The organism is Kitasatospora purpeofusca, from assembly GCF_036010405.1.
GTDB lineage: Bacteria > Actinomycetota > Actinomycetes > Streptomycetales > Streptomycetaceae > Kitasatospora > Kitasatospora purpeofusca.
This window is the reverse complement of the sequence record NZ_CP108561.1, coordinates 9,257,842-9,488,527: the sequence shown is the minus strand read 5'-3', so window position 1 is coordinate 9,488,527 and position 230,686 is coordinate 9,257,842. Positions and strand designations below refer to the sequence as shown.

Annotated in this window: 149 protein-coding genes and 3 pseudogenes (2 of these 152 running past the window's edge); 68 read left to right on the top strand and 84 right to left on the bottom strand. The window is 74.2% G+C overall.

Features of this window, described 5'->3' with window-relative positions:
• A protein-coding gene (locus tag OG715_RS41025) for an SAM-dependent methyltransferase (RefSeq protein ID WP_266272094.1) crosses the window boundary here: on the top strand, positions 1 to 404 show its 3' end. Its footprint begins 424 nt before the window's first position; 404 of the gene's 828 nt are visible here — the last part of the coding sequence; its start codon lies beyond the left edge, outside the window; the stop codon is at positions 402 to 404.
• A 60-nt stretch (positions 405 to 464) separates the two neighbouring features.
• On the opposite strand, the gene OG715_RS41020 is transcribed toward OG715_RS41025, so the two are convergent.
• The 5 genes from OG715_RS41020 to OG715_RS41000 all read right to left on the bottom strand — a co-directional run bounded on the left by OG715_RS41020 (position 465) and on the right by OG715_RS41000 (position 4,787).
• Positions 465 to 1,424, bottom strand: a complete 960-nt coding sequence (locus OG715_RS41020; protein ID WP_266272095.1) for a Scr1 family TA system antitoxin-like transcriptional regulator — start codon at positions 1,422 to 1,424, stop codon at positions 465 to 467.
• Positions 1,425 to 1,546: 122 nt separating this feature from the next.
• Positions 1,547 to 1,789, bottom strand: a complete 243-nt coding sequence (locus OG715_RS41015) for a DUF397 domain-containing protein (protein WP_380514899.1) — start codon at positions 1,787 to 1,789, stop codon at positions 1,547 to 1,549.
• A gap of 228 nt (positions 1,790 to 2,017) precedes the next feature.
• Positions 2,018 to 2,578, bottom strand: a complete 561-nt coding sequence (locus tag OG715_RS41010) for a dihydrofolate reductase family protein (RefSeq protein WP_266272096.1) — start codon at positions 2,576 to 2,578, stop codon at positions 2,018 to 2,020.
• A 308-nt stretch (positions 2,579 to 2,886) separates the two neighbouring features.
• The gene (locus tag OG715_RS41005; RefSeq protein ID WP_266272097.1) at positions 2,887 to 3,396 is read right to left on the bottom strand and encodes a nuclear transport factor 2 family protein; all 510 of its coding nucleotides are present in this window, start codon (positions 3,394 to 3,396) and stop codon (positions 2,887 to 2,889) included.
• A gap of 5 nt (positions 3,397 to 3,401) precedes the next feature.
• Positions 3,402 to 4,787, bottom strand: a complete 1,386-nt coding sequence (locus OG715_RS41000; RefSeq protein WP_266272098.1) for an NAD(P)/FAD-dependent oxidoreductase — start codon at positions 4,785 to 4,787, stop codon at positions 3,402 to 3,404.
• Between the two features lie 288 nt (positions 4,788 to 5,075).
• Between OG715_RS41000 and OG715_RS40995 the strand changes: the two genes are divergently transcribed.
• Positions 5,076 to 6,290, top strand: a complete 1,215-nt coding sequence (locus tag OG715_RS40995) for a saccharopine dehydrogenase family protein (protein WP_266272099.1) — start codon at positions 5,076 to 5,078, stop codon at positions 6,288 to 6,290.
• Positions 6,291 to 6,324: 34 nt separating this feature from the next.
• On the opposite strand, the gene OG715_RS40990 is transcribed toward OG715_RS40995, so the two are convergent.
• A complete protein-coding gene (locus tag OG715_RS40990) occupies positions 6,325 to 7,062 on the bottom strand; it encodes a VOC family protein (RefSeq protein WP_266272100.1) in 738 nt (245 codons plus the stop codon).
• A gap of 261 nt (positions 7,063 to 7,323) precedes the next feature.
• Between OG715_RS40990 and OG715_RS40985 the strand changes: the two genes are divergently transcribed.
• The 3 genes from OG715_RS40985 (at position 7,324) to OG715_RS40975 (ending at position 9,580) form a co-directional block, all read left to right on the top strand.
• Positions 7,324 to 8,805 carry a purine-cytosine permease family protein gene (locus tag OG715_RS40985; RefSeq protein WP_266272101.1) on the top strand — a complete coding sequence of 494 codons (1,482 nt, stop codon included), beginning with the start codon at positions 7,324 to 7,326 and terminating at the stop codon, positions 8,803 to 8,805.
• Between the two features lie 155 nt (positions 8,806 to 8,960).
• Positions 8,961 to 9,212 carry a plasmid mobilization protein gene (locus OG715_RS40980; RefSeq protein WP_030397208.1) on the top strand — a complete coding sequence of 84 codons (252 nt, stop codon included), beginning with the start codon at positions 8,961 to 8,963 and terminating at the stop codon, positions 9,210 to 9,212.
• A complete protein-coding gene (locus tag OG715_RS40975) occupies positions 9,209 to 9,580 on the top strand; it encodes a hypothetical protein (RefSeq protein WP_045943000.1) in 372 nt (123 codons plus the stop codon). Before OG715_RS40980 ends, OG715_RS40975 begins: the two co-directional genes overlap by 4 nt.
• A gap of 22 nt (positions 9,581 to 9,602) precedes the next feature.
• Here OG715_RS40975 and OG715_RS40970 read toward each other — a convergent pair whose 3' ends face one another.
• The gene (locus OG715_RS40970) at positions 9,603 to 10,091 is read right to left on the bottom strand and encodes a GNAT family N-acetyltransferase (protein ID WP_266272102.1); all 489 of its coding nucleotides are present in this window, start codon (positions 10,089 to 10,091) and stop codon (positions 9,603 to 9,605) included.
• Positions 10,092 to 10,307: 216 nt separating this feature from the next.
• On the opposite strand from OG715_RS40970, the gene OG715_RS40965 reads away from it, so the two are divergent.
• From OG715_RS40965 to OG715_RS40950, 4 genes are all read left to right on the top strand, one after another.
• Positions 10,308 to 11,015 (top strand): SDR family NAD(P)-dependent oxidoreductase, encoded by a 708-nt coding sequence (locus OG715_RS40965; protein ID WP_266272103.1) that lies wholly within the window; start codon positions 10,308 to 10,310, stop codon positions 11,013 to 11,015.
• Positions 11,016 to 11,154: 139 nt separating this feature from the next.
• Entirely contained in the window at positions 11,155 to 11,622 is a 468-nt protein-coding gene (locus OG715_RS40960; protein WP_266272104.1) for a helix-turn-helix domain-containing protein, read from the top strand.
• Positions 11,623 to 11,712: 90 nt separating this feature from the next.
• Entirely contained in the window at positions 11,713 to 12,264 is a 552-nt protein-coding gene (locus tag OG715_RS40955) for an ImmA/IrrE family metallo-endopeptidase (protein ID WP_266272105.1), read from the top strand.
• Positions 12,257 to 12,766, top strand: coding sequence for a DUF6545 domain-containing protein (locus OG715_RS40950; RefSeq protein ID WP_266272106.1), 510 nt, complete (start codon positions 12,257 to 12,259; stop codon positions 12,764 to 12,766). Before OG715_RS40955 ends, OG715_RS40950 begins: the two co-directional genes overlap by 8 nt.
• Positions 12,767 to 12,846: 80 nt before the next feature.
• Here the strand turns inward: OG715_RS40950 and OG715_RS40945 are convergent, their stop codons facing one another.
• On the bottom strand, positions 12,847 to 15,054 hold the full coding sequence (locus OG715_RS40945) for a tetratricopeptide repeat protein (RefSeq protein WP_266272107.1): 2,208 nt from the start codon (positions 15,052 to 15,054) through the stop codon (positions 12,847 to 12,849).
• A 133-nt stretch (positions 15,055 to 15,187) separates the two neighbouring features.
• Entirely contained in the window at positions 15,188 to 16,405 is a 1,218-nt protein-coding gene (locus OG715_RS40940) for a hypothetical protein (protein ID WP_266272108.1), read from the bottom strand.
• 705 nt (positions 16,406 to 17,110) lie between these two features.
• Between OG715_RS40940 and OG715_RS40935 the strand changes: the two genes are divergently transcribed.
• Positions 17,111 to 17,365, top strand: a complete 255-nt coding sequence (locus OG715_RS40935) for a hypothetical protein (protein WP_266272109.1) — start codon at positions 17,111 to 17,113, stop codon at positions 17,363 to 17,365.
• 59 nt (positions 17,366 to 17,424) lie between these two features.
• Here the strand turns inward: OG715_RS40935 and OG715_RS40930 are convergent, their stop codons facing one another.
• Entirely contained in the window at positions 17,425 to 17,769 is a 345-nt protein-coding gene (locus OG715_RS40930; RefSeq protein WP_266272110.1) for a 5-carboxymethyl-2-hydroxymuconate Delta-isomerase, read from the bottom strand.
• Between the two features lie 179 nt (positions 17,770 to 17,948).
• Between OG715_RS40930 and OG715_RS40925 the strand changes: the two genes are divergently transcribed.
• Positions 17,949 to 18,740: a class I SAM-dependent methyltransferase gene (locus OG715_RS40925; RefSeq protein ID WP_266272111.1), complete on the top strand. Its 792-nt coding sequence runs from the start codon at positions 17,949 to 17,951 to the stop codon at positions 18,738 to 18,740.
• A gap of 193 nt (positions 18,741 to 18,933) precedes the next feature.
• Here OG715_RS40925 and OG715_RS40920 read toward each other — a convergent pair whose 3' ends face one another.
• On the bottom strand, positions 18,934 to 21,531 hold the full coding sequence (locus tag OG715_RS40920; protein ID WP_266272112.1) for a collagenase: 2,598 nt from the start codon (positions 21,529 to 21,531) through the stop codon (positions 18,934 to 18,936).
• Between the two features lie 423 nt (positions 21,532 to 21,954).
• Here OG715_RS40920 and OG715_RS40915 point away from each other — a divergent pair, with 423 nt between their 5' ends.
• Positions 21,955 to 22,194, top strand: coding sequence for an amphi-Trp domain-containing protein (locus OG715_RS40915; protein ID WP_266272113.1), 240 nt, complete (start codon positions 21,955 to 21,957; stop codon positions 22,192 to 22,194).
• Between the two features lie 30 nt (positions 22,195 to 22,224).
• On the opposite strand, the gene OG715_RS40910 is transcribed toward OG715_RS40915, so the two are convergent.
• Both OG715_RS40910 and OG715_RS40905 read right to left on the bottom strand, forming a co-directional pair.
• Positions 22,225 to 25,005, bottom strand: a complete 2,781-nt coding sequence (locus OG715_RS40910; RefSeq protein ID WP_266272114.1) for a cation-translocating P-type ATPase — start codon at positions 25,003 to 25,005, stop codon at positions 22,225 to 22,227.
• Between the two features lie 154 nt (positions 25,006 to 25,159).
• The gene (locus OG715_RS40905) at positions 25,160 to 26,062 is read right to left on the bottom strand and encodes a polyphosphate kinase 2 family protein (RefSeq protein ID WP_323182186.1); all 903 of its coding nucleotides are present in this window, start codon (positions 26,060 to 26,062) and stop codon (positions 25,160 to 25,162) included.
• Positions 26,063 to 26,363: 301 nt separating this feature from the next.
• Here OG715_RS40905 and OG715_RS40900 point away from each other — a divergent pair, with 301 nt between their 5' ends.
• Complete coding sequence (locus OG715_RS40900) at positions 26,364 to 26,855, top strand: DUF1269 domain-containing protein (RefSeq protein WP_266272115.1); 492 nt, start codon at positions 26,364 to 26,366, stop codon at positions 26,853 to 26,855.
• Positions 26,856 to 26,911: 56 nt separating this feature from the next.
• Here OG715_RS40900 and OG715_RS40895 read toward each other — a convergent pair whose 3' ends face one another.
• Positions 26,912 to 27,397 (bottom strand): hypothetical protein, encoded by a 486-nt coding sequence (locus tag OG715_RS40895; RefSeq protein ID WP_030397191.1) that lies wholly within the window; start codon positions 27,395 to 27,397, stop codon positions 26,912 to 26,914.
• Between the two features lie 291 nt (positions 27,398 to 27,688).
• Here OG715_RS40895 and OG715_RS40890 point away from each other — a divergent pair, with 291 nt between their 5' ends.
• Positions 27,689 to 28,063, top strand: coding sequence for a hypothetical protein (locus OG715_RS40890; protein ID WP_266272116.1), 375 nt, complete (start codon positions 27,689 to 27,691; stop codon positions 28,061 to 28,063).
• 15 nt (positions 28,064 to 28,078) lie between these two features.
• Here OG715_RS40890 and OG715_RS40885 read toward each other — a convergent pair whose 3' ends face one another.
• On the bottom strand, positions 28,079 to 29,632 hold the full coding sequence (locus tag OG715_RS40885; protein WP_266272117.1) for an AMP-binding protein: 1,554 nt from the start codon (positions 29,630 to 29,632) through the stop codon (positions 28,079 to 28,081).
• 205 nt (positions 29,633 to 29,837) lie between these two features.
• Between OG715_RS40885 and OG715_RS40880 the strand changes: the two genes are divergently transcribed.
• Positions 29,838 to 30,827, top strand: coding sequence for an aldo/keto reductase (locus OG715_RS40880; protein WP_266272118.1), 990 nt, complete (start codon positions 29,838 to 29,840; stop codon positions 30,825 to 30,827).
• A 158-nt stretch (positions 30,828 to 30,985) separates the two neighbouring features.
• Complete coding sequence (locus OG715_RS40875) at positions 30,986 to 31,900, top strand: LysR family transcriptional regulator (RefSeq protein ID WP_266272119.1); 915 nt, start codon at positions 30,986 to 30,988, stop codon at positions 31,898 to 31,900.
• A gap of 75 nt (positions 31,901 to 31,975) precedes the next feature.
• Here the strand turns inward: OG715_RS40875 and OG715_RS40870 are convergent, their stop codons facing one another.
• Positions 31,976 to 32,341, bottom strand: a complete 366-nt coding sequence (locus OG715_RS40870) for a MerR family transcriptional regulator (RefSeq protein WP_266272120.1) — start codon at positions 32,339 to 32,341, stop codon at positions 31,976 to 31,978.
• A gap of 95 nt (positions 32,342 to 32,436) precedes the next feature.
• On the opposite strand from OG715_RS40870, the gene OG715_RS40865 reads away from it, so the two are divergent.
• A complete protein-coding gene (locus tag OG715_RS40865) occupies positions 32,437 to 32,946 on the top strand; it encodes a hypothetical protein (protein ID WP_266272121.1) in 510 nt (169 codons plus the stop codon).
• On the opposite strand, the gene OG715_RS40860 is transcribed toward OG715_RS40865, so the two are convergent.
• Positions 32,885 to 34,024 carry an MFS transporter gene (locus tag OG715_RS40860; protein ID WP_266272122.1) on the bottom strand — a complete coding sequence of 380 codons (1,140 nt, stop codon included), beginning with the start codon at positions 34,022 to 34,024 and terminating at the stop codon, positions 32,885 to 32,887. The two genes, OG715_RS40865 and OG715_RS40860, sit on opposite strands and share 62 nt — an antisense overlap.
• Before the next feature lie 304 nt (positions 34,025 to 34,328).
• Between OG715_RS40860 and OG715_RS40855 the strand changes: the two genes are divergently transcribed.
• Positions 34,329 to 34,799, top strand: a complete 471-nt coding sequence (locus OG715_RS40855) for a MerR family transcriptional regulator (RefSeq protein WP_266272123.1) — start codon at positions 34,329 to 34,331, stop codon at positions 34,797 to 34,799.
• A 142-nt stretch (positions 34,800 to 34,941) separates the two neighbouring features.
• Here the strand turns inward: OG715_RS40855 and OG715_RS40850 are convergent, their stop codons facing one another.
• The 4 genes from OG715_RS40850 to OG715_RS40835 form a co-directional block, all read right to left on the bottom strand.
• Positions 34,942 to 36,021 carry an acyl-CoA synthetase family protein gene (locus OG715_RS40850; RefSeq protein WP_266272124.1) on the bottom strand — a complete coding sequence of 360 codons (1,080 nt, stop codon included), beginning with the start codon at positions 36,019 to 36,021 and terminating at the stop codon, positions 34,942 to 34,944.
• Positions 36,018 to 36,980, bottom strand: a complete 963-nt coding sequence (locus OG715_RS40845) for an ACP S-malonyltransferase (RefSeq protein WP_266272125.1) — start codon at positions 36,978 to 36,980, stop codon at positions 36,018 to 36,020. Before OG715_RS40845 ends, OG715_RS40850 begins: the two co-directional genes overlap by 4 nt.
• A gap of 257 nt (positions 36,981 to 37,237) precedes the next feature.
• Complete coding sequence (locus OG715_RS40840) at positions 37,238 to 37,618, bottom strand: helix-turn-helix transcriptional regulator (RefSeq protein WP_266272126.1); 381 nt, start codon at positions 37,616 to 37,618, stop codon at positions 37,238 to 37,240.
• Positions 37,619 to 37,650: 32 nt separating this feature from the next.
• Positions 37,651 to 38,412, bottom strand: coding sequence for a thioesterase II family protein (locus OG715_RS40835; RefSeq protein WP_266272127.1), 762 nt, complete (start codon positions 38,410 to 38,412; stop codon positions 37,651 to 37,653).
• A 526-nt stretch (positions 38,413 to 38,938) separates the two neighbouring features.
• Here OG715_RS40835 and OG715_RS40830 point away from each other — a divergent pair.
• Positions 38,939 to 40,840, top strand: a complete 1,902-nt coding sequence (locus OG715_RS40830) for an AfsR/SARP family transcriptional regulator (protein WP_266272128.1) — start codon at positions 38,939 to 38,941, stop codon at positions 40,838 to 40,840.
• Between the two features lie 163 nt (positions 40,841 to 41,003).
• On the top strand, positions 41,004 to 41,666 hold the full coding sequence (locus OG715_RS40825; RefSeq protein WP_266272129.1) for a class I SAM-dependent methyltransferase: 663 nt from the start codon (positions 41,004 to 41,006) through the stop codon (positions 41,664 to 41,666).
• 42 nt (positions 41,667 to 41,708) lie between these two features.
• On the opposite strand, the gene OG715_RS40820 is transcribed toward OG715_RS40825, so the two are convergent.
• The 10 genes from OG715_RS40820 to hemA all read right to left on the bottom strand — a co-directional run bounded on the left by OG715_RS40820 (position 41,709) and on the right by hemA (position 105,181).
• Positions 41,709 to 42,824, bottom strand: coding sequence for an HAD-IIIC family phosphatase (locus OG715_RS40820; protein WP_266272130.1), 1,116 nt, complete (start codon positions 42,822 to 42,824; stop codon positions 41,709 to 41,711).
• 35 nt (positions 42,825 to 42,859) lie between these two features.
• A complete protein-coding gene (locus OG715_RS40815) occupies positions 42,860 to 43,975 on the bottom strand; it encodes an acyl-CoA dehydrogenase family protein (protein WP_266272131.1) in 1,116 nt (371 codons plus the stop codon).
• Positions 43,968 to 44,249, bottom strand: coding sequence for an acyl carrier protein (locus OG715_RS40810; protein ID WP_266272132.1), 282 nt, complete (start codon positions 44,247 to 44,249; stop codon positions 43,968 to 43,970). Before OG715_RS40810 ends, OG715_RS40815 begins: the two co-directional genes overlap by 8 nt.
• A 69-nt stretch (positions 44,250 to 44,318) precedes the next feature.
• A complete protein-coding gene (locus tag OG715_RS40805) occupies positions 44,319 to 45,188 on the bottom strand; it encodes a 3-hydroxyacyl-CoA dehydrogenase family protein (protein ID WP_266272133.1) in 870 nt (289 codons plus the stop codon).
• 17 nt (positions 45,189 to 45,205) lie between these two features.
• Positions 45,206 to 51,592: a type I polyketide synthase gene (locus tag OG715_RS40800; RefSeq protein ID WP_266272134.1), complete on the bottom strand. Its 6,387-nt coding sequence runs from the start codon at positions 51,590 to 51,592 to the stop codon at positions 45,206 to 45,208.
• 40 nt (positions 51,593 to 51,632) lie between these two features.
• Entirely contained in the window at positions 51,633 to 61,976 is a 10,344-nt protein-coding gene (locus OG715_RS40795; RefSeq protein WP_438268126.1) for a type I polyketide synthase, read from the bottom strand.
• Between the two features lie 103 nt (positions 61,977 to 62,079).
• Positions 62,080 to 74,001, bottom strand: coding sequence for a type I polyketide synthase (locus OG715_RS40790; protein WP_266272135.1), 11,922 nt, complete (start codon positions 73,999 to 74,001; stop codon positions 62,080 to 62,082).
• Between the two features lie 37 nt (positions 74,002 to 74,038).
• The gene (locus OG715_RS40785) at positions 74,039 to 89,197 is read right to left on the bottom strand and encodes a type I polyketide synthase (protein ID WP_266272136.1); all 15,159 of its coding nucleotides are present in this window, start codon (positions 89,195 to 89,197) and stop codon (positions 74,039 to 74,041) included.
• Positions 89,198 to 89,213: 16 nt separating this feature from the next.
• A complete protein-coding gene (locus OG715_RS40780) occupies positions 89,214 to 103,688 on the bottom strand; it encodes a type I polyketide synthase (RefSeq protein ID WP_266272137.1) in 14,475 nt (4,824 codons plus the stop codon).
• Positions 103,689 to 103,939: 251 nt separating this feature from the next.
• Positions 103,940 to 105,181: a 5-aminolevulinate synthase gene (hemA, locus tag OG715_RS40775; protein WP_266272138.1), complete on the bottom strand. Its 1,242-nt coding sequence runs from the start codon at positions 105,179 to 105,181 to the stop codon at positions 103,940 to 103,942.
• A 208-nt stretch (positions 105,182 to 105,389) separates the two neighbouring features.
• Here hemA and OG715_RS40770 point away from each other — a divergent pair, with 208 nt between their 5' ends.
• The 4 genes from OG715_RS40770 (at position 105,390) to OG715_RS40755 (ending at position 111,371) form a co-directional block, all read left to right on the top strand.
• Positions 105,390 to 106,931 carry a class I adenylate-forming enzyme family protein gene (locus OG715_RS40770; RefSeq protein ID WP_266272139.1) on the top strand — a complete coding sequence of 514 codons (1,542 nt, stop codon included), beginning with the start codon at positions 105,390 to 105,392 and terminating at the stop codon, positions 106,929 to 106,931.
• A gap of 7 nt (positions 106,932 to 106,938) precedes the next feature.
• Positions 106,939 to 108,546, top strand: coding sequence for a long-chain-fatty-acid--CoA ligase (locus OG715_RS40765; protein WP_266272140.1), 1,608 nt, complete (start codon positions 106,939 to 106,941; stop codon positions 108,544 to 108,546).
• Between the two features lie 189 nt (positions 108,547 to 108,735).
• Positions 108,736 to 110,712, top strand: coding sequence for a hypothetical protein (locus OG715_RS40760; protein WP_266272141.1), 1,977 nt, complete (start codon positions 108,736 to 108,738; stop codon positions 110,710 to 110,712).
• A gap of 77 nt (positions 110,713 to 110,789) precedes the next feature.
• Positions 110,790 to 111,371 (top strand): hypothetical protein, encoded by a 582-nt coding sequence (locus tag OG715_RS40755; protein ID WP_266272142.1) that lies wholly within the window; start codon positions 110,790 to 110,792, stop codon positions 111,369 to 111,371.
• A gap of 60 nt (positions 111,372 to 111,431) precedes the next feature.
• Here OG715_RS40755 and OG715_RS40750 read toward each other — a convergent pair whose 3' ends face one another.
• The gene (locus OG715_RS40750) at positions 111,432 to 111,644 is read right to left on the bottom strand and encodes an MbtH family protein (RefSeq protein ID WP_266272143.1); all 213 of its coding nucleotides are present in this window, start codon (positions 111,642 to 111,644) and stop codon (positions 111,432 to 111,434) included.
• Positions 111,645 to 111,792: 148 nt separating this feature from the next.
• On the opposite strand from OG715_RS40750, the gene OG715_RS40745 reads away from it, so the two are divergent.
• Positions 111,793 to 112,902 carry an alpha/beta hydrolase-fold protein gene (locus OG715_RS40745; protein ID WP_266272144.1) on the top strand — a complete coding sequence of 370 codons (1,110 nt, stop codon included), beginning with the start codon at positions 111,793 to 111,795 and terminating at the stop codon, positions 112,900 to 112,902.
• A gap of 33 nt (positions 112,903 to 112,935) precedes the next feature.
• Here OG715_RS40745 and OG715_RS40740 read toward each other — a convergent pair.
• The 4 genes and pseudogenes from OG715_RS40740 to OG715_RS40725 all read right to left on the bottom strand — a co-directional run.
• Positions 112,936 to 114,207: pseudogene (locus tag OG715_RS40740) on the bottom strand (ABC transporter ATP-binding protein); the annotation flags it as partial.
• A pseudogene (locus OG715_RS40735) lies at positions 114,203 to 120,910 on the bottom strand (amino acid adenylation domain-containing protein); the annotation flags it as partial. The pseudogenes OG715_RS40740 and OG715_RS40735, both read right to left, overlap by 5 nt.
• Before the next feature lie 412 nt (positions 120,911 to 121,322).
• On the bottom strand, positions 121,323 to 122,186 hold the full coding sequence (gene ddaH, locus OG715_RS40730; RefSeq protein ID WP_266272145.1) for a dimethylargininase: 864 nt from the start codon (positions 122,184 to 122,186) through the stop codon (positions 121,323 to 121,325).
• 187 nt (positions 122,187 to 122,373) lie between these two features.
• Positions 122,374 to 123,003, bottom strand: a complete 630-nt coding sequence (locus OG715_RS40725; RefSeq protein WP_266272146.1) for a TetR/AcrR family transcriptional regulator — start codon at positions 123,001 to 123,003, stop codon at positions 122,374 to 122,376.
• 181 nt (positions 123,004 to 123,184) lie between these two features.
• On the opposite strand from OG715_RS40725, the gene OG715_RS40720 reads away from it, so the two are divergent.
• Entirely contained in the window at positions 123,185 to 123,901 is a 717-nt protein-coding gene (locus tag OG715_RS40720; RefSeq protein ID WP_266272147.1) for an amino acid permease, read from the top strand.
• A 116-nt stretch (positions 123,902 to 124,017) separates the two neighbouring features.
• Positions 124,018 to 125,754, top strand: a complete 1,737-nt coding sequence (locus OG715_RS40715; protein WP_266272148.1) for an amidase — start codon at positions 124,018 to 124,020, stop codon at positions 125,752 to 125,754.
• Between the two features lie 116 nt (positions 125,755 to 125,870).
• Here OG715_RS40715 and OG715_RS40710 read toward each other — a convergent pair whose 3' ends face one another.
• The 4 genes and pseudogenes from OG715_RS40710 to nagA form a co-directional block, all read right to left on the bottom strand.
• Entirely contained in the window at positions 125,871 to 126,428 is a 558-nt protein-coding gene (locus OG715_RS40710) for a 3'-5' exonuclease (RefSeq protein WP_266272149.1), read from the bottom strand.
• 643 nt (positions 126,429 to 127,071) lie between these two features.
• Positions 127,072 to 129,897 carry a TIM-barrel domain-containing protein gene (locus OG715_RS40705; RefSeq protein WP_266272150.1) on the bottom strand — a complete coding sequence of 942 codons (2,826 nt, stop codon included), beginning with the start codon at positions 129,895 to 129,897 and terminating at the stop codon, positions 127,072 to 127,074.
• Between the two features lie 338 nt (positions 129,898 to 130,235).
• Positions 130,236 to 130,637: pseudogene (locus tag OG715_RS40700) on the bottom strand (SIS domain-containing protein); the annotation flags it as partial.
• Positions 130,638 to 130,856: 219 nt separating this feature from the next.
• On the bottom strand, positions 130,857 to 132,029 hold the full coding sequence (gene nagA / locus OG715_RS40695) for an N-acetylglucosamine-6-phosphate deacetylase (protein WP_266272151.1): 1,173 nt from the start codon (positions 132,027 to 132,029) through the stop codon (positions 130,857 to 130,859).
• Between the two features lie 258 nt (positions 132,030 to 132,287).
• On the opposite strand from nagA, the gene OG715_RS40690 reads away from it, so the two are divergent.
• The 4 genes from OG715_RS40690 to OG715_RS40675 all read left to right on the top strand — a co-directional run bounded on the left by OG715_RS40690 (position 132,288) and on the right by OG715_RS40675 (position 136,851).
• The gene (locus OG715_RS40690; protein ID WP_266272152.1) at positions 132,288 to 133,046 is read left to right on the top strand and encodes a DeoR/GlpR family DNA-binding transcription regulator; all 759 of its coding nucleotides are present in this window, start codon (positions 132,288 to 132,290) and stop codon (positions 133,044 to 133,046) included.
• Between the two features lie 622 nt (positions 133,047 to 133,668).
• Positions 133,669 to 134,937, top strand: a complete 1,269-nt coding sequence (locus OG715_RS40685) for an extracellular solute-binding protein (RefSeq protein ID WP_266272153.1) — start codon at positions 133,669 to 133,671, stop codon at positions 134,935 to 134,937.
• Between the two features lie 130 nt (positions 134,938 to 135,067).
• The gene (locus OG715_RS40680; RefSeq protein WP_266272154.1) at positions 135,068 to 135,997 is read left to right on the top strand and encodes a carbohydrate ABC transporter permease; all 930 of its coding nucleotides are present in this window, start codon (positions 135,068 to 135,070) and stop codon (positions 135,995 to 135,997) included.
• A complete protein-coding gene (locus OG715_RS40675) occupies positions 135,997 to 136,851 on the top strand; it encodes a carbohydrate ABC transporter permease (protein WP_266272155.1) in 855 nt (284 codons plus the stop codon). The genes OG715_RS40680 and OG715_RS40675 overlap by 1 nt, the downstream gene beginning before the upstream one ends.
• Here the strand turns inward: OG715_RS40675 and OG715_RS40670 are convergent.
• The 5 genes from OG715_RS40670 to OG715_RS40650 form a co-directional block, all read right to left on the bottom strand.
• On the bottom strand, positions 136,844 to 137,689 hold the full coding sequence (locus OG715_RS40670) for a hypothetical protein (protein WP_266272156.1): 846 nt from the start codon (positions 137,687 to 137,689) through the stop codon (positions 136,844 to 136,846). The genes OG715_RS40675 and OG715_RS40670 overlap by 8 nt on opposite strands.
• Positions 137,690 to 137,793: 104 nt before the next feature.
• Positions 137,794 to 139,752 carry a DUF5107 domain-containing protein gene (locus OG715_RS40665; RefSeq protein WP_266272157.1) on the bottom strand — a complete coding sequence of 653 codons (1,959 nt, stop codon included), beginning with the start codon at positions 139,750 to 139,752 and terminating at the stop codon, positions 137,794 to 137,796.
• 54 nt (positions 139,753 to 139,806) lie between these two features.
• Entirely contained in the window at positions 139,807 to 140,649 is an 843-nt protein-coding gene (locus tag OG715_RS40660; protein WP_266272158.1) for a carbohydrate ABC transporter permease, read from the bottom strand.
• Positions 140,646 to 141,629: a carbohydrate ABC transporter permease gene (locus OG715_RS40655; RefSeq protein ID WP_266272159.1), complete on the bottom strand. Its 984-nt coding sequence runs from the start codon at positions 141,627 to 141,629 to the stop codon at positions 140,646 to 140,648. Before OG715_RS40655 ends, OG715_RS40660 begins: the two co-directional genes overlap by 4 nt.
• A gap of 2 nt (positions 141,630 to 141,631) precedes the next feature.
• Positions 141,632 to 142,933, bottom strand: a complete 1,302-nt coding sequence (locus tag OG715_RS40650) for an ABC transporter substrate-binding protein (protein ID WP_266272160.1) — start codon at positions 142,931 to 142,933, stop codon at positions 141,632 to 141,634.
• A gap of 303 nt (positions 142,934 to 143,236) precedes the next feature.
• Here OG715_RS40650 and OG715_RS40645 point away from each other — a divergent pair, with 303 nt between their 5' ends.
• The 3 genes from OG715_RS40645 to OG715_RS40635 all read left to right on the top strand — a co-directional run bounded on the left by OG715_RS40645 (position 143,237) and on the right by OG715_RS40635 (position 148,593).
• Positions 143,237 to 144,583 carry an ROK family transcriptional regulator gene (locus OG715_RS40645; RefSeq protein WP_266272161.1) on the top strand — a complete coding sequence of 449 codons (1,347 nt, stop codon included), beginning with the start codon at positions 143,237 to 143,239 and terminating at the stop codon, positions 144,581 to 144,583.
• Between the two features lie 565 nt (positions 144,584 to 145,148).
• Positions 145,149 to 147,635, top strand: a complete 2,487-nt coding sequence (locus tag OG715_RS40640) for an RICIN domain-containing protein (protein WP_266272162.1) — start codon at positions 145,149 to 145,151, stop codon at positions 147,633 to 147,635.
• 394 nt (positions 147,636 to 148,029) lie between these two features.
• Complete coding sequence (locus OG715_RS40635) at positions 148,030 to 148,593, top strand: hypothetical protein (RefSeq protein ID WP_266272163.1); 564 nt, start codon at positions 148,030 to 148,032, stop codon at positions 148,591 to 148,593.
• 410 nt (positions 148,594 to 149,003) lie between these two features.
• Here OG715_RS40635 and OG715_RS40630 read toward each other — a convergent pair whose 3' ends face one another.
• The gene (locus tag OG715_RS40630; RefSeq protein ID WP_266272164.1) at positions 149,004 to 149,462 is read right to left on the bottom strand and encodes a DUF4279 domain-containing protein; all 459 of its coding nucleotides are present in this window, start codon (positions 149,460 to 149,462) and stop codon (positions 149,004 to 149,006) included.
• A 156-nt stretch (positions 149,463 to 149,618) separates the two neighbouring features.
• Between OG715_RS40630 and OG715_RS40625 the strand changes: the two genes are divergently transcribed.
• The 10 genes from OG715_RS40625 (at position 149,619) to OG715_RS40580 (ending at position 155,353) form a co-directional block, all read left to right on the top strand.
• The gene (locus OG715_RS40625) at positions 149,619 to 150,095 is read left to right on the top strand and encodes a hypothetical protein (protein WP_407661074.1); all 477 of its coding nucleotides are present in this window, start codon (positions 149,619 to 149,621) and stop codon (positions 150,093 to 150,095) included.
• A gap of 2 nt (positions 150,096 to 150,097) precedes the next feature.
• Positions 150,098 to 150,421, top strand: coding sequence for a plasmid stabilization protein (locus tag OG715_RS40620; protein ID WP_266272165.1), 324 nt, complete (start codon positions 150,098 to 150,100; stop codon positions 150,419 to 150,421).
• Positions 150,422 to 150,605: 184 nt separating this feature from the next.
• Positions 150,606 to 150,866, top strand: coding sequence for a DUF4235 domain-containing protein (locus OG715_RS40615; protein WP_266272166.1), 261 nt, complete (start codon positions 150,606 to 150,608; stop codon positions 150,864 to 150,866).
• Positions 150,867 to 150,967: 101 nt separating this feature from the next.
• On the top strand, positions 150,968 to 151,429 hold the full coding sequence (locus OG715_RS40610; RefSeq protein ID WP_266272167.1) for an SRPBCC family protein: 462 nt from the start codon (positions 150,968 to 150,970) through the stop codon (positions 151,427 to 151,429).
• A gap of 423 nt (positions 151,430 to 151,852) precedes the next feature.
• Positions 151,853 to 152,383 carry an ATP-binding protein gene (locus OG715_RS40605; RefSeq protein WP_266272168.1) on the top strand — a complete coding sequence of 177 codons (531 nt, stop codon included), beginning with the start codon at positions 151,853 to 151,855 and terminating at the stop codon, positions 152,381 to 152,383.
• 2 nt (positions 152,384 to 152,385) lie between these two features.
• The gene (locus tag OG715_RS40600) at positions 152,386 to 152,529 is read left to right on the top strand and encodes a hypothetical protein (protein WP_266272169.1); all 144 of its coding nucleotides are present in this window, start codon (positions 152,386 to 152,388) and stop codon (positions 152,527 to 152,529) included.
• 23 nt (positions 152,530 to 152,552) lie between these two features.
• Positions 152,553 to 153,392, top strand: a complete 840-nt coding sequence (gene ddaH / locus OG715_RS40595; protein WP_266272170.1) for a dimethylargininase — start codon at positions 152,553 to 152,555, stop codon at positions 153,390 to 153,392.
• Positions 153,389 to 154,444 (top strand): iron-containing redox enzyme family protein, encoded by a 1,056-nt coding sequence (locus tag OG715_RS40590; protein WP_266272172.1) that lies wholly within the window; start codon positions 153,389 to 153,391, stop codon positions 154,442 to 154,444. The genes ddaH (OG715_RS40595) and OG715_RS40590 overlap by 4 nt, the downstream gene beginning before the upstream one ends.
• Positions 154,445 to 154,509: 65 nt before the next feature.
• Positions 154,510 to 155,136 carry a HemK2/MTQ2 family protein methyltransferase gene (locus OG715_RS40585; protein WP_323182187.1) on the top strand — a complete coding sequence of 209 codons (627 nt, stop codon included), beginning with the start codon at positions 154,510 to 154,512 and terminating at the stop codon, positions 155,134 to 155,136.
• Complete coding sequence (locus OG715_RS40580) at positions 155,123 to 155,353, top strand: CDGSH iron-sulfur domain-containing protein (RefSeq protein WP_266272174.1); 231 nt, start codon at positions 155,123 to 155,125, stop codon at positions 155,351 to 155,353. Before OG715_RS40585 ends, OG715_RS40580 begins: the two co-directional genes overlap by 14 nt.
• A gap of 163 nt (positions 155,354 to 155,516) precedes the next feature.
• Here the strand turns inward: OG715_RS40580 and OG715_RS40575 are convergent, their stop codons facing one another.
• On the bottom strand, positions 155,517 to 156,770 hold the full coding sequence (locus tag OG715_RS40575) for a carboxylate-amine ligase (protein WP_323182188.1): 1,254 nt from the start codon (positions 156,768 to 156,770) through the stop codon (positions 155,517 to 155,519).
• A 391-nt stretch (positions 156,771 to 157,161) separates the two neighbouring features.
• Between OG715_RS40575 and OG715_RS40570 the strand changes: the two genes are divergently transcribed.
• The 3 genes from OG715_RS40570 (at position 157,162) to OG715_RS40560 (ending at position 161,463) form a co-directional block, all read left to right on the top strand.
• A complete protein-coding gene (locus OG715_RS40570; RefSeq protein WP_266272175.1) occupies positions 157,162 to 157,629 on the top strand; it encodes a hypothetical protein in 468 nt (155 codons plus the stop codon).
• A gap of 161 nt (positions 157,630 to 157,790) precedes the next feature.
• Positions 157,791 to 159,185 (top strand): uracil-xanthine permease family protein, encoded by a 1,395-nt coding sequence (locus OG715_RS40565; RefSeq protein ID WP_266272176.1) that lies wholly within the window; start codon positions 157,791 to 157,793, stop codon positions 159,183 to 159,185.
• A 94-nt stretch (positions 159,186 to 159,279) separates the two neighbouring features.
• Positions 159,280 to 161,463 carry a WD40 repeat domain-containing serine/threonine protein kinase gene (locus tag OG715_RS40560; RefSeq protein ID WP_327064187.1) on the top strand — a complete coding sequence of 728 codons (2,184 nt, stop codon included), beginning with the start codon at positions 159,280 to 159,282 and terminating at the stop codon, positions 161,461 to 161,463.
• A gap of 178 nt (positions 161,464 to 161,641) precedes the next feature.
• On the opposite strand, the gene OG715_RS40555 is transcribed toward OG715_RS40560, so the two are convergent.
• Both OG715_RS40555 and OG715_RS40550 read right to left on the bottom strand, forming a co-directional pair.
• Positions 161,642 to 162,760, bottom strand: coding sequence for a fatty acid desaturase family protein (locus OG715_RS40555; protein ID WP_266272177.1), 1,119 nt, complete (start codon positions 162,758 to 162,760; stop codon positions 161,642 to 161,644).
• Positions 162,761 to 162,767: 7 nt separating this feature from the next.
• Positions 162,768 to 163,823 (bottom strand): ferredoxin reductase, encoded by a 1,056-nt coding sequence (locus tag OG715_RS40550; protein WP_266272178.1) that lies wholly within the window; start codon positions 163,821 to 163,823, stop codon positions 162,768 to 162,770.
• Between the two features lie 87 nt (positions 163,824 to 163,910).
• Between OG715_RS40550 and OG715_RS40545 the strand changes: the two genes are divergently transcribed.
• The 4 genes from OG715_RS40545 (at position 163,911) to OG715_RS40530 (ending at position 167,692) form a co-directional block, all read left to right on the top strand.
• Positions 163,911 to 165,050, top strand: coding sequence for a PucR family transcriptional regulator (locus OG715_RS40545; RefSeq protein ID WP_266272179.1), 1,140 nt, complete (start codon positions 163,911 to 163,913; stop codon positions 165,048 to 165,050).
• 267 nt (positions 165,051 to 165,317) lie between these two features.
• Positions 165,318 to 166,049, top strand: a complete 732-nt coding sequence (locus tag OG715_RS40540; protein ID WP_266272180.1) for a heparin lyase I family protein — start codon at positions 165,318 to 165,320, stop codon at positions 166,047 to 166,049.
• A 155-nt stretch (positions 166,050 to 166,204) separates the two neighbouring features.
• Entirely contained in the window at positions 166,205 to 166,840 is a 636-nt protein-coding gene (locus OG715_RS40535) for a TMEM175 family protein (protein ID WP_266272181.1), read from the top strand.
• A gap of 459 nt (positions 166,841 to 167,299) precedes the next feature.
• Positions 167,300 to 167,692: a transglycosylase family protein gene (locus OG715_RS40530; protein ID WP_323182189.1), complete on the top strand. Its 393-nt coding sequence runs from the start codon at positions 167,300 to 167,302 to the stop codon at positions 167,690 to 167,692.
• A gap of 130 nt (positions 167,693 to 167,822) precedes the next feature.
• On the opposite strand, the gene OG715_RS40525 is transcribed toward OG715_RS40530, so the two are convergent.
• The 11 genes from OG715_RS40525 to OG715_RS40475 all read right to left on the bottom strand — a co-directional run bounded on the left by OG715_RS40525 (position 167,823) and on the right by OG715_RS40475 (position 185,262).
• On the bottom strand, positions 167,823 to 169,355 hold the full coding sequence (locus tag OG715_RS40525; protein ID WP_266272182.1) for an NAD(P)/FAD-dependent oxidoreductase: 1,533 nt from the start codon (positions 169,353 to 169,355) through the stop codon (positions 167,823 to 167,825).
• Positions 169,356 to 169,417: 62 nt separating this feature from the next.
• The gene (locus tag OG715_RS40520; RefSeq protein ID WP_266272183.1) at positions 169,418 to 170,734 is read right to left on the bottom strand and encodes an FAD-dependent oxidoreductase; all 1,317 of its coding nucleotides are present in this window, start codon (positions 170,732 to 170,734) and stop codon (positions 169,418 to 169,420) included.
• Positions 170,731 to 172,701, bottom strand: a complete 1,971-nt coding sequence (locus OG715_RS40515) for a prenyltransferase/squalene oxidase repeat-containing protein (protein ID WP_266272184.1) — start codon at positions 172,699 to 172,701, stop codon at positions 170,731 to 170,733. Before OG715_RS40515 ends, OG715_RS40520 begins: the two co-directional genes overlap by 4 nt.
• Before the next feature lie 67 nt (positions 172,702 to 172,768).
• A complete protein-coding gene (locus OG715_RS40510) occupies positions 172,769 to 173,902 on the bottom strand; it encodes a polyprenyl synthetase family protein (protein WP_266272185.1) in 1,134 nt (377 codons plus the stop codon).
• Positions 173,903 to 174,024: 122 nt separating this feature from the next.
• Positions 174,025 to 175,113: a prenyltransferase gene (locus OG715_RS40505; RefSeq protein ID WP_266272186.1), complete on the bottom strand. Its 1,089-nt coding sequence runs from the start codon at positions 175,111 to 175,113 to the stop codon at positions 174,025 to 174,027.
• A gap of 26 nt (positions 175,114 to 175,139) precedes the next feature.
• Complete coding sequence (locus tag OG715_RS40500; RefSeq protein ID WP_266272187.1) at positions 175,140 to 176,375, bottom strand: acyltransferase family protein; 1,236 nt, start codon at positions 176,373 to 176,375, stop codon at positions 175,140 to 175,142.
• A gap of 137 nt (positions 176,376 to 176,512) precedes the next feature.
• On the bottom strand, positions 176,513 to 177,679 hold the full coding sequence (gene hppD, locus OG715_RS40495) for a 4-hydroxyphenylpyruvate dioxygenase (RefSeq protein ID WP_266272188.1): 1,167 nt from the start codon (positions 177,677 to 177,679) through the stop codon (positions 176,513 to 176,515).
• A gap of 1,138 nt (positions 177,680 to 178,817) precedes the next feature.
• Entirely contained in the window at positions 178,818 to 181,007 is a 2,190-nt protein-coding gene (gene katG / locus OG715_RS40490; protein ID WP_266272189.1) for a catalase/peroxidase HPI, read from the bottom strand.
• A gap of 234 nt (positions 181,008 to 181,241) precedes the next feature.
• A complete protein-coding gene (locus tag OG715_RS40485; protein WP_266272190.1) occupies positions 181,242 to 183,278 on the bottom strand; it encodes a glycosyl hydrolase in 2,037 nt (678 codons plus the stop codon).
• 98 nt (positions 183,279 to 183,376) lie between these two features.
• The gene (locus OG715_RS40480; protein WP_266272191.1) at positions 183,377 to 184,039 is read right to left on the bottom strand and encodes a response regulator; all 663 of its coding nucleotides are present in this window, start codon (positions 184,037 to 184,039) and stop codon (positions 183,377 to 183,379) included.
• Complete coding sequence (locus OG715_RS40475) at positions 184,036 to 185,262, bottom strand: sensor histidine kinase (RefSeq protein ID WP_266272192.1); 1,227 nt, start codon at positions 185,260 to 185,262, stop codon at positions 184,036 to 184,038. Before OG715_RS40475 ends, OG715_RS40480 begins: the two co-directional genes overlap by 4 nt.
• Positions 185,263 to 185,584: 322 nt before the next feature.
• Here OG715_RS40475 and OG715_RS40470 point away from each other — a divergent pair, with 322 nt between their 5' ends.
• Positions 185,585 to 187,075 carry an alpha/beta hydrolase family protein gene (locus tag OG715_RS40470; protein WP_266272193.1) on the top strand — a complete coding sequence of 497 codons (1,491 nt, stop codon included), beginning with the start codon at positions 185,585 to 185,587 and terminating at the stop codon, positions 187,073 to 187,075.
• 116 nt (positions 187,076 to 187,191) lie between these two features.
• Here OG715_RS40470 and OG715_RS40465 read toward each other — a convergent pair whose 3' ends face one another.
• Positions 187,192 to 188,136 carry a LysR family transcriptional regulator gene (locus tag OG715_RS40465; protein WP_266272194.1) on the bottom strand — a complete coding sequence of 315 codons (945 nt, stop codon included), beginning with the start codon at positions 188,134 to 188,136 and terminating at the stop codon, positions 187,192 to 187,194.
• Between the two features lie 109 nt (positions 188,137 to 188,245).
• On the opposite strand from OG715_RS40465, the gene OG715_RS40460 reads away from it, so the two are divergent.
• Positions 188,246 to 189,214 carry an NAD(P)H-binding protein gene (locus tag OG715_RS40460; protein WP_266272195.1) on the top strand — a complete coding sequence of 323 codons (969 nt, stop codon included), beginning with the start codon at positions 188,246 to 188,248 and terminating at the stop codon, positions 189,212 to 189,214.
• On the top strand, positions 189,204 to 189,569 hold the full coding sequence (locus OG715_RS40455) for a darcynin family protein (protein ID WP_266272196.1): 366 nt from the start codon (positions 189,204 to 189,206) through the stop codon (positions 189,567 to 189,569). The genes OG715_RS40460 and OG715_RS40455 overlap by 11 nt, the downstream gene beginning before the upstream one ends.
• Positions 189,570 to 189,629: 60 nt before the next feature.
• Here the strand turns inward: OG715_RS40455 and OG715_RS40450 are convergent, their stop codons facing one another.
• Positions 189,630 to 190,514 (bottom strand): prohibitin family protein, encoded by an 885-nt coding sequence (locus OG715_RS40450; RefSeq protein WP_266272197.1) that lies wholly within the window; start codon positions 190,512 to 190,514, stop codon positions 189,630 to 189,632.
• 168 nt (positions 190,515 to 190,682) lie between these two features.
• Positions 190,683 to 191,861 (bottom strand): serine hydrolase domain-containing protein, encoded by a 1,179-nt coding sequence (locus OG715_RS40445; protein ID WP_266272198.1) that lies wholly within the window; start codon positions 191,859 to 191,861, stop codon positions 190,683 to 190,685.
• A gap of 570 nt (positions 191,862 to 192,431) precedes the next feature.
• Between OG715_RS40445 and OG715_RS40440 the strand changes: the two genes are divergently transcribed.
• Entirely contained in the window at positions 192,432 to 192,797 is a 366-nt protein-coding gene (locus OG715_RS40440) for a nitroreductase family protein (RefSeq protein WP_266272199.1), read from the top strand.
• A 209-nt stretch (positions 192,798 to 193,006) separates the two neighbouring features.
• Here the strand turns inward: OG715_RS40440 and OG715_RS40435 are convergent, their stop codons facing one another.
• The 5 genes from OG715_RS40435 to OG715_RS40415 all read right to left on the bottom strand — a co-directional run bounded on the left by OG715_RS40435 (position 193,007) and on the right by OG715_RS40415 (position 202,054).
• Positions 193,007 to 194,782 carry an ABC transporter ATP-binding protein gene (locus tag OG715_RS40435; protein ID WP_266272200.1) on the bottom strand — a complete coding sequence of 592 codons (1,776 nt, stop codon included), beginning with the start codon at positions 194,780 to 194,782 and terminating at the stop codon, positions 193,007 to 193,009.
• A gap of 180 nt (positions 194,783 to 194,962) precedes the next feature.
• Positions 194,963 to 195,100, bottom strand: coding sequence for a SapB/AmfS family lanthipeptide (locus tag OG715_RS40430; RefSeq protein WP_107084371.1), 138 nt, complete (start codon positions 195,098 to 195,100; stop codon positions 194,963 to 194,965).
• A gap of 123 nt (positions 195,101 to 195,223) precedes the next feature.
• Positions 195,224 to 197,887: a class III lanthionine synthetase LanKC gene (lanKC, locus tag OG715_RS40425; protein ID WP_266272201.1), complete on the bottom strand. Its 2,664-nt coding sequence runs from the start codon at positions 197,885 to 197,887 to the stop codon at positions 195,224 to 195,226.
• A 123-nt stretch (positions 197,888 to 198,010) separates the two neighbouring features.
• Positions 198,011 to 200,233 carry an FUSC family protein gene (locus tag OG715_RS40420; RefSeq protein WP_266272202.1) on the bottom strand — a complete coding sequence of 741 codons (2,223 nt, stop codon included), beginning with the start codon at positions 200,231 to 200,233 and terminating at the stop codon, positions 198,011 to 198,013.
• Between the two features lie 156 nt (positions 200,234 to 200,389).
• Positions 200,390 to 202,054, bottom strand: a complete 1,665-nt coding sequence (locus tag OG715_RS40415) for a protein kinase domain-containing protein (RefSeq protein WP_266272203.1) — start codon at positions 202,052 to 202,054, stop codon at positions 200,390 to 200,392.
• Between the two features lie 264 nt (positions 202,055 to 202,318).
• Between OG715_RS40415 and OG715_RS40410 the strand changes: the two genes are divergently transcribed.
• Positions 202,319 to 203,701, top strand: a complete 1,383-nt coding sequence (locus tag OG715_RS40410; protein ID WP_266272204.1) for a histidine-type phosphatase — start codon at positions 202,319 to 202,321, stop codon at positions 203,699 to 203,701.
• Positions 203,702 to 203,755: 54 nt separating this feature from the next.
• Here OG715_RS40410 and OG715_RS40405 read toward each other — a convergent pair whose 3' ends face one another.
• The 3 genes from OG715_RS40405 to OG715_RS40395 form a co-directional block, all read right to left on the bottom strand.
• Positions 203,756 to 204,292: an isochorismatase family protein gene (locus OG715_RS40405; RefSeq protein WP_266272205.1), complete on the bottom strand. Its 537-nt coding sequence runs from the start codon at positions 204,290 to 204,292 to the stop codon at positions 203,756 to 203,758.
• 46 nt (positions 204,293 to 204,338) lie between these two features.
• Positions 204,339 to 206,051, bottom strand: a complete 1,713-nt coding sequence (locus tag OG715_RS40400; protein WP_266272206.1) for a hypothetical protein — start codon at positions 206,049 to 206,051, stop codon at positions 204,339 to 204,341.
• Positions 206,052 to 206,306: 255 nt separating this feature from the next.
• On the bottom strand, positions 206,307 to 207,293 hold the full coding sequence (locus OG715_RS40395) for a DUF5937 family protein (RefSeq protein ID WP_266272208.1): 987 nt from the start codon (positions 207,291 to 207,293) through the stop codon (positions 206,307 to 206,309).
• 66 nt (positions 207,294 to 207,359) lie between these two features.
• On the opposite strand from OG715_RS40395, the gene OG715_RS40390 reads away from it, so the two are divergent.
• Positions 207,360 to 208,244 carry an alpha/beta fold hydrolase gene (locus OG715_RS40390; RefSeq protein ID WP_266272209.1) on the top strand — a complete coding sequence of 295 codons (885 nt, stop codon included), beginning with the start codon at positions 207,360 to 207,362 and terminating at the stop codon, positions 208,242 to 208,244.
• A gap of 37 nt (positions 208,245 to 208,281) precedes the next feature.
• On the opposite strand, the gene OG715_RS40385 is transcribed toward OG715_RS40390, so the two are convergent.
• Entirely contained in the window at positions 208,282 to 209,100 is an 819-nt protein-coding gene (locus OG715_RS40385; protein ID WP_266272210.1) for an aminoglycoside adenylyltransferase family protein, read from the bottom strand.
• 201 nt (positions 209,101 to 209,301) lie between these two features.
• Between OG715_RS40385 and OG715_RS40380 the strand changes: the two genes are divergently transcribed.
• Entirely contained in the window at positions 209,302 to 209,715 is a 414-nt protein-coding gene (locus tag OG715_RS40380) for a hypothetical protein (RefSeq protein ID WP_266272211.1), read from the top strand.
• Between the two features lie 25 nt (positions 209,716 to 209,740).
• Here the strand turns inward: OG715_RS40380 and OG715_RS40375 are convergent, their stop codons facing one another.
• From OG715_RS40375 to OG715_RS40335, 9 genes are all read right to left on the bottom strand, one after another.
• Positions 209,741 to 210,004, bottom strand: a complete 264-nt coding sequence (locus tag OG715_RS40375; RefSeq protein WP_266272212.1) for a hypothetical protein — start codon at positions 210,002 to 210,004, stop codon at positions 209,741 to 209,743.
• Between the two features lie 84 nt (positions 210,005 to 210,088).
• Entirely contained in the window at positions 210,089 to 210,244 is a 156-nt protein-coding gene (locus OG715_RS40370; protein WP_266272214.1) for a DUF6131 family protein, read from the bottom strand.
• Between the two features lie 136 nt (positions 210,245 to 210,380).
• Positions 210,381 to 210,680, bottom strand: a complete 300-nt coding sequence (locus OG715_RS40365; RefSeq protein WP_266272215.1) for a WhiB family transcriptional regulator — start codon at positions 210,678 to 210,680, stop codon at positions 210,381 to 210,383.
• Between the two features lie 118 nt (positions 210,681 to 210,798).
• Positions 210,799 to 211,197, bottom strand: a complete 399-nt coding sequence (locus tag OG715_RS40360; protein ID WP_266272217.1) for an SsgA family sporulation/cell division regulator — start codon at positions 211,195 to 211,197, stop codon at positions 210,799 to 210,801.
• Positions 211,198 to 211,314: 117 nt separating this feature from the next.
• Positions 211,315 to 211,797 carry an ATP-binding protein gene (locus tag OG715_RS40355; RefSeq protein ID WP_266272218.1) on the bottom strand — a complete coding sequence of 161 codons (483 nt, stop codon included), beginning with the start codon at positions 211,795 to 211,797 and terminating at the stop codon, positions 211,315 to 211,317.
• 203 nt (positions 211,798 to 212,000) lie between these two features.
• Positions 212,001 to 212,405 (bottom strand): STAS domain-containing protein, encoded by a 405-nt coding sequence (locus OG715_RS40350; RefSeq protein WP_266272219.1) that lies wholly within the window; start codon positions 212,403 to 212,405, stop codon positions 212,001 to 212,003.
• A 117-nt stretch (positions 212,406 to 212,522) separates the two neighbouring features.
• Positions 212,523 to 213,464, bottom strand: coding sequence for an RNA polymerase sigma factor SigF (locus tag OG715_RS40345; protein ID WP_266272220.1), 942 nt, complete (start codon positions 213,462 to 213,464; stop codon positions 212,523 to 212,525).
• A gap of 117 nt (positions 213,465 to 213,581) precedes the next feature.
• Positions 213,582 to 214,085 carry a YfbM family protein gene (locus tag OG715_RS40340; protein ID WP_266272221.1) on the bottom strand — a complete coding sequence of 168 codons (504 nt, stop codon included), beginning with the start codon at positions 214,083 to 214,085 and terminating at the stop codon, positions 213,582 to 213,584.
• Between the two features lie 64 nt (positions 214,086 to 214,149).
• Positions 214,150 to 215,022, bottom strand: coding sequence for an SMP-30/gluconolactonase/LRE family protein (locus OG715_RS40335; RefSeq protein ID WP_266272222.1), 873 nt, complete (start codon positions 215,020 to 215,022; stop codon positions 214,150 to 214,152).
• A 447-nt stretch (positions 215,023 to 215,469) separates the two neighbouring features.
• Between OG715_RS40335 and OG715_RS40330 the strand changes: the two genes are divergently transcribed.
• Entirely contained in the window at positions 215,470 to 217,446 is a 1,977-nt protein-coding gene (locus tag OG715_RS40330) for a glycoside hydrolase family 5 protein (protein WP_407661073.1), read from the top strand.
• A gap of 88 nt (positions 217,447 to 217,534) precedes the next feature.
• On the opposite strand, the gene OG715_RS40325 is transcribed toward OG715_RS40330, so the two are convergent.
• Positions 217,535 to 218,668 (bottom strand): serine hydrolase domain-containing protein, encoded by a 1,134-nt coding sequence (locus OG715_RS40325; protein ID WP_266272224.1) that lies wholly within the window; start codon positions 218,666 to 218,668, stop codon positions 217,535 to 217,537.
• A gap of 348 nt (positions 218,669 to 219,016) precedes the next feature.
• On the opposite strand from OG715_RS40325, the gene OG715_RS40320 reads away from it, so the two are divergent.
• From OG715_RS40320 to OG715_RS40300, 5 genes are all read left to right on the top strand, one after another.
• The gene (locus tag OG715_RS40320; RefSeq protein WP_266272225.1) at positions 219,017 to 219,520 is read left to right on the top strand and encodes a hemerythrin domain-containing protein; all 504 of its coding nucleotides are present in this window, start codon (positions 219,017 to 219,019) and stop codon (positions 219,518 to 219,520) included.
• Between the two features lie 125 nt (positions 219,521 to 219,645).
• The gene (locus OG715_RS40315; RefSeq protein WP_266272226.1) at positions 219,646 to 220,884 is read left to right on the top strand and encodes a cytochrome P450 family protein; all 1,239 of its coding nucleotides are present in this window, start codon (positions 219,646 to 219,648) and stop codon (positions 220,882 to 220,884) included.
• A 61-nt stretch (positions 220,885 to 220,945) separates the two neighbouring features.
• On the top strand, positions 220,946 to 221,653 hold the full coding sequence (locus OG715_RS40310) for a TetR/AcrR family transcriptional regulator (protein ID WP_266272228.1): 708 nt from the start codon (positions 220,946 to 220,948) through the stop codon (positions 221,651 to 221,653).
• A 210-nt stretch (positions 221,654 to 221,863) separates the two neighbouring features.
• Complete coding sequence (locus tag OG715_RS40305) at positions 221,864 to 222,985, top strand: hypothetical protein (RefSeq protein WP_266272229.1); 1,122 nt, start codon at positions 221,864 to 221,866, stop codon at positions 222,983 to 222,985.
• A 159-nt stretch (positions 222,986 to 223,144) separates the two neighbouring features.
• Positions 223,145 to 223,924 carry a VOC family protein gene (locus tag OG715_RS40300; protein WP_266272230.1) on the top strand — a complete coding sequence of 260 codons (780 nt, stop codon included), beginning with the start codon at positions 223,145 to 223,147 and terminating at the stop codon, positions 223,922 to 223,924.
• A 40-nt stretch (positions 223,925 to 223,964) separates the two neighbouring features.
• Here OG715_RS40300 and OG715_RS40295 read toward each other — a convergent pair whose 3' ends face one another.
• Entirely contained in the window at positions 223,965 to 226,838 is a 2,874-nt protein-coding gene (locus OG715_RS40295; RefSeq protein WP_266272231.1) for a hypothetical protein, read from the bottom strand.
• A 284-nt stretch (positions 226,839 to 227,122) separates the two neighbouring features.
• On the opposite strand from OG715_RS40295, the gene OG715_RS40290 reads away from it, so the two are divergent.
• The 3 genes from OG715_RS40290 (at position 227,123) to OG715_RS40280 (ending at position 228,902) form a co-directional block, all read left to right on the top strand.
• Positions 227,123 to 227,785, top strand: a complete 663-nt coding sequence (locus OG715_RS40290; RefSeq protein WP_266272232.1) for a hypothetical protein — start codon at positions 227,123 to 227,125, stop codon at positions 227,783 to 227,785.
• A gap of 152 nt (positions 227,786 to 227,937) precedes the next feature.
• Entirely contained in the window at positions 227,938 to 228,405 is a 468-nt protein-coding gene (locus tag OG715_RS40285; RefSeq protein ID WP_266272233.1) for a MarR family winged helix-turn-helix transcriptional regulator, read from the top strand.
• Positions 228,406 to 228,452: 47 nt separating this feature from the next.
• Complete coding sequence (locus OG715_RS40280; protein ID WP_266272235.1) at positions 228,453 to 228,902, top strand: hypothetical protein; 450 nt, start codon at positions 228,453 to 228,455, stop codon at positions 228,900 to 228,902.
• Between the two features lie 56 nt (positions 228,903 to 228,958).
• Here OG715_RS40280 and OG715_RS40275 read toward each other — a convergent pair whose 3' ends face one another.
• Positions 228,959 to 230,491: an FAD-dependent monooxygenase gene (locus OG715_RS40275; RefSeq protein WP_266272236.1), complete on the bottom strand. Its 1,533-nt coding sequence runs from the start codon at positions 230,489 to 230,491 to the stop codon at positions 228,959 to 228,961.
• Between the two features lie 100 nt (positions 230,492 to 230,591).
• Here OG715_RS40275 and OG715_RS40270 point away from each other — a divergent pair, with 100 nt between their 5' ends.
• Positions 230,592 to 230,686: the beginning of a TetR family transcriptional regulator gene (locus OG715_RS40270; protein ID WP_266272237.1), read on the top strand. The gene runs 541 nt beyond the window's last position; the window shows 95 of its 636 coding nt (coding positions 1-95); it begins with the start codon at positions 230,592 to 230,594; the stop codon falls past the right edge of the window.

Here is a 230,686-nt window from a genome sequence, read left to right as displayed (position 1 = left end):
CCGACGCGGCACGGATCATCGACTTCCGCCGGCCGGTGGCCGCGCTGTTCGTGTCCGTGCTGCACTGCGTGCCCGACGACGACCGGGGGAACCCGCGCCGGATGGTCGAGGACACCGTGCGGCTGCTCGCCCCCGGCAGCGTCGTGGTGCTCTGCCAGCTCGTCAGCGAGGACCCCAGGATCCGGGACGCGGTCACCGAGCTGATGCGGGAGCAGACCGGCGGCCGCTGGGGCCGGGTGCGGACCGAGGCGGAGGTGGCCGAGCTCTTCACCGTCCCCCGCCTGCGGATCGAGGAGGAGGTCGGCCTGCTCGACGTCACGGACTGGCGGCCCGACACCGAACTGGTCCGGCGCCAGGCCACGCAGGAGTGGATCGAATTCGGGGGCCTGGCCACCGTCCACTGAGGGACGCCACCCCCGGCGGGGCCGGGGGTGGCGGTCACGGCGTCGGAGGAAGTCACGATGTCAGAGGCGGGCGCGGTGCCGGTCGAGCGCCTCGACGAGCAGTTCACGGCTCGGCACCGGTCCGGGAGCCTGGCGGATGACGCTGTCGCTGAGGTCCTGGTAGTCGAGGTAGTCGCTGTCGGCCTCCTCACCGGCGATCGGACCGCGGTGGAACTCGCCCCGCCCCCCGGCCTCGGTGTAGATGACGTCCGGCGCGGCGAACGAGCCCCGCTCGAAGCTGAGCCGGATCAGCGAGGTCACCTGGAGCGCGAGGGGGTTGTCCGCCGCGATCACCCTGAGCGCGACCGGCGAACGCTCCTCGTCCACGTGCCGCAGCAGCACCGACAGCTGCTCGACCATCATCCGGGGTTCGCCGAAGTCGGCGTACAGGGCGCTGCGCTGGACGAAGAAGGTCGACCTCGGGAGCCTGCTCGCGAAACGCTCGGCGCGCAGACCCCGGACCTCGATGATCCGGTCCGCGAGCCTCCGCTGGCTGGCGAGCAGGGTCCGGCCCGTCACCACCTCGCGGTACCGGGGGGTCTGGAGCACTCCGGGGATGACATTGGTGTCGATGATGATCTGCCGCGCGGCCCACTCCTCCAGGCTGGTGAGCCGCAGCATCGAGTCCGGCACGGCCTCGCGGTAGGCGATGCGGGAGCGGGTCCGCACCGTGTTGGCCCACCCCTCCGCCGAGGCGTCGTGGGCGAGTTGCAGCAGCTGTGCGCGCCGGGGCCCGGACCGCACGCCGAGGGCGTCCAGGAGGACGTCGACCACGGCCGGCTTGTCGATCCGCATCTCGCCGTTCTCGATCCGGCTGTAGACCGACGTGGAGACCTTGACCCTGGTCCGCGCCAGTACCTGCCGCTGGGTCAGGGTGCCGCGTTCGATCTTCAGCTCCGCGCCCAGGAGCAGGGCGGGAACGCCCCAGGATCCCGGCGGGTCGGGCGCGGGACGCCCGAACGGGACTGCACGGTCCTCCATGGCCAAAGGGCCCCCCTTGGGCACAATCGCGAAACTCACCCCGAATGGTCGGGTTCAGCTTCACACAAGGGGGGCACCGTCGTCACGCCGGACCGCTGGACCCGGGTGCCGGTACTACGAACTCAAACCGCCAGACGGTCGAATTCGCCGTTCTTCACACCGCTCAGGAGTGCCGCGATCTCGGGCGCGGTGAGCACCAGGGCCGGACCGCTCGGGAAGCGGCTGTTGCGCAGGGCCACCTGGCCATCGTTCAGTTTCCGCAGCTCCACGCAGGCGCCCGTGCCCTGGCTGGCCCGGGCCTTCTGCCAGCCGTCCGTCGCCTCGATGACGTCGGCCGGCATGCCGTTGAAGTAGTCGATCACGATCAGCCATCTCCACTGTCCGATGGGCGCCCGCTCCTCCGATCTTCATACGCACGGAGAAGTGCCCTGGTGGGACTCCTGCGCAATCCCGTGCGGGATTGCGCAGGCCGGGCGACTTGAATCATTCACCTCGACAATCGAACAGCGCCACTCCCTATTAGGGTGAATACGGATCGCTTTATGCATATCTATGGTGAGCGGCTGATAGCACTGTCGGACGGACCGTGTCCGCTACTGGTCCGCCGGGCCGTAGACGGTGTTCAGGACACCGCTGGCGAAGGCCGTGCTGCTCAGGAGCTTCAGCCGGATCGGGTCGACGCCCTCCTCGAACAGCCGGATGCCGCGCCCGACCGCGATCGGGTGGACGAGCAGGTGCAGCTCGTCGATCAGCCCGGCGGCCAGCAGCGCCCGCACCACCGAGACCGAGCCGGACATCCCGATCGGGCCGCCGTCCTCCTGCTTCAGCGCGGTGACGCCCTCGACCAGCTCGCCCTTCAGCTGCTCGGAGTTGCGCCAGGTCAGCTCCAGCTCCGAGCGGGAGACGACGATCTTGCGCGCGTCCCCGAGCGCCTTCGCCATCCCGCCCTCCTCGCCGCCCGCGCCCTCGCGGTGCGGCCACACCTCGGCGAAGGTGTCGTAGGTGGCGCGGCCGAGCAGGACGGTGTCCGCCTCCGCCAGCCGGGCACCGACCGCCGCGCCCATCTCCGCGTCGAAGTAGGGGAAGTGCCACTGCTCCGGGCTCTCCACCACACCGTCGGCGGCGACGAACAGACCTGCGGTGAGCTTGCGCATCAGGATCTCCCTGTGTCTTGGGGGTTGCTTGCTTTCATACGGTCAGACCGGCCGGCGGGGCGGAACTCATCGGTCCCGGCGGAAAAAGTTCTTCCGGAGCACGCGCGGGGCCGCCGCACCCCCGTGCCCGGCGGCCGCCGCCCGCGATCTGACAACGCAGAAGCTAGGTTGCTTTTCCGACTTTCACAACGCACATGCGGCACAGATCGAGCATTTCCGCAGGTCAATGGCGCCATGATCATTGCAACGGGCCTGAATTTAATGCAACGGCAATGGTCCAACCATTGCAATGGCCTGACGCTGAACGCTCAGGCGGAGGGCGCGGTGCCGGAGAAGGGGGTGCGAACCTCGGCCGGGGGAAGGACGCCGGCGGGGAGGACGCCGAGCTGCTGGAGCACCGCGGTGCGGTCGTACGCGTCCACCGACCTGACGATCCGTCCGTCCTCGGCGAATTCGAGCTGGCTCATCACGTACAGCGAGAAGCTCTTCCCCCGGCTGGACTCCGGGAGGCAGAGGAACGGCTCCCGGATCGTCGCGCCGTACTGGACGTGCGCCACCGCGTGCGACCGTCCGACCAGCACGCCCGCGCTGACGGACCGGATGCCGGAGAACAGCGCGCCGGCCCGGGCGAAGTACTCGTGCAGCTCCTGGTGGCCCCGGTAGGTGTGGCCGAACGACTTGTCCTCGATGACGGCGTCCTCGGTGTAGTACGCCATGGCGTCGGCGGGAGCCGTCGGGGACTCCCACATGGTCACCCAGCGTTCCACGAACGCCTTCCGCTCGCTCTCGTCGAACTCCGGCAGGTCGAACTCCGGCACGGGGATCAGTCCTTTCCGGGAAGGGCGCCGACGGTGCTGGTGCAGGGCGGTGACCAGTGGCGGAGCACGGAGGCCAGCACCCTCGGCCGCGCCAGCTCCGCCGGGGAGCCGGTGAGGCTGACGGCGTTCCAGACCGCGGCGGCGACCCGGGCGTCGTCGGCCGCGGCGCGCATGGTCGCGCGGAAGGCGTGCGCCAGCAGGCCGGCCAGGACGGGGTGGGTGCCAGGGACCTGCGGCATGGACCGGTCGGCCATGGTCGAGAACAGCCACGGGAGCCGCACGGCGCGGGCGGCCTCGCGGTAGAAGCGCCGTGGAAGGCCGTCGACGCCGCCGTCGTCGAGGCAGCTCCGCAGGGCCTTCGCCTCCAGGGCGGCGACGGTCATGCCCGCCCCGTAGATCGGGTTGAGACTGCACACCGCGTCCCCGACGCAGACCAGTCCCTCGGGAAGCCGGCGCAGCCGGTGGAAGTCCCGGCGGACCGAGGCCGGGTAGCGGAACGAGGAGACTCCGGAGATCGGTTCGGCGGCGCGGAGCGCGGCCCGGGTGTCGGCGGCGAGCAGGCCCTCGGCGAAGCCGAGGAACTCCTCCGGCGTGCCCGGCGGGTGGTGGTCCTTGCCGAATCCGTAGAGGGAGAGCACCCAGGCGTCGTTCTCCTGCTGGGTGAGGACCGCGCCGCGGGGGCGGGTCCGGGTCGCGCCGATCAGGACGCCCTTGGCCACGCCCAGCGCGCCCGGTGCCACCCGGTAGCGGCGGCTGGCGTAGGCCACGCCGACGTGGAGACGCTGGGTCGCGGGCTCCTCGTAGCCCAGCGACCGGTGCCAGGCGGCGCCCCTTCCGGCGCGCCCCGTCGCGTCCACGACGAGGTCCGCGTCGACGGTCTCGACGGAGTCGGCCTCCCCGGGGCGGGCGAGCCGGACTCCGGTCACGCCGGAGGAGCCGGTGGCGACGGGAGCGGTGGCTTCGAGTCCGGTGCGCAGCTCGACGTTCGCCAGGGCCCGGACCCTGGCGCGCAGCCGGTCCTCCAGGAAGGGGCGGCTCACCTGGAGCACCCGGCCGAGGGGCACCTGCCGCAGCCGCGAGCCGAAGAACACGATGTCGAGCTCGTCCAGGGCGCCGGCGAGCGTGCCGCCCTCGGCGGCCAGCTCCTCGACGAAGCCCGGGAAGGACTCCTCCAGGACCTGTGCGCCACCAGGAGTGAGCGAGTGGACGTGCGCCCCCTGCGGCACTCCGCGCCGGACCCCGGGGACGGCCGGGAAGGTGTCCCGTTCGACGACGGTGACCCGCTCGAAGGCCCCGGACAGGGCCCGGGCGGCGCACAGGCCACTGATGCCCGCACCGAGCACGATCGCGTGGTTCGTCCCCCTGCGGCTGCGGACGGGCGCTGGATTCACGGTCGGCTCCGATCGCTGGTTTCCTGTCGTCGGGCGCGCGCTCTCACCTTCCCGTTCCGCTCCCCGCCCACACCCTCGGACACCCGCGCATCCGGGTGACGGCGGTGGAGGACGGTCGTCCGACCGGTGCGGGCGCAGGGGCGTGACGGCCGATCGGCCGAGCCCGGAGGGACGCGGCCCCCGTGGGACCGCGGCAGCGGACGCGTGCCGCGCGGGGCCGCGTCGTTGACAGTGCAGCGGCGGGCTCCTAGCGTGGCGCGGGCGATTACCCACGAGTAGGGACTGTTGATGGCCGCAGTGCGCCCGTACGACCTCGTCCTGTTCGGCGCCACCGGGTTCACCGGCCGGCTCACCGCCGAGTACCTGGCGCGGAACGCGCCCGAGGGCTGCCGCTGGGCGCTCGCCGGCCGGGACGCGGACCGGCTCGCCGCCGTCCGCACCGCGCTGGCCGCGATCGATCCGCGCTGCGCCGAACTGCCGCTGCTGGTCGCCGACGCCGGGGACCGCGAGGCCCTGCGGGAGGTGGCCGCCTCGGCCCGGGTGGTGGTGTCCGCGGTCGGCCCCTACCTGCGCCTCGGCGAGCCGCTGGTGGCCGCCTGCGCGGACAGCGGGACCGACTACGTGGACCTCACCGGCGAGCCGGAGTTCGTCGACCGGATGTACCTGCGCCACCACGAGCGGGCGGTGGCCACCGGGGCGCGGCTGGTGCACGCCTGCGGCTTCGACTCGGTGCCGCACGACCTCGGCGTGCTGTTCACCGTCGAGGAGCTGCTGCGCCGCGGCGCGGCGCCGGAGCGGATCTCGGTCGAGGGCTTCGTCCGCGTCGCCGGCACCGTTTCCGGCGGCACGCTGGCCTCGGCGATGACCGCCTTCTCCAGGCCGCGCGCGATGGCCCGGGCCGCCCGGGAGCGCCGCGCGGCCGATCCCCGGCCCGAGGGGCGGCGAATCCGCACACCGGCCGGCCGCCCGCACCGGTCCCGGACGGCCCGGGCCTGGGCACTGCCGCTCCCCACCATCGACCCGCAGGTGGTGGGGCGCTCGGCCGCCGCCCTCGACGCCTACGGCCCGGACTTCGGCTACACCCACTACGCCGCGGTGCGGCGGCTGCCGATCGCGGTCGGCGGCGTCGTCGCCGTCACCGCGATCGCCCTCGCCGCCCAGCTGCGGCCGCTGCGCCGCGCGCTGGAGCGGCTGCGCGGGCCCGGCGAGGGACCGGGCGAGCGGCAGCGGGCCGGATCCTGGTTCACCGTGCGGTTCGTGGCCCGGACGGACGCCGGCCGGCCGCTGGTCACCGAGGTGTCCGGGGGCGATCCCGGCTACCAGGAGACCTCGGTCATGCTGGCCGAGTCCGCGCTCTGCCTCGCCTACGACGACCTGCCGCCCACGGCCGGGCAGCTGACCACCGCAGTGGCGATGGGACGTCCGCTGATCGACCGGCTCACCTCGGCCGGGCTGTCCTTCCGGGTCCTGGACGCCCCGCCGACGGGCGCCCCCGGGCACTGAGGGACGCCGGGGGCCGTCGGGCGGCGCCCGGGTCTCACTTGGGGCTGAGGAGGCAGAACTCGTTGCCCTCCGGGTCGGCCAGGACCGTCCACGAGATCGCGGACCGGTCGAACCCGGGATCGGTGGCTCCCAGGGCGCGCAGCCGGGCCGCCTCCACCTGCACGTCGCCACCCGGGTAGGGGCGGATGTCGAGGTGGACGCGGTTCCACCCGGTCTTGGTGTCGGGGGTACGGACGAACTCCAGGTACGGGCCGACGCCCTGGGCGGAGCGCAGGCTCGCGTGGTCGTCGGCGACCTCGTGCACCGTCCAGTCCGTCGCCTCGCCCCAGAAGCGGGCCATCTCCCGCGGGTCGGCGCAGTCGACCACCACCGCCGCGACCGGCCCGGTGTCCCCGTAGACCGGGCGGGGCTCCAGGACGCAGAACTCGTTGCCCTCCGGGTCCGCCATGACCGTCCAGGGGACGTCGCCCTGGCCGATGTCGGCGAGCGTCGCGCCGAGGTCCTTCAGGCGTGCGACCAGCTCGGCCTGGTGGGCGGCCGAGGTGGTGGCCAGATCGAGGTGCACCCGGTTCTTCCCGGTCTTGGGCTCCGGGCGGGCCACGAGGTCGATGAAGATCGCCGACGGGTCCGGGTAGGGCAGCCCCACCGGTTCGAGGTTGGTCACCCCGGGGCCCTCGCTGTCGATGCCCCAGCCGAGCACCTCGGCCCAGAACCGGCCCAGGGCGCTGTCGTCCTGGGCCTTCATGTTGATCTGTACAAGTCGCGTTGCCATGATCAAGATCATATGAGCCGACCCGGGATCCGTCGACGGCGATTCCGGGCGGTGCAGGAGTCGGGACCGGAGCCGGGAGCAGAGCCGAGGGCGGGGGCCGGTTTGGAGCCAGGGCCGGGGGTGGGGCCGGGGGTGGGACCGCGTTCCAGGCCGAAGCGGACAAAGTAGGATGACCCAACCTTCGTGCTACGCGCGAAGACTTCCATAAATGTTCGACTTTGACCGATTAATCTCCCGCTTCACACGCACGGAGCCACCCTCATGGACAACCCGTCCACCGCCGACACCGACGGCGCGATGGAGACCCGCGGTATCGAACCCGTCCCGGACCACGAGCGCCGGGGCAGAGTCCGCGAGCTCTTCCCGACCTGGGTCGCGGCGAACATCAGCGTCCTGCTGCTCACCATGGGCGCGGCCCTGGTGGTGTTCAACCAGCTGAACTTCTGGCAGGTCCTGATCGTCGCCGCGTGCGCGGCGCTCGCCTCCTTCGGCATGGTCGGGCTGCTCTCGGTCTCCGGGAAGTGGGGCGGGGCCCCGGGCGCCACGCTCTCCCGGGCCACCTTCGGCGTGCGGGGCAACCTCTTCCCCGGCGCGATCCTCTGGATCGCCCGGTTCGGCTGGGAGACGATCAACGCCGTCACCGGCGCCTACGCCGTCCTGACCGTCCTCGACCTGCTGTTCGGCGTCCGGAGCAACACCGCGCTGATCGTCGTCACGCTCTTCGTCTTCGTCGCCTGCACCTTCCTGGTCTCCGGCCTGGGCCGGAAGGCGCTGAACGTCTGCAACACCTGGTCGACCTACCTCTTCGGCGTCTTCAGCGTCCTGGTGCTCGGCTACCTCGTCGCGACCATGGACTGGAGCGAGGTCTTCGCCAAGCCCGCGGGCACCACCGCGATGATGGTCGCCGGCATCGGGACCATCGCCGCCGGCGGCATCAGCTGGGTCCCCACCGGCCCCGACTTCGCCCGCTACCTGCCGCACTCCGCATCCGGCCGGAAGATCGTCGGCGTGACGGTCTCCGGCGCCGGCCTGGTGATGGTGCCGATGGTGCTGATGGGCGCCGTGATGGCCGTGGCCTCCCCCGGCCTGGCAGAGGCCGCGGACCCGGTCTCCTTCCTCGGCGACCTGCTGCCCACCTGGCTGGCCGTGCCGTACCTGCTCACCGCGATCGTGGGCATGCTGCTGATCAACAGCCTCTCCATGTACTCGGCCGGCTTCACCGCCCAGACCATGGGCGTCAAGCTGCCGCGCGCCATGGCCGTCAGCATCAACGCCGTGATCTCGCTGGTCGGCGGACTGCTGCTGATGCTGGTCGCCACGAGCTTCCTGGGCTCGTTCATCACCTTCCTGATCCTGCTCGCCGTCTCCTTCTCGGCCTGGATCGGCGTCTACGCGGTGGACATGTTCCGCCGCCGCTCGCGCGCGGTCCGCTACGACGCCGCCGCGCTGATGGACACCGGCCGGAGCAGCCGGTACTGGTACGTCGGCGGCTTCTGCTGGCAGGCGATGGTGTCGTGGGTGCTCGCGCTGCTGGTCGGCCTGGCCTTCACCAAGTGCGACTGGTTCGCCGGTCCGCTGTCCGACACCCCCGTCGGCCGGTACGGGCTCGCCTGGGCGGCGACCATCGTGGTCTCCGGCGTGATCATGGCCGTGCTTCCCGTCCCCCGGGAGAACGCGCCCGCCGACGCGGACCGGTCCGCCGACGCGGTGGCGGAGGAGCGGCCCGAGCGGGTCGCCGTCTGACCCCCCTCTCCTGCAGCCCCTGAGCCCTTCGGCTCCGATCGCCCCGGCCGTCCCGGCCGGGGCGATCCTGCGTCTCCGGGGCGTGCGGTGCCTGGGGCGGCCGCCCCGGCGCGCTCGTCTTGTAGCGAGGTGTACCCACCGCTACGCTGCCACGCGTGAAGCAACTGAACCTGCGTATCGACGAGGAAACCCACGAGGCCCTGGAGCAGCGGGCGGAGGCGGCCGGGATGAGCCTGCCGGACTACGCCCGCAAGGTCCTGGCCGAGGAGGCCGACGAGCGGCGCGAGCGGTTCCTGACCGCCGCCGCGCACTTCTCCCAGGTCTGGGCACCGGCGTTCGAGGCCGAGTTCGGCCCCTACCCGCAGGGCGGGGCCGGGCACCGGTCCGGGACGGCGGACGCGGCGTGATCCTGCGCGTCGACCGCACCTGGCTGCTGGAGGTCGCCCAGCAGTTCCTGCGTGCCGATCCCGATGTCACGGACTACGGCACCCTCGCCGCAGCGGTGGCCCGCCATGTCGACGAGGTGATGGACGTGGCGGTCTACGGCGGTGTGCACCAGCGCGCGGCCGCCCTCATGCACCAGCTCATCCGCGTCCCGGCGCTGGAGTTCGCCAACGAGCACTTCGCGGCCGTCGTCGCCGCGTCCTACCTCAGTGCCTCCGGGGTCATCGTGACCGCCGAGCCCAAGGCGGCCGTCGAGCTCGCCGCGCGGATCCGCGACGGCCGGGCCGACGTCCGCGAGACCGCCACCGCGATCCGCGCCTGGTACCGCTGAACCGGGCCGGTCCTGTCCGCGGTCAGAGCGGGAGCGAGAACCTGACCTTGGGCCGCCCCAGCGCGCCCGCGCGGTGGTAGAAGCGGATGGCGTCGGTGTTCCAGTCGGGGGTCTGCCACTGCACCTCGGCGGCGCCCTGGGCCTCGGCCGCGTCCTTCACCGCGTCGAGCAGGGCGCGTCCCCAGCCCTCGCCCCGGTGCGGCTCGGCGACGAACAGGCAGTCCAGGTGGACGTGGTCGGCGCCCTGCCAGGTGGAGAACTCCCGGGACCAGGAGGCGTAGCCGAGCAGCTCGCCGCCCCGGTCGGCCACCAGGCACCAGGCCCTCGGGTTCGGCCCGAACAGCGCCCGCTCCAGCCGGGAGGCGAGGTCGGCGGGCACCGGCGCGGCGCCCTCGAAGGCGGCGTGGACCGCGCACAGCCGCGCGATCGCCGGCAGGTCGGCGGGCGCGGCCGGGCGGATCGCAGCGGGCACGGCGGGGGTGACGGGGATGGCGGGGGCGGCGACGGACACCGGGTGACCTCGTGTTCCAGCTGCTCGGGGTGGGCTCCGGCCCATCCTCCGGCCCTGGTCCGGGCCGCACGAGTGGCGTGAACGCCCGGGGTCGCCAAGATCACGCCAGAGCCGCCGGGGCAGTGCCGCTTCCGTCCACCCGGCGTGGAACACTGCGGTGGCCGCCGGGGGACGGACGTCGTGCCTCCGGTCCGACCGTCCTGCCGAGGAGCAAGCATGAGCACCACCGCGCCGGTATCGCTGGTCACGGGCGCCAACCGGGGAATCGGCCGGGAGACCGCGCGTCAGCTCGCCGCGCTCGGCCACACCGTCCTGCTGTGCGCCCGCCGGGCCGCCGACGCCGAACAGGCCGCGGCCGAGCTGGCGCCCGACGCCCCCGGCACCCTGCTGCCGTACCGGCTGGACGTCACCGACGCCGAGGGCGTCGACGCGCTGGCCCGTGAGGTCGACGCGCGGTTCGGCCGCCTCGACGTCCTCGTCAACAACGCCGCCGTCAACTACGACACCGGGCGACGCGCCACCGACGTCGACCTCGACGAGGTCGCCCGCACCCTGGAGACCAACCTGTTCGGCGCCTGGCGCACCGCGCAGGCGTTCCTCCCGCTGCTGCGCCGGTCGGCGCACCCCCGCCTGGTCAACGTGTCCAGCGAGTCCGGGTCGCTGACCCGCATGGCGGGCGGGACGCCGGCCTACGGGGTCTCGAAGGCCGCCCTCAACGCCCTGACCCGCAAGCTCGCGGACGAGTTGCGCGGTGACCGGATCCTGGTCAACGCCGTCTGCCCCGGCTGGATCGCCACCGACATGGGCGGCCCCGGCGGCGCGCCCGTCGACCGGGGCGCCGCCGGTGTCCTCTGGGCCGCGACCCTGCCCGACTCCGGTCCCACCGGCGGGTTCTTCCGGGACGGGAAGCCGCTGGACTGGTAGGCGGCCGTTTCGGCCGGACCGAGTATTTCCCGGTCTCGGACGGGGGTTTGACGGCGGCCTCTAGAATGGGTGACCGGTCGCGAGTGGTGGATCCGCACACGCACGGGGCGTGTCCGCGGGGTGAGGGAAGAGGTGCGCCGTGCCCGAAGCAGACTCCGGTGCGTCCACGCTCGCGGCGAAGCTGGACCGGTTGTTCGAGGTGGTCCGCCGTCCCGACCGTGAGCCGTACACCCATGAAGAGGTCGCCCGGGCCTGCCGCGAGGCCACCGGCGAGACGTTCTCGGCGACGTACCTGTGGCAGCTCCGCACCGGCCGCCGGGACAATCCGACGAAGCGTCATCTGGAGGCGCTGGCACAGTTCTTCCAGGTGCCCCCCGCGTACTTCTTCGACGACCGGCAGAGCGTCCGGATCACCGAGGAGCTGGCGCTGCTCGGCGCGCTGCGGGACGCCGGGGTGCGGGACGTGGCGCTGCGCGCGGTGGCCCTGTCGCCCGAGGGGCTCGGCACGATCAGCGACATGATCGAGGCGATCGCCCGCCGCGAGGCCGCCGGAAGGCCCGACGGCGGGTCCGGTGGCGGGTCCGGCAGTGGGACCGGCGGCAGGTAGCGGCAATCGCTGTCGAAGCGGTTCTCCCGGGGCGCCCCCGTCCGTAGGATCGCCTCCCGAATCGGGCGGTGGAGCATCGGGGGTACGGACATGGGGCATCCGGGTGGGGTCGAGCGGGGGCTCTGGCTTCGATGTCGCGGCGTCGCGGACTCGATACCGCTCCCGGAGCCCTTCGACATCCGGGCGCTGACGGACTCGCTCGCCCGGCTGCGGGGCAGACCCATCGAACTGGTCCCGCTCTCCGGCCCCGCGCACTCGCCCTGCGGTGTGCTGATCAGTACCGACCGCGCGGACTACATCGGCTACGCCGTCGACACCACCGCGCTGCACCAACAGCACATCGTGCTGCACGAGATCGGCCACCTCCTCTGCCGGCACACCGGCGACGGCGCCGGGCTCGGCGAGAGCGTCCGGGAGGCGCTGACGCCCCGGCTGTCGGGCGAGTTGGTCCGCCGGGTGCTCGGACGGTCGGCGTACACGCAGCGGCAGGAGCAGGAGGCGGAGCTCGTCGCCTCGCTGACCCTGCACCGGGTGCTGCGGCGCCAACGGTCCTCGGTGGTCGGGCAGTTGGCCGAGGGCGTCCTCCGGCTGGGGGCCGGACGCGGCGGAACGCGGGCGCGCGGAACGGTGCGGCATGGGTGAGGGGGGCGGACCGGTCCGTGACTGGGCCGACCTCCACCGGCTCGGCCCCCTCTGGTCGGCGCTGCGGGCGGAGCGTCCGGAGATCGAACTCGTGACGCCCGAGCCGTGGTTCGGGCCCGGGGGCGGTCGGCGCGGGGGCGTCCGGTTCGCGCTGTTCCGCCGGATCATCGAGATCCGCGACGGCCAGCTGTCCCTGCGCCCGCATCTGCACCCCCGGGTGCCGTTCTGGGTGGGTGAGGTGGTCCGCCCGACCGGGACGGAGGAGTTCGCGATCGTGGTCGAGGCCGCCGCCGTCGCCGCCGCCCTGGAGGCGGCCCGCGCCGGGCACCGCTTCCCCGTCGGCCCCGCCGAGGGGTGGGTGCCGCACCCGCTCACGGCCGGTCTGCGTGAGGAGGCGGCGTGGCTGGTCGAGGTGGCCGGCGCCTATCGCCGTTCACCGGTGATGGCCCATGTCCGGCGCCGGGTGCGGGCGGAGCTGGCCGGGGTCGCGGCGGCTCACTGAGGCCGCCCCGCCCCCGCGGCGGGCAGCGACGGGGGCGGGGCGGCGGGCACGAGGGCCAACAGGTACGGGGGAGGGCCGGTTCAGCCCCGGGCCAGCTCGGGCATCAGCCCGTACACCTGTTCCGCCGCCCCGGCATCCGCCTCCAGGCAGGCGAGCAGATCGGCCTTGGCCGCCTCCGGACGGTCCAGCCCGAGCAGACAACGGGCCCGCTGGAGGCGCGCGTCCACGTCCTCGGTCGCGTCCACCACCTCGTCCAACAGCCGGACGGCCTCGCCGTACCGGCCGGCGTCGTGGTGGACCACGGCCAGGTTGAACCGGATGCCCGGCTCCGCGGACAGCTCGACCGCCCGCGCCAGGTGGCTGCCCGCGCCGTCCAGGTCGCCCTCCTGGTAGCGGAGTTCGCCGAGCAGTGCCCAGGCCTCGGCGGACTCCGGGTCGACGTCGACGGCCTCCGCGTAGGCCCCGGCCGCCGCCGCGAGGTCCTCCTCCACAGCCAGCAACTGCCCCTTGAGGCAGAGGAGTCGGGCGTGCTTCGGGTTCCGCTCCAGCCCGGCGGCGATGTCCGCCCGGGCGAGGTCGTGGGATCCCGCTTCCAGCAGCAGGGAGGCCCGGTTGATCCGGGCCTCGTCGAACTCCGGGTCGAGCTGGAGCACATACCCGAAGTCCGCCGCCGCGGCCTCGGTGTCGCCCAGCTCGGCCAGGACGTCCGCCCGGTTGAAGTAGGCCTCGGGGAAGGGCGGGGAGAGCCGGATGGCGTGCTCGTAGTCGGCCAGGGCCCGCTCCGGCTCACCGAGGTCGCGCCAGAGCATGCCCCGGTCGAAGTGGTACTCGGCGTAGTTGGGGTCGCACTCGATCACCGCCGTGTAGTCGGCGACGGCCTCGGCGTGGTGGCCGAGTGCCGCGTGCACCTGGGCCCGGTTGTAGAGCAGCACTGAGCGGTGCAGCGCGTGCTCGTCGGGCTCCAGGGTCTCGTCCAGCCGGGCGATGCAGGCGTCCAGCAGCTCCAGCGCCGCGGCCGGGCGCCCCTGGTGGACCTCGATCAGCGCGAGGCCGTTGCGGTTGAACACGATCCGCGCCTCCCGCTCCTTCGGGTCCGGGTGCCAACGGGCGAAGGCGATGGCCTGGTTGACCCAGGCGCGGGCCAGTCCGTGGTCGCGGCGCCCGGCCTCGAAGTGCCGGGTGTGCAGCATGGCGGTGGCGTACGCGGCCTGCATGTGGACCTCGGGCGAGGCGCTGAGCGCACGGGCCTCGTCGTACAGCGGCAGGGCCCGCTCCGCCAGGCCGAGCGCGGCGAAGGAGGTGGTCATCTTGGTGGTGAAGGCCCACCAGTGGTTCGGGTTGCTCTCGTGCGTCACCAGCCGCCGGCCGCGCTCGCCGAGGTCCACCACGGCGTGGTAGTAGCCGAGGTCCATGCAGTGGTCGAGGGCGTGGCGCAGGATGTCCGCGCCGACGCCGGCGGGGTCGCTGCCGTGCTCCGCGTGCCAGGCGATGGCCCCCAGCCGCAGCGAGGACTCGCCGGCCGTCTCCAGCTCGGCGCGCCGCAGGTCGTGCAGGCGGGCGCGTTCGTCGGCCGGGAGCGCCAGGTAGGCGGCGAGCGCGTCGGCGTCGTCACCGATGCCGTCGGCGGCGATGTGGGCGCGGCCGAGTCCGGCCCGCCCGGGCGCGGCGGGTTCCGGGGAGGCCGCAGTCTCCGGGTCGACCGGGTCGAGCACCGCGCAGTGGGCGGCGAGCGCGTCGGGCAGGGTCTCCCGGCCCGGACCGGCCGGGCGCTCCAGCGGCTCGGTGCCGGTGGTCACGACCACGGTCAGCAGTGCCGGGTCGATCCGTCGCAGCAGCACGGCGAGGAATTCGCCGTCGGTCGGATCGGCCCGGTGCGCGTCCTCGACGACCAGGGTGTGCGGGCCCGTGCCGAGGGCGCGCAGGTACGCCTCCAGGAACTCGACCAGGCCGTGGGCGATCCGCAGGGTGCGCAGCGCGGAGTAGAAGCGGGTGCGTTCCTTGGGCACCGCCAGCGAGGTGAGTGTCTCGCGGGTGGCGGGCACCAGGTCCCGCAGTTCGGGGGTGGTCGAGAGGATCTCGATGTCGTGCCCGGTGACGGCTTCGGGGCAGCGCGCCAGCGCGTCGGGGAGGGTCGCCCGCAGGATCGATCCGACGGCCGTGTAGGGCCCCCGCAGGCGGCGGTCGGCGTTCACCACGGCGAGCACGGGCGGCAGGTCGAGCGTCGCGCGGGCGGCGGCGCGAGCGGGGCGCCCGGCGGCGCGGACCCAGTGGTGGCGGTGTTCGGCCATGGCACAGCTGCCTTTCGTGCGGTGACGGGGAGGTGGGGCGGGTGGTGACGCGGCGCGGTGGTGCCTCGGTGCGCCTGCCGACGAGGTGCGGGGGGCCGGGGTCAGGACGTCCTGTGGTCGGGCCGTCCGGCGGTCAGGCCGTCCGGGCGGGGGCGGGGCGCCGGGCAGCGCGGCGCTCCCGGACGGCGAGGACCACGACGGCGGCGGTCTGGCCGAGGCTCAGCAGCAGCAGGACGATCGAGTCCAACCGGGCGGCCGTCGACCCCTGGCCGGTCATCCGCAGCCACACGTCGTGCAGCAGCCGGTACGCCGTCGGGACGACGACGCCGGCGAACATCGTCAGGGTGAAGGCGTAGCCCACCACCATCAGCCAGGCGTACCAGCGGGCGACCCGCCGGTCGACGGGATGGTGGGCCTCCAGGTCCACCGGCGGCCGCCCGGTGACCCGCCGGACGGTGCTGCGGAGCACGTCGACCGCGGCGGCGTGCAGGTTCACGCAGCCCAGCGCGGTGCTGAGCAGCACGTAGAGGTCGGTGCGCAGGTAGAAGAAGCCCTGCCAGGCCAGCCGCAGCACCGTGGCGTAGGCGATCGCGAGGCAGAGCCGGGCGACGGTGGCGGCTCCCCCGCGCGTCACGTCGGCGATCAGGGTGAGGACGGCGATCGCCAGTACGTCGGCCAGCATGCCTGCCAGGATGGGCAGGTAGCGCTTCCGGCGCGGCACGCTCACCAGGCCGTCGAGCGAGGTCTCCAGTACCAGGTACACCAGGCGGTGCCCGACCGAGAGCCGTGAGCGCAGGCCGAGCCGGCGCCCGGCCAGTGCGTGGAACGCCTCGTGCAGCGCCAGCAGCGGCGCCTGGCCGAAGAACAGGAGCAGGACGACGAGGGTGTACGACGTGGTGAAGAACAGGTTGTCGGTCCGCGGGACCAGGGCGGGCACCCGGACCATCTCGACCGCGGCGAGGACCGTCACGAGCGCGTAGCCGAGCAGCGCCGGCCGACCGAACAGCAGTCCGCCCAGGCGCTGCCAGCGCACCGGCGCGGTCTCGGCCGTCGGTGCGTCGGCGGGGCGGAAGAGGTCGAGTTCCGCGAGGACCTCGATCAGGTCGGCGATGTCCACGCTCTCGCCGTGCGCGGTCCGGTAGCGCTCGGCCACCTCACGCGGGGTGAGGCCGTCGGCCAGCATCCGGACCAGTTCCGCGCCGTCGGCGGGGAAGACGGCGTAGGTGTCGGTCTCCGGGCTGCCGATGGTGACTTCGTCGGCCTCCTCCAGGTAGACGAGCCGGCGCAGGGGCAGCGGTCGGTCCAGGTCGAGGCCCGGGGCGTCGGAGTTGCTGTCCACCGGGGAGTGCACGGGGCCTCCTTGCGGGAGGTGGGCGGGCGGAGGGAACGGGCGGGTGGCGCGGACGAACGGAGGGAACTCATGGGCGGAGGGGGTGAGCGGTGCCGGTCGTGATGCGCCCGACCGGCACCGCCGTCCCCTGCCCTCGGGGTGGATCAGACCTGCACCATGCAGTCCCACGGCAGGTACAGCGCACGCGCCGTGCTGGTCAGGCGGACCGGGCCGGCCTTGCGGACGACGATCTTCTTCATGACGGACACCTCCTTCCACGACTCGTGGTCGAGGCCATGAGGAGGCATGAGCTGAGATGAATGAGATTCTCCATCCCAGCCACACCAGCTGGCCGAGGCCAAGAGTGATGAACCCGCGTCACCCGCGTCAAGAGAACGACACACCGCCGATCGGCAAAACCCCGGACAAGGCGCGGTCGAGCGCGCAGGTCAGGGGCCGACTCCCGCAGGACCGGCCGGTGCCGACGAAGTCCCCTGCCGACCGGCAGGCGAGCCCTGATGCCGCGCCAGAATATAAACTGAAATGAATTTCGCTCGACGGGGCGACGCACCCCGGCACCCCGGGCCGACGGCCCCCTCCGCCCCCGATCGATCCCGGCCCACCGACATCTGTCGGACCGTCACATCGGTTGCTACAGTCCCTGCTTGCAACGACAGCGCACGTGCCGTTTCCCGCACCGTCCATCCAGGAGAGTGGAGAACAGCCATGGGTTCGCTTCCTCGCCGCATCGCCGCCGTAACCCTCGCCACCGCGGCCCTGCTCGGCGCCGCGGGGACCGCCGCCGACGCGTCGACCACCGCGACCAAGCTCTTCAGGGCCTACGGTCCCAACCCGTCGGCCGCCACCAACCGGGCCTGGGCCGCCGCGCACGCCGCGGGCTTCACCGACGCCCAGTGCAGCTCGGAGGTCGAGGTGATCGCCCCCGGCTACTGGGAGGTCATCGTCACCTGCGCGAGCTGACCGGATCCCGCACGCCCCGGCCCGCGATCGTCGGCCGGAGCGGCGGGGCGCCGGAGCCGCTACCGGTGGTGGACGAAACGGTAGGTGGCGCGGTCCAGTTCGGTGACCTCGACCCCGATCGCGGCCGGCACGGTGACGTGGGACTCCAGCACGGCGAGCACCCGGGCGGTCAGCTCCGCGCGCTGCTCCGCACTGCGGCCGACCAGGATCTTGATCTCCACCAGCACCACCGCCTCCCCCGTCGTCCCGTCGCCCACCACGTACCGCTCGGCCGGGCGGAAGACGGTCTTGCAGTCCGGCACGGCGGTGTCGATCACCTCGACGATCGCCCGGTGCACCTCCTCGGCGAAAACGGCACGGTCGAAGTCGAGTTCGGCCGAGTGGTCGACCAGGATCTGCGGCAAGGGAACCTCCGGGGACAGGGCCCGCCGGGTCCCGGCGGGCGGTGTCCGCGACGCTACCGCCCCTCCCCCGCCCGTCCGACGGTGCGCCCGTCCGACCGTCGCACAGGGGATTTCCGCCGTCAGCGATCATCGGACCGGAGGCCCGTCCCGCCCCGTGCCGGGGTGGCAGGGTGTCGGTCATGACTCGGGTGTTCAGCGGTGACGTTGCCGGTTACTACGCGAAGTACCGCCGCGGCTACCCGCCGCAGGCGATCGACGCACTGCAGAAGGCGTTCGGGCTCGGCACGGAGGACGTGGTCCTGGACCTCGGCTGCGGCACCGGCCAGCTCGCCCTTCCCCTGACCGACCGGGTCCGGTCCGTCATCGGCATGGATCCGGAACCGGACATGCTCCGCCTCGCGGGCGAAGCGGCGGCCGAGCAGGGCATCGGCAACGCCACCTGGATACTCGGCGGCGACCGCGACGTCCCCGCCCTCCGGAGCCTGCTCGGCCGGAGCTCGCTGGCGATGACCGTGATCGGCAACGCGATCCACTGGATGCGGCACGAGGAGCTGTTCGACGCGCTCCTCCCGCTCCTGCGGCCCGGCGGCGGAATCGCCGTCGTGGCCAACGGCACCCCGCTCTGGCTCCAGGAGAACAGCTGGTCACCGGGTCTCCGCGCCGGTCTGGAACGCCACTTCGACACCCGCCTGGCGACGTCGTGCGGCACCCTGCCCCAGGACCGCGACCAGTACCGGCGGGCCTTGGGCGCGGCCGGCTTCGGCGAGGTACGGGAGACCGTCGTCGAGTACACCGACGACCTCACCCTGGAGCAGATCGTCGGCGGCGTCTGCTCCGCCGTGCCCACCGACCGGTTGCCCGCGCCCGAGGACCGGCCCGCGTTCACGGAGTACATCCGGCGGTGCCTGCCGGCCGACCAGGAGACGTTCACCGAGCACGTGCGGGTCGCGATCCTCACCGCCCGCGTCTGACGGCCCGCGCCCGGCGACACGCGGCACCGGCCGCACGGCGGAGCACGGCACCGGCCGCCCGGCCCCGGGAAGGGGTCGGGCGGCCGGTGGTGTCCCAGGGTCCCGTTCCCCGGCCGCCTGCCGGGGAAAGGGTGGACCCGCGCGGCCCGGATCACGGGGCCGGCGTCAGGGGGCCGAGGGCCAGGAAGGAGGGTCAGTAGCGGGAAGTGACGGTCACCCCGTTGAAGCCCTCCTCCGCGAGGAGGCTGAAGTAGACGTAACCGGTCGGGGGGTTGGTGATGGTCAGGCTCTCGGTGTTGCCGGCCTTGGCCGAGCGGGTGACGTAGCTGTTCTTGGTCGCCCAGCTGCCCCAGTCGTAGTAGAGGTCGGCGTTGCCGGTGCCGCCGCTGGTGCTGACGGTGATGTTCTGCGTGCCGGCCGGCACGTAGAGGTAGAAGTGGGCGTAGTTCCCGGTGGTCGCGGAGACGTTGCTGCGCGCGCAGTTGCGGTCGAGGACGCGGGTGTCGGGGTTGGCACACTCGCTCGCGGCGGTGATCACCAGGCTGCGGCTGGTGGTGGCCTTGGCGCCCTTGTCGTCGACGACGGTCAGGGTGACGGTGTAGGTGCCGGGGCTCTGGTAGCTCTTGTAGGGGTTGGCGGCGGTGGAGCTCGTGCCGTCGCCGAAGCTCCAGGTCCGGCCGACGATCGAGCCGTCCGGGTCGGTGGACAGGTCGGTCAGGTTGACGCTGCGTCCGTTGACCGAGGCGGTGAAGGCCGCGGTGGGCGCCCGGTTGCCGGGCGGGGTGGTGTTGGCGCAGGCGCCGGCGGCGCAGGCGGTGAGCCAGGTGTCGAAGTCGGCGTCGTAGCGGGTGCCGATGGTGGTCTTGAGGACGGCGCGGGCGCCGTTCCAGTCACCGGTGCGGTACTTGGCGAGCACGGCGTCGACGTCGTTGCGGTGCTGCTCCAGCATGTAGCGCACGGCGAGGTAGCCCCAGCGGTAGGTGCGCTCCGTGTTGGTGTTCTCGTAGGTGGTGTCGAAGAGGGTGGAGAGCTTGTAGGTGTGCAGGCCCGCAGCGGTGATCGCCGCGTCGTAGTCGACCTTGCGGTAGGAGTAGGAGACGTACTCGGCGAAGCCCTCGATCCACCAGATGGTGGGGGTGGTCACGCCGGAGTCGAAGTCGCCGTACATGTCGAAGCGGCCGTCGAGGTAGTGGGTGTACTCGTGGTTGAGGTTCCACACCTCGAACGCGGGCTTGGCGAAGGGCGCCTCGTAGGCGAGGAAGCGCGGCTGGTTGCCGGCCACGTTGGGCTTGCCCTCCAGGTACATGCCGCCGTTGTCGGTGTTGATGCCGTAGATGGAGGCGGCGAACACCTGGTAGTCGAAGGGGCTGTCGAAGACGACGACCTCGATGGTGGTGTTGCGGTCGTCCGCGACCGCGCCGTTGTCCTTGGCCACCGTGTGGAAGTAGGCGTCCTGCGAGGTGAGGCTGCGGCAGGCGGCGTTCAGGTTGTCGGAGGTCGCCTGCTGGGCGATGATCCGGATGCTCGACGAGCAGGTGAAGTTCGTGGCCAGGAGACCGGAGCGCAGGCGCGCGGCCGCGTCGGTGGTGCCGTAGTAGGCGCTGTTCGCGGCGTCGTACTCGGTGGCCATCTCGGCGACGGCGGCCCACTGGTAGGCCGTCCGGCCGCTCGGGGAGCTCTGCTGGGCCAGGCCCTTGAGCAGCGGGCGAACCTTGGGCTGCAGCGCGGTGTACTGGACGAAGCGGCCGAGTTCGCGGGTCGCGTTGTAGGGCAGGTAGCCGAAGTCGGTGCCGTAGAGGGAGCCGTTGACGGCGGCGAAGTTGTAGAGGGTGTCGAGCAGCGAGGGGTCGGCGGCGACGGCGGTCGGGAAGCTCGCCAGCTGGTGGCCCCGGAACAGCACGCTGAAGACGTTGTTGACCGCTCCGGCCATGCCCTTGACGCCGTTGTGGATGGCGGGGTTGTAGTCGGTCAGGATCCGCTTGATCACCGGCAGGTAGCGGCTGTTCTCCTGCGCGCTGTCGATCAGGGTGACCGTCTCGCCGAGGATCGCGGCGTTGGCGGCGGTCAGGTCGCGCGAACGGGCGCTGTTGAAGAAGGAGTCCAGCGCGCCGCGGATCGAGTTCTGCAGGGCCGTGCCGTAGGTGCCGACGTCGGACGCGTGGTACCACTGCACGAAGTAGCCGGCCCGCAGGAAGAGCACCAACTGCGCGACCGAGGTGCTGTTGTCGCCCGGGTAGGCCGACGCCGAGGAGCGCAGCGCGTCGGCGACGCTCACCATCTGGGCCTCGCGGAACGCCCAGTAGGCGTCGTTGCCGGTGAGGTTGAACAGCTGGTTGACGCAGTCGCTGGTGGCGGCCTTGACCTGCTGGACCAGGGCGTCACCGGTGCGGGAGGTGAAGTCCGAGACGTTGCAGGCGGCTTCGGCGGCCGCGGTGGCCGAGGGCGCCGCGCTGCCGAGGGACTTCGCGGCGGTCCCGGCGGACGGGGCCCGGCCGGTGGTGCTGGTGTTCAGGCCGAGGGACTGGGCGGAAGCCACCGCGTCCAGCGGGGCGTTGAACGGTGCCCGGTTCCTGGCCGGGACGGGCGTGCCGCGTTCGGCCTCCCCGGTGTACGGGGAGGTTCCGGCGGCGGGCTGCGGTGCCAGGGTGCCGGTGCCGGCCGGGGCCGTGGGGGTGGCCGTCGGGGCGGCGTGGCTGCCGGGGGCGAACACGGCGAGCACGGTGCAGAGCGCCAGGACGAGGGTCAACAGCCTTGCCAGTTGCGGCAGGCCGGGTATGCGGGTGGGGCTCAAGTGGGGGCCTCCGAGCTGTACCCGGGCGTCGTGGGGTCACGACCGGGCATGGGTGGGGACCGTCGAAGGGCAGGCCGCGGGGATCGGCACACCATCGGTGCGGTGAAGTGTGGCATGTACAATTGCATACTTCACATTGCCGTGGAAGACGTAGAACGGAACCAAGTCCTCGACTTCCGGCGCACCGTGACACCGCGCCCGACCCACCGCACCGACCGCCGCAGCTCCGCGCGTGAAGGCATGTGTACGGCTTTCCCGAGCGCGACCGGCGGAACACGAAAAGTACTCGCCGCCCGTCCCAGCCCGTGGACACGTCCCCGCCCCGCCGCCCTGCCCGCGTCCCGCCGCCCCGGCGGGCCGACCGGAGGAATCGGAACCAGAATGGGGGGAGGCCGCTGATTCTCCTGGGAGCGGGAGGCACCCGTGAAGGATCTTGAGTTCACCCAGAAGCGCACCCTGTCGCGCGCCGAGGCCGCCGGTCAGCTGGAGGCCCTCGCGGCCGCGCTCAGACGCGGCGGCCAGGCCGAGCTGGAGCTTGGACCGGGACGGCTGACCCTGCGGATCCCCGACGAACTCTCCACCGAGATCGAGGTCGAACTGGAGGACGGCAAGATCGAGCTGGAGGTCGAACTGACCTGGCACACCGAACAGCCCGAACACTGACTCCCGCGGCGCCGGCCGGGGAGCCGCGCGTCAGCCGGCGGGTGAGGGGTGGGGACCGGCGAGGGTGCGGGCGAGGAGTTTGCCGAGTTCCCAGAGGACGAGGAGGGTGACGGCGGCGAGGAGGGCCCAGCCGAACTGGCGGGCGTCGAGGTCGGTGGTGCCGAGGATGCGGTGGAAGACGTCCATCTGGGTGACCAGGACGGCCAGGACGAGTTCGCCGAGTGCGGCCCGGTTCATCTGCTTGCTGTCGAAGGTGCTGACGCCGAGCGCCGAGCCGCGCTCGCTGCGGCATTCGAAGGCCGCCACGATCAGGCAGAGCGCGAAGGCGGTGAACGCCATCGAGTTGCCGATCGGCAGGCTGTCGTAGTGCCGCTCGCCGAGCTCGATCAGCCCGAGCAGCGCGGCGGTGACGGCGAGTCCGGCGAGGCCGACGGTGATCAGGACGGGCCCGGTCAGCACGGACTCGCCGCGCGGGCGCGGGGTGCGCCGCATCAGGCCGGGGCTCGCCCGGTCGAAGCCGAGCGCGAAGCCGAAGGGGGCGTTGACGACGAAGTGGATCCACAGCACCTGGGGCGGGGTGAACGGCTCGCCGGCCGCGATGTTCAGGACGGCGGCGCCGAGGAAGGTCAGCACGAAGGTCACCAGCAGCACCAGCACGAAGCGGATGTACTTGGTGAGGTTGTCGTAGAGCTTCCGGCCCTCCTCCACCGCGTAGACGATGGTGGCGAAGTTGTCGTCGGCGAGGACCATCCGACTGGCGTTCTTCGCCACCTCGGTGCCGCTGCCCATCGCGATGCCGATGTCGGCGGCCTTGATGGCCGGGGCGTCGTTCACCCCGTCGCCCGTCATCGCGACGACGTCGCCCTTCTGCTTGAGCGTGGCCGCGAGCAGCACCTTGTGCTCGGGGGCGACGCGGCCGACCACGCCGATGGCGTCGATCCGGTCCAGCCGCTCCTGCTCCGACCACGCAGCGAACTCGGCGCCGAGCACCGCCTCGCCGCCGATGCCGAGCTGGCGGGCGATGGCGGCGCCGGTCGTGACGTCGTCCCCCGTCACCATCCGCACCCGGATGTGGGCGGCCTGCGCGTCGGCGATCGCGGCCTTCGACTCCTCGCGCGGCGGGTCGACCATGCCCACCAGGCTGGTCATCCGCAGCTCGGTGACGTACCCGAGCAGGTCGCCGGACGGGTCGAAGTCCGCCGGGTCCAGGTCGCGGTAGGCGGCGGCCATCACCCGCAGGCCCTCGGCACCCAGCCGCTCGTTCTGCGCCCGGGCCCGGCCGGCGAGCTCCTCGTCCCACGGGATGCCCGCGCCGTCCGCGAGCGCGGTGGCGGCGCGCGCCGTCACCGCCGGGGCCGCGCCCTTGACGAAGCAGCGCACCACCGGACGGCCGTCGGCGTCCTTCGCCTCGTTGAAACTGGCCATCAGCTTGTAGCCGGGGTCGAAGGGCAGCACCGCCAGCCGGGGGAAACGCTCCCGGGTGGCCGCGATGTCCAGGCCCGCCTTGTGGCCGAGGACGAGCAGCGCGCCCTCGGTCGGGTCACCGACCACCGCCCCGTCGACCAGCTCGGCGTCGTTGGCGACCAGGTAGGGCAGTACGGCGTCCTCGATGCCCGGGGAGGATCCCGCCGCGTGGTGGATCCGCCCGTCCAGGCGGTAGCCGGTGCCGGAGACGGTGTAGCGGTCGGTGGGGCTGACCACCTCCACCACCGTCATCTGGTTCATCGTCAGGGTGCCGGTCTTGTCGGAGTTGACGGCCGAGGTGAAGCCGAGGGTCTCGACCGACGGCAGCTCCTTGACGATCGCGTTGCGCTCGGCCAGCTTGAGGCTGCCGACGGAGAGGATCACCTGGCTGACCGTCGGCAGCGCCTCCGGGATCGCCGCGATCGCCAGCGAGACCGCGCTGACGAACAGCGCGTCCCACGCCTGGTCGCGGCTGCGGCCGAGGGCGAACATCACCACCATGGTCAGGCCGGCGGCCGCCGCGATCCACAGCGTCAGGGTGTTGAGCTCACGGGTCAGCGGCGACTGCTCCTTCCTGGTCGCCGACAGCATCCGGGAGATCCGGCCCAGTTCCGTCCCGGCACCCGTCGCGATGACGACGAGCAGTCCGCTGCCGTGGGTGACCGGGGTGTTCATGAACGCCATGTTGGTCCGGTCCCCCGGGCCGAGCCCCTCGTCCGTCAGGGTGCCCGCGTCCTTGGCGGCCGGGACGCTCTCCCCCGTCAGCGCCGACTCGTCGATCTGCAGCGAACCGGCCACGACGATCCGCCCGTCGGCCGGGACCTCGTCCCCCGCCGTGACGAGCACGATGTCGCCGACCACCAGCTGTTCGGCCGGGATCTCGGCCTCGGCCCCGTCCCGGCGGACCCGCGCCGTCGCCTCCATCATCGACTTCAGCGCGTTCATCGCGCTCTCGGCCTTGCCCTCCTGGCGCAGGCCCACCAGGGCGTTGAGCAGGGTCAGGACGAGCAGCAGGATCGCCGTGGTCCACTCCCCGATGGCCATCGAGACCACCGCTGCGGCGACCAGGATGATCTGCATGTAGCTGCGGTACTGGTCGAGGAAGCGCAGCCAGTCCGGCTTCCGCTTCTCCTCGGGGAGGGTGTTCGGGCCATGGGCGGCCAGCAGCTCGGCCGCCCGGGCGCCGCTGAGCCCGACCGCCGGGTCGACTCCCAGCAGCGCGGCGACCTGCTCCGGCGTCCGGGTGTGCCAGGGCTCCGGGGACTCCGGGGATCCCGGGGATCCCGGGGATCCCGGGGACGACCCCGGCGGCTCCTGCGGTCCGGACCGGTCGGGCTGCTCCGCCATCTTCACTCCTCAACGATCGGGACGGTCCGGGGCCGGGGACGGGGCCGGGAGTCCGGGGGACGGGGCCGGGGACGGGGCCGGGGACGGGTCGGCCGGACGCGGGCGCGGGCGCGTCGGGTGCGCCGACGGTGCGCCGTTCGGTCCGGCGCTCCGGTCAGGGTGCCTCGGCCTCCAACCCGCGCCGGGCGGCGAGGAGTTCCTCGCGCGCCTGCCCGTCGAGCGAGGGGTACTGCGGGTCGATCCCGATCAACGTGTGCGCGAGCACCGCGGCCGCGCAGATGCGGGCGAACCACTTGCGGTCGGCCGGCACCACGTACCAGGGCGCCCACGGCGTACTGGTGGCCGACAGCATCTCGGAGAACGCCTCCTGGTAGTCGTCCCAGTGCTCGCGCTCGCGAACGTCGGCCGCGGAGAACTTCCAGTTCTTCTCCGGCCGGTCGATCCGCTTCAGGAAGCGCAGGCGCTGCTCCTCCTTGGAGAGGTTCAGGAAGACCTTCACCACCTTGATCCCGTTGTCGGTGAGGTAGCGCTCCCAGTCGTTGATCTCCCGGTAGCGGCGCTGCCAGACGTCCGGGCCCTTCGCCTCCTCGGGCAGCTTCTGCCGGTCGAGGTTCTCCGGATGCACCCGCACGACGAGGACCTCCTCGTAGTGCGAGCGGTTGAAGATGCCGATCTCGCCGCGCGACGGGAGCCGTTGCGCGTACCGCCAGAGGTAGTCGTGGTCGAGTTCCTCGGCAGAGGGCACCTTGAAACCGCTCACCCGGACGCCCTGCGGGTTCACCCCGCTCATGACGTGGCGGATCGTCCCGTCCTTGCCGCCGGCGTCGATCGCCTGGAGGCATAGCAGCACGCCGTAGGTGTCCTGGGCGGCCAGCCGCGCCTGGTAATCGGCCAGCAACGACACTCCGGTGCCCAGCAGTTCGACGCCGTCGCGCTTCTTCATGCCCGCCTTGTACCGGGGGTCGAAGTCCTCCGTGAGGTCCACCGTCGACCCCGGCTTCACCCGCAGTGGCTTGATGAACTTCGCGACGCGTTTGGCCGCCCGTCCGTCCGACATCGTCCGCACCGGTTCCTTTCGCAGCCCGCCGGTCGCTCCGTCCGCGCGGTCGGGTGGACCTGGACGGCCGGCGGGGCCGGACGGATCTGCGGAGGGAGCGCCATCTGCCACGCTGTGGCCGCCCGGTGGCCGCGTCAATCCGTCTTCGGCCGTCCGGGGGCGGAGCGGGGCGGCAGCATCGGGGGTCACCGGGGGTCCGCCGGGCCGCCCCGGTCGCCCGTCCGACGGCCGTGCGTGGCGGCGGCCGGTACCCGGGCCGACGATGGGGCTCCGGGCATTCCCCTGCGATTCGGAGGACATGATGGCGACCCTGACGGTCTGGCGTTTCCCCACCGCGACCGGGGCTGACGAAGCCCTCGACACCCTGCAGAAGCTCCAGCGGCAGGAGCTGATCAAGGTCCAGGACGGCGCCGTGGTCAGCTGGCCGGACGGTGCGCGGAAGCCCAGGACCCGCCATCTGGGCGACATGGTCGGGATGGGGGCCGTGGGTGGCGCCTTCTGGGGCTTCATCCTCGGGCTGATCTTCTTCGTCCCCCTGCTCGGCGCGGCGCTGGGCGCGGCCGGGGGTGCGCTCGGGGGCCACCTCGCGCATGTCGGTATCGACGACGACTTCGTGCGACAGGTGCGGGAGAAAGTCACCCCGGGCACCTCGGCGCTGTTCGTGCTCAGCTCGGACGCCGTGGTCGACCGGGTCAGGACGGAGTTCGACGGCCGGCAGGCGGAGCTCCTGGAGACGAACCTCTCGGCGGAGGAGGAGGCCCGGCTGCGGGAGGCGTTCACCGAGGGCGAGTGAGCACGGCCGAGGCGAACGGGGGCCGACCGGAGCGGCCGGCCCCCGGTGGACCGGCGTCAGTAGACCAGGATGTCCCAGTGGCTGCCCTCGTTGCAGTAGAGGTTGCCGGAGGCGGCCTTCCACTGCGGGTAGCCGTCGCCGCGCAGGCCGATGTAGGTGAAGCTGTTCTGGATGTAGCCGTCGATGCAGGAGCTGCGGGAGATGTCGACCTTGTAGCCGTTGTAGTGGCTGTAGGTACCGGAGGCGTGGCCCACCTCGGTCCCGCCGGTGATGTTGATCGCGCAGCCGCTGGACTGCTTGAGGGTGATGATCGTGCTCACCGTGCCCGAGTTGATCTGCTCGAACGAGGTGCAGGTGGAGTTGGAGCGGGTGGTGCAGCCGCCGCTGGAGCTCCAGGTGATGCCGGCGCTCCGGAACTGACCGGCCGCCGTCGCCTGCGACAGCTTGGTGCCGCTGGCGCCGGCCGTGGGCGCCGAGACGGCGAGGCCGGCCAGGGCCAGGGCGACGACGGTTGCTGCGGTTGCTGCGGTACGTGGCTTCATCGGCGCCATGGGCCTCATGAGCTTCATCGGCTTCTCCAGGTGAGGGTGTGGTGGACCTCGGACTCGCCCGCGAATGCCGCACCAGGATGACCCACCGTCGGTCTATGCGAGTAGATGCCGGTTTGTGAATTTCGCGTGACGACCGGCCGTACGCAGTACCGCCCGGTGCGGGCCCCGGCCAGGGGCAGGGTCGGCGACGCGGATAATGGCCTGGTCGCGGGCCCGCCGGGTCGGCGGCGGCCGCGGAACGACGGCGGAACCACGACGGATCGACGGAGAGGCAGCGGACGGATGACCCTGGAGGAAGGCCGGCGGGTCCGGTTGGCGGAGGACCTCGGGATCGGCGAGGCCTTCGCCGGGGAGCCCGGGGCCGCGGTCGGGTTCCTCGCGCTGGGCGCCGGCATCGAGGGCACCGTCGAGCGGGTGGACGGGGAGCTCCCGGAGAGCCACGAGGTCCGTGAGTACCAGCGGCTCAAGGCACTGTTCGAGGACTACGGGCACACCATGCCGGCGGGCAGCCGGGAGCGGCTGGAGGCGGAGATCGCCGAGTTGGAGCCGGAGTGGGCCGCCCACCGCGAGCGGGGCGACCGGGTGACGGTCCGGGTCCGCTGGGACAACGGCCTCGTCCTCGACGGGGCGCACCAGGACCTGCTCACCCTGCTGTGAGGCGGCCCGTCGGACTCAGGTCCGGTCGCTCGGACCGTCGCCCGCGAGGGTCGCGCGCAGGTGCTTCTTGTCCGGCTTGCCCGCGGAGGTGAGCGGGATCTCGGGCACCAGGTGCAGCGCCTCCGGCGCGTAGATCCGGCCCTTGCGGGTGGTGACGAAGGCGCGGACGTCCGCCAGGTCCGGGTGCTGCCCGGGCGCGGGGACCACCACGGCGTGGACGTGCTCGGTCTGCTGCGCGTCGCGCACGCCGAGGACGGCGCACTGGGCCACGGCCGGGTGGGTGAGCAGCAGTTCCTCCACTTCGGACGGGTAGACGTGGCCGCCGACCACGATGATCCGGTCCGTGCGCCGGTCGGCCAGGTAGAGGTAGCCGTCCTGGTCGAGGTGGCCGATGTCGCCGGTGCTCAGCCAGCCGTCGCGCAGCACCTCGGCGGTGAGCTCGGGGCGCTTCCAGTACCCCGCCATGAGGGAGTGCGAGCGGACGTGGATCTCGCCCTGCTCCCCGGCCGGCAGCCCGGCGCCGTCGGCGGAGCGGACCGCGACCTCGACGCCCGGGAGGGGGCGGCCGACGGAGAGCTGTCCGCCGGGCCCGGTCCGGCCGTGCTCCTGCGGGGCGAGGACGGCGATGTTCTGCGCCTCCGACATCCCGTAGCCGCCGGTCAGGATGGGCCCGAACACCTCGATGGCCTCGCGGACGCGGGTCGGGGAGGCGACGCAGCCGCCGTAACTGACGCGGTGCAGACTGGAGAGGTCGGTGCCGGTGATCGACGGGTGGTCCAGCAGCCGGTGGAGCAGCGGCGGCAGGACCCACAGGTCGGTGATGCGCTCGCGTTCGACGGCGGCCAGCACCTCGCCGGGGTCGAAGGATCCCTGGAGGAACACCTCTCCGCCGTGATGGAGCGTCAGATCGCTGAGTACTCCGGCGAGATGGGCGATGGAAGTGGCGGCGAGGAAGCGCGGCGCCTTCCCGTCCGGGCCGAAGGGGACGTCGAACGCCCGGCGGTAGGGGCCGTGCAGGCTGAGGATGCCCTTGGGGATGCCGGTGGTGCCGCCGGTGTGGCGGATGCCCAGGTGGTCCTGCGGGCCGATCCGCACCGCCGGGGGCTCGGCCGGCCGGTGGGCGGAGGCCGCGATCGCGTCCTCGCCGACCCCGGCCGGGCCGGGGCCCAGGGCGAGCACCGTCGGCACGTCGACCAGGGCGGTCAACTCCACTGCCTCCGCGTACCGTTCGGCGTCCACGAGGAGGACGGCGGTGTCGACGCTGGTGACGATCCCGGCGAGGACGGCGGTGCTCATCCCGTCGTAGAGGTTGACCACCCGGGCGCCCGCGACGCCCACGGCGTAGCGGGCGGCGAGCGCCTCGGGGGTGTTGCCGGTGAGGAGGGCCACCGTGTCGCCGCGGCCGACGCCTCGGGCGAGGAGCTCGTGGGCGAGACGGTAGGCGGTGGCGGCGAACACTCCGGCGGTGAGGGTGGCGCCGTCGGCGGTGGTGACGGCCGGCCGGTCGGGGTCCCCGGCGAGGGACCTCAGGACGAGGGCGGGTGCGCTGATGAACTCCGCTTCACTCATGGCCACTTCTTCCTGGTAGACGGCAACCACGGGCCCAGGCTAACCGGGCGTCGGGCGGCGCGCCGAACCGACGCCCGGTCGGCTCCCGGAGGCGCGCCGCACCGTAAGGTCCTCTCCGAGAAGACGTGGCCGGACCGGTCGCCCGGACGGGCACCGGAAGGCGTCGGGCCGCGGAACACCAAGAGACGAAGGGCCGGGTCGCCACATGCGACAGCGCACGCTGCGGGATCTCCAGGTTTCGGCCATCGGCCTCGGCTGCATGGGGATGTCCGCCTTCTACGGCACGGCCGACCAGGACGAGGGCGTCGCGACCGTCCGGCGCGCCCTGGACCTCGGCATCACCTTCCTCGACACGGCGCAGGTCTACGGACCGCTCACCAACGAGTCCCTGGTCGGCGAGGCCGTCCGGGGCCACCGTGACGAGTACGTGATCGCCACGAAGTTCAACTACCGCATGGACAAGGCCGTTCCGGGCGACATGTCGACCGTGGGACGCCAGGACGGCTCGGCCGAGCACGTCCGCAGCTCCGTCCACGGTTCGCTGGCGCGGCTCGGGACCGACCGCATCGACCTGTACTACCAGCACCGGGTCGACCCGACGGTGCCCATCGAGGAGACCGTCGGGGCGCTCGGCGAACTGGTCGCCGAGGGCAAGGTGCGGTACATCGGGCTGAGCGAGGCGAGCGGCGAGACCGTCCGGCGCGCCCACGCCGTCCACCCGGTCACCGCCGTCCAGAGCGAGTACTCGCTCTGGACCCGGGACGTGGAGGCCGAGGTGCTGCCCGCCTGCCGGGAGCTCGGAATCGGCTTCGTGCCCTACTCCCCGCTCGGCCGGGGCTTCCTCGCGGGCCGCTTCAGCTCCCCCGAGGAGCTCGACCAGGACGACTTCCGCCGCACCAACCCGCGCTTCGCCGAGGGCAATCTGGCCGCCAACCTCCGGCTCGCCGCGAAGGTGAAGGAGATCGCCGCGGAGAAGGACGTCACCCCGGCCCAGCTGGCGATCGCCTGGGTCCTGGCCCAGGGCGAGGACCTGGTGCCGATCCCGGGCACCAAGCGCCGCACCTACCTGGAGCAGAACGCGGGCGCGGTCGACGTCGAGCTGACCGCCGAGGACCTCGCGCGCATCGACGCCGAGCTGCCCGAGGTCGAGGGCGAGCGCTACGACGAGGACGGGATGCGCGCGGTGAACCGCTGACCGGTCGGCGGCGGAGGGCGCGGAAGGCATGACGGTGCTCATGGAAGGCCCCCTGGGTTCGAGGTGTGCGGGCGGTCTCCCGCTTGCCCGCACCTCGAAGGCAGGACCTCCGGTCATGAACAAGAAGTGCATGCCGTGCCACTTGTAGAGTGACTCCCATGCAACTGGATCTGAACCTCCTCACCGCCCTGGACGCCCTGTTGGAGGAGGGGAGCGTCGCCGGCGCCGCAGCCCGCCTGCACGTCACCGCACCGGCGATGAGCCGCTCCCTGGGCCGGATCCGCAAGGCCACCGGCGACCAGATCCTGGTCCGCACCGGCCGCAGCATGGTGCCCACCACCCGCGCACTCGCCATGCGCGCCCAGGTCCACACCCTCGTGCAGCAGGCCCAGCAGCTGCTGTCGGCCCAGCGGGAACTCGAACTTCCTTCACTGGAAAGGGTGTTCACCGTGCGCTGGCACGACACCCTGACCGCCGCCTGCGGCAGCGCCCTGATCACGGCCGTCCGCGACCAGGCACCCGGCGTGCGACTGCGCCTGTCCGCCGAACCCGGCACGGACGACGCCGAACTGCGCCGGGGCGAGGTCGACCTCGAATCCGCGCCCGTGGCTCCGACCCTCCCCGACATCCGCCACCACCTGGTCGGCACGGACCGGCTGAGCGTCGCCGTCCGCCCGGGCCACCCCCTCACCGAAGGACCGCTGACCGTCGAGCGCTATGCCGCCGCCGAACACCTCACGGTCTCGCGGCGCGGGAGCCTGCGCGCCCCGATCGACGACGCCCTGGCCCAGCACGGCCTCGAACGGCGCGTGGCCGCCGCCGGGCCGACCACCGCCTTCGCCCTGCAACTCGCCCTCGACAGCGACCTGGTGGTCACCCTCCCCGACGCGGTCACCCGCACGGCCCGGGAGCGCCTCGGCCTGGTCACCCTGCCGCTGCCGCTCCCGCTGCCCGAAGTCCCGCTGTACCTCCTGTGGCACCAGCGCTACGACGAGGACCGCGCGCACCTCTGGCTGCGCGACCTGGCCACCGCGACCGTCCGGGCACTGTTCGACGCGCCGACCGCCTCCTGACGGCCTGCGCGGCGCCCTGCCCGGTGGCCCTCGGCGACGGCCCCGGTCGGGCCGTCGCCGAGGCAGGCCGTGTCCTCATCCGGGTCGGCCGGCCGCCAGCAGCGGGCATCCGGTGCCGACGCGTGCGGCGAGTTCTGCGCGCAGGGCGGCGAGTTCGGCCATGCGCGCGTCGACGACATGGATCTTCTCCTGGAACAGGGCGGTCAGCGCTTCCGCGGTGTCCGGTGCGCCGCGCAGCTGCTCGCCGTTCCGCGCGATCTCCGCCAGGGTGAATCCGAGTGCCTGTGCGGTGCGGACGTAGTCCAGCCAGGCCACCGCCTCGGGCGGGAAGTCGCGATAGCCGTTGGCCAGGCGCCGGCTCTCGACGAGGCCGACCTTCTCGTAGAACCGGATGGTGTCCCTGGACAGCCCGGTCCGCGCGGCCAACTCCCCGATGCGCATACCCGCTCCCCCCTTCGGACGGTGGACTTGACCTTGGACCGTACTCCACTGTTTAGCGTGGGGCTCCACCGACCCCGAACAACCGGAGCCCCGCCATGAACCGCCGCCTCTTCACCGCCGCAAGTCCCGCCTATCTCCGTGTCGTTCGCGCGAGCGCCTGGTACGACCTCGCCGTCACCTCGGGATTCGCGACGCCGTGGACCTACACGCTGGTGCACGACGCGCTCTCCTCACTGGGCGACAGCCTCGGGTGGGGCCTCCTGCCCGCACTCGACCCGTGGCAGACCCTGTACGCGAACCTGATGGGATCGGTCGTGATCGTCTGGGCCGCCCTGCGCATCGTCCGGCCGCTGCGGCTGCACGGACTGCTCGACGGCATCGCGCGCGTCCTGTTCTCCTCCTGGATGGCGTACGCGCTGGCCCACGGCGCCCTGCGGATCCTGTGGCCGTTCCTCGCCGTCGAGGCGGTGTGGGGCGTCGTCCAGCTCGCGCTGTGGCGACCCGACGAGCACACCGACCCGGCGGGTCACCGGTCGGCGGCGGTCAGCGGGGATCGTGGCCTGCCCGCCCGCTCAGTGCGGCGCCGAGCAGCAGAGCCGCGATGACGGCCGCGAGCGGCACGGTCCAGGAGCCGGTGGCGGCATGGAGGCCGGCGGCGAGCGCGGGGCCGGTGGCGGCGAGGAGGTAGCCGCAGGTCTGGGCCATGGTCGACAGGGCGGCGACGTGGTCGTGGTCGGTGCCCCGGCGGGCGTAGAGCACACCCGGGAGGGCCTGACCGGCGCCCAGGCCGACGCCGAGGACGGCCGCCCACAGTGCCGGGAGCCCGCTCGGCGCGAGCATCAGCCCGGTGAATCCGGCGGCGCAGACCAGGACGGTGCCCAGGATGTGCGGGCGCTGGTCCTCGCGGGGTGCGGCGAGGACGGGGGCGAGGAAGCCGCCCGCGGCCACGCCGAGGATGAGGACGGCCTGGCAGGTCCCGGCGGCCGTCCGGCCGGTGCCGGAGGCGATGAGGACGGAGGGCAGCCAGGCGAGCGCCGTGTAGAACGCGAGGGTCTGGATGCCGAAGAAGGCCGTCAGGCTCCACGCCAGCCCGGTGCGGGCCACGTGCGGACGCGGTGCGGTCGCGGCGGCTGCCGGGGGCGCGGTCCGGGGCCGGTGGACGCGGGCCTGCGGCGCGATCCCCGCCGCCGCGAGCACGGCCGGCACCACGGCGATGCCCACCGCGAGCTGCCAGGAGCCGCCGGACGCCTGGGCGACGGGCGCGACCAGGGCCGCGACGATCGCCGAGCCGACGCCCATGGACAGCGCGTAGACGCCCATCATGGTGCCGACGTGCCGATGGGAGAAGCGGGTCCGGACGAAGACCGGTACGAGCACGTTGACGACGGCGGTGGCGAGGCTGACGACGACGGTGCCGGCGTACAGGCCCGGCATCCCGAACATGCGCAGGACCGCGCCGACGACCAGGACGACACTGGCCCACAGCAGGCCGCGCTCCTCACCGAGCCGGCGCCGCACCAGCGGGGCGAGCGGCGCGAACAGGCCCATGCACAGCGGCGGGAGCAGGCCCAGGACGGTCACCGCGGCGGAGCCGAAGTGGGCGACCGGGGCCAGCGGCCCGATCTGCCCGAAGGCGACCCGGGTGTTCAGGCTCAGCAGCACGAAGCCGACGACGAGCAGCATGCCCGCCGCGGGGGCGGGCGGCGCGGCTGTTCCGGCGGTTGCTCCAGCGGTGACTGTTCCGGTGGTTGCTCCGGCGGTTGTTCCGGTGGTTGCTCCGGCGGTTGTTCCGGCGGTTGTTCCGGCGGTTGTTCCGGCGGTTGTTCCGGCGGTTGTTCCGGCGGTTGTTCCGGCGGTTGTTCCGGCGGCGGACGATGAGACCGGCACGGGACTGCCCTGCCCTTCGACGTGGACGTTAGGATGCCCTTACCTTTCACGCTCAAGCGCGCTTGAGTGCAAGTGCCCGAACCCCGCGCCCGGAGGGACGATGGATCAGCGGCTGTTCTCGATCGGTGCGGTGGCCAAGGCGTTCGGCCTGTCCGTGCCCGCCCTGCGCTACTACGAGGAACGCGGCCTGGTCCGCCCCGCCGCCCGACGCGGCCGGGTGCGCTACTACGACCACGCCGGCCTGCAGCAGCTCGCGTACGCCCAGTTGTGGCACGACGACGGCCTGATGCCGATCGCCGACACCGCCGCCGTGCTGGAGTGCGAGCGCGTCGAGGACCGGCACGCCCTGATCACCGAGCAGCGGGACGGGATGCTCGCACGCATCCGCAGGCTCACCCGGGCCGCCGCCGTACTGGAGCACATGCTCGACTGCCGCACCGACCGCCCACTGGACTGCCCGATGACTGGCGCCTACATCCGCGCCCGGGTCGACGCCGCCCTCACCGGCATCGAGTTCACCGACGACTTCCTGCCCGGGCACCCCGACGAGCAGCGGCCGGGCCCGACGTAGCCCGTCGGGACACTCGGCCGGGGCGACCGCCGCACCGCCGTGCAGCAGAAGACCCCCTGACCGGGGGGCGTCCGGCCCGGGCACCGGTCGGTGGCCCGGGCCGGACGCCCCCCGCAACCTGCCGTCGCCTCGGGGCGACGGTTCAGTAGAGGCCCTCGGGGGACGAGCTGGTGGTCTGGAGGGGGCGGACGTTGGCGACGCCGTCGGTGGGCCATTGGTCGGTCGGGTGACGGAGGGCCTGGTCGCGTTCCAGGATGTTGGGCAGGAAGAGGTCCTCGTGGAGGACGGTGAGCCGTACCTGGCCGACCGTGCCGGGGGCGACCGGGGTCGAGCGGTCGTCCTTGTCGACCACCGCCATGGTGACCTGCGGGTAGTTCGGGACGTAGCTGATCAGCTCGCCGTCCCGCTCGATGTCCAGGCAGGCGGCGTTGCCGAAGGTGTTGCCGTAGGTCAGTCCGCAGATCCCGCCCTGGAGGGCGGTGCTGAAGGTCCGGTACATGTCGGCGCTGATCTGGGTGCCGCTCAGGCGCACGCCGTCGAGGGCGGCGACCAGCTCGGGCCGACGCTGGCGGAGGGCCTGGAAGAGGGCCGGGGTGGTGTTGAGGTAGTGGACCCGCCCCCGGTCGAGGACGTCGGCGATCTGCTCCAGCAGGTGGGTGGTGTAGTCGGCGACCTCGGCCATGCGCCCCGCCCGGATGAGGCGCTTCACCCACCGGGGGTCCATGTCCACGGCGTACACCTGGCCGGCGTGGAGTTCGGAGACCTCCCGGACGCCGTTCCCGATCAGGTGCGGTCCGGTGGGGGTGGCCTGCAGCCAGGTACGGCCCGGCGCGAAGCCTTCCCGCACGAAGGACCAGCGGCGCCAGAGCGCCCGGTGCTGCAGCATGTCGGGGGTGTAGAACGCCCGGCAGGGGGTGCCGGTGGTGCCGCCACTGTCCCAGACCCGCCCCGCGAGCGGCCTGGGCACCGACAGCGGGACGAGGTCCGCGGGGTCCTCCTCGCGCAGCCGGTCGAGCGGGAACGGGCCGAAGGCTCCGAGCTGGTCGTAGCGGGTGATGTCGCGGGGGTCGAAGTCCAACCCGGCGGCCTGCCCGAGCCAGTAGGGGCTTCCGGACACCGGGTCGAAGTGCCGTCGGACCACGGTGCGGGTCCACTCGTCGAGGTCGGTGTCCAGCCAGCGCGCGATCTGGGCGTCCGGGTCGGCGCGGGTGGCGGCGGTCACGACAGGGCCGGGGCACCGGAGAGGTCGATGCCGAGGTCGTAGGCGGTGGTCAGGGCCTGCTCGATGTGCTCGGGCCGCTCGATGTGCACCACCGGGAAGGGGAACGCGAGGATGCCCTCGGGGATCGAGGGGCCCATCACCAGCCCGAGTTGTACGCCCTGCTCCTTCATCCCGGTGTAGACGTCGACCAGGCTGATCGGGTCCGTGGAGTTGCGCTGGAAGAGGTCCCTGACGTCCGCCGCGGTGCGCAGGACCTTGGGCTCCAGGCAGGACAGCAGGGGGATCTCGGGGTCGGCGAAGGGGATCGCGTCGATGCGCGGGGCCATGAAGTCACGGTAGGGCCGGCGCAGCGGGGTGTGGACGGCGATGGTGCGCCCGGGCAGCGGTACGACCGTTCCCGGCGGGACCTCGGCGGCGAGCGCGCCGAGCGCCTCGGCGTGGCCGGCCAGCATCATGAGGCGCTGGCTGCCGTCGGCCGTGGGGCCGAAGTCGCCCGCCAGGTAGACGCCGGGGACGTTCTCGCCGGGGTGGGAGGGGGCGCCTTCGGCGAGGGAGCCGAAGGCGATGGCTATCCCCTGCTGCGGGTCCTCGGCCGAAGGTTCCGGGGTGTCGCGGGAGCCGGCCAGCATCTCGAACAGTTCCCGTCGCCCCAGCGATCCGGCGAGGCAGCTGGCGGTCATCGCGCCGAGGCTGAGGCCACCGATGGCCCCGGGTCGCAGGTCGAACGAGGCGAGCACGTCGTGCACGCCGATCGCGAGGGCCGCTTCGCGGACCGTGCCGACGCTCTGGCGCTCCTCCTGGGCGGTCGGGAGGTCCTCCTCCAGGATCTGACCGACCGTCAGACCGGTCCACTCGGAGACTTGTTCGTACCACCCCTGGACGACCTCGAAGGTCCGGTACAGCTCCAGGCCGTGCGGCTCGGTCCCGACGCCGCCGCCGAACAGGTACCCCAGACTCATGACAGCTCCTGTGACTCGGTGTGAAAGGAGGGGGTGGTGGTGCGGCCCATGCGTGGTGCAGCAGAAGTGGGCACGACAGCACAGTGCGCAGAATACGGCGTTCGACCGGAGGCTCGGGAACCTGTCTCGTGACGCGATATCGATACGCTATCCGGGTCTGGAAAAATGGCCGACAGCATACCATCGGCCTGCATTGTCATCCCTCGGAAATGATTTGATTTCGGCCTGTCCGCCCGGGCGGGGAGCCACGGGTGAGTTCAGGGAACAGTGCGCCCCGCCCTCTTCTCGGACTCGTGGAATTCCGGGAGAACACGGGGTGGCCATGCCCCGACGCTCAGCACACCGAGGGAGTGCGCCCGGGAGACCAGAGCGGGCCGGTTCGCGGCCTGGAAATGGCGCATCATCAACCCGATGCGGTACTCGATGCCCTGCCGGCTCAGATAGAGCGATGCCGCCAGCCGTGCGGTCGAGGTGCCGATCGCGACGCCTTCCAGGATGCGGACGTCCACGGCGGTCAGCAGCCGGACGTCCGCGCCGCCGGCAGGGCGCCCACCCGTCGGACGGGCGTCGTCGGCGGGCTCGGACCGCGGCGGCCGCGGCGCGGGCTTGATCTCCTCGGAGGTCGCTGCCGGTGTCACTCCTCGGTCTTCCTTTCCTGTCGTCCGTGGTCTCAGGTCCGGAGCGTGCCGGCGAGGTGCTCGCGGAGCATGCCGGTCACCTCGTCCGCCCGGTCGCTGAGGTAGAAGTGCCCGCCGGGGAAGACCTTGAGGTCGAACGCCGCCGTCGTGCGGTCGCGCCAGCGCCCGGCCTCGGGGACCGGGGTCCAGCGGTCCTGGTCCCCGACCACGGCGGTGACCGGGCAGTCGACCGCGGCGTCGCGGTCGGCCCGGTAGGCCCCCAGGGCCCGGTAGTCGCCGCGCAGCGCGGGCAGCACCATCCCCAGCAGTTCCTCGTCCTCCAGGAGCCGGGCGTCGGTGCCGCTCATCTCCCTGACCTCGGCCAGGATGGCCTCGTCGTCGAGCGGGTGGGCGAGTTCGGGCCCGTCCGCGGACGGGCCCTTGCGGCCGGAGACGAAGAGGTGGTCGATCCGACCGCCCGCGCGCTCGATCCGCCGGGCCACCTCGAAGGCGACCAGAGCGCCCATGCTGTGCCCGAAGAGCGTCAGGGGGAGGTCGTCCCAGCGGCGCAGCGCTTCGGCCACTTCGTCGGCCGTGCGGTGCAGGTCCTGGAGACCGGGCTCCTCCCGGCGGTCCTGCCTGCCGGGGTACTGCACGGCCAGGAGGTCGACCGGGCCGCACAGCGCGGCGGACACCGGGAAGTAGAAACTCGCCGAGCCGCCGGCGTGCGGAAAGCAGACCAGTCGGCGTGTGGCGGTCGGTGAGGGATGGAAGCGACGGCACCACAGGTCGCTGTCCAAGGAGAGGGAGGTCATGTCGGCCTTTCATTCCTTTCGCGAAATCCGCGCGGTGTCTGCGGGCGGGGTGCGGTGACCACGTGGGACAACCTCGGCAGCGGCGGCCGACTGGTACTTGCTAATACGGGAAGCTCCGATCGACGGCGCTCGGCGAGTCACGAGCGCGGCATATGACAGCCTGCCATGTCCATCGGATTATCAGCAAGTACGCACCTGAGTGCACCCAGTCACTCATGTCCGGTTCGATTCCGGCTGTTTCGTCGGCGAATGGCGGGAACGCTGCGGTGCGGGAGCAATCCCGTGGGATCCGCTCTGCTCCGACTCGGCAGCGACGGTCCGGCCGGACCGCGCACCGCGGATCCGACCGGGGACCGGCGGTGCCGGGTGCCGGCCGCTCCCCGCTGCCGTGACGGTGCCGCGCAGCGTAAACCCGGCACGAGCGCAAGACCTGTGCTCTAGGAATACATCTAGATCCGACAGGACCGCGTTGACCTGCACAGGGCCACCCAAGACGCTGGTGGCAGTCTTGCCCACCGGTCGTGCGATGAAGAGGACTCCCCCGTTGAACTTCCTGCTGCTGGGCCCGCTTTCCGTCCGGTTGAACGCGCGTGAGGTGCACGTGTCGGCACCGAGGCAGCGTGTGGTCATGGCGGCGCTCCTCCTCAACGCCAACCGGGTGATCTCGGTCGACCGGATCGCCGAGTACGTCTGGGACGACGCCCCGCCGCCGAGTGCCGCCGCGACCGTCCGCACCTATGTGATGCGCCTGCGGCAGTCGCTGGGCGAGCACGCCTCCGCGCGGCTCCTCACCCGGGCCCCCGGCTACCTCCTCGAACTCGGCGAGCACGAGAGCGATCTCGGGCAGTTCAAGGCCCACCGCCGGCGCGCGGCGGAGCTGGCCGAACGCGGAGACCTGGAGGGCTCCTCCGCCGAGCTGGCCGAGGCGCTCGCGCTGTGGCGCGAGGAGCCGCTGGCGGACATCCCGTCGCGGAGGCTGCGCGATGTGGAGGGCCGCTACCTCAAGGAACTCCGGCTGCAGACAATGGAGTTGCTGTTCGACGCGGAGCTGGCGCTGCTGCGGCACGCCGAGCTCGTGCCGGAGCTGGTGCGGCTGGTGCGGAAGCACCCTCTGCGGGAGGCCCTGGTGGGCAAGTTGATGCTGGCGCTGTTCCGCTCGGGCCGGCAGTCGGAGGCCCTGGACCTCTACCGGCGCACCCGGGTGCTGCTCGTCGAGCAGCTCGGCGCCGAGCCGAGCGCCGATCTGCGCGAGGTCCACCGGAGCATCCTCTCGGCCCACCACCGGCCCCGTACGCCCGAATCGCCGGAGCAGCCCGCGACCGCCCCGGAGACGGCCGCGGCGACGGCGCCGGCCGCTGTCCGGGAGAGGTCCTGCTGGCCGAGTCCGGCGCAGCTCCCCTCGGTGCCGCTGCCGCTGTCGGCCCGCTCCGGCGCGCTGGCGCGGCTGCAGCACTTCGTCACGACCGGCTCGATGCCCGCGGGCATGGTGGCGACGGCGGTGGTGACCGGCCGGGGAGGTGTCGGCAAGAGCGCGCTGGCCCTGCACACGGCGCACGCCGTCCGCGGCTCCTCGGTCCACGGCCAGCTCTACGCGGACCTCGGCGGAGCCGGGCGGACGCCGACCGCCCGGGCGGTACTGCCGCGGTTCCTGGCGGACCTCGGTGTGCCCCGGGACGAGATACCCGAGGAGGAGGCGGAACGGGAGAGCCTCTACCGCTCGCTCACTGCGGGCCGCCGCCTGCTGGTGGTGCTCGACAACGCCTCCAGCACCGCGCAGGTCCGGCCGCTGATACCGGGCAGCGGGGGCAGCAGACTACTGGTGACGAGCCGTCGGCGACTGGCCGACCTGGACGGGGCGCGCACCCTCCTGCTCGGCCCGCTGGACGAGGCCGGGTCGCTGGAGCTGCTGAGCAGCATCGTCGGCCCGGCCAGGGTCGGTGCCGAACCGCAGGCGGCCCGTACGGTGCTGACGGTCTGCGCGGGCCTGCCGCTGGCGATCCGGATCGCGGGGACCAGGCTGCTGGAGCGCCCGCACTGGAGCATCGGGCATTTCGCCCGGCGGCTCACGGAGGCCCCGCGGCTGCTGGACGAACTGTGCGCGGGCGACCTCGGTGTCCGGCCCTGCTTCGACGCCGACCACGCCGGGCTCCGGCGGACCGCTCCGGCCGGGATCGACCCGGCCGAGGTGTTCACCGCGCTGGGGGCCACCGGAGTGTCCTCGGTCTCCGGCAGCAGGGTCGCGGTGATGTTCGGCTGCTCCGAGGAGCAGGCCGAGGAGGCCCTGGACGCCCTGGTCGAGGCGAACCTGCTGGGTGCGCCGACGGGGGGCCGCTACCGGCTGGACCCACTGCTGCGGGCCTACGCCCACGAGCGGGCGCAGGCGGTCGCCGTACGGGAGGACAGCCACCCGTACAGGCGCGCCGGGTGACCGCCTCTGCGGCCCGGTCCCCCTCCGCCCCGATCCTTCTCGCCCCGTTCTCCTTCGCACCGTTCTCCTTCGATCCGTTCTCCTTCGCACCGTTCTCCTTCGACCGGATCTGCTTCGACCGGATCCGCTCCACCCCGATCCCCTTCGAGAGGACCTCCTCGCCATGGCCGACCAGACAGCAGCCACCGACGACCTGCTCGCCTACGTCCGGGAGGTCTCCCTCCGCGACGACGACCTCCTCAGGGAACTGCGGGAGACCACCGCCGACCTGCCCGGCGGGACCGCCATGCAGGTGATGGCGGAGGAGGGCCAACTGCTCTCCCTGCTGGTCGGGTTGACGGGGGCGCGGGCGGTGCTGGAGATCGGTACCTTCACCGGCTACAGCACCCTGTGCATGGCCCGCGCCCTCCCCGCCGACGGCGTACTGGTGTCCTGCGACATCGACGACCGGTGGCCGGCCATCGGCGCCGACTTCTGGAAGCGGGACGGGGTCGACTCCCGGGTGGACCTGCGGATCGGCGATGCCGCCGCGACCCTGGACGCACTGCTGGAGGAGCGCGGGCCGGAGAGCTTCGACCTGGTGTTCATCGACGCGGACAAGACCAACTACGTCCGCTACTACGAGGCTTCGCTGACGCTGCTGCGCGCCGGCGGTCTGATCGTGGTCGACAACACCCTCTTCTTCGGCCGGGTCGCCGATCCGGCCGCCACGGACCCGGAGACCGCCGGGGTCCGGGCGCTGAACCGGCTGCTGCACCAGGACCCCCGGGTGGAGCTGTCGCTGCTGGTGATGGCCGACGGGATCACCCTCGTCCGCAAGCGCTGAGGGCGGCGGGCCGGAGCCCGGGAGCGCCGGCCGCCGCGGCGGTCACGACGTTCCCGGGCCCCCTTCCGGTTCGTTCAGGTCCGGCACGCTCAGGTCGGGTGCGTCCACGCTGACGACGGTGGACACCACGCGCGGGCCGGGGACCAGGTGCAGGCGCTGGAGTCCGGTGTCCTCCGGAGCCGGTGCGAGGACGGCGGCGCACGGGCACGGCGCCTCGTCCAGGCCCTCGAAGCCCGCGAACCGGTAGGCGATCTCCATCATCCGGTTGCGTTCGGTCGCCCGGAAGTCGGCGACCAGGTGGACCCCGGACCGGGCGGCGGCGTCGGCCAGCCAGTTCAGCAGGGTCGCGCCGGCGCCGTAGGCGACGACCCGGCAGGAGGTGGCGAGCAGCTTGAGGTGCCACAGGCCCGGGTGCCGCTCCAGCAGCAGGACGCCGACCGCGCCGTGCGGGCCGAACCGGTCGGTGAGGGTGACCACCAGGACCTCGTGCCGGGGGTCGGTGATCAGACCGCGCAGCACCGCGTCCGGGTAGTGGACCCCGGTCGCGTTCATCTGGCTGGTGCGCTGGGTGAGTTCCTCGACCCGGGACAGCTCCTCGCCGGTGGCCCGGCCGATGCGCATCCGCAGGTCCAGGGAGCGCAGGAACTCCTCGTCGGGGCCGGGGGCGGCCGCCCGCTCGGCGTCGCGGCGGAAGCCCGCCTGGTACATCTCGCGACGCCGCCGGGAGTCGACGGTGCTGGTCGCGGGGGTGAACTCGGCGAGTTCGGGGAGGGCGAGGACCTCCTCGGCCGGGTAGCACCGTACGTCGGGCAGGTGGAAGGCCACTTCGGCGCGTTCGGCGGGCCGGTCGTCGACGAACGCGATGGTCGTGAGCGCGAAGTTCAGCCGGTCGGCGATCCGGCGCACCGACTCCGACTTGGCGCCCCACCCGATCTCCGGCAGGACGAAGTACTCGGCCAGGCCGAACGCCTCCAGCCGGGCCCAGGCGTGCTCGTGGTCGTTGCGGCTGGCCACGGACTGGAGGATGCCGCGGGAGTCGAGCTCGATCACCACCTTGCGCACCTCGTCCGGCAGGTGCACCTCGCCGTCCTCCAGCAGGGTGCCCTGCCACAGGGTGTCGTCCAGGTCCCAGACCAGGCACTTGACGGTCTCGGCCATGTCGTCCTTCCTCGTCTCGTCGGCCGCGGGCCCGCTCACGGTGCCCCCGTTACGGAGAGGGCGTGCTGTGCCAGCATCAGCCGGCACAGCTCGTTGCTGCCCTCGATGATCTCCATCAACTTGGCGTCCCGGTACGCCCGGGCCACCGTGTGCCCGTCCCGGGACGCGGCCGAGGCCAGTACCTGGACGGCCGTCGCCGCGCCCCGGGCGGCCTGGGTCGCGCTGACGTGCTTGGCCAGTACGGTCGCCACCACCTGGTCCGGCGACCCTTCGTCCCAGCAGCGGCTGGCGTGCTCGCAGACCCGCGTGGCCACCTGCTCGGCCGTGTAGAGGTCGGCGAGGTGCCCGGCGACGAGCTGGTGCTCCGCGAGCGGTCGGCCGAACTGCTCCCGTCCGGCGGCGTGTGCGGTGGCCGCCGCCAGGCAGGCCCGCAGGATGCCCACGCACCCCCAGGCGACGGACATCCGCCCGTAGGCCAGCGCGGTCGTCACCAGCAGGGCGGGCGGCAGTCCGTGACCGCCCAGGACGCTGTCGGCGGGCAGCCGCACCCCGTCGAGGTGCACGTCCGCGTGTCCGGCCGCGCGGCAGCCGAGCGGGTCGGCGATCCGCTCGATCCGGACACCCGGCGCGTCCGCGGGCACCACGACGGCCACCGCGCCGTCCTCGTAGCGGCCGACGACGACCAGCAGGTCGGCGTAGTGGGCGGCGGTCACCCACTTCTTGTGCCCGTCGACGACGACCGCGTCGCCGTCGCGGCGGACGGTCGTCGTCATCGCCGCGAGGTCGCTGCCCGCGCCGGGCTCACTGAAGCCGACCGCCGCCAGTGCCCCGCCGGTCAGCCGGGGGAGGTAGGTGGCCGACTGCTCGGGGGTGCCCAGGCGCTGGACGGTCCATGCCGCCATGCCCTGGGAGGTCATCACGCTGCGCAGCGAGCTGCACAGGCCGCCCACGTGGGCGGTGTACGCGCCGCTGTGCGTACTGCTGAGTCCCCAGCCGCCGTACTGCTCCGGGACTTCGGCGCACAGCCGGCCCTCGGCGCCCAGTTCGCGGAGCAGGTCCAGCGGAACGAGACCGGTCCGGTCCCACTCCCCCGCCAGGTCGCCGACCCGCAGGGTGACGGAGGTCATGGCGCCGCTCAGGTCCTCACCCATGCTGGCCCCCGGCGGCGGGCACCCGGAGCCGGTCCACCAGCGCCGCCATCCGCCGGACGGTGCGGAAGTTGTCCAGCCGCAGGTCCGCGCCGCGGACGGCGATGCCGTAGGTCTTCTCCAGGTGCACCACCACCTGCATGGCGAACAGGGACGACAGGCCGCCGGCGTCGAACAGGTCGGTGTCGGCGTCCCAGGCGGTTCCGGTGCGTCCTTCCAGGAATCCCAGCAGTTCCTTCTCCAGGTCGTGGGTGTCGGGCGTGTTCGCCGTGGTCATGGCCGTCTCCTCGTCGGGGTGGTCAGGTGCGGTCGAGTGGTCAGGGGTGGTCGGGTGCGGTCGGGACGATCAGGTGTAGTCGTAGAAACCGCGCCCGGACTTGCGGCCCAGCCGGCCCTCGCGGACCAGCCGGAGCAGCAGTTCGGCGGGGCGGCAGCCGTCGTCGCCGGTGCGTTCGTGGAGCACGGTGAGGGAATCGACGAGGTTGTCGATGCCGATCAGGTCCGCGGTGCGCAGCGGGCCGGTGGGGTGTCCCAGACAGCCCTGCATCAGGGCGTCGACGTCCTCGGCGGTCGCCGTGCCCTCCTCCACGACCCGGGCCGCGTCGTTGATCATCGGGTGCAGGATGCGGCTGGTCACGAAGCCGGGTGCGTCCCGGACGACCACCGCCCGCCGCCGCAGGGCCGTGAGCAGGGCCGCCGCGGCGGCCATCGCGGAGTCCGCGGTCCTGGCGCCGCGGACCACTTCGGCGGTTCCGATCAGGTAGGGCGGGTTCATGAAGTGGGTGCCGACCAGTTCCTCCGGCCGCTCCAGGGCCCCGGCCAGTTCGTCGACCGGGATGGAGGAGGTGTTGGTGATCAGCAGGGTTCCGGGCCGGACCAGTCCGGAGACCTCGGCCAGGACGGCGGCCTTGATCGCGGCGTTCTCGGTGACCGCCTCGACGACGGCGGTGGCTCCGGCGGCGGCCTTGAGCGAGGTGCCGGTGGCCAGGGTGCCGAGGGGCGTCCCGGCGGGCAGGGCGCCCATCAGCTCGGCGAGCCGGAGCTCGCCGTCGATCAGGTCAGCGGCCCGGTCGAGCCGGTCCCGGTCGATGTCGACCAGGTGGACCGGCAGGCCGTGCCCGAGGGCGAGGACGGTGATTCCGACGCCCATCACCCCGGCTCCCAGCACGGTGAGGGCGGGTCGCCGGGGGGGATCGTCGTACGGGGCCGCGGTCAACGGGTTCTCCTTCGTCTTCACAGGTCGTCGGGGGTGCGGAGGGTGGTACCGAACGTGGTGCGGAGGGTGGTGCCGAGCCAGTCGGCGACGGCGTCGCCGGTGGTCGCGACATGCTGTTCCATGATCGAGAAGTGGTCCCCGGGAACGTCGACGACGGTGTCGGCCCCGGCCCAGGACGCGCGCCAGTCACCGGCCTCGGCGGACGGGCGGCCGAGCGGGGTGGAGGCGCGGACCAGCAGCAGCGGGGCGCGGAGCGCCGGGGGCTTCCAGTCGTCGAGCAGACGGAAGTAGCCGCCCATCGCGGTCAGCCTGGTCCCGTCCATCGGGGCCGCCCGGTCCTCGCGGGCGAACATGCCGCCCAGCAGGACGTCGTTGAACTGGGTGATGCCCTGGTTGTCGGAGAGGTAGGTGTCCAGCAGCACCACGGCCGCCGGGCCCTCGCCGCGCTGCTCCAGCGCGGCGGCCACTCCCTGGGCGAGCGTGCCGCCGGAGGAGGAGCCGGCCAGGACGAGCGTGCGGCCGGGCAGTTCGCGGAGCAGTGTCGTCGCCTGGAAGTCCAGCAGGGCCGACATGTCGGCGGGCAGTTCCTCCTCGGGGGTGAATCCGGGGGCGTCCAGGGCGGCGACGGCGTAGCGGTCCCGGAAGCGGGAGGCGAAGCGGGCGTACTGGTGGGCGCCGCCGAGCGCGACGATGGAGCCGAAGCAGACGAGCACGGGGGCGTCGGCGCGCTCGTGCAGGCGCAGCAGCCGCGGGCCGGTGCCGGCGGCCGCGAGGTCGCTGCCGCTGTGGAAGGCCGGGCGCAGGGCGGAGGCGTTCTTGAGCAGGGCGATGCCCTCGTCGATCCGGCCGAGTGCGCAGGCTTGGCGGAACAGCACGCTCACCGGGTCGGCGGCGTCGGTGTCGGTGTCGGTGTCGGTGCTGGATGCGGCGGACCCGGTGCCGGTCGCGGACGCCGTTCCGGGCCGGGGGGTGTCCGCCGTCCGGGCCTCGGCGGCGAGGCGTGCCGCGAGCGCGGCGGGGGTGGCGCTGTCGAAGACGGCGGAGGGCCGCAACCGCAGTCCGGTGGCGGCGGCCAGCCGGTTGCGGAGCTCGACCGCGGTCAGCGAGTCGAATCCGACGGAGAGGAAGGGCACCGTCGCGGACAGCGCCCCGGAGTCGGTGTGGCCGAGGACTTCGGCGGCCTGGGCGAGCACGAGTTCGCGCAGGACCAGCTCGCGTTCCCGGTCGTCGGCGGCCGCGTCGAGCCGCTGCCGCAGCGCCGCGGCGGCGGTCGGCGTCCTCGTCGCTCCGGTCGTCGCGGTCGGGCCGCGCCGGACCAGGGAGCGCAGCATCGGGTGCACCGGTCCGTCGCCGCGCACGGTGAGGTCGAGGTGGGCCAGCACGACGGGGCTCCCGTCCGCCGGCGGGGCGGTGTCCGCGGCGCACACGGCGTCCAGCAGGGCCATCGCCTCCTCGTCGGAGAGACCGCGGGCGCCGCGCCGGTCGATGCGCCGCCGTTCGGCGCCGTCGAGCTCCGCCGTCATCCCGCTCACCCGCTCCCAGGGCCCCCAGGCCAGGGACAGGCCGGGGAGCCCGAGCCGTCGGCGTTCCGCGACGAGGGCGTCGAGCGCGGCGTTGGCGGCCGAGTAGGACGCCTGGCCGGGGCTGCCCAGCACGCCCGCGGCGGAGGAGAAGACGACGAACGCGGAGAGGTCCGCTCCGCGCGTCAGCTCGTCGAGGTGGCGGGCGGCGTCGAACTTGGGCCGCAGGACGGCCGCCATCCGCTCCCCCGTCAGCCCGTCCAGCAGACCGTCGTCGAGCACTCCGGCGGTGTGGACCACGGCACAGAGCGGACGGTGTTCGGGGACGGTCGCCAGGGCGGCGGCCAGGGCCTGAGGGTCGGACACGTCACAGCCGAGGGAGGTCAGTTCGGCTCCGGCCTCGGCCAGCTCCGCCGTCAGCTCCGGTATTCCGGGGGCGTCGGCGCCGCGGCGGCTCAGCACGAGGAGGTGGCGCACCCCGTGCGCGGTGACCAGATGACGCGCCAGGACGGCCGCGAGAGCGCCGCCGCCGCTCACCAGGACCGTCCCCTCGGACGGCCCGAACGCACCGACCGACCGGGACTCGGACGCGGAAGCGGGCGCGGAGGCGGAGGCGGTGGCCGTGCTGGCCGACGGCCGGACCAGTCGGGGCGCGTACAGGACGCCGTCGCGCAGGGCCGCCTGCGGCTCGCCCGCGGCAAGGAGGTCGGCGAGCGCGTCGCCGAGACCGTCCGGGTCCGGCCCCTCGGTGTCCAGCAGCACGAACCGGTCGGGGTGTTCCAGCTGAGCGGCCCTCAGCAGGCCCCAGACGGCCGCCGCGCCGAGGTCCGCCGGCCGCGACCGCGCGCCGAGCGGGCCGGTCGCACCCCGGGTGAGCACCACCAGGGGCGTCCCGGCGTTGCTGTCGTCGGCCAGGTGGGCCTGGAGGCGGTCCAGGACCCCGGCCGCGACCGCGTGCACCGCCGCAGCATCCGCGTCCGCGTCCGCCGTCACGGTGTCGGCGGACGGGGGGCAGATCAGCAGCATCGCGTCGGGTGTCGCGGCCGGGGGGTCGGCGGGGAAGGCGGCCGGCAGCAGCCGCTCGTCCCGCGGGCCGAGGAGGCCCCAGCGGGTGACCGGGCGCGGGCCGGGCTCGACGACGACCGGCGTCCAGCCGACGTGGAAGACGGAGCCGGAGGACGCCCGCAGTGCGGCGGTGGACGCCGTGCGCAGGGTGAGCGAGCCGATCGTCGCCACGGTGCGCCCCGAGGGATCGGTGATCCGCGCGGCGACGGCGTCGGGGCCGTCGGGGCGCAGCCGGACCCGCAGGACCTGCGCGTCGGAGGGTTCGATCGCGACGCGCTGCCAGGAGAACGGCAGGGGGACGCCGTCGGCGGGCTCCGCGGTCGCGGCGCCCTCGCGCAGACCGGTCGTCTGGAGGGCCGCGTCCAGGAGGGCCGGGTGCACCGCGAAGCCGTCCGCCCCGGTGCCGGGGAGGCCGTCGGGCAGGGCCACTTCGGCGTGGATCGCGTCCTCGGTGCGCCATGCGGCGCGCAGGCCCCGGAACGCCGGGCCGTAGGCGACGCCCCGGGCTTCGAGCAGCCCGTACAGCTCGTCCACGTCCAGGGGCACCGCGTCGGGCGGGGGCCACGTGCCGGTCGGTCCGGCCGTGTCGTCCGGGTCCGCCGTGTCGTCCCGGTCGGCCGAGGAGTCCCGGGGACCGACCGTGCCGGTCGCGTGCCGGGTCCAGGGCCGGTCGGCGGCGCCGGCCTCGGGCCGGGAGTGGAACTCCACCGGGCGCCGCCCCGTGCCGTCCTCGGCACCCACCCGTATCCGCAGTTGTACGGCGTGGTCGTCGGCGGCGTCGCCGGGCAGCAGCAGCGGGGCGGCGAGGGTCAGTTCCTCCACGAGAGCGCAGCCGAGGCGGCGGCCGACGTGCGCGGCCAGCTCCACGAGGGCCGCGCCGGGCAGGATCACGGCTCCGGCCACGGCGTGGTCGACGAGCCAGGGGTGTGTGGCCGGGGAGAGCCGGCCGGTGAAGAGGGTGCCCTCGTCGGGCAGTTCGACCGCAGCTCCGAGCAGCGGGTGGTCCGCGGCGGACTGGCCGACGGCGGCCCGGTCCCCGTCCGCCCGCTGGGCGTCGAGCCAGTAGCGGCGCCGCTGGAAGGCGTAGGTGGGCAGGTCCACCCGCTGGGCGCCGGTTCCCGCGAACAGCCGTTCCCAGTCGACGCGCAGGCCCCGGACGTGTGCCTCGGCGAGGGCGAGCTGGAACCGGCGGAGCCCTCCGGCCCCGCGCCGCAGGGTGTCGAGCAGCAGCGTCTCCGGGGCGCCCGCGTCGGCGGCCGTGTCCTCGATCGCGTACATCAGGGCGGGCTGGGGGCCGGACTCGATGAAGACGCGGTGACCGGCCGCGAGGAGCGAGCGGGTCGCCCGCTCGAACTCGACGGTCTGCCGGAGGTTGCGGTACCAGTACTCGGCGTCCAGGGCCTTCGTGTCCAGCAGGTCGCCGGTCACCCCGGAGTAGTAGGGCACCGCACCCGCGAGGGGGGTGATGCCGTCCAGGTCGGACAGCAGGCGCTCGCGGATCTCCTCCACGTGGGAGGAGTGCGACGCGAAGTCGACCTCGATGGGTGTCGCCCACACCCCTTCCTCCAGGAGTTCCGCCACCAGTGCCGTGACCGCGTCCGCGTCGCCCGACACCACCGTCGACGACGGGCCGTTCACCGCCGCCACCGACAGCCGGCCCGCCCAGGAGGCGATCCGCTCCCGCACCACGTCCACCGGCAGCGGCACCGAGGCCATTCCGCCCCGGCCCGCCAGCACACCCACCGCACGGGACCGCAGCGCGGCCACCCGCGCCCCGTCGTCGATACTGAGGCCGCCCGCCACGCAAGCGGCAGCGATCTCACCCTGCGAGTGGCCCACCACCGCGTCCGGAACGACACCGAACGAACGCCACACCTCAGCGAGCGACACCATCACCGCCCACAGCACCGGCTGCACCACATCCACCCGCGCCAGCAGCGCCCCGGAACCCAGCGCCTCCGCCAACGACCAGTCCACGTACGGCGCCAGAGCCCGTTCGCACTCCGCCATCCGCGCCGCGAACACCTCCGACTCGCCCAACAGACCGGCGGCCATCCCCACCCACTGCGAACCCTGACCCGGGAACACCAGCACCGAACGGCCGGGGAGTTGTCCACTGCCGACCTTCACGTCCGCCGAGCCAACGCCCCGCGACAGGGCGGCGACACCGGCCAGCAGCTCGCCCCGGTCCGCGCCCACCACCACCGCGCGCTCCGCGAACCGCGAACGCCCCGCCGCCAGCGAATGACCCACGTCCACCACGCTCAGGCCCGGTTCCGCCACCACCCGCTCGTGCAGCGCCGCCGCCTGGGCGCGCAGCGCGTCCGGAGTACGCGCCGACAGGATCCAGGGGACGGCGGCGGGCACCGGCTCCGGCGCGGCGGGCCGGTCGACCGGCTCGTCGGTGGCGGCCGTCGCGTCGGCCGGGGCGGAAAGGGCCTGTTCGAGGACGACGTGGGCGTTGGTCCCGCTGGCGCCGAAGGAGGACACCCCGGCCCGGCGCGGCCGTCCCGTCTCCGGCCAGGGGGTGGCCTCGGTCAGCAGGGAGACGGCTCCCTCGGTCCAGTCGACGCGGGGCGAGGGGCGGTCGACGTGCAGGGTGCGCGGCATCACGCCGTGTCGCATGGCGAGCACCGACTTGATCACCCCGCCGACGCCCGCGGCGGCCTGGGTGTGGGACAGGTTGGACTTCAGCGACCCCAGCCGCAACGGCCGCCCGAGGGGTCGGTCCTGCCCGTACGTGGCCAGCAGCGCCTGGGCCTCGATGGGGTCGCCGAGGGTGGTGCCGGTGCCGTGCGCCTCCACCATGTCCACCTCGGACGGGGCGAGTCCGGCACGGGCGAGCGCCTCGTTGATGACGCGCTGCTGCGCCGGCCCGTTCGGGGCGGTCATCCCGTTGCTGGCGCCGTCCTGGTTGACGGCCGAACCGCGGACCACCGCCAGTACCGGGTGTCCGTTGCGGCGGGCGTCCGACAGCCGCTCCAGCAGGAGCAGGCCCAGACCCTCCCCGAACCCGGCGCCGTCCGCCGCGGACGAGAAGGACTTGCTGCGCCCGTCGGGTGCCAGGCCGCGCTGACGGCTGAACCCAACGTACAGGCCGGGGGTGGACATCACGGTCACCCCGCCGGCCAGGGCGAGGGTGGTGTCGCCGGAGCGCAGCCCCTGGCAGGCGAGGTGGACGGCGACCAGGGAGGACGAGCAGGCGGTGTCCAGGGTGACCGCCGGGCCTTCCAGGCCCAGGGTGTAGGCGATCCGGCCCGAGGCGACGCTCGGGATGGTGCCGGTGCCGAGGAAGCCCTCCACTTCGTCCGGCACCCGGCCGAGCCGGGACCCGTACTCGCTGTAGATCACTCCGGCGTAGACGCCGGTGCGGCTGCCGCGCAGGGTCGTCGGGTCGATGCCCGCGCGTTCCACCACCTCCCAGGACGCTTCCAGCAGCAGCCGCTGCTGCGGGTCCATGGCCAGGGCCTCGCGCGGGGAGATGCCGAAGAAGCCGGGGTCGAAGCCGGTCGCGTCGTGGAGGAAGCCGCCTTCACGGACGTAGAAGGTGCCGGGGGCGTCGGGGTCGGCGTCGAAGCCGCCCTCGACGTCCCAGCCCCGGTCGGTGGGGAACGGCGAGACCGCGTCGCGTTCCTTGACCAGCAGCTCCCACAGGTCTTCCGGGGTGCGCACGCCACCGGGGTAGCGGCAGCTCATCGCCACGATGGCGATGGGCTCGGCGGAGTCGTCGCGGAGCCGTCGGTTCTCCTGCCGCAGGCGCTGGTTGTCCAGCAGCGAGGCGCGCAGCGCGGCGACCACCTGGTCCGTGTCGGTGGGCATGGGGTTGGCCTTCTCCTTGTGCGGCTTGTGCGGCTGTCGGTCAGTCACGTTCGCCGCCCAGGGCCATCCGGACGAGTTCGTCGACGGCCATGTCCTTGATGTCGGCGGCGGGAACCGGTGTCGCCGGTCGGTCGGCGAGGTCCAGGAGCGCGTCGAGAAGACCGGCCCGACGCAGGGCGGCGGGCGGGATCGCGGCGAGCAGGGAGCTGATCTCGTGGTCCTCGCGGTCCGCCCGGCCCGGCGTCCCGGGGGTCTTCCCGGTGGCGGCGGGGCCGCCCGGCCCGTCGGGCACCAGGCGCCCGGTGAGGTAGACGGCGACGGCCGTCGGGGTGGGGTGGTCGAAGACCAGGGTCGCGGGCAGCCGGCGGCCGGTGGCGGCGCTGAGCCGGTTGCGGAGTTCGACGGAGGTGAGCGAGTCGAAGCCGAGGTCCTTGAACGCCTGGTCCGGGTCGACAGCCCCGGCTCCGCCGTGGCCGAGGACGTCGGCGCTCCGGCTCCGTACCAGGTCGAGCAGGGTGGCGACGCGTTCCTCCGGGGTGAGACCGGTCAGCCGGCGGCGCAGCGAGTCCGCTTCGGCGGCGTCGGCCCCGGAGGCGGGGCGGCGTGCGGTGCCGGGGACCAGGGCGGAGAGCAGGGGCGGGACGGGTGCGGTCCGGGCGGCCGTCCGGAGTCGGCCGAGGTCGATCCTGACCGGGACGAGCAGCGGTTCGTCCAGGGTGAGCGCCGCGTCGAACAGTGCCAGACCTTCTTCGCTGCCGATGGCCGCGGTGCCTCCCCGGGACATGCGCCGCAGGTCGGCGGCGGTGAGCGTGCCGGTCATGGTGCTGCGGTGCTCCCACAGGCCCCAGGCGAGCGACTGGGCGGGCAGGTCCAGGGCCCGGCGGTGCTGGGCGAGCGCGTCGAGGAAGGCGTTGGCGGCCGCGTAGTTGCCCTGTCCGGCGTTGCCGACCGTGGCGGACGCGGAGGAGAACAGGACGAAGGCCGACAGCGGCAGATCACGGGTGAGGGCGTGCAGGTTGAGGGCCGCGTCGACCTTGGGCCGCAGGACGTGGCGCATCCGCCCGGGGGTCAGCGATTCGACCGTCCCGTCGTCCAGGACGCCGGCCGCGTGCACGACCGCGCTCAGCGGACGGTCGGCGGGGATGCCGGCGAGCAGGGCGGCGAGCGCGTCCCGGTCGGCGACGTCGCAGGCCTCCACGGCCACCCCGGCGCCGAGCGCGCGCAGTTCGGCAGCGAGCTCGGCCAGGCCCGGGGAGGCCGCGCCGCGCCTGCCGACGAGCAGCAGGTTCCGTACGCCGTGCGTGGTCACGAGGTGCCGCGCCACCAGGCCGCCGAGCGCGCCGCCGGCCCCGGTGACGAGGACGGTTCCCCCGGTCGCGGCGATACCGGACGGTGTGTCCGGGTCCGAATCCAAGAGCGCGTCCGTTCCCGGATTCGGGTTCGGGTCCGTGGCGACGGTGGCCCTGGTGAGACGGGCGGCGAGGAGCCGGCCGGCGCGTATCGCCAGTTGTGGTTCCGTTCCGGCCAGTGCCCGGGGCAGCAGGCCGGTCACGGCCGCCGGGTCGTCGGTGTCGATCAGCAGGAAGCGGTCCGGGTGCTCGGACTGGGCGGAGCGGACGAGACCGCGGACCGCGGCTCCGGTGAGGTCGGTGACCTCCTCACCGGGTGCCGTGGAGACCGCGCCCCGGGTGACGAGGACGAGCCGGGTGCCGTCGTCCCACCGCGGGTCGGCCAGCCAGTCCTGGACGAGCCGCAGGGCGTCGTCCAGTGCGGTGTGCACGGATGCGGCGTCGGGCGGGGACGGGAGGTCCGGGGCGCGGTCGCACCAGGCCAGCACTGCGGCGGGCGACGGCGCTCCCCCGTCCAGCGCGGCACCGAGCGCGGCCAGGTCCGGGTGGCTGTCCGGGAAGAGTTCCCGGCCGCCGAGGACGGCGACGTGCCCGAGGGCGTCGGCGGGTGCGGTGGCGGGCGCCGCCGACCACTGCACCCGGTAGAGGGACTCCGGGCCGTCGGCCGGGCGGAGGGTGTCGAGGTCGACCGGGCGGACGGCGAGCGCCTCGACCGACGCGACCGGGAGGCCGTTCGGGTCGGTCGCGTCGATCGACACCGATCCGTCGGGCCGGAAGCCGAGCCGTACCCGGAGCACGGTGGCTCCGGAGGCGTGCAGCCTGACTCCGCTCCAGGAGAACGGCAGTCCGGCGGACGGTCGGTCCGGACCCGGCCCGGTCTCCTGCTGGGTGCGCAGGAACAGCCCCTGGAGGGCGGCGTCCAGGAGGGCGGGGTGCACACCGAAGGCGGAGGCGGACCGGTGCTGGTCCTCGGGCAGGCGCACCTCGGTGAGGATCTCGTCGCCCCGGCGCCAGGCGGCGGTGAGCCCGCGGAAGGCGGGTCCGTAGCCGTAACCGGAGCTGTGGAACCGCTCGTACAGGTCGTCGACGGGGATCGGGACGGCGCCGGGCGGGGGCCAGGCGCCGGCCTCGTCCGGTGCGGGTGCGGGCGACGGCTCGCGGGTCGTGGCGTCGGCGGTGAGTCCGCCGGTCGCGTGCGCGGTCCAGTGCGGGGTCACCGCGTCCTCGCGGCAGGAGAACAGGTCCAGCGAGCGGCTGCCCTGCGCGTCCGGGGCGCCGACCCGTACTTGCAGGCGGACGGCGGTGTCGGCGGGTATCAACAGCGGCGACTGGAGCGTCAGTTCCTCCACCGTGTGGCATCCGGCCCGGTCCGCGGCGCGGACGGCGAGTTCCGCGAAGGCCGCGCCGGGCAGCAGGACCGTACCGGCCACGGCGTGGTCGGCGAGCCAGGGGTGGGTACGCAGCGACAACCGTCCGCTGAGCACCAGTTCACCCGTGTCCGCCAGCTCGATGGCCGCTCCGAGGACGGGGTGGTCGGCCGGGTCGAGCCCGGCCGCGCCCACATCGGCCGCCGTGGCGGGCGCCGGCTCGGGCCAGTAGCGGCTGCGTTGGAAGGCGTACGTCGGCAGCTCGACGCGCCGCGCCCCCGGGAACGCACCCGACCAGTCCACCGCCAGGCCGCTCTCCCACCCGCGGCCCACCGCACGCAGCACCTGATCCACGCCGCCCTCACCGCGACGCAACGTGCCCAGCACCGCGGCATCCACGCCCGCGGCCTCCACCGACTCCCCCACCGCCACGGACAGCACCGCATGCGGGCTGGACTCCACGAAGAACCGGAAACCCTCCCCCAACAGCGCCTCCGTGGCCGTCCCGAACTCCACGGTCTCCCGCAGGTTCCGGTACCAGTACTCGGCGTCCAGCACCTTCGTGTCCAGCCAACCACCCGTCACCGTCGAGAAGAACGGCACCGAACCCGAGAGAGGCGCGATGCCCTCCAGGTCGGAGAGCAACCGCTCGCGGATCTCCTCCACGTGCGCGGAGTGCGACGCGTAGTCGACCTCGATCAGACGCGCCCGCACACCCTCCGCCACCAGGACGTCCACCAACTCCACGACCGCGTCCGCGTCGCCCGACACCACCGTCGACGACGGACCGTTCACCGCCGCCACCGACAACCGACCCACCCACGGGGCGATCCGCCCCCGTGCCTCGTCCACCGGCAGAGGCAGCGACGCCATACCGCCACGACCCGCCAGCACCCTTATCGCGCGGGAACGCAACGCCACCACCCGGGCACCATCGTCGATACTCAGGCCGCCCGCCACGCACGCGGCAGCGATCTCACCCTGGGAATGGCCCACCACCGCGTCCGGCACGACGCCGAAGGAACGCCACACCTCCGCGAGCGACACCATCACCGCCCACAGCACCGGCTGCACCACATCCACCCGCGCCAACAAAGCCTCGGAACCCAACGCCTCCACCAACGACCAGTCGGTGTACGGCGCCAGAGCCCGTTCGCACTCCGCCATCCGCCCCGCGAACACCTCCGACCCGGCCAACAGCTCCACAGCCATCCCCACCCACTGCGAACCCTGACCCGGGAACACCAGCACCGAACGACCGTCGACCGGACGACCGCCGTCCCACGCTCCCGAGTCGTCGTCGGCCACCTGACCCAGCAGGGCATGGAGTTGGTCCCGGTCCCCGATCAGTGCCTTCCGGTACTCGAAGGCGGTGCGTGCGTGCAGGGCGGACCCGATGTCGCGCGGGTCGGCCACGGGGCCGGCGTCCAAGTGGCCGCGCAGACGGTCGGCCTGGAAGCGCAGTGCCCGCGGGCTCTTCGCCGACAGCAGCCAGGGCACCGCCGGCAGAGGGGTGCGCTCGTCCGGTGGACCGTCGTCCTCCAGCGGGGTGTGTTCGAGGATGGTGTGGACGTTGGTGCCACTCAGGCCGAAGGAGGACACTCCCGCCCGGAAGGGGCGACCGTGGGACGGCCAGGGCTGCTGCTCGGTCGCGAGGGCCAGCGCTCCGCGCGTCCAGTCGACGTGACCGGAGGGCCTGCCGACGTGCAGGGTCCGGGGCACCTGCCCGTGGTGCATGGACAGCACCGTCTTGATGACCCCCGCCACACCCGATGCCGCCTGGGCGTGGCCGAGGTTGGACTTGAGGGAGCCGACCAGCAGGGGCCGTTCGGCGGGCCGGTCCTGGCCGTACGTGGCCAGCAGGGCCTGGGCCTCGATGGGGTCGCCGAGGGTGGTGCCGGTGCCGTGCGCCTCCACCACGTCCACCTCGGACGCCGTCAGGCCCGCGTCCGCCAACGCAGCCCGGATCACCCGCTGCTGGGACGGGCCGTTGGGGGCGGAGAGTCCGTTGCTGGCGCCGTCCTGGTTGACGGCGGATCCGCGCACCACCGCCAACACCGGGTGTCCGTTGCGGCGGGCGTCCGACAGCCGCTCCAACAGCAGGACGCCGGCCCCTTCGCCCATGCCCATGCCGTCCGCGTCGTCCGAGAAGGCCTTGCAGCGGCCGTCCTCGGCGAGTCCCCGCTGACGGGAGAAGCTGATCAGGGCGCCGGGGGTCGCCATCACGGCGACGCCTCCGACCAGAGCTAGGGTGCAGTCGCCGGCGCGCAGTGCCCGGCCCGCGAGGTGCATGGCGACGAGCGAGGAGGAGCAGGCCGTGTCGACAGTCACCGCAGGGCCTTCGAGGCCCAGGGTGTAGGCGACCCGGCCGGACACGACGCTGGGGGCGCTGCCGGTGAGCAGGTGGCCGTCGCCTTCCTCGGACTGCGCGACGACGGCCGCGTAGTCGGCGTAGTTGACGCCGGTGAACACTCCGGTGCGGCTGCCGCGAAGGGCGGCCGGGTCGATGGCGGCGCGTTCGATCGCCTCCCAGCTGGTCTCCAGGAGCAGCCGCTGCTGCGGATCCATGGCCAGGGCCTCGCGCGGCGAGATGCCGAAGAACTCCGCGTCGAAGTCGGCGGCGTCGTGCAGGAAGCCGCCCCGCCGGGTGGTCGAGGTGCCGGGGCGGTCGGGGTCGGGGTCGTAGAGGGCTTCGATGTCCCAGCCGCGGTCGGTCGGGAGGTCCGAGACGGCGTCACCACCGGCGGCGAGCAGGCGCCACAGGTCCTCGGGGGTGCCGATGCCGCCGGGGAAGCGGCAGGCCATGGACACGATCGCGATCGGCTCGTCGTCGGGCGCGGGCGGGAACGCGGCGGCGTCCGGGCCGACGGGGGCCGGGTCGGCGCCCGGCCGGCCGAGCAGTTCGGCGCGGATCTCCCGGGCGAGCGCGGTGGACGACGGGTGGTCGAAGACCAGGGTGGACGGCAGCCGCAGTCCGGTGGCGGTGTTGAGCCGGTTGCGGAGTTCGACCGCGGTGAGGGAGGCGAAACCCAGGTCCTTGAAGGCCGTGCCGGGCCGGATCGCGTCCACCGCGGGATGGCCGAGGACGGCTGCCGCGTGGGTGCGGACCAGGTCGAGCAGCAGGCGGTGCTGCTCGGACTCACCGAGGGCGGCGAGCCGTTGGCGCAGCGCTGCCGCGGCGGGTGCCACCGTGTCGTCGGTCGCGGCCTCCAGAGCACGCCGGGCCTCGGGGATGCCGGTGAGCAGCGGGCTGGGGCGGGTGGAGGTGAAGACGGCGGCGAACCGCTCCCAGTCGACGTCGGCGACGGCGAGGACGGTCTCGTCGTCGTCCAGTGCCTGCCGCAGGGCGTGGACCGCGAGGTCGGGGGCGATCCGGGGCAGACCGTGCTGCTCCAGTTTGAACAGGTCGGCGTCCGCTCCGGCGACGCGGTCCTGCCAGGGGTTCTCGGCCTGCCAGATGCCCCAGTCGACGGTGGTGGCGGTGAGGCCGCGGGCCCGGCGGTGCTGGGCCAGGGCGTCGAGGTAGGCGTTGGCCGCGGCGTAGGCGCCGTGGTCGCCGCTGCCCCAGACCCCGGCGATCGAGGAGAACAGGACGAAGGCGTCGAGTTCGCGGTCGAGCAGGGCGTCGAGGTGTTCGGCGCCGGCGGCCTTGGCGGCGACGATCTGTTCGAACGCGGACATCGGGGTGCCGTCCAGCGGGGCGAGCGCCACGAAGGCGGCCGCGTGGACGACCGCGGTGACCGGGTCGCCCGCCGTCTCCAGGCCGGTGAGCAGCCCCGCCACGGCCTGACGGTCGGCCAGGTCGCAGACGGGCAGGGTCAGTCGTACGCCGAGGGCGGCCAGTTCCGCGGCGAGTTCGGCCGCGCCGGGTGCCTGGGGGCCGCGGCGGCCGGGCAGGACGAGGTGGGTGGCGCCGCTGCGGGCCAGCCAGCGGGCGAGGTGCGGGCCGACGGCTCCGGTGCCGCCGGTCAGCAGGACGGTGCCGCGGGGCTTCCACTGCTTCGTCCGGCCGTCGTTCCTGGGGGCGCGCCGGAGGCGGCGGGCCAGGAGGCCGGTGGGGCGCAGGGCGAGCTGGTCCTCGCGGCCGGCGCCGTCCGTGCCGGGGCCGGAGGCCGTGAGTACGGCGGCGAGCCGGGTCCTGGCGCGGGCGTCGAGGTCCGGCGGCAGGTCGACGAGTCCGCCCCAGCGGGCGGACAGTTCCAGCGCGGCCACCAGTCCGGTGCCCCAGACCAGTGCCTGGCGGGGGTGGGTGACCGGGTCGTCCGGGCCCGTGGACACCGCCCCGGTGGTGGCGCACCACAGGGGCGCGGTGAGGGCAAGGTCGCCCAGGGCCTGCACCAGGGCGACGGTGAGTGCCGTTCCGGTGGGCAGGGCCGGGTGGTCGGGGTGGGGCCGGTCGTCGGCGGCCAGCAGTGACAGCACGCCCGTCGGGACGCGGTCGCCGAGGGCGGTGGCGAGCGTGTCCGCGAGGTCGGCGCGGCGGACGGCGTCGGCCGTGAGTCCGGCCGTGACGACGGTGGCGCCCGCTTCGGTGAGGGCGAGCAGCGGGCCGCGTACCCGTGCGTCGTCCTCGTGTCCGGCGGGCAGGACGACGAGCCAGGTGCCGGCGGCGAGCGCGGCGGCCGGCGGGTCGGGCAGGGGCTGCCAGCCGATGCGGTAGCGCCAGGAGTCGATGACGCTCTCGTCGCGCCGCTGTTGGCGCCAGCCGCGCAGGGCCGGCAGTACGGGGGCGAGGGTGTCCTCGTCGACGGCGAGGTGGGCGGCGATCTCGGCCGGGGCGCCGTGGTCGACCATGTGCCAGAAGGCCGTGTCGTGCGGGTCGGCGGCCGCTGCGGTGCCGGGCACCGCCTCCGGCTCCAGCCAGTAACGCCGCGACTGGAAGGGGTACCCGGGCAGGGCGGTCGGGCGGGCACCGGTGCCGGCGAACACCGCGGACCAGTCGACGGCCACGCCCGCCACCCACAGTTCGGCGGCCGAGCACAGGGCCCGGCGCGGTCCGCCGTCGTCGCGGCGCAGGGTGCCGACGACCACGGGCGGCTCCGCGGCACCGGTGGCGTCGACGGTGGCCTCGGCGGTGTCCTGGAGGGCCATGGTCAGCACCGGGTGCGGCGACACCTCGACGAAGACCTCGTGGCCCTGCTCGACCAGGGAGCGTACGGCCGCCTCGAAGCGGACGGTCCCGCGGAGGTTGCGGTACCAGTAGTCGGCGTCCATGGCCGTGGTGTCGAGCAGGTCGCCGGTGACGGTGGAGTACAGCGGGATCCGGGCCGGGAGCGGGCGTACGCCGGCCAGCGCGGCCAGCACCTCGGACCTGATCCGTTCGACCTGGGCCGAGTGCGAGGCGTAGTCCACGGGGACGGACCGGGCCCGCACGCCCTGTGCGGCGCAGTGGGCGAGCAGTTCGGCCAGGGCCTGCGTCTCCCCCGAGACCACCACTGCGGCGGGCCCGTTGACGGCGGCCACCGACAGCTTCCCGGCCCAGGGGGCGATCTCGGCGCGGACCCGGTCCTCGGGCAGGGACACCGCGACCATGCCGCCGAGTCCGGCCAGTGCCCGGATCGCCCGGCTGCGCAGGGCGACGACCTTCGCCCCGTCCTCCAGGCTCAGCGCTCCCGCCACCACGGCGGCGGCGATCTCTCCCTGGCTGTGCCCGACCACGGCGTCGGGCCGGACGCCCCAGGACTCCCAGTGCGCGGCCAGTGACACCATCACCGCCCACAGCACCGGCTGCACCACGTCCACCCGTTCCAGGGAGGGTGCGCCGGGCGCGCCCTCCAGGACGGCGGGGAGCCGCCAGTCGACGTGGGCGGAGAGGGCGGCGTCGCAGGCGACGAGGCGGTCCCGGAAGGCGGGGCTGGCGGCGAGCAGGTCCCGGGCCATGCCGGCCCACTGGGAGCCCTGGCCCGGGAACACCAGAACCGTCCGGCCCTCGACGACCCGGCCGGTGCCCACCACGACATCGGCGGTCGCGGCCGGGCCGGTGGGGGGCTCCGGGTCCGCTCCGGACAGGGCGGCGAGCCCGCTCAGCAGTGCGGGGTGCCCGTCGCCGATCACCACGGCCCGGTGTTCGAAGGCGGACCGGGTGGTGGCCAGCGAGAACCCGATGTCGGCCGGCCGGGCGGGCGCGTCCGCGGCGAGCCGGGCGCGCAGCCGGGCCGCCTGGTCCCCGAGCGCGGACGCGGTGCGGCCGGACAGCACCCAGGGCAGCACGGCCCCGGGCGCGGTGTCCGGCCCGTCGGTCACCGCTTCCGGTGCGTCCGCCGGCTCCGGTGCGTCCGCCGCTTCCGGCCCGTCCGCCGCTTCCGGTTCCGGTGCCTGTTCGAGGACGACGTGCGCGTTGGTGCCGCTCATGCCGAACGAGGACACCCCGGCCCGGCGCGGCCGGTCGACGGCGGGCCAGTCGCGCGCCTCGGTGAGGAGTTCGACGGCGCCCGAGGACCAGTCGGCGTGCGGGGTGGGCGCGTCCACGTGCAGGGTGCGCGGCAGGACACCGTGCCGCAGCGCGAGGACCGTCTTGATGACCCCGGCGACTCCGGCGGCGGCCTGGGTGTGCCCGATGTTGGACTTCAGCGACCCCAGCCACAACGGGCGGTCGGCGGGACGGTCCTGACCGTACGTCGCCAGCAGCGCGTCGGCCTCGATCGGGTCGCCGAGAGTGGTGCCGGTGCCGTGCGCCTCCACCGCGTCCACCTCGGACGCGGTCAGGCCCGCGTCCGCGAGCGCCGCCCGGATCACCCGCTGCTGGGAGGGTCCGTTGGGGGCGGTCAGGCCGTTGCTGGCGCCGTCCTGGTTGATCGCCGAACCGCGCAGCACGGCCAGTACCGTGCGGCCGTTGCGGCGGGCGTCGGACAGCCGCTCCAGCAGCAGCATGCCCACGCCCTCGCCCCAGCCGGTGCCGTCCGCGGCCGCCGCGAACGGCTTGCAGCGGCCGTCCTGGGACATCGCGCCCTGCCGGCTGAACTCGACGAACACCGCGGGCAGCGCCATCACGCTGACCCCGCCGGCGAGGGCGAGCGAGCACTCGCCGGCCCGCAGGGCCCGCGCCGCGAGGTGCAGCGCCACCAGCGAGGCCGAACAGGCGGTGTCCACGGTGACGGCGGGGCCTTCGAGACCGAGCGCGTAGGACACCCGCCCGGACATCACGCTCATCGAGTTCCCCGTCATCAGGAACCCCTGGACGGCTTCGGCGGCACCGGGGCCCAGCGTCGCGTACCCCTGGTCGATGGCCGCGGTGTACACCCCGGTACGGCTGCCCCGCAGGGTGAGCGGGTCGATGCCGGCCTGTTCGACGGCCTCCCAGGACGCCGTCAGCAGAAGCCGCTGCTGCGGGTCCATCGCGACCGCCTCGCGGGGCGAGATGCCGAAGAACTCCGGGTCGAAGTCCGCCGCGCCGTCGAGGAACGCCCCCTGCCCGGGGACCGTGCCGCCGGACGGCCAGGCGCTCTCCCAGCCCCGGTCGCCGGGGACGGGCCCGATGGTGTCGCGGCCTTCGGCGAGCAGGTCCCACAGGTCCTCCGGGGTGCGGACCCCGCCGGGGAAGCGGCAGCTCATCGCCACGATCGCGATCGGCTCGCTGGTGCGGGCCTCGGCCTCCCGGAGCCGCTGCCGGGTGTCCCGCAGGTCGATGATCACCCGGTTGAGGTAGTCGCGCATCCTCTGGTCGCTCACTGGACACCGCTGCTTTCGTCTCGGGCTGCTCGGGTCTCGTCTCGGGCTGCGCGGGGTGCGCCGGGTGTGCGGGCTGCGTCGGCTGCGCGGACCGTTGCCCCGGTCACGCGGAGCCCAACTGCCGGTCGATGTAGTCGAACACCTCGTCGTCGCTGGCCGCCTCGATCAGGTCGGGGGCGAGGTCGTCCACGTCGCCCGCCGGGCGGACGGCGGTGGCCGGTGTCCCGCCGGGCAGCGGACGGGACAGCACTTCCCTGATCCGGGCGGCGAGTTCCTCGCTGACACCGTCCGGCGGCAGGGCGTCGAGCAGGGTCTCCAGGGTGTCGAGCCCGGCCCGGACCGCGGCGTCGCCCGACGGGCGGGCGGCGCCGGCCCGCTCGGCGAGGTGGCGTGCCAGTGCCTCCGGGGTGGGGTGGTCGAAGACCAGCGCGGCCGGCAGCCGCAGCCCGGTCGAGGACATCAGCCGGTTGCGCAGTTCGACCCCGGTGAGGGAGTCGAAGCCGACGTCCTTGAACGGGCGGGCCGGGCGGATCAGGTTCGGCGAACTGTGGCCGAGCACCGCCGCGGCGTTGCCGCGCACCAGGTCGAGCAGGGTCCGGTACAGCTCGGCCTCCGGCAGTTCGGCGAGTTGCCGCGCCATCGAGGGGGCCGGTGCCGCAGCGGAGGCGGCGCCGGTACGGGCGGGGCGGACCAGGCCGCGGAGCACGGCGGGCAGCCGGTCGTCCGCCCGGAGCACGGACGGGGCGATCCTGGCCGCGAGCCGGTAGGCGTACGGGGAGTCCAGGGCCGCGTCGAACAGGGCGAGGCCCTCCACCGAGGTCAGCGCGCCCGCCCCGGCGCCCCGGCCCGCGGTGACCGAGGCGGTCATCCCGCTGCGCTCCTCCCACAGGCCCCAGCCGATCGACAGGCCGGGCAGCCCCTCGGCCCGGCGCTCGGCGGCGAGGGCGTCCAGGACGGCGTTGGCGGCGGCGTAGTTCGCCTGCCCGGCCGCGCCGAACTGGGCGGCGCCCGAGGAGAACAGGACCAGCGCCGCGAGGTCGAGGTCCCGGGTGAGTTCGTGCAGGGCCAGCGCCGCGTCCGCCTTGGGCCGCAGCACGCGGTCGAGCCGGTCCGGAGTCAGCCCGGCGACCGTGCCGTCGTCCAGGACACCGGCCGCGTGGACGACGACGGTCAGCGGGTGCGCGGCGGGCACCGACCCGAGCAGGGCGGCGAGCGCGGCGCGGTCGGCGACGTCGCAGGCCGCGACGGTCACCGATGCCCCGAGCCCGGTCAGTTCCCGCACCAGCTCCGGCATGCCGTCGGCGGACCCGCCCCGGCGGCCCGCCAGCAGCAGGTGCCGGATGCCGTGCGCGACGACCAGGTGCCGGGCCAGGAGCCGTCCCAGCGTGCCGGTCGCCCCGGTGACCAGGACGGTCCCTTCCGCATCCGGCCGAGCGGGCAGCAGCAGGACGTTCTTGCCCACGCCCCGGGCCTGGCCGAGCGAGCGCAGGGCGGCCGGGGCCTGCCGGACGTCCCAGCCGGTGACGGGCAGGGGACGCAGCACTCCCTGCTCGAACAGGCCCAGGACCTCGGCGAGCATCTCGCCGATGCGCTCCGGACCGGCCTCCATCAGGTCGAACGCCCGGTAGCGCACCCCGGGGTGCTGCCGCGCGACCGCCTCGGGGTCGCGGACGTCCGTCTTGCCCATCTCCACGAACCGGCCGCCGTTCGGCAGCAACCGCAGACCCGCGTCGACGAACTCCCGCGCCAGGCTGTCGAGTACGACGTCGACACCCCGCCCGCCGGTGGCCGTCAGGAACTTCTCGGCGAAGTCGGTGCTGCGGGACGAGGCGATGTGCCCGTCGTCCAGTCCGCCGGCCCGCAGGACCTCCCACTTTCCGGGGGAGGCGGTCGCGAACACCTCCGCTCCGGCGTGCCGGGCGAGCTGCACCGCCGCCATGCCGACACCGCCGGCCGCGGCGTGGACCAGCACCGATTCCCCGCGCCGCAGACCGCCGAGATCGAACAGACCGTAGTAGGCGGTGAGGAACACCACCGGCACGGATGCGGCGCGGGCGTAGGACCAGCCCGCGGGTATCCGGGCGACGGTGCGGCGGTCGGCGACGGCGGTCGGGCCGAACGCGCCCCCGAAGATCCCCATCACCCGGTCCCCCGGCACCAGGTCGTCCACACCCGGGCCCACCTCGACGACGGTTCCGGCGCCCTCGCTGCCCAGGCCCTGCTGTTCGGGGTCGGGGTCCAGGCCGAGTGCGGCGATGACGTCGTGGAAGTTCAGCCCGGCGGCGCGCACCGCGATCCGCACCTCACCCTTGCCCAGCGGGGCGAGGGCCGCGGGTGCGGGCTCCGCCACGATGTCCTCCGCGGAGCCCCGGCCGTCGGTGGTGAGCCGCCAGGCGGCGCCGTCCGGCAGGGACAGCGTGCCGTCCGGCCGTCCGCCGCGGACCAGCCGGGGCAGCAGCGGCGGGCCGGTCCGCAGCGCCAGCTCGGGTTCCCCGGCGGCGAGCGCCGCGGGCAGCGCGTCCGCCGGCAGTGCGTCCGCCCGCAGCGCGTCCGCCGGCCCGCCGGTCCCGGCCGCGTCGACGAGGACGAAGCGCCCGGGGTGCTCGGCCCGCGCGCTGCGCACCAGGCCCCACAGGGCCGCCTGGGCGGGATCGACCGGACGGTCGACCGGCCCGGTACGGACCGCGTCCCTGGTGAGCAGGGCCAGCCTGGCCGCGGCGAACCGCTCGTCGGCCAGCCACTGCTGGACGAGGGCGAGGCCCTGGTGCGCGGTGGCGCGGACCCGGTCGGCGGGGTCGGGCAGGTCGGCGGTGGCGACGGCCGCCACGATCACCTCGGGGAGGGCGGCGCCCGCTCCGAGGGCGGCCCCCAGGGCGTCGAGGTCCTGCCACGACACCGCGCCGGGGACGGCACCGCCGAGGGCGGCCCAGGTGGGCACGGCGCTGTCGGCCGGGTCGGCGGCCGGGGTCCAGTCGAGGCGGTACAGCAGGTCGGCGTGGGCGGTCGCGGAGAGCGGCCCGCCCTCGGCCGGAGGCCGCAGCAGCAGGGCCTCCACGCCGAGCACCTGACGTCCGGACAGGTCGTGGGCGTGCAGGGTCACGGCGTCCGGCGCGTCCGCGGCGAGCCGCACGCGCAACGTGGTGGCCCCGGTGGTCCCGCCGGTCACACCGCTCCAGCTGAAGGGCAGCCGGGCCCGGCCGTCCTGGTCGGGCAGCAGTGCGGCGGTCTGGAGGGCCGCGTCCAGCAGCGCGGGGTGCAGCACGCACCCGGCGGCGTCGGCGTGCTGCGGCTCCGGCAGCACCACCTCGGCGAACACCTCGCCGCCGCGGAGCCACGCGGCGCGGATGCCGCGGAAGGCGGGGCCGTAGTGGTAGCCGGCCTCGGCGAAGCGCTCGTAGAGGTCACCGGTGTCCACGGGTTCGGCGCCGGACGGCGGCCAGCTCAGCAGACCGGCCGCGGCTCCGGCCGGGTCCCCGGCGGGCCGGGGTGCCAGGGTGCCGGTGGCGTGCTCGGTCCAGGGCGCGTCGGCGTCCCGTGTCGTCCGGGCGAACACGCTGAGCCCTCGCCGGCCGTCGCCGTCGGGTGCGGCGACCCTGAGCTGCAGGTGGACGGCTCCCTCGTCGGGGAGCACCAGCGCCGATCCGAGGGTGAGTTCCTCGACCACCGGGCAGTCCGCCTCGGCCCCGGCACGCAGGGCGAGTTCGAGAAAGGCCGTGCCGGGGAGGAGGACGACGCCCGACACCGCGTGGTCCGCGAGCCAGGGGTGGGTACTCAGCGAGATCCGACCGCTGAGCAGCAGCTCGTCGGAGTCCGCGACCTGTACGGCCGCACCGAGCAGCGGGTGCCCGGTCGTGGCGAGACCCGCCGAGGCGACGTCCCAGCTCGTGGTCGGAACGTCGAGCCAGTAGCGGCTGCGTTGGAAGGCGTACGTCGGCAGCTCGACGCGCCGCGCCCCCGGGAACGCACCCGACCAGTCCACCGCCAGGCCGCTCTCCCACCCGCGGCCCACCGCACGCAGCACCTGCTCCACGCCGCCCTCACCGCGACGCAACGTCCCCAGCACCGCGGCATCCACGCCTGCGGCCTCCACCGACTCCCCCACCGCCACGGACAGCACCGCATGCGGGCTGGACTCCACGAAGAACCGGAAACCCTCCCCCAACAGCGCCTCCGTGGCCGTCCCGAACTCCACGGTCTCCCGCAGGTTCCGGTACCAGTACTCGGCGTCCAGCACCTTCGTGTCCAGCCAACCACCCGTCACCGTCGAGAAGAACGGCACCGAACCCGAGAGAGGCGCGATGCCCTCCAGGTCGGAGAGCAGGCGCTCCCGGATCTCCTCCACGTGCGAGGAGTGCGAGGCGTAGTCGACCTCGATCACCCGCGCCCGCACCCCCTCGCCGACCAGTGCGTCGACCAACTCCACGACAGCGTCCGCGTCGCCCGACACCACCGTCGACGACGGACCGTTCACCGCCGCCACCGACAACCGACCCACCCACGACGCGATCCGCCCCCGTGCCTCGTCCACCGGCAGCGGCAGCGACGCCATACCGCCACGACCCGCCAACACCCTTATCGCGCGGGAACGCAACGCCACCACCCGCGCCCCGTCCTCCAGGCCCAGACCGCCCGCCACACAGGCCGCCGCGATCTCACCCTGCGAGTGCCCGACCACCGCGTCCGGAACGACACCGAAGGAACGCCACACCTCAGCGAGCGACACCATCACCGCCCACAGCACCGGCTGCACCACATCCACCCGCGCCAACAAAGCCTCCGAACCCAACGCCTCCACCAACGACCAGTCGGTGTACGGCGCCAGAGCACGCTCGCACTCCGCCATCCGCCCCGCGAACACGTCCGACCCGGACAACAGCTCCGCAGCCATCCCCACCCACTGCGAACCCTGACCCGGGAACACCAGCACCGAACGACCGGAAACCAACCCGCCGCCGGACACCGCAGCACCCTGCGACAGCGCGGTCAGGCGCTCGGCGAGGTCCTCCTCCGTGCCCACCAGCACCGCACGGTGCGCCAGCGCGCTGCGGCCCGTGGCCAGCGAGAAGGCCAGGTCCGCAGCGCGGACGCCCGACCCGTCCGCGATCCGGGCCGACAGCGCCGCAGCCTGGGCGCCCAACGCCTCCGGAGTGCGCGCCGAGAGGAGCAGGGGGACGGCGGCGGGTACGGTCTCCGATGTCCCGGGCCCGTCGACGGGCGAGTCTGCGGAAGCTGTCGGGTCCGCCGGGGCCTGTTCGAGGACGACGTGGGCATTGGTACCGCTGACGCCGAACGAGGACACCCCGGCGCGGCGCGGGCGTCCCGTGTCGTCCCACGCACGGGCCTCCGTCAGCAGCCGGCCGGCTCCCGCCGACCAGTCCACCTCGGGCGTCGGACCGTCCACGTGCAACGTCTTCGGCATCACCCCGTGCCGCAGGGCGAGCACCGACTTGATGACCCCCGCGACACCGGCGGCGGCCGAGGCGTGTCCGATGTTGGACTTCAGCGAGCCGATCCACACCGGACGGTCCGCCGGACGGTCCTGCCCGTACGTCGCCAGCAACGCCTGCGCCTCGATCGGATCGCCCAACCGCGTCCCCGTACCGTGCGCCTCCACCACGTCCACCTCGGACGCCGACAACCCCGCGTCCGCCAACGCCGCCCGGATCACCCGCTGCTGCGACGGACCGTTCGGCGCCGTCAGACCGTTGCTCGCACCGTCCTGGTTCACCGCCGAACCACGCACCACCGCCAGCACCGGATGCCCCAGACGCCGCGCGTCCGACAACCGCTCCACCAGCAGCATGCCCGTGCCTTCACCGAAGGCGGTCCCGTCGGCCGCCGCGGCGAAGGACTTGCAGCGGCCGTCCGGGGCGAGTCCGCCCTGTCGGCTGAACTCGACGAACAGTTCGGGGCTGCACATCACGTTGACGCCGCCGGCCAGGGCCATCGAGCACTCGCCCGACCGCAGCGCCCGGACCGCGAGGTGCAGGGCCACCAGCGAGGACGAGCAGGCCGTGTCCACGGTGACCGCGGGGCCTTCCAGGCCGAAGAAGTAGGCCAGGCGTCCGGAGACGATGCTTCCCGAGTTGCCGGTGCCGAGGAATCCTTCGACGTCCTCGGGGATGTGGGGCAGCAGCCGGGCGGCGTAGTCCTGCTGCATCAGGCCGACGTACGTGCCGATCGGGGCGCCGCGCAGGGTGGACGGGTCGATGGCGGCGCGTTCGAAGAGTTCCCAGGTGGTTTCCAGGAGCAGCCGCTGCTGCGGGTCCATGGCCAGGGCCTCGCGCGGCGAGATGCCGAAGAACTCCGCGTCGAAGTCGGCCGCGTCGTGGAGGAAGCCGCCGTGGCGGGTGACGGAGGTGCCGATGCTGTCGGGATCGGGGTCGTAGAGCGTCTCCGGGCTCCAGCCCCGGTCGTCGGGGAACTCCGAGATGCCGTCGCGGCCCTCGGCCAGCATCCGCCACAGGTCCTCGGGCGAGCGGACACCGCCGGGGAGGCGGCAGGCCGCGGAGACGATCGCGATCAGGTCGTCGTCCGCGTCCCGGCTCCGGACGGACGGCCCCGCGGGTACGGCGGGCCTGACGGCCGCAGCCGTTGCCGTGTCCGTGTCCGTGAGCCCGGCGCGCAGGAAGTCCGCGAGCGCCGCCGGGGTCGGGTGGTCGAACACCAGGCTTGCGGGAAGCCGCAGGCCGGTGACGGTGTTCAGGCGGTTGCGCAGGTTCACCGAGGCCAGCGAGTCGAATCCCAGTTCGCGGAAGGCCCGTCCGGGGTCGAGGGTGTCCGGGGAGGCGTGGCCGAGGACCGCTGCCGCGTGGGTGCGGACGAGTTCGACGAGCAGCCTGGTCCGGCCGGTGCCGTCGAGGGACGCGAGGCGCAGGCGCAGGGCGTTGTCCTCGGCCGTCGCCGCCGCGGCCGTGGCCGCCCGGCGCGGTGCTGTGCGCACCAGGCCGCGCAGCAGCGGTGGCAGGGTGCCGTCCGCCGCCGCGGACCGCAGGGCCGCCGTGTCGAGGCGCATCGGGACCAGGGCGGCCCGGTCCACGGTGAGGGCGGTGTCGAAGAGCGCGAGCCCCCGCTCGGTGGAGAGCGGCGGCATCCCGGACCGGGCGAGGCGCCGTACGTCGTCCTCGTCCAGGTGTCCGGTGAGGGCGCTGGGCTGCTCCCACAGGGTCCAGGCCAGGGACTGGCCGGCCAGCCCCGCCGCCCGGCGCCGGGCGGCCAGGGCGTCGAGGAAGGCGTTGGCGGCGGCGTAGTTGGCCTGCCCGGGGCCGCCGAAGGTGCCCGCGGCCGAGGAGAAGAGCACGAAGTGCGTGAGGTCGCGGTCGCGGGTCAGTTCGTGCAGGTGGAGGGCGGCGTCGACCTTGGGGCGCAGCACGGCGTCCACCCGTTCGGGGGTGAGTGCGGTGACGACGCCGTCGTCGAGGGCGCCCGCGGTGTGGACGACGGCGGTCAGCGGGTGCGCGGGCGGCAGGTCGGCGAGGACTGCGGCCAGGGCCGCCCGGTCGGCGGCGTCGCAGGCGACGACGGCGGTCTCGGCTCCCAGGGCGGCGAGTTCGGCCCGCAGTTCTTCGGCTCCGGCGGCGGCCGGGCCGCTGCGGGAGAGCAGGAGCAGGTGTCGGACGCCGTGCCCGGTGACCAGGCGGCGGGCGACGTGGGAGCCGAGCAGGCCGGTGCCGCCGGTGATGAGGACGGTGCCGTCCGGGTCGAAGGCCCGGAGGGGCCCTGCCGCGTCGTCCGGGAGGTCCGGGTCGTTCCTGAGGACCCGGACCAGCCGGGGTACGCGGACGTCGTCGCCGCGGACCGCGGACTCCGGTTCTCCCGAGGCGAGGGCCGCGTCGACGCCTGCGGAGGCGCCGTTCCCGTCGTCGGCGTGGGCGTCGAGGACGGGGTCGAGGTCGAGCAGGGCGAAGCGCCCGGGGTGTTCGGACCGGGCCGAGCGGACCAGGCCCCAGAGCGCGCTGTGCGCGGGGTTGCGGACGTCCTCCCCCTCCCCGGCGCCGACCGCGCCCCGGGTGGCGAAGACCAGGCGCGAGCCGGCGAAGCGGTCGTCGGCGAGCCAGGTCCGGACGTCGGCGAGGGCCTGGTGGACGGCCGCGCGGACCGCCTCGGCCGGTCCGGCCGCGTCCGCGGGCTCCGCGCGGGCGAGCAGGACCGTCTCGGGCACCGGGGCTCCGGCGTCGACGGCGGCCAGCAGCGTGGCCAGGTCCGCCGTGCGGTGGACGGGCGCGCCGCTGCCGCTCGGCGGTGCGGTGACCCACTCCGTCGTGTAGAGGTCCTGGTGGCGGCGGCCCCGGGGGGCGCGGTCGGCGCCGAGGCCGACGGCGCCGGCGGGGCGCAGGACCAGCGCGTCCACGGTCGCCACGGGGGCACCGGTCGCGTCGGCGACGGCGAGCGTCACCGCGTCGGGTCCGGCCGGGGCGAGCCGGACGCGGATCGCGTCGGCGCCGGTGGCATGCAGGGTCACGCCGTTCCAGGAGAACGGCAGCCGTCCCTCGGGGTGGGCGTCCGCGCCGGGGGCGCCGGGCACGCCGGTGGCGTGCAGGGCCGCGTCCAGCAGGGCCGGGTGCAGGCCGAAGCGGGCGGCGTCGGGTGCGGGCCCGGCGGGCACGACGGCTTCCGCGAACACCTCGTCGCCGCGCCGCCAGGCCGCGCGCAGCCCCTGGAAGGCGGGGCCGTAGGCGAATCCGGCCGCCGCGAAGCGGTCGTAGAGCCCGTCGAGGGCGAGGGGTTCGGCGCCGGGCGGCGGCCAGGGCAACGGCCCGCCGGCCCCGGCGCCGTTCGAGCCGTTCACGCCGTTCACGCCGTTCACGCCGTCCGTGCCGTCCGTGCCGTCCTGGGCCAGGACGCCTTCGGCGTGCCTGGTCCACTCCTCGTCCTCGGGGTCGCCGTCGGCGGGTGCGTCCGGCCGCGAGTGCAGGCTGAGCGGGCGGTGGCCCAGGGAGTCGGGGGCGCCCACGGTGAGGCGCAGCACGGTGCCGCCGTGTTCGGGCAGCACCAGGGGGGCTTCGAGGGTGAACTCCTCGACCCGGGGGCAGCCGACGCGGGCTCCGGCCTGGAGCGCGAGTTCCAGGAAGGCGGTGCCCGGGAGCAGGGCCCGGCCGCCGACGGCGTGGTCGGCGAGCCACGGGTGGGTGCGGGCCGACAGGCGGCCGGTGAGGAGCAGGCCGTCGCTGTCGGCGAGGACCACGACGGCGCCCAGCAGCGGATGGTCCGCGGGGGTCAGTCCGGCGGAGGTGACGTCGGCGACGGTCGCGGCGCCGTCCTCCAGCCAGTACGGGTCGCGCTGGAAGGCGTAGGTGGGCAGTTCCACCCGTCCGGGGCGGCGGCCGGCGAAGACGGTGTCCCAGTCCGGGCGGACTCCGCGCAGGTGGAGTTCGGCCAGGGACTCGATGAACCGGCGCGGGCCGCCGTCGTCGCGGCGCAGGGTGCCCACGGCGGTGGCGTCGGCGCCCGCGTCCTCGGCGGTCTCCAGGACGCCGACGGTGAGGACGGGGTGCGGGCTGCTCTCCAGGAGGACCTGGTAGCCGTCGGCGAACAGGGCGCGGGTCGCCTCTTCGAAGCGGACGGTCCCGCGGAGGTTGCGGTACCAGTAGTCGGCGTCCAGGGCGGTGGTGTCCTCCAGCAGGCCGCCGCTGAGGGTGGAGTAGAAGGGGACGGCGGACGGGCGGGGGGTCAGCCCGTCGAGCTGCGCGAGCAGTTCGGCGCGGATGTCCTCGACGTGGGCGCTGTGCGAGGCGTAGTCGACGGGGATGCGCCGGTTGCGGATGTCCAGGGCCGTCGTCCGGTCGAGGAACGCGTCGAGCGCGTCGGTGTCGCCGGAGACCACGGTGGAGGCGGGTCCGTTGACGGCGGCGACGGAGAGCCGGCCGTCCCAGGGGGCGAGGTGTTCGGCGACCTGTTCGGCGGGCAGGGCCACCGAGGCCATGCCGCCGCGGCCGGACAGGGCGCGGATCGCCCGGCTGCGCAGGGCGACGACCTTCGCCCCGTCCTCCAGGCTCAGCGCTCCCGCCACCACGGCGGCGGCGATCTCGCCCTGGGAGTGGCCGACGACGGCGCCGGGGGTGATGCCGTAGGAGCGCCACAGTTCGGCCAGGGAGACCATGACGGCCCACAGCACCGGCTGCACCACGTCGACGCGTTCGGCCGGCGGGGTGCCGGGGGCGCCGCGCAGGACGGCTTCCAGGGACCAGTCGACGAAGGGGGCGAGGGCGCGCTCGCAGTCCGCGACGCGGGCGGCGAAGGCGGGGGCGGAGTCGAGGAGTTCGACGGCCATGCCGACCCACTGGGTGCCCTGCCCGGGGAACACCAGGACGACTTCGCCGCCGGTTCCGGCGGTGCCGAGGACCAGGCCGGGGGCGGTGCGGCCGGCCGCCAGGGCGTCGAGTCCGGCCCGGAACTCCTCGGGGTCGGTGCCGATCAGGACCGCCCGGTGCTCGTGCGCGGCGCGGGTCGTCGCGAGGGCGTGGCCGACCTCGGCCGGGCCGGGTCCGGGGTGGGCGTCGAGGTGGTCGCGGAGCCGTGCGGCCTGGGCGCGCAGCGCTTCGGCGGTGCGTCCGGAGAGCACCCAGGGGAGGCCGGCGGGGGCGGCGGCAGGGGCGGCGGCCCGGTCCAGGACGGGTTCGTCCGCCCGGTCCAGGACGGGTTCGTCCGCCTGTTCCAGGACGACGTGTCCGTTGGTGCCGCTGACGCCGAAGGAGGACACCGCGGCCCGGCGCGGCCGTCCGGTCTCGGGCCAGGGGGTGTTCGCGGTGACCAGGCGCACGGCGCCCGCGGTCCAGTCGATCTGCGGGGACGGGTCCTGCGCGTGCAGGGTGGGCGGGACGGTGCCGTGCCGCATGGCGAGGACGGTCTTGATGACGCCGCCGACGCCGGCCGCCGCCTGGGTGTGCCCGATGTTGGACTTCAGCGAGCCGAGCAGCAGCGGCTGTCCGTCCGCGCGGTCCTGCCCGTAGGTGGCCAGCAGGGCCTGGGCCTCGATCGGGTCGCCCAGCGGGGTGCCGGTGCCGTGCGCCTCGACCACGTCCACGTCGGCGGGGGCGAGTCCGGCGTTGGCCAGGGCCTGGCGGATGACGCGCTGCTGGGCGGGGCCGTTGGGGGCGGTGAGCCGGCTGCTGGCGCCGTCCTGGTTGACGGCGGTGCCGCGGATCAGGGCGAGGACCGGGTGGCCGTTGCGCCGGGCGTCGGAGAGGCGCTCCAGCAGGAGCATGCCGACGCCCTCGCCCCAGCCGGTGCCGTCGGCGGCGGCGGCGAAGGACTTGCAGCGGCCGTCCCGGGCCAGGCCGCCCTGACGGCTCATCTCCACGAACGGGACGGGTGTCGACATGACCATCGCGCCCCCGGCCAGGGCCAGGGTGCAGTCGCCGGCCCGCAGGGCCTGGGCGGCGAGGTGGACAGCGACCAGCGAGGAGGAGCAGGCGGTGTCGATGCTGACCGCCGGGCCCTCCAGACCGAAGGTGTAGGCGACGCGGCCGGAGGCGACGCTGTCGGAGCTGCCGCTGCCGATGTAGCCGGCCACGTCCTCGGGGACCTGGCGCAGCCGGACCGCGTAGTCCTGGTACATCACTCCGGCGAAGACGCCGGTCCTGCTGCCCCGCAGGGTCGCGGGGTCGATACCGGCGCGTTCGAACGCCTCCCAGGTGGTCTCCAGCAGGAGCCGCTGCTGCGGGTCCATCGCGAGCGCCTCGCGCGGGGAGATCCCGAAGAACCCGGGGTCGAACTGCCCGACCTCGTCGAGGAAGCCGCCCAGGGCGGTGTGGCTGGTGCCCTCGCGCAGTTGTTCCGGGTCGTCCAGGTGGTCCAGGTCCCAGCCCCGGTCGCGGGGGAAGCCGGTGATGGCGTCGGTGCCGTCGGTGACCAGTCGCCACAGGTCCTCGGGGGACCGTACGCCGCCGGGGTAGCGGCAGCTCATCGCGACGACCGCGATCGGTTCGCGGCCCGCTTCCTCGGCCTCGGTCAGGCGTCGGCGGGTGTGGTGCAGGTCCGCCGTCACCCGCTTGAGGTAGTCCCTCAGCCTGTCGTCGTTCACCATCGGGGGCCGCCGTCCTGGTTCGCGTGTCGGGTCGGTGTCATGACAGGCCGAGTTCGTTGTCGATGAGGTCGAAGAGTTCGTCGTCGCTGGCGCCGTCCATGCGGTCCTCGATGGAGTCCGCCGCCGTGCCGTCGCCGCCGGCCGCGGTGACCGCCAGGCCGAGGCGGCCCAGGACCTCCCGGAGCCGTTCGGCGAGCCGGTCGCGGTCCGCCGGGTCGTCGAGGGCGCCGGTGAGGGCGTCCTCCAGGCGGTCCAGTTCGGCGAGGCCGGGGACCGGGCCGGGCCCGGCGTCGGGGACCAGTTCGGCGGCGAGGTGTGCGGCGATCGCGGCCGGGGTGGGGTGGTCGAAGAGCAGGGTGGCCGGCAGGGGGTGGCCGGTGGCGGCGCGCAGCCGGTTGCGCAGTTCCACCGCGGTCAGCGAGTCGAAGCCGACCTCCAGCAGGCCGCGTCCGGGCTCGACCTCGGCCGGGCCGCTGTGGCCGAGCACCAGGGCTGCGTGGGAGCGGACCAGGTCGAGGAGGACCCGGCCGCGCTGGGTGTCGTTGAGGGAGCCGAGGCGCTGCTTCAGGGCTTCGGGCGCGTCGGGGCCGGTGCCGGCGGCGGCGGGGCCCGCGGCGCCGCGCCGGGCGGCGGGGCGCACCAGACCGCGCAGCAGGGCGGGGACGCCGCCGGTGGCGGCCTGGGCGCGGACGGCCTCGGTGTCGAGCCGCAGCGGCAGGACGACCGGCTCGTCGAGGGTGCCGGCCGTGTCGAAGAGCGCCAGCCCCTGGGCCGGGTCGAAGGCGACGATCCCGCCCCGGGCGATCCGTCGCAGGTCGGCCTCGGTGAGGCCGCCGGTCATCCCGGTGCTGTTGGCCCACAGGCCCCAGGCGAGGGAGCGGCCGGGCAGCCCGTCGGCGCGGCGCCGGTGGGCCAGGGCGTCCAGGAAGGCGTTGGCGGCGGCGTAGTTGCCCTGGCCCATGCCGCCGAAGACTCCGGCGATGGACGAGAACAGGACGAACTCGGACAGGTCCGGACCGGCGGTGAGTTCGTGCAGGTTGATCGCCGCGTCCACCTTGGGGCGCAGGACGAGGTCCAGCTGCTCGGGCGTCATGTCGGCGACGACGCCGTCGGCCAGGACGCCCGCGGCGTGCACCACCCCGGTCAGCGGGTGTGCGGGGGGCAGGGCGGCCAGCAGGGCCGCGAGGGCGTCGCGGTCGGCGGCGTCGCAGGCGGTGATCTCGGCGTGCGCGCCCAGGGCCGCGAGTTCGGCGAGGAGTTCCGCCGCGCCGTCGGCGGCGGGGCCGCTGCGGCTGGTCAGCAGCAGGTGCCGGACGCCGTGTTCGGCGACGAGGTGGCGGGCGACGTGGGCGCCGATGGCGCCGGTGCCGCCGGTGATCAGGACGGTTCCGTCACCGCCCCAGCCGGGTGTGCGGCCGGTGGCGGCCAGCGGTACCCGGGCCAGCCGGGCGATGTGGACGGCCCCGGCCCGGATCGCGAGCTGGGGTTCCCCGGACGCGAGGGCTTCGGCGAGGACGGCGGGCGGGGTCCCGTGGGCGTCCAGGTCCAGCAGGACGAAGCGGTCGGGGTTCTCGGTCTGCGCCGAGCGGACCAGTCCCCAGATCGCGGCCGGGGCCGGGGCCGGGGCGTCGTCGGCGGTCACCGGGACGGCGCCCGCGGTGACCAGGACCAGCTTGGAGCCGGTCAGGCGCTCGTCGGCCAGCCAGCCGCGCAGCAGGGCGAGGACCGTGCCGAGGCCGTCGTGGACCGCGTCGCGGAGGGCGCCGGGCGGTGCGTCCGGGGCCGGGGCGGGCGGGCAGGCGGCCAGGACCAGCGGGGGCGGCGGGGCGCCCGCGTCGAGCAGTGCGGACAGTGCCGCGAGGTCGGAAACCGTACGGCCGGGGAGCGGCGCGGCGCCGGCGGGCAGGGGCGTCCCGGTGCCGAGCACGGTCCAGGACTCCGCGTCGGGGACGGAGGCGGCGGCCGTCGCGGCGCGCTCGGGCAGGGCCTGCCACTCGGGGCGGAACAGTTCCTCGTGGTGTCCTGCGCGGGTGGCCTTGAAGCGGTCGGCCGAGACGGGCCGCAGGACGAGGGAGCGGGCCGAGACCACCGGCCGGCCGTGGGCGTCGGTCGCCCGGACGGCGACGGCGTCGCGGCCGGTGGGGGTCAGCCGCAGCCGGAGTTCGGTGGCGCCGGAGGCGTGCAGGCGCACCCCGTTCCAGGAGAACGGCAGCCAGCCCTGCGCGGGTCCCTCCAGGACGTCGAACACCAGCGAGTGCAGGGCGGCGTCCAGCAGGGCCGGGTGCAGGCCGAACGCGGCGGCGTCCGACTGCTGCTGCTCCGGCAGGCTCGCGACGGCGTACACCTCGTCGCCGAGCCGCCAGGCCGCGCGCAGGCCCTGGAACGCGGGGCCGTAGGCGAATCCGCCGCCCGCGAAGCGGTCGTACAGGCCTTCGGTGTCGAGCGGGACGGCTCCGGGCGGCGGCCAGGCCGCGGGGTCCGCCTGGTCCACCTGGTCCGGGTCGGGTGCTCCGGCGGAGGTGAGCAGGCCGCTCGCGTGCCGGGTCCAGGGGGCGTCGGGGCCGTCGTCGGCGGCCCGGGCGTGGACGCTCAGCGGGCGGGTGCCGGAGGCGTCCGGGCTTCCGACGGTCAGCTGGAGCGCGACGGCTCCGCCCGCCGGGAGCACCAGCGGTGCTTCCAGGGTCAGTTCCTCGACCTGGTCGCAGCCGACCTGGTCGCCCGCGCGGACCGCGAGTTCCAGGAACGCGGTGGCGGGGAACAGCACGCCGTCGTAGACGCCGTGGTCGGCCAGCCAGGGGTGGCTGCGGACCGAGAACCTGCCGGTGAAGAGGAAGCCGTCGGATTCCGCGAGTTGCGTTCCGGCGCCGAGCAGCGGGTGGTCGACCGTCAGCAGTCCGGCCGCGGGCAGGCCGGCCTTCGCCGGGCCGGCCTCCAGCCAGTAGCTGCCGCGCTGGAAGGCGTAGGTCGGCAGGTCGACGGCGGAGCGGGCCGGGCCGCCGGAGTGGACGGCGCTCCAGTCCACGGGGACGCCCGCGACGTGCAGCCGGGCCAGGGCCGCCGTCGCCGCGGGTGCTTCGGGCCGGTCCTTGCGCAGCAGCGGCACCAGCACAGGGCCGCCGGTGGCGCCGGTCAGGCAGTCCTGGCCCATCGCGGTGAGCGCGCCGTCGGGTCCGAGTTCCAGGAACGCGGTCACGCCGTCGCGTTCCAGGTGCCGCACGCCGTCCTGGAAGCGGACGGTGCCGCGCACGTGCTCCACCCAGTAGTCCGGTGAGCCGAGCTGCTCGGCGGTGGCCGGCTCGCCCGTCAGGTCGGAGACGACGGGGACGGTGGCCTCCCCCGGGACGATGCGTGCCGCGACCTCGCGGAACTCGGCGAGCATCGGCTCCATGAGGGGCGAGTGGAAGGCGTGGGAGACCCGCAGCCGTCGGGTCTTGCGGCCGCGCGCGGCGAGCACGGCGGCGATCTCGTCCACCGCCGCCGCGTCGCCGGAGATCACGGTCGAGGCCGGGCCGTTGACCGCGGCGAGGCCGACCTCGCTCTCGCGGCCCGCGAGCAGCGGCAGCACCTCCTCCTCCCCGGCGGCGAGGGCGGCCATCGCGCCGCCCGCCGGGAGGGCCTGCATCAGCCGTCCCCGCGCGACCACCAGCGCCGCGGCGTCGGGGAGGGAGAACACCCCGGCGACGTGGGCGGCGGCCAGCTCCCCCACGGAGTGGCCGAGCAGCCGGTCGGGGCGCAGGCCCCAGTGCTCGACGAGGCGGAACAGCGCGACACCGAGGGCGAACAGGGCGGGCTGGGTGTACTCGGTGCGGTCCAGCAGGCCGTGGTCGGGGTCGCCGGGGGCCGCGTCGATCACCTCCCGCAGCGGGCGGTCGAGCAGCGGGTCGAGTTCCGCGCAGACCGCGTCGAAGGCGTCGGCGAAGACCGGGAACCGCGCGTACAGTTCGGCGCCCATCCGGGTGCGCTGGCTGCCCTGGCCGGGGAACAGGAAGGCGGTCTTCACCGCCGCGCCGGTGACACCGCGCACCAGGTCCGCCGACGGCTCGCCGGCGGCGAGGGCGGTGAGCCCCTGGAGCAGGGTCTGCCGGTCCGTGCCGGTGAGGGCGGCCCGGTGCTCGAAGGCGCTGCGGTTCAGCGCCAGGGAGCGGCCCAGGTCGGCGACCGGGAGGGTCGGGGCGTGCTCCAGGTGCCGGAGCAGCCGGGCGGCCTGGTCCCGCAGCGCGTCCGCGCCGCGGGCGGAGAGCAGCCAGGGCAGGGCGGGTGCGGCGGGCGTGGCGGGGGTGGTCACCGGGGCCACCGCGGCGGCGACCGGGGCGGGTCCGGCGGGCTGTTCGAGGATGGTGTGGGCGTTGGTGCCGCTGACTCCGAACGACGACACCGCGGCCCGCCGGGGGCGGCCGGTCTCCGGCCACGGGGTGTCCTCGGTGAGCAGCCGGACCGCGCCGGCCGACCAGTCGACGTGGGGTGTCGGCGCGTCCACGTGGAGGGTGCGAGGCAGCGCCCCGTGCCGCATGGCCTGCACCATCTTGATGATGCCGGCGACTCCGGCGGCGGCCTGGCTGTGTCCGATGTTCGACTTCAGCGACCCCAGCAGCAGCGGCTGCCGCGCGTCGCGTTCCCGGCCGTACGTGGCCAGGAGCGCCTGGGCCTCGATCGGGTCGCCCAGCCTGGTCCCGGTGCCGTGCGCCTCCACCGCGTCGACCTCGGCGGCGGTCAGTCCGGCGTCGGCGAGGGCCGCCCGGATGACCCGCTGCTGGGAGGGCCCGTTGGGGGCGGTCAGGCCGTTGCTGGCGCCGTCCTGGTTGACGGCGGAGCCGCAGACCAGGGCCAGCACCGGGTGGCCGTTGCGCCGGGCGTCCGAGAGGCGTTCCAGGAGGAGCAGTCCGGCGCCCTCGGCCCAGGAGGTGCCGTCGGCGGCGGCGGCGAACGGCTTGCAGCGGCCGTCCTCGGCGAGCACCCGTTGCCGGCTGAACTCCACGAACGCGCCCGGTGTCGACATCACGGTCACCCCGCCCGCGAGCGCCAGCGAGCATTCGCCGGCCCGCAGCGACCGGGCCGCGAGGTGGACGGCGACCAGCGACGAGGAGCACGCCGTGTCGACGGTCACCGCGGGCCCTTCGAGGCCGAGGCTGTAGGAGATCCGCCCGGACGCCACGCTGCCCGCGCTGCCGATGCCGAGGTAGCCCTCCATCTCCTCGGAGGGTTCGGTGACGCGCGACCCGTAGTCGTGGTGGCTGCATCCGACGAAGACGCCGCTCGCGCTGCCCTTGAGCGACAGCGGGTCGATGCCGGCCCGCTCGAACGCCTCCCAGGAGAGTTCGAGCAGCAGCCGCTGCTGGGGGTCGACGGTCAGCGCCTCGCGCGGGGAGATCCCGAAGAAGGCCGGGTCGAAGCGGTCGGCGTCGTGGAGGAAGCCGCCCTCCCGCGCGTAGGTGCTGCCGACCCGGTCCGGGTCCGGGTCGTAGAGGCCGTCCAGGTCCCAGCCGCGCCCGGTGGGGAATCCGGTGATCGCGTCCCCTCCGCCCGCGACGAGCTCCCACAGCTCCTCGGGGGTGGTGACGCCGCCGGGGTAGCGGCAGCTCATGGCGACCACGGCGATCGCCTCGTCCTCGGGCACCGCGGCTGCCGCGGGCACCGGCCCGGGGGCGTCGGGCGTCTCCGTGGCGGGCGCGCCCGGCAGTTCGGCGCGCAGGTGTCCGGCCAGCGCCGTGGCCGTGGGGTAGTCGAAGGCCAGGGTCACCGACAGGCGCAGACCGGTGGCCGCGGCGAGCCGGTTGCGCAGTTCGACGGCGATCAGCGAGTCGAAGCCGATCTCCTTGAACGCCTGGTCCGGTCCGACCGCCTCTGGCCCGGGGTGGCCGAGCACGGCGGCGACCTCGGAGCGGACCAGGTCCAGCAGGGCCCGGTCCCGTTCCGCCGGGGGCAGTGCGGCCAGCCGCAGGGCCGGCGGCTCGGCGCCGTCGGCCGTGCTCCGGGAGCCGCGCGCGGCGGCGAGTGCCTCCCGGACCTCGGGCAGGTCCCCGAGGGCGGCGCTGGGCCGCAGCGCGGTGAACGCCCGGGTGAAGCGGTCCCAAGCGAAGTCGGCGACGAGGACCGCCGTGTCGTCGTGGTCGAGGGCCCGGCGCAGCGCGGTCGTGGCCGTCGCGGGATCCATGGCGGGCAGGCCGTCGCGGATCAGCCGTTCGGCGACCGCTCCGGAGGCGAGGCTCTCGCCGCCCCACAGGCCCCAGGCCACCGAGGTGCCGGGCAGTCCGAGGTCGCGGCGCTGCCGGGCCAGGGCGTCGAGGTAGGCGTTGGCGGCGGCGTAGCTGCCCTGGCCGGTGCCGCCGAGCGTGCCGGCGAGCGAGGAGAACAGCACGAAGGCGGTCAGGTCGAGGCCGCGGGTGAGCGCGTCGAGGTTGCGGGCGCCGTCGAGCTTGGGGCGCAGCACGCCGGCCGCGCGGTCGGGGGTGATCGAGTCGATCACCCCGTCGTCGAGGACGCCCGCGGTGTGCAGGACGGCGCGCAGCGGGCGTTCGGCCGGAATGCCGGCGAGCAGTTCCGCCAGTGCGTCGCGGTCCGCGACGTCGCAGGCCACCGCGGTGGCGGCGGCGCCGAGTCCGCGCAGTTCGGCCAGCAGGGCGTCGGCCCCCGGGGCCTGTGCGCCGCGCCGGCTGGTGAGCAGCAGGTGCGCGGTGCCGGTGCGGGCGAGCCATCGGGCGATCTGGGCGCCGAGTCCGCCGGTGCCGCCGGTGATGAGGACGGTGCCCTCGGGGGTCCAGTCGCGGACGGGGGCGGTGTCGCCGAGTCCGGCGTGGACGACCCTGCGGCCGTAGAGGCCGGTGGCGCGTACCGCCAGCTGGTCCTCGCCGTCGGGGCCGGTCAGTGCTTCGGCGAGCCGGGTCGCGGCCCGGTCGTCGAGCCGTCGCGGCAGGTCGACCAGGCCGGCCCACCGCTGCGGGTACTCGACACCGGCGACCGCGCCGAGGCCCCAGACCAGGGCCTGGAGCGTGCTGTCGATCCGGTCGGAGCGGCCGACCGACACCGCGCCCCGGGTGGCGCCCCAGAGCGGGGCGTCAGTGCCGAGGTCGCCCAGGGCCTGGAGGAGTGCGACCGTCAGGGTGAGGCCGAGGGGGAGCGCCGATCCGTCGCCGTGCGGTTCCTCGGCGAGGGCGAGCAGGGACAGGATTCCGGCGGGCGGCCCGTCGGCGTGGTCGTGGGCGTCGCGGAGCAGTGCGGCGAACCGGGTCCGGTCGGTCGTGTCGGGGCCCGCCTCGACCAGGACGGGTGCGGCGCCGTGTCCGCGCAGGGCGTCGACGGCGAACACGACGGCCGGGTCGTCGGCGGCGCCGGCAGGGGCGAGGACGAGCCAGTTGCCGGTGAGCCGGGGCAGTTCGGGGGCCGGCAGGGGCTTCCAGGTGACCCGGTAGCGCCAGCTGTCGGCGGTCCGGTCGCCGGCCCGGCCGCGCGCCCACTCGGCGAGGGTGGGCACCAGGGAGGCGAGGGAGGCCCTCAGCTCCCCGTCCTCGACCCGCAGGGTGGTGGCGAGGGCGTCCAGGTCCCCGTGGTCGACGGCCTCCCAGAAACCGGAGTCGGCCGGGCCGGTGCCGGTCGTGGCGTCGGTGCCGGTGCCGGTGCCGGTGCCGGTGCCGGTGCCGGTGCCGGTGCCGGTGATGGCGTCGGCGGGCCGGTCGGGGGTGGTGTCCAGCCAGTAGCGCTGCTGCTGGAAGGCGTAGGTGGGCAGGGGTCGCTTGCGCGCGCCGGTTCCGGCGAACACCGTGTCCCAGTCCACCGGGAGTCCGCGTACCTGGAGTTCGGTGAGTGCGGCGAGGAAGCGGCCGGGGCCGCCCTCGGCGCGGCGCAGGGTGCCGACGACCGCTCCGTCGCCGGCCCCGGCCGCTTCGACGGCCTGCTGGAGCCAGACGGTCAGCGCGGGGTGGGTGCTGCACTCGACGAAGGTGTGGTGCCCGTCGGCGATGAGTGCGTCGACCGCCCGTCCGAACTCCACCGGCCGACGCAGGTTCTCGTACCAGTACGCGGCGTCCAGGCCCAGGGTGTCCAGGGGGCCGCCGCTGACCGTGGAGTAGAACGGGATGTCGGACGTCCGCGGCGCGGTGCCGGCGAGGAGGGTGAGCAGTTCCTCGCGGAGCTCCTCCACCTGGGGCGAGTGTCCGGCGAAGTCCACGCCGGGGACCGGCCAGGTCAGGACGCCCGCCTCGGAGTACTGGTCGCGCAGTCGTTCCAGGGCCGCCGGGTCGCCGGAGACCGTCACCGACGTCGGCCCGTTGACCGCGGCGACGTCGAGTTCCGTGTAGTGGGCGGACGACAGTGTTTCGCGTACGGCTTCGACCGGCTGCGGCACGAACAGCATGCTGCCGCGGCCGGTCAGGGCCAGCAGGGCCCGGCTGCGCAGGGCGACGATCCGGGCCGCGTCGTCCAGGGAGAGCGCGCCGGCCACGCAGGCGGCGGCGATCTCCCCCTGGGAGTGGCCGACCACGGCGTCGGGGACGATCCCGTGCGCCCGCCACAGCTCGGCCAGCGACACCATCACGGAGAACAGCACCGGCTGCACCACGTCCACCCGGTCCAGCGGCGGCGCGTCGGGCTCGTCCCGCAGGACCGCGAGCAGCGACCAGTCCAGGTGCGGGGCGAGGGCGCGTTCACAGGCCGCGATCCGGTCGGCGAAGGCCGGGGCGTGGTCGAGCAGTTCCCGGGCCATGCCGGCCCACTGGGATCCCTGGCCGGGGAAGACGAGGACGGTCCTGGCCGACCGGGCGACGGTGCCTTCGACCAGGCCGGGTGCGCGGTCCCCCGCGGCCAGCGCGGCCAGGCCGCCCAGCAGGGTCGCGCGGTCCTCGCCGACGACGGCCGCGCGGTGCTCGAAGGCGCTCCTGGTGGTGGCCAGGGAGTGGCCGACGTCGACGGACGACAGCTCCGGGTGCTCCGTCAGGTAGGCGTGCAGCCGCTCCGCCTGGGCCTTCAGCGCCTCGGCGGTCCGCCCGGACAGGACCCACGGGACGGCGGCCGGCGCGATGCCCGGATCCGTCGCACCGGACCCGGCGGACGGCCCGACGGGCGCGTCGGATCCGGCGGCGGGCACGGACCCGGCCGGGAGGGCGGGCAGCGCGGGTGCGGGCTCGGCGGGCGGCTGCTCGACGACGACATGGGCGTTGGTGCCGCTCAGGCCGAACGAGGACACTCCGGCCCGGCGCGGCCGGCCGGTCTCCGGCCAGGGTGTGGCCTCGGTCAGCAGCGCGACGGCGCCCGCCGTCCAGTCGACGTTCGCGGACGGCCGGTCGATGTGCAGGGTCCGCGGCAGCTCACCGTGCCCCATGGCCAGCACCATCTTGATGATGCCGCCGACCCCGGCGGCGGCCTGGGTGTGCCCGATGTTCGACTTCAGCGACCCGAGCCACACCGGCCGGTCGGCCGGCCGGTCCTGGCCGTAGGTGGCCAGCAGCGCGTCGGCCTCGATCGGGTCGCCCAGCCGGGTACCGGTGCCGTGCGCCTCGACGGCGTCCACGTCGGCGGCCGTCAGCCGGGCGTTCGCCAGCGCGTCGCGGATCACCCGCTGCTGGGCCAGGCCGCTGGGCGCGGTCAGCCCGTTGCTCGCGCCGTCCTGGTTGATCGCCGAGCCGCGCAGCACCGCGAGCACCGGGTGGCCGTTGCGGCGGGCGTCGGAGAGGCGTTCCAGGAGCAGCAGGCCCACGCCCTCGGCCATGCCGAAGCCGTCCGCCGAGGCGGCGAAGGACTTGCAGCGCCCGTCCTCGGCGAGTCCGCGCTGCCGGCTGAAGCCGGTGAACGACAGCGGGGTTCCCATTACCGTGGCGCCGCCCGCCAGGGCCAGCGCGCATTCGCCCGAGCGCAGCGACTGCGCGGCGAGGTGGACCGCCACCAGGGACGAGGAGCAGGCCGTGTCCACGGTCACGGCGGGCCCCTGGAGGCCGAGTTGGTAGGCGACCCGCCCGGACAGGACGCTGGTGGAGATGCCCGCGATGAACAGGCCCTCCAGTTCCTCGGGGATGTCGCGCAGGGTGCCGCCGTAGCCCTGGTAGGAGGCGCCGGCGAAGACCCCGGTCGGGGTGCCGTGCAGGGACGCCGGGTCGATGCCGGCGCGCTCGATCGCCTCCCAGGCGGTTTCGAGGAGGAGTCGCTGCTGCGGGTCCATGGCCAGGGCCTCGCGCGGGGAGATCCCGAAGAATCCGGGGTCGAAGCGGTCCGCGTCACTGACGAATCCGCCCGCGGCGGCGTAGCTCCGACCGGGCCGGTCGGGGTCCGCGTCGTAGAGCGCGTCGAGGTCCCAGCCCCGGTCGGACGGCAGCCCGGAGACGGCGTCGCGCCCGTCGGCGAGCAGTTCCCACAGGTCCTCGGGGGTGCGTACGCCGCCGGGGTAGCGGCAGCTCATGGAGACGATCACGACGGGGTCGTCGTCCTCGGCGGGCGCCGCCGCCGGGGGCTGCCGGACGGTGGCGGGGGTGGCGGACTCCTCGGCGGCGCCCAGCAGTCCGGTCTCCAGCCGCCGGGCGAGCGCGGTCGCCGACGAGTAGTCGAAGACGACGGTGACCGGGAGCCGCAGTCCGGTGGCGGTGTTGAGCCGGTTGCGCATGTCCACGGCGGTCAGCGAGTCGAAGCCCAGGTCGCGGAAGGCACGGCCGGGGGCGACCGCGTCCGGCGAGTCGTGGCCGAGGACGGCGGCCGCGTGGGTCCGGACCAGGTCGACCAGCACCCGGGCCCGCTCGGCCGCCGGAAGCGGCTCCAGCCGGTCGCGCAGCGCCGAGGGCGCACCCTCGGCCCCGGTCCCAGCGGTCTCCGGTCCGGTGGCCAGCGCGGCGCGCACCTCGGGGAGTTCCCCGATCAGCGGGCTGGGGCGGGCCGAGGTGAAGACCGTCGCGAAGCGGTCCCAGTCGATGTCGGCGACCACGACCACCGTCTCGTCGTGGTCCAGGACCTGCTGGAGCCCGGTGATCGCGACCGCGGGCGGCATGAAGAGCACGCCGTGGCCGCGCAGGGTCTCCTCCGCCAGTTCGGCCGCCATCCCGGCCCCGCCCTCGGGGTTCCAGATCCCCCACACCACGGAGGTCGCGGCGAGGCCGCGGCTCCTGCGGTCCTCGGCGAGGCCGTCGAGGTAGGCGTTGGCGGCGGCGTAGGCGCCGTGGACGGCGCTGCCCCACACCCCGGAGATGGAGGAGAACAGCACGAACGCGTCGAGCGTGTCCCGGTCGAAGAGCAGGTCGAGGTTCCTGGCCCCGCCGGCCTTGGCGTGGAGAGTGTCGGCGAACTCGTCCACGTCGGTGTCGGGCAGCGGCACCAGCAGCCCGGCGCCTGCGGCGTGGAAGACGGTACTGATCCGGTGGCCGTCCTGTTCGAGGCCGTCCTTCAGCGCGCGCAGGGCCTCCAGGTCGGCGACGTCGCACGAGGCCAGGGTGACCCGGGTGCCGAGGGCGGCCAGTTCCTCGGAGAGCTCCGGCGCACCCGGCGCGTCCGCGCCGCGCCGGCCGACCAGCACCAGGTGCGCGGCTCCCCGCCGGGCCAGCCAGCGCGCGATCTGCGCGCCGATCCCGCCGGTACCGCCGGTGATCAGCACGGTGCCCCCGGGCCGCCACCTCCGCCGCGGTTCGGTGTCGCCCAGGGCGGACCGGACCAGCCGCCGGCCGTGGCTGCCGGTGGCCCGTACGGCCACCTGGTCCTCGTCCCCGGCCCCGCCGGCCAGCACCCGGCACAGCCGCGCGGCGGCGTCCGGGTCCAGGACCTCCGGAAGGTCGACCAGACCGCCCCAGCGCTGCGGGAACTCCAGCGCGGCGACCCGGCCCAGACCCCACAGCAGGCTCTGCGCGGCGCTGACCGGACTCCCGGTGTCCGTGCCCCCGACCGACACCGCGCCCCGGGTCGCCCACCACAGGGGCGCGTCGGTGCCGGCGTCGCCGAGGGACTGCACCAGGGCCAGGTTGAGCGCGGTGCCCAGCGGGACGGAAGGGTGCGCCGGGTGCGGGCGCTCGTCGAGGCCCAGCAGCGACAGCACTCCCGTCACCGGGCCGGGCAGCGCGTCGAGGGACGCGCGGACCCGGTCGGCCAGCACGGCGCGGTCGGTCTCCGCCTCGGCGATCCGTAGGTGCACCACCGAGGCCCCGGCCTGTTCCAGGACGTGGACGGTCGCCTCCGACCGGCGCACCCCGTCCTCGGACCGACCGTCCGACGACAGGACGAGCCAGCTGCCGTCCAGCGGGACCGGGGGACCCTCGGGCAGGGCCCGCCAGGTCACGCGGTAGCGCCAGGAGTCGACCACCGAACGCTCGGTGCGCTCGGTGCGCCAGGTGGTGAGCGCGGGGAGCACCACGTTCAGCGGGTCCTCGGGCGCGACCCCGAGGGCCGTGGTGAACCGCTCCAGGTCGCCCCCGCCCAGGGCCTCCCAGAGGTCGTCACCCTGCGAGGACGTTCCGGAGGGGCCGCCCGCCGCGGGGCCGGTGTCCTCCAGCCAGTACGGGCGACGCTGGAAGGGGTAGGTGGGCAGGGAGACACCGCCCGGGCGGAGTCCGGCGAACACCCGGTCCCAGTCGGGCGACAGACCGCCCGCGTAAGCCTCGCCCAGGGAGGTCAGGAAGCGGTCGAGGCCGCCCTCGCCGCGCCGCAGTGTGCCCAGGACCACGGCTGGGCCCTGCACGGAGCCGGCGGTGTCGGCCTCGTCGGCGGTCTGCTGGACGCCGAAGGTGAGCACGGGGTGCGGGCCGGACTCGACGAAGAACCGGAAGCCCTCCTCCAGCAGCGCCTCCGTGGCCTGCCCGAACTCCACGGTCTCCCGCAGGTTGCGGTACCAGTACTCGGCGTCCAGGGCCTTCGTGTCCAGCCAGCCGCCCGTCACCGTCGAGAAGAACGGCACCGAAGCCGAGAGAGGGGTGATGCCGTCCAGGTCGGAGAGCAACCGCTCACGGATCTCCTCCACGTGCGCGGAGTGCGAGGCGTAGTCGACCTCGATCACGCGCGCCCGCACACCCTCGGAGACAAGCCCGTCGACCAACTCCACGACCGCGTCCGCGTCGCCCGACACCACCGTCGACGACGGACCGTTCACCGCCGCCACCGACAACCGGCCCACCCAGGAACCGATCCGCTCCCGCACGTCCTCCACCGGCAGCGGCAACGACGCCATACCGCCCCGGCCCGCCAACACCCTTATCGCGCGGGAACGCAACGCCACCACCCGCGCCCCGTCCTCCAGGCCCAGACCGCCGGCCACGCACGCGGCAGCGATCTCACCCTGGGAGTGGCCCACCACCGCGTCCGGCACGACGCCGAAGGAACGCCACACCTCAGCGAGCGACACCATCACCGCCCACAGCACCGGCTGCACCACATCCACCCGCGACAGCAACCGCTCCGACCCCAACGCCTCCACCAACGACCAGTCGGTGTAAGGCGCCAGAGCACGCTCGCACTCCGCCATCCGCCCCGCGAACACCTCCGACCCGGCCAGCAGCTCCGCAGCCATTCCCACCCACTGCGAACCCTGACCCGGGAACACCAGCACCGAACGACCCGACGACACCCCGTCGCCCCGCACCAGCCCCGGCACCGACCGGCCCTCGGCCAGGGCCTTCACGCCGTCGATCAGCCGCTCCGGGTCCGCGCCCACGACCACCGCCCGCCGCTCGAAGGCGGTACGCGTGAGGGCGAGGGCGCGGCCGGTGTCGTCGGCCCGCAGGGGTCCGGGGCCGGCGCCCAGGTGTGCCAGCAGCCGGGCCGCCTGGTCGCGCAGGGCCTCGTCGGTACGCCCCGACAGCACCCAGGGCAGCGGGTGCGCGTCGCCACCGGCCGGGGTGTCGGCCACCGGTTCGGCTTCCTCCGCCGGGGCCTGTTCCAGGATCAGATGGGCGTTGGTGCCGCTGACACCGAAGGCGGACACCCCGGCCCGGCGCGGATGTCCCGTGTCGTCCCAGGCGCGGGCCTCCGAGAGGACCTCCACGGCTCCCGACGACCAGTCCACCATGGGCGTCGGCCGGTCCGCGTGCAGGGTCCTGGGCAGTTCGCCGTGCTCGATCGCCAGCACCATCTTGATGACGCCGCCCACGCCGGCCGCCGCCGAGGTGTGGCCGATGTTCGACTTCAACGAGCCCAGCCACAGGGGACGTTCGGCGGTCCGCCCCTGGCCGTACGTGGCCAGCAGGGCCTGCGCCTCGATGGGGTCGCCGAGGGTGGTGCCGGTGCCGTGCGCCTCCACCACGTCCACCTCGGACGCCGCCAGCCCCGCGTCCGCCAGCGCCGCCCGGATCACCCGCTGCTGCGACGGGCCGCTGGGCGCCGTCAGACCGTTGCTCGCACCGTCCTGGTTCGTCGCCGAACCGCGGATGACGGCCAGCACCGGGTGCCCGTTGCGCCGGGCGTCGGACAGCCGCTCCAGCAGCAGGACGCCGGCGCCCTCGGACCAGCCGGTCCCGTCCGCGTCGGCCCCGAACGCCTTGCAGCGGCCGTCGGCCGACAACGCGCGCTGGCGGCTGAACGCCACGAACGCGTCGGGGGTCGCCATCACCGAGACCCCGCCGGCCAGGGCCAGCGTGCAGTCGCCCGCCCGCAGGGCGCGGATCGCCAGGTGCAGGGCGACCAGGGAGGAGGAGCAGGCCGTGTCCACGGTCACCGCGGGCCCTTCCAGGCCCAGGGTGTAGGCGATCCGGCCGGAGACCACGCTGCTCGCCGTCCCGGTGTCCAACAGGCCCTGGACCTCGGGGAGGTGGCGCGAGCCCGCCCCGTAGCCGTTGCCGATCGCCCCGAGGAAGACACCCGTGCCGGTGCGCCGCAGCGTGCGGGGGTCGATCGCGGCCCGCTCGACCGCCTCCCAGGCGGTCTCCAGTGCCAGCCGCTGCTGCGGGTCCGTCGCCAGGGCCTCGCGCGGCGAGATGCCGAAGAACTCCGCGTCGAACTCGGCCGCGTCGTGCAGGAAGCCGCCGTGGCGGGTGTAGGAGGTACCGGGCCGCTCGGGGTCCGGGTCGTAGAGGCCCTCCACGTCCCAGCCGCGGTTGACCGGCCAGGCCGAGATCGCGTCGGCACCCCGGGAGACCAGGTCCCAGAGCAGTTCGGGCGTGTCGGCGCCGCCGGGGTAGCGGCAGGCCATGGAGACGATGGCGATGGGTTCGTGGCGGGCCTGCTCGGCCTCGCGCAGCTGCCTCCGGGCGTCACCCAGGTCCGCGGTGGCGCGCCTGAGGTAGTCGAGCAGCTTCTTGTCGTCGGACATCAGGGACAGCTCTCTCTCAGGCGTTTCCGAAGTCGTTGTCGATCAGGGCGAACAGCTCGTCCGCTGTCGCCGTTTCCGTCACCGCGGCCATGTCGTCCACCGGTCCGGGCGGTGGTGCCTCGCCGGCCGGTGCGCCGACTCGCCGGCCCCAGCCGCGTTGCAGTTCGTCCAGTCGTTCGCCGACCCCGTCGGTGTCGGCCGCTCCTGGCGGGACGGCCGCGAGCAGCACGGCCAGCCGGTCCAGTTCGGCCAGCAGCGGCGAGGGCGGTTCGGGCGCGGCGGACAGCTCCGCGTCCAGGTAGTCGGCGAGCGCCTCGGGCGTCGGGTGGTCGAAGACGACCGTCGGCGGGACGGCCAGCCCGGTGGCCTCGCACAGCGCGTTCCTGAACCGCACCGCGAGCATCGAGTCGAAGCCGACCTCGGAGAAGGCGCGTTCCGCGCGCACCGGACCGGCGCCGGGATGGCCGAGGACCGCCGCCGCGTGCCGGACGACCAGGTCGAGCACCGCTTGACGGCGTGCCCGCCGGTCCAACGGGGCCAGCCGGGCGGCCAGTCGTACGGCGGGGGTGCCGTCGTCGTCACCCGCGCCCTGCCCGGTCTCCTCGGCCGGCACCGAGGTGGTGGGCGAGGTGGTGGCCGAGGTGGTGGCCGCGGCGGCCGTCCGACCCGGTGTGGGCAGCCAGTACCGGTCGCGCTGGAACGCGTACGTCGGCAGCGGGACGGGTGCCGGGCCCTCCGGCCCGGGGGTCCCCGTCCAGGGCGACCAGTCCACCGGACCGCCACCGGCCGCCCACGCCTCGGTCAGTGAGGCCAGCAGCCGGTCCCGGCCGCCGTCGCCGCGCCGCAGCGTGCCGACCGCCGACACCTCCCGCCCGGCCTCCTCGGCCACCGCCTCGATCCCGGCGAGCAGCACCGGATGCGGGCCGACCTCGACGACCAGGGTGTGACCCGCGTCCAGCAGGGCGCGGGTCGCGCCGACGAAGTCGACCGGCTCGCGCAGGTTGCGGTACCAGTAGGCGGCGTCGAGCGATTCTCCGGCGACGGGTCCGCCGGTCACCGTCGAGTAGAGCGGGACGGTCGAGGCGCGGGGGCGTATGCCGGTGAGGGCTTCGCGCAGTTCTTCCTCGATCTCGGCGACCTGGGCCGAGTGGGCCGCGTAGTCCACCGGGATCGTCCTGGCCCGTACGCCCTCCCGGTCGCAGGCGGCGAGCAGGGCTGCCAGCTCCTGGGGCTCCCCGGCGACGACCACGGCTCCGGGGCCGTTCACCGCGGCCACGCACGCGCGTCCGCCGGCGGGCAGCAGACTCGTGGTCCGCTCGGCGGAGGCGGCGACCGACACCATGCCGCCGCGGCCCGCCAGCCTCAGCAGCGCCCGGCTGCGCAGCGCCACCACGAGGGCCGCGTCGTCGAGCGACAGCGCTCCGGCGACGCAGGCGGCGGCGATCTCGCCCTGGCTGTGCCCGACGACCGCGTCCGGGGTGACCCCGGTGCCGCGCCAGTGCGCGGCCAGCGCGACCATCACGGCGAAGAGCACCGGCTGGACGACGTCCACGCGGTCGAGCGTCGGTGCGCCGGGCGCACCGCGCAGTACCTCGGTCAGGGACCAGTCGGTGTGCGGGGCGAGCGCCCGTTCGCAGTCGGCGATCGCGGCGGCGAACGCTCCGGAGGCATCGAGGGCCGCCACGGCCATGCCGGCCCACTGCGAGCCCTGCCCGGGGAAGACGAAGGCCGTACGGCCGCCGCGCGCCCGGTCCTGCACGGCGTCGGGCGCGGGTTCTCCCGCCGCGAGGGCGTCCAGCCAGCCGAGCAGCGCGTCGCGGTCGCGGCCGGTGGCGGCCGCCCGGAAGGGCAGGGCGGGGCGGGTGGTGGCGAGCGCGCGGGCCGGGGCGGCGGCGTCCCCGTCGGGGTCGGCCCGCAGGTGCTCGCCCAGTCGGCGCGCCTGTCGGCGCAGGGCCGCGGGGGTCGTGGCGGAGAGCAGCCACGGCACCGCGGTCCCGGTGTCCTCGGACGGTTCGCCGTGGGTGCCTCCGGTCGGCGGGGCGTCGTCGGCGGGTGCCTGCTCCAGAACGGCGTGGGCGTTGGTGCCGCTCATGCCGAACGCGGAGACGCCGGCCCGGCGCGGCCGACCCCCGTCCGGGGCGTCCCAGGGGCGGGCCTGCGCGAGCAGCCGGACCGCTCCGGCCGACCAGTCCACCCGGCTGGACGCCTCCTGGGCGTGCAGGGTGCCGGGGAGCACGCCGTTCCGCAGTGCGAGCACCGTCTTGATGACCCCGGCGACTCCGGCGGCGGCCTGGGTGTGCCCGATGTTGGACTTCAGCGATCCCAGCCACAGCGGCCGGTCGGCGGGCCGGTCCTGACCGTACGTGGCCAGGAGGGCCTGCGCCTCGATGGGATCGCCGAGCACGGTGCCGGTGCCGTGCGCCTCGACCAGGTCGACGTCGGCGCCGGAGAGTCCCGCCGTGGCCAGCGCAGCCCTGATCACCCGCTGCTGCGCGGGGCCGCTCGGGGCGGTGAGGCCGTTGCTGGCACCGTCCTGGTTCACCGCGGTGCCCCGTACGAGAGCGAGGACCGGATGCCCGAGGCGGCGCGCGTCGGAGAGGCGCTCCACGAGCAGGACGCCCACCCCTTCGCCCCAGCCCGTACCGTTCGCGCCTTCGGCGAAGGAGCGGCAGCGGCCGTCGGGCGAGAGGCCCTGCTGACGGCTGAACTCGACGAAGACGTCCGGGCTCGCCATCACTGCGGCGCCGCCGACCAGGGCGAACGAGCAGTCGCCGGCGCGCAGTGCCTGGCCGGCCAGGTGCAGGGCCACCAGCGAGGACGAGCAGGCCGTTTCCACGGTCACGGCGGGGCCGCCGAGTCCGAGGGTGTAGGCGATTCGGCCGGAGGCGACGCTGGTGACCGTGCCGCTGAGGAGGTGTCCCTCGACCTCGTCGGACGGGTCCTGCGGGCCGGTGCCGTAGCCCTGGGCGGCGACGCCGACGTAGACACCGCCCTCGCTGCCGCGCACCGACGCGGGGTCGAGTCCGGCCCGTTCCAGTGCCTCCCAGCTGGTTTCGAGCAGCAGGCGCTGCTGCGGGTCCATGGCGAGTGCTTCGCGCGGGGAGATGCCGAAGAACTCCGCGTCGAACTCGGCCGCCCCGTCCAGGAATCCGCCGCCGGTGGTGTAGAAGGTGCCCGGGTGCAGGGGGTCCGGGTCGTAGAGGGTGTCCAGCGGCCAGCCCCGGTCGGCGGGCAGGGCGGCGACCGCGTCCACTCCGTCGGCCACCAGTCGCCACAGGTCCTCGGGCGAGCGGACGCCGCCCGGGAACCGGCAGGCCATCGAGACGATCGCCAGGGGTTCGTCGGCCGCCACGGGCCCGGCCGTGCCGGTCGTGCCGGTCGTGCCGGTCGTGCCCTCGGCGTCCGGTTCCGTGCCGCTCAGCCCCGCGAAGAGGTGCGCGGCGAGGGCGGTCGCCGTCGGGTGGTCGAAGACGGAGGTGAGCGTGAGCGGCAGGGCGGTGGCCTCGACCAGCCGGTTGCGGAGCTCGACGGCGGTGAGCGAGTCGAAGCCCACCTCGCGGAACGGGCGGTCGGCCGCGAAGCCGGCGGCCGACTCGTGGCCCAGCACGGCGGCGGCTTCGCTCCGGACCAGCTCGGTCAGCAGTTTGCGGCCCTCGGGCCCGGACAGCCGGTGCAGCCGGTGCGACCACGCCGGGTCGCCGCCCGTCCCGGGTCCGGAGTCGGCGGAGCTGTCCGCGGCCGCGGGGCCGCCGTCCGCCGCCCGGGCGGCCGGCAGGCCGCGCAGCAGCGCGCTGGCCCTTGCAGAACCGAAGATGGGCGCGAAGCGGCTCCAGTCCAGTTCGGCGACGACCGCCTCGCCCTCGTCCAGCGCCAGCGCCAGGCCGAGCGCGGAGAGCGCCGCCGCGGGGTCCATCGGCACCAGCCCGTGGCGGCGCAGGCCGTCGCCCACGGCGCCGTCGGCCATGCCCGCGCCGGCCCAGGGGCCCCAGGCCACCGAGGTCGCCGCCAGGCCCCGGCCGCGCCTCGCCGCGGCGAGGCCGTCCAGGTAGGCGTTGGCCGCCGCGTACGCACCCTGGCCGCCGCTGCCCCAGGTGGCCGAGACCGAGGAGAACAGCACGAAGGCGTCCAGCGGGCGGCCTTCGAACAGGGCGTCGAGGTGGGCCGCGCCGAGCGTCTTGGCCGCCGTCCGCCGGGCCAGTTCCTCCGGCGTGCAGTCCATCAGCGCGGTGTCCGAGGTGAGTCCCGCCGCGTGCACCACGGCCCGTACGGTGTCGCCCTGGTCGCGCAGCCGCTCCAGGACCCGTTCCAGCGCGGTGCGGTCGGCGACGTCGCAGGCCAGCAGGGTGCTCCGGGCGCCGAGCGCCGCCAGGGCGTCGACCAGTGCGTCGGCACCCGGGGCCTCGGGGCCCCGCCGGCCGAGCAGGACGAGGTGCTCCGCGCCGCGCTCCGCGAGCCAGCGCGCCACCTGGGCGCCGAGGCCCCCGGTGCCGCCGGTGACGAGGACCGTGCCGCGCGGCGTCCACGGTGCGGGCGCGGGTGCCTCGGGCTCCGGCGCGGGGACGAGCCGACGGCCCAACGGGACAGGTGCGCGTACGGCCACCTGGTCCTCGCCGTCCAGTCCGGCCAGCACCGCGCACAGCGCGTCCAGCGCGGACTCGTCCAGCAGCTCCGGCAGGTCGACCAGGCCGCCCCAGCGCAGCGGGTGCTCCAGTGCCGCCACCCGGCCCAGGCCCCACACCTGGGCCTGATCGGGGCGGACCTCCTCCGTGCCGCGGGCCGCCACCGCGCCGCGGGTGGCGCACCACAGGGGTGCGTCGATGCCGCTCTCGCCCAGCGCCTGGAGCAGCAGCAGGGTCCCGGTCAGGCCGGCGTCGAGCGTGCGCAGGCCCGGGTGGGGCCCCTCCGCCAGGGCCAGCAGCGACAGGACGCCCGTCAGGTCGCCGAACTCCGGGAGCAGCAGGGCCAGTTCGGCGCGATCGACGGCGGCCCCGACCCGGGTCACGACCACGTCGGCGCCATGGCCGGCGAGGGCCTGTTCGCAGGCGAGCGCGGTGTCCTCGGCGCCGGGTCCGTCCGGGGTGACGAGCAGCCAGCGACCGGAGAGGCGGGGCTCCGCGGGCGCGGTGAGCGGCTCCCAGGCGATGCGGTAGCGGTGGGGGCCGGCGGGGAGCGCGGTCGCCCGGCGGGCGCGCCAGGCGGCGGGGGCCGGGTCCGACGCGGCCTCCGGCCAGAAGCGCCTGCGCTGGAAGGCGTAGGTGGGCAGGTCGACCCGGCGCACGTCGGTGCCGTTCCAGCCCGCCGACCAGTCCACGGCCACGCCGCGCAGGTGCAGCGAGGCGAGTGCGGTGCGGACGGCGTCCGGCTCGCCGCGGCCGTCGCGCAGCAGCGGTACCGTCCCGGGGCCGCCGGAGGTGGGGGCGGAGGTCGAGTCGGGCTCGGGGATGCAGGCGTGGAGCATGCCGGACAGCACGCCGCCCGGTCCGAGTTCGAGGTAGGTCGTCGCGCCCTCGTCCCGCAGCCGGCGGGCCCCCTCCAGGAAGCGAACGGTGCCCCGGACGTGGCGCACCCAGTGGTCGGGGGAACGGAGTTCCGCGGCCGTGGCGGTACGCCCGGTCAGGTTGGAGACGATCTCGATGCCGGGCGCGTGGTAGGTCAGCGACTCGGCCACGTCCCGGAACGCGTCGAGCATCCCGTCCGTCCGGGCGGAGTGGAACGCGTGGCTCACGCTCAGGCGCCGGGTGCGCCGTCCGCGGGAGCGGAAGGCCCCGGCCAGGCGCTGCACCGCGTCCGCGTCACCGGACAGGACCACGGAGGTGGGCCCGTTGACGGCGGCGATGTCCACCGCGTCCCGGGCCGGGTCCTGGTCCGCTTCCCGCTCCGGGGCACTGTGCCCGGCGCGGTCGTCCAGCAGGGCCCGGCGCGCTTCCTCCTCGGTGGCCTCCACCGCCACCATCGCCCCGCCCTCGGGCAGTTCGTCCATCAGCCGTCCCCGTGCCGCCACCAGCGCGCAGGCGTCGGGCAGGTCCAGCACGCCCGCAGCGTGGGCGGCGGCGAGTTCGCCGATGGAGTGCCCCATCAGCAGGTCGGGCCGCACACCCCAGTGCCGTACGAGCCGGAACAGCGCTGTCTCCAGGGCGAACAGCGCGGGCTGGGTGTACCGGGTGCGGTCGAGCAGCTCCGCGCCCGGGGTTCCGGGCTCGGCGAACAGGACGTCGCGCAGGCTCAGGTCCAGGTGCGGGTCCAGGCAGGTCAGCACCTCGTCGAGGGCGTCGGCGAACACCGGGTCGTCACGGTAGAGCTCCGCTCCGGCTCCGGCCCGCTGGCTGCCCTGTCCCGGGAAGAGGAAGGCGGTCCGGCCGGAGCGTACGGCGCCGCCGGTGAGCAGTCGGCCCTCCGCCGTGCCGCGCGCGAGTGCGGTGAGGGAGCGCCGGACGGATGTCCGGTCCCGTCCCAGGACGGCGGCCCGGTGTTCGAGCGGGGCCCGCCCTGCGGCGAGCGAGTAGGCGACGTCCGCCAGTTCGACGTCCGGGTCGGCGTCGAGCCGGCCCGCCAGCCGGCCGGCCTGGGCCCGCAGGGCCTCCGGTGTCCTGGCCGAGAGCAGCAGCGGCACCGGCGGACCGGTACGGCGGGCGGCGGGGGTGGCGGCGGCCTCGGCGGTGACCGCCGCGACGGCCGTCGTGGCGGTGGCGGCGGTGTCCGGGGCGGGCACGGCCGGGGTGTCGGTCCGGTCCCGGGTGTCGGTCCGGTCCGGGGCGTCGTTCCGGTCCGGGGCGTCGTTCCGGTGCGGGGCGTCGTTCCGGTGCGGGGCGGGCACGGCCGCGACGGCGGGCGCCTGCTCGATGATCGCGTGCGCGTTGGTGCCGCTGATGCCGAACGACGACACGCCCGCCCGACGCGGGCTCCCGGTCTCCGGCCACGGGGTGGGCTCGGTGAGCAGGCGGACGGCACCGCCGGACCAGTCGACGTGCGGGTTCGGCGTCCCGGCGTGAAGGGTCCCCGGCAGTTCGCCGTGGCGGATGGCCAGCACCATCTTCATCACCCCGGCCACCCCGGCCGCCGCCTGGGTGTGCCCGATGTTCGACTTCACCGAGCCGAGCCACAGCGGACGGTCCACCGGGCGCGCCGGTCCGTGGACGGCCTGGAGCGCCTGCGCCTCGATCGGGTCGCCGAGCCTCGTGCCGGTGCCGTGGGCCTCGATCGCGTCGATCTGGTCGGCCCGCAGCGCGGCGTCGGCCAGGGCGGCGCGGATGACCTGCTGCTGGGACGGGCCGTTGGGGGCGGTGAGCCCGTTGCTGGCGCCGTCCTGGTTCACGGCGGTGCCGCTGATCAGCGCGAGTACGGGGTGGCCGTGGCGCAGGGCGTCGCTGTGGCGCTCCAGCAGCAGCACTCCGGCGCCCTCGCCCCAGCCCGTGCCGTCCGCCTCCGCCGAGAAGGCCTTGCACCGCCCGTCGGCGGCGAGCCCGCGCTGACGGCTGAACTCCACGAAGAGCCGCGGGGTGCTCATCACCGTCACCCCGCCCGCGAGGGCCTGCTCGCAGTCGCCGCGCCGCAGGGCCTGCACGGCCAGGTGCAGCGCCACCAGCGACGAGGAGCACGCGGTGTCGACGGTGAGCGAGGGCCCCTGGAGGCCGAGGACGTAGGACAGCCGCCCCGAGAGCACGCTGGCCGTGTTCCCGGTCAGCAGATGGCCCTCGGACACTCCCTCGGCGCCCTCCAGCAGCGCGGAATAGTCCTGGCCGTTGGTACCGATGTAGACGCCGACCTGCCGGTCCTTCAGCGCGGTCGGATCCTGCCCGGCGCCCTCGACCGCCTCCCAGGCGGTTTCCAGGAGCAGCCGCTGCTGGGGGTCCATGGCCAGGGCCTCGCGCGGCGAGATGCCGAAGAACTCGGCGTCGAACTCGGGGGCGTCGTGCAGGAAGCCGCCCTGCCGGCTGTACGTGGTGCCGGCGCGGTCGGGGTCCGGGTCGTACAGCCCCTCGGTGTCCCAGCCCCGGTTCGACGGCCAGTCCCCGACGGCGTCGGTGCCCTTCGAGAGCAGGTGCCAGAAGTCCTCGGGCCGTGCGACCCCGCCGGGGAAGCGGCAGCCCATGCCGACGATCGCGATCGGCTCGTTGCTGGCGGGCTCCACCGCCCGGCTCACCTCTGCGGCGACGGGGCCGGCGGGGCCGCCCGCCGCGTCCGGCACGTCCAGGTCCAGGTCCGCGAGCAGCCGGTCGGCCAGTGCCGACGGTGTGGGATGGTCGAACAGGACGGTGGCGGGCAGGGCCAGCCCGGTGACGGCGGCGAGCCGGTTGCGCAGTTCCACCGCCGTCAGCGAGTCGAAGCCGAGCGCGGAGAACGCCTTTCCGGGCCGGACCGTGTCGACGTCGGGGTGGCGCAGGACCGTCGACGCGTGGGTGCGCACCAGTTCGGTGAGGGTCCTGACCCGGTCCTCGTGGCGCGGCAGGACGGCGATCCGCTGCCGCAGGTCGTCGGCGGAACCGCCGCCCTCCCGGGCCGCCGGCGGTGCGGTGGTGTCCGGGGCGGGCCTCGCGGCAGCCGGGTCCGGAATCCCGTCGAGCAGGGCGGCGGACCGCAGGCCCGTGCCTGCGGTGAAGCGCCGCCAGTCGACGTCGGCGACCACGACCAGCGCGTCGTCCTCGACGAGTGCCCGGCCGATCGCGGTGACGGCCGTTTCGGGCTCCATCACCGGCAGGCCGAAGTCCCGCAGCCGCGCGGCGACATCGTCCGCCAGCATGCCAGGACCGGCCCAGGCGCCCCAGGCCACGGACGTACCGGGCAGCCCGGCGGCCCGGCGGGCTGCGACGAGTGCGTCGACAGCCGCGTTGGCGGCCGCGTAGTTGCCCTGCCCGGCGTTGCCCACGACGCCCATCACCGACGAGAACACCACGAAGGCCGACAGGTCGAGACCCGCGGTGGCCTCGTGCAGGTTCCGGGCGGCGGTCAGCTTGGCACGCAGCACCGCGGCGAGCCGCGCGGGGTCCAGCGCGTCGAGCACGCCGTCGTCGAGCACACCCGCCGCATGGACGACGGCGGACAGCGGGTACCGCGCCGGGATGTCGGCGAGCAGCGCCGCCAGTGCGGCCGGGTCGGCGACGTCGCAGGCCGCGACGGTCACTTCGGCGCCCAGCGCCGCCAGTTCCGCCCGCAGCGCGTCCGTACCGGGTGCGTCGGCACCGCGACGGCCGACCAGCAGCAGCCGCTCCGCGCCCTGGCCCGCGAGCCAGCGCGCCGTGTGCGAGCCGACGCCCCCGGTGCCACCGGTGACGAGGACGGTGCCCTGCCATCGCGGTCGCGTCCGCACCCGGACGGCCGCGCCGCCCGCACGGGCTTTCGGCGACACGGACGGCGCGGGCCGGAGACGGCGTCCGTGGACCCCGGTGGAGCGCACCGCCACCTGCTCCTCGTCGGCCGCGGCTCCCGCGAGCACCGCGCACAGGCGGCGGGCGGCCCGGACGTCCAGCACCTCGGGCAGGTCGATCAGACCGCCCCGGCGATGCGGATGCTCCAGTGCCAGCGTCCGGCCCAGGGCGGCGGACGCGGCCTGACCGACGTGTCCGGGCCGCTCCGCGCCGCCCAGGACCGCAAGCCCCTTCGTCAGCGTCCAGAGCCGGGCCCGGATGCCCGCGTCCTCCAGCGCCTGGATCAGCGCGAGGGTCAGCGCCGGACCGCCAGGCAGGTCGGGGTGTTCGGGATGGGGGCGCTCCTCCCAGGACAGCAGGGACAGCACTCCGGCGATCGGCTGCTCCCCTGCGGTCTTCGTGAGCAGAGCGGCCAGTTGTCCACGGGTCGTTCCCGGATCGGCGACGACGCACGGGAGGAGGTCGACTCCGGCCTCGCCGAGGGTGTCCAGGACGGCCGCCGCGTCGTCACCCTCGGGACGCAGGGCGAGCCAGCGACCGGGGAGGCCGTCCGCCGGCGCGACCGCCAGGGGTGCCCAGGCGACGTGGTAGCGCCAGGATTCCGCCCTCCGTTCACGGTTCCTGGCGGAGCGCCAGGTCGCCAGGGCGGGCAGTACTTCGTCCAGGGCCTCACGGCCGACCCCGAGGGCTTCGGCGAGCTCGGCGGGGTCCTCGCGTTCCAGGTCGTCCCAGCGGTCCTCGGCAGGGGCGGCCGGCACGGCGGCGGGGGCCGTCAGCCAGTAGCGCCGCCGCTGGAAGGCGTACGTCGGCAGCTCGACGCGCCGCGCCCCCGGGAACGCACCCGACCAGTCCACCGCCAGGCCGCTCTCCCACGCACGGCCCACCGCACGCAGCACCTGCTCCACGCCGCCCTCACCGCGACGCAACGTCCCCAGCACCGCGGCATCCGCACCCGCGGCCTCCACCGACTCCCCCACCGCCACGGACAGCACCGCATGCGGGCTGGACTCGACGAAGACGCGGTGCCCGGCCGCGAGGAGCGCGCGGGTCGCCCGCTCGAACTCGACGGTCTCCCGCAGGTTGCGGTACCAGTACTCGGCGTCCAGGGCCTTCGTGTCCAACAGGCCGGCCGTCACGCTGGAGTAGAACGGCACCGAACCCGAGAGGGGGGTGATGCCCTCCAGATCGGAGAGCAGGCGCTCGCGGATCTCCTCCACGTGCGAGGAGTGCGAGGCGTAGTCGACCTCGATCACCCGCGCCCGCACCCCCTCCGCCACCAGGGCGTCCACCAACTCCACGACAGCGTCCGCGTCGCCCGACACCACCGTCGACGACGGACCGTTCACCGCCGCCACCGACAACCGGCCCACCCAGGAGGCGATCCGCCCCCGTGCCTCGTCCACCGGCAGAGGCAACGACGCCATACCGCCCCGGCCCGCCAACACCTTTATCGCGCGGGAACGCAACGCCACCACCCGGGCACCATCGTCGATACTCAGGCCGCCCGCCACGCACGCGGCAGCGATCTCACCCTGGGAATGGCCCACCACCGCGTCCGGCACGACGCCGAAGGAACGCCACACCTCCGCGAGCGACACCATCACCGCCCACAGCACCGGCTGCACCACATCCACCCGCGCCAACAAAGCCTCGGAACCCAACGCCTCCACCAACGACCAGTCGGTGTACGGCGCCAGAGCCCGTTCGCACTCCGCCATCCGCCCCGCGAACACCTCCGACCCGGCCAACAGCTCCACAGCCATCCCCACCCACTGCGAACCCTGACCCGGGAACACCAGCACCGAACGACCGGAAACCAACCCGCCACCGGACACCGCAGCACCCTGCGACAGCGCGGTCAGCCCGCCGAGCAACTCGCTCCGGTCCGCGCCCAGCACCACCGCACGGTGCTCGAAGGACGCACGCCCCACCGCCAGCGAATGACCCACGTCCGCCACGTCGAGCCCGGGCTCCGCCACCACCCGTGCCACCAGCGCCTCCGCCTGCGCCCGCAGGGCCTCCGCGCTGCGCGCCGACACCGGCCACACCACCGGCCCAGGACGCCGGGTACCCTCCACCGCTCCGGCCGGGGCCTCGGCCGGAGCGGATTCCAGGATCACGTGGGCGTTGGTCCCGCTGATGCCGAACGAGGACACCCCCGCCCGGCGCGGGCGTCCCGTGTCGTCCCACGCACGGGCCTCCGTCAGCAACCGCCCGGCCCCCGCCGACCAGTCCACCTCGGGCGTCGGACCGTCCACGTGCAACGTCTTCGGCATCACCCCGTGCCGCATCGCCAGCACCGACTTGATGACACCGCCCACACCCGCCGCGGCCTGCGCATGGCCGATGTTGGACTTCAGCGAGCCGATCCACACCGGACGGTCCGCCGGACGGTCCTGCCCGTACGTCGCCAGCAACGCCTGCGCCTCGATCGGATCACCCAACCGCGTCCCCGTACCGTGCGCCTCCACCACGTCCACCTCGGACGCCGACAACCCCGCGTCCGCCAACGCCGCCCGGATCACCCGCTGCTGCGACGGACCGTTCGGCGCCGTCAGACCATTGCTCGCACCGTCCTGGTTCACCGCCGAACCACGCACCACCGCCAGCACCGGATGCCCCAGACGCCGCGCGTCCGACAACCGCTCCACCAGCAGCATGCCCACGCCCTCGGCCAGGCCGAAGCCGTCGGCGGCTGCCGCGAAGGCCTTGCAGCGGCCGTCCGGCGCCAGTCCGCCCTGACGGCTGAACTCCACGAGCATGCCGACCGTGGACATCACGGTCGCGCCGCCGGCCAGCGCCAGCGAGCACTCGCCCGACCGCAGGGCCCGGACCGCGAGGTGCAGGGCCACCAGCGAGGACGAGCAGGCCGTGTCCACGGTGACCGCCGCTCCCTCCAGCCCGAGGGTGTAGGCCAGTCGGCCCGACACGACGCTTCCGGTGTTGCCGGTCAGCAGGTGGCCGCCCTCGTCGGCGCCCTCTTCGAGAGGGGGCCCGTAGTCCATGGTCATCGCCCCGACGTAGACGCCCGTCGGGGTCCGCCGCAGGGTGGCCGGGTCGATCCCGGCCCGCTCCAGCACCTCCCAGGTGGTCTCCAGCAGCAGCCGCTGCTGCGGGTCCATCGCCGCCGCCTCGCGCGGCGAGATGCCGAAGAACTCCGCGTCGAACTCGGCCGCACCGGCGAGCGAACCCGCCTCCCGCTGGTAGTACCGGCCCGGCGTCCCCGGTGCGGGGTCGTACCGTCCGACGGTGTCCCAGCCCCGGTCGTCGGGCAGCGCGGAGACGGCGTCGGCACCTGCCGACACCAGCTCCCAGAGTTCGTCGGGGCTGCCGACACCGCCGGGGTAGCGGCAGCCCATGCCGACGATCACCACGGGGTCGTCGTCCTCGGCCCGCCGCACCGGCTCGTCCGCGTCCGCCTTCGTGTTCCGGCCGGGCCGGTCGCCGCCGATCGCGGCGCAGAGGTACGCGGTCAGCTCCGCCGGAGTCGGGCAGTCGAAGACCACCGTCGCCGGGATGCGCAGCGCCGTCGCCGCACTCAGCCGGTTGCGCAGCTCCACCGCGGTGACGGAGTCGAATCCCAGATCGAGGAAGGCCAGGTCGGCGGGGACCGGATCGGACCGCCCGATCAGCGCGGCGATCTCCTCGCCCACCAGCCGGGCCAGCGCGGCACGCCGCTCCGGTACGTCCAGGCCGGCCAGCTCCGCGCGGAACGCGGTGCCGGCCTCCCGGTCACCGCCCGCGCCGTCCGCACCGCCGGCGCTGTCGGGTCCGTTCGCGTCCCCCGGGCCGGGCGCCGCGAGCGCCGCCAGGGCAGCCGCCGGCAGTTCCGGTACCCGGGTGTCCTGCCCGGCGGACAGCACGTCCCGTTCCGGGGCGGCACCGAGCACGTACAGGTCACCGAGCGAGGTCAGGAACCGGCCCGGACCGCCCTGGTCACGGCGCAGCGTCCCGAGGACGGCGGCCTGCGCGCCGTGCTCCTCCGCGCAGTCCGTGAGGGCGGAGGTCAGCACGGTGTGCGGGCTGACCTCCAGCAGGACGCCGTAGCCGTCCCGCAGCAGGGCCCCGGTCGCCTGGTGGAACCTGACCGTGTTGCGCAGGTTGCGGCACCAGTAGTCGGCGTCCAGTACCGGGACGTCCAGTCGGCCGCCGGTCAGTCCGGAGTAGTAGGGCAGTCGCGGTGTGCGGGGCCGGATCGGTGCGAGGTCGGCGCGCATCCGGGGGAGGATCGCGTCGATGTGGGGGGAATGGGCGGCCAGGCCCACCGCGATCCGCCGTGCGTGCACCCCGTCCGCGGCCAGCTCGGCGAGGAGTTCGGCCGCGGCGTCGCGGTCGCCGGAGACGATCACGGACCGCGGGCCGTTGTGCGCGGCGACGACGAGGCGGCCGTCCCAGCGGCGCAGTCGCGGCTCGACCTCGCCGGCCGGGGCCATGACGGAGACCATGTCGCCCTGCCCGGCCAGGGTCGCCTGGGCCTGGCTCCACAGGGCCACCACCCGTGCGGCGTCGTCCAGGGACAGCGCGCCGCAGACCGCGGCGGCGGTGACCTCGCCGACGCTGTGCCCGAGCACGGCGGCCGGTTCCACACCGTGGGACCGCCACAGCGCGGCGAGCGACACCGTCACGGCGAACAGCAGGGGCTGCACCACGTCGGCCCGGTCCGCGGCGGGTGCGCCCGGCGCGTCGGGGTCGCGGAGCACGTCGATCGGCGACCAGTCGACGAACGGTTCCAGGGCCTGCGCGCACGCGTCCATCCGGTCGCGGAACACCGTGGAGGTGTCCAGCAGGTCGACCGCCATCCGGGGCCACTGCGCGCCCTGTCCGGGGAACACGAAGGCGACCCGGCGGCCCGCCCCTGCGGCGCCCTCCGCCAGGCCGGGCATGCTCCTGCCGTCGGCGAGCGCGCCCAGCCGCCGCAGGAACCCGTCGCGGCCGTCCGCCACCAGTGCCGCCCGCCGGCTCCCCTCGGAAGCGGTGCGCGCGAGGGCGACCGCGATGTCCTGGGGGCTCCAGTCGTCACGACCGGCCAGGTACGCGTGCAGGCCGCGCGCGCCGGCCGCCAACGACTCCTTGCCGCTGCCGGCCAGTGTCCACAGCAGCGGTGCTTCTGTACCGTCGGGGTGCGCCATCGTGTGTTCGGACTCCTTCACGGCGAGCAGGACCATCAGTCACCGGACCGTGGCGGGGCGCCCGCTCCCACGGGTCGCGCGCCGACCGGGACGCCTTCGTCGTGCCCGGCGTGTGCGCCACCGGACCTGCGACGTCGATCTTGCCCAAGTCGCATAGCGGCCCGATAGCGCAGGCCGCGACACGACGCGGGTACGGGGAGCGGGCGGGTCGCGGAGCCGCTGGAGGGCCGCGCGCACCCTGCGGGGGCGGGTCAGCCGTCCGTTGCGGCGAACCGGGCGCCCGGGGTCCGGGCCACTCCCAGCTCCCGCCAGATCCCGTCCAGTGCCGCGACGAACTCCTCGACCGCCGCGGGCTCGTGGACGGCGCCGGGCGCGCTCCTGAGGATCTCCTGGCCCGCCCGCACGCTCGGCGCGTTGATCGCCTGTACGTAGATGCCGTGGCGTTCCAGCAGCAGGGCGGAGATCCGCTGGGCGAGCGCGTCGTCCCCGACGAAGATCGAGACGATGTGCGACTCGTCGGAGACGAAGGGGATCCCGCGTTCCGTGAGCAGCCGGTGCGTCAGTCGCGCGTTCCCGCGGAGCCGGTCGCGTTCCTCGTCCGAGGCGCGCAGGTGCCGGACGGCGGCGAGCGCGCCCGCCACGACCGCCGGCGGCAGGGCGGTGGTGAAGATGAAGGAGCGGGACAGGCCGCGCACCGCGTCGACCAGCTCGGCGGGACCGGCGATGTATCCGCCGGTGGTGCCGAATCCCTTGGCGAGTGTCCCCATGACGACGGTGAACTCGTCCGCGATGCCCAGGCTCGCGGCGATACCGGCTCCCTCCGGCCCGTACATCCCGACCGCGTGGACCTCGTCGAGGAAGGTCATCGCGCCGTACTCGCGGGCGATCCGGGCGATCTCGGCGAGCGGGGCGACATCACCCGCCATCGAGTAGACCGACTCCACGACGATCATCTTCGGCCGGTCGGGATCGGTGGCGGACAGCAGCTCTTCCAAATGGGCAGTGTCGTTGTGGCGGAAAATGTGCTTCTCGGCGCCGCTGTGGCGGAGTCCGTCGATGATCGAGGCGTGGTTCATCTCGTCGGAGAAGACGGCGCAGTTCCCCAGCCGGCCGGCGAGGACGGTGAGAGCCCCGTCATTGGCGGTGTACCCGGAGGTGAAGAGAAGGGCGTCCGCCTTGCCGTGCAGGTCCGCCAGTTCCTTCTCCAGCAGCACGTGGTAGTGGTTGGTCCCGCCGATGTTCCGGGATCCGCCCGAGCCCGCGCCGTACTCGCCGAGGGCTTCGCGGGTCGCCGCCAGGACCACCGGGTGCTGGCCCATTCCGAGGTAGTCGTTGCTGCACCACACGCTGATCTCGGAGGTGACCCCGTCCCGCAGGCTCCGGGCCGCCGGGAATTTCCCGGCGATCCGGCCGACCTCCAGGAACTCCCGCTTCGCCTCCGGGGATCCGCCTTCCCTCATATGCCGCGAGAAGAGCTCCAGGTAATGGTTCATGACGACCCTTTCTCCGAGGAATGCGCCGATGCGGGGCCCGGACCGGTAGAGGGGATTGTCTCAGAGCGGAATATCACTTCGATGGCGCGGACTGCGACAATGAGAAGTCCGCATGCTTCTGTTTCCTCAATTCGATCCCCTGGTGGACCTGCTTTCCCTGTTGTACGCTGTGCCGAAATTCCTCGAAACGGCACCACTGGAGTTTCCTATGCCGTCGGACGAAACGTATGTCAGCCAGATCCTCGACGTAATCTCCGCGGAACCGGAGAAAGTGGTCCTGTCCTGGCGCGACCGGACGCTGACCGCGGCGGAGCTGACCGCCCTGGTCCGGTCGGCCGCGCAGGCCCTGCACCAGCAGGCCGGCGGGAGCGGCCGGACCGTGGTCGCCGTCCTGACCGTCACCAACACCGCCCCGACCCTGGTCCTGCGGTACGCCGCGAACCTGGTCGGGGCCACCGTGGTCCATCTGCACACCACCAACGCCGTCGACCCGGCGGACCACCTGGCCGCCGACGCCAAGCTCAAGATCCTCCGGGAGACCGGTGCGACGCACCTGGCCGTCGACGCGGAGAACCTCGCGACCGCCCGCGAGCTGCGCGAGCGACTGGGCACCCCCCTCGCGCTCGTCGCCCTCGGCGATCTCGGCCCCGACGTCCTGGACCTGACGACCGGGGACCCGGACGCGCTGGATCCGGCCGACATCGAGATCGGACTCGACCGGCCCGCGGTGGTGACCTACACCAGCGGTACGACCGGCGAACCGAAGGGCATCGCCTTCGACTTCCGGACCCGCAACGGCTTCATCTCCGCCGGACTCCAGATGCGCTGGCGGTCCGTCTACCTGGCCTTCCTCCCGCTCAGCCACTCCAGCGGCGCCACGGCCGACGACTCGCTCGCGTCCGGCGGCTCGGTGGTCCTGCAGGACGGCTTCGACCCGGGCGACGTGCTGCGCTCCGTCGAGCGGCACCGGATCACCCGGATGCTGCTCTCCCCTCCCCAGCTGTACCTGCTGATGGACCGTCCGGAGGTGGGCCGGACCGACCTGTCCAGCCTCAAGATGGTCACGTACGTGGGTTGCCCCGCCTCCCCCGAGCGACTGGCCGAGGCGGTCAAGGTCTTCGGCGACGTACTGATCCAGGTGTACGCGACCAGCGAGGCGGGCTTCGTCAGCATGCTCTCGCCCGCCGAGCACCTCGACCCCCGGCTGCGGGTCACGGTCGGCCGGCCGCTGCCCGGCTGGGTCCGGATCACCGATCCGGACGACCACCACGACCTGCCGACCGGCGAGATCGGCGAGGTCTGCGTACAGTCGCCCTTCACGATGAGCGAGTACGTGGCCGAGCCCGAACTCACCGCCCGGACCGTACGGGACGGCTGGGTGCACACCGGTGACCTCGGCTTCGTCGACGGCGACGGCTACCTCCACCTGCGCGGTCGGATCGGCGAGGTGCTCAAGACCAATGGCATCAAGATCCATCCGGTGACGGTGGAGAACGCCTTCCTGGCCCATCCCGACGTGGCGCAGGCCGCCGTCTTCTGCGTCCAGGACCGGGACCGCGTCGAGCACCTGCACGCCGCCGTGGTGCTGCGCGAGGCGGGCACGGCCGACCCCGACGGGCTGGCGGAACACATCCGGGCCACCATCTCGCCCAAGCACGTCCCCGCGCGGATCCACGTCCGCCCCGCCCTGCCCCTCACCGGCGTGGGCAAGCCGGACAAGGCGCGGCTGGCCGCGGAAGCGAGCGGGTGACACCCCCATGACCCTGTCCGTGGCGGCGATACTCGCCGAGTCCGCGCTACGGCGACCGGAGCACCCGGCGGTCGTGTGGGGCACGCGGAAGATCACCTACCGCGAACTGTGGGACGGGGCACGGCGGTACGCGGCGGCGCTGCGTGCGCGGGGCATCGGCCCCGACGACAAGGTGGCGCTGCTGCTCCCCAACACACCGCACTTCCCGCTGGCCTACTTCGGCGTGCTCGCACTCGGCGCGATCGCGGTCCCGGTCCACGCCCTGCTCCGGGCGGACGAGATCGCGTACGTCCTGAGGGATTCCGGGGCGGCGGCGCTGATCTGCGCCGCCCCGCTGCTGGCCGAGGGCGGCAGGGCGGCGGAGGCGGCCGGCACGCCCCTGCTCACCGTCATGGAAGAAGGAGGGGACGAGGAGGAGAGGGCCGCCCGCGCGCCGCGGCTGGACGCGCTGGCGGCCCGGATCGCCCCGATCGACCGCCAGGTGCCGCGCGACCCCGGGGACATCGCGCTGGTCCTCTACACCTCCGGCACCACCGGCCGGCCCAAGGGCGCCCTGCTCACGCATCTCAACGTGGTGATGAACGTCGGCACGACCATGCTGTCGCCGTTCGACTTCACCGCGGACGACGTCCTGCTCGGCTGTCTGCCCCTGTTCCACACCTTCGGTCAGATCTGCGGCATGAACACCTGCTTCCGGGCGGGGGCGACCATGGTGCTGATGCCGCGGTTCGACGGACCGGGAGCGCTGGACCTCATGGTGCGGGAGGACTGCACCGTGTTCATGGGGGTCCCGACGATGTACACGGCGCTCCTCGACGCGGCCCGCGCCGACCCGCGCAGGCCCCCGCTCGACCGCGCGTTCTCCGGCGGCGCCGCGCTGCCGGTGGCGGTCCTGGACGCGTTCCGGGAGACCTTCGGCTGCCCGGTCCTCGAAGGCTACGGGCTGACCGAGACGTCGCCGGTGGTGGCCTACAACCAGAGGGCGTGGCCGCTCAGGCCGGGCACGGTGGGCCGGCCGATCTGGGGCGTCGAGGTCGAGATCGCCAGGGCGGAGGTGGAGGACAGGATCGAACTGCTGCCCGCCGGCGAGACGGGCGAGATCGTCGTCCGGGGGCACAACGTGATGGCCGGCTACCTGAACCGGCCGGAGGCGACCGCCGAGGCCGTCGTGGACGGCTGGTTCCGCTCGGGCGACCTCGGCGTCAAGGACAGCGAGGGCTACCTGTCCGTCGTCGACCGCAAGAAGGACGTGGTGCTGCGCGGCGGGTACAACGTCTACCCGCGCGAGGTGGAGGACGTCCTGGCCCGCCACCCGGCGATCGCCCAGGCGGCCGTCGTCGGACTCCCCCACCCCGTCCACGGCGAGGAGGTGTGCGCGGTGGTGAGGGCCCACCCCGGCAACGCGCCGGGCCCGGCCCTCGGCGCCGAGATCGTCGCCTGGAGCAGGGACCGGATGGCGCCGTACAAGTACCCGCGCCGGGTGGAGTTCGTGGACGCCTTCCCCCTCGGCCCGAGCGGCAAGGTCCTCAAACGGGAGCTGGTCGCCCGGTTGAGCGCTGCGGACCCGGACGGGCCGCCGGACGGGCCGCCGGGCGACCGGCCGCGCCCGCTCTGAGCCCGAGCGGCCCGTGGCGGCGACGTTCGGACAGCCCCGGCCTCCGGCAGCCGGTCGGCCGCGCGTCTGGCGAACCGCGGCGTCCCCGCGTCGGCGGGCCGGTGGCCGACACCCGGACGGCGCAACCATCACATGATCGACTCGTTGGACCGTCCACCACGACAGCACCGACGACTCCGGGAGGGCCCGTTGGCAGAACGGACGGTGGACTCGGCGGCGCCCGCCCGGGGCGCCGCGCGCCCGGTGGTCCAGGCCGAGGCCGCCCTGGTGCGCCACTACCGCAGGCTGGTCCGGCTGGCGTACGTCGCGCTGCCCGCCGACCGCGACCGGCACAGCCGCGTCCTCGCCGCCCACTCGGCCGTCCAGCGGGCCCTGCCGTCCCGCTGGACCCGCCGGTCCGACCCTGCGCCGGGCGACGAGGACCCGGCCTACACCGCGCTGCGCCTGCGGGTGCTGCGCGACGGGCTGCGCCCCCGCCCCGCCCGTCGGCTGCTGGCACCGCGGGTGTGGGGCCTGCGGCTGTTCACCCCGCACGGCGGCGAGCAGGACGCCGCACTGGAGCACGCGCTCGCGACGCTCGACGCACCCGCCCGGGCCGCGTTCGCGCTGCGGGTCGTGGAGGGCCTGACCGCCCCGGAGGCCGCCGAGGTCCTGCGGCACGCCGGGGTCGAGCAGGCCGAGCGGGCCCTCGACGCGGCAGCCGGCGTCGGCGCGGCGTCGGAGCCGGACCTCTCCGCCTTCGACCCCTGCGCCGTCCGGGTCCAGCCGACCGACCTGCTGAGCCGCCGCCGGACACTGACCGCCGTGCTGCTGGTCGGCGTGCTCGGCCTCACCACCTCGGCCGCCGTACTCTCCGGCACCGGCACCGGCACCGGCACCGGCACCGGCTCCCGCACCCGCACCGGCCCGGTCGCCTCCAGCACCGGGCCGGCGCCCGCTCCGCCCGTCGCCGCCGCGGCCGGTCCGGCGCGCCTGGTCCGCGTGCCCGCGGACCTCTGGCAGCACACCGCGCGGGTCGACTTCACCGCCTGGCCCGCCCGCGGCGACCGCCGCGAGGACGCCGCACTGCTCGGCCGCGCGACGACCGCCTGGGAGCGCCCCGGCCCGCAGACCCGCGCCGAACCGGGCACGGACACCTCGCCACCGATCGCCCCGCCGCGGCTGCTCTACGCCGGCACCGTGGACGGCGCCGCCGTGGTCCTGCTGTACGACGGGCAGCGGCTGGCCCGCTACACCGACGGACGCGGCGGCGGCCTCGACCTCGCCCGGGCCGACGACTCGGACGTCACGACGGCCGGAGCGGTGGTGCTGCACCGCCGGGGCACCTCCGTGCGCTACCTGCTCGCCCCCTGGGTGGAGGCTGCCGAGACCCGCCGGATCGACCGGCCCGAAACCCCCGCCCGGCCCCTGGACCATCCCGACGGCCTCACCCCGGCGGCACCGGGCGGCGTGCTGACGGACTGCCGGGGAGCCACCGTGCTCCAGCTCCGATCCTCGTCCGTCGTCGCGGAGAAGCACGCCTTCCTGCTGGCCGACCTCGGCGGACTCGTCCCCGCCCACCTCACCTACTCGCCGCCCCCGGACCACAACCAGCCGGCGCGAGCACCGCGCGAGGCGACCGGCCCGGACGCGCTGCAGGCCTGGGCCCGGGCGGGCTGCGCCGTCCCGGACGGCACTCCCGGCGTCAAGCAGCTCAACCTGTGGGCGTTCGCGGTGCAGACGCTTCCGCAGAACGCCGGCTCGGCGTCCTGGGTCTGCCTGCGCGCCGACCGCTGGACCGGCGAGGGCAGCGCCGCGACGGCCGTCCTGCTGCCCGCCGCCCAGGGTCCGCAGCGCACCGGCGGCGGTCCGGGCCGGTCGTGCAGCCGGTTCGAGCAGGACACCCTGGGCTGGGCCTGGTGGCGCTCCCCGCAGGGCACCGAGTTCCTGCTGGCGGCGGGCAGCCGGCGGGTCGCCCGGCTCACCGTCAAGGGCCCCGACTGGTCCACCGACCGGCCGGTCCCGGACCACACCCTGGCCGTGGAGCGCCCGGCCCGGACGAACGTCCAGGTGGAGGGCGTACTGGACGGCGGCACCCGGATCGGCACCCCGGGCGGGGGACCGGCCCGGGGCGCAGCGGATCCGCGTCGGTCCTTGCTGAAACAGCCGAACAGGTCGGCGCCGTAGGTGTCGTCGTGGCCGGCGACGAGGAGCGGGGCCGAAAGCGTTCGACCATGATCACGCCAAGCGCCTATGCTGGCGCGATGTCCACCAGCACCCCTCCCACCCTGCTCTTCGTCATCGGCCCGGCCGCGGTCGGCAAGATGACGGTGGGCGGATCGATCGCCGAGCGCACGGGCTTCCGGCTCTTCCACAACCATCTGACCATCGAGCCGCTGCTGCGGCTGTTCCCCTACGAGTCACCGCAGTTCCAGCGCCTGAACCACGCCTTCCGCGAGCAGATCCTGGCCGAGGCCGCCGTCTCGGACCTGCCCGGGCTGGTGTTCACCCTGGTCTGGGACTTCGAGGACCCCGAGGACGCCGCACTGGTCGAACGGTACGCGGCCCCCTTCCGCGAGCGCGGCTCCCGGGTGCTGTTCCTGGAGCTGAGCGCCGACCAGGACGTGCGGCTGGAGCGCAACGCGGGCGAGTCGCGGCTCTCGGAGAAGGCGTCCAAGCGCGACCTCGCGTGGTCCAACGCCAACCTGGTCGACATGGACGCCAGGTTCCGGCTCAACTCCGTCGACGACTTCGCGCACCTGCCCGAGGCGCACCTGCTGATCGACAACACCCACCTGGAGCCGGACGCGGTCGCCGAGCTCGCGGTGGCGCACTTCGGGCTCTGAGCGCCCCGGCCGGGGGCCGCCGGGAAGGGCCCACCGCGACGGGCGGGCGGGTGCTTCCGGTCAGGACTCGGTGGCGGCCGCGAGGGAGCGGGGGCGGAGGTCGGTCCAGTTCGACTCGACGTACTCCAGGGCCGCGTCGCGGGTGGTCTCGGCGAGGACGGTCGTCCATCCTCCGGGGACCTCGGCGAAGGACGGCCAGAGGGAGTGCTGGCCCTCGTGGTTCACCAGGACCAGGAAGCGGCCGTCGGGGTCGTCGAAGGGGTTGGTGCTCATGTCCGGGTCCTCCATGTGGTCGACAGGGGTGAGGTGTTGAACGCGGGTCGGACGGTTCGGGCAAACAGCCCGGGCCAGGTGACTTAGGTTAGGCTAACCTGGGTTTTGAGCCTAACGTTCTCCCTCCTCCCTCACAAGGAGCCCGGGCATGACCGATCCCGTTCCCGGCCCCCCGGCCGACCCCGAGCACCTCCTCGCCACGTTCGGGCTGCCCGGCCCGCCCGGCGGCGAGGAGTTCTGGGGCGTACCGGGCCCCGTCTGCGTCCCGGCCCCCGACGGCGGGTGGGCGACGCTGTTCCGGTGGCGCGGCGGCCCGGCGGAGGTCGAGTTCGAGAGCTGGTCGGCCCCGGTCCCGATGGTCCGCTGGCGCGGAACGGACTGCTGGTACGCCGAGGTGCGGATGCCCGCTCGGCTGCGGGTGACCTACCGGATCCGCGCGGGTGACGAGTGGTACGCCGATCCGCTCAACCCGTTCGGGGCCGGCGGCGAGCGGTCCATCGCCGCGACCCCGGACGCCCCGCCGCAGCCGCACTGGCCGGCCGTCGGCGCCGACGACGTGCTGCCGCTGCCGCCCACCCGGATCCGCTGGGTGAGCGGGCGGCTCGGCGGGCGGCGCACCGTCCGGGTCCACCCGGTGGCCGGCGGCGGGCCGGTGGTGCTGCTGCTCGACGGGGACGACTGGCTGTACCTGCACCCGGCCGTGACCGCCTTCGACGCGGCGGCGGCCGCCGGTGAACTGCCCCCGGTCACCCTGGTCTTCCTGCCGGCCGGGGACCGGCTCGCCGAGTACGCGTGCCGGCCGGAGCTGTGGGAGGCGGTGCGGGACGAACTGCTCCCCCGGGTGGCCGACTGCGGGGTGCCCGGGGACCCGGGGCGGCTGGTGGTCGCCGGGCAGAGCCTCGGCGGGCTGAGCGCGGTGTACGCGGCCCTGGAGTTCCCGGACCTGGTGTCCCGGGTCGCCTGCCAGTCGGGGTCGTTCTGGTGGACGCCGGAGGCCGCGGGCCTGGCTGACCCGCTGGGCGGGCCGGTCGGCGGCGCCGTCGCCGCGCGGCTGCGGGAGCGCCCCGCCCCGGCCGGGCTGCGGATCGCCTTCGACCTGGGCGAGCACGAGACCCGGATGCGGCCGCACTGCGAACTGGTGGAGGGCCTGGTCCGGCGGGCCGGTGCGACCGTGCGGGTGTCGCGGTCGGCCGCCGAGCACGACCGGGCGGGCTGGCGGCAGGCCCTGCTCAGGGATGTCGCCTGGGCCCTGGCCTGACAGCAGGGCCAGGGCCGGGCGGGAAGGGGGACGTCAGCGCGTCACCGCGAGGCAGTACGCCGGATCGGTGTCCAGCAGCACCCGGTGGGTCCCCTCGGCCTTGACCACGCCGCCGTCCAGGACGAGGACCCGGTCGGCGGCGTCCAGCAGCGCCGGGCTGCTGGTGATCACCACCGTGGTCCGGCCCCGCCGCAGCTTCGCGAGCCTGCGGGCGACGAGCTGCTCGGTGACGGCGTCCACGGCCGTCGTCGGGTCCCGCAGCACGAGCACCTCGGTGTCGGCGGCCAGCGCCCGGGCCAGCGAAAGCCGTTGGCGCTGGCCCCCGGACAGGTTCGAGCCCCGGTCGCGGACCTCGTAGTCGAGCCCCCGCCGGTGCAGGGCCACCACGTCGGTCAGCATCGACGCCTCGACCGCCTCCGGCACCGTCGTACTCGTCCCGGACGGGTCGATGTTCGAACGGAGCGTGCCCGCGAAGATCTCCCCGTCGTAGGGATTGACCAGGAGGTGCGCGCGGAGCGACTCGACCGACAGCTCCGCGAACGGCCGGCCGCCGACCCGCACCTCCCCCTCGTAGGACTCCGGCGGGACGGCCAGCGCCAGCACCGCCGCGAGGTCGGCCGCCGCCCGCGGCTGGTAGGCCGTGACCGCGGTGAACTCACCGGCCGGGACGTGGAACTTCACCCCCTGCAGGGCCCCGTACCGGACGCAGTCGATCTCCAGGCCGCCGCCCGGCACCGGACGCTCCTCCCCCGGCACCGCCACCGGCGGGGCCGACAGCACCAGGGCCATCCGCTCCGCCGAGGCCCGAGCCATCATCACGTACTTCGGCATGTCCGAGAACAGCCGCAGCGGCTCCATGACGAACTGCGCCAGCCCGACCGCCATCACCAGCTCCCCGATGTCGATCTGCCCGTCGAAGGCCAGCCAGCCGGCCGTCAGGGTCACCGAGACCGCGAGGACGGCGTTCAGGCCCAGGGCGGTGCCCGCGTAGACGCCGTTCACCCGGGCCACCGTGACCGCCTGCTCCTTCGCCTCCGTGCTGACCCTCCGGTAGGACCGGAACGCCGCGTGGTTGCCGCCGAAGCCGTGCAGCGGGCGCAGGCCGGTGATCAGGTCGGCGACCTTCGCCCCCGCCCGGGCCACCCGGGCCTGCTGCTCCTTGGTGCTGCTGCCGATCCGCCGGGACATCACGCTCAGGACCGAGAGGATGGCGACGGTCCCCACCACGACCAGCAGCCCGAGCCACAGGTTCGCCGTGCCCAGCGCCACCGCCGCGATCAGCACCGCGACCATGGAGCTGAGCAGCGGTGTCGGCCTTCCCGTTCACGGTGAGCGGGATGGCGTCGACCTGGGCGTAGTGGGTCGGGCGCAGGAAGTCCGGCAGTGCGGCGCCCACCTCGGCGGCGACCGCCGCCAGGTCGGAGCCGTCCAGCACCAGGTACGCGGCGAGCCGGTGGGCGCCGTCGACGTTCGGGTCGGGCTGGGCGACGGCGGCGGCGAACCGGACCGCCGGATGCGCCGCGAAGGCGGCCTCCACCTCGCCCGGCTCCACCCGGTGGCCGCGGATCTTGACCTGCTGGTCGGTGCGGCCGAGGTACATCAGATTGCCGTCGGGCCGCCGCAGCACCAGGTCGCCGGTGCGGTACATCCGCTCGCCGGGCGCGCCGAACGGGCAGGCGACGAAGCGGTGCGCGGTCTGGCCCGGCAGGCCCAGGTAGCCCCGGGCGATGCCGACGCCCGCGACGTGGAGCTCTCCGGGCACGCCGTCGGGCACCGGGCGCAGCCACGGGTCGAGCACGTACACCTCGGTGTTGTCGATGGCGACGCCGACCACCGGGTCCTGGCAGTCGAAGGTGCCGACGCCCAGGGTGTTGATGGTGTACTCGGTGGGCCCGTAGAGGTTGTAGCCGACCGTGCCCGGGGTCCCGGCGAGCCGCCGCCACAGGGTCGGGGTGACGGCCTCGCCGCCGAGCAGGACCAGGGCCGGGCGGCGCTCCGGGTGGTCGAGGAGTCCCTCGGCCAGCAGGTGCTGGGCGTACGTCGGGGTCACGTTGACCACGTCGATCGCGTGGTCACGGCAGTACTCGACCAGGGCGGGCGCGTCCCGGCGGAGTTCCTCGTCGCAGATGTGCACCTCGTGGCCGTCGGCGAGCCAGAGCAGTTCCTCCCACGACATGTCGAAGGCGAACGACACGGTGTGGGCGATCCGGAAGGTCCGGTGGCCGTGCTCGGCCAGGACCGGGGCGAAGATCCGGCGCTGGTGGTTGATCAGCATGTTGGTGAGGCCGGCGTACTCGGTCACCACGCCCTTGGGTTTCCCGGTCGAGCCCGAGGTGTGGATGGTGTAGGCGGGGTGCCGCAGGCGCCCCGGGTCGTCCGGGGCGAAGGTCGTGAACGGTGCGGCGGCCGGCAGCGGGCGGTCCAGTTCGACGAGCTCGGCGTGCCCGCCGGCCAGCCGCGGGGTCACGGCGCTGACGGTGAGGACCACGTCGGGGCGGGCGTCGGCGAGGATCGCGGCGATCCGCTCGTCCGGGTGGTCCAGCTCCAGCGGTACGTAGGCGGCTCCGGTGCGCAGTACGGCGAACAGGGCGACGATCGAGTCCAGGGAGCGCGGGAGCGCGAGCCCGACCGTCCGGCCGGGGCGGATGCCGCGTTCGACCAGGACGCCGGCCAGGGCGCGGCTGCGGTCCCGGAGTTCGGCGAAGGTCGTGCTCGCGCCGTGCGAGACGAGGGCCGTCCGCTCCGGGGCGCGGTCGGCCGCGAGGTCGAACCGGTCGACCACGGTGTCGGTGCCGATGTCGGTGCGCTCCCCGGGCACGGGGTCCGGTCCGAGGCCGGGCAGCGCGCCGACCGGCCCGGTCGCCTCGGCGAGGTCGGCGAGCACCCGCAGGTAGTCGTCGAGGAGGCGGTTCGCCTCGGCGCTGTCGCCGTGGCGGTGCTCCAGCTTGACGGTGAGCCGGTCGCCGGGGGTGACGACCCAGGTGAAGGGGTAGTGGGTGGAGTCGTCCGCCTTGACCTCGGTGATGCCGTGGCGGGTGTTCATCCCGGTGAAGGCGTCCGGGTCCAGGAAGTTCTGGAGCACGAACAGGTTGTCGAACAGGGTGTCGTGGCCGCCGGCGCGCTGGATCTCGCCGAGCCCGAGGTGCTCGTGCTCCATCGCCTCGACCCGGGCCTCCTGGACGGCGGACAGGTACGTCCCGACGGTGTCGGCGGGCCGGGCGCGGGTCCACATCGGCACCGTGTTGAGCAGCACGCCGACGACCTCGGAGAGACCCTCGCCCTCGCGGCCGGAGACGGTGACGCCGAACACCGCGTCGGCGCGGCCGGTGCGGGCGCCGAGGAAGAGGCCGAAGGCCGCGGTGAGGACGGTGTTCAGGGTGACGCCGTGGGCCTTGGCCGCCGTCCGCAGGAGGTCCGACCGTTCGGTGGAGAGGGTGCGCAGGAGCACGGGCGGCAGCCCGTCGGTGAGGGCGGGCGCCGGTCCGGCGAGCAGGGTGGGGCCCGGGAGGCCGGCCAGGTGCTCCGCCCAGAAGCGCTCGGCGGCGGCCCGGTCCCGGGCGGCGAGGGCCCGGGCGCAGTCCTCGAAGGCGGGCAGGGCGGGGCGGGTGTCCGGCCGCTGCCCGGCGAGCACGGCCTCGTAGGCGGCGAAGAGGTCGCGCAGTACGATCTCGCGGGACCAGCCGTCCCACAGCAGCAGGTGGTAGCTGAGCAGCAGTCCGTCGCGGCCGTCGGGCAGCCGGACCACGGTGAGCCGGACCAGCGGCGGTTCGGCCGGGTCGAAGCCGGTGCCCCGGTCCCGGGCCCGCAGGGCGTCGACTTCCGCCTCGGTGGACAGTTCGACGGTGCGGACGCCGACCCGGCCGCCGGTGCCGAGCAGCTGGACCGGGTTGCCGTCCTCGTCGGTGGTGAAGCCCGCGCCGACGACGGGGTGGCGGGCGGTCACCGCGGCCAGGGCCTCGGCGAGGGCGTCGGGGTCGAGGCGCCGGTCGAAGCGGAACCAGCTCTGCGCGACGTAGTGCCCGGCCGGGCCGGCCAGCTGGGCCTGGAAGTACAGGCCGCGCTGGAGCGGGGTGACGGGTGCCGTGCGCCCGGCCGTCCCGGCGGCGTCGGCGACGGCCTCCAGGGCCCGCAGCCAGTGGCCGGTGACGGCGTCGGGGACCTCCTCGGCGAGGGTGAAGGCGGCGTGCAGGGCGCCGGTGTCCTCGTCGGTCCAGGCGTTGACCTCGACGGCGTAGGGGCTGCCGCCGCCGTCGCCGGTGACGGTCGGGGCCTGCGACTCGGCGCCCCGGCCGAGGTAGTTGAAGAGCACCTGCGGACGGGCGGTCAGCAGGGGCGCGGTCTGCGGGTTGAGGTAGCGCAGCCGGCCGTAGGCGAGGTGCCCGGCCTCGTCGGGCTGGCGTTCGGTCAGCTCGCGGGCGGCGGCGACGGGGTCGGTGTGCGGGCCGAGCCGGACGGGGGCGACGGCGGTGAACCAGCCGACCGTGCGGGAGTAGTCGTGGTGCTCCAGGACCGGGACCCGGCCGTGCCGCTCCAGGACCGGGACCCGGCCGTGCCGCTCCAGGTCGACGGCGAGCTCGGTGGGCTCGGGCTGGACCGAGGTCAGCGCGGTGCGCAGGGCGCCGCAGAGCAGTTCGGTGAGTCCGAGGCCGAGGGCGGCGGGCGCGGTGCGGGTGACCCGGTCGGCGGGCTCGGGCGGCAGCACAACCGTCAGGTCGCGCAGCCGGCCGGGGGGCTCGGGCAGCAGCGGGGGCGCCTGGAGGGTGTCGGTCCAGCGGCCGAGGTCGCCGGTGTCGGCGGCGGCCCGCAGCGTCAGTGCCTCGGCGTACTCGGCGTAGGAGGTGGTCGCCGGGGCGAGGGCCTCCCCGCGCAGGGCGGCGGCGAGGTCGTCCAGCAGGATCAGCCAGGACACCGCGTCGACCGCCAGGTGGTGGACGGTGACCACCACCGTGCCGGTCGGGGCGAGCCGGGTGAAGGCGACCACCTCGCCCGCCCCGGGGTCGAGCCGGTCGGCGGCCTCGTCGGCGGCGGCCGCGGGGTCGTCGGTGTCGGCGGTGACGACGGTGGTCGTGCGGGCCGGTCCGGTCCGCAGGGTCCACACCCCGTGGCCGGTGTCGAGCCGCAGCCGCAGCACGGGGTGGGCGGCCAGTACCGCGCTCGCGGCGCGTTCGACGTCGGCGAGGGTGGTGCCCTCGGGCGGGCTCAGGGTCCGGGCCTGGGCGAAGCGGGCGAGGGAGCCGCCGAGTTCGCGCCGGCGCAGGACGATCGGCGTGGGCGGCACCGGCCCGACCCCGTCGGAGGCGGGGACGGGGGCGGAGGCGGGAACGGGAGCAGGTGCGGCGACGGTGCCCGGGAGCCCGGCGAGGGCCCGCGGCGTCCGGTGCAGGAAGACCTCGCGCGGCGCGATCCGCAGGCCCAGCGCCCGGGCCCGGTTGACCAGGGTGATCGCGACGATGCTGTCGCCGCCGGCCCGGAAGAAGTCGGTGTCGGCGTCCGCGCCGGGGTGCTTCAGGACCTCGGCGAAGATGCCGACGAGCGAGGAGAGCACCGGGCCGGTGAAGGCCCGGCCGACGTCCGGGGTGTCGTCCTGAGCTGCCCTCGCGACGAGGGCCGCCCGGTCGAGCTTGCCGTTGACGGTCAGCGGCAGGGCGTCGACCGTCAGGACCCGGCCCGGAACCATGTGCGCGGGCAGCTTGACCGCAAGCATCGCGGCGAGGTCGGCGGGTGCCCGGCCGACGAGATGCGCGACCAGGTGGTCGCCGGTGTCCGCCACGGTGACGGCGGCGTCGACCACCCCGTCCAGCTCGCGGAGCGCCGCCTCCACCTCGCCGGGTTCGATCCGGAACCCCTTCAGCTGCACCTGGTCGTCGGCGCGGCCGACGAACTCCAGCTCGCCGTCCAGCCGTCGGCGGGCGAGGTCCCCGGTGTGGTACATCCGGGAGCCGTCGCCGGTGAACGGGTCCGCCACGAACCGGCCCGCGGTGAGGCCCGGCCGGCCCAGGTAGCCGAGCGACACCTGCTCGCCGGCCACGTAGACGGCGCCCGTCCGGCCCGGCGGCACCGGCCGCAGCCGCTCGTCCAGCAGATGGGTGGTCAGGCCCGGGATCGGGCCGCCGATCGGGCTGACCGGCCCGTCGGGGCCGAAGTCCTCCTCGGTCAGCACCCGGTGGGTCACATGGACGGTGGTCTCGGTGATGCCGTACATGTTGACCAGCTCGGGCGAGGCGGTGCCGTGCCGCTCGACCCAGCCGCGCAGCCGCGCCAGGTCCACCGCCTCGCCGCCGAGCACGACCAGGCGCAGGGCGGGCAGGGGCGCGCCGGAGTGCCGGTCGGCCTCGACGAACCGGTGGAAGGCCGAGGGGGTCTGGTTGAGCACGGTCACCCCGCGCTCGCGGACCAGCCGGTGGAAGTCCACCGGGGAGCGGGTCAGCGCGTAGTCGGGCACCAGCAGTTCGGCGCCGTGCAGCAGCGCTCCCCACAGCTCCCAGACCGCGAAGTCGAAGGAGTAGGAGTGGAACTGCACCCAGACGTCGCCGGGCCCGAAGCCCATGGCCGGCCGGGTGTTGGCGAGCAGCGCCACCACGGCGGAGTGCGGGACGACGACGCCCTTGGGTCGGCCGGTGGAGCCGGAGGTGTGGATGACGTACGCGGGGTCGTGCGGGCCGGGCGCGGGTCCCGTGGCGGGGTCCAGCGGCATTTCCTCGCCCCGGACCAGGACCAGGGCCGGGACGCCGGCGCGCTCCAGCAGGGCCGTGAAGCGCTCCCGCTGCTCCTGGTCGACGAGGACGACCTGCGGAGCGGTGTCCACGAGCACGTACACCAGCCGGTCGTCCGGGTAGGCGGTGTCGAGCGGCACGTAGGCGCCGCCCGCGCTGACGATCGCGACCAGGGCGACGACCTGTTCCACCGAGCGCGGCAGGGCGACCGCCACCGGTCGGCCCGGCCGGACCCCGGCCGCGCGCAGTCCGGCGGCCAACTCCTCCTTGTCCGCTGCCAGTTCGCGGTAGGTCAGCGACCTGGTGGCGCCGTCGAGCGTGCACTCGGTGACGGCGGTGGCGCCCGGGTCCCGGCGGGCCGCGGCGTCGAACAGGGCGCCGAGGGTGGCCGGGGGGACGGGCACCGGGCGCTCCGCCGACGGCACCAGCGCGCCGACCGGGGTGTCCGGGCGGGTGAGCAGGCCGGTGAGGGTGCGGGTGAACCGGTGCAGGATCTCCCGGGCGCCGGCCTCCCGCAGCACCTCCCGGTCGTGGATCAGGGTGAAGCGGGTGCCCCCGTCGGGCGAGCGCTCGACCACCAGCGTCAGCGGGTAGTGCGGGGCGCCTTCGTTGGCCACGCCGGTGACGACGAGGGTGTCGCCGGGCCGGCGCAGGGCGGCGGTGTCGGTCGCCACGTCGAAGACCACCAGGGTGTCGAAGAGGGAGCCGTGGCCGGCCAGTCGGGCGGTCCTGGCCAGCGAGACGTGCTGGTGCGGCAGGACGGCGCCCTGGTGCTCGCGCACCGAGGCGAGCAGCTCGCGGGCCGTGGTGTCCTCGGTCCACCGGGCCCGCACCGGGACGGTGTTGATGAACAGGCCGACCATCTCCGCGAGGCCCGGCAGCTCGGCGTCGCGGCCGGAGACGGTGGAGCCGAGGACCACGTCCGCGGAGTGCAGCACGCCGCCCAGGGTCAGCGCCCAGGCGCTGTGCACGGCCGCGCTCGGCGTCACCCCGGCGGACCGGGCGGCCGCGTCGAGGTCGTCCGCCGCCACCGAGGTGTCGGCGAACCGGCCGGAGGAGGTGTGCCCCTCGGCCACCAGCGAGGGGCCGGGCAGTCCGGCGGGCTCGGTGCTCCACACCCGGTCGCTCTCCGCGGTGTCGAGTCCGGCGAGCCGCGCGACCCAGTCGGGGAAGCCGCCGACCGGGTAGGCCGCCCCCGGGGCGTGGTACTCGGCGAGCAGCGCGCGGAGCATCGGCGGCACCGACCAGCCGTCGGCCAGGATGTGGTGCACGGTCTGCACCAGGACGTGCCGGCCGGGCGGCCGGGCGCGCCCGCGGGCGCGCTCACCCCGGAGGCGCGCAGTGCGCCGGGCATACGGTTCGTCATGGGACGTGCCTCCCCTGTCGATCGATCGTGCGTCGTCGCACCGCACAGGCCGGTGACCGACCGTCGGTGTCCCCCCGATCGCGCCTTCGATTTAGGATCGCCTTACCTAAGTTGACAGTGAAGGCGGTGCTCCGCCCGACCTCCCGGGGGACTGTGGCGTGCAAACCGCCCGACCGAAGACCCGCCGGGCACAGCGATCGCGCCGCCACGCCCGGCGGCTTCTTCCTCCGGACCGCACGGATCCGCGGCGGGCCGGAACAGTCAGGGGCGCTCAGGCTCTGCGGGCAGGCCGAGCACGGCCCCGCCGTCGGACGGGGCCGGCCCGGTTCTCCGCACCACCGTCAGGAACGCAGCTCCAGCGTGCAGCACTTCACGCTGCCGCCCGCGTACAGCAGTTCCGTGAGCTCGACGCCGATCGGCTCGAACCCCCGCTCGCGCAGCTGCCGCTGGAGGCCGGTCACGGCGGCCGGCAGCAGCACATGACGGCCGTCGGAGAGCGCGTTGAGCCCGAACACCACGGCGTCCTCCTCGTCGGCGAGGATCGCGTCGGGGAAGAGCTCGCGCAGCACCGCCCGGCTGCCCGCGCTGAACGCGGCCGGGTAGTACATGACTTCGTCGTCCGACAGCACGGCCAGCGCGGTGTCGAGGTGGTAGAAACGCGGGCCCACCAGGGTCAGCCCGATGACCGGGACCCCGAAGAACTCCTGCGCCTCCGCGTGCGACCGCCGGTCGGTCCGGAAGCCCGACCCGGCGAGGATCCTGCGCCCCACCACCAGGTAGTCGCCCTCGCCCTCGTTGATGTGCTCGGGCCAGTGCGGCTCCCGGTAGCCGTTCCCGGCGAACCAGTTGAGGCAGGCGGGTCCTTCGGCGGTCCGCTCGACGTGCCGGAACCGGGCTCCCAGCACCTTCCCGTCCAGGACGGTGGCCCCGTTGGCCGCGAAGACCATGTCGGGCAGCCCCGGCGCCGGTTCGATGACCTCCACCGTGTGGCCGAGGCTCAGGTACAGCTCCCGCAGGGCGGTCCACTGGGCGAGGGCGAGGGCGGGGTCGACCGGCTTGCCGGGGTCCATCCAGGGGTTGATCGAGCAGCTGACGTCGAAGTGCAGCGGCTCGCACATCAGGAAGCGGCGCGGGGTCGCGACGCGGACGCGTCGTGCGGCGACGGCCTTGACGAGCGAGGTGGGGATCGTGTCCGTTGCAGGCATCTGGACCTCTGGTGAAAGTCGGCCGGTTCTGTGCGCGGCACCGGGATCGATCCGGGCCGCCCCTTCGGGAACGCTCCAACGTAGTTAGGTTACCCTAACCTCATCAACTCCCGCAGGCGTCCGTCCCGTTGTCGACCCGTCACCCGCCGCCCGTCACCCGAGGCGGAAGCAGGGCCGCCGGGTTCCGCTACCGGGTGCGGAGTTCCACTCCGTCGACCAGGAGGCGCAGCCCCAGTTCGAAGCCCCGGTCGTCGAGCTCCGTCGCGCCGCTCCCGTCGGCGTAGGCGCCGTCGAGGGCGTCCGCGAGGGCCGGGTACTCGGGCCGGTAGCCGGCCGGTTCCCGGGTGAAGCCGGCGCCGAAGGTCTCCAGGGCGGAGCCGAGGACGAGGAAGTCCAGGGCCGCGGCGACCTCCGCCGCGTCCGCCGGGCCCAGACCGGCCCGGCCGAGGAGGGCGAGCAGCGCGTCGTAGCCGCGCAGGGCGTTGTCCGCCACGACGCGGCGGCGCGCGAGCAGGGAGACCGCGTTCGGGTGCCGGACGAAGACTGCTCGGTAGCCGCGCGCGTAGGCGGCGAGGCCCGAGCGCCAGTCGGCGTCGCCCAGCGGCGCGTGGTCGATCTCGCTGTTGACCAGTTCGGAGACGGAGTCGACCAGGGCATCCTTGTTCTCGATGTGGTTGTAGAGCGAGGCGGCCTTGACCCCGAGCCGTTCCGCCAGCGCCCGCATGGTGAGGCCGTCGGGGCCCTCCTCGTCCACCACCTGGAGCGCCGCGCGCGCGATCCGCTCGCGGGTCAGCAGTGCCTTGCTCGGTCGGCCCACCGAAAGGTCCCCTCTTCCGCTCTTCGTGCTTCGGGGGCTATCGTGCCAGATCAACAGCGGACGCTAACAAAGTTAGTTTTATCTGGAGGGCGCAGCCCGTGGCCGAGAACACCCCGACCGACGACGACCGGCTGGCAGCACTCGGCTACCGGCAGGAGCTGAGACGCAGCCTGTCGGACTCGTGGTGTTCCTCAACGCGGTCGCGGTCGCGCTCGCCCACCCCGCCCCCGCCGAGGTGGTCGCCCGGCAGGACCTCGACCCGGTCACCACCGCCGTCACCCACGCCTTCGGCGGCTGGAGCGACAAGCCCTTCGTCCTGGTCGTGCTGATCAGCTTCACCGCCTGCCTGATGGCCTCCCAGGGCGGCGCCGCCCGCGGCCTCTACTCGCTCGCCCGCGACGACGTCTTCCCCTTCTCCCGCCAGATCCGCAAGGTCAACCGGCACCGGGCACCGATCGGCGGCCTCGTCGCCGCCGCGGTGGTCAGCTGCGCCGCGCTGCCGCTGGGGCTGAGCACCTCGGCCATCGGGAGCCTGATCACCTTCGGCGGCGCCGCCACCTTCGTGCCGTTCTTCGTGCTCACCCTGGTCGCCCTGACCGCACGCCTGCGCGGCCGCTGGACGCCCGCCGGGGCGGTCCGCTACGGGCGCCTCGGCACCCCGCTGAACCTGCTCGCGGTGCTGTGGACCGGCTTCGAGGTGGTCAACATCTGCTGGCCGCGCGCCGTCCTCTCCCCGGCCGGGGCGCCGTGGTACCAGATCTGGGCGGCACCGCTCGGCGTCGGCACGGTGACCCTCACCGGTCTCGGCTACCTGCTCGCGCGCCGCCCCGACCGGCGCATGGGCGAGGCCGACCGGGACCTCCCGCTCACCGAGGAGTTCGCACCGGCCGTCGTCTAGCCTCTCCGACTCCCGGGTTCTCGGGCGCCCCGGCCTCCCGGCCGGGGCGCCTCCGGCCCGTTCACCTGTTCCATCGACCGTTCCAGTTCCACCGAACCACCTTGGAGACGAACCCCATGACCCACCCGTTCGACGTCGTCGAGACCGGTATCGCCGACCTGCGGGCCGCGCTGGAGACGGGCCGGACCACCTCGGTCGGCCTGCTCGACGCCTACCTCGCGCGGATCGAGGCCTACGACCGGCCCGGCACCGCCACCGCGCTCAACGCGCTCGTCGTGATGAACCCGGACGCCCGCGCCGACGCCGCGGCCTCGGACGCCCGCCGCGCCCGCGGCGAGAGCCTCGGCCCGCTCGACGGCATCCCCTACACCGCCAAGGACAGCTACCTCGCCAAGGGCCTGACCGCCGCCGCCGGCTCCCCGGCGTTCGAGCACCTCGTCGCCCAGCGCGACGCCTTCGCGATCGAGCGGCTGCGCGCCGCCGGCGCCGTGCTCATCGGCCTCACCAACATGCCGCCGATGGCGAACGGCGGCATGCAGCGCGGCGTCTACGGCCGCGCCGAGAGCCCCTACAACGCCGACTGGCTGACCAGCGCCTACGGTTCCGGCTCCTCCAACGGCTCGGGCACCGCCACCGCCGCCTCGTTCGGCGCGTTCGGACTCGGCGAGGAGACCTGGTCCTCCGGCCGGGCGCCCGCCTCCTACAACGCCCTGTGCGCCTACACCCCCAGCCGGGGCGTGATCTCGGTGCGCGGCAACTGGCCGCTCGTCCCGACCATGGACGTCGTCGTCCCGCACACCCGCACCATGGCCGACCTGCTCGAACTGCTCGACGTCGTCGTCGCCGACGACGCGGACACCCGCGGCGACCTGTGGCGCACCCAGCCCTGGGTGCCGATCCCCGCGCCCTCGCAGGTCCGCCCGGACTCCTACCCGGCGCTCGCCCCCGCCGACACCTCGGCGGCCCGGGCAGCGCTCGCCGGGAAGCGCGTCGGCGTACCCAGGATGTACATCAACGCCGACCCGGACGCCGGGACCAACCCCGAGGGCGGCATCGGCGGCCAGACCGGCCAGCGGATCGACACCCGCGCCTCGGTGATCGCCCTGTGGGAGGAGGCCCGCCGCGACCTGGAGGCCGCCGGGGCCGAGGTCGTCGAGGTCGACTTCCCGGTGGTGACCAACTACGAGTCCGACCGGCCCGGCGCACCGTCGCTGAAGACCCGGGGCCTGATCGGCGCCGACTTCCTCGCCCGCGAGATCCTCGACCTGTCGGCCTGGGCCTGGGACGACTTCCTGCGCGCCAACGGGGACCCCGCCCTCCCGAGCCTCGCCGAGGTCGACGCCGACGCCATCTGGCCCAAGCACCAGGGCGAACTGCCCGACCGCTACGCCGGTTTCGACGACACCATCACCGACTACCCGCGCCAGGTCCGCGAGCACCCCTACGCGTCGGTCACCGAGATCCCGCTCCTGGAGCAGGGCCTGCGCGGCCTGGAGGAGACCCGCCGGACCGACCTGGAGCAGTGGATGGACGGACTCGGCCTGGACGCCGTGGTCTTCCCCGCCGTCGCCGACGTCGGCCCGGCCGACATGGACGTGACCGAGGCCTCCGCGGACCTCGGCTGGCGCAACGGCGTGTGGGTCGCCAACGGCAACCTCGTACCGCGCCACCTCGGCATCCCGACCGTGACCGTGCCGATGGGCACCATGGCCGACATCGGCATGCCGGTGGGCCTCACCTTCGCGGGCCGCGCCTACGAGGACACCACCCTGCTCCGCCTCGCCGCCGCCTTCGAGGCCACCGGCGACCGCCGCACCACCCCGCCCCGCACCCCCCGCCTCCCGGCCGCCTGACCGACCGGCAACACCACTCCCGCCCGGCCACGAACGGCCGGGCGGGAGCGAGCAGGTGGGCGGGCGGGAGCTCCGACGGGCCGGGGCCAGGTCCGACCGGGAGGTCACCGTGCCCGCTACGGCCAATCGCCGCGGGCCGCCAGGTCCAGGACCAGGGCGGCGATGTTCCAGGCGTCGTCGTCGCCGCGGTGGTGGCGGCCCTCCAGAGGGAGGCCGGCCACGGTGAGGGCCTGGGCCATGCCCGGCCGTCTGCGCAGGCCGTAGGAGGCGGTGAAGGCCACCTTCGCGTTGGTGTGGCGGTGGCCGAAGGGGTACTCCGTACCTGTCCGGCCGCACTGCCGGGTGAACTGGTTGCGGTCGTAGTCGCCCCAGCTGGCCCAGGGGATCGCACCGGTCCGGTGCAGGGCCGCCAGGGTCCGGCACGCCTCGGCGAAGGAGAGGCCGCCGGCCACCTCGGCCGGGGTCAGCCCTGTCAGTGCGGTGCAGAACGGGCTCACCTCCGACCGGGCCGGGCGCACCAGCAGTCGGTGCTTGGCGAGGCGCTCGCCCGCCCGCAGGTCGACCACGGTGAGACCGATCTCGATGATCTCGCTCACCTGGCCGGGCGGCGGCTGGCTCTCCCAGCAGGTCGCCTCGACATCGACCACGTTCACCAGGTGCGCGTTGACGTCCATGGGGCCGACCGTAGGGGCGGCGGCGGCCTCCGGTCATCCGGTTTTCCGGGCCCGGCAGGCGGGTTCGTGCCAGACGGTGCGCACGACCCTCGCGTCCCGGGTGAGGTGTTCGCTGGACCACGTCCCGCAGCAACCGCCCGCCCGGCGCGGCCGGGCCGGGGCCGGGGGCCGCGCGGCGCGGCCGTGCACTGCGGGAGCGGGCACGGCGGCGGGGGCAGCCGGACGGCGGCGTCGGCGCTTGTCCTGAGGTGTCGTCATGTCCGGGGCTCTGCCCACACCCGACGGGTACCGAACCCGACCTTCACTCGATCGAAGCATCTGTCCGATCATCGGTGGATCCCGGCGGGAGCGTTCCCGCCCGCCTGCCGCTCCCCCGGCCGCTCCTGGCGCGGGCCCCGGAGTCCGAGCGCTACGAACTCCCGCTCGCCGACGAACGGTCCACGATGACGATCTCGTCGGAGTCGACGAACTCCCGCTGGACGACTGGTCCAGGACGACAATCCCCTCCGATCCGGCGGAGGACCGGGGGGCACGGGCGCTCCTGCCGCCCGGCGACCGCCGCTAACGCCGGTACCAGCGGCAGCACCACCGATGGCCTCCGGTCCGGGGACCGGAGGCCATCGGGTCGCGACCCGGCCGGGGATCAGCCGGTGGCGGCTCCCGGTGGCGCCTTGGCGCCGGTGGCCGTGATCTCGGCCGCGCTGGTCCAGGAGCCCCGGCCGCCGGCCTCGCTCAGGACCCGCAGGCGCAGGTAGCGGCCGGAGACGGCGGTGAGGGACGCCTGTTGCGCGGCGGCCGTGTCGGCGAAGGAGCCGGTGGCCACCGGACTGCCCCAGGCGGTGGTGCTGTCGGAGACGTAGACCTCGTACCGGCCGATCCGGCCGTTGACGCCGCCGTCCTGCCGCGGCAGGTAGCCGAGGCCGTCGACGGCGTAACGGGCGCCGAGGTCGATCTGGATCTCGTGCGGCAGCGGGGCGGCGCCGCCGGACCACTTGGTGTGCCAGATGGTCGCGGGGTCGCCGTCGATCGCGTTGGCGGCGGCGCCGTTCTCGCCGGCCGTCTCCTGGCTGTCGGCGGTGACGACCTTCCAGCCGGTCTGCGGGATCGGCGCGGACCTCGTGCCGACCGGGGTCCCGGGCGCGGCGGTGATCCCGGCGGCGGTCACGGTGAACGCCTCGGACCGGCTGCCGGCCTTGATCCACAGCACTCCGGCGCGGTCGGCCGGGTCGTAGTACCAGCCGCTGCTCGCGCTGTCGTAGGCGGCCTTGCCGGCGAGGGCCGGGAGCGGTGCCCCGCCGACCGAGACCGAGGTGGGAGCGGTCGCGCTGTGCACGGTGAACTCGTAGCCGCGCGCGGCGGCCTTCCCGGTGTAACTGCCGTCGGCCGCGCCGACGCTGATGACGGCGTCGCCCCGGCCGGCGGCCGGCGCGTGCACGTCCACCCGCTGCCGGGCGTAGGCGCCGTTCTGGTAGGCGCGGGTCAGCCCGTCGTCCTCGTAGAGGCTGAAGGTGGAGTCGCCGCGCGGGTAGACGTCGTAGGTCAGGGTGGAGACGGCCTTCTCGCCGGTGTAGTTCATCTGCGGCCACATCGGGACGACCGCGCCCTGACGGACGAACAGCGGCAGGGTGTCGAGCGGGGCGGAGTAGCCGTCGAGCCAGCCGGGGCCCTGGTAGACCTTGCCGCTCCAGTAGTCGGTCCAGCTGCCGGCAGGCAGGTAGATGCCGTTGCGGACGGCGGTGTCGCTGACGACCGGTGCGACCAGGAGGGAGTCGCCGGCCATGAACTCGCCGGAGGTGGCGTTGCCCCGGGCCACCGGGTCGTCCGGGTACTCCAGTACCAGGGCCCGGGTGGAGGGCACACCGGTCTCGTTGGCGGTCCGGCCCATGGTGTAGAGGTACGGCATCAGCCGCATCTTGAGCTGCAGGTACTTGCGGTTGATCGACGCGTACGGTTCGGCGAACCGCCAGGGCTGCTTGTCCTGGTACCCGGCCGAGGGGTTGGTGGCGCCCCAACCGGACATGGTCATGAACGCCGGGGTGAAGGCCTTCCACTGGAGGTCGCGGACGTAGGTCTGCGGGCTGCCGCCGAAGATCCCGTCGATGTCGCCGGAGGCGTAGTTGAGGCCGGACAGGCCCGCGCCGGCGATCGAGGGGACGTGCCAGCGCATGGCGTCCCAGGTGCCGCTGGTGTCGCCGGTCCAGACGACGGCGTTGCGCTGGGTGCCGGCCCAGCCGTCGACGGTCCAGACGAACCGGCGGGCGTCCGAGTTGTCCTCGATGCCCGCGACGGCCTGCTTCACCCCGTCGAAGGCGTACTTGTAGCCGCTGCCGATCCAGGCGACGTCGGTCTTCACGGCGCGGGAGCCGGCCGTGCCGACCTCCTGATCGATGCCGGAGAGGCCGGTGGAGGTCCACAGGCCGGTCCGGAAGCCCTTCTCGTTCAGGGCGGCGACGGTGGACGGCAGGGCGGTGTAGCCGCAGCCGTAGCCGTCGTTGGGCAGGATCCAGCCCGAGGGCATGTCGGCGGCGCGGGCGTCGGCGGCGTAGCCGACCACGTCGGGCGTGGTTTGGTGGCGGGCGCGGTTGTGGTCGCCCTGGTAGTTCGGGTTGGAGGCGTTGAAGCAGTCGGCGTTGCCGAGTTCCAGGCCCCACATCGGGGCGAGGAAGGGCTTGCCGGTGACGTCGGTGTAGCCGTCGAGCACGTCCTTGAGCGAGTTGCCGGCGAAGTACCAGGCGTCGAAGCGCTTCTCGTCGTGGCTGAGCGCGGTCGGGGCGCGGAAGTCGTACGAGCCGGGTGCCCAGGTGTTGCGCATGACGCCGTAGCCGTTGGTGGACATGTAGAACGGCGCCGGGCTGGCGTTGGTGCCCTCGGTCCACTTGTTGGAGACCGCGACCGGGACGGTCCGGTCGCGCAGGGCCCACTCGCCGAGGTGCAGACCGGTGCCGTAGAACTGCTCGTCGGCGGCGCGGCCGAGGTACTGGGTGGTGCGGCCGGCGCTCCAGCTGGTCGGCTGCGACTCGGCCCACACCAGGGTGGTGTCGTCGGCCCGGTAGAGCGCGAAGGTCAGCGGCTTCTTGTTGATCCGCAGGCTGATGGCGGGGGTGCCGATCCGCCAGTACGCGCCGGCGTCGGTGAGGGTGGCGCCGACCGTGCCGAAGGAGGTGGTGGTCGCGAGGTCGGAGCCGGCCGGGTCGTCGGTGAAGGAGCCGTCCGGGGACAGCCAGATCCGGAACACGTCGGCGCGGGCGACGACGATCCGGGCGGCGGCGGCGCTGGACGTCCGGACGGTGAAGGTGTCACCGGCGCGGGTGACGGAGGCGGCGTTCCCGGCGGTCGCGGCCCGGGCCGGAAGGGCCGGGCCGAGCGCGGTCAGCAGGGCTGCGAGCAGGGTCAGGATCAGGGCGGCGGCCGTCCGGCGGTGGCGGACGGCCCGTGGTCGGCGGGTGGGTGGGGCGGCGGCAGCGCTCACGCTGTCCTCCTGGGGAGGGAGTGAGGAAGGCCCGCGCGGCGATGGGCCGCAGGCCGGGGAGGGCGGTGCCCCGCCATGACAGCAAGGGTCATGACATGTCGTCAAGTGCTTGAACTAAGGCTCTTTCGAGCAATATCGAGCAGAGATTTGCAAATCGCGAGCAGCCGGGGCTGCGGCGGAACGACCGACGGCCCCCGCGGACCGCGACGGTCCGACGGGGGCTGAAGGGAACCGAAGGGGGTGCGGGTCCGGCCGGCGGGCCGGTGGCCGCTACCGCGACACCCGGCCTCCTCCCGAACGCGGCACCCGGCGGACGGCCGGCATCCGGAGCGGGGCGGTCACGGCCGGTCCAGGATGATCGAGCGGGTCAGGTTGCGCGGCCGGTCCGGGTCGAGGCCGAGGGAGACGGCCACCTCGACGGCCAGCCGCTGGGCCCGCACCAGGTCGGCGAGCGGGTCCAGCGGGGAGACCGAGACGGTGGCGCCCAGGGCCCGGACCTCGCTCTCCAGTCCGGCGGGCGGGGCACCGGAGAACCAGACGGCGCTGGTGGGGGCGGTGACACTGACCGGCCCGTGGCGGTACTCCATCGCCGGGCAGGACTCGGCCCAGCGGTACGAGGCCTCGCGCACCTTGAGCGCCGCCTCGTGGGCGAGGCCGCAGGTCCACCCGGCCCCGAGGAAGGTGAACTGCTGTGCGGCGGAGGCCCCTTCGGGCAGCGGCTCGGCCAGCGCCAGCTCGGCCTGGTGCGGCAGGTCCGCGGGGCGCCAGATCGAGTGCGCGCCGCCAGCAGTCGGGCTGGCTGGCGATCTCCACGTCCACATGGCTCACAGCTGTCCTCCAGGCAGGTTCTGCTCACACATGCTTAATCTATAGACCTTTGGGCCAACTTTGCGCAATATCGATCACCAGTGCGCAGTCCTGAGCTTCTCGGGGACGGCCGTTCGTGGTGCCGGGAGGGGTCAGGCGGTGGTGATCGGGGCGAAGCGGTCGCCGCCGGTGATCCACTCGCCGCGGCGCATGACGGCGACCAGGTCGTAGCCGGTGGAGTCGACGACGACGAGGTCGGCGAGCTTGCCGGTCTCCAGGGTGCCGACCCGGTCGGCGAGGCCGAGCAGTCGGGCGGGGACGGTGGAGAGCGACTCCACGGCCTGGCTCAACGAGAGCCCCCCGACCGTGACACAGCGGCGCAGCGCCCGGTCCATGGTGAGGGTGGAGCCGGCGATGGAGCTGCCGTCCGTGAGCATGGCGACGCCGTCCTTGACCTCGACCTGGAGCGGGCCGAGGGGGTAGAGGCCGTCGCCCATGCCGGCGGCGCCCATGGCGTCGGTGATGAGGGCGACCCGGGAGGCGCCGACGGTGCCGTAGGCGAGGTCGAGCACGGACGGGTGGAGGTGGACGCCGTCATTGATGAGTTCGACGGTGACCCGCTCGTCCTCCAGCAGGGCCACGATCGGGCCGGGGGCGCGGTGGGCGATGCCGGGCATGGCGTTGAAGAGGTGGGTGGCGACGGTGGCGCCGGCGCCGATCGCCTCCAGGGTGCGGCCGTAGTCGGAGTCGGTGTGGCCGACGGCGGCGATGACGCCGAGGTCGGCGAGCATCCGGACCGAGTCGAGGCCGCCGGGAAGTTCGGGGGCGAGGGTGACCATTCTCGCGTGGCCGCGGGCGGCGTCGACGAGCTTGCGGACCAGGGCGGGGTCGGGGTCGCGCAGCAGGTCGGGGCGGTGGGCGCCGCAGCGGTTGCGGGAGATGAAGGGGCCCTCGAAGTGGACGCCGGCGACGACGCCGTCCTCGGCGAGTTCGGACAGGACGGCGGCCTGGCGGGCGAGGTCGTCGATCTCGCCGGTGACGGTGGAGGCGACGGTGGTGGTGGTGCCGTGCTCGAGGTGGGTGCGGGCGGCGCGCAGGGCCTCCTCGGCGATGCCGGAGGCGTAGGAGGCGCCGCCGCCGCCGTGCACGTGCAGGTCGACGAAGCCGGGCACGACGGTGTACCCGGTCAGGTCGAGGTCGCCGGGGGTGGCGGTACCGCCGAGGCCGGCGATCCGCTCGCCCTCGACGGCGAGACGGCCGTTCTCCACGACGCCGCCGGGCAGGACCAGCCGGGCGCCGGACAGTGCGAGCAGGTCCGCGGTCACGCGGTCACCTCCGGGAGGAGGACGCGGGCCACCGCCCTCCCGCCCCGCCGGTCCGGTCGTGGCGGCGGGCAGCGGGCGGGCGGCAGCGCGCGTCGATCGAAATTGTTCGCTGTGCCGGGTACTTTAATCAGTTCCGAGCAACTTGACCCCAGGGCCGACTTGTCACATACCTGCCGCCCTGCCAGCGCCGGAGCGCCGTTCCCAGGCTTCCGGAGCCACCGCTGCGGTACGGACCAAGCCTCGTCTAGACTCCCGGACATGCTCAAAGCTGACCGGACCGCCAAGATCCTCGCTCACGTCACCGAAGCGGGGAGCGCCGACGTGCACGCGCTGGCGGAGCTGCTGGGCGTCTCCACCGCGACGGTCCGCCGCGACCTCCAGGAGCTCCACGACCAGGGTCTTCTGCACCGCACCCGCGGCGGCGCGGTGACCGGCACCGTCAATCTGGAGCTGCCGCTGCGCCACCGGCACGGCAAGCGGCAGGCCGAGAAGCGCCGGATCGCCCTGGCCGCCGAACGCCTGGTGCCGGAGGGCGCCGTGGTCGGCCTGACCGGCGGCACCACGACCAGCGAGCTCGCCCGGGTGCTCGCCGAGCGCGGCGGGGTCACCATCGTGACCAACGCGGTCAACATCGCCGCCGACCTGATCGTCCGACCGGAGATCCGCCTGGTGGTGGTCGGCGGCATCGCGCGGTCGGCCAGTTACGAGCTGGTCGGGCCGGCCTCCGAGCGGATGCTCTCGCAGTACCACCTGGACGTCGCGTTCATCGGCGTCGACGGCCTCACCGCCAGCGAGGGCTGCACCACGCACGACGAGATGGAGGCCCACACCGACCGGGCCTTCCTGCGCAGTGCCGCGCGCTGCGTCGTGCTGGCGGACAGCAGCAAGGTCGGGCTGGTGACCTTCGCCGCGATCTGCCCGCTGACGGACATCCACGACCTGGTCACCGACGACGGACTGACCGGCGCCCAGGAGAAGGCCGTCACCGGCTGCGGCGTGCGCGTGCTGCGCGCCTGACCCCGGTCGGCCGCTCGCCCGACCCGCCCACCCCCGACCCACTCGCCCCCGGCCCCGGATCCGCGACGGCCGGGGGCTCCGACGTATGCGCACCGACGAACGCGCGTGCCGACGTGCACACTCCGTGCTTTTGCACCCCTTGCAAACAAATTTGAGCAGAGGGCCGCGCCCCGCTCCCCCACCCGGCCGCCCGCCCGCTCCGGAGCCGGAACCCGCCGGTCGACGCGATCCCCCGCCCACCGGCCCCGGGGGTCGCTCCATCCACTCCGACCAGGCCGGACAGCACATCTGACGGTGCGTCCGAGACTTCCTTCGGGAGCAGCCGAGCCGTCCGGCAGGCGTCACGTCCGCAACGGTCCGGTAACAGCAACTAGACCGCCCGGCGCCCCTCGTGAATACTTCCGTGAACAACGGGCGCTTCACATTTGCGCAAACCTGGCTGTCTTCAAGCACAATCAAGCAGCCATGGCCGGTCGCGGCCCGTTCGACAGCCGACAGGTGCCCGGAGCGGTGGCCTCCCCCAGCCCCCGCGACGCACCGGTGCGGTGCTCGGCTTCTGCACTCCCAGGAACGAACCCACCCCTCGCAGCACGGGTTCGCAGGACGAAGGCGGTACACGGCCATGAACAAGCGGCTCCTCGGCATCCCCCTGCTGTGCGCCAGCGCGGCGCTGACGCTCACCGCGTGCGGCAGCGGCGGATCCAGCGGTTCCGACGGCGGGAAGGTCACCCTCAAGCTGGTCGCGGCCGACTACGGCGACAAGGCCTCCAACAGCTCCAAGGGCTACTGGGACGGCGTCGCCGCCGCCTTCACCGCGGCCCACCCCGACATCAAGGTCGACGTCCAGGTCATCAACTGGAACGACATCGACAGCCAGGTCAAGACCATGATCCAGAGCGGGAACGTCCCCGACGTCCTGCAGACCGGCGGCTACGCCGACAAGGTCGCGGACGACCTGCTCTACAAGGCCGAGGACGTGCTCTCCACCGCGACCAGGGCCAACCTGATCGCCACCTTCGCCGACGCCGGCAAGGTCAAGGACACCCAGTACGGCATCCCGTTCGTCTCCTCCGCCCGCGCCTTCTTCTACAACAAGGCCCTGTTCCAGCAGGCCGGCATCGCCCAGCCCCCCACCACCTGGGACGAACTCAAGGCCGACGCGGAGAAGATCAGGGCGAAGGTACCGGGCGTGACCCCCTACGCCCTGCCGCTGGGCCCGGAGGAGGCCCAGGGCGAGAGCATGATCTGGGAGCTCGGCAACGGCGGCGGCCACACCGACCGCAGCGGCGCCTACACCGTCGACAGCCCCGCCAACGTCGAGACCTTCGGCTGGCTGAAGGCCAACCTGGTGCAGCCGGGCCTGACTTACGCCAACCCCGCCACCACCGACCGCAAGACCGCCTTCGCCGACTTCGCCGCCGGCAAGACCGCCATGCTCAACGGCCACCCCTCGCTCATCTCCATGTCCACCGAGGGCAAGGTCGACTACGGCGTGGCGCCCATCCCCGGCAAGGCCGGTCCCCTCAAGTCCACCCTGGGCGTGGCGGACTGGACGATGGCGTTCAAGAAGAACGGCCACGCGGCGCAGATCAAGGCCTTCCTCGACTTCGCCTACAGCAAGGAGAACACCCTCAAGTTCGTCGAGACCTACAACCTGATGCCCGTCACCCAGGACACCCTGAAGGAGATGAGCACGGGCGGCAAGCACAAGGACCTCGAACCCTTCTTCACCCTGCTGCCCGGCGCCGCCTTCTACCCCCTGGGCGACACCGCCTGGGACAAGGTCTCCGCCGAGCTCAAGAAGGGCATCGGCTCCGCGGTCGCCGACGACCCCGCCAAGGTCCTGGGCGACCTGCAGAAGAAGGCCCAGGCCGCGGTCGCCGACAAGTAGCCGGCCCGCGCCCCCGGTTCCACGGCACCGCACCCGCCGCACCCGCGGTTCCCGCCGCACCCTCCGGGCGGCGCGCGCCCTCCCGCGCGCCGCCCGGCCGGCGGGGCCCACACGCCCGGAAGGCACCCTCGTGTCCCTCAAGTCAGCTGCCCCACAAGGCCGGAGGGCCGCCCGGCGCCCGGCCGGCCGGTCCCTCGCCGCCCGGCTCGGCCCGCTGCCGTGGATCGGACCGGCCGTCCTGCTGATCGTCCTGGTGGTCCTGTGGCCGGTCTACGAGATGGTCCGCACCTCCTTCCTGCGGATCAGCACCAGTGGCTTCGTCCGCGGCTCGGCCGGACTCGACAAGTACCGCAAGCTCTTCGACGAGCCCGACCTCGGCCGGGTGCTCGTGCACACCGTGGTCTGGACGCTGGCCGTGGTCGGGCTGACGATGCTGCTCTCGCTGGCCCTGGCCCAGCTCTTCGACCAGCGCTTCCCCGGGCGCCGCTTCACCCGCTGGGCGCTGATCGCGCCCTGGGCGGCGTCGGTGCTGATGACCTCCATCGGCTTCAAGTGGATGCTCAACCGGACCTCGGGGGTGCTCAACACGCTGCTCGCCGACCTGGGACTGATCGACGGCCCCCGGGACTGGCTCGGCGACCCGGACACCGCCTGGCCCTGGATGATGGTGGTCGCGGTCTTCGTCTCGCTGCCCTTCACCACCTACACCCTGCTCGCCGGCCTCCAGACCGTCCCCGCCGAACTGCACGAGGCGGCCCGGGTGGACGGCGCCACCGCGTTCCAGACCTATCTGCGGATCACCCTGCCGCTGCTGCGACCGGCCTTCCTGGTCGGCCTGGTGATCAACCTGATCAACGTCTTCAACTCCTTCCCCGTGATCTGGGGCATGACCCAGGGCGGTCCCAACAGCGACACCGCCACCACGACGGTGTTCATGTACCAGTTGAAGAACACCGACATCGGCGAGTCGGCCGCCATGTCCGTCGTCAACTTCGCCCTGGTCGTCCTGATGGTGCTCCTCTTCCTCAGGGTCAGCCGGTGGAACCAGGAGGAGAACTGATGTCCCGTCGGACCGAGCTTCCGCGGGCCCGGCGCGAGCCGATCCGCCCCCGCACCCTCGTCGTCGCCGCCGTCGCCTGGGGGCTGGCCGCGCTGTTCCTGCTGCCGTACCTGGAGATGGTGGTCACCGCCGTCCGGCCCGCCGACGAACTGCGGGACGCCGGCTACCTGCCCAGCCACTTCGCCTGGTCCAACCTGGTCGACGTCTGGCGGGACTCCACCCTCGGCACCAACCTCCGGGTCACCCTGCTGGTCGCCGGCGGCTCCACCCTGCTGGCCCTCGCGGTGGCCCTGCCGGCCGCGTACTGCACCGCCCGCACCCGGTTCCGGGGCCGCAAGCTGTTCCTGCTGCTCGTCCTGGTCACCCAGATGTTCCAGCCGACAGCACTGCTGGTCGGGCTCTACCGCGAGTTCCACCAGCTCGACATGCTCAACTCGGTGTGGACGCTGATCCTCTGCAACGCCGCGTTCAACCTCGCCTTCGCCATCTGGATCCTCACCGCGTACATCGGCTCCATCCCGGTGGCGCTGGAGGAGGCCGCGATGCTCGACGGGCTCGGCCGGTTCGGCACCCTGCGGAAGGTGGTGCTGCCGCTGGCGATGCCCGGCATCGTCACCGCGGTCGTCTTCACCTTCATCTCCGCCTGGAACGAGTTCGTGATGGGCCTCACCCTCACCACCCGGTCCGACAGCCAGCTGCTGACCGTCGGCATCAACAGCTTCGTCGGCAACTACACCGTCCAGTGGAACTTCCTCTTCGCCGGCTCGGTGATCGCGATCCTTCCGGTGGTGGTGCTGTTCGCCGTCATCGAGCGCCATGTCGTCTCCGGCCTCACCGCCGGTTCGGTCAAATGACCGACGTACCGGCGGTGGACGCGCGGACCGCCGCGGGGAAGTCCTTGCGCTTGATCTTGGCCCGGCGGCCGTCGGGATGGTGGAACACGATGCCCTCCGCGAGCGTCCCCGGGGCGTAGCGGCTCTCCAGGCCGGCGAGGAACTCCCGCAGGCCGTCGTAGCTGCGCGGCACGGCGGCGTACACCGGCGCCGCCAGGTCGAACGGCACGCACAGGTGGTCGTCCAGCTCCAGCGGGTTGCCCTGGATCCGCGGCCCGAGGGCCTCGCAGGCGTGCTCGCCGTCCGGCCAGGCGGTCACGTCGGTGTTGTCGGCCGCGGTCAGGATCCAGCGGTCCTCGGGCCCGTGCCGGTCGGTGTCGACGTACCAGCCGTCGACGATGCCCTGCTGCTTCTGCGCCTTGCTCGGGTTGCGCCGCTTCTCCACCCGCACCAGGTGCCCGCCGCGCACGGTCAGCCGCACATTGGTGCCGTCCAGCTTCTCCGTCGGCGCGCCCTCCCCGGCGAAGACCCAGGCGCACTCGGCCCGCGGACGGTCCATGACGCGGAAGTCGCCGTCGCGCTCGAACAGCGTGGGGATCTTCTCCATGACCTGCCTCCCTCTCCTGACCTGCCCGACCAGTTCCTCGTGGGTGATCGCCCCCGTGGCCAGCCCGCTCGCCAGGGCCCGCACCAGATCGGCGACCGAGACCTCGGCGTCCACGGCGACGCGCTTGAGCGCCTTCTTCTCCTCCGGCGAGATCCACGCGACCAGCCGTGACCACCCCTCGGGCGGAGTCCAGCGCGCCAGTCGTTCCGGATCCTTGCGCGGCCGGCCGCGCCGCTTGGGCTCTTCCTCCATGACCGCGAGCGTAGGAGCTCCTTTGATGTTGTGTCAATTGGCATAACAGTAATTCGCTCGGCACGGAGACGCGTTCGAGGGCGGCGAGGCCGGGTCGGCCCCGCTCAGCTCGTGGCGAGCATCCGGAAGTCGTACTCCCTGGGCAGCGGCGGACCGGGTTCGGCGCCGCGGGTCGCGCGCTGGTGGGCGAACCAGAGTTCGTGCAGGATTCCTTCGCCCTCGCGCACGTCGGCCAGTTCGATGCCCTCGTCGAGCAGTCGGCCGCAGCGCGCGGTGTCGCCGGAGTCGAGTGCGGCGCGGGCCTCGGCCCAGCGGGCGCGGCCCAGGGAGCGGTGGGCCGGGGGAAGGGCGGCGAGCAGTGACAGGACTTCCTGCGGGGCTCCGGCGCGCAGCAGGGCCCCGGCCGTCTCCAGGGCCAGCGGCAGCAGGGCGGGCTCCAGTCGGAGGGCCTCGCGGTACGCGCGGGCCGCTTCGGCGAGGTCGCCGGTGCGGTCGGCGAGGACGGCGAGGTTGCGCCAGGCCCAGGCCGTGGGGCGGCTCTCGACCGATCGCAGCCAGCTCTTGCGGGCACCGTCCGGATCGCCGGCGTAGGCGCGCAGGACTCCGAGGTGCAGCTGGGCGAGCCAGCCGTCCGCGTTCCCGATCAGCTCCTCCCAGGCGGGGTCGACCTGGTAGGAGGCGGGTGCCTGCGCGGGCTCGGCCGGGGAGAGGCGCCCGTGTTCGAGGAGCTCCAGCCACGTCTCCTGTTCGGGGCCGAGCGTCGAGTCCGGGAAGGGGGTGCCGGGCACCTCCCGGGCGGGTTCGCCGGCGCGGGCCCGGCGGTGGCGCTCCAGGGCGCCCCAGCCGGATCCGGTCGCCAGGATCTCGACGGGTTCCTGGTCCAACCACGCTTCGGCCGAGGCGAGTTCGGCTTCCAGTACGCTCGCCGGGACGAGCGTGTCGACGCCTGCGCCGGCCGCTTCGCGCGCCGCGGCCCAGTCCTCGCCGTGGACAGCGGCGGGGTCGGCCTCCAGGAGCCCGTAGGCCTCCACCCAGGACCATCGCGCGCCGGCGGGCATCGGCACGTGTTCGAGCTGGGTGCGGGCCAGACCGGCCTGGATCTCCAGGTAGGCGTTCCCCGGCCCGGACAGCCAGTCCTGCCAGTGCCGACCTCCCTCGCCCTGCCCCCACAGGAACAGCTTTCGGCCGCGCAGCCGGTCGGTCGACGCCTGGACCAGGCCCCGGCCGCCCTCGTCGAGTGCGGCGATCCAGCGCCTGCTGCCGTCGGGGATGTCGAAGAAGTAGTCGGCCGCGTCCCGGGACCGCGTGGTGCGGGTCAGGTCGGTGCCGTCGGGGGCGGGGAGTGCGACGTGGCGCACGCGGCGGTCGTAGGAGAACTGCCACGCCGCGTCCGCCGGGGACAGCACCCGGACGTCGGGGGCCTCGGGTACGGCGATGTTCGACCACCAGTACATCGGCACCGCGGTGTCGCGCGGGTTGGTGATCCGGACGTGGACGAGCAGGACCTGGGAGTCGTCGGGCAGGTAGGCGTCGATCTGGAAGACCGCGCCGCGGATCCGCTCGTACTCCCACATCCGGAGCACCGGGGTGCCGTCCGGGCGCAGCACGCGGGCGGCGTGCAGGGGTTCGCAGGTGGTGGGGGCGTGGCCGATGGTGCCGATGTTCCACTCGACGCCGCCGGCCAGCCAGGCGCCCCGCAGTGCGAGGTTGGCGGGCTGGAACACCGGGTTGCGGAAGAGCAGTTCGCGTCCGGTCGGCTTGTGGACCAGCGACCAGAGGCGGCCGCCCGCGCCGAGCAGGAAGGTCGCCCGCAGGGTGGCGTTCTCCAGGACCGCGGCGGGGTGTTCGGCGGGTGTCCGTTCGCGGGTGTAGCCGTCCTGCATCAGGTAGGGCATGACGGAGGGCACCCGGCCGTAGCCGATGTTGTGCCGCATCTCGTCGTCGGCCTGACTCGCGTCGGCGACCTCGTGGAGGTCTGCCCCGGTGAAGAGGGGCGGGAGGGGGTTGACGGGGCCGACCGGTGCGGTCGGCAGGGTCAGCGTGGTCAGCCGCAGCTCACTCATCTGTCTTCTGCCTCTTATGAGTCGGGTGGCGGGGCTGTGAGTCCCGGTGGTGGGCTACTTGACGCTTCCGGAGGTCAGGCCGGCCTTCCAGTAGCGCTGGAGCAGCAGGAACATCACGACGATCGGGACGACCGACAGCAGGGAGCCCGTGATGATCAGGTTGTAGGGGACGGTCTGGCCGCGCTGTTCCTTCCAGGCGACCAGTCCGACGGTGACCGGCTGCAGGCGGTCGTTGGCGAGCATCAGCGACGGCAGCAGGTAGTTCGTCCAGATGGTGACGAACTGGAACAGGAAGATGGTCACCAGCGAGGGCTGCAGCACGCGCAGCGCGACGGACCGGAAGATCCGGAACTCGCCCGCCCCGTCGAGCCGTCCCGCTTCCAGGAGTTCGTCCGGTACGGAGGCGGCCGCGTAGATGCGCGCCAGGTACACCCCGAACGGGCTCACGATGCTGGGGATGAACACCGCCCAGAAGGTGTTGACCACGTGGGCGGCCGAGAACATCAGGTAGAGCGGGAGTGCGAACAGCGGGGCGGGGATGAGGATGGCGCCGAGGACGGTGTTGAACACGGCCTCGCGGCCCCGGAAGGCGTACTTCGCGAGGACGTACCCGGCCATGCTGGAGAGCAGTGTCGCCACGACGGCGCCGCCCACCGCGTAGAGCAGGCTGTTGAGCAGCCAGCGTCCGAAGATGCCGTCCTGGACGCCGAGCAGGGTGGAGACGTTCTTCACCAGCTCGATCCTCCCGGCGAACCAGAAGCCGTTGCTGGAGAAGAGGTCGCTGCTGCTCTTGGTGGCGGAGACGACGAGCCACCAGACCGGCAGCAGGGAGTAGAGCGCGGCGAGCACCAGGACGGCGATCACCCCGGCGCGGCCGGCCTGGTTCGTGGCCTTCACTGGGCTCCTCCGCGCTTGTTGACGAACCGCATGAAACCGAAGGACAGCACGAAGATCACCAGCGCGAGGATCACCGAACGGGTCGCCGCCGCATGGTAGTTGTTCGCGGCGACCTCGTTCTGGGCGGCCATGATCGGCGTCCAGTCACTGGCCAGGTTGGGTGCGACGGCCTTCATGATCACGGGCTCGTTGTAGAGCTGGGCCATGCCGATGATGGAGAACACGGTGGTCATCACCAGGGCGGGCCGGACCATCGGGATCTTGATGTGCCAGGCGAGCCGCCAGCCCGTGCAGCCGTCCAGTTCAGCGGCCTCGGCGTACTCCCCCGGAATGGCCTTCAGCGCCGAGTGGATGACGATCATGTTGTAGCCGGTCCAGCCCCAGGTCAGCATGTTGCCGACCGACCACGGCAGCATGCCGTCGGAGGTGAAGTCGACGTCCAGCCCGATCCGGCCGAGGGCGTCGGCGATCGGGCTGACGTCCGGCTGGTAGAGGAACGACCACATCAGGCCGCCGATCACGCCGGGGACGGCGTACGGCAGGAAGAAGGCGAGCCTGAAGAACCGCTTCGCGGGGGTGCGGCGGGCGTCGAGGGCGAGCGCCAGCACCAGGGCGAGGCCCAGCATCAGCGGTACCTGGACGACGCCGATCAGCACCACCCGGACGATCGAGGAGGTGAAGGCGTGGTCGGCCAGCGCGTCCGTGTAGTTGGACAGTCCGGTGAAGACCTCGGAGGGGGGAGCGAGTCCGAGCCCGGAGCGGCGCACCTTGTACAGGCTCTCGTACAGGGCGTAGCAGATCGGCGCGACGAAGGTGACGGCGAACAGCGTGCCGAACGGCAGCAGGAACCCCAGCGGGGTCCAGCGGCGGCCGTCGATCCTGGTCCGCCGGGCGGTGCCGGCCTTCGACCTGGGCGGTTCCGTGGTGCCCCCGGCGCGCTCCGCCGAGCGCACCGGGGTGGCAGTGGAGGAGGGGTGCATGGTCAGCCGATTTCCATGCCCTGGGTCTTCATCTCGGCCACGGTCTGCGCCTGGGCCTCCGCCAGCGCGGCGTCCAGGCCGGTGCCGCCCGCACCCGCCTTGCCGAGGCCGTCGCCGAGCACGCCCGAGGTCTTGGTCATCACCGGACCCCACTGGAAGCCCGGGTCGACGCGGCCGGCACTCTCCTTGAACACGTCGAAGATCGTCTGGCCGCCGTAGAACGGGTCGGGCTGGCTGAGCGCCGGGTTCTCCAGGCCGGAGAGCGCCGCCGGATAGATGCCCGTCTCCTTGATCAGGTTGCTGACGCTGGCCTGGTCGGTGCCGAACCAGTGGGCGAACTCGACCGCCTCCTTGACGTGCTTGCAGCCCTTCAGCACCGCGGTGGGGGTGCCGCCGGCGTTGCCGGAGGCGGGCTTGGCGGCGTCCCAGACCGGCATCGGGGCGACGGCCCAGTTGCCGGAGGTCTGCTTGACGCTGTCGGCGAGGATCGGGGTGTCCCAGACCGCGTTGACGTCGGAGAGGATCGTGCCCTCCCCCATGCCCTTGTAGAGCGCGGTGTCGAAGCTCGGCACGGTCTTGACGAGCTTCTTGTCGATCAGGTCCTGCCAGAACGCCGTGACCTTCTTGGTCGCCGGGTCGTTGAGGTTCACGGTCCACTTGTCGCCGCCGGTGCCGAACCACTTCGCGCCCGCCTGCCAGGCGAGGCCCGCGAAGTTGTAGGCGTCGTTGCCGAAGTAGCCGATGTAGGCGTTCGGGTCGGCCGCGTGGATGATCGCCGCGTCGGCGGCGTACTCGCCCCAGGTCTTCGGTGCCTCGGCGATGCCGTACTTGGTGAACAGGTCCTTGCGGTAGATCATCGCCATCGGGGCGATGTCCACCGGCAGGCCGAAGGTGCGCCCGGAGACCCCGGACTGGGCGAAGGCCCAGGGGGCGTACTCCTTCGCGTAGGGCGCGGCAGCCTGCGTCGCGTCCTGGAGGGCTCCGGCGGCGGCGAAGGTCGGGAGGGTCTCGAAGCCGACCGATCCCAGACAGGGGGCGTTGCCCGCCTTCACCGCGTTGAGCATCTTGGTGTAGCCGCCCTTGGAGCCGGGCGAGATCTTGCTGTAGGTGACCTTGATGCCGGGGTGCGCGGCGTTGAAGAGCTCGACGGACTTCTCGTAACCGGGGGCCCAGCCCCAGAACTCGACGCCGACCGGCCCCGCGGCCCGGTCTGCCGACCCGTCGGAGCCGCAGGCGGCGGCGAAGGCCGTCAGCGACGTGAGCGCCATGGCGAGGGTGGCCGCTCTGAACGGGCGTGACTTCATGGGGAGGCCCTCATCTCTGCCTGCCGCGGGCAGGGCACTCGGCCCGGTCGCGGTGGTGGGGGGACCCGCTGACGCTGCGGGTTGTTAGTTCGGCTAGTGTGTTAATTAAGAATGGCGGTGTCAAGGGATGCGCCGGAACGTTCTGCGAACAGGCCCCACCAGCCTGCAGAACGGTCGCAAAGGGACACAGCACCGCATCCCGCAGTCACGTCGGGGCAAGTTTTTTCGAACGGTGCATCAACTAACATGGTCAAGATCGGCCCTGCCCTGCGCGCAGGATCCGGAGCGGAACGAGGAGACGACGTGCGGCCAGGACAGCGCGGCACCACCGGCACGGGCGCCGGCCCGGCCGGCCGCACCCACCCGGGCGCGGCACCGACCCCGGCCACCGGGGCCGCCGCCGTCATGGCGGGCTACCCCGAGGCGGCCGACAAGGCCTCGCTGCGACGGACCAACCTCGGCGTGCTGCTGCGGCACCTGCGCGACAGCGGCCCGCAGTCCCGCACCCATCTGTCCACCGCGACCGGTCTGCCCAAGGCGACGGTCTCGGTCCTGGTCGCCGACCTGATCGAGCGCGGCCTGGTCCGCGAGGGCGAGCTCGACCGCGCCGGCTCGATCGGCCGGCCCCACCGCATGGTCGAACTCGACGGCCGCCGGATCTGCGGCATCGGCGCGGAGATCGGCGCCGACCACCTCACCGTGCTCGCCCTCGATCTGTGCGGCACGGTCGTCCACGAGGACCGCCGCGCGCTCGACGTGCCGGCGCTGACCGCCCGGGCCGCCCTGGCGGAGGTCGCCGACCTCGTCGCGGACTGCCTGAGCGCCGTCGCCGGGCGGGACATGCACCCGATCGGGATCACCCTCGTCACCCAGGGATCGGTCGACGCCGCCTCCGGCAGCGTCGTGGTCGCCACCAACTTCGGCTGGCGGGGCGTACGGGCGGCGCAGGAGTTGCGCGTGCGGCTCGGACGGGACGCCCCGCCCGTCCTGGTCGAGAACGACGCCGAATCCGGCGCCCTCGCCGAATACCTCGCCGCCCCCGGCCGCGACGTCCGCGAACTCGTCTACGTCACCGGCGGGATCGGCGTCGGCGGTGCCAGCATCTCCGGCGGCAAACTGCTGCGCGGCTCGGAGATCGGGCACATGAAGCTCGACCGGCTCGACCGGCCCTGCCCGTGCGGGCGGACCGGCTGCTGGGAGGTCGCCGTCGGGCTCCAGGCCTTCCTGGACGCGGCCGCCGACCCGACGGACCGGGTGCACGACCTCTCCGTCGACCTGGCCGAACGCCTCGGCGACCTGCTCGACCGGGCCGACGCGGGGGACGCGAGAACCCTCGCCGCGCTCGCCGGCCTCGCCGGGGACCTCGCCCTCGGGCTGAGCATCCTGGTGGACGTGCTCAATCCGCCCAGGATCGTTCTCGGCGGGTACTTCGCGGTGTTCGGCCGCTACCTGGTGGAGCCCGCGCAGCAGATCCTCGACGAGCGCAGGATCGCCCCCACCACCGAGCGGGTGGTCGTGGCCGCCTCGACGCTCGGGCTCTCCAACGCCGCGCGGGGCGGCGCGCAGCTGGCGCTCGCGGGCATCTTCCAGGACCCTTCCGTCGTTCCGGTCCGTCCGGCCCCGGAGGACGACGACACCTGGCCGCGCTGACGCTCCGACGCTCCGGCCGGGGCATTCACCGCCCCGGCCCCGAGCCCCGGCGGCCGGTGCTGAATCCTGCTCCGACTTGCTCGAACGTCAGCAGCTTCGACCGAACAGCCGCACAATTCGTGCGCCAGGCCGCCCAGTTGCGTCCCGATGACCACCTTCCGGGCCACCTTGCGGGCCACCGGCCGTCGCCATGGTCCGACCTGCCCGCACCTGCGCGGCGACAAGCTCTGCCGGCACCCCGCGTTCACAGGGCGAGCCCTTGACAGTCGCGGCATCCCCTGCCACCGTTTGATCGCAGTTGCTCTCTGACGCATGATTTCGAGCAACTTCAGTCAGATCGATCCGGGACATCGAGATGTCCCTCGGACCACCGCTCCTCGCCCGACACCCGGGCCCTCGGAGCCGGACGTCCCCCTCCACGGTGCCGATCGCCGCAGCCCCGCCCGACCGTCGCCGTGCCGACAGGCTCCCGGCGACCCGGGCGGCAGTCCCGAACGGCAGATCCCGAACGGCAGTCCCGGTCGGCCCGTCCCCCACCAGTGCGTTGTCCCCCCAAGGAGCTCTCGTGTCATCCCCGCCGCGCAGAATCCTCGCCACCGCCCTCGCCACCGCCCTCCTCGGGCTCGGCGGCGCCGCCACCCCGGCCGCGACAGCGGCGACCCCCGACAGTGCCGGCTACACGGTCAGCGTCGGGTCCCCCGTCCCGTACCCGCACCCGACGGACACCCCCGCCGTCCCGTACGTCGACAAGGACGGCACGTTCTACTTCCAGCAGTCGGCCGCCCTGTACGGCGCCGACCAGCCCAGGTACTGGGACTTCTTCACCGGCACCGACTTCGACACCGCCTCCCGGTCGAGCACCCTCAGCGACGCGGTGAACCCGGCCAACGCCAACGACAGGAACAACGACACGACCTGGCGGTGCAACAACAGCCCGACCGGCCTCACCGCGAGCTTCGCCGTCGGCAGCACCAGCTACTCGCAGAAGAACTTCTGCGACCTGTCGGGGATCTGGGTCGACCCGGACACCGGTGACTGGTACGGCCTGGTCCACAACGAGTTCACCCCGCAGCCCTTCGGCGACGGCCTCCACTTCGACGCCATCGACTACACGGTCTCCACCGACCAGGGCCGCACGTGGACCGTCAAGGACCACGTGATCACCTCGCCGTTCAGCACCGTCCGGGGCGACACCACGCAGTTCCCCAACCAGACCTACCACTACGGCGACGGCGACCAGCGCCTGTTCGTCGACACCGCCTCGGGCTACTTCTACGTCTTCTACGGCTCGCGCATCGTCGACAAGAGCGGCGGCTGGAAGGCCTTCCACGAACACGTGGCCCGGGCGCCGATCTCCGGCAAGATGGCGCCCTCCAGCTGGCAGAAGTGGTACGACGGCGCCTGGTCCCAGGCCGGGGTCGGCGGCAAGGAGAGCAACATGGTGCCGGTCGGCACCTCCAGCACCACCGGCTACACCCCGGCCGCGGGCGAGTACGACCCTGCGAACACCGGCACCTCGGCCCAGCAGATCACCGCGGGCACGATGCCGGCCACCTCGCCGCTGTTCGTCATGGACATCACCTACAACGCGTACCTGGGGCTGTACATCGGCGAGCCGCAGGGCGTCGACCAGAGCGGGAACGCCTCCCAGCAGTACTACGCCACCGACAACCTGGCCACCCAGAAGTGGTACCCGATCGGCAACAGCGGCAGCTACCACACGGCCTCCTGGTACCGCTGGTTCCTCGACAGCGCGAACCGCACCAGCTCCAACATCGTCGGCAAGAACTTCCGCACCTACTGCGCCTTCGGCTGCTCGGGCGGCGCCTCCGGTGAGTACGTGGACGTGAGCATCGGCTCGTCCGCACCCGCCCCGGCGCCGGTCGACCCGACCAGGGCCTACCGGATCTCCGGCGGCAACGGCCGGATCCTCGCCCAGGTCTCCGGCAGCTCCGCGACCACCTCCGTCGCCACGGCCACCACCTCCGCGCTGCAGTCCTGGGTGTTCACCGGCAACGGCGACGGTTCCTACCGGATCACCAACGCCTCGACCGGGAACCTGCTCGGCGTCGACGCCTCCTCGAAGGCGGGCCGGGCATGGGGAGCCAAGCCGATCGTCACCGCCGCCGGTGCGAGCGGCCCCGCCGTCGGACAGCAGTGGTTCGTCGTCCCCGGAACGTCCGCGAGCAACGGGTCCGCCTCCGGAACGTACCGCGTGGTCAACCGTTACAGCGGCCTGGTGATCGGACTGTCCGCGGACACCGCCCGCCCGTCCGAGACCACACCGACCCGCACCTGGACCAACACCACGACCAGCCCGGTCGGCGGGACCCGCGGAGCGGCCGAGCAGACCCTGACCCTGACCCAGACCGGCCCCGCGCCCGCGATCGTCACGGTCAACGACCCCGGCACCCAGTCGAGCAAGGTCGCCACCGCCGTCAGCCTGCAGATCCAGGCGAACGCCGGCGGCACCGGCACCCTCTCCTACAGCGCGAGCGGCCTGCCCGCCGGCCTGACGATCAACACCACCACCGGCCTGATCACCGGCACCCCGACCACCGCCGGTGCCTACACCACCACGGTCACCGCCACCACCGGAACCACCACCGGCAGCACCACCTTCACCTGGACCGTCACCACCGCACTCGACGGCACCCACACCCTCACCGCCTCCGGCAAGGCCCTCGACAACCCCAACCACTCCACCGTCCCCGGCACCCAGCTCATCACCTACACCCCCGGCACCGGCGCCAACCAGAAGTGGATCTTCGCCCAGCAGACCGACGGCACCTACCGCATCACCAACGCCGAGTCCGGCCTCTGCATGGACGTCAACGGCGGATCCACCACCGCCGGCACCGCCGTCATCCAGTGGCCCTGCACCACCGGAGCCAACCAGCGCTGGACCGTCACCCCCGCCACCGGCGGCGGCTACAAGGTCACTTCCAAGAGCAGCGGACTCCTCCTCACCACCGCCTCCACCACCAACGGAGCCCTCGTCACCCAACAACCGGACACCGGCACCGCACTCCAGCGCTGGACCGTCAACTAGCCACCACCGCAAGAACACAGGCAGGCACCTGGCCAGGACGGGGCCTCCCGGGCCGGAACGGACACCCCGTCCGAACCGCCCGGGAGTCCCCACCCCTCGCCCGCAGGTCGGAGTCGTGGTTCTGCGTCCACGACTCCGGCCGATGCATGATCGGACCCAGGTTGATCGTACGTAACGAGGTGAGGGCCGATTCTTCGGTGGACGCGGCGCCGGGACTGCCTGGTAGTGTGCTCCCACCAAGTTTGAACATGTTCAATAATGGGGGGAAGTCATCGAAACCTTGAGCGTGGACCCGCCGATTCCGCGGGCAGGGCGGATCCTGGCGGTGGCGGCGGCGCTGTGTGCCGCACCGGCTGTGATCTGGGGGGTCCAATCCTTCGAAACGGTGTTCGGTATGCCGATGATCCTCGGTTCACTCGCCGCCGCCGTACCGCTTCTCGCGCGGGACAGCACCGATTTCAGGCCGGCCTGCCTGGTGTTCGGCTGCGGACTGCTCGCCCTCTCGGTCCTCAGCCTCCCGCTCAGGATGTTCACGCTGGCGCCCGCAGGCATCGTCCTCCTCACCGCGGCGAGCTGCACACGCCCCGACCCCGGGCGCCTGCCGCTCCTGATCGGCACCCTGGTGTCCGCCACCACCCTCGGCTTCGCCGGCTGGACCATCGGCATCCCCTGGATCGCCCCCTACTTCCAGGAACCGGACGCGTTCGTCGCCACCGTCCGGACGGACAGCCCCCTCCGGGGGACCGGCCCCCACCCGGAACTCCTCCACGACGGCTCGGGCCTCGGCCACGGCGCCACCCGGGTCTTCAGTCCGGAGTCCGACACCGTACGACTTCTCGTCGTCTTCGACCCCCGCACCCCCGACGCCGATCTCGCCGTCCTGCGCCGCCTGATCACCGACCTGCCGGGCGTCACCGACGTCCGACTCTGCGACCCACCCGCCGGGAACTGCCGCTGACCACCGACCCCGACAACAGCCACGCCAGCCACGCCCCCGCCCGGCACACGCGCGAACCCGACCGCCCCGACCCACCGGTCCTCTGCTGCCAGGGAGCCCGCCCCGACGGTCACCCGTCCGGACAGCTGCGCCGGTTCACCAACGGACGGCAGGCGTACGTGCACTTCTCGGACGCTCGGGGCGAAGCCCCTGAGACTGTCGACATCTTTGCCCCGGCACCACCTGAAGACGTCGTAGATCTCGATGACCAGCGAGCAGCCGTCATCCGCGCCTGGAACACAGGCGCCCGGGCAATCAGATCTGACCCCGTCAACCAGTCACGCATCGTGAGGCCCACAGAAGTTGAGCCAGAACCTTGGTACGGCCCCACTTTTCCGGTCTGTGGTGGCCCCGCTTTGATGGGGGCGGTGTCAGTCGTCGCTGGGCATCATGTCGTATTCGCCGACATCCAGGTCTGCGCCGGTTGCGGCGAGGAAGTTCACCACCGCGCGGTCCAGGCGCCAGCCGAACAGGTTCGTGTCGTCCGGCGAGCCGGAGGGCCGCTCGTCACGCCGGTTGAAGAAGCGCTCGACCTGCAGAATCGTGCCCCCGGGGCCCTCCTCGGCTGCGAGACGGGCCGTCAGATCGGTGAGCGCCTCCATGCGGGGCCTGAGCCTGCCGATGACCTGGCCGATCTGCTCGTCGACCGGCAGACCGGGCTCGCGGCAGACAACCTTCCAGACATGACAGAACGGGATGACATGAGGTGAGGTGGCTGTGCTCCCCCGCACCGTGACCTCGTCCGGTTCCACGCCGAGCAACTGGGTGATCTCGTCGGCAGTGGTGCCCACGCTGGCGATCGCAAAGTAGACGTACTGATTCAACGACACCCGCGGAGACTACCGACGCAGCCGCACAGCCGCCCGACTGTTTGCTCGCCTGCTGCCTGGCAACGAGGCGCTGCGCTGCGAACTGCTCGCCTCCGGAACGCGAAGGCGCACCACGATGGTGCAGATGCCGGCGGTGAACACCCGCAGTTCGACTGGGTGCGCTCCCGCCTGCCCAACCGGGCGCAGCCGGTGCCGCCGATCTACCAGCCGCAGGTCGCCGCCCGAGCCGTGCTGTTCGCTGCGGACCACCCGGGACGCCGGGAGTACTGGGTCGGCGCCAGCACCGTGGCCACGGTGCTGGCGAATGCGATCGTCACCGAGCTGCTCGACCGGTACCCGGCCATGACGGGGTTCGACTCCCAGCAGGAAGACCGCCGCCGGTGTGCCTACGACCGGGACAACCTGTTCGAACCGGTCTGCCGTACGGGGGACTTCGGGTTGCACGGCCGCTTCGACGACCGGGCCAGGGGCCGTAGCCGACAGCAGCAGGTCGCGCACGCGCTCGGCTTCCCGGCCGACGCGGTGCGGCACGCGCCCGGCCGGGTGGCGGCGCGTTTGCCCGCCGCCGGTGCCGGGTTCCCTTCAGGGATGCGGGGCAGACGTGCCCCGCATCGGTCGGACAGGAGAGTGTGACCATGCCTCGAGGATCGAGCCCCAAGCGGGAGCGGCAGTACGAGCACATCAAGGACAGTGAACTGGAGCGCGGTGCGAGCGAAAAGCGGGCCAAGGAGATCGCCGCCCGCACCGTGAACAAGGAGAGGGCCCAGCACGGGGAGTCGAAGACCGCCAGCCGGAGCTCGGTGAAAGACATGTCGTCCTCCGAGCGGGGTGGGCAGCGCTCCCACAGCGGCGCGCAGGGACCGACCAAGGAGCAGCTCTACAACGAGGCCAGGCAACGAGGCATCCACGGCCGCTCGAAGATGACCAGGAAGCAGCTCGAACACGCCCTCGGCCGATAGGAGCGTCTCTTCATCGAACGCGCCTGCTCACCGGAGATCGGGATCAGGGCTTGCGAGTGGCCTTGCGGCTGGCGGCGGGTCGGCGCAGCCGGGGCCGGTCCGCGCCGGAGCGGTTGACCGGGCCGTTCTCGGACAGGCGCACAGCACCCGCCGACACACGGTGGGCACGAACCCGGAGGCCACCATGGTCAAAATCCTCTACAAACCGCTCGGGCTGCTGTTCGGTGCCCTCGGAGGGGTCCTCGCCGGCGCCGCCTTCAAGCGACTGTGGGCGCTCCTCGGCCACGAGGACGAGGCGCCCCGGGCCACCGACCAGGACCGCGGATGGAATGAGGTGCTGACCGCCGCCGCCCTGCAAGGGGCGGTCTTCGCCCTCGTCAAGGCCGCGGTCGACCGAGGCGGCGCGGTCGGCACCCGCCGCCTGACAGGAACCTGGCCCGGCTGACCGCTCCCGTCCGTTCAGGCGGCTCCGGGCACGTCCCGAGCGCAGAGCACGGACGCGGGCGAAAGGAGTGGAAGTCCGATGACCGAGCGACGGAGGATCCGATGAGCATGGTGCAGGAACAGATCGACGTGGACGTCCCGCTGAGCACCGCCTACAACCAGTGGACGCAGTTCGAGGACTTCCCCCGCTTCATGGAGGGCGTCAAGCAGGTCACCCAGCTCGACGACCGCCACAACCACTGGACGACCAAGGTCGCCAGGGTGACGCGCGAATTCGACACCGAGATCGTCGACCAGCTACCGGACCAGAAGATCGCCTGGCGCACCACCGGCGGCGAGGTCCAGCAGATGGGCGTCGTGACGTTCGAGCGCCTGAACGACCAGCGCACGACAGTCCGCCTGGCCATCGACTTCGAGCCCGACGGCGTCGCGGAGAGGGCCGCCGACGCGATGGGCATGGTCGACCGCCGGGTCAAGGGCGACCTGCGGCGCTTCAAGTCCTTCATCGAGGACCACGGTGCCGAGGAAGGCGGCTGGCGCGGCCGCATCACCCCCGGAGGCTGACAACGACTCCCGCAGCAGCGGAGCGGCGGCACCGGTGCCGCCGCTCCGGTGCTGCGGACAGCGGGCGCATGCTCTCGGCTGCACGGGCGCTCGGCGAGACCGGTCAGTCGCTGCCGACGGCGCCGTTGCCGGCCTGCCCTTCCCGGGCCCGCGCGTGGTGCCCGGGCAGGCCAGTCCGCACCGGTCCGGACAGCGCCCTGCCCGTCACCGTCACCGGACACACCGCCAACCCGCGGCTTCGGTGTTGAAGGTCAGCGTGTCCCGGGTGGGGACGGTGGCGGTGTGCGCGTTCACCGCCGACCAGGCCGCCCACGCTCACACCCCCGCCGCCGGTCCCGACGGCGACGGAAATCGGGAGTAGCCGCACCAGGCGCGGGCAGGCGCCCAGTCGGCTCACCCGATCAAGAGCACCGGGATCTCACCGTGACCAACTCGGCCACCACCGCCCGCCACCGCCGCCTGGGCTTCCGGCCCGGCGACTCCTGCGCCCTGGGCATCGACGCCCTGCGGCAGGCCTTGTCCGACTGGCATCCGGGCGCCGAGCCCCTGACCACCGACGCTCTCCTGGCCGCCGCCGAACTCCTCGCCAACGCCACCCAACACACCCCCGGCCCCGAAAGCTTGGACCTCGACCTGGACGGCCGGGTCCTGCGGATCACGGTGACCGACCCGAGCCCTGATCCGCCGCGCCCGCGCCCGCACCGGCCCGAGGTTCCGCACGGGCACGGACTGTTCATCATCCAGCGGGTCGCTTCGGCCTGGGGATACAGGCCCGCAGGCTGCGGCAAGCTGGTGTGGGTCGAGCTGGAGGTCCGGGCTCCCCGCACGATCCGACCGGGCCACAAGTACCGAGCTCGGGCCTTCGTGGCGGAGACCGCCGGGGCGAGCGGGTGGTGTGTGGCCGCTGGGGCGCCGGGTAGGCGCGTTCTGGGCCGTGACCTCTCGCGAAGGTGAGCGTGGAGATCAGGAGCGGACCTGCCGCCGACCCGTGGGGCGCCCGCACCCCGTACGGCCGGGGAGACTCCTGGCCTGTCCGGGTCGACTCCTTCCTCGCGCCCGGAACGGCGCCGGACGCGGCCCAGATCCTCTCCGCCCTGTGAACCTCCGACCCCGGGAGCAGCAGATGACCACGACAGTCCAGTCCCGGACCGCGACCCGTCGGCGCTTCCTGGTCTGCCCGCAGACCTACTTCGCGGTCGAATACGCGATCAATCCGTGGATGGACCCGAGACGCCCGGTGGACGCCGGGGCCGCGCTGCGGCAGTGGCAGGGGCTCCGCGACACCCTGCGCCGGCTCGGACACGGGGTCGAGACACTCCAGCCCCGGCCGCGGCTGCCCGACATGGTGTTCGCCGCGAACGGCGCTTCGGTGGTGGACGGCCGGGTACTCGTCGCCCGTTTCCGGCACCCCGAACGGGCCCCGGAGGCGGCCGCCCACCACGCCTGGTTCCAGCGGGCCGGGTACCGGCCGACGGTCGCCCGGCTGCCGAACGAGGACCAGGGCGACTTCCTCCCGGTCGGCGGCCTGGTCCTCGCCGGCTCGGGCCTGCGGACCAGCCCTGCCGCGCACCGGGAGGCCGGAGCGGCCCTCGGCCGACGCGTTGTCAGCCTGCAGCTCACCGATCCGCGCTTCTACCACCTGGACACCGCCCTGGCCGTGCTCAGCGAGGACCAGATCATGTACTACCCGGCGGCCTTCACTCCCGAGAGCAACCGCACCCTGTACGCGCTCTTCCCCCGCGCGATCCTGGCCACCGACCAGGACGCCGCCGTGCTCGGGCTCAACGCGATCAGCGACGGCCGCCACGTCCTGCTCACCGACGCCGCCCACGGCCTCGCCGTACAACTGCACGACGACGGCTTCGTCCCCGTCGGGGTACACCTGCCCGAGCTGCTCAAGGGCGGCGGCGGCCCGAAGTGCCGCGTCCTGGAACTCCACCCGGCACCTGAGGAGACAACGTGACTCCCACCTCTGCCACCGGCCTCGCCCCGCGCGCCGCCACCGGCGTGCCGCCCGCGCTGCCGTGCCCGCGCGGGCCGATCAGCACCGCGCTCCTCACCGCTCTGCGCACCGCCTTCGATCCCGCCACCGCGATCGCCCACGGGCCGGTCGGCGATCCCTGGGGCGAGGACGCCCAACTCGCCCTCTACACCTGCTACGAGCTGCACTACCAGGGCTTCACCGACGTCGATCCCGACTGGGAGTGGCACCCGTCGCTACTGGCCCTGCGGTCCACGCTGGAGCACGCGTTCCTCACCGCCCTGCGCCAGGAGACCGGCGACCCGCCGCCGCTTGCCCGGGCGCTGGCCGGCCTCCTGGCGGACGACACCGGCGGCACCGGCCCCTCCCACCACCTTCTCGACCACGGCGAGCGCTGGCAGGCCCGCGAGTACCTGGCGCACCGCTCGCTCTACCACCTCAAGGAGGCCGACCCGCAGATGTGGGTGGTGCCGCGCCTGCCACACCCCGCCAAGGCCGCGCTCGTCACGGTCCAGTACGACGAGTACGGCGCAGGCCACCCCGAGCGCGCCCATGCACAGCTGTTCGCCGAAATGATGGCCGACCTCGACCTGAACCCGGGCTACGGCCACTACCTCGACGCCGTCCCCGCCCCCGCCATCGCGATGGTCAACCTGATGTCGCTGTTCGGCCTGCACCGCTCGCTGCGCGGCGCACTCGTCGGCCAGTTCGCCACGGTCGAGATCACCTCGTCGCCCGGCGCCGCCCGCCTCGCCGCAGCACTCGAACGCCTGGGCGCCTCCCCGGCGGGCACCCTGTTCTACCGCGAACACGTACTGGCCGACGCCGTCCACGAGCAGCTGGTCCGCCGCACCGTCATCACGCCCCTGGTCAGGGACGACCCCTCACTCGGCCCCGACATCGCCTTCGGCATCGCCGCCACCACGGCCGTGGAAGCAAGGTTCGGGGCGCACCTGCTCGGCTGCTGGCAGCAGGAGCGCAGCTCCTTGCTCACCGCTTTGCCCGATTGCCCTCCGGCGGAAGGCGCCGCGTGATGTCAGGAATCGGAGCAGACCAACCGGGCACACGCACCACCATGCTTCTCCTCAAACCCCCTGGTGTGTACCCGGCACAGGGCGACACCGCGCTGCTGATCGAAGCGCTGCGCCGCGAACGGCCGGCGCCCGGCATCCGGCTGCTGGACCTCGGCACCGGCACCGGAGCCGTCGCACTGGCTGCCGCCGAGCTCGGCGCGGCGGTGACCGCCGTCGACCTCTCCCGACTCGCGCTGGCCACCACCTGGCTGAACGCCCGGATGCGCCATCTGCACCTCAAGCTCCGCCACGGCGACCTGACCACCCCGGTCGCCGGGCGCAGCTTCGAGTTCATCGTTTCCAACCCGCCGTATGTCCCCTCGGTGCTCCCAGGCCCGCCCAGGCGTGGGATCGCGCGGGCCTGGGACGCCGGCCCGACCGGTCGGCTGCTGCTGGACCGAATCTGTCGGCAAGCACCCCGCCTGCTGACCCCCGGTGGTGTGCTGCTGATCGTGCAGTCCTCGCTCGCCGACCCGCAGGCCACCCTCGCCGCGCTGCGCCGGGCGGGGTTGCGGGCGGGCCTGGTGGCGGCCCGGACACAGAGGTTCGGGCCGGTGATGTCGGCGCGGGCCGACTGGTTCGAGGAACAGCGGCTGATCGCCCCCGGTGAGCGCGAGGAGACCTTGGTGGTGGTGCGCGGTGTCCGGACCTGAGGAGCTGCCGGTGTCCCGGCTGCGGCTGACCGGCGACGGCCCGGTCCTGGTCGACGGCCCGGTGGAGATCGTTCTGCCCGACGGGCGGTCCGTCCGGGCCGACCGCCCGGTGACCGCTCTGTGCACCTGCCGGCGGAGCCGTCGCTACCCCTTCTGCGACACAAGCCACCGCAGCCGCGGGGCGAACCGCCGGGCAGAGGAAGGTGACGGGCTGTGAGGAGCGTACCGCCGGCCGGACGGAGCGCGCCGGCGACCGGCTCCTCGCGCGGCCACGGCCTGCTGATCCCGCGAACCCGCCTCCCGGGGCTGCCGCGTAATGCACCCGCCTCCCGGGCTGCCGCGTAATGCCTGTCGAACTCGCTTTCGTGGCGGGTCGACCGTCAGACGCCGGTGGTCTGATCGGTGATCACCGCTACGAGACCGTCGCGGCCCGCGGCACGCAGTCGGCGCAGCTGGCGGGCGGCACCATTGCCGTCCCGGAGCAGGCGCTCCAGCACGGGCACGACGTGCCGGCGGTCCGCGCTGGTCTTGATCACAGGGTCGATGTGCTCCAGCAGGGCGGCCACCGCATCGCCGACATCGGCCAGGCGGCCCGAGAGCGGATCGAACACCGCGCTCGTGCAGCCGTGCCGGGCGCTGTGCCACACGGCGGCCGCGAGCATCTCCTGCTCGACGGGCGGCATTCCGTGCTGGGCGTCTGCATCGTTGAGAGCTCGGGTGGCCAGGGCCCGTACGACGCCGGCGAGCATCACCGCTTCGTCCGGACGCAGTTGGACGTCCATCGCGCGGATCTCCACGGTGGGGAAGTTCTCGGACAGCCGGATGTGCCAGTAGATCTGGCCGGTATCGCGGATCAGACCGCCCCCGACCAGGGCCCGGGTGCGGCGGTCGTAGGCGTCGGCGTCGCGGAAGGAAGGCGGCGGCCCGCTGACGGGCCAGCGGCCGAAGACGACGGTACGCCAGCTCGCGAATCCGGTGTCCGTGTTCTGCCACAGCGGTGAGTTCGCCGCGAGCGCGATCAGCAACGGCAGCCACGGACGCAATCCGTTCATCACGGTGACGCCCGCGCCGCGGTCGGTGATGCCGAGGTGGACGTGCATGCCTGTGATCAGCTGCTGGTCGGTGAGCAGCCGGGTGTCGGCGTGCATGGCGCGGTAGCGGGCGGTGTCCGTGACGGGTACCGGCAGACGATCGGTGAACGGCGCCGCGCCGCACGCGGCCAGGCGGCAGCCCTGTTGCCGGGCGGCCTCGCCGAGGGCCAGGCGCATCCGCAGCAGGTGCCCGCCGGCTTCCTCCAGGTCGTGGCAGATGGGAGTGGCGACCTCCAGTTGTGCCTGGAGCAGTTCTCGCTGGACCTCGCCGCGCTCCAGGGCGGGTTGGAGGCGGGCGGCCTCACGGACCTGGGCGGCGCGGGCCACCGGGAGGCCGGTGGCCGGGTCGAGCAGGAGGTATTCCTCTTCAACCCCGAGAGTGAGCATGCCGAGCGTGTACCCCATTACGGAAGGCGCATGCGACCGCCACGACAGCGCGCTGAGCCGCCGAATCAGGGTGAGCCGGGCCGTGTCGGCGGTGGCGGTGGCGGTGGCGGTGGCGGTGGAGTCGTACCACCAGCCGCTGTGTACCGCGATAGCCACCGGTCGGCGGCGTGTTTGCGGCGCCCCCCTGTGACACGCGAGGAACGCCCTTCGGGTTCCGGTCAGCGGGCGGTCTCGGGGGGCGGGGGGAAGCGGTCCCGGACCCGGTGTGCGGCGCCGCCGGGGGCACCTGCATTTGCGTCGCGGCCTCCGGCGGCGTCGACGGCGGGGCCCGGGGTCCCGGCGAGGAGGATCGCGTCGAACTCGGTCGAGCGGGCGGTGGCGAAGTCCGCTGGACGGCGACCGGGTCGACGCCCTCGCCGGTCGGTTCGCCCCCCGGTCGGGGCGATCATGAGGGGTATCAGTCCGGCGTCGAAGAGGGCCTGCCGGACGAGGGCGAGCTGAGCGAGATCGCCGTCCGGGTCAGTGACAATCCCGGCGCGAGCTCGGCATGGACGCCGACGGCGTCCGCCCCGAGGACGGCGCCGCGGTGGAGTGCGGCCCGGCGGGCGTTGGCTGGTTCGTCGGTGCGCGCGGCCGGACCGTGCCACCGCTTCGGGCGGCCGATGCATCGCTCGACCGGATTCCGTTCCTTGTGGGCCGGGTGTCGAAGCCGGGCGGGCAGCCTGCGCGTGGAGCGCCGAAGCCGGTCGCGGACGGGAACCACCGGCTGGGGGCCACCGCGCGGATGTGGCGTTCCCGCAGGTGGAAGCAGATCGCGCGGGCCGGGTACGTACGGTCCGCGATCGCCGCGCCGGGCCTGGTGCGCGGTCGTCCGGCGCCCGCACGGGAGACGTGGATCGCTGTCATGGCGGTCGTATTGGGTACGTCGCCGGCCCGTCCGGCTGTCACGACGAACGCTGACGGCGACCCGGACGTCACCGGCCAGGTGGATCTTGGTAATCGGATCGCCGTATGAACGCCCGATGGCGTGGTCCGCAGGTTCGTCACGGCCGCCGTCACCCTTTCCGGGCACCAACGGCGTGTTCGCGGCTCCGGCCGATGCATGATCAGACCCTGGTTGATCGTACGTAGGGATCCGACGGTGCCGGCAGGCGTCGGCGACGGGCGAGGAGCGGTATGAAGGTCGGGTTCGGGTGGAAGCTGCACGGGGACGGACGCGCGCCGCGGCCCGGGGTGGTGGTGCGGCCGGACGAGCGCCTGTCCTGGGGGCGGACGGTCGGGCTCGGGGCGCAGCACGTGGTGGCCATGTTCGGGGCCACTTTCGTGGCTCCCGTGCTCATGGGGCTGGATCCGAACCTCGCGGTGATGCTGTCGGGTGTGGCGACGGTGTTCTTCCTGTTGGTGACGGGGGGTCGGATTCCGTCGTACCTGGGGTCGAGCCTGTCGTTCGTGGGGGTGGCGGCGGTCATCAAAACGCAGGGTGGGGACGCGGCGACGCTGACGGGGGCGTTGCTGGTGGTGGGTGCGGTGCTGGCGGCCTGCGGCGCGGTGGTGCAGGCGTTGGGCGGGAAGGTGATCCATGCGGTGCTGCCGCCGGTGGTCACGGGTGCGGTGGTGATGCTGATCGGGTTCAACCTGGCGCCGGTGGCGGCGGGGACGTACTGGCCGCAGGACCAGTGGACGGCGCTGCTGACGATGGCGTTCACGGGGTTGGCGCTGGTGGTGCTGCGGGGGTTCTGGTCGCGGATCGCGATCTTCCTGGGGCTGGTGTTCGGGTACGCGGTGTCGTGGCTGTTCGACCGGGTCTTCGGGCGGATCGACTCGGCGAACGGCGCTGGGCAGACGGTGGAGCACTGGCGGCTGGACCTGTCGGGGGTGGGGAAGGCGGAGTGGCTCGGGTTCCCGTCGCTGCACGCGCCGAGCTTCTCGCTGTCGGCGGTGCTGGTGGCGCTGCCGGTGGTGGTGGCGCTGATCGCGGAGAACGCCGGGCATGTGAAGGCCGTGGGAGAGATGACGGGGGAGCCGCTGGACGACCGGATGGGCACCGCGATCATGGCGGACGGCGCGGCGACGGTGCTGTCGACGGCGGTGGGCGGTCCGGCGACGACGACGTACGCGGAGAACATCGGCGTGATGGCGGCGACCCGGGTCTACTCGACGGCGGCGTACTGGTGCGCGGCCGGGTTCGCGATCCTGTTCGGGCTGTGCCCGAAGTTCGGTGCGGTGATCGCGGCGATCCCGGGCGGGGTGCTGGGCGGGATCACCGTCGTGCTGTACGGGATGATCGGCCTGCTGGGCGCGCAGATCTGGGTGCACAACCGGGTCGACCTCACCAACCCGCTCCACCTCGTCCCCGTCGCGGCCGGCGTCATCGTGGGCATCGGCAACGTGACGCTCAAGTTCACCGACAACTTCGAGCTGTCCGGGATCGCGCTCGGCACGATCATCGTGCTGACGGGGTACCACGCGCTGCGGGTGATGGCACCGGCCCACATGAAGCAGCCGACCGAAACGCCGCTCCTGGACGGGGGCACCACCGACTACGACGACAGCGACAGCAAGCGCGACTGACCGGATTCCGCAGAGAAGACCGTCCGACGAACGGGCGGCCCCCTCACCAGCGACCCGGTGAACGTTGTCGGCCGGAGCACTGTTCTGTTCGGTCGTGGCAGCAGAGAGCGGTGAGCTCGTCGGAGGCCGGTTCCGGTTGGTGGAAACCGTCGGCCGAGGTGGGATGGGTCGGGTGTGGCGGGGGCAGGACGAACTCCTGCGCCGCGACGTGGCCGTCAAGGAGATCCTGTTCGACTCGGAACCGGACGGGGCGCAGCGGAAGAGGCTGCTGCGGCGCGTGATGCGGGAAGCACGTGCGGCGGCCGCGCTGAACCGTCCCGAGGTCGTGACCGTCCACGACGTGATCGAGCACCGGGGCGCGCTGTTCATCGTCATGGAGTTCGTCGCCGGACGGTCCCTGGCCGCGGAGATCCGCGCCCACGGACGGCTCCCGGTGCCGCGGGTCGCCGAGATCGGCGTCGCCGTCCTGAACGCGCTGGTCGCCGCCCACCGGGTGGGCATCGTGCACCGCGACGTCAAACCCGACAACATCCTGCTGGCGGGCCGCCGGGTGGTCCTCACCGACTTCGGCATCGCCCGCGTCCTGAACGGCGGCACGGTGGAGACCTACAGCGGAGGGACGCCCGGCACTCCCGCCTACATGGCCCCGGAACAGCTCAGGGGCCGACCCGCCTCCCCCGCAAGCGACCTCTGGGCGCTCGGAGTGACGCTCTACACCGCGTTGGAAGGCGAGCGGCCCTTCAACGGGAGCACGTACGCCGTCCTCTGCGTGGCCGTCCTCACCGAGCCGCCCCGTCCCGCCCGCCATGCCGGCCCGTTGGCCGCCGTACTGGAGGGCCTTCTCACCAAGGTTCCCGCCCACCGGACCGCCGCCGGACCGGCGTTCGCTGCCTTGACGGCCTGCATCACGCCGGCGCCGATGCCGGTGCGGGACCCCTGGGAACCACACCCCGCACCGCCCCGCCCGCGGCGGAAGCCGTCCGGCGCCGGTAGCACCACGCCGGGCCCCGGCCCGACGCCGACGGTACTCGACGTACCGACGGCCCCGGACGCCCCGGGCGTCCCGGACGTCCCGGACGCCCCGGACGCCCCGGACGCCCCGGACGCCCCGGTGGAGCAGACCGTACGGGCCGAACCGGAGGTGTCGGCTCCCGTCCCCGAGCCGGCGGCACCTGGGACGCAGGTCCGCCCCGTGGTCGAGCGCCCGAGGAGCGCACTGCGCACGGTGGTGGGGCAGGGTCCGTTCGCGGCGCCCCGGGTGGTCGACGGGCGGATCGTGCTGGCGGCCAGCAATCAGCGGAAGGGGGAACCGGAGGCGCCCGGCCCTTCGGCGGTGCAGCCGCCCTGGAACCGCAGGCTCGGCATCCGGATCGCGGCCCCGGCCGACAGGGACGACCCTGCGCAGGTGCGGTCGTCCAGGCTGCTCGGGGGACACACCGCGTCCGTACGGGCAGTGGCCTTCAGCCCGGACGGAGGGACGGTCGCCAGCGCGGGCGAGGACGGAACCGTTCGGCTGTGGGAAGTCGCGACCTGCCGGGGCATCGGGACCGTCGGCTTCGGCGCCGATGTGGTCACCTCGGTGGCGTTCAGCCCCGACGGGCGGATGCTCGCGGTGGTGAGCAGGCACCACGGAACGACGCTGCGGAAGGTGCCCGGCGGGGAGCGGATCGGCTTCATCGACCGCCTCGGTGATGCCGTGGCAGCGTTCAGCCCCGACGGGCGGATGCTCGCCGTCGGGGACGGCGAGGGCGACGTCGGCCTGTGGGAGGTGCCCACGCTCCGCCGGTGCGCCTCGTGCAGCACCCGCTTCCCCCGGATCGAGGACGTGGCCTTCAGCCCCGACGGGAAGACCCTCGCCATCGCGAGCAGGGGCCGGACCGTGCGGCTGTGGGACGTTGCCCCTGGCGGCGCCACCGCGATCCTCCGGCACCCTCAGGAAGTCACCTCGTTGGCGTTCAACCCGGACGGACGGACCCTGGCGACGGGCAGCACCGACAGGGCGGTCCGGTTGTGGGACACCGCCACCGGCCGTGCCGTCGCGACCCTCGACGGCCACCGGGGAGCCGTCAGGGGCGTGGTGTTCGGCCCTGACGGACAGACGGTCGCCAGCGGCGCCGAGGACGGGACGGTCCGGCTGTGGAGGGCTGCCACCGGCCGCACGACGGCGGTCCTCCTGGGTCACACCGACGGAATCGAGGCGGTGGATTTCGGCCCGGACGGCCGCACCGTGGTGACCGCGAGCCACGACCGGACTGTCCGGTTGTGGGCCGTCCCCTGACCGGAGCCGGTCCGCCCCGGCCGGACTACCCGTGTCACCCGGACGGGCCAGGCCCGCCCCGTGCCGGTCCGCGATCGCCGCACGCTCGGACGCCTTCCCCCGCCGGGCCGTGCACCGGTCCCACACATCCTCACGGCGCGCCCGCTCCGCGCTGCCGACGGCCGGCCGGCCACGCGCGTCAGGCGGCGGCGAGTTCCCGCTCGCGGTCCGGCGTCCCGGCCGCGGGCCGCCGGTTCGGCAGTGAGAGCCGGACGACCTTGCGCCACGCGGAGAACACCTGCTTGGGCAGCGGTCCGGTGACGTACTCCAGCTCGTACTTCTCGAACAGCGCGCGCACCTTCACCGCGACCTCGGCGTACCGGTTGCTCGGCAGGTCCGGGAAGAGGTGGTGCTCGATCTGGTGCGACAGGTTGCCGGTCATGAAGTGCATGGCCCTGCTGCCGCTGATGTTCGCCGATCCCATCATCTGGCGCAGGTACCACTGGCCGCGCGTCTCCCCCTCGATCGACCGTCGCTGGAAGACCTGGACGCCCTCGGGGAAGTGCCCGCACATGATCACCGAGTGGGTCCAGAGGTTGCGGACCAGGTTGGCGGTGAAGGTGGCGGCGAGCGTGGTGAGGAAGGACGGGCCCGACAGCAGCGGGTGGATCACGTAGTCCTTGAGCATCTGCCTGCGGATCTTGCGGCCCACCGCCCTGACCCGTGCGCGGAACTCCGGGTCCTTGCGGCGGCGCTTGCGGAGGTTCTTGCCGAGCTCCAGGTCGTAGGCCGCGATGCCGTACTCGAAGAAGCAGGCGTTGACGAGGTTCCACAGCGGCTGGCCGAGATGGAACGGGTACCACTTCTGGTCCTCGTCGACGCGCATGATGCCGTAGCCGAGGTCGTTGTCCTTGCCGATCACGTTGGTGTACGTGTGGTGCAGCTCGTTGTGGGAGTGCTTCCACTGGTCGGAGGGCGAGACGTGGTCCCACTCCCAGGTGGTGGAGTGGATCTTCGGGTCACGCATCCAGTCCCACTGGCCGTGCAGGACGTTGTGGCCGATCTCCATGTTCTCCATGATCTTCGCGACCGACAGACCGGCGGTGCCGATCAGCCACGCGGGCGGGAAGATCGAGAACAGCAGCACGGCCCTGCTGGCCACTTCGAGCTTGCGCTGCGCGGAGACGACCTTGCGGATGTAGGCGGCGTCCTTCTCGCCGCGGCCGGCGATCACCTCGTCGCGGATCGCGTCCAGCTCGCGGCCCAGCTCCTCGATCTGCTCCGCCGTCAGGCGGGTGGCGGGGTCGATGGCAGTCATGGTGCTCCTACCGTTCGATGTCGCAGGGGCCCGCAGCGGCGGACACGCAGGTCTGGACGAGGACGCCCGGCTCGGCCTCGGTGATCGCACCGGTGCGCAGGTCGCGGACGGCGCCCGCCTTGAGCGGCGTGACGCAACCGAAGCAGATGCCCATCCGGCAGCCGGAGGGCATGAGCACCCCGGCCTCCTCACCGATCTCCAGCAGCGGCGTGGCGCCGTCCGCCTCGACGGTCCTGCCGGTGGCGCTGAAGGTGACCGTCCCGCCGTCACCGGTGGCGAGCACCGCGGGCCGGAAGCGTTCGGTGCGCAGGAGCCCGAGGACGCCGTGCCCGGTCCAGTGCTCCTCCACGGCGTCGAGCAGGCCCGAGGGCCCGCACGCCCAGGTCTCGCGCTCGGCCCAGTCGGGCACCAGCTCGTCGAGGCGGACGAGGTCGAGCCGGCCGTCCGTGCCGGTGTGCACTTCGGTGAGGCGCAGGTTCTTGGCCGCGGCCAGCTCGCGCAGCTCGTCGCGGAAGATCACGTCCTGCGGCCGGGGCGCGCAGTGGATCATGGCGACGTCGTCGAACCCGGCGTCCCGCAGCATGCCCATCACGGGCGTGATGCCGCTGCCGGCCGTCAGGAAGAGCACCTTGGCGGGCCTGGCCGGCGGCAGTACGAAGTCACCGGCGGGCTGGTCGAGCCGGATCAGGGTGCCCGGTGCCACCCGGTGGACCAGGTGGTTGCTGACCTTGCCGCCCGGCACCGCCTTCACGGTGATCGTGATGCGGCCGTCCTTGCGGTCCGTCGGCGAGGTGATGGAGTAGGACCGCCACAGACGGACTCCGTCGACGTCGACCCCGACGCGCACGTACTGGCCGGCCCGGTGGCCGCGCCAGCCGCGACCGGGCCTGATCACCACGGTCGCGGCATCCTCCGTCTCGGGGTGCACGGCCTCGATCCGCCCGCGCAGGTCGGCGCCCGCGCGCAGCGGACCGACCAGGTCGAGGTAGTCCGACGGCAGCAACGGCGTCGTGACCAGCTCCAGTAGTTTCCACGCCCGGCTGCGGAGGGCTGTACTCGTCATGGGCCCAGCTTGCTGCGCATACGGGCGTAAAGTCCTGACCGTAGAACGTGAATCCGGTCCACCGATTTGTTCGCAGGGAACAAGAGCATGAGCAACGCAGTCCGAAGGGCCGGCGAGCCGGCCCTGGACGGGACGACGGTCGCCGCCCTCAGGGCCGCCTTGACGGCCACCGCCGAGGAGGTCGTCCGGGCGATCATCGACGAAGTCCCCTCCTATGCCAACGCCCTCTCCGGCCGCATGGGCACCACCATCCGCCGAGCCGTCCGCACCGCCCTGGGGCACTACCTGGACCTGGCGAGCGGAAACCCCACGGGAGGCGACGCAAGCGACGCGGCCTACGAACTGGGCCGCGGCGAGGTGCGCGACGGCCGTTCGATGGACGCCCTGCTGAGCGCGTACCGCGTCGGTGCCCGGGTGGCCTGGCGGTGCCTGGCGGCGGGTGCCGTACCCGCGGGCCTGCCCGCCGCCGAGGTCGCCAAGTTCGCCGAGCTGACCTTCGCCTACATCGACGAACTCTCCGCCGCGAGCGCCGCGGGGCACGCCGACGAGCTGGCCGCCCGGGGCCGGGCCCAGGAGCGCCACCTGGAGCAGCTCGCCCGCGACCTCCTCGCCGACGCGAGCCAGGACGTCCTGCTGGCCTCCGCCCAGCGGGCCCGCTGGCAGCCTCCGACCTCGCTGACCGCGGTGCTGCTCCCCGCCGCCCAGACCCGGCCCGCCTACCGCACGCTCGCCCCGGGCACCCTCGTCCTCGACGACCTGCCGGACGCCACCGGAGTGCTCCTCGTCCCCGACGCCGACCGGTCACGTCTCCTGCGGCAGCTCACCGACCGCGTCGCCGTGGTCGGCCCGGCCCGGCCGTGGACCCGCGCCTCCGCCTCCTACGCACGGGCCGTGCGCGCGCGCTCCCTGTCCCCCGACATCCGCGACACCGAGGAGCATCTGCCGGAACTGGTGCTGAGCGCGGACGCGGACGCGTTCGCCGATCTGCGCACGCGAGCCCTCGCACCCCTGCGACCGTTGCCCGTCGCGACCGCACGGCGGCTGGAGGAGACGCTGCGGGCGTGGCTGCTGCACCAGGGCAGGCGCGAGGAAGTGGCGGCAGCCCTGTTCGTCCACCCGCAGACCGTCCGCTACCGGATGACGAAGCTGCGGGAGCTCTTCCCGGACCTCGCCTCGCCGGACCGGGTCCTCGAACTGACGCTGGCCGTGGGCATTCCGGCCGGCTGACACGGTGGCCGGCCGCCTCCCCGCGTCTGCGGGAGACCTGGCCGGCCCTCCCCCGTTCCCGTGCCGTTCCCCGGCCCGACCTCCCCCGGTCGCCCGCCCCGGCCGACCGCCGGGGCGGGCCGACCGGCGGCGTTGCCCGAAAGGGCCACGGCCGGTCGGCCCGGCTGGTCCAACGGGTCGTCAGGTGGTCGAATCTCCTCGCACGTACGTCCGGGCCGACCGCCCGGTCGGCATCCGATTCCGACAACTCGTCCGCCCAGGAGAGACATGCCTTCTTCGGCACACCGCCATCGAACCACCGCCGGTGTCGTGGCGCTCAGCGCGTTCGCGATCACCTGCGGCACCGCCGTCGCCGGTAGCTCCGCCACGGCGGCGGACACCGTCCTGTGGACCCCCAGCACCAGCAAGGGCCCCTCCTCCTTCGCCGGCGTCCAGTGCGCGGAGGGGAAGTTCGGCGTGGTGAAGGACCCGGCCAAGGGCAGCGTGTGGCGGGCCTTCCAGGCCGCCGGCGAGGAGCGCTGCGAGACCCTCGGCCCGAACCTCAAGGAGGGCAGCACCTTCTACCTCGGCTGGTCCTCCAAGCTGAACATCAAGGACTCCAACAGCCGCTACGTCTTCCAGCTCAAGTGCTCGCCGAGCACCGACACGGCGAACCACCCGATCGAGATCGACGCGACGACCGGGCGCATCCGCCTCCAGGAGTGGGACACCAAGCACGTCGCCCACACCCTCTGGACCGCGCCGACCAGCAACAACCAGTGGCACTCCTACGCCCTGAAGATCCGGCTCGGCCGCACCAACGGCACCATCGACTTCTGGTTCGACGGTGTGAAGCAGACCTTCACCACGGGCTCCGGCACCTTCAAGGGCACCACCTGGGACGGTGACCGCAACTACCTCAAGTGGGGCTCGTACCACCCGTCCCCGGGGAACGCGACCAACACCTTCACCAGCCCGATCATGGCGACCACCCTCCAGGCGGCCACCGCCGGCTCCTGACCCTGCGCACGGCGCGGGACGCACGGCGTACGGCGCACGGCGTACGGCGCACGGCGCACGGCCGGGGACGGGACACGCGGCCGGGGGCGGGACACGGCCCGGCACACCGTCGGACCTGCGCCGCTCCCGGCCTTCCCCTCCCTAAGGTCGGCAGGATGACGACCCCGACAGCCCCGGAGCCCCTGCTCGGCCGGCCGGAACGGCTGGTCGCGCTGGCCGACGGCGTCTACGCCATCGCGATCACCCTGCTCGCCATCGACATCAAGCTCCCGGACGGCCTGGACTCCGCCGAGTTCCACCGCCAGCTGCACGACCTCCTCCCCCAGGTCGGCGCGTACGCCCTGAGCTTCCTCGTCCTCGCGGCCTTCTGGCGTGACCACCACCGCCTGTTCCTCGGCGTCCGGCAGGTGGACGGCCTGGTGATCCGGCTGACGCTGTTCGGCCTCGGGATCGCGGCGCTGCTCCCCTTCCCCACCTCCCTCATCGCCGAGTACGCCAGCGAGCCCTCGGCCGTGGCCATCTACTCGGCGGCCGTCGCGGCCCTCGGCAGCACCCAGTTCGCGCTGCTGTTCGTGGTGTGGAAGCGCCCCTGGCTCCGGGCGGCGCCGCTGCCCGACCGGGAGGCCCACGCCTATCTGGCGGACCTCGGGGCGACGGTGGTCGTCTTCGCCGCCACGGCGCCGCTGAGCTTCCTCCTCGGGTCCCGGGTCGTCTGGGGCTGGCTGGTCCTGCTGCCGGTGAAGGTCGTCATCGGGCGCTGGAGCACGCGGGTCAGCCGTTCGGACGTCTGACCACGCCCGCGCCGGGGGTTTTCGCGCACGGTGGGTGACGGCACGGGGCACGGCGGGTGAGGGCTGTGGCCCGGGCCACCCGACGCCACCGCCGCACCCCGCCCGGCACCCCGATTCCCGCACCCGGCGCGACGGGACCGCCACCGCGCGTCGACCGTGTGCCCGGCCTCACAGGCCCCCCGGAGTGGCCCGGACCACTTCCGGCCCGTATTCGATCTTGAAAATGCGGACATATGCCTTCAAAACAGGCCAATATCAAGATCCATACCCCCGGTAACCCCCCACTGACCTCGCTAAACCTACGAATCCTTGAAACCCCACCCCCACCCCCGTAACTTCGAATGCATCGCACCGAACGAGCACACCGCTCACCGGCAACACCCCGTGCGAACCCCGCGAAACCACAAGCCCCCAGGGCCTGGTTCCGCACGCCCCCACCCCCTTCCGAAAAGGAAACCCATGACCTTCCGTAACGAGACCGCCACCGCCACCACCGCCACCACCAAGCGCCGCAACCGCGTCCGGATGGCACTCATGGCCGGGGCCCTCACCGCCCTGCCGGTGGCCGGCCTCGTCACGGCCAACGCCGCCTCCGCCGCCCCCGCCGGCGTCTGGGACAAGGTCGCCGCCTGCGAGGCCACCGGCAACTGGGCCGTCAACTCCGGCAACGGCTTCTACGGCGGCCTCCAGTTCACCAGCTCCACCTGGGCCGCCTTCGGCGGAACCGCCTACGCCCCCCAGGCCCACCAGGCCACCAAGGCCCAGCAGATCACCATCGGCGAGAAGGTCCTCGCCGCCCAGGGCCCCGGCGCCTGGCCCGTCTGCTCCGTCAAGGCCGGCCTCACCAAGTAACACCCCACCCCCGCACCATGCGGGGCGCACCACAACAACGCCGCTGCACCCGACCACCCCCACCACAGGGACGGCCAGGTGACCAGCGGCGTCGTGCGTCCCCCGACCGGCACACCACGCCGGAACCACCTCACACCACCCGACCGCCCGACCGGTCGTACAGACCACGCGCACCCTCACCCAGCAGAGCCAGCTCGCCCTCCGTGAGGGGCGGTTCACGGCCGGGAAGCACCTCGGCGGACGGGCCGCGCAGCAACGCGCGCACCGCGGCGGGGCGGGCCAGGTCCGCAGGCCGTCCCTCCAGCGTGCCCAGCCGGACCAGCGTGCCGAGCACGGCGTCGGCGTCTCCCCCGGTGCCGTCCGCGCGCACCGCCACGGCCTGGAGCCGCGCGCCCAGCCGGGCCCGCGTCCGGTCGCCCCGGGTCGGCCGGGCCCCGGCGACATCGGGGTACAGCACGTCCTGGCCGGTGGCCAGGCTCCAGGCGGCCCGCGTGGCCCGGTGGACGGCCCGCTGGACGCCCGCGGTGACGCGTCCGCCGTCCGCGCCCCGGCGCTCCAGGGCCCGGGCGAGCGCCAGAACGCCGGCCGCCGCGACGGACAGGCCGTGCCCGTAGGCGGGGTTGGTGTGCGCGACGGCGTCCCCCACCACCGCGAAGCCCGCCGGCCACCGCCGGAGCCGGTCGTAGCGACGGCGGCGGTCGGCGGTGTTGCCGTAGCGGCGCACCTGGTCGAGCGGTTCGCAGAGCGGCAGCAGGTCCGCGATCAGCGGATGCGGCAGGGCGCGCGCGAAGGCGTGGAACCCGGCCTCGTCGCGCGGCGCCTCCGCACCACGGGTGGCGGAGAGGGTGACCAGCCAGCGGCCGTCCTCGATCGGGAAGACCACGCCCGCCCGCCCGGGACCGGCACCCGGTCCCGACTGGATCGACACCGAGGGGAAGCCGGCCGCCGCCTCGGGCGCGCGGACCAGCAGGGTCGCGTAGACGAGCCCGCAGTCGACGCGCTCCTGCACCACCTCGGGCAGGCCGAGCCCCGCCAGCCAGTCGGGTGCCCGCGAGCCCCGCCCGGTGGCGTCCACCACCAGGTCCGCGGCGAGTTCACGGCCGTCCGGCCACGCCCCGCCCCGTACCCGTACGCCGGTCACCCGGCGGGCGTCGCCGACCAGCCCCTCGCCGTGGACTCCCTGGAGGAGCTCGACCGCGGGATCGGCGAGCACCCGGGCGCGGACGATCCAGTCCAGGAGGTCCCGACCGAGGCACCAACCGTGGGAGGCCTCGCCGGTCCGGGGCAGCCAGCCGTGCGGGGTGAGCGTCACCAGGTCACCGGGCAGGGCGAGGCGGCGGGCCCCGGCGGCGGTGAGGGAGTCGGTGAACCCGGGCAGCAGCGCCTCCAGACTCGCCGCCCCCGCAGCCATCAGCAGGTGTCCGTGCCGGGCCTGGGGCAGACCGGCCCGCGCGACCGGACCGGCGGGCAGCCGGTCCCGGTCGACCACGACGACCTTCTCCGCGTGGCGGGCGAGCACCGAAGCGGTGAGCATGCCCGCGAAGCCACCGCCCAGGACGACGGCACGGCGCACCGCGGGACGGCGCGGCCGGTCCGTGGCTCGCTCCGCCCGTTCGTCCGCCGCGCCTTCGACCGCGCCCTCGGCCCCGCGTGATCGGTCCATCCCTCTGTCCCGTCCTTCCTGGTCGGTCTTCGCCCCTGTCCTCGCTCCGGTCCTCACCCCGGTCACGCCCAGTCCGGCACGCGCCGGGCACGCGGGTCCGGCAGGCCCAACTGGTGCAGCCGGTCCAGCGCCGTGAACGGGCGGATCCCGAGCCCCGCCATGTTGTAGGTGGCCTGGTAGCGGAGCCGCGGGTTGCCGTCCATCCGGCGCAGGACCCGGCGCCCGAGCGCCTGGCCGGGCCTGGAGAGCTGGGTGATCATGCGGGTCGCGTCGTGGCTCATCCGGTCCATGTGCCGCACCCAGTCCACGCGCTGCGCCGCGTACGCCTCCAGCGCCCGGTCGACCGTGGCGGTGGCCGTGGACGCACGGGCGGCGAAGCCCCGGCCGGTCAGGCACGCCGCCAGGGCCTCGGCGTCGGCGATGGCGGTGTTCATGCCCTGGGCCGCCATCGGGTGCACGCAGTGCGCCGCCTCGCCGACCAGGGCGAGTCCGGGGACGGCCAGCACGTCGGCGGTGAACCGCCACAGGTTGAGCAGCTGCCGGCTGCCGAAGCTGGCGCGCAGCCGCTCCTCCAGCGGCCGCAGCGCGGGCGTGCCCGCCAGCAGCTCGCGGCACCAGTCCTCCAGCCGCGCCTGCCGTTCCGGGCCGGTGCCGCGCAGCGCGTCGGGGCGCACCTGGGCGTAGAGCCGCATCCGGGCGCCGGGCAGCGGGTAGGCGAGCCGCAGCCCCTCGCCGGTGAGATAGGTCGTCACCTCGGGTGCCGCCGCCGGGACGCCGTCGATGTCGAAGGACAGCAGCCGGTGCCCGTACTCGGCGGAGGTCGTCCCGATGCCCGCGTCGCGCCGCAGCTTCGAGGAGCGTCCGTCGGCGGCGACCACCAGCGGTGCGGTCAGCTCCCACTCGCGGCCCTGCCGGACGACCCGCACCCCAGACACCCGGCCGCCGCCGTCGCGGACCAGCCCTTCGACCAGGGCGCCCGACCAGCACTCCACCTGTTCGCCCAGGGATTCCCGCAGGGCAGCGAGGATCTCCGGGTAGTCGAGGGAGAACAGCCGGCGGTCCTCGCCGGGCATCGTCCGGTAGTCGAAGAGCATCAGACGGCGGCCGTCCGCGTCGCGGATCATCAGCTGCCCGAGCGGGACGGCGCCGCGCCGCAGCAGCAGCGGCATGACGCCCCACTCGCGCAGGATCCGGACCGAACTGGGTTGCAGCACCTCGCCCTTGGCGATCGGCACAGGCACCCGCTGCTTCTCCAGCAGGAGCACCCGCAGCCCGGCGAGGTCGAGGGCGCGGGCGGTGGCCAGCCCGGCCACTCCGGCGCCGCAGACGATCGCGTCCCAGGGGCCCCGGTCCGGGCCCCCGTCCACCGCGCCGCTCATCGGACCTCCCCCGTCCCGGCACCGGCCACCGGTGCCGACGCCTCGGACGCCTCGGACGCCTCGGACGCCTCGGACGCGTCGGACGGGTCGGACGGGTCCGCCGGTGCCGCCGGTGCCGAGACCGCAGAGAGTGCCGACAGCGCCAGGCCCTGGGCCATCAGGAAGTCGCTGTAGTGCACGTGGTCGCGGATGTACACACACGTCCGGCCCGGCTCCCAGCTCCCGTCCGGCCGCTGGTGCTCCAGCAGCCAGTCGGCGCCGCGCGCCGCCCCCGCACCGTCCCCGCAGGCCGCGAGGGCCAGGACGGCGCGGGCGGTCTCGTCCACCGTGCCGGGTTCTCCCCGGTCGCCGGTGGACCAGGAGCCGTCCGGGAGCTGCGCGGCCCGCAGGCGGTCGAGGGCACGCCGCGCGACCGGGCTCCGCGAGCGGCCGAGCGCGGCCAGCAGCCGCAGCACGGCGACGGTGGCCGGGACGACGCCCCGGTGCCACAGCGCCCGGAAGCCGCCGTCCCGGTCCTGCCGGCGCAGCAGCCACCGCAGGCCGCGCACCAAGCGAGGGTCGCTCGCGGGTACGCCCGCCTCGTGCAGCACGAGCAGCGCCTTCGCCGTGATGTACGGGCAAGGGCCGTCCAACGGGACGAGGGTGTTGCGGACGAAGGTGCTCCACGAGCCGCGCCGGTCCTGCCGGGCGAGCAGCCAGTCCAGGCCGCGGCGCAGCGCGGGGGCGTCGCGGTCGCCCTGCAGCAGCACCTCCAGCACGGCGAGGGAGTCGAGGACGTTCGGCCAGCCCTTGGGCCCGGACCAGGTCCAGCCCCCGGGCGGGCAGTCGTAGAGCGGGAACGGCGCGGTCTGCTGGCAGTCGGCCAGCCAGGTCCTGGTGCGGACCAGCCGGGGGTCGTCCGCGAAGCCGGCCGTGCCCAGGGCGGCGGCCGCGAAGGCCGGGCCGGTGACCTCGACCCGGGCGGTCTCCATCCCGTGGATCATGCACCAGGAGCCGTCCGGCTGGACGGTGGCCCGCAGGTAGTCGAGACCCGCCGCGACAAGACGCGCACCGTCCGGTTCCGCGACGGAACCCGACGACGCGCCGGAACCAGACGACGCGCCGGAACCCGATGACGTTCCGGAACCCGGCGACGCGACGGAGCCGGTGCTCGCCAGGGCCGTGACGACCAGGCCGGTCAGCCAGGGGTCGCCCCCGTACGAACCGACGTCCCCCTCCTGGTACTGCACCGCGCCCAGCAGCCGAACGGCCGCCGGCCGCGCGACCGCGAGCGCGCCGCGGGCGAGCGGGCCCGGGGCCCCGAAGCGGGACTGCAGCAGGGCGAGCGCGACGAACGGCGGCGACAGGTAGGACAGCACCTTGCGGCGCAGCGCGGCCGGCAGGAGCACGAGCTCGACCGGGACGCGCGACACCCCGCCGGCGGTGCCGAGGCCCGCCAGGGCCAGGACCAGCGAGCACAGCTGCCGGACCGTGCGGTCCGCAATGGCCTCGACGCCCCCCGCGGCGCCGAGCCAGGCCAGCGCACCGGAAACCGCCTCGCGGGCCGCACCGTCGCCGGGGTCCGGCCGGGGCACCAGTGTCAGGGCGGCGGCGGCCATGCAGGTGGCCACGGCGTCCGAGGGGAAGCCCTCCAGGGTGCCCCAGCCGCCGTCGGGGTTGCGCGCCCGCAGCAGCCAGGTGCAGCCGCCCTCCGCCAGGGCGCGGTCGGCCCCGGTGCCCGCCAGGTGCAGGGCCAGGGCCGCGCCCGCGGTGCCGGAGACGGCGGCGGGGCGGGGATTGGTCCACGCGCCCGTGGGCAGCTGGGTGGCGAGCAGCAGGCCGGTGCTCGCCACCACTGCGCCTTCGAGCCGGGTCTGCCGATCGATCCGGGGCTGCCGGTCGATCCGGGGCTGCCGGTCGATCCGGGCCGGCCGGTCGAGGCCGTCGTGCGGGTGCTGATGCGGTTGCTGGTTCAGTGGGAGGGACATCGGCGCTCCACGGGACGACGACGGGGCCGGGCTCTGACTGTGGATCCGACTGTGACGGGACGACACGTCACATCACGCGGGAGACGAAGGAGTCGGCGAGCGCGGTGTACTGCGCGCGGACCCCGGCGGGCATCGGCACCAGGTCGAGACTGGCCTGCGCCCTGGCCAGGGCCTGTTCGGCCTCGCGTTCGCAGGCCCGCCGGCCCCCGCCCTCCTCGATCAGCTCGGCGGCCTCCAGCAGCACCTTCTCCGACTCCTCCTCGCCCGCCTGGGAGCGGCCGTCGGCGAGCAGCTCCGCCAGGCGCCGCGCGACGGTCCCGGAGGCTGCGGAGGCGGCGACCACGGGCAGGCTCTTCTTGCGCTCGCGCAGGTCGCCGCGCACGGGCTTCCCGGTGACGGCCGGGTCGCCCCAGATGCCCAGGATGTCGTCGACGCACTGGAACGCCAGGCCCAGCTGTCCCGCCGCCTCGGCCAGCGCGTGGACCCGCGGCCGGTCCGCGCCGCCGAGGACGGCGCCCATCGCGCTGGCGCCGGCCAGCAGGGCGCCGGTCTTGGCCATCGCCATGGCCTGGTACTCGGCCACGGTCACCGTGCCGGGGCCCGACCAGGGGCGCTCGCTGAACCGGATGTCGCACGCCTGGCCCTCCACCAGCTCGCGCAGCGCCACCGCGAGATGACCTGCCGCGGCCGGACCGTGCGGTCCTCCCTTGGCCAGCAGCAGGTCGAAGGCGAGGACCTGCAGCGCGTCCCCGGCCAGGATCGCTCCGCTGACGCCGAACTCCTTCCAGACCGTCGGGCGCCGTCGGCGTTCCTCGTCGCCGTCCATGATGTCGTCGTGGATCAGGCTGAAGTTGTGGATCAGCTCCGCCGCGGCCGCACCGGGCAGCGCGGCCTCCACCGGCGCCCCGACGGCCTCGGCGGCCAGCAGCGCGAGGGCGGGGCGGACGGCCTTGCCGGAGTCGAGCTCCACCGGCGAGCCGTCGGCGGCGCACCAGCCGAGGTGGTAGGAGCTCATCATGGCGGTCCAGGGCTCCAGCAGGGCGACCGCCTCGCGCAGCAGCGGTTCGGTGAGCTCCCTGGCCCGTCGTGTCGTTCCGGCGGCCAAGGAGTGCGGGGACTGCGCGTGCGGGGACGGTGTGTGCTGGGACGGTGTGTGCTGGGACGGCGCGTGCGGGGGCAGCGTGTGCGCGATCGTCGTCATGGCGGATCCTTCCTGTAGCGGTGGTCGGCTTGGGCGAAAGCTCGGGGGCCGGTCGGTCGTCCGACCCCGGCGGTGCGGCGGTTCGGAACCGGGCGACGTTCGAATGCGGTCGCGGTGCGGAGTCAGGCGGGGCGCCGGAGGACGTTGCTGCGCACCGCCCCGGTCAGCCACACCAGGAACGCCGCGAGCGTCACGCCGTAGACGGCCAGCCAGCCGCCGGGCACCCCGCGATCGGTGTTCAGGGCGCTGCCGAGCAGGCTGAGCGTGATCGCGCAGGCGGTGACCGGCATGTGCATCGAGGCCAGGAAGGTCACCGCGTTCGCCTTCTCCGGCATCCGCAGGGCCCCGGTGAGCAGCCGGCGGGAGACCCAGGCCGCGACCGGGGCCGTGGCGAGCACCGCGATCGCCCCGGCCGGGGGGACGACCCCGGTCCCGGCGAGCACCAGCATCCCGGCGCCCACCGCGACCTGGCCGGCGAGGTAGAGGCGGACGAGGCCCGGGCCGTCGAGGGCGACCGCGAGTGTGTGCTTGCCGGTCCGCCGGTCGCCCTCGATGTCGGCGAGGTTCATCACGGACATCCGGAGGAACTGCAGGGCGCAGACCACACCGGCGTAGACGACGTCCGCCCCGGTCACCGAGCCGGACTGGAGGGCGCAGGCGAGCAGCGGCCCGAGCCCGTACAGCACCAGCGCGCAGGCCACCTCGCCCAGCGCGTGGTAGTTCAGCCGCAGCGGCGGGGCCGTGTAGAACCAGGAGAGCGCGGCGATCGCGGCCGCCATCACCCGGGTGCCCGTCGTCGGCATGACGGCGATCAGGCCGAGCGAGACGAAGAGCAGCACGAACGCGGCGGAGAGGCTGACCATCGGGCGCAGCAGGCCGCTCACCAGCACCCGGCTGCCGCCCGTCCAGCCCGTCGGCGCGGCGTTGGCCCGGTCGGCGTCGAGGTCGAAGTACTCGTTGCAGTAGTGCGTCATCAGGTGGGTGCACCAGGCGAAGGCCAGGGTGAGGACGAACCAGCCGGGCCGGAAGGCGTGGCCGTCGTGCACCGACATGCTGACCCCGAGGCCGACCACCATCATGCTCTGGACGAGGAACTTGGGCCTGCCCAGCCTGACGAAGGCGCGCACGCGCTCGGCGCGCGGCAGTGCGGGCGCGGCCGCCGGAACGGGGGCGGGTACGGGGGCGGAAGCGGCGAATCCTGTGCTGTTCATGCGTCAGCTCCCTTGCTGTTCACGCGTCAGCCCGCCGTGCTGCCGGGCACCGGGACCGCCGGGCGGCGTGCCTCGTCGAGCAGTGGGGGTGCGGTCGGGGTGGCCGCTGGGCGCGGCCGGGCGAACCGGCGCATCGCCGGCAGTTCGACGTACCGGTGGAGCAGCCGGGCGGCGAGCAGGGACAGGGCGAGGAACAGCGCGGTCGCCGCCATCGCGACGGGTGTGCTCCAGCGGCCGCCGCCGAGGGCCCAGTGGGCGACCATGACGACCGGCCAGTGCACCACGTAGAAGGCGAACGAGGCCTCGCCGAGCCGCACCAGCGCGGGGCGGCGCAGCCAGGACCTGCGGCCGTCGCGGTCCGCCGCCGCGGCCGAGAGGATCAGACCGGACACGGGCACGACGGTCGCGGCGGCCGGCAGGAAGGCGAAGGGCAGGGTCGCCAGTGCCGTCCCCAGGGACAGCACCAGCGCCAGCCCGGACAGCGCCATGCCGGGCACCACGCCCCGGCCCTCGCGGACGATCCGGGCCAGCAGCATGCCGAGCACGAACTCCGGCAGCCGGCCGAGCGGGAAGAAGTAGGGGATCCAGAACTGCCACTGGGAGACCTCGACGTCCGGCACGGTGCGGCCGCCGCGGAACTGCGAGGCGATCACCGCCACCAGCCACACCGCCAGCACCGCGCACCCGGCGGCGGCCCAGAGCCGTTCCGGGCGGATCCGTCGCAGGCGGGGCAGCAGGAAGGGGAAGAGGGCGTAGCAGAACACTTCGACGGCCAGCGACCAGGTGACGATGTTCAGCCCGGCGGTGAAGCCGGGGCCGGGCAGCCACGCGTGCAGCAGCAGCAGGTTGGCCAGTGCGGGCAGCCAGGGGAAGCCGCCGCCGGACCCGCCCGTCACGGCGGAACCGGTCGCGAGCACGAACACGAACAGCAGCGCCCACACCACCAGGTGGTTGGGGTAGACCTTGGCGGCCCTGCGCCGCCAGAACGAACGGGCGCTCCCGCCGCCGCGGGCGCCCTCGCCGTCGCGGGCGGACCAGGTGAGCACGAACCCGCTCAGTACGAAGAACACCGAGACGCCCACCATGCCCAGCGGGAGCACGGCTTTGACGGCCTGTTCGGCCCGGTCGTCCCGGAACACCTTCGCGACGTACCAGGCGTGGGTCAGGAACACCCCCAGCGCGCAGAGGAACCGCAGCCCGGTGAGGGAGGGGTACCGCTCCACCTGCTGTTCTGCCGGACGCTCCGGTCCTTCGTCGGACACGAGTCCGCTCCCTTCGACGTGGTGACGTGGTGACGTGGTGACGCAGTGACGTGGTGCCTTGCTGCTGTGCTGCTGACCTGCTGACCTGCTGTGCTGCCTTGCTGCCTTGCTGCTGAGCCGGTGTGCCGGACGGCCGCTCAGAGGTTGCCGCGGCGTTCCTGCTCGCGCTCGATGGCCTCGAACAGGGCCTTGAAGTTGCCCTTGCCGAAGCCCTGGGAGCCGTGGCGTTCGATGAGTTCGAAGAACACGGTCGGCCGGTCCTGGACCGGCTTGGTGAAGATCTGCAGCAGGTGGCCGTCCTCGTCCCGGTCGGCGAGGATCCCGAGCTCGCGCAGTTCCTCGACCACCGCCCCGGTCCCGTCGAGCCGTTCGCCGACCGCGTCGTAGTAGCTGTCCGGGGTGTCCAGGAACTCCACACCCCTGGAACGGAGTTCGCGGACGGCCGTGACGATGTCGTCGGTCGCCAGGGCGATGTGTTGGACGCCCGGCCCGCCGTAGAACTCCAGGTACTCGTCGATCTGGGACTTCCTCCGGCCGACCGCCGGCTCGTTGAGCGGGAACTTGACGGTGCGGGTGCGGTCCGCGACGACCTTGGACATCAGCGCCGAGTACTCGGTGGCGATGTCGTCCCCGACGAACTCCTTCATGTTGGTGAAGCCCATGACGCGGTTGTAGAAGGCCACCCACTCGTCCATCCGGCCCAGTTCGACGTTGCCCACGCAGTGGTCGATGCCGGTCAGCAGCGGCAACCGGGCACCGGCGGCGGGCGACGGCCCGCGGTGCACGTAGCCGGGCAGGTACGGGCCGTCGTAGCCGGTCCGCTCGACGAGGCTGTGCCTGGTCTCGCCGTAGGTGGCGATCACGGCGGTCCGCACCGTGCCGTGTTCGTCGGCCGTCTCCCGGGGTGCGGCGAGGCCGGTCGCACCCCGTTCCACCGCGAGCTCGTGGGCGCGGCGGGCGTCCGGGACGGCGATCGCCACGTCGAGCACGCCGTCGCCGTGGCGGGCGACGTGCCCGGCGACGAACGCGGCCTCCTCGCCGACCGCGCGGACCGCCGAGGTGAAGACGAACCGGATGTCGCCGGAGACCAGCACGTAGGACGCCGTCTCCGGATGGCCGGTCTCCGGACCTCGGTAGGCGACCAGCCGCATGCCGAACGCGGTGGCGTAGAAGTGTGCGGCCTGTTTGGCGTTCCCGACCGCGAACTCGACGGCGTCGATGCCCAGGACGGGGAACGGCTCGGTGGACAGGGTCCGCCCGCCGCGGGCCACCTGGGCGATTTCGGGCAGCACAAGATCGGTCATCAGGGTTCCTTCGTGAGAAGCCCCGGTTCCGGACCGGGGAGCAGACAGGACATGGCTCGGCGCAGCAGGGCAGGGCAGGGCAGAGCGGGCCAGGGCAGAGCGGGCCAGGGCACAGCGGGCCAGGGCAGAGCGGGCCAGGTCCGACCGCCGCGACCACCGTCACGGCGGCACGACGTCGCGCCGCGCACCGCACGGGCATGCGACCGCACCCACCGGAACGAACCCGCACGCGCCCGCGCGGGCGCGCGTGGAAGAGGTGAAGGTGGAGCGGCGAACGCCGGTCAGGTGGTCACAGCGGATCCGGGCACGACGTGCACACCGCACGGGACCCCGGACCGGGACAAGGTGAAGGCGGGCGTGCCGCACCGGCCGCTCCGGTCGTGGACCGGAGCGGCGCCTGCCCGACGGTGCGCGGGCGCGCGGGAATCACGTACGGCGACCGGCCGCGCGGACGGGACGTCCGCCTTTGGTCGGCGCCGGGCCCCGGAGGCGTCGCTCAGCCGGAGCCGGGAAATGATCGCAGGGCCGTTGCCGGAAATTCCTCGACGGCCGGCCCCTGGTCGGTACAGGGTCGGACCGGAACGAATTCCCGACCGACCTGGAAACGCACTCCGAAAAGCCCCGGGAAATCCTTGCGGACGGTCCCGGACGGCCTCGCCGAATCCGGCGACAATGCGGGCATGCGTTCAGAAATGAGTACCATGATCTTCCATTTCCCCCGTTTGTGCACAATGCCCGGATTCAACGGCGAGGTTCTTCTCGAACCGAGACCGGACAGGTCCACCCGCCCGCCGCGTCCGGAGCATGACGGAAGCGACGGAAAGTGACGGCAGTGCTGGTATCAAGGCGCTATTCATCGGAAATGCGATGGCCTGCGGGGGAGGCGTTTCCACTCCTTCGCTCCCCCAGCGACGGGATCACACTACCCCACCCCGAGGTCGATTCAAGAGCGTCGCCGACGAATTTTGCAGGACGCACCCGCACTGCGGAGCGGAACGGAAATGCGTCGGTTCCGCTCACCCCGGAGCGGAACAGGGGCCGTTCGGTTCCGGTGAATCACGGAACGGAAAGCACCGGATCCGGTTCCCCGCGATTCCCCCCGGTGCCCGGCCGGACGACCGTCCGGCCGGGCATTCGCTCAGCGCAGGTCGAACCGGTCGAGGTTCATCACCTTGGTCCACGCAGCCACGAAGTCCCGGACGAACTTGCCGTCCGCGTCCCCGGAGCCGTAGACCTCGGCCAGCGCGCGCAGTTGGGAGTGCGAGCCGAAGACGAGGTCGACGGCGGTGGCCGTCCACTTCACCGCGCCCGTGGCCCGGTCCCGCCCCTCGTAGACGTTCGCCTCAGAGGCCGAGGGCTTCCACTCCGTGCCCATGTCGAGCAGATTGACGAAGAAGTCCGTGGTCAGCGTCTCCGGCCGGTGGGTGAGGACGCCGTGCGGGGAGCCCCGGAAGCCGGCGTTCAACGCCCGCATCCCGCCGACCAGGACCGTCATCTCCGGCGCGGTCAGCGTCAGCAGGTCGGCCCGGTCGAGCAGCAGGGTCTCCGGCGACAGCTTCTCGTCGGCCCGCAGGTAGTTCCGGAACCCGTCCGCCCGCGGTTCGAGCACCGCGAAGGCCTCCACGTCCGTCTGCTCCTGCGAGGCGTCGGTACGCCCCGGGGCGAACGGGACCGTCACGGCCTGCCCGGCGGCACGCGCGGCCCGCTCGACCGCCGCGTTGCCGCCCAGTACGACGAGGTCGGCGAGCGAGATCCGCCGGTCGCCGCTCTGCGCCGCGTTGAAGTCCCGCCGGATCTCCTCCAGCCGCCGGACCGTGTCGGCCACCTCGGGCAGGTCGTTGACCTCCCAGTCCTTCTGCGGCGCGAGCCGGATCCGGGCGCCGTTGGCGCCGCCGCGCAGGTCGGTGCCGCGGTGGGTCGCCGCCGACGCCCAGGCGGTGGCGACCAGTTGGGGAACACCCAGGCCGGAGTCGTCGATCCGCTTCTTGAGGGCGGCGACGTCCTCGTCCGTGACCGGCTGGTGGTCGGCGGCGGGGACCGGGTCCTGCCACAGCTGCGCTTCCGGCACCCACGGTCCGAGGTAGCGGGACACCGGGCCCATGTCGCGGTGCAGCAGCTTGTACCAGGCCTTGGCGAACGCCTCGGCGAGCTGGTCGGGGTGCTCGTGGAAGCGCCGGCAGATCGCCTCGTAGACCGGGTCCTGGCGCAGGGCGAGGTCCGTGGTCAGCATCATCGGGGCGTGCCGCTTCGCGGGGTCGTGCGCGTCCGGCACGGCGCTCGCGGCCGCCGGGTCGGTGGGCTTCCACTGCTTGGCCCCGGCCGGGCTGGTGGTGAGCTCCCAGTCGTAGCGGAACAGGTTGTCCAGGTAGCCGTTGTCCCACTTCGTCGGCTCGGTGGTCCAGGCGCCTTCGAGCCCGCTGGTGAGGGCGTCGGCGCCGGAGCCGCTGCCGCAGGTGCTGCGCCAGCCCAGGCCCTGCTGCTCGATCGGGGCGCCCTCGGGCTCCGGGCCGAGGCAGGACGGGTCCACGGCGCCGTGGCACTTGCCGAAGGTGTGGCCGCCGACGATGAGCGCGACCGTCTCCTCGTCGTTCATCGCCATCCGCGCGAAGGTCTCCCGGATGTCGACGGCGGCGGCCCTCGGGTCCGGATTGCCGTTGGGGCCCTCCGGGTTGACGTAGATCAGCCCCATCTGGACGGCGCCGAGCGGATTGGCCAGCTCGCGGTCGCCGGTGTAGCGCTCGTCGCCGAGCCAGGTGTCCTCGGAGCCCCAGAAGACCTCCTCGGGCTCCCAGATGTCCTCGCGGCCGAAGCCGAAGCCGAAGGTCCGGAAGCCCATCGACTCCATGGCGCAGTTCCCGGTGAACACCAGCAGGTCGGCCCAGGAGATCTTCCGGCCGTACTTCTGCTTGACCGGCCAGAGCAGGCGCCGGGCCTTGTCCAGACTGGCGTTGTCCGGCCAGCTGTTGAGCGGCGCGAAGCGCTGGGCGCCGCTGCCGCCGCCGCCCCGGCCGTCGGAGATCCGGTAGGTGCCGGCGGCGTGCCAGCTCATCCGGATGAACAGCGGGCCGTAGTGGCCGTAGTCGGCGGGCCACCAGGGCTGGGAGTCGGTCATCAGCGCGATGACGTCCCGCTTCAGCGCCTCGACGTCGAGGGTGGCGAACTCCGCGGCGTAGTCGAAGTCCTCGCCCATCGGGTCGGAGAGGGGCGAGTTCCGGTGCAGGACCTGGAGGTCCAGCTGCTCGGGCCACCAGTCACGGTTGCTCCGGGGCCCGGTCGCCTTGGGGGTGGGGGAAGGAATTGCTGGGTTTTCGCTCTCGCTGCCGGACACGTCCGCCCCTTCGTCCTTAGTCGTTTTCTGCCCTTTCGCCCGTATGGTCCCGCACCCGGGACCGTACGGCGGGCAGAACACGCGGGGCCTTCGCCCGCCGGAACGGACGGCGGCAGGTCGACGGACGGCGGCGGGCCGACGGGCCGGGCGGCGCGCGGCCGGACGCCGGACGCCCCGGCCCCCGCGCGGTGGCGGGGACCGGGGCGTCGGCGGCGAGGAGCAGGCCCGTCCGGGTCAGCTCCACCTCCGTAGGCCGTCCAGGTACACGGCGGTGCGGCCGGTGGCGCCCGGGGCGGGGGTGAACTCCACGCCGATCTCCTGGACGTGGGCGGGGTCGGGCACCCCGGCCAGGTCGAGCCGCAGGGTCCGCCCGTCCGGGCCGACGGTGACGGCGGGGCTGCCGGTCCAGGTCCAGCCGGAGGCGTCGCCGGTGCCGGTGCGCACGTACAGCGTGGCGGTGGTGCCGCCCGCCTGCTGCCCCCAGGGCGCGGTGCCGGCGGCGACGGTGAGCACGGTGGCCCCGGTCAGGTCGGCGGGGGCCGTCCGCCGGAGCCGGACGGCGCCCCGCTCGGGCTCGACGTCGGCCTTGAGCGCGCTGCGGCCCTCGGCCGCTCCCTCGTCGGCAACCACCCAGGGCCCGGCCGCCGCGCCGGAGCCGGACCAGCCCTCGGTACCGTGCTCGAAGCCGGCCAGCAGGCCGCCGCGCCGCATGTCGTCCAGGTAGACGGCGGAGCGGCCGCTCGCCCCGGCCGCGGGGGCGAACTCGACGCCGATCTCGCGGACGTGGGCCCGGTCCGGCACCCTGGTCAGGTCCAGGACCAGCCGGGTGGACTTGCTGTCGACGGTGACGGCGCCCGAGTCGGTCCAGGTCCAGCCGGCGGCGTCGCCGGTGCCGGTGCGCACATAGAGCTTGGCGCGGGTGCCGCCCGCCTGGTCGCCCCAGGGCGCGGTGCGGGCGTCGACGCTGAGCAGGGTGTCCCCGGAGAGGTCGAGCGGGCCGACCTTGTTGAGGTAGGCCGCGCCGGTGCCGAGGTCCACGTCGGCCTTGAGCGAGCCGCTGCCGCGGGCCGACCACTCCGTCACCTGCCACGGGCCGGCCGCGAGGTGCCAGCCGCTCCAGCCCTGGGTGTCGCTCTCGAAGTCCTGGTAGGCCACCGGCGGGTTCTCCGCCGGGGCGGCGGCGAGGTCGACCCCGCCCCGGTTCACCGTCCACGGGTCGTTCATCAGCTTGGTGCCGTTGAGGTTCCGGGCCGGACTCCACTCGTTGTTCCAGGCCAGGAAGTAGGAGGTGCGCGGGAAGCGCTCGTGCAGCGCCTTCACCCACAGCTCGTAGTCGAAGGTGCCGCCGGCGCCCGAGCCCGGACCGATCTCGGTGAACGCGAACGGCTTGCCGAGCTCGACCAGCTTCTCGTAGCCGGTGATCGCCGACGGGTCGGCGGTGTAGCAGTCCAGCCCGACCACGTCGGCGTAGCCGCGGCCGACCCAGTAGGCGGTGGGGTCGGCGGAGCCGCAGTTCGGCGCGTACGTCCACAGCAGGTTGTGCAGGCCCTTGGTCGTGGTGAGGTAGTCGTAGGTGCCGCGCCACAGTGCCGCGAAGTCGGCCGGGTCCTGACCGCCCCACCAGAACCAGTAGCCGTTCATCTCGTGGAACGGCCGGAACAGCACCGGCACCCCGGCGTCGGACAGCCGGCGCAACCCGGCCGCGATGTCGTCGAGTTCGGCCCGCCAGGCCCGGCCGGCGGCGGTGGCCGGATCGGACAGCTGACGGAAGGCCGGCCGCGGCAGCGGAGTCCGCCAGGCGGCCCCCGCCACCGGGTTCGGCAGGTGGACGCTGACCGAGACCAGTCCGCCGCGACCGGCGTGGTCGATCATCTCGGTGTCGCAGCCCGAGTCGATCGCGGTCGGCGCGCCGTCGGCGTTCCAGCCGCTCGCGTAGTCGCAGGCCAGCACCGCCGGGAACCGGCCCGTCCGGTCGGCCAGTTCGGTGACGTCCCGGTACTGGGTGGCGAAGTCCTTGCCCGACCCCGGAGCGGCGCTGCCGCTGTACCCGGCGAAGAATCCGGACGCCGTCCTGTTCCGCAGGCCCCGGTCGGGCAGCTGCGCGAGCCAGTTCAGCACCGCGCGCGCCTGCGGGCCCGCGCCCGCGTCCACCGGTTGGACAGCAGCCGCCGGTTGGACGACGGCCTCCGCCGCCGGCGCGGCGGCGCTCCCGCCGCCCAGCATGCTCGCCACCGCGAGCAGGACCGCGACGGATCGTCGACGCAGCCTCATCAGCACCCCCCGTTGCTTTCAGCACGGCAGGACCGTCCGTCCTGCCGATGATCACACTAGGGCTTGGCCGTCCGCCCGTACGACGACCGGTGGCGGCGTCACCCCGGGTGGACGAGGCGGTTCTCGTGGGCGAAGACCACGGCCTGGATCCGGTCGCGGAGTTCGAGCTTGTGCAGGACCCGCCCCAGATGGGACTTCACGGTCGCCTCCGCCAGGTACAGGGCGGCCGCGATCTCGGCGTTGGACAGCCCTCGGCCCACCTCGACCAGCACCTCGCGCTCCCGGGCGCTGAGCCGTCCCAGCCGGTCGTCGCGCGCGGCGCCCCGGCCGTCGGGGATGTGCGGGCGGAGGGTCTCCAGCAGGCGCCTGGTGATCCGCGGCGAGACCACCGCGTCGCCTGCGGCCACGCTCCGGATCGCCGCGAGCAGCTCCTCCGGCCTGGTGTTCTTCAGCAGGAAGCCGGAGGCCCCGGCGTGCAGCCCGGCGAAGGCGTACTCGTCCAGGTCGAAGGTGGTGAGGATCAGCACCCTGCTCCGCGGGGAGACCCGGACGACCTCGCGGGTCGCCTCGATCCCGTCCGTCCCGGGCATCCGGACGTCCATCAGGACGACATCGGGGCGCAGCTCCCGGGCGCGGCGGACGGCCTGCTCCCCGTCCGCGGCCTCGCCGACCGGGGCCATGTCGGGCTGGGCGTCCAGGACGGTGCCGAAGGCCATCCGCAGCAGGGCCTCGTCGTCGACGATCAGGATCCGGATCGTCATGCGGACACCGCCCCGGCGCTGTCGAGGAGGAGGCGGGTCCGGACGGCCCAGCCGCCGCCGGGCAGCGGTCCGGCCCGCAGGGTCCCCCCGTAGGCGGCCGAGCGTTCGCGCATGCCGGGGATGCCGTGGCCGGAGGGGGCGGCAGAGGCGGAGGCCGACGGGCGGGGGCCGGTGTCGGTGACGTCCACGGTGACGGTGCCGGCCGAGCAGCCGATCCGGACCGTCGCCCGGGTACCGGCGGGGGTGTGCTTGAGGGCGTTGGTCAAGGCTTCCTGTACCAGGCGGTAGACGGTGAGCTGCGCGGTGGCGGGCAGGTGGCCGTGGCCGCCGCGGACCTCCAGCCGGGTCGGCAGACCGGCGGCGGACATCTGTTCGGCGAGGGCGTCCAGTTGGGCGATGCCGGGCAGCGGGTGGCGTTCCGCGTCCGGTTCGTCGGCCCGCAGGACGCCCAGCGAGCGCCGCATGTCGGTCAGGGCCTGCCGGCCGGTCTCGGAGATCTGCCGCATCGCGGTGTCGGCCCGCTCGGGCGACCGCTGCCGGGCGTAGCCGGCGGCGTCGGCGAGCGCGACCATGACGGACAGGTTGTGGGTGACGATGTCGTGCATCTCCCGGGTGATCCGTGCCCTTTCCTCGGCGACGGCCAGTCGTGCCTGCTGCTCCTGCTCCCGCTCCAGGTGCGCGGCCCGTTCCTCCACGGCCGCGAGGTAGGCGCGGGTGGTCCGCACGTTCATCCCGAGGACGGCGGCGGCCGCGGTCATCGCGGTGACCGCGACGAACGGGGTGAGGAACGCGCCGTCCGGCGCCCAGCGCAGGCAGGCCAGCAGGACACCCGCCTGCACGACCGCTCCGGCGAGCAGCGTGGTGCGGCGGTCCGAGTGCGCGGCCAAGGTGTAGAGGGCGACCAGTACGGCGATGTCCGCGGGGAGTTGGACGTCCAGCAGCCATTGGACGAGGGCCGCGGCCACCACGGCGCCGAACACCGCGAGCGGGGCCCGGCGGCGCCACAGCAGGGGCAGCGCGAGGGCGGCGGTGAGGGCCACGGTCTGCACCGGTTGACGCGGCGCGGGCGTGGTCGCGGCGTTGAGGAGGAGGAGCACCGGCAGCAGCGAGTCCCACACCGGGGGCGGCAGGCGGGGGATCCGGCGGGCGGCAGCCGTCGCCCGTTCCCACGGGCGTGCCCCCGGCCGGTGGGCCCTGCCGGGTTCCGCGGCGGCCTCGGTCATCACGTGTCCCTGTCGATCCGGTGTCGTGGCGGCCCGGTCGGGCCTCCACCGGGGACCGCCGGACCCGCCTCGGGTACGGGGACCGCACTCCGTGCGCCGTCCGGCTCGTCCCGCGGCCCTGTCACGGTAGGCCACCGGCCCGCCGGGCGCATGGGTCCACCGTCGGACGGCGTCCGGGCCGGTGTACGACCGGAGGAGGAGAGGGACACCTCCCCCGGTCGCAACGCGGCCGCCGATCCGGCGCGTTCGCCTGCCACCCGGGTCGCAGCGGTGACGCCCACCGCGCCCGCCTGCGGTCGGACCGGGTGGCGACCCGGGAGCGATGTGGCGTCGGGGGCCCGGCGCCGACGATGGGCCCGTGACCGAGATCATCACGGGACTGTTCATGTCCCCCCTGGAAATCCTTGCCCTGCTGAGTGCCCTCGCCCTGGTGGTGGTGCGCTGGCTGCCCCCCGCGGCCCGCCCGCGCACCACGGTCGCGGCGGGGGCGGTGCTCCTCCTGTCCGTGCTCGTGCTGGGGGTGACCGGGCTCCGCTGGCAACTGCTGCCCGTCCTGGCCGGCGCCGCCCTCGTCCTGCCCTTCGTCCTCGCTCCCCTGCGGCGGCGCCGGACCGGCCGGTCCGCGTGGCGGGCCCGCTGGTGGCTGGCGCTGCCGGGATCGCTGGCCTGCGCCGGGCTGATCGCCGGCGGTCCGGTGTCCGCCTGGGCCTTCCCCGTCCCCGTGTTCCCCGAGCCCACGGGCGAGTTCGCGGTCGGCACCCGGGTGCTGCAGTGGACCGACCAGCAGCGGCCGGAGACCTTCACCCCCGATCCGGCCGACCGGCGCACGGTCGTGGTCCAGCTCTGGTACCCCGCGCAGCAGAGCCCCGCCGGTACGCCGAGGGCCCAGTACCTCGGGCGCACGGAGGACGAGGCGCGCACCGTCTCCGCCGCCCTCGCCCGCGGCGTCGGCCTGCCGGACTTCCTGGTCGACGGTGTCCCGCACGCCCGCAGCCGTTCGGTCTTCGACGCCCCGGTGGCCGGGGGCGGCGAACGGTTCCCGGTCGTGCTGTTCTCGCCCGGGTCGGGCGGGGTGCGCACCCAGAACACCGCCTGGGCGGAGGAACTCGCCAGCCACGGCTACCTGGTGGCCGCGCTGGACCACCCGTACGACTCCGCCGCCGTCGTCCTCGCCGACGGCCGGACGGTCACCACCGAGACCTCCTCCTCCGGCGACGCGGAGCAGGACGAGCAGTTGGCGGCCGGCTGGACGGCGGTCCGGGCCGCCGACCTCGGCTTCGTCCTCACCCAGCTGGACGGCCTCGGCCGGGCCGGGAGCGGCGACCCGCTGACCGGGCGTCTGGACACCGGCCGGGCCGCGGTGACCGGCCACTCGATGGGGGGCGCCGCCGCGCTCCAGGCGGCCCGGCAGGACCGCCGGTTCCGCGCCGTCGTCGATCTGGACGGCTTCCCGCACGGCCCGGCCTCGCCCGCCCTGGACCGGCCGGCGCTCGCCATGACCCAGGCCCTCACCGGGGCGACCGACGCGCGGTACCTCCCCCGGCTGACCGAGGCGCTCGCGGCCAGCACCGCGACGAGCTACCGGCTCACCGTTCCCGGCGCCGCGCACCTCAGCTTCATGGACGGCCCGCTGTACCTGCCGCCCGTGCCCGCGATCGTGGGCTCCCTGGGCCGCACCCGCAGCCCGCGCGTCGTCGCCGGGGCCACCCTCGCCTTCCTGGACGCCACCCTGCGCGACCGGCCCGGCGACCTGGCCGGCGCGCTGTCGGCCTACGGCAGCCTCACCGTCCGGTCCCCGGGCGGCGGGGGCTGAGGGGTCGGCGCCTCCGGCCGACGACCGCTGACGCACGTACGGCACCGCAGCACGGCGGTGCCGTACGTGCTGTGGCGCGTGCCGTACGTGCGGTGGCGCGTGCCGAGGTCAGGGGCTCACCCCGCCGGAGCCGGGCGCAGCACCCGCCGCACGGCGGCGCGCAGCCACTGGTGGCCGCCGTCGGCGGCATGGCGCGGGTGCCAGGCCATGCCGATCGTCAGCGGCGGCAGTTCGAGCGGGATCTCCAGCAGCCGCAGGCCCAGCGTCTGCGCCGCGCCGGAGAGCGGTGACGGCGGCTCGCCCGGCAGCGCGACCGGCACCAGGCAGACCACGTCGCCGGTGGCGGCCAGGGTCATCGCCGCCAGGTGCCCGGGCAGGACGGCGCTCACCCGGCGGCTGAGCCCCTGTTCGGCGAGCGCCGCGTCCAGCGGACCGGTGAATCGGCCGCGGCGGCTGACCACCACGTGTTCGGCGGCCGCCAGCCGGTCCGGCGTCAGCGGCCCCTCGGCGAGCGGGTGGCCGGCCCTGACCCCGGCCGCCATCCGCAGGGTGGCCAGCTCCTCCACCAGGGTCTCCGGGTCGACGTGGTCGATCGCGCCGATCTCCAGGTCGACCCGGCCCTCGCGCAGGGCGGGCCCTGCCTCGGCGTCCTCGGCCAGCACCCGCAGCGAGACGCCCGGCGCCCGGCGGCGCGCCAGTGCGAGCAGGCCCGGTGCCAGGGCCGCACCGACCAGGTCGGCGGCCTGGACGGTGAAGGTGCGCCGCAGCGCGGCGGGATCGACCCCGCCGCCCGGGGTCAGCAGCGCCTCCAGCCGGCGCACCACGGCGGCGGCCTCGTCCCGCAGTTCCTCGGCGCGGGGTGTGGGCACCATCGCCTGGCCCGCCCGTACCAGCAGCGGGTCCTGGAGGACCCGGCGGAGCCGGGCCAGGGTGCGGCTCATCGCCGCGGGGGACGTGTGCAGTCGCGCGGCGGCGCGGGTGACGCTCTGCTCGGTCAGCAGGGCGTCGAGCGCGACCGCGAGATTGGCGTCGAGGTTCGGATCCTGGCTGCTCACCGGCATTGTTCCGTTCTGGGCAAGGATTGGATGCTGAAGTTCCCATTGTGGCAATACGGTCGCCGTCCGCACGATGAGGGGGCACCACTGATCCGACCGAGACCGTGAGGTTTTCATGATCGTCATCACCGCCCCCACCGGGAACATCGGCCGTCGGCTGCTGTCCCTCCTGGTCGAGGCCGCGCCCGCGCACGGGGAGGAACTGCGGGTCGTGGTCCGCGATCCGGCCCGGCTGCCCGAGGGCGTCCGCGACCGGGTCGAGGTGGTCACCGGCTCGCACGGCGACGCCGCGACCGTCGAGCGCGCGTTCGCCGGCGCCGACGCCGTGTTCTGGCTGGTCCCGCCGGACGTCTCGGCCGCGCCCGAGGACGGGTGGAGCGGCTTCACCCGCCCCGCCGCCCGGGCCTTCGCCACCCACGGCGTCGGCCGGGTCGTCGGGGTGTCGGCGCTCGGCCGCGGCACCGCGCAGGCGGCCCGGGCCGGGCTGGTCACCGCCTCCCTCGCCATGGACGACCTGATCGCCGGCTCGGGCGTCGCCTACCGCGCCCTGGCCTGCCCGTCCCTCTTCGAGAACCTGTTGGAGGAGGCCGGCTCGATCCGCGCGGACGGCGTCTTCACCGACACCGTCGCCGCGGACCGCCGGGCCCCGCTGGTGGCCGTCGCCGACATCGCCGCGACGGCGGCCGGGCTGCTGCTGGACCGTTCCTGGAGCGGCGTCGACAGCGTCCCGGTGCTCGGCCCGCAGGACCTCTCCCCCGAGGACCTGGCCCTGATCATGACCGAGCAGCTCGGCCGCCCGGTCCGCTACCGGCGTCGGTCGCTGGACGACCTGCGGTCCGAGCTGCTCGGGTACGGCCTGCACCCGGCCTTCGCCGAGGGCGTCGTCGAGATGAAGCGCGCCAAGGACGAGGGTCTGGACGCGGGTCTGGACGCGGGCGTCGGGCGCCCGGCGCGGCCGGCGGTCCCGGCCACCGGGTTCGCGCGGTGGTGCGCCGAGACCCTGAAGCCCGCCGTCCTCGCCGACCCCGCCGCCGACACCGCCCCCACCGCCGACACGACCTCGGAGGCCACCGGTGCCCGCTGAGCCGACCGCAGCGCCCGTCACCGCGTTCATGCTGGTCAAGACGACGCCCGAGTGGCTGGGGATGACCGTGGGCGAGCGGGTCCACGGCTTCACCACCCAGGTCCTCCCGGTGATCGAGGCCCGCGCCCGGGGCGTCCGCTCCCGCTTCTACGACACGGAGTTCTACTCGGCGCGGGTGACCGACATCTGGGTCTGGGAGGCGGACGACCACGATGCCTACCGGCTGCTGGTCGACGCGCTGCGCGAAACCCCGTTCTGGGACCGCTGGTTCGACGTCGTCGAGCTGCTCGTCGGCACCGAGAACGGCTACGCCCGCACCTACGGCCTGGACCCGGTCGCCACCGTCACTGCCTGATGGTCCGTCATTGCCCCTCCCCCGCAAACATGTCGGGGAGGGGCGGACCGGCCTCCGGGCTCAGCGCTTGGTGCCGTCGACGATGACCGGCGTGCCGTTGGAGCCGCAGGGGCTGGCATAGACGGCGTTCTTCTCGGCGGCGGCCTTGAAGGCCTCGATGCACTGGCTCAGCAGGATCTTGTCGGTCAGCGAGCCGGCGATCGCGGCGTTGGCGGCGGCGGTGCTGTCGGCCTCGATCTTGCGCTTCTCGGCCTCGGCCTTGGCCGTGCGCACGGACGCCTCCGCCTGGGCGGTGGCCTGGTCCTGCTGGATCTTCTGGTCGATGGCCTTCTGCAGGCCGTCGCTCGGCCGGACGTTGCGCAGGTTGACCCCGTTGACGAGGATGCCGCGCGGGGCCAGCCGGGCGGTGATCAGCTTGTCGATCTCCGAGCTGATCGCCTCCCGCTGCGAGCTGTAGCCCTCGACGCTGGTGTGGCGGGCGAAGACATTGCGCACGATCTCCCGGCTGTCCGGGTAGACCAGCCGCTGCTGGACGGCCTCGGAACTGCCGGCCAGCTTGTACAGCTCGACGGTGTGCTGCGGGTCGATCGACCACTTGACCGTCAGGTCCGCGTACAGTACCCCGCCCTCGGAGGACCGGACCTCGACGGTCGAGTCACCGGTCAGATCGAGGTCGACGGGCCGGGTCGAGAAGGTGGTCACGTCGGTCAGCGGCGACTTGAAGTGCAGCCCCGGCTGCCAGGCCGAGCCGACCTTGCCGAGGCTGGTCGGCACCCCGACCTCGGTCGGATCGACCACGTGCACAAAGGTGGTGAGCCCCAGCAGCAACCCGAGGGCACCGGCGAGGAGTCCGCCCACGGTGACCGGCCAGGACCCGACCTTGCGCCAACGGAGAACGAGCAGACTGACACCGATGGCCAGGAACAGCAGGGAAACGATCAGCATGGAAAAGTCTCTCGGACCGAAATGATCACACCGGACGGCCGCAGCCTAGACAGCCCACCCTCGCCTCCATAAGTCACGTCACGCGATATTCATACGACCAACCCCCCTCGTTGGCCGAGGGGAGCGGGAGGCACCCCGGCGCCGCGTCCGCGGCGGCCCGGTGGCGCATCAGCCGCAGAGGGCTGCCGCCTGCGCCTTCAGGATCCCCTTGCTCAGCGGGAAGGGCGCCTGGTGCTTGAGGTCGGCCCCGAGGTCGTAGACGTTGGCGGCGATGACCAACTGCCGCCCACCGTCGACGGTGGTGAACGAGTAGCTGGTGTAGCCGGGGCCGCCACCGTCGGTCAGCCAGACGCCGACCGGCGGCCTGCCGTCCGACCCCGAACCGCACGGCAGGTCCATGCGCTGCACCCCGAGTCCGTACGCCACCGGTGTGCCCTCGGGCTCTACCGTGGTCAGGAGTTCGCGCTGCTGGGCGGGGCGCAGCAGCTTGCCGCCGAACAGGGCCCGGTGGAAGCGGGCCAGGTCGTCGACGGTGGAGATCATGGCGCCGGCGGTCCAGTCGTACGACGGGCTGAACCGTGTGACGTCCTCTCCCTTGAGGTCGTACCCGTGCAGGTGGGGGCCGCGGACGACCGGGTCGGTCAGCGGGAAGGAGGTGTCCTTGAGACCGAGCGGGTCGAGGATCCGCCGGCGGATCTCGGCGGACGCGCTGCGGTGGGTGACCGCCTCGATCACCAGACCGGCGAGCAGGTAGTTGGTGTTGGAGTACTCCCAGCCGTGGTCGGGCGCGGTGAACGCCGGTGCGTGGCGGACGGCGCGGGCGACCACCTCCCGCGGGGTGTAGAGGTGGTCCCGGTCGTGGTGCTCCAGGTAGGGGGCGAAGAACTCCGGCTCGGTGGTGGGGTCGTAGATGCCCGAGGTGTGGTCGAGCAGCTGCCGGAGGGTGATGGTCCGGCCGTCGTTGCCGTTGCCCTGGACCACACCGGGCAGCCACTTCTCCACGCTGTCGCCCAGCGAGAGCCTTCCTTCGCCCTCCAGTTGGAGGAGCACCGTGGACACGAACGACTTGGTGTTGCTGGCGATCCGGAACCGATGGTCGGGCCGGGCCCGCTCGCCGCTCGCCGTGTCCGCGACCCCGACGGCCACCCGTGACTCCCGCTCCCCGTTCCTGGCGTAGGCCACGACGCCCGGGAATCCGTCCGCGACCGCCTGTTCGATGCTCTCCGTGAGGCCGGCGGGCGGCGCGGCGGGCGCCCGCTCCGCGACGGCCGAGGCCGGGAGGAACCCCGTCACCGCCACCGCGCACAGCCCCACCCACAGTGCCGCGATCCCCGTACGTGTCCTCATCGGTGTTCCCCTGACTTCGGTGCCCTGCTGGTTCGTACCCAGCCTGACGGTCCGGCGCACCGGTCGCCCATCCCGCTGACACCCCGGCCGGTACGGGGGTTTGCCCCAGGTCCGAACCGTCCGTCACCGCCGGGCACGACGAGGCCGGGTGTGTGCCGCTGCCACTGGTCGTCCTTCAGGTCCGAGGGGCGCCGGCGTCGTTGCGATCAGAGCCGAAGATTTGATGGTCCGCCGTCGAACACACCATCGGAGTAACGGTATTTGACGACCAGTCAGCATCTTCCGGCCGGAGCGGTCGCGACAGCCGGCCGAATCCGGACGCGCCCCCACCCGGCACCCGCGCGAAGGATCCGGTCGCACCGGACCCTCCGGGAGGCGGCGGACGTGAAGGCGGGGTGAAGGATCCGACGGCGGCCGAAGGCGGCGCCGAGCTGCCCTCTTCATGAACACGGCGCGGTCCGGTCCCCGCCGGACCGCGCCGTCGGCGCTCGGGAGGACCGGAGGGCACCGCCGTCGCCGGGGCCTGCGCATGCGGACGAACCGGGCATCACGACGCCCCGGCCCCGCACGATGCGCTGCCTGCGTCCGATCGGACCGGCGCCCGAGCCGGACCAGCTCAAGGCCCTCTCCTACTACCTCTCCCGGCCGGCCTCGGACCCGCAGGCCCCGGTGGTGGACGAGGCGCCCGCGGTGCTGGCGGTCCATCTCGACCTCGCCGGCCTCCGGCAGCGCTACGGGCTGCGCGCGCTGCGCCTCGGTCTGGCCGAGACCGGGCACCTCGCCCAGAACCTGCTGCTCACCACCACCGCCCACGGCCTCGGCACCACGCCCCTGGGCGGACTCTTCGACGACCTGGCCCACGAGCTGCTCGCCCTCGACGACCTGGACGAGCCGATCCAGTACCTGCTGCCGCTGGGCCGCCCGGCCGCGCCCTGAGCGGTGGGTCGGGCGGCCGGGCGGCCGCTCCGCCCGCGGATCCGGGTCGGAGCACGGCCCGGGTGGCCTCCAGGCGCCGGACGGCGGTCCGGACGGCGTTGGTGAAGGTCCAGAACAGCGGCAGGGTGTCGGCGGCGCGCTCGGTCCTGGTGTTCCGGCCCGGGGCGAACATCGCGGCGACGGCCAGGCGCAGTTCGGAGTCCCGCAGGTCATTCGTGGCGGACCGGCACCTGGCCGGTCTGGGCGGCGACGAGTTCGCGGTAGGGGGCGCAGCGGGCGAGGAGGGTGGGGTGGTCGGCGGCGTCGACGGCGGTGCCCCGGTTCATCATGATCACGTGATCGGCGTGCTGGACCGTGGAGAGCCGGTGGGCGACGACCACGACGGCGCTGCGGCGGGCGAGTTGGTCGACGATCTCGCGGAAGCGCAGCTCGTTGAGGCCGTCGAGCTGGCTGGTGGGCTCGTCGAAGAGGACGATGTCGGCGCCGGTGAGGAGGGCGCGGGCCAGGGCCATCCGCTGGCGCTGGCCGCCGGACAGGTCGAACTCGCGGCCCAGGACGGTGTCCAGTCCGTGCGGGAGGCGGTCGACGTCCTGGGCGAGGCCGACGGTGGCCAGCGCCCGGGCGAGTTCGCCGTCGCCGGCGGTGCTGGTGCGGCCGAGCTGGAGGTTGTCCCGGGCGCTGGCCTCCAGGAGGGTGAACTCCTGGTCGACGTAGGCCATCCGGGCCCGCAGTGAGCCCAGCGGCCAGGTGCGGATGTCGTGGCCGAGGATGCTGACCGACCCGGCGCCGGGCCGGACGAAGCGGCCGACGAGGGAGAGCGCGGTGCTCTTGCCCGCGCCCGAGGGGCCGACGACGGCGGTCAGGCCGGTGCGCGGGATGCTGAAGGAGGCGGAGTCAAGGGCGGGCCGTCCGGTGCCGGCGTGGGCGTAGGAGACGCCGCGGAAGACCACGGCCGGGGCGTCGGGCACCGGGACGGGGGTGGGGCGGGCCTCGTCGTCGGGGTCCGCCTCCCGGGGCAGGGCGAGCAGTTCGTTGCAGCGGTCCCGGGCGGCGAGTCCGGCCTGGAGCCGGCCGAAGCCGGTGGCGAGGGTGTTCACGGAGGGGACGGTCTGGAGCAGGTAGAGCAGGAAGGCGACGAACTCCGCCACTTGCAGGTGTCCGGCCGCCATGCGCGCGCCGCCGGTGAGGATGACCGCGATCATCGCGAACTGGTTGCCGAGGGTGAGCGCCGCCGGCACCAGGGCGCCCAGCCGGGCCCCGGTCAGCGACACGACGCGCAGTTGCTCGGCGTCCTGCTCCAGCACGCGGTCGGCCACGGCTTCGGCCCGGCAGACCTTGATGGTGGTGAGGGCCTCCAGATCGGCGGTGAAGCGCTGGGCGATCCGGCCCACCGCCTCCTGCTGGCCGGTGACATTGGCCCGCATCCGGCGCATGATCAGCAGGACCAGGCCGGTCAGGGCGGCCAGCGCGGTGACGGTGACGGCGGTGAGCACCCAGTCGATCCACACCATCACCGCCAGGGTCGCCAGCACCCCGAAGGCGGCCAGCGGGAGCTGCATCGCCACTTCGACGACCTGGCCGAGCAGTTGGGCGTCGGAGGTGACCCGGGCGGCGAGCTCGCCCGTTCCCCGGGCCCGTACCACCGGCAGCGGCAGCCGCAGGGCGTGGGCCATCACCGTGGTGCGCAGCCGGTAGGTCATGCCTTCGCCGACCTGGGCGAGCTGGAAGCCGGAGAGGGCCTGGGCGGCCGCCTCGCCGACGGCGGCGGCCGCCATCAGCAGCAGTCCGGGGGTGAGGGACCGGTGGGCGGAGAAGTCCCCGACGATCCGGCGGACCAGCAGCGGGAGCGCGAGGGCCGCGACGGTGGCCACCACCGCGAGGAGCAGGGCGGTGGCGAGGCGGACCGGCTGGACGGCGAGTTCACGGCGCAGCCGGACCTGCGACGGCGCGGGGGCGACGACGGTGTCGGCGGGCCGGGCGGCCACGGGGCACCTCTCTGCTGAGCGGATCGGCGGGGTCGTGAGGTGGAGGCGGCGGTGGGGGAAGCGAGAGGGCCGCGGCGTCGGAACGCCGCGGCCCGCGGGGCCGGGCGGGTGGTCGGTGGACCACCCGCCCGGCCTGACCGCTCGAACCCGCACGGGCCGCCCGGCGGACGGCCGGGCGGATCAGAGACAGAGAAGCGTGCTGACCGTGCTGGTGCCGCAGTTCAGGACGCTCAGCGAGCTGGTGTGGTCGAGGGTGTCGTCGATCGGGGCCGCCTCGGTCTCGGGCAGCTCCATGGCCTGGAGGTCGAGGATCGCCATGATGGTCTCCTTCACTTCGGGGTGGATCGCCCGGCCGGTCGGCCGGGAGTCTGTGGTGGCGCGCACGCGCGGCGGCGCGCTCGGGGTGCCGGTGGGCCGGGGGCCCTTCCGGCGGGGGTGCGGTCAGTGGGGCGCGGCCGGCGGTGCGGTGACCGCCGGCGGTGCGGTGGCGGACGGCGGTGCGGTGACCGCCGGTGGTGCGGCAGCGGCCGGGCCGGTGAACGGGAGGAACGGGGTGCCGGCGAACGCCGTGCCGAGGGCCAGCAGCACCCCGGCCGATCCGGTCGCGAGGTCCGTGGACAGCCGCAGCAGCTGGTCGCCGGGGAAGGCGAGGCAGCCCCGGTAGGGCACCTGGTGGAGCGCCAGCAGCGCCCGGTGCCGGTCGGGGGACGCACCGCCGGAGCCGTTGCCCGGGCCCTCGTCGGCGCGGTCGCCGGTCAGGGCCAGGTAGCCGATGAGTCCGGCCCGGCCGTTGAAGAGGCCCGACTGGATCACGAACTCCGGCTCGGCGGCCCGGCGGATCAGTGCCTGCCGTTCGGCCGGGGCGGCGGTGGGCCGGTGGCGGAGCAGGGCGTCCAGGGCCAGCCCGATCCCGGCGCTGCCGGTCTCGATGTAGGGCAGGACGCGACGCCGGTCGACCACCTGGAGGGTGCCGTCGCTCACCTCGACGCAGCGGGCGAGGTCGAGTTCGAGCAGGGCCTCGGCGCGGTCCAGCAGGGTGCGGTCACCGGTGTGCTCGTACAGCCGGACCAGCGCGAGCGCGGCACCCGAGGAGCCGGCCAGCAGTCCGGCCGCCCCGCCGCCGTGCTTCTCCCAGGTGGTCGCGGCGGCGGCGGCCGCGTTCAGTGCCTGCTCCAGCAGCCGTTCGTCTCCGGTGGCGCGGGCGAAGTGCAGCAGGGTGAGCGCGGTCCCGGGCCCGCCGGAGGCCAGCGTCGGCGCCGGCGCCGAATCGCCGTCGGCGGCGTGCCCGTCCAGCCGGTGCAGCAGTTCCAGCGCCCGTTCGCGCTCCCCCAGCAGGTCCAGGACGTACGCGACGCCGTGGCCGCCGTGGTAGAGGCCGGGCGACGTCCGGCGGCCGAGGGCGGCCTCGGCCAGCCACCGCACGTGCGCGGGGTCCACCTCGGCCCCGGTGCTGTGCAACGCGTAGAGCACCCCGGCCGCGCCGTGCGCCAGCCCCAGCCCGCCCTGGGTGAACTGGGCGACGTCGCCCGGGAACAGGCGGTCGAAGCGGTCGGGGGTGGCGGCCGCGGCGATCCCGGCGGCGAGCGAGTCCCGGATCGCCGGCCAGTCGGCGACCGGTGCCTCCAACAGCGCGCGGGCCTCGGCGCGGCCCTCCGCGAGTTCCGGGCGGGGCGTACGCCCGTCACCGGGGGTACGGCCGAGCAGGCGGCGGACGTCGTCGGTGTAGCCGGGCGGAACCGGGAAGCGACGTTCGACGGCGTCCGCGAGCTGTCCGGCCTTGTCCGCGTCGAGGGCGGTGAGCTGGACCAGCGGGTAGAAGAGCCAGAGCCGCAGCGCCGCCAGCGCGTACCGGTCCACGCCGGTCCCGGTGTGGCCGGGCGGCGCGGTGAAGCCGGCGGCGCCCAGCGCGGGGCGCAGGAAGTCGTCGACGGTGCTGGCGAGTTCGAAGTCGATCAGGGACAGCTCGCCGTCCGGCCGGATGATCAGGTTGCGAGGGTGGAGGTCCCCGAAGACGACGCCCCGCTCGTGGATCCCGGCCACCGCCCGTTCCACCTGGTCGACGACGGCCAGGGCGTCACGGGTGTACCCGGCGACGGCCTCCTCGTCGGCATCGGGGTGGATCAGCGGGTAGCGGGCCGTCAGCCACTCGCTGAGGGACTGCCCGGCGACATACTCCTGGACCAGGAACTCGTGCTCCCAGGCCGTCAGCAGCCCGTGCTCCCGGGGGACTCCGGGGACCCCGGCCAGCCGCACCAGAACGGCGTGCTCGTTGCGCAGCCTGGTCACCGCGTCGACGCCGCGCTGGTCCAGCCCGGCGAACGGGCGGGCCTCCTTGAGCACCACCTTCGGCCCGTCCTGCTCGTCCCGGGCCAAGTAGACACCGCCCGCGTTGGAGAAGTGCAGGACCCGCTCGATCGTGTAGGGGAGTCCGGTGTCCTGCGGTGCCGCGCGCTCCGCGACCGCTTCGGCGATGCACTCCGGCACCGGTGCCCAGGGCGGCACCGAGAACGCGGCCCCGCGCACGTCCGGCACCAGCCGGCCGTCCGGTCCGGCCAGGGCGAGGACGAGCTCCCCGGCGTCGTTGCGGCAGTAGCGTTCGGCGAAGCCTCCGTACCTCAGGTACAGCGGCCCGTCCTTCCAGCGCAGGTCGCTCAGGATGTACGCACCCCGATGGCCGGCCAGCAGCGGGCCGAGTCCGTCGAGACAGCGCTGAAGCTCGGTGTCGTCGACCGGGTACAGGGTGCAGAACTTCCCGCTGGAGCCGCGGGGCGCGTACTTGGAGTTCTGCACCTGGAGGATGGGCAGTCCGCGCAGGAACTTGAAGGTGACGCGTTCCCGCAGGCAGAAGGCGTGGACGGTCTCCAGCACCTCCTCCGCGGTCCCGAGGCAGGCGGAGACGTGGATCTTCCAGCCCTGGTCCGGGATCCGCACGCCCGCCGGACGCACCACGGCCCACATCTCCAGGTCCCCGCGTTCCCAGCCCTCGGGCAGCGGCCGGGTGACGGCGGCGAACTCCTCCTGTGCTCCCCAGCGCCGGGGAAGCGGCGGCGACGGCGCGGCGGCATCGGGGCATCGGCGCCGGACCGGGGAACGCCACCTGGGCATCCCCGGCTCCGTGGGGGGCGACGATGCCGCGCCACGTCGTCACGAAGAGCTTTCGACCGGAACCCTGGACCGCCCCACCCGCCGGGGGACTATAGGAATGCGCAGCGCCGGAACCAGCCGGGCTCAGCCGGGCTCGTGGATCTGCTGGAGGTCGTCGAGCAGCCCCGCGAGCCACACCGCCACGTCCACCGCGTGCAGCGGCACCCGTCCGTCGGTGCCCGGCGCGGGCGGCGGACCGTCGAGTTCGGCCACCAGGGCGGCACGGGCCCGGGCGACGGCCGGGTGCGCGGCGCCCGCCGGCTCACGGGCGCGCAGGGCCGCCGCCTGGCGGCGGAACGCCGCCGCGACCTCGTCCGCGTGGCGCAGCAGCACCCGCGCCCCGCCCCGGTGGGGCGCGGCCGTCCCGGGCGGGATGCGGGCCAGCAGCGGTTCGGCCCCCCGGACGGCGTGCTGGCCGGCCAGGACGGCGGCCTGCCAGTTGGGTCCGTCCCCGGCCGGGTCGTGCCGTTCGCAGCGGTACTGGGCGTACATCGCCTCGGTGAGCAGGGTGGAGTTGCGGGCCCGGCGCAGCGCACCGCCCGGGCGGCCGGTGCCGGTCAGCACCGCGACCGTCTCGCGCACCGCGTCCGCGCTCTCCTCCAACAGCCCGGCGGTTCGGCGGCGCAGGTCCTGGGCGCCGCCGCGCGGCCAGGCGCAGAGCCCGGCGAGAAGGCCGATCGCCGCCCCGGCGGCGACGTTGACCACCCGGGCCTCCGCCAGCCGCCAGCTCGCGGGCGCCAGCTGGGTGAAGACGAGGGCGACCACCAGGGTGAACAGTCCCTGGCCCCAGGCCGGCCCGAGCGCCGGTCCGGCGGTGAAGGCGATCAGCATCACCGGCGGCAGCGCGAGGGCGTAGACCAGCGGGTGCTCCCCCACCGCCAGCAGCACCGCGGCGGTCGCGGCGGCGCCGAGGGCCGTCCCGACCAGCGCGGGGCGCAGGGTCGTCCGGGTGTCGGCGGCGCTGGTGCGCATCAGGGTGAGCGTGGCGAGCAGCACCCAGAAGCCGTGTGACAGGTCGAGGCCGCCGGCCAGCAGCCGGGCCGCGCCGAGGGCGCCCGCGGTGCGCAGGGCGTTGCGGAAGGCGACCGAGCGCGGGGTGAGGTTGGCGCGGAACCGGCGCCACCACAGCAGCGGGGCGGGGTCGTAGGCGTACCAGAACGGCCCGGGCCGCTGGTCGGCGGGCGTCTCGTCGGGCGGCAGCGCCGCGTGCCGGCCGACCCGCACCGCCCGGACGACGAAGCGGGCGCCCTCGGCGGAGTCCAGGGCGGCGGTGCCGAGCGCGGGCCGGAGGCGCCCGCTGCGCTCGGGCGGGGCCGCGTCGGCGGCGCGGACGGTGTCGGCGGCGCGGACGGTGTCGGCGGCGCGGACGGTGTCGAAGGCGCGGGCGGTGTCGAAGGCGGCGAGCTCGCGGTCGAGGACACCGGTGTCCGGGACCGGGCCCGCCCGGGGCAGCCCGGCGGCGGCCGCGCGCAGGGCCTGCGCGGTGACGGCGGTCAACTGCGCCGCGCCCGGGTAGGGCCGGGCGAGGCGGAGGATCCGCAGCACCTGCGGGCCGGTGTAGCGGAGGGCGGCCGCGCAGTGGGTGAGGGCGCGGTCCACGGCTCCGGCCCCGGCGGGGCGCTCCATCACCGGGACCCGGCTGAACCGCAGCTCGTCCAGGCGGGCGCGGGCCCGGTCGGCGGCCGAGGTGACGGCGCCGGGGGCCGCCGCCCGGACCGCGCACGCGTCGGCGGCGAGGTCCGCCAGCTCCGCCAGGGCGTGGGCGGCGCGCGACAGCCGGCCCCGGTAGTCGGGCGGTGCCGGCTCCGGCCACAGCAGCAGTTCGGCGGCGGCGAGCAGCAGCAGCCCGGCCGTCGCGCCGAGCAGCCGCTGCGGCAGGGCCTCGGGGCTGTAGGGCGGGAAGCACGGGAGGATGTAGAGGAGCTGGAGGCCGTTGGCCAGTCCCACCATCCGGGGGCCGCCGACGGAGCCGTAGGACACCGCGAACCCGACGCCCACCATGCCCAGGGCGGCCGCCCAGGAGTGCACGGCCAGCACGGTGCCGAGGCAGACCAGCGCCCAGGCGGCCGGGAGCGTCCACAGGATCGTCCGGGCCCGGGTCCGCGCGGAGCCCTCCACCCGGGCCAGCACCCCGAGCGCGATGGCCGCGAACAGCGCGTAGGTGGCCGACGCCGGGCGGTCCAGGCCGTAGCGGAAGGTGTAGAACCCGGCGCAGGCCGCGGCGGTGACCCGGACGGCGCGGTGCGCCACCGCCGGGGCGGGGCGTACCCGCCGCAGCCGCTCCGCGCGCCCCGGCGATCGGCGCATCGCACCTCGCTCCCGTGTCCGCGTGGGGTGTGGGGTGTGCCGCCCCGGCGCGGGAGGCCGCCGCCGGGGACGGGGACGGACCCTTTCACCGTAGGACAGTGCCCGGCGTCGGCGCTTCCCGGCGTCAGCGCTTCCCGACCTCGGCGCTTCCGGGCGTCAGCGCTCGCGCAGGCAGAGGACCACGGCGCCGAAGTCCTGCGAGAGTTTCCCGGCGCCGGTGGCCCAGTCCGGGACGGCCTGCTCGCAGGTCGTGGTCACGGGCGCGTCCAGCCGGGCCAGCACGGTGAAGTACTGGTCACCCTTCTCGTCCCGCACGGGAGCGCGGACCGACAGCAGGCCGCAGGGCGCGGTGAGCCACTTCGGATGGTCGGTGTCGAGCTCCCCGTCCCGCTTCAGGATCTCCTTCCCGACGCAGTCGCCGGGCCCGGCCGCGACGGCCTCGTCCTCGAACAGCGGGCTGAACACAGCGATCGGCCCCGCGATCAGCCCCAGCACGAGCAGCACGCCGAGCGTGGCCGCGGTGCGACGCAGTGCGGTCAGCGCGTACTGCACCGCCCGGGGCCTCGGGAGGGTGGCCGCCGGGGAGCCGATGCCGGCGATCACCGCGCCGGTGCGGGCGCTCTCCCCGGCCCGGCGGTGGACGGCGTAGAGCAGGCCGTCGTGCGGGGCGGTGACCACGACGTCGCCCCGGCCCGAGACGACCTCCAGCAGTGGTTCGCCCTTCTCGACCGCGTCCCCGACCTGCTTGAGCCAGCGGACGACGGTGGTGCGCTTCATCCCGCCGGTCTCGCCGGGTATCCAGGGCAGAACGACCGTCGCGTAGCCGGCCTTCAGCTCGCCCACCCGGGCGGCGAGCGGGGGCAGGGGCGCCGGGGGGACGGGCGGTTCCGCCGGCGGCGGCGGCGGCTCGACCAGCGTCGGCGGGGCGGGAATCACGGCGGTGGTCAGCTCGGAGGTCCGGCGCGACCGTTCGACGATCATCGCGGTCACGTCCGGCGGCAGCCAGACGGTGGCGGAGTGGGCCTGTCCGGCGCAGCGCGTCAGCACCTCGGCGACGCCGGGCCGCTGCTTCGGGTCCTTGGCCAGGCAGGACCGGACCAGCGGCGCGAGGACCGGCGGCAGGCCGTCGAGATCGGGTTCCTCGTGGACGACGTGGTAGACGACGGCCTCGGTCGGCCCCTCGCCGAACGGCGGGCGGCCGGTGGCCGCGTGGGCGAGCACCGCGCCCAGGCTGAACACGTCGCTCGCCGGGGTGGCCGGGTTCCGGAGGATCTGCTCGGGGGACATGAACCCCGGGGTGCCGATCACGGTGGTGCCGGTGAGGCCGGAGGTGGCGTCCAGGGCGCGGGCGATCCCGAAGTCGATCACGCGCGGGCCGTCCTCGGCGAGGACGACGTTGCCGGGCTTGAGGTCGCGGTGCACCAGGGAGCAGGCGTGGATCGCGGCCAGCCCCTCCGCCAGTCCGGCGCCGAGCACGGCCACCGTCGCGACGGGCAGCGGGCCGTGCCGGGCCACCACCTCCCCCAGCGAGGGGCCGGGGATGTAGGAGGTGACCATCCACGGCGGGTCTGCCGCGGCGTCGGCGTCCACCACCTGGGCGGTGTAGAACCCTCCGACGCGCCGGGCCGCCTCGATCTCCTGGGCGAACCGCCGCCGGAACCGCGCGTCCTCGGCCAGTTCGGGGCGGACCAGCTTCACCGCGACGGTCAGCCCGCCGGGCGAGCGGCCGAGGAAGACCCGCCCCATTCCGCCGCCGCCCAGGCGGGCGAGCAGCCGGTACGGTCCGACCTCGCGCGGGTCGGTGGCGGACAGCGGCTTCATCGGCGGTCCCCTCGGGTGCGGCGGCTCTGGGTCGTGCCGTTCGGGTCGGGAGCGACATGATCCCATCAACCCGACGCCCGCGGAGGCGAATCCCGAGGATCGGCGGCGCCGTCGCAGCACCGCGGGCGCCGGCCGGGCCGTCCGGCGTTCAGGCTTCCTTCACCGGGACCATGACGGGGCGTCGACCGGTCTTCCCGCACGCGTGGCACCGTGCGGCAGTCCGAGACTGCCGGTCGGCAGTCCGCATCCACCCGAAGGGCCGCCGTGAAGCGCACCGCCCCCCTGTCCGTCGCCGTGGCCGTCTCCATGGCCGCCTCCCTGGCCGCCGGAGTGCTGTTCACCGCGGGCACCGCCGCCGCGCACGACCGGTCCGGCGCCTCGCGCGTCGACCGCGACCTCTACGGCACCAAGGCCCCGTACGAGCCGCAGGGCCGGCCCGGGCACTACCAGAAGGCGCCGAAGGGCTTCGCCCCGGTCTTCACCGAGAACGTCGCCCGGCACGGCTCCCGCGCCATGTCCGACGGCGAGGACGGCGAGGCGGTGCTCGCCGTGCTCGGCCGGGCCCAGGAGCAGGGCGCCCTCACCGACCTCGGCGCGCGGCTGGCCCCGCAGGTTCGGACACTGCTGACGGCGGCCTCCACGCTCGGCTTCGGCAACCTCTCCGCCCGGGGCGCCGACGAGCAGCGGCAGACGGCACTGCGGATGGAGCAGCGGCTGCCGTCGCTGTTCCGGTCGATAGCCGCCGACGGACGGCCCGTCGTGGTGGAGACCTCGGGCGTGGCCCGCGCGGTGGCGAGCGCCGGTGCCTTCACCTCGGGCCTGACGGCCGGGGTCCCGGCGCTGGCGGGCTCGATCAAGGCCCCGGTCACCGACAAGAACCTGCTGTACTTCCACAAGCAGCCGCAGAACGCGGACTACCAGGCGTACCTGGCGAGCGACCCGGACCTCGCCGCGGTCCTCTCCGGTGTCGAGCACGAGCCGCGCACCGCCCGGGCGGCCCGGCACGCGGTCGGGCGACTGTTCCGCGCGGGCTTCGCCGAGGCGCTGTCCACCGAGGAGCAGGTCGCCTTCGCCCGTTCCCTGCACGCGCTCTACAGCGCGGCGCCGGACCTGAGCGTGGAGGCGCCGGGCGTCGACCTGACGCCGTTCCTGAACCAGGACGACGCCCGGTGGCTGGCCTACCTGGACGACGCCGAGGAGTTCTACCAGTCGGGCCCGGCCTTCAGCGGACGCACCATCACCTACCGGATGGCCGGTGTCCTCCTGGACGACCTGCTGGCCCAGGCCGGGGCCAGGGCCGCCGGCACCAGCGGCAACGGCGCGGTGCTGCGGTTCACCCACGCCGAGGAGATCGAGCCGCTCGCCGTCCTGCTGGGCCTCCCCGGCAGCACCGAGCAGGCCGACGCGGACGAGCCGTACACCTACCGGAACAACCCGTGGCGCGGCGCCGAGGTCGCGCCGATGGGCGCGAACATCCAGTGGGACCTGTTCGCCGACACGCCCGCCGACGGCCGCCCGGCCGCCTACCTGGTGCGGATGCTCTACAACGAGAAGGAGACGGCCTTCAAGTCCTCCTGCCGCCCGGTCGCCAAGGGGAGCTGGTTCTACCCGCTCGACGAGCTCAAGCACTGCCTCGCGCACTCCTGACCCACCGGGCCCGGGCCGGGCACCCGTGGCGTACGGGCGCCCGGCCCGGGCCGGTCAGGCGAAGTCGACCTCGGCCGCCGGGAGCACCCGGACGGTGCGGCCCGCGTAGATGATGGTCGCGAAGAGCGCGTTGTGGTGGACGATCACCTGGGCCGCGGCGGGCAGGGGGCTGTCGGCGGGTCGGGTCGGCGTGGTGTGGCCGTCGGCGACGAGCAGCAGGTCGTAGCCGTGCGAGAGCGCGCTGCGGCAGGTGGAGTCGACGCAGTACTCGGTGGCGAGGCCGGTGACGACCACCCGCCGGACGCCCCGCCGGCGCAGGACCGCGTCGAGCTCGGTGCCGAGGAAGGAGTCGGCGCTGTCCTTCGCCAGCACGGTGTCCCCCGGCTGCGGGGCCACCGTCGGGTGGATCTCCAGCGCCTCCGCCGGAACGTCGGGATGGTCGACCCGCTGCCGCAGATAGACCACCGGGACGCCGGCCGCCCGGGCCCGCCCGGCCAGCTCGGCGACCCGGTCGAGGCAGGCCTCCGTGTCGTGGGCCCCCAGGAGCAGGGCGATCTGCATGTCGACGACGAGCAGCGCGGTGTCCGGCATGGTCGTCACCTTAGGGCCTGTCCCGTGGATCCTCGCCGACCTCGGCTCAGGATGTCTCCAGGCCCAGGCCCGTGACGCGGAGGAACCCGTGGGCCGCCAGCTGGGGCGAGAGGCCGATGCCCGGACGGCGGGCGGTGACGTGGCCGGGGCCGAGGCCGAAGCCCGAGTCGCCGTTGATACCGCGGGCGGTCAGCTCGGCGGCGATCAGCGCGGCGACCTCCTGGGCGGTCTCCTCGGTGGGCGTCCGCCACTCGGCCTTGAAGCGGCGCCCCGACGGCTCCCAGCCGTCGGCCGTCATCGCCGCCGTCACCTCGGCCTGGTCACCGGGGCGCGGGCCGACCCGCAGCAGGACGCCCTTGACCGTGCTGTAGGTGACGGAGAGCCCGCCACTGATCTGCGGGGCGGCTATCGTGAACATGGCCTTCTCGCCCGGGCGTTGCACCGGCAGCTGCTCGATCCAGGCGGCGAACAGGCACTCAAGACCCTCCCGCAGCTGCGGCACCGACAGGGCGAGCCGCCCGCCGGGCAGGTGGTCGGCGGTGCCGCCGGGGGCCTGGTGGGGCAGATGGAGCTGCCAGCTGTACGGCAGCAGCGGGAAGTCGCTCGGCCCGTCGGCACCTCCCGGACCGCCCCATTCGAAGGTGGAGTGCTCACCCTCCTCGAAGGCCGGGGCCGCCTCGGTCTCCAGCCGGACCCGGCGCCCCTCGCAGCGCAGTCGCAGCAGTCGGCCGTCCTCCCCGGCCTCGCGCCAGCGGACGTCCGGTCCGTCCGGTCCGCCGCCGAAGAGGGTCGGCTCGCCGAGCACGGCGCGGACCGCGCCGAAGATCTCGCCGAACACCGCCCGCCGGTGCTCCATGGCCGTCGGCCCCAGGTCGAAGCGGTGCAGGTCCAGTACGTCGAAGGTGCCCTCGGGGGCGTCGCGCAGGACGGAGGCGCGCCGGGCGAAGGAGGGCGTGAAGGACGGGTCGGAGAACCGGACCTCTACCCAGCCGTCGCCGAACTCGCCTTTCGCCCCAGGGAGTTCCTCGACGGCCCGGCGGACCTCCTCGACCGCGAGGTGCCCGCCGGGCGCGTCGTGCAGCAGCGGGACGAACGCGGCCACCGCGGCCGGGAGTTCGGGGCTGACGTGCCGGACCTCCCGGACGTGCGGCTGGATCGCGATCCACGCCCGGCGGTCGTTGGCCTGGAGCAGCATGGTCCGCCCGGCGGACCGCCAGCGCAGCCCGAACCCGTCGGCGGCGGTCGGTACGGCCGTCGGCTCGCCGACCTCGCGCAGTGCCTCGGAGAGCGTGCGCAGCGCGCCGCGCCGCTCCTCCCCGGGCGTCGGCAGCCGGAACTGCAGCAGCGGGACCCAGGCCCGCCGGTAGCTGTCGGCCTTCGGCTCGGTGGTGCCGAGGAAGAGCTCGGCACCGGCCGGCCAGCGGAGTTCGGCCTGCAGGCCGACGACCAGGAGGTCGGTGAACGCGCGGCGGATCTTCCAGTCCGGCCTGGCCCCGACCAGCCGCTCGACGTCCGCGAGCGTCCAGCAGTCGTCGAGGTCGTGCAGGGTGCGGACCAGCCCGACCGTGGTGGGCAGGTCGGCGGTCCAGGTCACGGCGGGGGTGTCGGTGTTCGCGGCGTCGTTCATGCGGACGATCTTCTCAGCGACCACCGACAACCGGCCCCGGCGGCCTCCGAGCCCCGAGCCCGAGCCCGGCCCCGACCTCGGCCCGAACATGCCGTCCGGCACCCGCACCGGGCCGCCGGATCCCCAGATCATCCCGCCACTCCCCCGCGGTCGGGCCGACCCGGCGGGCCCGGACGCCCCGGAGGCCCCGGCGGGCCGGGCCGGGAGCCGCGGCGCCGGCCGACGGGGGGCGCCTCCCCGCTCCGCCGTCCGCCCCTGCTGCCGTACTGAGGTCCGATCATGCCGCCGATCCTGCCGCGCCCGGCCGCCGCCCGCCTGAGTATTCGTACTCAATCCGTCCGCACCGGAACACCCCCACGGAGCTTGCGCGGCCGGTCCGACGGTGCGTCAGGCGGCCTTCCCGGCACCGCCGGTGAGCGCCGTCCCGCTGACGGTGCGCAGATGGAGAGCGGTGCGACCGGTGCGGCGGGTGCTCACCAGGCCGGCGCCGCGCAGGGCGCCCAGGTGCTGGGAGACGGCGCTCGGGCTGACCCCGAGCCGGTCGGCGAGCTCGGGGGTGCTCAGCGGTTCGGCGAGCGCGTCCAGCAGGGCGGCCCGGGTGCGGCCGAGGACGGCGGACAGCCCCTCCGAGGACGGTCGGGGCCGCTCCCAGAGCAGTCCGACGCCGGCCGCCGGGTAGCGGATCGAGGCGGCCGCGAGCGGCGAGTGGTCGACGAGCACGTCCGGCCAGGCGAACACGGACGGGATCAGCACCAGCCCGTGCCCGCCGCCCGCGACCGTCCACGGCGCGGCCGCCCTGCGACGGCCGCCCACCAGCAACTCGCCCTCCCGCCACACCACATCGGCGTGCAGTTCGGCGAACAGGCCCTCCACCCCGGCGTCCACCAGCGCCACCGCCCGGCGCCCCAGGTCCGCCTCCAGCACCGCGCGCATCCGCCCCCAGTGCGGGGCCACCAGCCGGGCGTGGCAGCGGTCCAGCGCGTCGGCGGCCCGGGCCAGCAGCTCGGCCGGCTCCGGCAGCTCGCGGGCCACCCGGGCCCGGCCCAGCGCGGCGGCGCACTCGGCGGCGACATAGCCGGGGTCGACCGCGCGCAGGCCCGCCAGTTCGGTGGCGAAGTCGGGCACCCGCCGGTCCGGCAGCGGGAACAGGAAGGCGGGCAGACAGCCCTCCAGCAGGGTCCGCAGCAGCGGCAGTTCGGGCTCGGCCGCGAGCACCGGGCGGGCCTCCCGCACCCACGGCAGGTGGACCTGGTGGCCGCCCGCGCCGAGCGCCACCCGCACGCCGAGCACCGTCTCGGCCAGTGGCGACACCGCGAGCCGCACCCGGGCCACCTCCGCCGCCGACAGCCGGATCTCCACCGCCACAACCGCCACCCCCCGATCATTAAGCCGTGACTGAACAGTAGCCGGGGCGGCCGGCCTCCCCGCAGGCTGTCCGGCATGGAGACCTTCACCTCGTACGACGGCACCGAGCTCGCCTTCCGCACCGTGGGCGACGGCCCGCCGCTGCTGGTCCTGCCCGGCGGGCCCGGCCGCGCGGCCGCCTACCTCGGCGACCTCGGCGACCTCGCCGCGACCCGCACCCTGATCCTGCCCGACACCCGGGGCACCGGCGCCTCCGCGACCCCCGCCGACCCGGGCACCTTCCGCGTCGACCGCCTGGTCGACGACGTCGAGGCGCTGCGCCGCCACCTCGGCCTGGAGCGCGTCGACCTGCTGGGCCACTCCGCCGGGGGCGGCCTCGCCCTCCTGTACGCCGCCGAGCACCCCGACCGGCTGACCGGCCTGGTCCTGGTCACCCCGTCCTTGACCGCCGTCGGCGCGGCCTCCGACCTCGGCGCGGAGCAGGTGATCGCCGCCCGCGCCGCCGAGCCCTGGCACGCGGAGGCCCTGGCCGCCTACCGGAAGGTCAAGTCCGCCCGGACCTTCGCCGAGGCCGCCCCGCACCGGATGGCCTTCGAACCCCTGATGTACGGCCGCTGGGACGACACCGCCCGGGCCCACGCCGCCGCCGACCCGGCCCAGCGCTCGCTGGCGGTCAGCGAGCACTACTACGCCGGCTACACGCCCGACACCGAGCGGCTGCGGCGGCAGCTGGGCGCCCTGCCCTGCCCCGTCCTGCTGCTGGCCGGCGAACTCGACCCGTGGCCCACCCCGGCCGCCGTCGCCGCCGCGGCCCCACTGTTCCCGGACGTGACGATCGCCGTCCAGCCCGGGGGCGGCCACTACCCGTGGCTGGACGACCCGGCCGCCTTCGCCGCGACGGTGGAGGGTTTCCTTCGCCGCACGGCCGCCACCGGGGCACCGGCGCGGGGCTCCCGCTGACGGCGGGACAGGGCCGGGAAGCCGGTGCGAGGAGACCTCAGCGCGGCCCGCTCCCCGGGCTCAGCCGGTCGATCTCGGCGAGCACCCGGTCCGCGTGCGGGCGCACCCGCGACCGCAGTTCCCCGCTCCAGCTCTCCTCGGAGTAGCGGCAGTCGAGGTAGAGCCGCCTGGCGTGGGCCAGCACGGGGCGGTGCTCGGGCGGGAGCCGGGCGAGGGCCCAGTCGGCGGCGGTGTCCTTCGAGCTGATCCGGCCGGTGGCGAGCGTGCTCCAGATCCGGGCGAGGGTGAGCAGGACGTTCCGGGTGTCGCCCTCCAGGTCGTCGAGCAGGCCGGGGAGGCCCGCCGTACTCGCCCGGACCAGGTCGGCGTGCGGAACGGGGTCGAGGACCCGGGCCGGGGGCGGACCGGCGAGGGGCCGGTCGCCGGCCAGGACCATGGTGATGAGCAGCGCCAGGTCCGGCATCGGCTCCGGCCGGGGGACGCTCCCGGCCTCGTAGTCGGCGCGCAGCCACTCGCCGTACAGGAAGTCGCAGACCGGCGGGTAGCGCCATGGCCGGACCTCGGACTGCACCACCACGGCGAGTTCGACCGGGCGAGCGCCGTCACCGTCGCCGCCGTCTGCGTCTGCGTCTGCGTCTGCGGCGCCCCCGGCTCCGGAACCGGAGATCCCGAGCAGGCCCCCGAGCAGGGCCGACCGCTCGCGCTCCGCCGGCGACCGCCGGACGACCAGCAGGACGTCCAGGTCACTGGCCGGGCGGAGGCCGCCGAGCACGGCGGACCCGTGGAGGTAGACCCCGACGACGTCCCGGCCCAGCACGCCGTCGGCGAGTGCCACGATCTCCCGCAACTGGTTCACCGCGCCAGTCTCCCCCACTCTCCGGTCCGGCAACCCGACCGGCCGGTGCCGCCCCGGCCGAGGGGAGCCGGGGCCGCACCCGTCGGGGTCAGCAGCTGGAGTTGACCGGCCCGGCCCAGTCGCCGCTACCGGCTCGTCGGCTACCCGATCGACCAGGACGGCAGCCGGCTGGCGGTCTTCGTATCGGTGCGCGCCAAGGCGATGGACGAGCTCGACATGGTCCGGATCCTGTGGCCGGACGCGGCGCAGGGCTTAGCGGCGGTGGACGACTTCCGGGGAGTGACCGGGGCCGGCCCGTGGATCGAGACCACGTCCGACCCGGGATCGGCCTCGGGCGGCCGTGACCTGACACTGGGCGGCGACCTGGTCCCCTGCGAGGACGGGGACCTGCTGTTCGGCGCGGTCGGCAGCGACGGCGGGTCCGCACCGGACCTCCCCGCCGACTGGCACCGGCTCCCCACCGTCGATCGGCCCGGCGCGCCCCGCCTGCCCGGCCCGGCGGACCTCCGGCTGACGACGGCGTACCTGGCCTGGAGCGGGGCCCCGGAGGCCGCCTGCGGGGGGCGCGGCACCGCGAGCACGGGCTGGCGGGCCGTCCTGTTCCGCCTCCGGTAGCCGTCGGTTCCGGCCCCGGTGGCCGTCAGGACGACCGCAGCGACCGCTCGCACTCCCGGCAGCGCTGCTCGGCGAGGGCCCGCGGGTACCAGGGCTCACCGAGACCCGCCCGGAAGTGGGCGTGTTCCATGCCCGCCGTGTCCCGCCCGCACAGGGTGCGCGGCAGCGGGTCCTCCGGCACGTCGGGGTCCGCCCCGGCCGCGTGCACGCCCAGCACGGCGGGCTCCACCCCGTCCGGGCCGAGCACCTGCCCGGGGTCCAACTCGTAGAGGACGACGATCGAGGCCATGGCACGAGGATCGGCCGCCCGGCGCCGCCGGACATCCCGGGTGGGCTGTTCGTGGGCGGCGGCCGGCAGCCGTCGACGGCCCCATCAGTAGTAGTGGCGGCGTCCGCCGACCTCGTGGCCGAGGGAGCCCGCGATCCACAGTGCGGCACCGACGAGGAGGAGGACGATGCCGACGGTCCACAGGATCGAGACGCCTGTGACAAAACCGATGATGAGCAGAATGACTCCGAGGACGATCACGGAAGCCTCCCGGTGGGTTCGGGCGGGCGGGGCCGCGGAGGTCGTGTGACCTGCCGCTCTCCGGCCGCGCCCCTGCGTCTACCACCCACGGCGCGGGGCAAACCCGGTCGGCCCGGGGCGGCGCGCAGTGGCCGCGCTACGCGGTCCGGGCGCCCGTCTCGGCGAACTCGGTGAACAGCACACGGCGCTCCCCCTCGGTCAGACCGCCCCACACGCCGTACGGCTCACGGGTGGCGAGCGCGTAGCGGCGGCACTGCACCCGGACGGGGCAGCGGGCGCAGACCGACTTGGCGTGCTCCTCGCGCTCCTTGGCGGCGCTGCCGCGCTCGTTGGCGGGGTGGAAGAAGATGCTGCTGTCCGTACCGCGGCAGGCTCCCTCCAGCTGCCAGCTCCACTGCTGCTCGATGGGTCCGGGGAGGCGGGACAGGTCGGTCATGGCGGTCCTTTCCTGACGGATCGGTCGTTTCGTCCGCTCGTCTAACCCGGATGCCGCGGTTCATACCCTTATTGATGGGCTTGTGCGTTCATGCGCTTGTGCGTTCATGCGCTTGTGCTCAGGCGGACAGCAGTCGGAGCAGCCAGCCGTCCCAGTCGATCCGGCCGGACTCCGAGCCCACCGGGACGGTGCGTCCGGTCGCGGTGAGGAACCGCGCGAGCGGCCGGGCCGGGGTGTCGAGCAGCGCGACACCGTCCTGGCCGCCCAGCGCGATGAGGACGCGGCGGCCGGTGGCGCTGGGCTCGATGTGGACGTCCCCGTCCCCCGCCGGGCCGCGCAGCCCGGCGGCCAGCAGCTCCCGGGCCAGGACCCAGACCGTCTCCTCGCCGCCGCCGAAGTCCAGCTGGACCGCGTAGGGGTCGCCGGCCTCGTACCGGCACTCGACGGCCAGGTCGCGGCCCCGGTCCACGCCGGTGATCAGCCGCATCGTCAGGTGTGCCGCCACCGCTTCCGACATCGGCCTCGCCTCCCGCCCTTCCCGTGCCCGACACTGTCGGCGCCCGTCTGCCCCGGGCGCCCGGAATCATGCGGCGGCTTGGCACGCGTGCGATCCGGCACGTTCGGGCAGGCGCGCTCAGCCCGTCCCGAGCAGCCGAGGGGTGCCGACCTCGGCCCAGATCGTCTTGCCCTCGCTGTGCGGCTCGGCGCCCCAGCGGTCGGCGGTCCGCTGAACGATGAACAGGCCGTGGCCGCCGGGCAGGGCCGGGTTGTGCGGCCGGCGCAGCTCGGGCATCGCGGGGCTGCGGTCGCTGACCTCGACCCGCAGCCGGGCCTCGGTGACGTGCAGGACCAGTTCCAGCGGACCGTCGCCGTGCAGCATCGCGTTGGCGACGAGTTCGGCGACCAGCAGGACGAGGTCGTCGGCGGCGCCGTCACCGCCGCCGGGCGCGGGGGCGGAGGGGAACCACTCACCGAGTGCCCGGGTGGTGAAGGTCCTGGCGTGGGCGACCGGTTTGGGGAGTCCGGCCAGGGTCAGCCGCCTGCGTTGACCGCCGAGGGGTGCCTCGGGACCTGGCCGGTGCGGGTCGCCGTCCAGGGTTCCGCGGCTCATCGTCATGCGAGGGCGCCCTTTCGGATCGTTTCGGATCGACGGCGATCTGTCGCGTGGTCGGATTCCCGGCAGTCCCGAAATTATGCCCGCTGCGGGTGCGACAAGGGTACGCATCCGGGACGAAGGCGCGGGAACGGCCGAAGGCCGACGTCCGGCCGCGCGCCGGGAACGGCGCATGCCGGCCGCGGGCGACGGCCGGCCGCGACGGCTCATCCGGCCAGTGCCCCGGCCACCGAGTCGTGGATCGAGAACACCGCGCCGGCGCCGGTCAGGTCGAACACCCGCATCACGGAGGGCGGCACGGCGGCGAGCCGCAGCTCCAGCCCGCCCCGCTCGGCCGCGATCCGGGTCCTGAGCAGCACGTTCAGGCCGGAGGAATCGCAGAAGCCCACCCCGCCGAGGTCGATCACCACGGCCCCCGCCCCCGGGCCCTGCGCGACCAGCGCGCCGAGCGCCTCGGCGGCCGGTGCCAGGGTCTCGATGTCGAGATCGCCGACGAGGACGCACAGCTTCGCGCCGCCGGGCGCGGAGCGGGTCTCCACCACCAGTCCGGGACGGTGGGGAGGCACCGCCGCCAGCGTGGTGTGCCCCGGGTCGTTGTCGGATGGCATCATCGTCGTCCCCTCCGTGTCCGTGCCCTCCGACAATACGGAGGCCGTGCCCGTCGGCCAAATGAAGGGTTTGTGGTCAAGGGGCCGCCACGCCCGGGGATTCCGCGCCGGACGGCCCTCTCAGCCGTCCTCCAGGCCGTCGCGCAGCTGGCCCAGGGTGCGGGAGAGGAGCCGGGAGACGTGCATCTGGGACAGGCCGAGCCGGGCGCCGATCTGGGACTGGGTGAGGTCCTCGCAGAAGCGCATCGACAGGATGCGGCGCTCGCGTTCCGGCAGGGCGGCTATCAGGGGCTTCAGCGCGACCAGGTCCTCGACCAGGGCGAGGCCGTGGTCGTCGGCGCCGAGCTGCGCGCCGAGCGGCCCGGGGCCGTCGCCGTCCTCGGTGACGACGCCGTCGAGCGAACCGGCGGTGTGGCCGTTGGCGGCGGTCAGGCCCTCGACGACCTCCTCCGGGGTGATCGAGAGGTGCTCGGCGAGCTCGGCCACGGTCGGGGCGCGGTCCAGGCGCTGGGAGAGGCGCTCCTGCGCCCGGGCGAGCGCGATCCGCAGCTCCTGGAGGCGGCGGGGCACGTGGACGGCCCAGGTGGTGTCGCGGAAGTGCCGCCGGATCTCGCCGAGCACCGTCGGCATGGCGAACGTGGTGAACTCCACACCGAGCGAGGGGTCGAACCGGTCGATGGCCTTGATCAGACCGACGGCGCCGACCTGGAGGAGGTCCTCCTTCGGCTCGCGGTGCGCGTCGAAGCGCCGGATCGCGAACCGCACCAGGGAGAGGTTCATCTCCACCAGGGTGGCGCGGACGTACGAGTACTCCCTGGTCCCCTCCTCCAGCGTGGCCAGTCGGCGCAGCAGCTGCCGGGTGAGGTCCCGGGCGTCCGCGGGCGCGACCTCGCGCGGGTCGTCCACCGCCGCGAGTTCGGGCGGCAGCAGGTCCCGCAGGCCGGCGCCGGGGGTGCGGCCGGGTTCGTCGGCGCCGGGAGCGGTCGCGGGCGCCGCAGGCCCGTAGGGGTCCGCCGTCGGGGCAGCGGCGGAAACGAGCATTTCACCGGTGGTGGCCACCATGGGAGTCCTTCCGTCGTGTCGGCACGGTCCTGGCCCGGTACCCCCGATCGGCGGAAGGATGCAGATTCCCCTCGTGGAGATTCGGTGAACCCCGGCGGACCGGTCGCCCGGGCGTCGTCATTCGATCCAGACCAGGACCCCGTGCCGGCGGGTCGCCACCGCGCCGAGGAAGTCGGCCAGGGCCCGGTACTCGGCCGTCACCAGGTGCAACGCGTCCTCTGAGTCCCACAGCCCGTGCGGGTAGATCCGGGCCTCGGCGAGGTCGGCGGCGGCGATCCCCTCCGTCAGCCGGCCCGGGTCCAGCTCCGCGAACGTCCCGGCGGCGAGGCGGACCCGCTCGGGGGTGATCAGGCACGGCGGGCCGTAGCCCCAGTCCTCGGCGCCGGGCAGCTCCGCCTCGCCGTACACGACATCGACCGGGAACTCCCGGCGGCGGAGCAGGAAGTCGAGCGCCTGCCAGGCCTTGCCGGTGCCGTGCAGACGCGCCCACGCCCCGCCGGACCGGCCGTCATGCGCGCCCTCGTCCAGCTCCTCCGCGAACTCCCGGGCCCACTCCGGGTCCTGCTCCGCACGCTCCAACTCTCCGGCGCTCAGCCGGAGATACCTCCCGATCATGCTCATGGCCGCAGCCTAGGACGGGGCACCGACAGCCGAGGCCGGCCGCCGGCCCGGCCTCGGCCGGGTGTCAGCGGGCGCGGTAGCCGACGGCGGCCGGGGCGGCGGCGTCGACGGGGACGGCGAGCACGGCGCCGGACGGGGCCGGTGCGTCGGGGAGGCCCAGCCGGGCGGTGGTGACGAGCAGGCGGCCGCCGGTCGGCGGGAGGCAGACGGAGGTGGGTTGCGGCGCCGGCAGGGGGACGACGGCCGAGAGGGTGCCGTCGGGCTCGTAGCGGTGGACGGCGCCGCTCCCCCAGATCGCCACCCAGAGCCGGCCCTCGGTGTCGACGGTCATGCCGTCGGGGGATCCGCCGTCCGTGATCCGGGCGAACTCCACCATGTCCAGCGGGTTGCCGTCGGCGTCGAGGGTGCACCGGTGGATGACGCCCGCGGTGCTGTCGGCGACGTGGAGCAGTCGGCCGTCGGCGCTGAAGGCGGGGCCGTTGACGATGGTCAGTCCGGTGAGGACGCGGTGGACGGTGCCGTCGTGGTCGGTGCGGTAGAGCGAACCCGCGCCCGGGGTCTCGTCGTACGCCATGCTGCCGGCCCAGAAGCGGCCCTGCGGGTCGCAGACGCCGTCGTTCATCCGCACGGGAACCGCGGCATTCTCCTCCGGGCGGGCCAGCCACTCGGCGGAGCCGTCCGGGCCGAGGAGGGCGATGCCGGTGCCCGCCGCGGCGATCCAGGACCCGGGGCGGCCCTCGACCGGTGCCACCGCTCCCAACGGCACGTCCAGGCGGAGGAGTTCGCGCGGTGTGCCGGGCGCGGTGCCGGAGACCTCCAGGAGCCGGCCGGCGAGGATGTCGGTGAAGACCAGCCGGCCGTCCACCCACCGGGCGCCCTCCCCCAGCTCGTGGGTGCCGGGGGCCCAGACGACGGGCTGCTGGTCCTGGTCGGGCATGGTGGTGGTTCCGTTCTGCGAGGTCCGGTCGGGTCGGGGGTGCCGTCGACGCCCGGATTCTCCCCAGGTGTCCGCCACGGCCTCACCGTAGTCCGCGTGACGGGCGCTGAGAAGATCCGCACCGGCCCCGGCCCCGACCCCTCGCACCGCCCGCCGTTCACCCTCTCCCGCCCACCACCGGCCGTACACGCACCGACCACCGTGCGCAGTTCGCCCGACAGCTCGGTTTCCGCCACCGGGAGTTGTCCATACATCCTCGCCGCCGCTGCTAACCTCCGGCGCGGCCATCGGTACGGGCCCGCCCGGGCGGCCGTCCGCCTCCCGGCGCCCGCACCCACCGTCCGCCGCGCCGGGCCACTGCGGAGTCCCGGCCGGGCGGACGGGGCATGAATGGTTGTCACACCTGCGGTTGTCACATCCATGCCAGACCAACCCTCACCCACCGGGATGACCATGAACACATTCGCGCGCCGCGCGCTGGCGGCGGGGGCCGCCCTGCTCGCCTGCGTCGCCGTGACGGCGGGCACCGGCACCACCGCCGGAGCCGCCGGAACCTCCGGAACCGTCGGAACCACTGCCTCCGGTGCGGCCGGGGCGGCCCCGGCGGTCCTCGACGGGCCGGCCCTGGCCGCCTCCTGGACCGGCCCGCTCAGCACCCGGGGCCGCTACATCGTCGACGCCTCCGGCGCCCGCTTCAAGCTCAGGTCCGGCAACTGGGCCGGCGCCCAGGGCACCTGGCAGGGCAGCGGGTCGACCACCGACCCGGCCAACAACCAGGCCGGACAGGTCTCCTACAACCTGCCGCTCGGCCTGGACCGGGCCCCGATCGCCGACATCCTGGGCGGCTTCCACCGCCTCGGCATCAACAGCGTCCGGCTGCCCTTCGCCAACGCCCTCCTGCACGACCCGAGCACGGTGCCGGACGTCGCCGTCGCGGCCAACCCGCAGCTGCGCGGGAAGACCCCGCTCCAGGTGTTCGACGCGGTCGTGTCGGCGCTGACCGCCGACGGCTTCGCGGTGATCCTCAACAACCACACCACCAGCTACCGGTTCTGCTGCGGCCTGGACGGCAACGAGCGCTGGAACAGCGGCCAGTCCACCCAGCAGTGGATCGACGACTGGGTCTTCCTGGCCGGCCGGTACAAGGACAACAAGCGCGTGGTCGGCGCCGACCTGCGCAACGAGGTCCGCCGCGACACCTGGGACGACCCCAACTGGGGCCTGGGCGACAGCCACGACCAGTACGCCGCCTTCGAGGAGGCCGGGAACCGGATCCTGCAGACCGACCCCGACCTGCTCGTCGTCATGGAGGGCATCAACTGGTACGGGATACCGGCCGCCGTGTTCAGCCACGGCCGGCCGCAGCTGACCCCGGTCCGCAACCTCTCCAACGCCCTGATCGACTCGGGCAAGCTGGTCTACTCGGCGCACTTCTACGGCTACACCGGCCCGGCGAACACGGGCGCGGCGAGCGGCTCCGCCGGCTCCACGGGCGACCCCCGCTACCAGGACTTCACCCCGGCGCAGCTGGCGCAGGTCGTCGACGACGAGGCCCTGTTCGTCACCCGGTCCGGCCAGCACTTCACCGCACCGGTGTGGATCAGTGAGTTCGGCGCCGGCGGCCGGGGATCGACCGACGCCAAGGAGCAGGCCTGGTTCGACAACTTCACCCGGATCCTGGCCGCGAACGACACCGACTTCGCCGTCTGGCCGCTGGTCGGCTGGCACACCAACGGTGTTCCGAACGACAGTTGGGCACTGCTCGACTTCGACACCGCCGGCCGCCCGCTCAGCCTGGAGGACCAGGGCGACTGGCGCGCACCGTACTGGAACCGGCTGATCGCCGCGCCCTCGTACACCGGCCAGGTCGCCCCCGCCCCGCACTGGGGCCTGCTCGACCTCGACCACGCCGACCTCGACCTCTCCCGGCGGATGCTCGCCCGGCCGGACTGGAGCCCGGGCAACCGCAAGGGCAACTGCCCCGACGGCCAGCGGCTGGTGGGCCTCGCCCGCAGTGACGGCCGGGGTCTGTGCACCGACGCCGGGCAGCCCGCGACCGGCGGCGGCGACTGGACCACCGTCACCGACGAGCGCTATGTGACCCACGGCGACTGGGCCTCCGGCTACAACAAGCTCCAGTGCCCGGACGGCACCTTCGCCGTCGGCTACAGCGTGAACTCCAACGCGATGTCCGCACTGCTCTGCGCGCCCGCGACCACCGCCCTGCCGGCCGCCACCCGGACCCTGTGGTTCGACCACGGCGACAACCGCCCCGCCACCGGCGGCTCGTCCGGCAGCGACTGGGCCCCCGGCTACTACAAGGGGCAGTGCGGCGACAACGAGTACCTCGCCGGCGTCGCCTACACCTGGAAGTGGCTGCACCGCGGCGTCCCGGACGCGGTGCTCTGCCGCCCGCTGAGCTGACACACCGTCACACCAGCCTGAAGAATCGGTGGTTCACCGGACGAGCGCCGTCCGGTGAACCACCCCGCCGACAGCGGGCGCGGCCGGGTCACCGCCCGTGGCCGTCCCGGAAGACGGCCGTGATCAGCGCGTCCAGCGCCCCCGGGAACACCTGCGCCGGGTCCATCTCGGCGTCGCCCGTGGTCAGCCCCGCCGCGAGGGTCCGGCTGCCGTCCGGGGAGGCGATCATCAGCGCCCCGTAGCCGCCCGGGGCACCGCCGTTGTGGTGGACGATGGTGCCGTGCTCCGGGCCGAGGTCCTGCACGAACAGCCCGAGGCCGTAGCCGAGCATCCCGTGCGGCGTGCGCATCTCCTCCAGCAGCGGGGCCGGGAGCAGCCGGCCGCCCAGCAGCGCGGAGAAGAAGGTGTGGAGGTCCTGGGTGGTGGAGACCATGTCGCCGGCGCCGGTCAGCAGCGAGCTGTTCTGCCGGGTCACGTCGACGACCTTCCACTCCTCGCCGTCCTGGTAGCGGGCGTAGCCGTGCGCGTGCGGCTCGGGCAGCTCCGGGGAGTCGCCCGGCACCACGGTGTCCCGCAGCCCGAGCGGCTCCAGGACGTGTCGGCGCATCGCCTCGGCGTACGGGAGGCCGCCGACCGCCTCGACCAGCAGCACGGCCACGGTGTAGTTGGTGTTGGAGTAGTTCTGGTCCGTGCCCGGCTCGAAGCGGGCCGGCCTGGCGAGCGCGTACCGAACCAGCTCCTCCGTCCGGTAGTTGTGGAACCGGTTCTCCACCCAGGGCCCGCCGACCGAGGGGAGCCCCGGCACGAAGTTCCCGTCGGCGTCGAGCTCGCCGGTGTAGTTGTACAGCCCGCTGGTGTGCTGGAGCAGCATCCGCACGGTGATCCGCCCGTCCAGGCCGAGTTCCGGCAGGTACTCGGCCACCGGGGTGTCCAACCCGATCGCGCCGTCCGCGACCAGCCGCAGGACCAGCGCCGCGACGAAGGTCTTGGTGCTGCTGCCGATCCAGAACCGCCCTTCCAGCGGCGGCAGTTCATCCCCTCCCAGCTCCCGCGCCCCGGCGGCGCCGACCCAGGCGCCCCGCTCGTCGTGCACCCGCAGCTGGATCCCGGCGAACCCGGCGTCGACGAACGCCTGGGCGGCCGCCCGCAGTTCGGGCCGCTCCGGCCCGGCGGCCGCCGACGGCGGGGTGGACGCGTCCTGGGCGGTGGTGTCGACGGACATGGTGGTGCCTCTCTTCTGGGTCCCGTGCTGCCCGAACGACCTTCACGGCCGTTCGCGTTTCTATGAACAACAACGAAGCTACATTGCGTTCAGTTTTCGGTCAACGATTAATGGGCGATCAAAGCGGCTAAATAGAGGGATTTCTGACTCTTTCATTGCAATGGATAGGCGCTCAATGCAACGACGATTTCACGGATCGTTGCAATGGCTTGCGATGAACGCACCCGGGGCACCCGGCCCGGCGCTTGCCCGGGCGGACGAAGGTGTGATCGGATCGCGGCGGCATCGCGTGCCGGTGACGGACTGCGTCAGGCATGGAGGTGCGACAACCGAAGGGACGGCCCGAACGTGGCTTCCCAGGACGGCGGCCGTACGGCCGCCCTCGGCCGGCAGCTCTCGCTGGCACACGACGAACTGCGTCGCCTGATCAACGACCTCAAGAACGACCTCAAGTCCGGTGCGGGGCAACGGCGCACGGGCGGGGGCGGGACGCTCGCCGCCCACTGTCTGGCCTTCTGCAGCGCCCTGGAGACCCACCACCGGGGCGAGGACGACGGACTGTTCGCGCAGTTGGTGCGCGAGCGGCCCGATCTGGCGGGGACGGTCGCGAAGCTGGTCGAGGACCATGAACTGATCTCCTCGATCCTGACCCGGGTCGCCGAACTCGCCCGGCAGGCCGCCACCGGCGATGGCCGGGGCCCGGACGAGGCGATCGGGCGCGAACTCGACGGGCTGGCGGCGATCATGGAGTCGCACTTCCGGTACGAGGAACGGGTGATCGGCGCGGCGCTCGACCGGACAGTCCCGGACGGCGACTGGCCGGAGCGGGTCTTCCGCCCCGTCCGGACGTGACCCCGTCCGGACGTGACCCCGCGACGGTGACGCGCGGGGGCGGCCGCGCCCCGCTCCCCCGGCCCGGATCCGTCCGGGCCGGGGGCCCTGTCGGCCGCCCGGACGGCCCCGGCGAGAATGACCCGGTGACCACAGTTCTGAACCCCGCCGACGCCGCGTTCGCCCGCGACCCCTACCCGTACTACGCCGGGCTGCGCGCGCAGGGCCCGGCGGCCCGGGTGGACCTGTCCAACGGCACCTCGGCCTGGCTGGTGACCGGCTACCGCCAGGCCCGGGCGGTGCTGGCCGACCCCCGGTTCTCCAACGTCCCGGCGCCGCGGGCCGGCGGGTCCGCCCGGGTGGGACCGGCGGCCGGGGCGCGGTCCGTGCTGGAGCGCCACATGCTCAACACCGACGGCGGCGAGCACCGCCGCCTGCGCCGGCTGGCCTCGGTGGCCTTCACGCCCCGCCGGGTGGACGCCCTGGGCGAGCGGATAGCCCGGCTCACCGAGGAGGTGCTCGGCGGGCTCGCGGAGCGCCTCGGCCGCGAAGGGACCGCCGACCTCGTCGACGACTTCGCCTTCCCGCTGCCCGTCCTGGTGATCGGCGAGATCCTCGGCGTGCCCGAGGAGGACCGGGCGGACCTGCGCACCTGGACCTACCGGGTCGGCTCCCCCGCCGGCGCCCTCGCCCCCGGCGAGATCGACGACGCCTGGCAGAGCCTGCACCGGTACTTCACCGGGCTCATCGCGGTCAAGCGCGAGCAGCCCGGCGAGGACCTGTTCAGCCTGCTCGCCGCCGACGAGGACGCCGAGGCGCTGGACGACACCGAACTGCTGGCGATGGCGTTCCTGCTGCTCTTCGCCGGCTACGAGACGACCATGAACCTGCTCGCCTCCGCCTCGCTGCTGCTGCTCGGCCACCCCGGCGAGCTGGCCGCGGCCCGGCGGGAGGGCGAGCCCCGGTGGGGCGCGGTGGTCGAGGAGACACTGCGCCACGCCAGCCCGCTGGAGGGCACGACCTGGCGGCGCACCAGCGAGGAGGTCGACCTCGGCTCCGGAACGGTCGTCCCTGCGGACTCCTCCGTCCTGGTCGTCCTGGCGGCCGCCAACCGCGACCCGGAGGTCTTCCCCGACCCGGACGCCTTCCGGCCCGACCGGTTCGCCCCCGGTGACGGCCGCGCCCTGCCGCACGTGGCCTTCGGGCACGGCCCGCACATCTGCCTCGGGGCCCGACTGGCCCGACTGGAGGCGACGATCGCCCTGCCCCGACTGTTCGACGCCCTGCCCGCGCTGTCCCTCGCCGCCGACCCCGCAGCCCTGCCGTACCGGCCGGGCCTCCTGGTGCGCGGCCCGCGCAGCCTCCCGGTACGGCGAGCGGAGTAGATCCGCGCGATCCACGCGTTCCCCCTCCCTACGTCAATGCCGTTGACATACTCTGGCGGGCATGACCGAACGTGTGGTTCCCGAGCCCGAGCGGAAGCGCCGCCGGCCCACCAAACAGGGCGTCGTCCTGTCCTCCGAGCTGATCGTCGACACCGCGCTGCGGCTGGTCGGCCTGCACGGCGCCGAGGCGCTCACCGTCCGGCGGCTCGGGGCCGCGCTCGGCGCCGACCCGAGCGCGGTGTACCGCTACTTCCACAGCACCGACGACCTGCTGATCGCCATCGCCGACGAGCTCATCGGCCGCGCCCAGCACGGCTGGCGGCCCACCGGCGAATGGCGGGCCGATCTGCGCGCCATCGGCCTGCGGATCCACGCCGCCTACCAGGCCCACCCCCAGGCCGCCCTGCTCGCCGCCCACCGCACCACCGGCCGGGCCAACGAGATCACCGCCGTCGAGAACATCCTCGGCATACTGCGCAACGCCGGCTTCCCGGACCCCGAGGCCGTCCGCATCTACCACGCCTTCGTCGACCAGAGCCTCGGCTTCGCCGTCCTGGACGCCGCCGCCCTCGCCCTGCCCTCGGCCGCACTGAGCGCCGACTACCAGGTCTGGCAGGCTTCCTACGCGCGCCTCGACGCCACGACCCACCCGCACATCGCGGCCACCGCGCACCTGCTGACCGCCGACATGAACCGCAGCGCCTACCCCCACGCGCTCGACCTCCTCCTCGACGCCGCCGAGGCACGGCTCGGGAGGTCCGGCGGCTGAGCAGGGCGGCCGGTGGGCGTCCGGCAGAAGGCCGGTGGAAAGCCGGTGGAAGTACATTCGCCGTCGCGGCCGGCCACCGGGCCCGGGTGACCTGCGGCGCCGCACCCCGGCGGACCGCCGCACCCCCGGAACGGGGGCTTCCCCCGGCCGGGCGGGCGGCCGAGGATACGCCGGGATCCCGACGCCGCACGTCCGAAGGGCAGTTCACCCATGCTTGACCACCTCACCGGGCACAGCCGCCGCACCGCCCGGCTCGGCCGCCGCCTCGCCCCGGCCTTCGCGCTGGCCGCCGCCCTCGTTCTCGGCACCACCGCCCCCGCGCCCGCCGACCCGCTCGGCCTCCCGGCCGCCCAGGACCTCGTCGGCGTCGGCGGCCAGGCGACCCAGAGCCTGCTGGACCAGTTCTCCACCGACTACAACGCCGTCCTGGCCGCCGGCGGCGACACCACCTCGCCCCGGCTGACCGGCTGGGACTCGGCCGGGCAGAGCCCGATCGTGCCCAAGTACGGGTCGTCCCTCATCTACCGGCCGTTCAGCACGGACGCCGGCGTGATCGCCATGGACATCTTCGGCTCGACGACCGTCAACTACGCCCGGGCCGTCCGGCCGCCGAGGCCCGCCGACCCCGCCTACCTGCTCTTCATCGGGATGGCCAAGGACGCCGTCAGCTGGGCGGCCCCCGCCGGCGGCAATGCCCCGGCCTCGCTGACGACCGCCCAGCTGGCCTCGATCTACTCCTGCCGGACCACCAACTGGCGCCAGATCAGCCCCGTGCTGCCCGATGCGGTCATCCACCCGGTCGTCAGCGGCAACGTCACGGTGGACCGCGACGGCGTGCACGGTTCGGGGCTGGACGCGACCTCCTACTTCCTGGAGAAGATCGACTACGCCCGGGTGGTCGCCCAGGACCCGGTGACCGACCACTCCTGCGTCGGCGTCGTGGCCCGCGAGAACCAGGGCACCGACCCGGTCCTCCAGGACCCCGACGCCCTGGTGCCGTACTCCGTCGGCCGCTACGTCGGCCAGGCGTACGGCGGTCACACCACCCCCGGCGACGAGCCCGGCCCGCTCACCCCGCGCGGCATCAACGGGGTCGCCGCGGTCAACACCACCACGCACGCCATCAACCCGCAGTTCGCGGCGACACCGTTCGGCCGGATCGTGTCCAATGTCGTCCGCCAGAGCGAGTGGACCGCGCAGAACGCCAACGGCGCCGCGCTGCGCGCCGTGTTCGGCCCCACCGGGTGGATCTGCGGGCACGTCCTGACCACCGTCCGCAGCCACGGCTTCCAGCCGCTGCCGGGCTCGGTGTGCGGGACGGCCATCCACTGACGGAGCACTCGGGCCCGTCCGCCGCCCGGCCGTCGGTCGGTCGGGCGGCGGGCGGGCGGCGGGCGGGGCGGGGCGGCGGACGGGGCGGCGTGTCGAACGCCGGATCGGAACTCCCGAGGAGAGGGTGACCGGCGGGGGATCCCACGAGGAGGAGCGAGAATGCCCGAAGTCACCACTCCTTACCCGACCGGCACCCCGTGCTGGGTCGACCTGATGGCGAAGGACCAGCAGGCCGCGCTGGACTTCTACCGCGACCTGTTCGGCTGGCAGGGCACGCCCGGGCCCGCGGAGTTCGGCGGGTACGCGGTCTGCGAGCTCAACGGCCGGGCCGTGGCCGGCATCGGCCCGACGATGAGCCCCGACGGCGCGCCGGAACCGCCGACCGTCTGGACCGGCTACCTCGCCAGCACCGACGCGCAGGCCACCCAGGACGCGATCGTCGCCGCCGGCGGCACCCTGCTGGCCCCGGTGATGGACGTCGGCGCCCTGGGCCGGATGCTGGTGGCGGCCGACCCGCAGGGCGCGGTGTTCGGCGTCTGGCAGCCGGGCGAGTTCTTCGGCGCCCAGGTGGTCAACGAGGCCGGTGCGCTGACCTGGAACGAGCTCCACACCAACGACGTGCCGGCCGCCACCGCGTTCTACGGCGCGGCCTTCGGGATCGAGATCGAACCGCTGGACGGCGCCGACTCCTACTGGGAGCTGCGGGTCGGGGGCCGGGCGGTCGGCGGGGTGACCCTGCTCGCCGGCGACCCGCCCGGTACGCCGCCGCACTGGCTGACCTACTTCGCGGTGGACGACGTGGACTCCACGGTGGACGCGCTGGTCAAGGCCGGCGGCACCGTCCTGGCCCCGCCGTTCGACATGATGGCGGGCCGGATGACGGTGGTCACCGACCCGCAGGGTGCGCCGTTCGCGATGATCAAGCCACAGCCCCTGTAGATCCTCGGCGCGACCGGCGGTGGACCCGGAACGGCCGGGGTCACCGCCGGTCGCCCGCCCGGAGTTCGGTGGCGATCTGCCGTCGGCCGGAGACGGCCGCCTCCAGCACCACCGCGGCGCAGACGAGCAGCGCCACGCCGGCCGTCGGCAGCAGCACCGGCAGGACGCGGGGCACCAGCCGGTCCCCCACCGGCGCGCCGACCAGCAGCGACAGGTCGAAGGCCGGTCCGAGCAGGGCGACGGCCCCCGCCGCGACCACGGCACCGCCGGCCACCGCGGCCAGCGTCTGCGGCACGGTCTCCGCGACGATCAGCGCCAGCCCCTCCCGGGGGCGGAGCCCCATGGTGCGCAGCCGGGCGAGCACCGCCGCGCGGTCGGGCGAGGCCCGCAGGACGGTGAGCAGGACGGCGAGCAGGGCGAAGGCGACGCCGGCGACGGCCGCGGACCGGAAGAGCCGGACGGTGGAGTGCTGGAGCGGGTCGGCGGCCAGGGCGGCGGCGGTCTCGCGGGCGGTGCGTACGAGGTAGCCGTCGGGGATGCCGCCGGGCTCCTCGCTCACCTCCCGGGCCTCCTCGCGGAGCAGCCCGGCCAGGCCCGACGCGTCGGCCAGGCCGCGTGCCGCGAAGAGCGGGCGCAGCCGGTCGCCGTCGATGTCGCCGACGGCGAACCAGTTGTCGGGCCGGGCGAGTTCGGGCAGGCGGGCGGCGGCGGCGCCGACCGGCACGACGACGAACTCGCGGACGGCCTCGGGGAGGGCGGGGGTGGCGGGGGTGGTGCCGACGACGGTGGCGAGCAGTTCGCCGCCGGGTGTCCGCAGCCGCTGCGGGCCGGGGGTGAGTTGTGCGGCGAGGCCGGGGCTGACCAGGGCGGGCACCGGCGCGTCGGACGGGGCGACGGTGGACGGCGCGGTGTCGGACGGCGCGGCGTCGACCAGGACGGCGGGATCGGCCAGGACGGCAGCGTCGTTCAGGAGGGCAGGGTCGAACGCGCCGGCCCCGACGGTACGGGCGATCTCCGCGTAGGCCCGGGGCTCGACGACGACGAGGGTGACCTGTACGGCGAGCCGGCCGGCACCGAGGAGGTAGGTCTGCCGCTCGATCCGGACGCCGGTCGAGGCGCGGACGCCCGGGAGCGCGTCGGCGGCCGTGACGAAGGCCTCGGGCAGCGGCGCGTCCTGCGGGACCAGTACCGCGGCGTCGCCGCCGACCGCCGTGCGGGCCGCACGCAGCCGGGCGCCGTCGACGGTGTCGAGGAGGGTCGCGCCGAAGCCGGCGGTGGTGACGGCGAGCAGCAGGGCGAGCGCCGGCAGAACGGCGGGGCGGTGGCGACCGCTGGAGTCGCGGGCGCTGCGGGCGAGGCCGAGGAAGGCGATCGGGCCGCGGCCGCGCCGGGCGAGGGCGGCGAGCCGGCCGACGACGGGCGGCTGGATCCGGGCGAGCAGCAGACCGCCGCTGAGCGCGACCAGCAGCGGGGCGGTGACCAGCAGTGGATCCGGCCCGCTCGCCGGCGGGGCGGCGCCCCGGCGGCGGACCTCGGCGACGGCCGCGCCGGTGACGGCGAGGACGAGGAGTTCGCCGACCGCCCGGCGCCGCCCGGACGCCCGGGCACCGTCGGGAGGGCCGCCGGTGCCCGGGGGGCGGGAGAGCAGGGCGGCGGCGCGGACCGGGAGGGCCAGGACGGCGAGCAGTGTCGCGGCCACTGCGGCGAGGACGGCGGCGGTCCAGCGGGGGGTGGGCAGCAGGACGAGCGCGAGGGCGGTGGCAGCCCCGGCTGCCGGCAGGACGGTCACCGCGCTCTCGCCGAGCAGGCGCAGCAGGATCCCGGCGCGTGAACCACCGCGGGCCTGGAGCAGCCGCAGTTCGGCGGTCCGCCGGTCGGCGGCGAGGGCGGCGGCCAGGCAGAGCACCACGGCGGCGACGCCCGCGACGCCGGCGGGACCGATCGCGGCGAGCGGGGCGGTGGCCCGGTGGCGGGCGGTGGCCTCGGCGAGGACCTCGGGCAGCAGGGTGCCGAGGGTGAGGTCGGGCCGTCCGGTCACCTCGGCGGCCAGGACGGCGCCGGGCCCGGCCAGGTAGGAGGCGGCGCCGGAGCGGAGGGCGGCGAGCCGGTCGGCGCGCAGGGCGTGCGGGTCGACGGGCAGCCGCCAGAAGTCCTCGCCGCCCCCGCCCCAGGCGAGCAGGGCCGGGCGGCTGTCGCCGGCGGCGAATCCGGCGGTCTCCCATCGGACACCGCCGCCGTCGAGGGTCTTCAGGCAGGCGCGTTCGGGGCAGGGCAGTTCCTGCCAGTAGCGGTCGTGGGGATCGTCGGCGCGGTAGAGGCCGACGATCCTGGCGCGGGCGGCGGGTCCGCTGTCGACGGTGTCGCCGACCCGGAGGCCGATGGTGTCGGCAGCCCGCCGGCTGACGGCGATCGGCAGCGGTTCGCCGGGGGCGGCCGGTCCGGGCCAGGCGCCGTCGGTCAGGGTCGCGTGTCCGGCGAGCCCCTGGAGGTAGAGCAGGTGGAGTTGCGGGGCCATGCCGCCGGGGCGGTCGTAGCCGTCGTTGAGCATGGCCCGGTCCGTGAGGGCGCGGGTGCCGTGGTGCTCGCCGTCGCGGGTGAGCGGGAGGTCCCGGATGATCTGTCCGACCAGCCGGTCGCGGGCCGAGTCGAGCTCGGCGGCGGGGGTGTCGGGGCGCGGGCGGGCGGTGAGGTGGAGGCTGGTCGCCTTGACGCCGCGGTCCTGGGCGAAGGCGGCCAGCGCGCTGTTCGCGCCCCGGTCGGTGGCCCGGGGCAGCGCGGTGACGGTGAGGACGGTGACGAAGGCGAGGACGGCGGTGAGCGCGGCGGCCGTACGCGCCGAGCGCAGCCGGGTCCGCACCCAGGGCGCGGGCCGGTGCTCGTCCTCGCGGCGACCGCGCTCGCGGTACGTCAGCATGCTGCCCCTCCCCCGACGGGCACCCGGAGCACCGGAGTACCCGGAGCGCCCGGCCCACCGGTCACCGGCCCCCGCTCACCGAATAACGGACGATGCTGCCAGACGCGCCCGCGGGAGGGAAGGTCCGTTCGGGCAGAACGGCGGCGGAGGCAACGGGGCTGCGTCGGGCGGCGCCCCGCCGGACAAGCAGTTGCGGGGAGACATCCTCGGAATGTGCGCCGGCGGGTCGGCGGCCACCCGTCCCGCGACGGTCGCCGTCAGTGCCGCGTGGCACAGTTCCGCCCATGAACATCACCACCACCCCGCACAGTTGGGACCGGGCCGTGGCGCTCTTCGAGCAGCGCCGCCTGCCCTCCGACTCCTACGAGAACCTCTACGAGGAGCAGTACGACGTCCACACCGGCGCCCTGACGATCGACGGCCACCTCGACCTCGACGCCACCGAGCCCGACGGCACCGGCTTCATCGTCGACGGCGACCTGCTGGTGGACGGCGCGGTGCTCAACACCGACGACGGCTGCCCCGCGCTGGTCGTCCTCGGCGACCTCCGGGCGGCCGCCGTCTTCCTGGAGGGCGACGCCAAGCTGATCGTCGGCGGGGACGTCCACGTCGGGGCCTTCGTCGGCCATATGACGGACAAGCTGGTGATGATCCACGGGGACCTCAGGACCGGGGTCACCGTGCTGTCCGCCGAGTTCGAGCCGGACCTCGTCGGCGGCGAGTTCTTCGGGCCGATACTCCGCCCGCCCTACCTCGCGCCCTCCCCCGACGCCGTGCCCGTCCGCCCGGAGACGGTGCTGGTCCCCGAGGTGCTGCGGACGGCGTCCGACACCGACCCGGACGAGTGGCGGGGCTTCGACACCCCCGGTGTCCACGGCGGCCGGCTGCTGCGGCGGATCGAGGCCGGGCTGCCGGTGACCCTGGCCGAGCAGGCCGCCAGGGGCTGACGGCCGACCTCCGGGGCAGCAGGGGCGTCGGGCGGGGCGACGCCCCGGCCGGGCCCTTCTCCCTTGCCTTCAACCGCACTTCAAGTCCTACGGTTCTCGTACGACCGCACCGCGTGCGGGCCGCACACCCGAGACACCAGGAGGGGACCCCCGTGTCGACCCAGCAGATCTCCGACGCAGAACTCGCCGGCCAGCCCGCCGCCTACTGGACCGGTGTCGCCTACGAGGCCCTGATCGCGTTCACCCGGGCCCGGCAGGCCGAGAAGGGCTACACCCAGCCGCAGTTCTGGCTGCTGCGCAATCTGTCGAAGAACGACATCTCGCCGGACGGAGCGGGCCTGACCGTGCCCGAGCTCCGGGCGGCGATGGCCTCCTACCTCCGGCCCGAGGACGACCTGACGGCGGAGGCCGTCGTACTGGTGGAGCGCGGCTGGCTGACCCGGGACGCCGACCAGCGGCTGTGGCTGACCGAGGAGGGCGAGCAGGCCCGGGTCGACCTCGCCCGCAACGCCCCCGCGATCCGCGCCGCGATCCACGCGGGCATCGACGACGCGGACTACGTCACCGCGCTGAAGGTGCTCCGGCAGCTGATCCGCAACACGGGCGGGACCGTCGACTGACGGGCCCGGACCGGGCGGGGCGGCCGCGCGGTGGGAGGATGTCCGGTATGACGGATTCGCACAAACCGACCGAGCCGACCGAGCCGGACAGGTCGGACAGGTCGGACAGGTCCCACGAGCCGGACGGGACACCCGGGCCGGACGTGTCCGGCGACGGCGTGGCGGTCGAGGCGCTGCTGCGGGAGGCCGGCGCCGACGCCGCCGGGGCACTGTGGCGACTGACCGGCACCGAGCGCCAACTGGACGCCAACGTGGTGCGGTTGCGCCCCGGGGCGACCGTCGCCGGCCATGTGGAACCCGACCTGGACGTGCTGGTCCTGGGCCTCGCCGGCCGGGGCACCCTGCGCTGCGCGGGTGTCGAGCACGCGCTGGAGCCGGGCGCGCTGCGGCTGCTGCCGCACGGTGCCGAGCGCGCGGTGGCGGCGGGGGCGGAGGGCGTCGTCTACCTGACGGTGCACCGCCGCCGCCCGGGCCTGGCCGTCCGCCCCCGCCCCTGACCGCGCCACCCGCACGGGCACCGGCACCGGCACCGGCACCGGCACCGAGGCCCTGATCACCTGGTGGCACCGAGGCGCGCCAGGTAGGCGTGCACCGGGCCGGGCTCGGCGGCCGCGGTGACCAGCGCGATGTGGTTGTCCGGCCGGACCAGGACGAGGGCCTCGCCGGTCACACCGTAGGCCCGGCGGACCTCGCCGTCCCGGTCCTCGACCCGCACCGGCCGGACGTGGCCGGGCAGTCCGGCGAGGTCGGGGCGGGCGCCCGCGCCGAGGCCGAGCAGGGTGAAGTCGTCGCCGGCGAACCGTTCGAAGAGCCGCCCCGGAGCGCCGTCCGGACCCGGGCAGGGGCCGTCGGGCGCCCGGTCCCCGGCGCGGAGCTGCGCCTCCGCGTCGCCCTCGGCCGGGGCACCTCCGACGGCGAGGCTGCTCCACCGGTAGCCGAGGGACAGGCCGGTGAAGTCGCCGACCCCGCCGGCCTCGACCCCGATGCCGGGGGTGTCGATCCCCGCCACCACGGCCGCCATCCCGGCGCTGGTGATGTCGAGCGTCCACGCGGCGATCGGCAGCCGCTCCTCCTGGTAGGTGTCCAGCAGGGCGGGCGCGGCGAGCCCGCGCACCACGTGGCCGAGCTTCCAGGCGAGGTTCCAGGCGTCCTGGATGCCGGTGTTCATGCCGAGCCCGCCCGCCGTGGGGTGGACGTGGGCGCAGTCCCCGGCCAGCAGGACCCGGCCCTCGCGGTAGCGCTCGGCCATCCGGACGTTGACCCGCCAGGTGGACAGCCAGGTGGCGTCGTCGAGCCGGATGTCCTCGCGGCCGGTGTGCTCGACCGCGAGCCGCTGGAAGCTCTCCAGCGACGGCGGGACGATCGAACCGTCCGCGGCGGTCTCCGGGCTGGCCTGGAGCTGCCAGCGGGGGCTGCCCTCGAACGGGCAGAGCATGAAGGCGCCCTTCGGCCCGAACCACTGGTGCCAGGCGCCCGGCTCCAGGCCCTCGACCACGACGTCGCCGCAGACCATCATCGGCTCCGGGTCGCCCTCGCCCACGAAGGGGATGCCGAGCAGTTTGCGCACCGTCGAGCGGCCGCCGTCGCAGGCGACCACGTACTCGGCGGCGATCCGCCGGCCGTCCGCGAGCACGGCCTCCGCCCCGTCGGCGTCCTGCCGGACGTCGACCAGTTCGGCGCCGAGCTCGACCTCCACCCCGAGGGCGGCGAGCCGCTCGCGCAGCAGCGCCTCCAGCTGCGGCTGCTGCAGCCAGCGGCTGGCCGGGTAGGGGGTGGTGGCGCTGGGCCGGGCGCCGGCGAACGGCTCGGTCTCGTTGACGAAGGCGCCCTCGAAGTACTTGCGGAACGGCAGGTGGGTGCGGCCCAGCGCGGCCAGTTCCTCGGCGATGCCCAGGTCCGCGAGGATCTCCAGGCTGCGGGGGTTGAGCGTCTTGCCGCGGGAGCCGTCGGCGTGGGCGGTGGCCCGCTCCAGGACCCGCACCGCCACGCCCTGCCGGGCCAGCCCGCAGGCCAGCGTCAGTCCGGTCGGCCCCGCTCCCACGATCACCACGTTCGTCATGGTCGCCACGTTCGCCGTGTTCGTCATGTGTGTGCCCGTCCCTTCCGGTTGTCGATGGCTCCATGAAACAGCAACTCGGTAACGAATACAACCCAGTAACGAATTTATCCGGGTTATGATCCTTGGCATGAGTCCGAGCGAACCAGAACCGGGTCTGCGGACCCTCAAGAAGCAGCGCACCCGGCAGACCATCGCCGATGTCGCCATCGCCCTCTTCCTCGA

What these genes read in the sequence shown, in the direction of transcription:
- OG715_RS41020 (WP_266272095.1), bottom strand. Translation starts at nt 1,424, where the DNA reads ATGGAGGACCGTGCAGTCCCGTTCGGGCGTCCCGCGCCCGACCCGCCG.
- OG715_RS41010 (WP_266272096.1), bottom strand. Translation starts at nt 2,578, where the DNA reads ATGCGCAAGCTCACCGCAGGTCTGTTCGTCGCCGCCGACGGTGTGGTG.
- OG715_RS40995 (WP_266272099.1), top strand. Translation starts at nt 5,076, where the DNA reads ATGGCCGCAGTGCGCCCGTACGACCTCGTCCTGTTCGGCGCCACCGGG.
- OG715_RS40990 (WP_266272100.1), bottom strand. Translation starts at nt 7,062, where the DNA reads ATGGCAACGCGACTTGTACAGATCAACATGAAGGCCCAGGACGACAGC.
- OG715_RS40985 (WP_266272101.1), top strand. Translation starts at nt 7,324, where the DNA reads ATGGACAACCCGTCCACCGCCGACACCGACGGCGCGATGGAGACCCGC.
- OG715_RS40965 (WP_266272103.1), top strand. Translation starts at nt 10,308, where the DNA reads ATGAGCACCACCGCGCCGGTATCGCTGGTCACGGGCGCCAACCGGGGA.
- OG715_RS40955 (WP_266272105.1), top strand. Translation starts at nt 11,713, where the DNA reads ATGGGGCATCCGGGTGGGGTCGAGCGGGGGCTCTGGCTTCGATGTCGC.
- OG715_RS40950 (WP_266272106.1), top strand. Translation starts at nt 12,257, where the DNA reads ATGGGTGAGGGGGGCGGACCGGTCCGTGACTGGGCCGACCTCCACCGG.
- OG715_RS40945 (WP_266272107.1), bottom strand. Translation starts at nt 15,054, where the DNA reads ATGGCCGAACACCGCCACCACTGGGTCCGCGCCGCCGGGCGCCCCGCT.
- OG715_RS40935 (WP_266272109.1), top strand. Translation starts at nt 17,111, where the DNA reads ATGGGTTCGCTTCCTCGCCGCATCGCCGCCGTAACCCTCGCCACCGCG.
- OG715_RS40925 (WP_266272111.1), top strand. Translation starts at nt 17,949, where the DNA reads ATGACTCGGGTGTTCAGCGGTGACGTTGCCGGTTACTACGCGAAGTAC.
- OG715_RS40910 (WP_266272114.1), bottom strand. Translation starts at nt 25,005, where the DNA reads ATGGCGGAGCAGCCCGACCGGTCCGGACCGCAGGAGCCGCCGGGGTCG.
- OG715_RS40905 (WP_323182186.1), bottom strand. Translation starts at nt 26,062, where the DNA reads ATGTCGGACGGACGGGCGGCCAAACGCGTCGCGAAGTTCATCAAGCCA.
- OG715_RS40900 (WP_266272115.1), top strand. Translation starts at nt 26,364, where the DNA reads ATGGCGACCCTGACGGTCTGGCGTTTCCCCACCGCGACCGGGGCTGAC.
- OG715_RS40895 (WP_030397191.1), bottom strand. Translation starts at nt 27,397, where the DNA reads ATGAAGCCACGTACCGCAGCAACCGCAGCAACCGTCGTCGCCCTGGCC.
- OG715_RS40890 (WP_266272116.1), top strand. Translation starts at nt 27,689, where the DNA reads ATGACCCTGGAGGAAGGCCGGCGGGTCCGGTTGGCGGAGGACCTCGGG.
- OG715_RS40885 (WP_266272117.1), bottom strand. Translation starts at nt 29,632, where the DNA reads ATGAGTGAAGCGGAGTTCATCAGCGCACCCGCCCTCGTCCTGAGGTCC.
- OG715_RS40880 (WP_266272118.1), top strand. Translation starts at nt 29,838, where the DNA reads ATGCGACAGCGCACGCTGCGGGATCTCCAGGTTTCGGCCATCGGCCTC.
- OG715_RS40875 (WP_266272119.1), top strand. Translation starts at nt 30,986, where the DNA reads ATGCAACTGGATCTGAACCTCCTCACCGCCCTGGACGCCCTGTTGGAG.
- OG715_RS40870 (WP_266272120.1), bottom strand. Translation starts at nt 32,341, where the DNA reads ATGCGCATCGGGGAGTTGGCCGCGCGGACCGGGCTGTCCAGGGACACC.
- OG715_RS40865 (WP_266272121.1), top strand. Translation starts at nt 32,437, where the DNA reads ATGAACCGCCGCCTCTTCACCGCCGCAAGTCCCGCCTATCTCCGTGTC.
- OG715_RS40860 (WP_266272122.1), bottom strand. Translation starts at nt 34,024, where the DNA reads ATGCTGCTCGTCGTCGGCTTCGTGCTGCTGAGCCTGAACACCCGGGTC.
- OG715_RS40855 (WP_266272123.1), top strand. Translation starts at nt 34,329, where the DNA reads ATGGATCAGCGGCTGTTCTCGATCGGTGCGGTGGCCAAGGCGTTCGGC.
- OG715_RS40845 (WP_266272125.1), bottom strand. Translation starts at nt 36,980, where the DNA reads ATGAGTCTGGGGTACCTGTTCGGCGGCGGCGTCGGGACCGAGCCGCAC.
- OG715_RS40835 (WP_266272127.1), bottom strand. Translation starts at nt 38,412, where the DNA reads ATGACCTCCCTCTCCTTGGACAGCGACCTGTGGTGCCGTCGCTTCCAT.
- OG715_RS40830 (WP_266272128.1), top strand. Translation starts at nt 38,939, where the DNA reads ATGAAGAGGACTCCCCCGTTGAACTTCCTGCTGCTGGGCCCGCTTTCC.
- OG715_RS40825 (WP_266272129.1), top strand. Translation starts at nt 41,004, where the DNA reads ATGGCCGACCAGACAGCAGCCACCGACGACCTGCTCGCCTACGTCCGG.
- OG715_RS40820 (WP_266272130.1), bottom strand. Translation starts at nt 42,824, where the DNA reads ATGGCCGAGACCGTCAAGTGCCTGGTCTGGGACCTGGACGACACCCTG.
- OG715_RS40815 (WP_266272131.1), bottom strand. Translation starts at nt 43,975, where the DNA reads ATGGGTGAGGACCTGAGCGGCGCCATGACCTCCGTCACCCTGCGGGTC.
- OG715_RS40810 (WP_266272132.1), bottom strand. Translation starts at nt 44,249, where the DNA reads ATGACCACGGCGAACACGCCCGACACCCACGACCTGGAGAAGGAACTG.
- OG715_RS40800 (WP_266272134.1), bottom strand. Translation starts at nt 51,592, where the DNA reads ATGCCCACCGACACGGACCAGGTGGTCGCCGCGCTGCGCGCCTCGCTG.
- OG715_RS40790 (WP_266272135.1), bottom strand. Translation starts at nt 74,001, where the DNA reads ATGGTGAACGACGACAGGCTGAGGGACTACCTCAAGCGGGTGACGGCG.
- OG715_RS40785 (WP_266272136.1), bottom strand. Translation starts at nt 89,197, where the DNA reads ATGTCCGACGACAAGAAGCTGCTCGACTACCTCAGGCGCGCCACCGCG.
- OG715_RS40780 (WP_266272137.1), bottom strand. Translation starts at nt 103,688, where the DNA reads ATGGCGCACCCCGACGGTACAGAAGCACCGCTGCTGTGGACACTGGCC.
- hemA (WP_266272138.1), bottom strand. Translation starts at nt 105,181, where the DNA reads ATGAACCATTACCTGGAGCTCTTCTCGCGGCATATGAGGGAAGGCGGA.
- OG715_RS40770 (WP_266272139.1), top strand. Translation starts at nt 105,390, where the DNA reads ATGCCGTCGGACGAAACGTATGTCAGCCAGATCCTCGACGTAATCTCC.
- OG715_RS40765 (WP_266272140.1), top strand. Translation starts at nt 106,939, where the DNA reads ATGACCCTGTCCGTGGCGGCGATACTCGCCGAGTCCGCGCTACGGCGA.
- OG715_RS40755 (WP_266272142.1), top strand. Translation starts at nt 110,790, where the DNA reads ATGTCCACCAGCACCCCTCCCACCCTGCTCTTCGTCATCGGCCCGGCC.
- OG715_RS40750 (WP_266272143.1), bottom strand. Translation starts at nt 111,644, where the DNA reads ATGAGCACCAACCCCTTCGACGACCCCGACGGCCGCTTCCTGGTCCTG.
- OG715_RS40745 (WP_266272144.1), top strand. Translation starts at nt 111,793, where the DNA reads ATGACCGATCCCGTTCCCGGCCCCCCGGCCGACCCCGAGCACCTCCTC.
- ddaH (WP_266272145.1), bottom strand. Translation starts at nt 122,186, where the DNA reads ATGCCTGCAACGGACACGATCCCCACCTCGCTCGTCAAGGCCGTCGCC.
- OG715_RS40715 (WP_266272148.1), top strand. Translation starts at nt 124,018, where the DNA reads ATGACCCACCCGTTCGACGTCGTCGAGACCGGTATCGCCGACCTGCGG.
- OG715_RS40710 (WP_266272149.1), bottom strand. Translation starts at nt 126,428, where the DNA reads ATGGACGTCAACGCGCACCTGGTGAACGTGGTCGATGTCGAGGCGACC.
- OG715_RS40690 (WP_266272152.1), top strand. Translation starts at nt 132,288, where the DNA reads ATGCTCAAAGCTGACCGGACCGCCAAGATCCTCGCTCACGTCACCGAA.
- OG715_RS40685 (WP_266272153.1), top strand. Translation starts at nt 133,669, where the DNA reads ATGAACAAGCGGCTCCTCGGCATCCCCCTGCTGTGCGCCAGCGCGGCG.
- OG715_RS40675 (WP_266272155.1), top strand. Translation starts at nt 135,997, where the DNA reads ATGTCCCGTCGGACCGAGCTTCCGCGGGCCCGGCGCGAGCCGATCCGC.
- OG715_RS40670 (WP_266272156.1), bottom strand. Translation starts at nt 137,689, where the DNA reads ATGGAGGAAGAGCCCAAGCGGCGCGGCCGGCCGCGCAAGGATCCGGAA.
- OG715_RS40665 (WP_266272157.1), bottom strand. Translation starts at nt 139,752, where the DNA reads ATGAGTGAGCTGCGGCTGACCACGCTGACCCTGCCGACCGCACCGGTC.
- OG715_RS40655 (WP_266272159.1), bottom strand. Translation starts at nt 141,629, where the DNA reads ATGCACCCCTCCTCCACTGCCACCCCGGTGCGCTCGGCGGAGCGCGCC.
- OG715_RS40650 (WP_266272160.1), bottom strand. Translation starts at nt 142,933, where the DNA reads ATGAAGTCACGCCCGTTCAGAGCGGCCACCCTCGCCATGGCGCTCACG.
- OG715_RS40635 (WP_266272163.1), top strand. Translation starts at nt 148,030, where the DNA reads ATGCCGATGATCCTCGGTTCACTCGCCGCCGCCGTACCGCTTCTCGCG.
- OG715_RS40620 (WP_266272165.1), top strand. Translation starts at nt 150,098, where the DNA reads ATGCCTCGAGGATCGAGCCCCAAGCGGGAGCGGCAGTACGAGCACATC.
- OG715_RS40615 (WP_266272166.1), top strand. Translation starts at nt 150,606, where the DNA reads ATGGTCAAAATCCTCTACAAACCGCTCGGGCTGCTGTTCGGTGCCCTC.
- OG715_RS40610 (WP_266272167.1), top strand. Translation starts at nt 150,968, where the DNA reads ATGAGCATGGTGCAGGAACAGATCGACGTGGACGTCCCGCTGAGCACC.
- ddaH (WP_266272170.1), top strand. Translation starts at nt 152,553, where the DNA reads ATGACCACGACAGTCCAGTCCCGGACCGCGACCCGTCGGCGCTTCCTG.
- OG715_RS40570 (WP_266272175.1), top strand. Translation starts at nt 157,162, where the DNA reads ATGGACGCCGACGGCGTCCGCCCCGAGGACGGCGCCGCGGTGGAGTGC.
- OG715_RS40565 (WP_266272176.1), top strand. Translation starts at nt 157,791, where the DNA reads ATGAAGGTCGGGTTCGGGTGGAAGCTGCACGGGGACGGACGCGCGCCG.
- OG715_RS40555 (WP_266272177.1), bottom strand. Translation starts at nt 162,760, where the DNA reads ATGACTGCCATCGACCCCGCCACCCGCCTGACGGCGGAGCAGATCGAG.
- OG715_RS40550 (WP_266272178.1), bottom strand. Translation starts at nt 163,823, where the DNA reads ATGACGAGTACAGCCCTCCGCAGCCGGGCGTGGAAACTACTGGAGCTG.
- OG715_RS40545 (WP_266272179.1), top strand. Translation starts at nt 163,911, where the DNA reads ATGAGCAACGCAGTCCGAAGGGCCGGCGAGCCGGCCCTGGACGGGACG.
- OG715_RS40540 (WP_266272180.1), top strand. Translation starts at nt 165,318, where the DNA reads ATGCCTTCTTCGGCACACCGCCATCGAACCACCGCCGGTGTCGTGGCG.
- OG715_RS40535 (WP_266272181.1), top strand. Translation starts at nt 166,205, where the DNA reads ATGACGACCCCGACAGCCCCGGAGCCCCTGCTCGGCCGGCCGGAACGG.
- OG715_RS40530 (WP_323182189.1), top strand. Translation starts at nt 167,300, where the DNA reads ATGACCTTCCGTAACGAGACCGCCACCGCCACCACCGCCACCACCAAG.
- OG715_RS40525 (WP_266272182.1), bottom strand. Translation starts at nt 169,355, where the DNA reads ATGGACCGATCACGCGGGGCCGAGGGCGCGGTCGAAGGCGCGGCGGAC.
- OG715_RS40520 (WP_266272183.1), bottom strand. Translation starts at nt 170,734, where the DNA reads ATGAGCGGCGCGGTGGACGGGGGCCCGGACCGGGGCCCCTGGGACGCG.
- OG715_RS40515 (WP_266272184.1), bottom strand. Translation starts at nt 172,701, where the DNA reads ATGTCCCTCCCACTGAACCAGCAACCGCATCAGCACCCGCACGACGGC.
- OG715_RS40510 (WP_266272185.1), bottom strand. Translation starts at nt 173,902, where the DNA reads ATGACGACGATCGCGCACACGCTGCCCCCGCACGCGCCGTCCCAGCAC.
- OG715_RS40505 (WP_266272186.1), bottom strand. Translation starts at nt 175,113, where the DNA reads ATGAACAGCACAGGATTCGCCGCTTCCGCCCCCGTACCCGCCCCCGTT.
- hppD (WP_266272188.1), bottom strand. Translation starts at nt 177,679, where the DNA reads ATGACCGATCTTGTGCTGCCCGAAATCGCCCAGGTGGCCCGCGGCGGG.
- OG715_RS40485 (WP_266272190.1), bottom strand. Translation starts at nt 183,278, where the DNA reads ATGAGGCTGCGTCGACGATCCGTCGCGGTCCTGCTCGCGGTGGCGAGC.
- OG715_RS40480 (WP_266272191.1), bottom strand. Translation starts at nt 184,039, where the DNA reads ATGACGATCCGGATCCTGATCGTCGACGACGAGGCCCTGCTGCGGATG.
- OG715_RS40475 (WP_266272192.1), bottom strand. Translation starts at nt 185,262, where the DNA reads ATGACCGAGGCCGCCGCGGAACCCGGCAGGGCCCACCGGCCGGGGGCA.
- OG715_RS40470 (WP_266272193.1), top strand. Translation starts at nt 185,585, where the DNA reads ATGTGGCGTCGGGGGCCCGGCGCCGACGATGGGCCCGTGACCGAGATC.
- OG715_RS40465 (WP_266272194.1), bottom strand. Translation starts at nt 188,136, where the DNA reads ATGCCGGTGAGCAGCCAGGATCCGAACCTCGACGCCAATCTCGCGGTC.
- OG715_RS40460 (WP_266272195.1), top strand. Translation starts at nt 188,246, where the DNA reads ATGATCGTCATCACCGCCCCCACCGGGAACATCGGCCGTCGGCTGCTG.
- OG715_RS40450 (WP_266272197.1), bottom strand. Translation starts at nt 190,514, where the DNA reads ATGCTGATCGTTTCCCTGCTGTTCCTGGCCATCGGTGTCAGTCTGCTC.
- OG715_RS40445 (WP_266272198.1), bottom strand. Translation starts at nt 191,861, where the DNA reads ATGAGGACACGTACGGGGATCGCGGCACTGTGGGTGGGGCTGTGCGCG.
- OG715_RS40440 (WP_266272199.1), top strand. Translation starts at nt 192,432, where the DNA reads ATGCGCTGCCTGCGTCCGATCGGACCGGCGCCCGAGCCGGACCAGCTC.
- OG715_RS40430 (WP_107084371.1), bottom strand. Translation starts at nt 195,100, where the DNA reads ATGGCGATCCTCGACCTCCAGGCCATGGAGCTGCCCGAGACCGAGGCG.
- lanKC (WP_266272201.1), bottom strand. Translation starts at nt 197,887, where the DNA reads ATGCCCAGGTGGCGTTCCCCGGTCCGGCGCCGATGCCCCGATGCCGCC.
- OG715_RS40420 (WP_266272202.1), bottom strand. Translation starts at nt 200,233, where the DNA reads ATGCGCCGATCGCCGGGGCGCGCGGAGCGGCTGCGGCGGGTACGCCCC.
- OG715_RS40415 (WP_266272203.1), bottom strand. Translation starts at nt 202,054, where the DNA reads ATGAAGCCGCTGTCCGCCACCGACCCGCGCGAGGTCGGACCGTACCGG.
- OG715_RS40405 (WP_266272205.1), bottom strand. Translation starts at nt 204,292, where the DNA reads ATGCCGGACACCGCGCTGCTCGTCGTCGACATGCAGATCGCCCTGCTC.
- OG715_RS40400 (WP_266272206.1), bottom strand. Translation starts at nt 206,051, where the DNA reads ATGATCTGGGGATCCGGCGGCCCGGTGCGGGTGCCGGACGGCATGTTC.
- OG715_RS40390 (WP_266272209.1), top strand. Translation starts at nt 207,360, where the DNA reads ATGGAGACCTTCACCTCGTACGACGGCACCGAGCTCGCCTTCCGCACC.
- OG715_RS40380 (WP_266272211.1), top strand. Translation starts at nt 209,302, where the DNA reads ATGGACGAGCTCGACATGGTCCGGATCCTGTGGCCGGACGCGGCGCAG.
- OG715_RS40375 (WP_266272212.1), bottom strand. Translation starts at nt 210,004, where the DNA reads ATGGCCTCGATCGTCGTCCTCTACGAGTTGGACCCCGGGCAGGTGCTC.
- OG715_RS40365 (WP_266272215.1), bottom strand. Translation starts at nt 210,680, where the DNA reads ATGACCGACCTGTCCCGCCTCCCCGGACCCATCGAGCAGCAGTGGAGC.
- OG715_RS40360 (WP_266272217.1), bottom strand. Translation starts at nt 211,197, where the DNA reads ATGTCGGAAGCGGTGGCGGCACACCTGACGATGCGGCTGATCACCGGC.
- OG715_RS40355 (WP_266272218.1), bottom strand. Translation starts at nt 211,797, where the DNA reads ATGACGATGAGCCGCGGAACCCTGGACGGCGACCCGCACCGGCCAGGT.
- OG715_RS40350 (WP_266272219.1), bottom strand. Translation starts at nt 212,405, where the DNA reads ATGATGCCATCCGACAACGACCCGGGGCACACCACGCTGGCGGCGGTG.
- OG715_RS40345 (WP_266272220.1), bottom strand. Translation starts at nt 213,464, where the DNA reads ATGGTGGCCACCACCGGTGAAATGCTCGTTTCCGCCGCTGCCCCGACG.
- OG715_RS40340 (WP_266272221.1), bottom strand. Translation starts at nt 214,085, where the DNA reads ATGAGCATGATCGGGAGGTATCTCCGGCTGAGCGCCGGAGAGTTGGAG.
- OG715_RS40335 (WP_266272222.1), bottom strand. Translation starts at nt 215,022, where the DNA reads ATGCCCGACCAGGACCAGCAGCCCGTCGTCTGGGCCCCCGGCACCCAC.
- OG715_RS40330 (WP_407661073.1), top strand. Translation starts at nt 215,470, where the DNA reads ATGACCATGAACACATTCGCGCGCCGCGCGCTGGCGGCGGGGGCCGCC.
- OG715_RS40325 (WP_266272224.1), bottom strand. Translation starts at nt 218,668, where the DNA reads ATGTCCGTCGACACCACCGCCCAGGACGCGTCCACCCCGCCGTCGGCG.
- OG715_RS40310 (WP_266272228.1), top strand. Translation starts at nt 220,946, where the DNA reads ATGACCGAACGTGTGGTTCCCGAGCCCGAGCGGAAGCGCCGCCGGCCC.
- OG715_RS40305 (WP_266272229.1), top strand. Translation starts at nt 221,864, where the DNA reads ATGCTTGACCACCTCACCGGGCACAGCCGCCGCACCGCCCGGCTCGGC.
- OG715_RS40300 (WP_266272230.1), top strand. Translation starts at nt 223,145, where the DNA reads ATGCCCGAAGTCACCACTCCTTACCCGACCGGCACCCCGTGCTGGGTC.
- OG715_RS40295 (WP_266272231.1), bottom strand. Translation starts at nt 226,838, where the DNA reads ATGCTGACGTACCGCGAGCGCGGTCGCCGCGAGGACGAGCACCGGCCC.
- OG715_RS40290 (WP_266272232.1), top strand. Translation starts at nt 227,123, where the DNA reads ATGAACATCACCACCACCCCGCACAGTTGGGACCGGGCCGTGGCGCTC.
- OG715_RS40280 (WP_266272235.1), top strand. Translation starts at nt 228,453, where the DNA reads ATGACGGATTCGCACAAACCGACCGAGCCGACCGAGCCGGACAGGTCG.
- OG715_RS40275 (WP_266272236.1), bottom strand. Translation starts at nt 230,491, where the DNA reads ATGACGAACACGGCGAACGTGGCGACCATGACGAACGTGGTGATCGTG.